The organism is Staphylococcus sp. GDY8P45P (genome assembly GCF_017892745.1).
GTDB lineage: Bacteria > Bacillota > Bacilli > Staphylococcales > Staphylococcaceae > Staphylococcus > Staphylococcus cohnii.
Genome location: NZ_JAESLS010000006.1, coordinates 57672 through 288357 on the forward strand (window position 1 = coordinate 57672; position 230686 = coordinate 288357).

Here is a 230686-nt window from a genome sequence, read left to right on the forward strand (position 1 = left end):
AGTTATTGGTATGGAAATTCTGCGTGAAAAACATAATGAAGTTGAACAAGAAGCAAGAGATAAAGCTGCAATCAATATGGCAATCAATTCGTTATCATACTCAGAAAGTGAAGCTATTGAACATATTTTTGAAGAGCTAGGTGGTAAAGAAGGCTTGCTAATTGCGTCTAAAGTAGCTGACCGAGTTGGTATTACACGTTCTGTTATTGTTAATGCATTACGTAAGTTAGAAAGTGCAGGAGTTATTGAATCACGTTCACTAGGTATGAAAGGTACGTTTATTAAAGTTAAAAAAGAAAAATTCTTAGATGAATTAGATAGAATAAAATAAAACGTAGAATAGCTAATTCGTGCATTTGCTATTTACACTATTCACATCATTTTGTATATCCATGCGTTATGCGTTGATTTGATAAATATGTAAAAAATAAATACAATGTCATTTTTAAACTTAAGCATTTCATATTAAGCATCTCATACTGGGGTGGAATCGTGTTATCTGAATTTGTAAAAATACAACTTGAGACCATGCCATTATTAATGAGAAATTATAAGCTGAACTATTGCTTTATATGTATGAATATGATATATTTATTCACGGCTATTAAGCCAATACGCACATAAAGAGCGGAAGTATAAAGGGTGCGATAACTTATTATCGTGTTTATATGAGCTTTTTATGGAGGTAAAAAACCAATAGGAGGATTTTATTTATGGCAGTAATTTCAATGAAACAATTACTAGAAGCAGGTGTTCACTTCGGTCACCAAACACGCCGTTGGAACCCAAAAATGAAAAGATACATCTTCACTGAAAGAAACGGTATCTACATTATCGACTTACAAAAAACAGTGAAGAAAGTAGAAGAAGCTTACAACTTTATCAAACAAATTTCAGAAGATGGCGGAAAAGTTTTATTCGTTGGTACGAAAAAACAAGCACAAGAATCAGTAAAAGCTGAAGCAGAACGTGCTGGTCAATTCTACGTTAACCAAAGATGGTTAGGTGGAATTTTAACTAACTATAAAACAATTTCAAAACGTATCAAACGTATTTCTGAAATTGAAAAAATGGAAGAAGATGGCTTATTCGAAGTATTACCTAAAAAAGAAGTAGTAGAACTTAGAAAAGAATATGACCGTTTAATTAAATTCTTAGGCGGAATTCGTGATATGAAATCTATGCCTCAAGCATTATTTGTAGTTGACCCTCGTAAAGAGCGCAACGCAATTGCTGAAGCACGTAAATTACACATCCCAATCGTTGGTATTGTGGATACTAACTGTGATCCAGATGAGATCGATTATGTTATCCCTGCAAACGATGATGCTATCCGTGCCGTTAAATTATTAACTGGTAAAATGGCAGATGCAATCTTAGAAGGTCAACAAGGTGTATCAAATGAAGAAGTAGCAGCTGAACAAAACATTGATTTAAATGAATCAAAAGAAGAAGCTACTGAAGCAGAAACAACTGAAGAAAACACTTCTGTTGAATCAAACTAAGAATAATGTAAAATGGGTGATAAGATATATAAGCTTATCACCTTTTTTTAAAATAAATATATTAAAATTCATTAAATAATGGAGGAATATGAAATGGCAATTTCAGCTAAACTTGTAAAAGAATTACGTGAAAAAACTGGCGCTGGTATGATGGATTGTAAAAAAGCGTTGACAGAAACTGATGGTGATATTGATAAAGCTATTGATTACCTACGTGAAAAAGGTATTGCAAAAGCAGCTAAAAAAGCTGACCGTATCGCTGCAGAAGGACTAGTACATGTAGAAGAAAGAGGAAATGAAGCAGCAATCGTAGAAATTAATTCAGAAACTGACTTCGTAGCACGTAACGAAGGTTTCCAAGAATTAGTAAAAGAAATTGCTATCCAAGTGTTAGATAGTAAAGTAGATACTGTTGAAGCTTTATTAGAATCTGAATTAGCTGACGGTAAATCTGTAGATCAACGCATGAAAGAAGCAATCTCTACAATCGGTGAAAAATTAAGTATCCGTCGTTTTGCAGTTAGAACAAAATCAGATAGTGATGCATTTGGTTCATATTTACACATGGGTGGACGTATCGGTGTATTAACAGTTGTTGAAGGTACTACTGATAGCGATGCTGCTAAAGATGTAGCTATGCATATTGCTGCGATTAACCCTAAATATGTTTCATCTGAACAAGTAAGTGAAGATGAAATTGCTCATGAAAAAGAAGTATTGAAACAACAAGCTTTAAACGAAGGAAAACCAGAAAAAATCGTTGAGAAAATGGTTGAAGGTCGTTTACGTAAATATTTACAAGAAATTTGTGCAGTTGACCAAAACTTTGTTAAAGATCCTGATCAAACAGTTGAAGCTTTCTTAAAATCAAAAGGTGGAAAACTAGTTGACTTCGTACGTTATGAAGTAGGCGAAGGTATGGAAAAACGTGAAGAAAACTTTGCTGACGAAGTAAAAGGACAAATGAAATAATTTTTCATAGTTTGAACAAGAAAGAAGACACCTTTTTGTGCTCCGTATGAAAGACTTACTTTTATATTGGAAGTTCTACTGTGTCTTCTTTACTTGTATCAAATACATATTTTCACAATAGAGAGGATAAGACAATGGCTCAAACTTCTAAATATAAACGTGTCGTTTTAAAATTAAGTGGTGAAGCACTAGCAGGTGAAGACGGATTCGGGATTAATCCGATAATTATTAAAAGTGTTGCTCAACAAGTAGCTGAGGTAGCAAAAATGGATTGCGAGATTGCAGTGATTGTTGGTGGAGGAAATATCTGGAGAGGTAAAACTGGTAGTGACCTTGGTATGGATCGTGGCACAGCCGATTATATGGGTATGTTGGCTACTGTCATGAACGCTTTAGCACTTCAAGATAGTCTAGAACAATTAGAGTGTGATACACGTGTGTTAACTTCTATAGAGATGAAACAAGTTGCAGAACCTTATATTCGTCGTCGTGCAATTAGACACTTAGAGAAAAAACGAGTTGTGATATTTGCAGCTGGCATAGGTAATCCATACTTCTCAACTGACACAACTGCAGCTCTGCGTGCTGCTGAAGTAGAAGCAGATGTTATCTTAATGGGCAAAAATAATGTTGATGGTGTTTACTCTGCAGATCCTAAAAAAGATGAAAATGCAGTTAAATATGAACATTTAACACATATTCAAATGTTACAAGAAGGATTACAAGTCATGGACTCAACAGCATCTTCTTTCTGTATGGATAACAATATTCCATTGAATGTGTTCTCTATTACAGAAGAAGGGAATATCAAACGTGCTGTTATGGGTGAAAAAATAGGAACATTAATTACAAAATAATTTAGAGGTGTATAATATGAGTGACATAATTAATGACACGAAAACAAAGATGAAAAAATCAATTGATAGTCTTTCAAGAGAATTAGCCAACATTAGTGCTGGTAGAGCAAATTCAAACCTTTTAAATGGTGTTACTGTTGATTATTATGGAGCACCAACACCTATACAGCAACTTGCTAGTATCAGTGTGCCAGAAGCACGTCTTTTAGTCATTTCACCATACGATAAATCATCAGTGGCTAATGTTGAAAAAGCCATTAATGCAGCAAACCTAGGTGTGAATCCATCTAGTGATGGTGAAGTAATCCGTATAAGTGTACCTGCATTAACAGAAGAACGTCGTAAAGAGCTTGTAAAAGAAGTTAAAAAAATTGGCGAAGATTCTAAAGTTGCAGTTAGAAATGTGCGTCGTGATTCGAATGACGAGCTTAAAAAACAAGAGAAAAATGGTGACATCACTGAAGATGACCTAAGAACTCAAACAAATGAAGTTCAAAAAATAACTGACGATTCTATAAATGACATTGATAAATTATTAGAAGAAAAAGAACAAGATATTATGTCAGTATAAACATGGTAATTATGATATGACTTTTTGTGAGTAAATATCTATCTTTTAGTTGTTTGATATTGAAAATAAAGCATATTATAAATTTATCTGAACTGTATCAAATCAGACTTTGGTACAGTTTTTTTATTTGTTTATTCATTGCGCTTATCTAGTATGATAAAATGATAGATAATTGCATTTAGAAGCTAATATAAAAAGCAGAGATGATAACGCTCGGAGGAAATACCATGTTTAAAAAGCTAAACAAGAAAAAAAATCAGCCTAACGAATCCAACATTGGCTTGGATTTACATAATGTACCTAATCATATAGCAATTATTATGGATGGCAATGGACGCTGGGCTAAACAAAGAAAGTTGCCTAGAATAAAAGGCCATTACCAAGGTATGCAAACGATCAAAAAAATAACTAAAGAAGCTAGTGATTTAGGTATTAAATATTTAACGTTGTATGCATTTTCAACTGAAAATTGGACTAGACCTAAAAATGAAGTTAATTATATTATGAACCTACCAGTTAATTTCTTAAAAACCTTTTTACCAGAATTAATAGAAAATAATGTTAAAGTAGAAACCATTGGTTTTTTAAATGATTTACCAACAGCAACACTTGAAGCTATAAATAAAGCAAAAGACCAAACCAAAGATAATACAGGTTTAAAACTGATTTTTGCAATTAACTATGGCGGACGTGCTGAAATTGTCCATAGTGTAAAATCAATTTATGAAAAATTATCTTCAGAAGGCTTATCCAGTGAACATATTACAGAACAATTGATTAACGAACATTTAATGACCCACCATTATCCTGATCCAGACCTTTTAATTAGAACCTCAGGTGAACAACGAATTAGTAACTTTCTTATCTGGCAAGTATCTTACAGTGAATTTATATTCAATGAAAAATTTTGGCCAGATTTTGACAAAGAAGAATTAATAAACTGTATTAAAATTTATCAATCTCGTCAAAGACGTTTTGGGGGATTATAGATAGTTAGGAGAATAGTATGAAAGTTAGAACTTTAACAGCAATAATAGCACTTATTGTTTTTCTACCTGTATTGTTAAAGGGTGGGCTTGTACTAATGCTTTTTTCATATTTATTAGCGTTTATAGGTCTCAAGGAATTGTTAAATATGAATATGATAAAGTTCTTATCCATCCCAGGAATTATAAGTGCATTAGGAATTTTAATTATTATGATACCGCAAGAAGCAGGTACATGGGTGAATGATTTACAATTAAAATCTTTGATAGCAATGAGTTTTATTTTATTAAGTTATACCGTGTTATCTAAAAATAGATTTAGTTTTATGGATGCTGCTTTTTGTTTAATGTCTATAGCTTATGTAGGCATAGGTTTTATGTATCTTTATGAAACAAGATCAGAGGGATTACATTACATACTGTTAGCTTTCTTAATTGTGTGGTCTACTGATACTGGTGCATACATTTTTGGTAGATTAATGGGCAAACATAAATTATGGCCAGTAATCAGTCCTAATAAAACAATTGAAGGATTCATAGGTGGTATTATTTGTAGTCTGATTGTTCCACTTATAATGGTGATGTTTATAGACTTTAATATTGCAATATGGTTATTGCTATTATGTACAGTTATTTTGAGTATGTTTGGTCAGCTAGGTGATTTAGTGGAGTCAGGTTTTAAACGCCATTTTGGTGTGAAGGATTCTGGACGTATTTTACCTGGTCATGGCGGAATATTAGACCGATTCGATAGTTTTATGTTTGTTTTACCATTATTAAATATATTTTTAATTTAAGTGATTTTGAAAGAAATGATGTGCTTTTAAAATTGTATAATTGAAAAATAAAAGGAGTTATTAATTTAAATGTTGATGATTGATCGCATGAGACATTTAAATTTTTAACTCCTTTTCATAAGTTTATAAAATGAATCGTATATATTTAAGAGGTAAGTCGTGAAAATTTTTTATACTGTATAAAGTTACGTGTATCAGTCGGTAGTGTTATGTTATAATTTTATAATCAAAAGCATTAAATTTCTTGTATATTATAATAATATAAAATAATGGAACAATCTTACGGAAAATATGAGGTGTATCAATTTGAGTTTTCTAGTGACAATTATTTCTTTTATAATCGTATTTGGTGTTCTTGTAACGGTTCATGAATACGGTCATATGTTTTTTGCAAAAAGAGCTGGCATTATGTGCCCAGAATTTGCAATTGGAATGGGGCCAAAAATTTTCAGTTTTAGAAAAAATGAAACTTTATATACCATTCGTTTATTGCCAGTTGGAGGATATGTAAGAATGGCAGGTGACGGATTGGAAGAACCACCCGTTCAACCAGGTATGCATGTAAAGATAAAATTAAATGATAAAGATGAAATCACACACATCATTTTAGATGATCAACACAAATTCCAACAAATTGAAGCAATGGAAGTTAAGCAATGTGATTTTAAAGAGGATTTATATATAGAAGGTGTTACTGCTTATGATCAGCAAAGACATCATTATCAGATTGCTGACAAAGCTTACTTTGTTGAAAATGGTAGTTTAATTCAAATTGCTCCTAAAAACCGACAATTTACACACAAGAAACCTTATCAAAAATTCTTAACACTGTTTGCGGGTCCTTTATTTAACTTCTTACTTACATTAGTATTATTTATTGGCTTAGCTTATTATCAAGGTACACCAACAAATACAGTTGATAAAGTTGCGCAAGATAGTCCAGCAGCGCACGCTGGCTTAAAAACAGGTGACACTATCGTGAAAATTGATGACAAATCTATCGATAGTAAATCTGATATAGATCAAGCAATGTCTCAGGTTAAAGACAAAAAGACGCAAATTAAAGTAGAACGAGATGGCAAAACAGAAAATTTACAAGTAAAACCGAAAAAATACGAACAAAAAGTAACTAAAACACATTCAGAAACAAAATATTTATTAGGCTATACTGCTTCTACTGAACATACAGTATTTAAACCTATTGCTGAAGGTGTAAAACAAACAATTGTAGCTGGGAAACTGATATTTACTGCGATTTTAAGTATGATTGCGAGCATTTTTACAGGTCAATTTTCATTTGATATGTTAAATGGTCCTGTCGGTATTTACCATACGGTTGATTCTGTTGTTAAAACAGGCATTATCAATTTAATTTCTTGGACAGCATTGCTCAGTGTCAATTTAGGGTTGATGAATTTATTACCAGTCCCAGCACTTGATGGCGGACGTATCTTATTCGTAATATATGAAGCGATTTTCAGAAAGCCATTAAACAAAAAAGCAGAAACTACCATTATAGCGATTGGTGCAGTATTTGTATTAATTGTTATGGTCTTAGTGACATGGAATGACATTCAACGTTATTTCTTATAAAAGGAGAGAGCATGTAAATGAAACAATCTAAAGTATTTATACCAACGATGAAAGAAGTACCGGCTGCAGCTGAAGCTTTAAGTCATAGACTTTTGCTAAAAGCAGGATTAATTAAACAAAGTACGAGCGGCATATATAGCTATTTACCGTTAGCTGCAAAAGTTTTGAATAACATTGAAACAATTGTAAGACAAGAAATGGAACGTATTGATGCTGTGGAAATTTTAATGCCGGCGTTACAAAAAGCAGAACTATGGGAAGAATCAGGTCGTTGGAATGCATATGGTCCAGAACTGATGCGTTTAAAAGATAGACATGGTCGTGAGTTTGCACTTGGGCCAACACATGAAGAGCTTATAACGTCTGTGATAAGAGATGAGCTTAAATCATATAAACAATTACCACTTACTTTATTCCAAATACAATATAAATTTAGAGATGAAAAACGTCCTCGTTTTGGACTGTTACGTGGTCGTGAATTTATTATGAAAGACGCATATTCGTTTCATGCAGATGAAACTTCTTTAGATGAAACATACCAAGATATGTATCACGCTTATGATCGCATATTTAAACGTGTCGGAATTAATGCACGACCAGTAGTTGCAGATTCAGGTGCTATTGGTGGAAGTCATACACATGAATTTATGGCTTTAAGTGAAATTGGTGAAGATACAATTGTTTATAGTGAAAATAGTGATTATGCTGCCAATATTGAAAAAGCTGAGGTTGTATATCATCCTAATGAAAAACATGATGATGTAGCATCATTAACAAAAATAGAAACACCTCAAGTACACACAGCACAAGCATTAGCAACATTTTTAGAAAAACCATTGGATGAAATTACAAAATCTATGGTATTTAATGTCGATGGTGAATTTATTATGGTACTTGTACGTGGTCACCATGAAATTAATGATGTGAAATTAAAAGCATTCTTTGGTACTGATCACATCGAATTAGCAACAGAAGATGAAATTAAAAATTTATTAGGTGCATCTCCTGGTTCACTTGGGCCAATTTTTGATAAAAATATCAAAGTATATGCTGATAACTTTATAAAAGATTTAAATAATATTGTTGTAGGCGCTAACGAAGATGGTTACCATTTATTGAATGCAAATGTAGGGCGTGACTTTGAAATAGAAGCGTATGGCGATTTTAGATTTATTTTAGAAGGTGAAGCCTTAGCTGATGGGTCAGGTGTCGCTAAATTTGCTGAAGGAATTGAAGTCGGGCAAGTATTTAAACTTGGTACAAAATATTCTGAAGCAATGAATGCAACATTCTTAGATAATCAAGGCAAAGCCAAACCTTTATTAATGGGATGTTATGGTATAGGTATTTCTAGAACTTTAAGTGCGATTGTTGAGCAAAATAATGATGAAAATGGTATTATATGGCCTAAATCAGTGACGCCATTTGATTTACACTTAATTACAATCAACCCTAAAAAAGAAGAACAACGTGAATTGGCCGATCAACTATATACACAATTAAAAGAAACATACGATGTACTATATGATGACCGTAAAGAACGTGCAGGTGTTAAATTTAATGATGCTGATTTAATTGGGTTACCAATTAGAGTAGTAGTTGGCAAAAATGCTGCAGAAGGTATCGTAGAAGTTAAACGACGTGATACAGGTGAAAGTGAAGATGTTCAAATTGATAACTTAAATCGTTATATTAATGATTTATACCTAAGTATATAATTCAGCAATTTACTTTTAGAAAGTAATTGCTATGACGAATGATATGTATGTTAAACAATTAAAAGCAAATATAATTTTTATCAATGAATATATTTGTATATGGGCATAGTTGAATTTTTAAGATTAACCTATAATTTGGTAAATAGTCGCCTTAATTAGGGGAGCGGGAAAGCGAAATCGAATGAGTCAGATTTGATTTCATTTCCGCTCCTATTTATTATTAGTAACCATATTGTAAAAATAGTAGAGTTTAAGTATTAGAAATTAATGCTTTTCCGTTATAAGATAGATAATGTAAAAAATACATACGCGACAGTTAAAGAAATGATTTGAAATAGTAACGTAGTGTAATTAATAGTAAGGTGGTTATCGTCATGTCAATGACAAATCAAGAAAAATTTAAGGTCTTAGCAGATCAAATTAAAATTGCAGATCATTTGGATCCAGAAATTTTAGCACAAAGTGAATTAACGCGTGTAGATGTTAAAACAACTGATCGTATTTGGGTATTTCAGATAACATTTCCATATTTTTTACCTATAGAAGATTATCTGTTATTTATGAATGCAATCACTGAAGAATTTAAAACAATTGCCAAAGTTGATTGCAATTTTACAGTTACGAATAAAGTGAATCAAGACGAATATGCCTTGAAATACTTTAGTTATTGTATTGATCAAACGCAATTATCGCCAAAAGTAAAAGGTCAGCTTAAGCAAAAACGCTTAATTATGTCAGGGGATGTTCTCAAAGTCATGTGTCAGAATGATATAGAACGAGATCATTTTGATAAAGCTTGCAATGGGAGTTTGATTAAAGCATTTCAACAATGTGGATTTGCAATCAGTAGTATCATTTTTGAAACTGATCATACTTCAAATGGAGACGATTTAGCATCATTAGAGGCACATATTCAACAAGAAGATGAAAAAAGTGCACGTGAAGCCACTGAAAAGTTAGAAAAGATGCGCGCTGAAAAAGCCAAACAACAAGATAATAACGAAAGCGCTGTAGCTAAATGTCAAATTGGTAAACCGATTCAAATAGAAAATGTAAAACCTATTGAATCAATTATCGAAGAAGAATTTAAAGTTGCGGTGGAAGGTGTTATCTTTGATATTAATTTAAAAGAATTGAAAAGCGGACGTCATATTGTTGAATTAAAAGTTACAGATTACACCGATTCATTAGTGTTGAAAATGTTCACTAGAAAAAATAAAGATGATTTAGCTCATTTTAAAGCCCTTAGTGTTGGTAAATGGGTACGAGCACAAGGTCGAATAGAAGAAGACACATTCGTACGTGACTTAGTAATGATGATGTCTGATATAGAAGAAATAAAAAAAGCAGTTAAACAAGACAAAGCAGATGAGAAACGCGTAGAATTTCATTTGCATTCATCCATGAGTCAGATGGACGGCATTCCGAATATAAGTGCATATGTGGACCAAGCAGCCAAATGGGGTCATAAAGCGATTGCAATTACTGATCATAATGTGGTTCAAGCATTTCCAGATGCGCATGCTGCAGCTGAAAAAAATAATATTAAAATGATATATGGTATGGAAGGCATGTTGGTTGATGATGGTGTGCCTATAGCTTACAAGCCACAAGATATTGATTTAAAAACTGCAACATACGTTGTTTTTGACGTTGAAACAACAGGTTTATCTAATCAGTATGATAAAATTATTGAACTCGCAGCTGTAAAAGTAAAAGAAGGAGAAATCATTGATAAGTTTGAACGTTTTAGTAATCCACATGAACGTTTATCTGAAACAATCAAGAATTTAACGCATATCACTGACGATATGCTCGTCAATGCGCCTGAAATTGAAACAGTATTAACAGAGTTTAAAGAGTGGGTCGGCGATGCGATATTTGTAGCACATAATGCATCATTTGATATGGGATTCATAGATACCGGTTATGAAAAAACTGGTCTAGGTGCATCAACGAATGGTGTGATAGATACACTTGAACTTTCCAGAACTATCAACACAGAATATGGTAAGCATGGTCTGAATTTCTTAGCTAAAAAATATGGTGTAGATTTAACACAGCATCACAGAGCGATTTATGATACTGAAGCAACAGCTTATATTTTTATAAAAATGTTAAAACAATTAGAAGAAGCGGAAGTTTATAATCATCAAGATATTAATAAATCGTTATCTAATGAAGATGCGTATAAACGTGCACGTCCAAACCACGTAACACTTATTGTGCAAAATCAACAAGGCTTGAAAAATTTATTTAAAATAGTAAGTGCGTCTTTAGTTAAATATTATTATAGAACACCTAGAATTCCACGATCATTATTAGATGAATATCGTGAAGGTATTCTTGTTGGTTCTGCATGTGATGAAGGTGAAGTATTTACTGCAGTAATGCAAAAAGATCAATCTCAAGTGGAAAGAATAGCAAAATACTATGATTTCATTGAAGTTCAGCCACCTGCATTATATCAAGATTTAATAGATAGAGAACTGGTGAGAGATAATGAAACATTGCATGAAATTTATCAACGCCTTATTCAAGCTGGAGATGTAAATGATATTCCTGTCATTGCTACAGGGAACGCGCATTATCTAAACGAACATGATGGTATTGCACGTAAAATTTTAATTGCATCACAGCCAGGTAACCCGTTAAATCGTAGTACTTTACCTGAGGCACACTTTAGAACAACAGATGAAATGTTAGACGAATTACATTTCTTAGGTGAAGCAAAAGCTCATGAACTAGTTGTTAAAAACACGAATGAATTAGCAGACCGTATCGAACGTGTAGTTCCGATAAAAGATGAATTGTATACGCCGCGTATGGAAGGTGCTAATGATGAAATACGAGATATGAGCTATGCCAATGCCAGAGCATTATATGGCGAAGATTTACCACAAATTGTAATCGACCGATTAGAGAAAGAACTTGAAAGTATCATTGGGAATGGATTCTCTGTTATATATTTAATTTCGCAAAGACTTGTTAAAAAATCGCTGGATGACGGTTACCTAGTAGGTTCACGTGGCTCTGTAGGTTCGAGTTTTGTAGCGACAATGACTGAAATTACAGAAGTTAATCCATTACCACCGCATTATATTTGTCCACAATGTAAAGAAAGTGAGTTCTTTAACGATGGATCCATTGGCTCTGGTTTTGATTTACCAGATAAAAAATGTGGCACATGTGGTTGTGAATTGATTAAAGAAGGGCAAGATATTCCTTTTGAAACTTTCTTAGGCTTCAAAGGTGATAAAGTGCCTGATATCGACTTGAACTTTAGTGGTGAGTATCAACCTCAAGCTCATAATTACACAAAAGAATTGTTTGGTGAAGACAAAGTCTTTCGTGCCGGTACTATTGGTACGGTGGCAGAAAAAACAGCTTTCGGTTTTGTGAAAGGATTTTTAAACGATCAAGGCATTCACAAAAGAGGAGCTGAAGTTGACAGACTCGTGAAAGGTTGCACGGGTGTTAAACGTACAACAGGACAACATCCAGGTGGCATCATCGTTGTCCCAGATTATATGGATATCTACGATTTTACACCTGTTCAATTTCCGGCAGATGATCAATCATCAGCTTGGATGACAACACATTTTGATTTCCACTCAATACATGATAACGTATTGAAACTGGATATATTAGGACACGATGACCCGACCATGATCCGTATGTTACAGGATTTATCAGGTATTGATCCTAAAACGATACCTGTTGATGATAAGGAAACCATGGGGATTTTTAGTTCACCAGAACCATTAGGTGTAACATCAGAGCAAATTTTATGTAAAACTGGTACATTTGGTGTGCCTGAATTTGGTACAGGATTTGTTCGTCAAATGTTAGAAGATACCAAACCAACTACATTTTCAGAATTAGTTAGAATATCTGGATTATCACATGGTACGGATGTTTGGCTAGGTAACGCACAAGATTTAATACGCTCAGGAACTTGCGATTTATCAAGTGTCATTTGTTGTCGTGATGATATTATGGTTTATCTAATGTATAACGGTTTAGAACCTTCACTAGCCTTCAAGACAATGGAATTTGTGCGTAAAGGTAAAGGGCTTACGGATGATATGGTTGAAGCAATGGTAGACAATGAAGTGCCTGATTGGTATTTAGATTCATGTAGAAAAATTAAATACATGTTCCCTAAAGCGCATGCTGCAGCATATGTGTTGATGGCGGTACGTATTGCATATTTCAAAGTCCATTACCCACTTTACTACTATGCAAGCTACTTTACGGTGCGTGCATCTGATTTTGATTTAATCTCAATGATTAAAGATAAAGAAGGTATTCGAAATACAGTAAACGATATGTATTCGCGCTACATGGATTTAGCCAAAAAAGAAAAAGATACATTAACTGTATTAGAAATCATGAATGAAATGGCGCAACGTGGTTATCGTATGCAACCGATAAGTTTAGAGAAAAGCAAAGCATTTGATTTTATCATTGAAGATGATAGTTTAATTCCACCGTTTATTGCTGTTCCTGGATTAGGAGAAAACGTTGCGCAACGCATAGTTGAAGCACGTGAAGAGGGACCGTTTTTATCTAAAGAAGATTTAAATAAAAAAGCTGGCTTGTCACAAAAAGTCATTGAGTATTTAGACGAACTTGGTTCATTACCTAACTTGCCAGATAAAGCACAATTATCAATATTTGATATGTAATCGTGCAATATAGTGATTGAAATTGAATATCAAAATGCTAAATTTATAAAAATTTGATATTAGTTATTGTCATACTATATGAAAAGATATAGTTGTTTGTATAGGAAATAAACATATGGTATAATAATATTGCTTAAAAAATTAGACTCAGGCAGGAAGAGTGGGCGTTATACCCGCTCTTTTCTATTTGCCAAAAAAGGAGGTCAGTATGAGTAAAGTAACTGAGCAAGTTGAATCAATTATTCAACCCGTCCTTGACGACTTAAATTTCGAATTAGTTGAAGTCGAATACACAAAAGAAGGAAAAGATTACTTCTTAAGAGTATCCATTGATAAAGAAGGTGGCGTCGATTTAAACGATTGCGCCCTAGCTTCTGAAAAGATTAGTGAAGTTATGGATGAAGAAGATCCTATTCAAGAAATGTATTATTTAGATGTAGCTTCTCCAGGTGCTGAAAGACCTATAAAAAAAGAAAAAGATTTCCAAAATGCTGTTTCAAAACCGATATACGTTTCTTTATATGCTCCTATTGAAGGTGGAAAAGAATGGTTAGGTATCTTAAAAGAAGTAACAAGTGAAACGATTATTATGGAAGTAAAAGAAAAATCAAAGAAGAAACAAGTTGAAATTCCAAGAAATAAAATCGCTAAAGCACGTCATGCTGTAATGCTTTAATGTGATGAGGAGGATGATAAATCGTGTCAAGTAATGAATTATTATTAGCAACTGAATATTTAGAAAAAGAAAAAAAGATTCCAAGAGAAGTTTTAATTGATGCAATTGAAGCAGCGCTGATTACTGCATATAAAAAGAACTATGACAGTGCAAGAAGTGTACGCGTTGAGTTAAACATGGATGAAGGTACATTTCATGTGATTGCTCGTAAACAAGTCGTAGAAGAAGTAATGGATAATAGAGAAGAAATCGACTTAAGTACAGCACTAGTTAAAAATCCAGCATATGAAGTTGGTGATATCTACGAAGAAGATGTAACGCCAAGTGATTTTGGACGTGTAGGTGCACAAGCTGCGAAACAAGCTGTAATGCAACGTTTACGCGATGCTGAGCGTGAAATATTATATGATGAGTTTATCGATAAAGAAGATGATATTGTTAATGGTCTCATTGATAGAGTCGATCATCGTTATGTATACGTTAATTTAGGACGCACAGAAGCTGTTTTATCTGAAGCTGAAAGAAGCCCTAATGATAGCTACATTCCTAATGAGAGAATTAGAGTATATGTCAATAAAGTAGAGCAAACTACAAAAGGGCCTCAAATTTACGTTTCACGTAGCCATCCAGGATTATTAAAACGCTTGTTTGAACAAGAAGTACCAGAAATTTTTGACGGTACAGTAATTGTAAAATCAGTTGCTCGTGAAGCTGGAGATCGCTCTAAAATCAGCGTTCATTCAGATAATCCAGATATTGATGCAGTAGGTGCATGTGTAGGTGCTAAAGGTTCCCGTGTTGAAGCGGTTGTAGAAGAATTAGGTGGCGAAAAAATTGACATTGTTCAATGGAATGAAGATCCGAAGGTATTTGTTAAAAATGCTTTAAGCCCTTCTCAAGTACTACAAGTTATTGTTGATGAAGAAAACCAATCAACGGTTGTTGTTGTGCCTGACTATCAATTATCTTTAGCAATCGGTAAGCGTGGACAAAACGCACGTTTAGCTGCCAAATTAACTGGTTGGAAAATTGATATAAAATCAGAAAGTGATGCTAGAGCTGAAGGCGTTTATCCTACAGATGAAGCGATTGAAACTGAGGATGTTGAAAATATTGAACAAAACACAGACATTGATTTAGAAGACGTTAATACAGAAATTAATGACTTCAAAAAAGATGATGAAACAGATAGCTTGGATGAAGAAGACGCTGAAAAATAAATTGGAGTGAGCTTTATGAAAAAGAAAAAAATTCCAATGCGTAAATGTATACTTTCAAACGACATGCACCCTAAAAAAGATATGATTCGAGTTGTTATTAATAAAGAAGGCGAAATTTTTGCTGATGCAACTGGAAAACAACAAGGTCGTGGTGCATATGTATCAAAAGATGTTAAATTAGTAGAAGATGCACAAAAAAAAGGTGTATTAGAAAAATACTTTAAGGTTGATGCAGAAACTCTAAATCCTGTATATAAGGAAATTATACGTCTTATTTATCGTGAAGAGATACCTAAATGACTATAGAGAAAATCGTGAATTTTTTAGGGTTAGCAATGCGTGCTGGAAAAGTTAAAACAGGTGAATCAGTCATTTTAAATGACATTAAGAAAAATAGATTGAAGCTCGTAATTATTGCAACTGATGCTTCTGAAAATACAATGACAATGTTTCAGAACAAGTGTGAAAGTTACCATATATCATTTCGTATATTTGGAACGAGAGCTGAATTAGGACAAGCTTTAGGTAAAGCAGAACGAGTTAACATTGGAATCACTGATCAAGGCTTTGCTAAAAAGTTAGTGTCAATGATAGATGAATATCGTAAGGAGTGACTATATGAGTAAAATAAGAATTTACGAATACGCCAAAGATTTAAAATTAAAAAGTAAAGATATTATAGACGAATTAAAGAAGATGGACGTTGAGGTAACGAGCCATATGCAAACGTTAGAAGACGACCAAATAAAAGCATTAGATAAAGTTTATAAACCAGAGAAATCCAATCAATCAGAACAAAAACAACAAGGTCAAAATCAACAGAAATCATCAAATAGCAAGTCTAATGCTAATAAAAAAGATAATAGTAATCAAAATCACAAGCAAAATAATAAAAATAATAACAAAAATAAGAAGAACAACAAGAACAATAAAAATAACAATAAAAACAAACAAACTAAACAGGAAGAACCAAAAGAAATACCTTCAAACATCACTTATCAAGAAGGTATAACAGTGGGAGAACTTGCTGAGAAAATTAATGTTGATTCTTCAGAAATTATTAAAAAGTTATTCTTATTAGGAATAATGGCTAACATTAATCAAGCATTAGATGATGAAACATTAGAATTGATTGCTGATGATTATGGTGTGGAAGTGGAAAAAGAAGTTGTTATTGATGAAGAAGATTTATCAATTTATTTTGATGATGAATCTGAAGATGAAGATGCAGTAGAAAGACCAGCAGTCGTTACTATTATGGGACATGTTGACCATGGTAAAACAACATTATTGGATTCTATCCGTCACACACAAGTAACAGCAGGTGAAGCTGGTGGTATCACACAACATATTGGTGCTTATCAAATTGAAAATGATGGCAAAAAAATTACTTTCCTTGATACACCAGGACATGCTGCATTCACAACGATGCGTGCACGTGGTGCACAAGTAACTGATATTACAATTTTGGTAGTAGCAGCAGATGATGGTGTAATGCCTCAAACGATAGAAGCTATTAATCATGCCAAAGAGGCAAATGTACCAACAATTGTAGCTGTTAATAAAGTTGATAAACCAACTGCTAACCCAGACCGAGTAATGCAAGAATTGACTGAATATGGTTTGATTCCTGAAGCCTGGGGTGGCGATACAATTTTCGTACCACTTTCTGCTTTAAGCGGTGATGGTATTGAAGATTTAATAGAAATGATTGTACTTACATCTGAAATACAAGAACTAAAAGCTAATCCTGATAAAAAAGCAGTGGGTACAGTGATAGAAGCAGAATTAGATAAATCACGTGGTCCATCTGCATCACTTCTAGTACAAAATGGTACGCTACATGTCGGAGATGCATTGGTTGTTGGTAATACGTATGGTAGAATTCGTGCGATGGTTAACGATTTAGGTCAAAGAATTAAATCTGCAAAGCCATCTACTCCTGTTGAAATTACAGGTATTCATGATGTACCACAAGCTGGGGACCGTTTTGTTGTGTTTAAAGATGAGAAACAAGCAAGACGTATTGGAGAAGCACGTCATGAAGCCAATGTTTTACAACAACGTCAAGAAAGTAAGAGCGTTTCACTAGATAATTTATTTGAACAAATGAAACAAGGTGAAATGAAAGATTTAAATGTCATCATTAAAGGTGATGTCCAAGGCTCTGTAGAAGCACTTGCAGCTTCATTAATGAAAATTGAAGTAGAAGGTGTTAATGTTCGTATTATTCACACTGCAGTAGGTGCGATAAACGAATCCGATGTGACCTTAGCGAATGCATCAAATGGTATTATCATTGGTTTCAATGTAAGACCTGATACAGGTGCCAAACGTGCAGCTGAAACAGAAGGTGTAGACATGAGATTACACCGCGTCATTTATAGCGTTATTGAAGAAATAGAAGCTGCAATGAAAGGCTTGCTAGATCCAGAATACGAAGAACAAGTGATTGGCCAAGCAGAAGTACGTCAAACATTTAAAGTTTCAAAAGTAGGTACAATTGCTGGTAGTTATGTTACAGATGGTAAGATTACGAGAAATGCGGGTGTCCGTGTTATCAGAGATGGTATTGTTCAATTTGAAGGTGAACTGGACACGTTAAAACGTTATAAAGACGATGCTAAAGAAGTAGCCCAAGGCTATGAATGTGGTATCACAATTGAAAAATATAACGATTTAAAAGAAGGCGACATTATAGAAGCTTTCGAAATGGTTGAAATTAAAAGATAAAGATAGTTATTTTAAATAAATAAGAAAAATAAAACCGTAGGCTAACTTATAGTGTTAGCTTACGGTTTTTTTCTTTTAAATATGTTATCTTTTGGGTAAGAGCATGTGTAACTTTGAATCATTTAAAATAATTGTTTATTTTTATAATTTATTTTAATGTTTAGCTTTAAGTGCATAGTTATTTGAAAATTTAGCCTTTTATTAAGCGTTGTGAACGAGTTAAAAAAGTTTAAGTAAAATTGCTTGTTACCTTAATCTGGACACTAACTGTCTATGTACTTAATTAAACTTAGCATAAATAGGAGGTTATAAGTGATGAGTGAATACTTAAAAGAAATAAATGAATTTTGGCAAGAATACTTGGATCAATATAACTCTATTTATGACTTAGATACTTTAAATGAAATAATAAAAAGACATGACACAACCGCTTTTCTACACCCACAAGATTTAGCATACTTCAAAAGAAATTTTGGTGAAGATTTTAGTAATATCCCAAGATTTAAAAAGTTGATTGATTTTGCAAATGGGAAAGTGAAAATTAATAAGCACAGACAACGAATTGTACAAAATGATGCAGTATTAAGTCCAGCCATAGCAAGACCATATTTTGGAAATCCTGAAATAGCAGATATAGTGATTTTGAAAAAAAAGGCTGAGAATGATTTTATAATTAATGACCCTTCATTACCAGAAGAAATGGTAGTACATTATCGTAATAGAATATTGCAAGATATCCAAGGTGAGTTGAATTTAAACGGACAAAAAGTATTTCTTCCTTATATAGATCATCATTGTTGGTTTAAGAAATATATCTATAGCAATGGGTCTATATTAAAGCAATTTAATATTAATCCAAATAGAGTGATGGTTATGAATTTCTTTCCATATCAAACTGGCCATACAGCAGGTATACCAAAAGATTTTTTAACATTTAATCATTATCTACCATCTCAAGTTATGAATTTTGAACTATTATTAAAAATTATAAATGATGATAAGAGGCGGATTTATATTGTAAGTGAAGAAGAACTCTTTATTTCAATTTTTAAAAATTTTACTAATAGTGAATTACATCAATACCTTGTTGACAATTTGTTTGTGCTTTCATCTAAACAGAATAGACACATCACAGCATGTAATGTATTGAGTTATAAAGAGCATGTTAAGCGTTTAAAAAAGAAAGAGTCATTAAATAAAATAGATTATTATAAGTGGAATCAACAACAAAAAAAAGAGCGAGAGTTAGGCAATTCGGATTTTATAAGAAAACTTAAAGCTATCCAATATAAGGAAGCATTACCACGTTAGTAAAATTGAAATGACTGAAAAGGTTCGGGACATAAATGTCTCTGACTAAACAGAAAACGATAATTTCTATTGAAATAATGTAGAAATTGTCGTTTTCTTTTTTTACCAAATAGTGTAGCTCGTTGAGCTACTATTTTCCTTACATTCAATGCCATTAAGACAAACTCTAATTTTCTTTTGACTTTGTCTACCCCTCGAACTAACACTCGAGTGAAACCCAAAATAGCCTTCATGAATCCAAAAACTGGTTCTACATCAATTTTTCTTTGACTTTAGATTTTTTAGTTCCTAGTTCTGAAAGCTGCTGATTAATTTGAGATTTAAAATACTCCCAAATTAAAATGCTTCATTATCTTCTTATTCGTTTTTGAATTGTTTTTCATACATAAATTTTTAAGTGGACATTTTAAACAATCATCACATTCGTATAATATGAGTCATGTTATAATCTTTATACATAAGGCAACTCGTTAATTTGGTTTAGTAGTGTTTATTAAATTATACGAAATGCCCTTCTTTTTTTGAATAAAAAATGCAAATTGTACTGATTTTGTAACGTGCTGACGCCCGGGGAAATGATATGAGCGAGAGACTACAGGCTCGAGCCATATCCCCAGGCAAGCATGCACGATCAAAATCGGAAGATTTTAAATATAAAGAGGGCAAATCCATTGTTAAGGATTTGCCCTCTTATTTTGAGAATGGGATTTATGTCCCGGCCTTTTTAGTATGCAGTTAAATATGATAATGCTTAAATAACGATTTGATTTTATTTTTGAAATCTTCCACATAATGATCTGGCTTTAATAAAATGATTTCTTGTGGATATTCATATGCTAAGTGTAGGCATTCGCTTTTTGAAATAATGAGTTCAGCTTCAATGAATGCTTCGTTATTTTGAGCATTCAGGACTATAAATTGACGTTGAATTTGTTCCCATATAGATGAACGGAATTTCATAGTGACAGTCGGGACTTGTAGAAAAATATTTTCGTCAAAAGCTTCATCAAATTGATGAATATCAAGTATTGAATTTAAATCTTGCGTATAAATTTTGTTCTGATATATATAAGTAATCCAATATTTATTTTTGAAATGTCTTGTATATACTGGTACAACTTTATATGTTTGATGATCAACATCATTTAGCGAAATAATCTGTTTATTTTGTATGGCAAGTTGTATTTTATAAATAAGTGTTGATTCTGTTAATTCGTGATTGATTGTAAATTGATTGAGTAATGTATTAGATAAAAATTTTTCAGCTAGATTCGAATTACTGTTTAGGCCTCTAATTAAATTATATGTATCGATATGAATGTTGGGCGTGAAATTTTTCATTCTAAATAGCAGATTAAGTAACCGATTATTTTTAAATTTATAGCGATCTATTCTTATGCGATGTCGGCCTATATTGTTTTCATAAACAATTCTTGCATTTAGTCCTTCCCATTCATGGTCTTCATATAAAAAATTGTTTATATCACTAAAGTCTCGCTGTATTGATCTTACATTAACATTTAATTGTTGTGCGAGTTCTTCTTTGCTTAATTTTTTCCCATTAAATAGACGAGTGAAAATATAAAGTAGTCTTTCTGATTTATCCAAGTATACACGCTCCTAACAATTTCAATAGAACAATTCATATTTTATTAGTTTGAATTATAGCATGATATTTTCTATAATGTGTAAAACAATATAAAATAAATTAAAAACTTAGTTGTTTCCTAAATAGTAATCATTTATAAAATTCAATGTAAATTTTATAAACTACCGCAGCATTTAAAAATAAAAATGTAATAAAGTTTCAGGCTATAACACTTAAGAAATATAATTGTGCCTAACTGTAATGGAAATAATGTTTTATCGTTTCATAACAATTACCTTTTTGATTTATTATTGATTTAGCAATTAAATTTTTTTTATTAAAAAAAGAATGAAGTTTGTTTGACGTTGTGAAATGAACTGTCATATAATCTTTAAGTAAGATAAATATACATGTATGAATGATATTTGTGAGGTGAAATATATGAATATGAGAGCTGAACGTGTTGGCGAACAAATGAAACAAGAAATCATGGACATTGTTAACAATAAAGTAAAAGATCCTAGAATTGGTTTCCTAACAATAACAGAAGTTCAATTAACGAATGATTTATCTATTGCAACAATTTATTTAACTGTACTTGGTAATGACAAACAAATTGATGATACGTTTAAAGGTTTAGAGAAAGCAAAAGGTTTTATCAAATCTGAAATTGGTTCAAGAATGCGTTTAAGAATTGTACCAGATTTAAAATTTGAATACGATGAGTCTATTGACTACGGAAATAAAATTGAAAAAATGATACAAGATTTACACAAAAATGATTAATTTTCAAAGCTGAAACAAACATTCACTGAGATGTTTGTTTCAGCTTTTTTATAACCATTTCTTTATTGAGTCGTGTTAATATAAGTAAGGAATGATAATAAAAGAACGATTGAAGGTGACATTAAAATGTATAATGGTATTTTACCTGTGTACAAAGAACGTGGCTTAACAAGCCATGACGTTGTATTTAAATTAAGGAAAATTTTAAAAACCAAAAAGGTGGGGCATACTGGTACATTAGATCCTGAAGTTTCAGGTGTATTACCCATATGTATAGGTCCAGCGACTAAGGTGAGCGATTATATTATGGAAATGGGAAAGACCTATTTTGCAACTGTATATTTAGGTTTTAGTACCACTACAGAAGATCAGACAGGTGAAATTTTAGAAAAAAAGGCTATTGATGAAGACGCACTTAATGAGGAACAAATAGATAACACTTTAGCACGTTTTGAAGGTGTAATTACGCAAATCCCACCGATGTATTCATCAGTGAAGGTTAACGGTAAAAAGCTTTATGAATATGCAAGAAAAAATGAAACAGTCGAAAGGCCTTCAAGAGAAGTCGAGATTTTCGACATTAAGCGAGCGTCTGAACTACGATTTGAAAATCAAGGTTGCCAGTTTGATATCATAGTAAAATGTGGTAAAGGTACTTATATTAGAACGTTGGCAACAGATATAGGAAAAGCGCTTGAATTACCAGCACATATGTCAAAGTTAACAAGAATACAAAGTGGTGGTTTTGATATTGAAAATAGTCTTACAATCGAAGATATACAATCACTACATGAGCACGAAACATTACAGGAAAAACTTTTTCCGATAGAATATGGTCTGAGAGGTTTGAAAAAAATCAACATTTCAAATGAAAGTCAAAGATTTAAAATATTGAATGGTCAAAAATTTGATACGAATGATTTTGACCAATCCATAGATACGTTGGTTGTGATGTTTGATACACTAAATAATAAGGCATTAGCAATTTATACACCACATCCTGAGAAGCCTTATGAAATAAAACCGAAGAAGGTATTTAACTAAAGGAGAAATAGCCATGAAAGTAATTGAAGTAACTCATCCGATTCAAGAAGATCAGTATATATCAGAAGATGTAGCAATGGCTTTTGGTTTTTTTGATGGCATGCATAAAGGTCATGCAGAGGTATTTGATACTTTAGAAAAAAAGGCAGAGGCATCGAATTTAAAGAAAGCTGTGATGACATTTGATCCACATCCTTCTGTTGTTTTAAATCCTGAACTTAAACGTACGGATTACTTAACTCCGATTCAAGATAAAATAGAAATATTAGAATCTTACGGGATTGACTATTGCATTGTCATTAATTTTTCTTCTAAATTTGCGAATGTAAGTGCAGAAGAATTTATACAGGAATACATCATTAATAACCATGTAAAAGAAGTAATTGCAGGTTTTGATTTTACGTTTGGCAAATTTGGTAAAGGTAACATGATGATTTTAGACGAAATGTCGGATTTTAATACGACTATCGTAAGTAAACAAGAAATTGAATCGGAGAAAATATCTACAACAGATATTAGAAAATCACTGAAAACAGGTGACTTACAAAAGGCAAACGATGAGCTTGGATATCGATATCGTATAAAAGGCATGGTTGTACAAGGGGAAAAACGTGGAAGAACAATTGGTTTTCCTACAGCGAATGTAGAGCCGAGTGGAGATTACGTACTGCCTAAAAATGGTGTTTATGCCGTGAGTATGAAAATAGGTGCAAATGATAAGATTTATCGTGGAGCTGCCAACGTTGGTGTCAAACCAACATTTCATGATCCTTCTAAAGCACAAGTTGTCATAGAGGTGAATCTGTTTGACTTCCACGAAAACATATACGGTGAACGTGTTATCGTTTATTGGCATCATTATTTAAGACCAGAAGTTAAATTTGATGGTATAGATCCTTTAGTTGAACAAATGAATAAGGATAAAGAAAAAGCGAAATATTTACTTTCTGTTGATTTTGGTGACGAAATATCATATAATATTTAAGTCTGATGTGTTACACACACATACAAGGCACCTTTATCTTGGCAGTTCGAGACTCCGACGATTGCTCGGATAAAGGCGCATAAAAATAAAAGGAGGAAATTGACTATGGCAATTTCACAAGAACGTAAAAATGAATTAATTAAAGAATATCGTACACACGAAGCGGACACTGGTTCTCCAGAAGTACAAATCGCTGTGTTAACTGCAGAAATCACTGCATTAAACACTCACTTACGTGAACATACGAAAGATCACCATTCACGTCGTGGATTATTAAAAATGGTAGGTCGTCGTAGACACTTATTAAACTACTTACGTAGCAAAGATATTCAACGTTACCGTGAATTAATTAAATCATTAGGTATCCGTCGTTAATCTTTAGACGTATATTTATCGGGAAAGAACCTTTGGGGTCTTTCCCTTTTTTATAATTTTAGCATTTATAATTATTCATTAAACTATATACTAATATAAATCATTATTAATAAATGATATGATAGGATTAACAGATAAATGAGAGGAGATTCGTAATGTCTCAAGAAAAAAAAGTTTTCAAAACTGAATGGGCAAATAGATCTTTAACGATTGAAACCGGACAATTAGCTAAACAAGCTAACGGCGCAGTACTTGTTAGATATGGTGATACAGTCGTTTTATCTACTGCAGTAGCGTCAAAAGAACCACGTGATGGTGACTTTTTCCCATTAATGGTTAACTACGAAGAAAAAATGTATGCTGCAGGTAAAATACCTGGTGGCTTTAAAAAACGCGAAGGCCGTCCGAGTGATGAAGCTACGTTAACTGCACGATTAATTGATAGACCCATTCGACCTTTGTTCCCTAAAGGTTATAGATATGACGTACAAATAATGAATACAGTCTTAAGTGCTGATCCTGATTGCTCTCCTGAAATGGCAGCAATGATAGGTTCGTCAATGGCATTAAGTGTTTCTGATATACCTTTTCAAGGTCCAATAGCAGGCGTGAACGTTGGTTATATAGATGGAGAATATGTGATTAACCCTACCGTTGCACAAAAAGAAGTATCTAGACTTGATTTAGAAGTAGCTGGTCATAAAGATGCTGTAAATATGGTAGAAGCAGGCGCAAGTGAAATTACAGAAAATGAAATGCTTGAAGCTATTTTCTTTGGACACCAAGAAATTCAGCGTCTAGTTAGCTTCCAAGAAGAAATTATCGATCATATTCAACCAGAGAAAAAAGCATTTGTTCCTGTTGAAAAAGATGAAACACTCGTTGAAAAGGTAAAATCATTAACTGCATCATATGGTTTAAAAGATGCCGTGTTAACATTTGATAAGCAACAACGAGATATTAATTTAGATGAACTTAAAGAGAAGGTTGCATCAGAATTTGTTGATGAAAATGATGATGAGAATGAAGTTTTAATCAAAGAAGTTTACAGTATATTAGATGACTTGGTTAAAGAAGAAGTAAGACGTCTCATAGCAGAAGAAAAAATCAGACCAGATGGTCGTAAAACAGATGAAATTCGCCCATTAGAATCTGAAGTTGGTATTTTACCAAGAGCGCATGGTTCAGGTTTATTTACAAGAGGACAAACACAGGCACTTTCAGTGTTAACATTAGGTTCGATGAGTGAATATCAAATCCTAGATGGTCTTGGTGAAGAAGAACAAAAACGTTTTATGCATCACTATAACTTCCCAAATTATTCAGTTGGTGAAACTGGACCAGTTCGTTCACCTGGTCGACGCGAAATTGGACATGGTGCATTGGGAGAACGCGCACTTAGCCACATCATTCCAGATGTTAAAGATTTCCCATATACTGTGAGAATAGTGAGTGAAGTATTAGAATCAAACGGTTCATCATCACAAGCTTCTATTTGTGGCTCAACGTTAGCGTTGATGGATGCGGGTGTTCCAATCAAAGCCCCAGTTGCTGGTATCGCTATGGGATTAGTTACACGTGACGATAGTTATACCATATTAACTGACATACAGGGGATGGAAGATGCACTTGGTGATATGGACTTTAAAGTAGCTGGTACATCTGAAGGTATTACAGCTATACAAATGGATATCAAAATTGATGGTTTAACTAAAGAAATTATTAAAGAAGCATTAGACCAAGCTCGAGAAGGTCGTTTGGCCATATTAGATCATATGCTACAAACAATTGATACACCACGTGGTGAACTAAGTGCCTTTGCACCTAAGGTTGTTACGATGTCTATTAAACCTGAAAAAATTAGAGATGTAATTGGTCCGGGTGGTAAAAAAATCAATGAAATCATTGATGAAACGGGCGTTAAATTAGATATCGAACAAGATGGAACGATATTTATTGGTGCAGTAGATAAAGATGCGATTGAAAAAGCGCGTAGTATCATTGACGAAATTACAAGAGAAGCAGTAGTTGGAGAAATATACAACGGTACAGTTAAACGTATTGAAAAATATGGTGCGTTTGTTGAATTATTCCCAGGTAAAGACGCACTTGTACACATTTCTCAAATTGCTAATGAGCGTATTGATAAAGTAGAAGATGTGTTGAAAGTAGGAGACACATTTAAAATTAAAGTTACAGAAATTGATAAACAAGGTAGAGTAAATGCTTCACATAAGGCATTGTTATCAAATAATACTAAATAATGTTTATTATTAGAGACTGGTAAAATGATGAGAACTGCTTACAATAGAATTATTTTAATTCTATTGTAGAAAAGTTCAAGTCATATCACTGGTTTCTTTTTTTAATATTTCAGCATTGATAATTAGATAGGAGTAAGCAAAAAGCTAAAAATAAATGTGAATATATACATAAAAAGCGCTACAAATACATCATTGCATACGTTAGAATCGCTTTTACATAAAAATAAATCATCCAATTATATATTTTAAAACAACTAAAGTAGCTACTTTAATAGTGTACATAAGGCCTATTTTAACTTATAATAAACTATGAGTTTATATATGGACGGGTAATTTAAATAGGAGGTAACATTTTGAGTTTAATTAAGAAAAAGAATAAAAATATTCGTATTATCCCTCTCGGAGGCGTTGGGGAAATTGCGAAAAATATGTATATCGTTGAAGTAGACGATGAAATGTTTATGTTAGATGCGGGACTGATGTTTCCAGAAGATGAAATGTTGGGTGTAGATATTGTTATTCCTGATATTCAATATGTGATAGAAAATAAAGACAGATTAAAAGGTATATTCCTAACGCACGGCCATGAACACGCGATAGGTGCTGTTACTTATGTGCTTGAGCAAGTTGATGCGCCTGTTTATGGTTCTAAATTAACAATTGCATTAATCAAAGAAAATATGAAGGCTCGCAATGTAAATAAGAAAGTTAGATATTATACTGTTAATAATGAATCAATTATGCGCTTTAAAGGTGTTAATGTCACATTCTTTAACACTACACATAGTATTCCAGATAGTTTAGGTGTTTGTATACACACTTCTTATGGCGCGATTGTATACACTGGGGAATTCAAGTTCGATCAAAGTTTACAAGGACATTATGCTCCAGATTTGAAAAAAATGACTGAAGTTGGACAAGATGGTGTATTTGCTTTGATCAGTGACTCGACTGAAGCAGAAAAGCCAGGTTATAACACGCCAGAAAACGTGATAGAATCTCATATGTATGATGCGTTTACAAAGGTGAAAGGTAGATTGATTGTTTCATGCTATGCATCTAATTTTATTCGTATTCAACAGGTTTTAAACATTGCGCAAAGATTAAATAGAAAAGTATCTTTCCTAGGGCGTTCGTTAGAAAGTTCATTTAATATTGCTAGAAAACTTGGTTATTTTGATATTTCCAAGGATTTACTAATACCAATTAATGAAGTTGAAAATTATCCAAAAAATGAAGTAATAATTATTGCAACTGGTATGCAAGGAGAACCAGTTGAAGCATTAAGCCAAATGGCACAAAAGAAACATAAGATAATGAATATTGAAGAAGGAGATTCGGTCTTCTTAGCAATTACTGCGTCTGCTAATATGGAAGTGATTGTTGGAAATACGCTTAATGAACTCGTTCGTGCAGGAGCAGAAATCATTCCCAACAGCAAAAAAATTCATACTTCAAGTCATGGTTGCATGGAAGAATTAAAAATGATGATTAATATCATGAAGCCTGAGTATTTCATTCCGGTAAATGGTGAATTTAAAATGCAAATTGCGCATGCTAAGTTAGCTAATGAAGCTGGCGTCCAACCTGAGAAAATATTCCTAGTGGAAAAAGGCGATGTAGTAAACTATGATGGTGAAGAAATGATTTTAAATGAGAAGGTCAATTCCGGCAATGTGCTCATTGATGGTATTGGTGTAGGTGATGTTGGTAACATCGTGTTACGTGATCGTCATTTACTTGCTGAAGATGGCATCTTTATCGCAGTCGTAACACTAGATCCCAAGAATCGTAGAATTGCCGCTGGTCCAGAAATTCAATCACGTGGTTTTGTTTATGTAAGGGAAAGTGAAGCTTTATTAAATGAAGCTGAAGAAAAAGTGCGTGAAATCGTTGAATTAGGTTTACAAGAAAAACGTATTGAATGGTCAGAAATCAAACAAAATATGCGTGATCAAGTAAGCAAATTGCTTTTTGAAAATACAAAACGCCGTCCAATGATTATTCCGGTAATATCTGAAATTTAATAATTTCTATTCTAAAATAAAGAGGTTAAGACAGACGCTTTGGTAAGGTTATTTAAAAGTAAATTGTATATATGTTATATCTAAACAAGATATATACAACCTTTAAATATACTGGAGCGAATAATGTCTTACCTCTTTTATGTTATTATAAGTATATAATAAAATGATTTTTATAGAATTTAAAATCATATTTATAATTTGTATTATCACTTGATATTAAAATACACAAATATGATTCATATACATATCGAAAAAACAGAGTTGAAAAGAAGGTGTGAATGTTGGCACAAACGAGAAAGAGCTCAACAACAAAGAAAAAAACATCGAATACAAGAAAAAAAACTGCAAATAATAAAAAAAGGAAAAGTGATAGTCCATTAAGATATATTATTGCGATAGTAATTTTTATTGCTATCATTCTTGGTGTTTTTCAATTGGGCATTATAGGCACAATGATAGATAGTTTTTTTAATTACTTATTTGGCACAAGTAGGTATTTAACTTATATCTTAATTTTGATAAGTACTGTATTTATTACTTACTATAAGGCATTGCCGAAGACAAGACGTACAACAGGTGCATTTGTTTTACAAATTGCATTATTACTTGTGACTCAAACAGTGTACTATTTCATGCATAGAGCTCAATCATTAAGAGAACCCGTGTTATCATATGTTTATAAATCTTATGAACATAATACATTTCCAAATTTTGGTGGAGGATTATTTGGACATTACTTATTGGCATTATTTATACCACTCATTTCAATTGTCGGTGTAATTATTGTAACGCTATTATTAATAGCTTCTAGTTTTATCTTATTGACAAAACAAAGACATAGAGATGTGTCTAAAGTTGCTTTTGAAAAGATGAAAGTAAAAAGTCAAGATGCTTCTGCAAATCTTAAAGAACGCCGTAAAGAAAATAAAATTAAAAAAGATGCTAAAGCACGTATAAAAGCCGAAAAAAAAGCCGAAAAAGCAACTGAACAAGCACAAACTCAAAATAATGTTAAGGATGTAACTGATCTACCAGAGATAAGTAACAACACTCCTGAACAACAATCAATTCCAATTTATGGACATAACGATTATAAAGATGAAGATAATAAACAAACACAAACTCAAAACAAGAGAGCGAAACGCGTATTTGATCAAAATAATCAAAGTACAATCCAAGAATCAAATCCAGAAGATAACGTAATCATTGATCAACCAGTTAATGAATTAGAAGAAAGTGAAGCACAAGATGAAGATGCGGCTTCAAATTCCATATCTGAAGCTGGAGAAGTAGAAAATGAAGCATATAAAATACCACCATTAACATTATTGAAACAACCAACTAAACAGAAATCGACTTCTAAAGCAGAGGTGCAGAAAAAGGGGCAGTTGTTAGAAAACACATTGAAAAACTTTGGTGTAGATGCTAAAGTGACTCAGATTAAAATAGGCCCAGCAGTGACACAATATGAAATACAACCCGCTCAAGGGGTTAAAGTGAGTAAGATTGTTAATCTGCATAACGATATTGCCTTAGCCTTAGCAGCTAAGGACATACGTATCGAAGCACCAATACCTGGACGATCTGCTGTAGGTATAGAAGTACCGAATGATAAAATTTCGCTTGTTTCTTTAAAAGAAGTATTAGATGAAAAATTTCCTGCTTCTAATAAGTTAGAAGTAGGACTAGGTAGGGATATTTCAGGTGACCCTATTACAGTAGAACTTAACAAAATGCCTCATTTACTTGTAGCAGGTTCTACAGGAAGCGGGAAATCTGTTTGTATCAATGGTATTATTACAAGTATCCTATTAAATGCAAAGCCACACGAAGTTAAACTTATGTTAATTGATCCGAAAATGGTAGAATTAAATATATACAATGGTATCCCTCATTTACTCATACCTGTTGTAACCAATCCGCATAAGGCATCACAAGCTTTAGAAAAAGTAGTAGCAGAAATGGAAAGACGGTATGACTTGTTTCAACATTCTTCTACTAGAAATATTGAGGGATATAATGAAGCAATTAGAAAACAAAATGAAGAGTTAGATGAGAAACAATCTGAGTTACCATATATTGTTGTTATAGTAGATGAGTTAGCAGATTTAATGATGGTTGCTGGTAAAGAAGTAGAAAACGCAATACAAAGAATCACACAAATGGCACGTGCAGCAGGTATTCACCTAATAATCGCAACACAACGTCCTTCCGTAGATGTAATTACTGGTTTAATAAAAAATAATATACCTTCTAGAATTGCTTTTGCTGTGAGTTCACAAACAGATTCTAGAACGATTATTGATAGCGGTGGTGCAGATAAATTACTTGGTAAAGGTGACATGCTTTATGTTGCTAATGGTGGATCTACTAGAACCAGAGTTCAAGGTGCGTTTTTAAGTGACCAAGAGGTTCAAGACATTGTAAATTATGTCGTAGAGCAACAAAAAGCGAATTATGTAAAAGAAATGGAACCAGATGCGCCTGTTGAAAAATCAGAAATGAAGAGTGAAGATGCCTTGTATGATGAAGCGTATTTATTTGTAATTGAACAACAAAAAGCAAGTACATCGTTATTACAAAGACAATTTAGAATTGGTTACAACCGTGCTTCTAGATTGATGGATGATTTAGAACGTAATCAAGTGATTGGACCACAAAAAGGCAGTAAACCTAGACAAATACTTGTGGATTTAGATAGTGATGAGGTGTAAATATGGAATTGACTTCTGTTTATAAAGTAAAAGAATGGCTGATACAAGAGATAAATACGAGAGCATTGAAACCAGGAGATGCTTTACCTAGTAACCTTGCAGTTGCTAGAAAATTAAATGTTAAAACAGATGACGTATACGATGCAGTTGATGAACTAATTACTGAACAAGTGTTATCTAATAATTTAGAAGAAGGTGCAAGTGTTAAAACGCTGCACCCGTTCTTCTATCCATTAGATGAATTGGTTAGTATCAGTAAAATGATTGAAAATCAAGGTTATCATGCGAGTACGGAGTATATAAGCTTAGACGAAAAACCTGCGACATCTTTAGATGCCCAGAGATTAAATCTTCCTGAAAAAGCGTTAGTAACAATTATTGAACGCGTGAGAATGGCTGACCGTATGCCAGTTGTTTATTGCTTAGATAAGCTACCAGCAGAAGATTTAACATGTGCGCAGTATCAAAATAGTGATGAATCGTTGTTAAACGCAATTGAATATTATGCTTCGAAAAAAGTTGCATATGCAGAAACTGAGATAGAGGCTATTGGTTATGAACCACATATATCAGACATATTGGATGCCTCACCACATGAAGGGCTTATGTTGTTGAAATTAATTCATTATGATAAAAATGAGCAACCAATACTTTATTCTTTTAATTATTTCAAAAGTAGTTTAGTAAAATTTAAAACGGTTAGAAATAGTATATAATAACAAAATTATGAAAGTGAGGTTTGACAATTTGAAAATAAATGAACAGCAAAATGATTTGCATATTAATGTGTTACCAACAACAAAGTTCAAAACAACCACAATTACTTTAAAATTTATGGCCCCGTTAGATAGTGAAACCATGACAGCGCGATCAATACTCAGTAAATTACTTGTGCGTGCCACTAAAAAATGGCCGACAGACAAGGCGTTTAACCGTCATCTTTCAGAATTGTATGGCGCGTATGTTAATAGTTTTGTCTCAAAATTTAAAGACAAGCATGTCATAACGATATCATTGGAGTTAGTCAACGAACGCTATCTTACTGATCAAACACCATTATTTGAAAAGGGTTTAGATTTGTTAACAGAAATGATTTGGCACCCTTTAGTTTCTAATGATAGTTTTGATGAAAACTTTGTTTCACAAGAAAAAGCTTTACTAACTAAAAAATTAGAAGCAATGGTTGATAATAAATCTCAAATATCTTTTTTAAATTTATTGAAGTATATGTTTGGTGAACAGCCGTATCGTCACCTAGCAACAGGGCAAGTAGATTACATAGCAAATATAACACCCGAAACTTTATATCATACATATCAATCTATGCTACAGAACGACTATTGTGCTGTTTATGTCGTAGGTAATGTAGATGAACAAGAAGTAAATTCTCAAATCAAAACTTATTTTGATATAAAACCATTCCAATTCAAACAATCTCATGCGACGCCAGTACCACAAGCAGATAAAGTTCCACAAGAGATCGTTGAGACAGATGAAGTGGACCAAGCTAAATTAAATATTGGATTTAAACTGCCAGTACAATTTGGAGATAAACAATATTTTGCTAGTGTTGTTTTTAATACCATGTTTGGCGGAGATCCCTCTTCCGTTTTGTTTAACGAAGTTCGAGAAAAACAAAGTTTAGCGTATTCAATTCATTCGCAAATAGATGCAAAAAATGGTTTTATGTTTGTGCTTAGCGGTGTTTCATCTGATAAATATAGCGTAGCAAAAGATACAATTATTGCGGAATTTGAAAAGTTCCAGCAAGGTCAATTTAGCGAAGAAAAACTGGAACTTGCTAAGAAAATTATTATTTCTCAACGTCAAGAGTCGTACGATCGTCCTAAACGTATCATAGAGATATTGAATAATAATATTTTATTAGAGCATGATATATCAGAGGATGATTACATTAAACATATTCAAGATGTTAATAAATCTGAAATCATAGAATTAGTGAAAAACATAGAACTCAATACAATTTATATACTAACGAAAGGAGGTCAACAATAATGCAAAGCACATATTACGAGCAAATAGATGAAACTGTTTATGAAACTGAGTTGAATAATGGGTTAAAACTATTTGTGATACCTAAAACAGGCTTCCAGAAAACATTTGTTACATATACAACGCAATTTGGTTCTTTAGACCGTAAATTCAAACCACATGGTAGTGAAGATTATGTTACTGTACCAGATGGTGTTGCACACTTTTTAGAACATAAACTATTTGAAAATGAAGAAGAAGACTTATTCACAGCATTTGCAGAAGATAATGCACAAGTAAATGCATTTACTAGTTTTGACCGAACAAGTTATTTGTTTAGTGCAACAGATAATGTTGAAAGCAATATAAAACGCTTGTTAACGATGGTTGAAACACCGTACTTTACTGAGGCATCTGTAAATAAAGAAAAAGGTATTATTGCTGAAGAAATTAAAATGTATCAAGAACAGCCTGGCTATAAAATGATGTTTAATACGTTGAGAGCTATGTATGAATCACATCCAATTCGAGTTGATATAGCTGGTAGTGTAGAAAGTATTTATGAAATAACTAAAGAAGATTTATATCTTTGCTATGAAACATTTTATCATCCTTCTAACATGGTTTTATTTGTTGTTGGAGATGTAGATGTAGACCATATTTACAATGTTGTTGCAGACCATGAAAATCAAAGAGATAAAACGAATCAATCTCAAATAGTAAGAGATCCGTTAACAGAACAAGACAGCGTAAGAGAAAACATAGTAACTGAAAAGATGAAGTTACAATCACCTAGAATTATGCTTGGCTTTAAAAATACACCATTAGTTGATGTGCCAGATAAATTATTAGTAAAAAAAGATTTAGAAATGACTTTGTTTTTTGAATTATTATTTGGTGAAGAAACTGATTTTTATCAAATGTTGCTTAATAAAGAGTTGATAGATGAAACATTTGGTTATCAATTTGTATTAGAACCTACATATAGCTTTTCCATGATTACCAGTGCAACACAACATCCAGATAAGTTAAAAAAATTACTATTAGATGAACTAGAAGCAAAACAGGGTAATTTAACTGATGTAGAAGCGTTTAATTTATTGAAAAAACAATTTATTGGAGAGTTTATATCCGGTTTGAATTCCCCTGAATATATAGCAAACCAATACACAAAACTTTATTTTGAAGGTGTAAGTTTATTTGATTTATTAGATATTGTAGAAAGTATTACGTTAGAAAGCGTAAATGAAACGGCGCAAACGTGTTTGAATTTATCCCAAATTGTTGATAGTCGTTTGGAGATGAAATAAACAATGAAAGCTTTGGTTATAGGTGGTTCAGGATCTATAGGTTCTGCAATCGTTAATCGTTTGTTGTCTGATGGATATGAAGTCATCATCCATTACAATAATGCTGATATCAATCAACTAAACGTTCAGTTCAACCATAGTTCAGTACAATTTATACAATGCGATTTGCGCAATGTAAATGATTTCAATCAATATTTTCATTTTATAAAAAATTTAGATTGTCTTATTTATGCCAGTGGAACCGCGTTGTATGGTCAGTTGCAAGATATGACAGATGCAATGATTGATGAGCATTATCAAATTCATGTGCGCCAATTAATTAGAATATGTAGATATTTTGTAGACCAGTTACGACAAAGTCATAATGGTCGAATTGTAGTTATTTCATCAATTTGGGGAGAAACAGGTGCAAGTATGGAAACGATCTATTCGGCGATGAAATCAGCTCAAATTGGTTTCGTAAAAGCATTGAGTCAAGAACTATCAATGACTTCAGTCACTGTGAACGCCATCGCACCCGGTTTTGTGAGCGGTAATATGTTAAAAGCTTGGGGAGAAAGTGAGCTTGAAACTTTGACTCAAGAATTACCACAACAAAGGTTTATTGAGCCTGAAGAAGTTGCACATACCTGTAGTTACCTTTGCAATCCATTAGCTAAAAGTGTGACTGGTACAATACAAAAAGTGAATGGCGCTTGGTATTTATAATTTTTGATATAATTGAAAAAATAAACCACTTGTGAAACATTCAATGATATAATATCAATATCATTCATTACATTACAATTTAAAATTATTTGTGCTGTACTATGCTTTTTTCATTTAATAGATAACTAGAAATGTGATAGATTTTAGTCAAAGCTAATTGCTGTGATTTATAAACTAAGGGGTGTATATGCCATGACAGTTGCTGCAAAAAAAGAATGGTATTTAGAATATGAAATAACAATGAACAGAGCCGGACTGCTAGGTGATGTTTCCAGTTTGTTAGGTATGATGGGTATAAGTATTGTTACTATAAATGGTATTGATGAAGGTAGAAGAGGTCTATTAATTAAATCTGATAACCTTGAAAAAGTTAGTAGATTTGAAAATATCGTTAGTGAAATTGATGATATCTCTATTACTAAATTGCGTAAACCAGAATTGCGAGACCGATTGGCAGTACGACATGGCAGATACATAGAACAAGATGCTGCTGATAAAAAAACATTTCGTTTTGAAAGAGAAGATTTGGGTTTATTAGTAGATTTTATGGCCGAATTATTTAAAGAAAAAGGTCATAAATTAATCGGTATTAGAGGTATGCCAAGAGTGGGTAAAACTGAATCAATTGTAGCCGGTAGTGTCTGTGCACACAAACGTTGGTTATTTATTAGTTCTACTTTAATTAAGCAAACTGTTCGTAGTTCACTCATAAAAGGTGAGTATGATTCTGATCACGTCTATATTATTGATGGTGCGGTTACGGCAAGAGAATCCAACCAAAAACATCAAGAATTAGTAAAAGAGGTTATGAGCTTACCAGCAATTAAAGTTGTAGAGCATCCTGATTTATTTGTAGAAACCAGTGATTATGAGATGAGTGATTTTGATTACATCATTGAACTAAGAGAAAATAAAAATCAAGAAATCCATTATGAAGAAATGAAAAAACACACTGTAAAAAGTAAAAATAATCTTGATTTCGGTGACGATGTTTTCGGTGGAGGTTTTGGATTTTTTGAATAGCAAAAGATAATGGATGAGGAGGACTAACATCGTGAGTTTAGTTGGTCAAACTTTAAAAGGACGTCGCGAAAGATTAGGTATGACATTAACAGAATTAGAAAATCGAACAGAAATTAAACGTCAAACTTTGACACTCATTGAAAAAAATGATTTTGAGTCACTTAAAAATGCAGATTATGTAGAAGGTTTTATCCGTAAATATGCAAAGGCTGTAAATATTGATGCTGAACAGCTTATTCATGCACATAGAGATGAAATTCCTAATCATGATAATAACTTGAAAGATACAATTGACGCTTTTTCTTCTGATCATCAACCTAGTTATCGCAGTAAAAACAAAGAACCTTTGCAGTTAGCAGTAGTAATAAGTCTGGTGATTATTATCACTGCCATACTGTGGATATTAGCAGTATTATTTTTATAAAAATATTTTCGTGCATTTGTAGTAAGTTATATATAGAAATGAGGATTTGAAATGAATATTCCGAATTGGATAACTGTTTTTAGAGTTATATTAATTCCAGTATTTCTATTATTCGCTTTAGTAGATTTTGGTTTTGGTAATGTAACTTTTATTGGTGGATATGAAATTAGAATCGAATTATTGATTAGTGGTGTTATCTTTATTATTGCCTCGTTAAGTGACTTTGTAGATGGTTATTTAGCAAGAAAATGGCAACTCGTTACAAATATGGGAAAATTTTTAGACCCATTAGCAGATAAACTACTTGTTTCAAGTGCTTTGATAGCATTAGTTGAAATTGGATTAACAAACTCCTGGGTAGCGATTATCATAATTGCACGTGAGTTTGCGGTCACAGGGTTGCGATTATTACAAATCGAACAAGGTTTTGTAAGTGCGGCTGGGCAATTAGGTAAAATTAAAACGGCCGTTACGATGATAGCGCTAGTATGGATTTTACTTGGTGACCCATTAGCAACGTGGATTGGTTTTCCAATAGGTCAGGTGCTTTTATACATTGGGGTATTCTTTACTGTTCTTTCTGGTATTGAATATTTCTATAAGGGTAGAGATGTATTCAAAGCCAAATAATATGAGTTTAATTCTGACAATCATGAATTCAACTGGAAAGTGTTTTTTAAAGCACATTTCCAGTTTTTTTGTTGAAATAGTATGTTTTGTAACAGAATGCTGATTCATCAAAACAGAACAATTTACAAACGAAATTTTAGTTTTTAAATAGAGTTAGATTTATAATAAAAATAAGTAATTTAACATGTTAAATAGCGAAATGGTTATTTGCGAACGAGGAGGAAAAAGCGTGAATATATCAATTATAGCGGTTGGATCTGAATTATTACTGGGTCAAATTGCAAATACCAATGGTCAATATCTGTCAAAATTATTTAATGATATAGGACACAGTGTTGTAGAACATATTGTAGTAGGAGATAATCCTAAAAGACTTGAACGAGCTATACATTCATCATTAGAGCAGTATGATGCTGTTATTCTTACTGGTGGACTAGGACCTACTAAAGATGATTTAACGAAGCATACGATAGCTCAGAAATTAGATCGCAATTTGGTGACGGATGAAAAATCATTGAAGTATATTGAGCAATATTTTAAAGATCAAAATGTTGAGATGACACCGAACAATAAACAACAAGCATTAGTCATTGAAGGTGCAATAGTTTTAGATAATAAAGTAGGTATGGCACCAGGCATGTTGATTGAACATAACGATAAACATATTGCTTTATTACCTGGTCCACCTAAAGAAATGCAACCGATGGCAAAACATGGCTTATTACCATATTTTTTAAATGGAGAAAGCATTATTTTTTCAGAATTATTGCGTTTTGCAGGTATAGGTGAATCCAAAATTGAAACTATTTTAATGGACTTAATAGATAATCAAACGAACCCTACAATTGCCCCTTTAGCAGGTACGCATGAAGTGAATATAAGATTGACGGCGAATGGTGATTCAAAACAAGAATGTGAAGCATTAATAGCACCAGTAAAAAAAGAAATACTATCACGTATTGGTGATTATTATTATGGATCGGATGACGTTTCCATTGAAGCAGCGTTTTTAAAACATATGAAGCAATCATTTGCAATCTATGATGGTGTTACAGATGGTGAATTATACTCGAGAATGAAAAATAATGATGATTCAAATAAACTCTTGGGTATGTTACCGCATCATCAACAATTTATAAATCTAAAAGAAGGTATTGAGCGTCAACTGTCAATATCATGTCGTATCGTTAAAGATTTATATAATGCGGAGATAGGTATTTCATTATTACATGAAAATGGTACAGTATACTTAGGTATTTTAGAAAATGAATATCTAACAATTAAGTCATTTAAAATGACGAAAAATAGAAATTTAATTAAAAAAAGAGCACAAAACTATACATTGATCCGATTATTAAATTATTTTAAAGCATAAATGATTAAATCAAAACAAGTAATAATTAGTACGTACGTTCCCTTTTTGTAAAAATCGTTCTATTATTAGCGAACAAATATTCGCAAAATGCTTGCAGAATACTTTAAATCAATGTATAGTATGGTTAAGATATTTTTCAGAGTTAAATCTCATTTAGGAGGTCCAGCGTTTTGGATAATGATCGTCAAAAAGCTTTAGATACAGTAATTAAAAATATGGAAAAATCATTTGGTAAAGGTGCAGTAATGAAACTTGGTGATAATGAAGCACGTAAAGTTTCTAGTGTATCAAGTGGTTCAGTAACTCTAGATAACGCATTAGGAGTTGGTGGTTACCCTAAAGGTAGAATTATAGAAATATACGGACCAGAAAGTTCCGGTAAAACAACAGTTGCATTACATGCCATAGCTGAAGTACAAAAAAATGGTGGCATTGCCGCATTTATTGATGCTGAACATGCTTTAGACCCAGTTTATGCTGAAGCATTAGGTGTTGATATTCAAAATTTATACTTGTCTCAACCAGATCACGGTGAACAAGGCTTAGAAATTGCTGAAGCATTTGTTAGAAGTGGTGCGGTAGATATCGTTGTTATCGACTCTGTAGCTGCGTTAACGCCGAAAGCTGAAATTGAAGGTGAAATGGGCGATACACACGTCGGTTTACAAGCGCGTTTAATGTCACAAGCGCTACGTAAATTGTCTGGCGCTATTTCTAAATCAAATACAACTGCTGTATTTATAAATCAAATTCGTGAAAAAGTTGGCGTTATGTTTGGTAATCCTGAAACGACACCAGGTGGACGTGCATTGAAATTCTATAGCTCAGTGCGTTTAGAAGTTCGTCGTGCTGAACAGTTGAAACAAGGTCAAGAAATTGTTGGTAACAGAACAAAAATTAAAGTGGTAAAAAATAAAGTAGCGCCTCCATTTAGAGTGGCAGAAGTTGATATGATGTACGGCAAAGGTATCTCGAAAGAAGGCGAACTCATTGATCTCGGTGTAGAAAATGAAATCGTCAATAAATCGGGTGCTTGGTATTCTTACAATGGTGAACGTATGGGTCAAGGTAAAGAAAACGTTAAACTATATTTAAAAGAAAATCCAAAAGTTAAACAAGAAATCGACCAAAAATTGCGAGAAAAACTTGGTATTTTCGATGGTGACGTAGATGAAAAAGAGGAAGAAGAAGCAACAGCTACACTTTTTGATGAAAAAGATGAATAAATTATATTTTGACGTAAAATAAAAATTTTTCCTTATAAAATAAGCTTATATTTTTAAATATAGGCTTATTTTTTTGTTATAACATACAGGTTTAAAATTATTAAATAAGAATATTTTATGATGAAAATACAACAAGAAATAGACTATAGCAGTAACTATAACTAATTTAATGTAAAATGAGCTATTCAAATAATGAATTAATGTAGTTGCACACCTTGACACTTCTTAGTTTGAAACCGTACAATTACATTGTATGATTCTTATATAACTTCATATAATCATATTGAATTTGATATACAGAGCAAAATCCTAGAAAAAGGGGGTGTTTGTGTGAATTTATTAAACCTCCTACTCATTTTGCTAGGTATTATTCTCGGAGTTGTTGTAGGGTATATTATTGCCCGAAATATATTGCATCAAAAGCAATTACAAGCAAGACAGACTGCTGAAGATATTATCGAACATGGTAATAAAGAAGCAGAGAATATCAAGAAGGAAAAGCTCCTTGAAGCTAAAGAAGAGAATCAAATCTTAAAAGAGCAAAGTGAAAATGAACTTCGTGAAAGACGTGGTGATCTTCAAAGGCAAGAAGCACGACTTCTTCAAAAAGAAGAAAACTTAGAGCGAAAATCTGATCTTTTAGATAAAAAGGATGAGATTTTAGAGCAAAAAGAGTCTAAACTTGAAGAACGACAACAACAAGTAGATGCAAAAGAGAGTAGTGTTCAGTCATTAATAAATAAGCATGAACAAGAATTAGAACGCATCTCTGGTCTCACTCAAGAAGAAGCTGCCAATGAACAACTTCAAAGAGTCGAGGAAGAATTGTCACATGATATTGCAATACTTGTTAAGGAAAAAGAGAAAGAAGCAAAAGAAGCAGTCGATAAAAATGCAAAAGAACTATTAGCAACTACTGTACAACGGTTAGCTGCAGAGCATACTTCAGAATCTACAGTATCAGTTGTTAATTTACCAAATGACGAAATGAAAGGTCGAATTATTGGTAGAGAAGGTAGAAATATAAGAACGTTAGAAACGTTAACTGGTATTGATTTAATTATAGATGATACACCAGAAGCAGTTATTCTATCAGGTTTTGACCCAATTAGACGAGAAATTGCAAGAACTGCATTAGTAAATCTTGTTTCAGATGGACGCATCCATCCTGGAAGAATTGAAGATATGGTTGAAAAAGCTCGAAAAGAAGTGGACGATATTATAAGGGATGCTGGTGAACAAGCAACATTTGAAATTAATGTGCATAACATGCATCCAGATTTAGTTAAAATTCTAGGTCGTTTACAATATCGTACTAGCTATGGTCAAAATGTGTTAAAACATTCTATAGAGGTTGCTCACTTAAGTGGCATGTTAGCAGCTGAATTAGGAGAAGATGTTACATTAGCCAAACGTGCTGGACTACTTCATGATGTTGGTAAAGCTATTGACCATGAAGTTGAAGGAAGTCACGTTGAAATTGGTGTGGAATTAGCTAAAAAATACGCTGAAAGTGAAACAGTATTAAATGCTATACACTCACATCACGGTGATGTAGAACCAACTTCTATTATTTCTATATTGGTTGCAGCAGCAGATGCTCTATCAGCTGCTAGACCAGGTGCTCGTAAAGAGACGTTAGAAAATTATATTAGAAGATTGGAAAGACTAGAAACACTTTCAGAAAGCTATGATGGTGTTGAAAAAGCATTTGCAATCCAAGCTGGTAGAGAAATTCGGGTTATTGTATCACCAGAAACTATCGACGACTTAAAGTCACATCGCTTAGCAAGAGATATTAAGAGCCAGATTGAAGACGAACTTCAATATCCTGGTCATATAAAAGTGACAGTTGTTCGTGAGACTAGAGCAATTGAATACGCAAAATAATAAATAAAAACATAATTAACTTATGAAATAACTGCTAGCAGAGAAGTAAAACTTTGTTGGCAGTTATTTTTAGTTTGTGAAAAATAATGTGATTTTTAACACATTGAGAAAGTATCAATATATGATGGGAAATCGCTCTTTTTTGAATTAACATACCTTATTAGTAATGATTTTGTAATAGCTGAAAAAAATGAAAAATGATGCGCGTGACAGGCTACAAAATCAGATTATGTAAATCGTATCGTCAGGCAAGTATAGCACAATCAAAATTGTAAATGTTTAAATTAACAAAGAGATTGGGAAGTCATTTTTTGACAATATAAATGAGTCTGAAACATCATTGATGTCCCAGACTCATTGTTTTGAAACTAAGCATTATATCTTAGTCTTTGTTATTCCTATGCGTTACGATTAGTTATTTTAACTCTAAGTCTACTTTCTGCAATTCTTTGATTACTTCAGCAGTGTCATAACAACTAGTGGAGATATTGGCATATCTTTCAGCAAGCCTATAAGCATTGATATATAACTCTAAGCTATCTTTAGCAATATCTTCCGGATTGTCACTATTTGCAGGGTTTGCAGAAACAACTAAGTCAGCAAAATGTTGTGGATCAATATTAATTGACATTTCTTACATACAACTCCTATTTTTTGAAATGATACTTAACTATAATATAAATATTACCACCAATCTGAAATTTAAAACAAAGTAATGTTTATGAATATTTATTAAAGAGCCTTTTCATCATAGATAATTTCAATTAAACTAACAGTAAGAGAGGATGACACGTAAATGAGAATTTTATTTATTGGGGATATTGTTGGCAAAATAGGTAGAGAAGCTATTTCAAACTATTTACCCAAGTTGAAACAAACTTATAAACCTACCGTTACAATAGTAAACGCAGAAAATGCAGCTCATGGTAAAGGTTTGACTGAAAAAATATATAAATCTTTACTAAGAGAAGGCGTTGATTTTATGACAATGGGAAATCATACATATGGTCAACGTCAAATATATGATTTTATAGAGAATGCCAATCGGATGGTTCGTCCAGCCAATTTTCCAGATGAAGCGCCTGGTGTTGGTATGCGCTTCATTCAAATTAATGAAATCAAATTGGCTATCATTAATTTACAAGGAAGAGCATTTATGCAAGACATTGACGATCCTTTTAAAAAAGCAGATGCATTAATAGCTGAAGCACAAAAAGAAACAGATTATATCTTTGTTGACTTTCATGCTGAGACTACTTCAGAAAAAAATGCAATGGGATGGTATTTAGATAATAGAGTTAGTGCTGTTGTTGGTACACACACACATATCCAAACTTCAGATGAAAGAATATTACCTGGAGGCACTGGATATATTACAGATGTAGGGATGACTGGTTACTACGATGGTATACTTGGCATTAATCGTGAAGAAGTGATTACTCGCTTTATCACGAGCTTACCACAAAGACATGTCGTTCCTGATGAAGGTCGAAGTGTATTATCAGGTGTAATTATAGATTTAAATAAAGATGGTAAAACAAAACGTATAGAACGTATTCTTATTAATGATGACCATCCTTTTAAATAATCGTCCATTAGTATGAATTTTTAATTAAACCGCTCTTTTCATAGTAAAAGCGTGGTTTGTTTTGGTATGATGAAATATGAATTATTATAACCACTAGGAGGCTAGATGATATGAAATCTCAAGTATCATGGAAAGTGGGCGGACAACAAGGTGAAGGTATTGAATCAACAGGTGAAATCTTTGCCACTGCTATGAACCGTAAAGGATACTATTTATACGGATATCGTCATTTTTCAAGTAGAATCAAAGGCGGTCATACAAATAACAAAATTAGAGTATCAACATCACCAGTGCATGCAATTAGTGATGATTTAGATATATTAATCGCATTCGATCAAGAAACAATCGAATTGAATCACCAAGAAATGCGTAAAGATAGTGTGATTATTGCTGATAGTAAAGTTAAACCAGAAAAGCCCGAACATTGTGAAGCACAATTGGTTGCGCTTCCTTTTACTGCTACTGCGAAAGAATTAGGCACGACTTTAATGAAAAATATGGTCGCTGTTGGTGCAACATGTGCCGTAATGAACTTAGACATCTCAGATTTCGAGACACTTATCACCAATATGTTTACTAAAAAAGGTGATAAAGTTGTAGAAATGAATATTGAAGCATTGAATGAAGGTTATCGATTAATGAACGAGCAATTAAGTACTGTTGATGGTGATTTTGTTTTAGAAACAACAGAAGGCACACCACACCTATATATGATAGGCAATGATGCGATAGGTTTAGGTGCGCTGTCAGCCGGTTCAAGATTTATGGCAGCATATCCTATTACACCAGCATCTGAAATTATGGAATATATGATTGAAAACTTACCTAAAGTTGGAGGTACTGTTGTACAAACTGAAGATGAAATCGCTGCAGCAAATATGGCAATTGGCTCCAACTATGCTGGCGTACGCGCATTTACAGCAAGCGCTGGACCTGGTCTTTCACTCATGATGGAAGCCATTGGCCTATCTGGTATGACTGAAACACCATTTGTTGTTATTAATACACAACGCGGAGGTCCATCCACTGGATTACCTACCAAGCAAGAACAATCAGACCTTATGCAAATGATTTACGGTACTCATGGTGATATACCTAAAATAGTAGTAGCACCTACTGATGCTGAAGATGCATTTTATCTTACGATAGAAGCTTTCAATCTTGCTGAAATGTATCAATGCCCTGTAATCATTTTAAGTGATTTACAATTGTCATTAGGTAAACAAACTGTAGAATCATTAGACTATAATAAAATCGAAATAAATCGTGGAGAAACGATTCAATCAGATATAGAAAGAGATGAAGATGATAAAACATACTTCAAGCGTTATGCGTTGACTGAAAGCGGTGTCTCTCCTAGACCAATCCCTGGCGTTAAAGGGGGCATACATCATGTTACGGGTGTGGAACATAATGAAGAAGGTAAGACAAGTGAAGCAGCTGATAACAGACAACAACAAATGGATAAACGTATGCGAAAAACAGAGCATCTATTGATTAATGATCCTGTTGAAAATGATGCGTTTCATGAAGCAGCAGATATACTTTATTTAGGTTTCATTTCTACTAAAGGCGCGATTCAAGAAGGTAAAGAAAGATTAGAGCACCAAGGTTTGAAGATTAACCATTTACAAATTCGACAATTACATCCATTCCCAAGCAAAACGATACAAGAAGCGGTTGATAAAGCTTCAAAAGTTGTAGTTGTTGAACATAATTATCAAGGTCAACTTTCAAATATATTAAAAATGAATGTGAACGTTGGAGACAAGTTGATTAATCAAACGAAATATGATGGTACGCCATTCTTACCAAATGAAATAGAATCCAAAGGATTAGAAATTGCCAAAAATTTAAAGGAGTTGGTATAAGTGGCAACATTTAAAGATTTTAGAAATAATGTGAAGCCCAATTGGTGCCCTGGTTGTGGAGATTTTTCTGTTCAAGCAGCGATTCAAAAAGCAGCTGCAAATGTTGGACTAGAACCTGAAGAAGTTGCAATTATAACAGGTATCGGGTGCTCAGGTCGCTTATCTGGTTACGTTAATTCATATGGTGTTCATGGCATTCACGGCCGTTCATTACCATTAGCACAAGGTGTGAAAATGGCTAATAAAGACTTAACCGTTATTGCTTCCGGTGGTGATGGTGACGGTTATGCGATTGGTATGGGACATACGATTCATGCACTACGTAGAAATATGAATATGACATATATAGTGATGGATAACCAAATCTATGGTTTAACAAAAGGACAAACATCACCATCTTCAGCACAGGGTTTTGTGACTAAATCTACGCCAAAAGGCAATATTGAGAAAAATGTTGCGCCATTAGAGCTTGCATTGTCTTCAGGTGCAACATTTGTTGCTCAAGGCTTTTCTAGTGATATCAAAGGATTAACTAAAATGTTGGAAGATGCAATTAATCATGATGGTTTTTCATTCGTTAACGTATTCTCTCCATGTGTGACATACAATAAAGTAAACACTTATGATTGGTTTAAAGAAAATCTTACCAATATTGATGAAATTGAAGATTTTGATACGACCGACAAACAAAAAGCGACTCAAAAAGTTTTAGAATATAATTCATTACTTAAAGGTATCGTATACCAAGACACAGGAACACCTTCCTATGAATCTCAAATTGAAGAAATAGAAGGCACAGCACTAGCCAAAAAAGATATTCACCTTGATGAACAACAATTCAAAGACTTAACAAAACAATTTGTATAGTAGTTTATCTACTTAAATAGTAATCAAAAGCGTAAAATAACTAGCTGATCACAAAAAGATGATTTTCATAGAAAAATCATTGTTTTATATTTGTGGATCAGCTATTTTTATATATAAACATTAAAAGTGGAGGCATAGAGAAAAATGGTTGATCATTTTGTGACAATGAAGGAATTGCTAACATACACACACGAAGGTGAAGATTGGGAAATTCAAACGCGTGAAAGAGATTCACCTGTGCTTGTTACTGCTGTCCATGGAGGGGCTATAGAAAGAGGTACCACTGAAATTGCACAATATTTAAGTGAAATAGGAAATTTCAGTTTTTATAGTTTTAAAGGTGTAAGAAAAAATAAAAATAATGAACTTCATGTTACGTCAACTCATTTTGATGAACCTAAATTAAAAAAGATTGTGAGCGAACATGCCCAAGTTATATCTATTCATGGTTGTATGGGTGAGAAAAATGAAGTGTATATCGGTGGTAGAGATGAAGCGTTAATTACGCGTATAAAACAAGTATTAAATGAAGCAGGATTCATTATAAAGGATGCACCATCTCATATTTCTGGTAAACAACAAGATAACTTTGTCAATTGTGGCAAGAATGGTATGGGAGTACAGTTAGAATTGACCGTTAACTTTAGGAAGCAATGTTTTGTTAATAAAAAATTTAATCTAAAAGATCGAGAAGATCGTTCAAATTGGTCAACTTATTTAAAAGAATTTTCGGAAGCAATGATTAAGGCAATCACATACCATAAATAGTTAACTGCAAATTGCTCAGAAGCAAATGTAAAAATTCTGTTAATAAACTAGCAAAAACTTAACAGTGATTTAAGATAGTGGACGCTAAAGTGTGGTAAATAAAAAAGTACATTTATATAGGAGGTGGAATATGTCTGATCGATTTAAGTCTATGACGGAATTAATGGAGCTTACAGAGGAAAATACGGATTGGATCATTAATACTATTGAGCGAAATAGCAATGTTATAATAACTGCAATTCACGGAGGAGCTATTGAACCTGCTACTACCGAATTGGCGGAATTAACAGCAGAGAAAGGTGGTTTTGACTACTTTACTTTTAAAGCAATTAGAACAAAAGCTAATGCAGAATTACATGTGACATCCAGAAACTATGATGAACCTAAATTAATGAAAATGATTGCTAATAATCCATATGCCATCGCTATACATGGTTGTAAAGGTGAAGATGAAATTATTTATATGGGTGGTAAAGACGAGCAATTAATGGATGCAATGACAGAAGAATTTGAAAAACTAGGGATAGATGTCAGACAAGCGCCATCACATATGTCTGGTGCACATGATGACAATATTATTAATTGTTGTAAAACTGAAAAAGGTGTACAACTCGAATTAACCTCAGGAATAATAAAAAAATTGTTTGAAAATGGACGCTATAATAAAAAAAGTAGAGAAAACAGCAGTAATTGGACTCAGTTTATGTATGATTTTGCACAAGCAATCATTAATGCGACTAAAAACATTGCATAATATTGAAAAGGAAAACCTAATAAGTTATTATAGATTTATTATATCTATAATAGGAAGATGATGAATTTATGAAATTTTCAAAAGCGACTGATTATGCTTTACACGCATTGTTATTTATGATTAATAACCAAGGGGACCAAAAAAAGATTCCTGTACAAGATTTAGCATCAGTTTTAAGTGTTTCTACAACTTACTTATCAAAAGTACTGACACGTTTAGTAAAAAGCAATATCATTTCTGCTAGTAGTGGTGCTAAAGGTGGGTATCAATTAAAAAATGGTTGGGATTCAGTATCTATTTATGATGTCATAATTACGATTGATGGGAAGCAAAGTTTATTAGAAGACTCCTTTAATCACGATGAAGGTTGCCCGATTAAAGCTATAATGGAAGATGCTGAAACAACATTGATAACAACATTGAAACAAAAAAAATTAACAAGTTTAGATAAAAATAGAACAAGTAAATGAATTTATAGTATAGAAATAGGAAATGATAAACTATTTCTATACATTATTTTAAATTTATTATAGATATTAAAAATCTTTAATATATGTATAAATAAAAGGAATGAAATTTGAAGATAGTAGTGTTATATAAATAGAAGGTGCATTTACACAAATGATGTTTGACACCGAATTCGATTTCTTTAAATAATATAGAGCTACACCTGGATAAACAAGGAAAAATCTAATCGACATTTTATGGAATAACCAATATTAATAGGTTGTATGTAGCTAGAGTGGTTAAAGATAACTTTGTTAGTCAATTAATTGATGCTGCTGCGAATGGAAAGAACATTGCTAAAAATATGATGATGGATCTTATAGATGAAACCTATCGATAAACAAAGCTTTAGAATTCTATACCTTAGGTTAATGTTTTGGTAAACTGAAGATAAGTAAAATTTAAGGGGTTGAATAAGTATGAATGATACTTTAATGAGCGTACAAATTATTCCAAAAACTACTAATGGTGAAGACGTTACACCTTACGTAGATGAAGCAATTAAAGTGATAGATGATTCTGGTTTAGAATATCGCGTTGGACCACTAGAAACAACTGTGCAAGGTGAAATGAATGAATGCTTAATATTGATTCAAAAGCTTAATGAGCGAATGGTAGAACTAGAAATACCAAGTACCATCAGTCAAGTAAAATTTTATCATGTTCCTGAAGGTATCACGATTGAAACATTAACTGGAAAATACGATGAAATCTAAGTGATTGTCATGTTAGTTAGATATTGGCTATTGATGTTATAAAGATAAAATTAAATTGTTAACTATTTAAGGTACATCGTTAATTTAGTTAAATTTACTAAATAATACGGAAGTACCTTATTTTTTGTGGGTAAAACCAAGGATAGTTTTATATGAAAATATTATAATAGTAAGAGGTACACTTAAAGATAATTCGATTTTTCACGATGATTTAACTACATATTTCTGTTATCGACCAATATATATATAAGTAAAAGGAGTTTTTGTTATATAAATTTTTAAATCAAAGTTGATTATTGTATATGACTTTTGCACTTTAGTGCTAAATTTAATATAATGAAATAATGATTATAGATAAAGTTATAGAACTTTGAACGACTCGATTGTTAAACAGCGAGATAGAATCTATTTTAAAGCGTTTGTTCTTAGTTTTTATGATATAGAAAGGGTTTTGTTAGCGTGAATGAAGAACAAAGAAAGCAAACTTCTATAGATGTGTTGGCCGAACGCGATAAGAAGACAAAAGATTATAGTAAGTATTTTGAGCATGTATACCAACCACCAAGTTTAAAAGAAGCACGTAAACGTGGTAAAGAAGAAATACATTATAATCGCGATTTTCAAATTGATGAAAAATATCGTGATATGGGTAAAGGGAAGACATTTTTAATAAAAACATATGGTTGTCAAATGAATGCGCATGATACAGAAGTCATGGCAGGTATTTTAAGTGCTTTAGGTTATCAAGCAACGGAAGAGATAAATGAAGCGGATGTTATATTAATTAATACTTGTGCAATTCGTGAAAATGCAGAAAATAAAGTGTTTAGCGAGATTGGCAATTTAAAACACTTAAAAAAAGAAAAACCTGAAACGGTCATTGGTGTTTGTGGTTGTATGTCGCAAGAAGAATCAGTCGTCAATAAAATATTAAAATCATATCAAAACGTGGATATGATTTTCGGTACTCATAATATACACAGACTGCCTGAAATACTTGAAGAAGCTTATCTATCGAAAGCAATGGTAGTGGAAGTTTGGTCTAAAGAAGGCGATGTAATTGAAAATTTACCTAAGGTCAGAAAAGGCAATATAAAAGCATGGGTAAATATCATGTATGGTTGTGACAAATTCTGTACATACTGTATTGTGCCATTTACACGAGGAAAAGAGCGGAGTAGAAGGCCACAAGATATTATTGATGAAGTTAGAGATCTAGCACGTCAAGGATATCAAGAAGTTACATTATTAGGTCAAAACGTTAATTCATATGGCAAAGATATTGATGGATTGGAATATGGACTTGGTGATTTACTTGAAGATATTTCGAAAATAGATATTCCGAGAGTACGTTTCACTACGAGTCACCCATGGGATTTTACTGATCGTATGATAGAAGTGATTGCTAACGGTGGGAACATAGTGCCGCATGTTCATTTGCCTGTACAATCAGGAAATAATGCTGTACTTAAAATTATGGGACGTAAATATACAAGAGAAAGTTATTTAGATTTAGTAGATCGTATTAAGTCTAAAATACCTGACGTTGCTTTAACAACAGATATTATTGTTGGTTATCCAAACGAAACAGCAGAACAATTTGAAGAAACATTAACTCTTTACGATGAAGTAGCATTTGAACATGCATATACGTATATCTATTCACAAAGAGATGGCACGCCAGCGGCTAAAATGAAAGACAACGTACCTTTAGAGGAAAAAAAGGCTAGACTACAACAGTTAAATAAAAAAGTAGCTTATTATTCTGAACAAGCTATGACACAATATGAAGGACAAACGGTTCAAGTTCTATGTGAAGGTGCTAGTAAGAAAGACGATACTGTACTCGCGGGTTATACAAATAAAAATAAACTTGTTAACTTTAAGGCGCCTAAAGAAATGATCGGAAAAATTGTTGATGTAAAAGTTGATGAAGCAAAACAATTTTCGTTAAATGGTACATTTTTAGGAGCTAGTGAAAAAGCAGTGGTGACACAATAATGTATGAAAAAGATGAAATATTAGCTGAAGCAGATAAACTCAGCCAACGTATTCAATCATTAGACACTGTCAAAGAATATCAAGCGATTGAACAGCAAATTCATCATAATAAAAATATTGAGACACGCATGAAAGACTTGAAAAAAACACAGAAACAGTCTGTTAATTTACAAAATTATGGTAAACATCAGGCATTACGTCAATCTGAAGATAAAATTCAAGATATTGAGCAAAATATCAATGTTATACCTATTGTTGAAGAATTTAGAGAATCACAAGCAGAAGCGAATGACTTATTGCAAATGATGATCAGTACGATGTCAAACCGTTTAAATGAAATTCAACAAGATAAAGATTGATACGTAATCCACTTGTAGAAAGGAAATGAACAATATGAAAACAAGAAAATTAACACTAACTGCGATATTGATTGCTATTAATGTAGTGTTAAGTAGCATTGTTGTTATACCTTTAGGGCCTATTAAAGCGGCACCTATTCAACATTTAATCAATGTTATATGCGCGGTATTTGTGGGACCTTGGTTTGGTTTGGCACAAGCGTTTATATCTTCGTTGTTAAGAATGCTATTTGGCACCGGTAGTTTCTTTGCATTTCCTGGAAGTATGGTTGGCGTATTATTAGCAAGTGGTTTTTACTATTATCGAAAACATATTTTTATGGCAGCAGTAGGTGAAGTTATAGGTACAGGTATCATTGGTAGTATCATGTGCATACCTTTAGCTTGGTTATTAGGCTTTAATAATTTTGCTGTAAAGCCTTTAATGATAGCTTTTATTGTATCAAGTGTGATTGGTGCAATGATTAGTTACATCGTTTTAATGATTATGAAAAGAAAAGGTATTTTAAAACGCTTCTTATAAATATGTAAATATGAAAAGGTTAAGTTTCATTACTTTTAACATATAAAAGAATTAATTATAATGTAGATTTGTAATTAACTATTTGTATGTGCAAATGAGACTTAATCTTTTTTTTATAAATTTTATATATCAATCAGCGAATTAATGAAGTTTTTATATCAATCTGACCCTGTAAGCATAAGCGTAAAAGCTAAAGTTATGTTAAAATTTAAGAGTTAAATGGACAATAAAATCTCAGGAAAATGGTTTGAGAGTACAAAACGATAAAGTAGTAAAATTCCTGATATAAAGCATAAATATCAATCAGATGAACAATTGAAAAGTCATCTGATTTAATGATTTACCATACATAAGTAATGATTTATTTAATGTATTTTAAATTATAGTGAGAAACTAATAGAAGGATTGTGAAAGATTAAATGACTAACCAAACGCCAATGATGCAGCAGTATTTAAAAATAAAATCACAATATCAAGATTGTTTACTATTTTTTAGATTAGGCGATTTTTATGAAATGTTTTTTGAAGATGCGAAAGAAGCATCTAGAGTTCTAGAAATAACATTAACGAAACGGGATGCTAAAAAAGAAAATCCCATTCCTATGTGCGGTGTACCTTACCATTCAGCAGATGGCTATATCGAAACATTAATTAATAATGGATATAAAGTTGCTATTTGCGAGCAAATGGAAGACCCTAGACAAACAAAGGGAATGGTAAAACGTGAGGTAGTTAGAATCGTTACGCCTGGTACGGTTATGGATCAAGGCGGCGTAGATGAAAAACAAAACAATTATATTTTGAGCTTTGTACAAATAAATGATTGTTATGCACTAAGTTATTGTGATGTGTCTACAGGAGAACTTAAAGTAACATCTTTTAACGATCAAGCTACATTAATTAATGAAATAACAACAATTAATCCAAATGAAATCGTGGTAAATGCGCAAATAGATGAGGGATTAAAACGTCAAATTAGTTTGACAACTGAAACAATTACAGTATTGAATGAAATATCAAATGCAGAATATGCAGTTAATACAAGTAATGATCAATCTTTATATAATGCGACTCAGTTATTACTTGATTATATTTTCCATACGCAAAAACGAGATCTATCTCATATAGAAACTGTTGTAAAATATGAAGCAGTAGATTTTATGAAAATGGACTTTTATGCAAAACGTAATTTAGAATTGACAGAAAGCATACGCCTAAAAAGTAAAAAAGGAACATTGCTATGGTTGATGGATGAAACTAAAACGCCTATGGGGGCAAGAAGATTAAAACAATGGATTGATAGACCGTTAATCCATAAAAACCAAATTGAATCTCGGCTAGATACAGTTGAGCAATTTATTGACTTTTTTATAGAGAGAGACACTTTGAGAGAACATCTTAATCAAGTATATGATATCGAGCGTTTAGTCGGCCGTGTAAGTTATGGAAATGTAAATGCTAGAGATTTAATTCAGTTAAAACATTCAATTTCTGAGATACCCAATATTAAACAATTATTAGATGGTTTAGATACAGAAACCACTGAACAATTTAAAGCACTTGAACCTTTAGATGAATTGTTAACATTGTTAGAAAATAGTTTGAAAGAAGAGCCACCTATCTCTGTTAAAGAAGGTGGATTATTCAAAAAAGGATTTAATCAGGAGCTTGATGAGTATTTAGAAGCATCGAAGAATGGTAAATCTTGGTTGGCTGAACTGCAGACAAAGGAACGTCAACGCACTGGTATTAAATCACTGAAGATTAGTTTTAACAAAGTCTTTGGATATTTTATTGAAATTACAAGAGCCAACTTGCAAGGTTTTGATCCTTCTGCATATGGTTATCATCGTAAACAAACTTTATCAAATGCAGAACGATTTATTACGGATGAATTAAAAGAAAAAGAAGATATTATTTTAGGTGCTGAAGATAAAGCGATTGAATTAGAATATCAATTATTTGTGCAATTGAGAGAGCAAATAAAAACGTATACAGAGCGTTTGCAAAAACAAGCGAAAATTATTTCAGAATTGGATTGTTTACAAAGTTTTGCAGAAATAGCGCAAAAATACAATTATGCAAGACCTGCATTTAGTGAAGACAAGACACTTAAATTAACAAATTCAAGGCATCCAGTTGTAGAACGTGTCATGGATCACAACGACTATGTGCCAAATGATTGTAAACTAGATCAAGATACGTTTATTTATTTAATCACAGGACCTAATATGTCAGGGAAATCTACTTATATGAGACAAGTTGCAATCATAAGTATTATGGCACAAATGGGCGCATACGTACCTTGTGAAGCAGCTGTATTACCAGTTTTTGATCAAATATTTACAAGAATTGGAGCTGCAGATGATTTAGTTTCTGGTAAAAGTACATTTATGGTTGAGATGTTGGAAGCACAAAAAGCACTTGCTAATGCTACAGAAGATAGTTTAATTATTTTTGATGAAATAGGTAGAGGTACCTCTACTTATGATGGATTGGCTTTGGCACAAGCTATGATTGAATTCGTTGCACATACTTCTCATGCCAAGACATTATTCTCTACACATTACCACGAATTAACAACTTTAGATCAGTCGTTATCTTCGTTGAAAAATGTTCATGTTGCAGCAAATGAATACAATGGTGAGCTTATCTTCTTACATAAAGTTAAAGATGGAGCTGTCGATGATAGCTATGGTATCCAAGTAGCGAAGTTAGCACATTTACCAGAAGCAGTTATCTCACGCGCACAAGTAATTCTAGATGCATTTGAACAAAATAATAATCAAGAACAAACGACAAATGAAAAAGTCAATGTTATTAAAACAGGTGTGGAAGCACAATCTTTAGAAAAACCAATAGTAGCAGAAAATGATTACAACTATAGCGATGACAAACAAGAACATAACAGCTACCAATTTGAACAAGCAGCTTTTGATTTGTTTGATTATCCAGCAGCACAAAGTGAAATAGAGAATGAAATTAAGCAATTAAATTTATCGAATATGACACCGATAGAAGCCCTAGTAAAACTTAGTGAATTACAGAATCAGTTAAAGTAGAGGTGAGGTCATTCAATGGGTAAAATAAAAGAATTACAGACATCTTTAGCAAATAAAATAGCAGCTGGTGAAGTAGTGGAAAGACCTGGATCAGTTGTGAAAGAACTATTAGAAAATGCAATTGATGCACAAGCAACAGAAATAAATATAGAGGTTGAACAATCAGGCGTCGCTTCTATACGTGTTGTTGACAACGGTACTGGTATTGAAATCGATGATTTAGATTTAGTATTCCATCGTCACGCAACAAGCAAATTGGATGCAGATGATGATCTGTTCCATATTCGTACATTAGGCTTTCGTGGAGAGGCATTAGCTAGTATTTCATCAGTTTCTAAGGTAACATTGAAAACATGCACAGATAATCAAGAAGGCCAAGAAATTTATGTGGAAAATGGTGAGGTTTTAAATCGAAAACCAGCTAAAGCAAAAAGAGGCACAGATATTTTAGTGGAGTCACTATTTTATAATACGCCAGCACGATTAAAATATATTAAGAGTCTATATACCGAACTAGGTAAGATAACAGATATAGTAAATCGTATGGCCATGAGTCATCCTGATATACGTATTTCGCTTGTGTCTGATGGTAAAACAATTATAAAAACAAATGGATCTGGTAGAACAAATGAAGTGATGGCTGAAATTTATGGTATGAAAGTTGCTAAAGACTTAGTACATGTTACAGGGGATACAAGTGATTATCATTTAGATGCTTATTTTGCGAAACCTGAACATTCTAGAAGTAATAAGCATTATATTTCTATCTTTATTAACGGGAGATATATTAAGAATTTCTTGTTAAATAAAGCGATTTTAGAAGGTTATCATACTTTATTAATGGTTGGTCGTTACCCAATATGTTATATCAATATTGAAATGGATCCGATATTGGTAGATGTCAATGTCCATCCAACTAAATTAGAGGTAAGATTATCAAAAGAAGACCAGCTTTTTGAATTAATCGTTAACAAAATTCGTGAAGCTTTTAAAGATCGCATTTTAATTCCTCAAAATGATATGGATAAAATGACGAAGAAAAACAAGGTATTAAACCAATTTGAGCAACAGAAAATGGATTTTGAAAAACGTCAACAACAAAATAACTTTGAGCAAAATATTGAGCAAACAGCTGATTCAAACATGCATAATGAAAATGACACAAGTGTAGAAAATGAAGCATCTTATATAAATCAACACGATGGTGAACAAAATCGTATTCAAGAATCACAAAATGATTATAAGAAAATACAAAATGAACTACTTTATGATTTTGAAACAACAAATAGTGATTCTACTGACAATGAAGTCTCAGTTGAAGATAATAGTGATGAGGATATTAAAGGTCGCGTGAGTGCTTCACCAACTCGTCGAATACCCTACATGGAAATTGTTGGACAAGTCCACGGTACCTATATTATCGCTCAAAATGAAAATGGTATGTTTATGATTGACCAACACGCAGCTCAAGAAAGAATAAAGTATGAATATTTCAGAGAAAAAATTGGTGATGTTGTAAATGAAAGTCAAAATTTATTAATCCCGTTAACTTTCCATTTCTCAAAAGATGAATTAATGATTATTAATCAGTATAAAGATGAATTAGATAAGGTAGGCGTGCATTTAGAACCATTTGGTGGACATGATTATATTGTAGATAGCTATCCTGTTTGGTTTCCGAAAGAAGAAGCAGAAGAAATCATCAAAGATATGATTGAATATGTATTAGAACATAAAAAAGTCGACGTTAGAAAAATTCGTGAAGAAGCTGCGATTATGATGAGTTGTAAAAAATCAATTAAGGCTAACCACTATCTAAAAAATAATGAAATGGCAGATTTAGTCAATCAGTTGAGAGAGACTGAAGATCCATTCACCTGTCCGCATGGAAGACCCATTATTATTAATTTCTCAAATTATGAATTAGAACGTCTATTTAAACGTATTGTCTAAGGAGGAATTCATGTTGAAACCGCATATTTTACCTGCAGTTCGCTCAATGAAAGATTTAGAAAAATTAACGATGACAGATTATAAGGAATGTGTCATGTTAGATGCGCATATTGGGCATGTTAAAAGCATCATGGGTCTATTAAACAAGAATAATATTGAAACATACATGCATATCGATTTAATCAAAGGTATGAGCCATGATGAATTCGCGTGTGAATACATTATTCAAAATTATCATCCTAAAGGCATCGTTTCAACCAAGACAAAAGTAATTAAAAAAGCAAAATCACTAAATACAACAACTGTGTTCAGAGTATTTGTATTAGATAGCCATGCATTATCTAGAAGTATTGAATTGATTAAGCGTGTAGAACCAGATTTTGTGGAAGTTTTACCGGGTATTGCTACAAAAGCCATACGTATCATTAACGAAGAAACGAATACTGCTGTAATTGCTGGCGGACTCATTAACAGTAAAGAAGAAGTAGACATTGCAGTTTCAAATGGTGCAAAATATATTACAACTAGTGATCGATCGTTATGGTAATCTAATCAGATGATATAACTAAAACAATAAAAGTTAAGTATTTTGATATCATCAATATATTTGCGAACGATCGCCATGAACGAGTATAGGGAGTTGTTGATAATGATAAAACCAATGCAATTAAAAGAAGGAGACACTGTGGCGATTGTGTCTCTTTCTTCTGGTTTAGCAGGTGAAAGTGATATATTATGGCGAACGCGACAAGGCATTCATCTTTTGGAAAGTGAATTTGGTTTAAAAGTCAAACTAATGCCCCATGCACTCAAAGGTGTAACTTTTATTCACGATCACCCAGAATGTAGAGCGAAAGATTTAAATGAAGCAGTAAAAGATCCAGAAGTTAAAGCTATTATTAGTTGTATTGGTGGAGAAGATGCGATACGCATTTTGCCTTATGTGGATTTGCAGGCAATTGCCACAAATCCTAAAATATTCAGTGGTTATTCAGATACAACTACAGTACATTTGATGTTTTATAAAATGGGGATAGTTAGTTTTTATGGGCAGGCATTACTTACTGATTTTGCAGAAAATATTGCAATGGATACATATACTGTAGAGAATATTAACAAGTGTTGGTTTAATACAAATAAAATTGGAACAATAGAACCAGCATTTTATATACGACCATTCGGATTAAAGTGGGATATAAAAAATAAAAACAGGTGTAGACCTGAAATAGTCCAAAATGGATACGAAATATTAAATGGTAATAACAAAGTAAGCGGCCATCTTTTAGGCGGGAATCTAGAAACTTTTGTTGACTTACGTCATACTTCAATATTTCCTGAAATTGAGGCTTTTAATGGGGCAATATTATTTTTAGAAACATCGGAAGACACACCGACACCGGAAATGTTTGATGAATATTTAGAGCAATTGCTAAAGCATGGTATTTTAAATCGTCTGAATGGCATGATTTTTGGCAAGCCATTTAACAATGTATATTATGAAAATTATAAAAGGGAAATATTTAAAATAATAAAAAAATGCAATAATCCTAAAATGGTTGTTTTTTATAATTTATCATTTGGTCACAATGAACCAAAACATGCGATTCCTTATGGGTTGATGGCACAAATTGATCCATTAACCGGTCAGTTTAGTATCGCTGAAAACAGTGTAGTATCCACTTAAGTTGTGACAACTTTTCTACAAAAACATTTGACAACGCTTACAACAACGGTGTAAGATAAACTCAAGTTAATATTTAGAACAGAGATGGGAGATTTCTACAGTAATTAAACCGGTGGTTCACAACTGGATATAATTGTAGGGATCTCCCTGTCTTATTTTAGGAGGAGTCTTTATGAGTGTATATTTTGCTGAATTTTTGGGAACAGCAATACTTGTACTATTTGGGGGAGGCGTTGTTGCAAACGTCAACTTAAAAAGAAGTAATGGGAATGGCGCAGATTGGATCGTTATTGCTACAGGTTGGGGGTTAGCAGTTACTATGGGAGTGTACGCGGTAGGTAATATATCGGGTGCGCATTTAAATCCAGCAGTGACTTTAGCATTTGCAATGGATGGCGCAGTTAATTGGTCTATGGTACCTGGCTATATCATCTGTCAAATCCTTGGTGGTATTGTGGGTGGTGCATTAGTTTGGCTAATGTATTTAGCTCAATGGAAAGCAACAGAAGATCAAGGTACAAAATTAGCTGTATTTTCTACAGCTCCTGCCATTAAGAACTATTTTGCAAACTTTATGAGTGAAATTATTGGCACAGCTATTTTAACAATGGGGCTTTTATTCATCGGTATGAATAAAATTGCTGATGGACTAAATCCATTAATTGTCGGTAGTTTAATCGTTGCAATTGGTTTAAGCCTAGGTGGTCCTACAGGTTATGCAATTAACCCAGCGCGTGATTTAGGTCCGCGTATTGCACATGCAATTCTACCAATTTCTGGCAAAGGCGATTCTAATTGGTCCTATGCAATTGTACCAGTGTTAGGCCCTGTGACTGGTGGTATGATTGGTGCGGTGATTTATAGACTGTTTTATAAAGGTGCATTTGATACAATGTCAGTGGTTGCAATCGTATTATTAATCATCACGCTTATTTTAGGTGTCGTATTAAATAAAGCGAAAAATGCTAAAGGTATTGAATCGATATATTAATTACGTTTAATTTATTTGTATTTACGTTAAAATATAACTAGATATTATTATCATTGGATTAATATAAAATTATTAGTTGAGTGAACTAATAAAAAAAGGGTACAGAAAAGTATGTATATCAATGTGAATTACATATGTAATTCGTGTTATGAACATTAGAAGAGGGAGCTAATAATTATGGAAAAATATATTTTGTCAATCGACCAAGGCACTACGAGTTCTAGAGCAATTCTGTTTGATCAAGACGGAAAAATCAAAGGCGTTGCACAACGTGAATTCAAACAATATTTTCCAAAATCAGGCTGGGTAGAACATGATGCTAATGAAATTTGGACGTCTGTTTTAGCTGTTATGGCTGAAGTTTTAAATGAAGAAAACGTTGGTGCAGATCAAATTGCTGGTATTGGTATTACAAACCAACGTGAAACTACGGTAGTGTGGGATAAGAAAACATCAAGACCGGTATATCATGCAATTGTTTGGCAATCACGTCAAACACAAGGCATCTGTCAAGAATTAAAAGAACAAGGTTTAGAAGATAAATTCAGAGAAAAAACAGGTCTCTTATTAGATCCGTATTTCGCTGGGACAAAAGTTAAATGGATTCTTGATAATGTAGAAGGTGCAAGAGAAAAAGCTGATAATGGAGATTTATTATTCGGTACAATTGATTCATGGCTAGTGTGGAAATTATCTGGTGGCAAAGCACATATTACAGATTATACAAATGCAAGCCGTACATTGATTTATAATATCCATGATTTAGAATGGGATCAAGAATTATTGGATGTATTAGAAATTCCAAACACTATGTTACCTGAAGTTAAAGAGTCTAGTGAAGTTTATGCAAATACCATTGATTATCATTTCTTTGGACAAGAAATACCAATTGCTGGTATTGCAGGTGACCAACAAGCAGCATTATTTGGTCAAGCTTGTTTTGAACGTGGAGATGTAAAAAACACCTACGGTACAGGTGGCTTTATGTTGATGAATACAGGTGAAGAAGCTGTAGCATCTAAAAGCGGTTTGTTAACAACAATCGCTTACGGACTAGATGGAAAAGTTAATTATGCACTTGAAGGTTCTATCTTTGTTTCGGGTTCAGCCATTCAATGGTTACGAGATGGATTAAGAATGATTAATTCTGCACCACAATCAGAAAATTACGCAGAACGTGTAGAATCTACAGAAGGTGTTTACGTTGTGCCTGCATTCGTAGGCTTAGGAACACCATATTGGGATGCAGATGCACGTGGAGCAATCTTTGGTTTAACGCGTGGTACTGAAAAAGAACACTTTATCCGTGCTACATTAGAATCACTGTGTTATCAAACGCGTGATGTACTTGAAGCAATGGAAAAAGATTCTGATATTACAGTGAATAACCTGCGTGTTGATGGTGGTGCTGTTAAAAATAACTTTATTATGCAATTCCAATCTGATTTATTAAACGTGAGTGTTGAACGTCCAGAAATTAATGAAACAACAGCTTTAGGTGCTGCTTATTTAGCTGGTTTAGCTGTAGGTTTCTGGGATAATAAAGATGAAATTGCTAACCGTTGGAAACTAGAAAAAGAATTTAATCCAGATATGGAAGAAAAAGAAAGAAATAAATTATATAAAGGCTGGAAAAAAGCTGTAGAAGCAACGCAAGTCTTTAAGTTAGACGATGAATAAAGAATTAGACTTATCTAAGTTTCTTATGCTATAATAAGGGTAAGTTAATATTATCGAGATGAGAATTGAGAGACACTGTTCGTACAATTATATATGTATGGGATAGGTCTCTCTTTTTTTATTACTACTAGGAGGCGCTAGATTTTATGAGTTTATCAACTTTGAAAAGAGAGCAGATTAAGAAAGATTTAAAAAATGATACTTTTGACGTTGTCATTATCGGTGGAGGTATTACTGGTGCAGGTATTGCATTAGATGCAACACAAAGAGGTATGAAGGTTGCGTTAGTAGAAATGCAAGACTTTGCACAAGGTACAAGTTCACGTTCAACAAAATTAGTTCATGGTGGTTTACGTTACTTGAAGCAATTGCAAGTGGGCGTTGTAGCAGAAACTGGTCGTGAGCGTGCGATTGTATATGAAAATGGCCCTCATGTAACGACACCAGAGCGTATGTTATTGCCAATGCATAAAGGTGGTTCAATGGGTAAATTTACCACAGCTATTGGTTTAACAATGTATGACAGACTAGCAGGCGTAAAAAAATCAGAACGTAAAACAATGTTAAATGCTAAAGAAACGTTAGCGAAAGAGCCGCTTGTTAAAAAATCAGGCTTAAAAGGCGGCGGATCTTACGTTGAATATCGTACTGACGATGCGCGTTTAACAATTGAAGTTATGAAACGTGCAGCTGAAAAAGGCGCAACAATAATTAACCATACGAAATCAGTACATTTCACATATGATTCAAATGAAAAGGTAAATGGTATTCATGCTGAAGACCAAATTACTGGTGAAACTTACCCAATTAAGGCTAAAAAAGTAATCAATGCGAGTGGCCCATGGGTAGATGAAGTACGTAGCGGTGATTATGCACGTAATAACAAACAACTGCGCTTAACAAAAGGTGTTCATATTGTTATAGATCAATCGAAATTCCCATTAGGACAAGCAGTATACTTTGATACTGAAAAAGATGGACGTATGATTTTTGCGATTCCTCGTGAAGGAAAAGCATATGTAGGTACAACAGATACGTTTTACGATAACGATAAAACGTCACCATTAGCAACACAGGAAGATAGAGATTATTTAATCGACGCAATCAACTATATGTTCCCAGATGTAAATGTAGCTGATGAAGACATTGAATCATCATGGGCTGGTGTTAGACCATTGATTTTAGAAGAAGGTAAAGATCCTTCAGAAATTTCTCGTAAAGATGAAGTATGGGAAGGTAAGTCTGGTTTACTCACGATTGCTGGTGGTAAATTAACTGGTTATCGCCATATGGCATTAGAAATTGTGGACTTATTATCTAAACGCTTAAAATCAGAGTACGGTTTAAAATTTGATAAATGTGCTACAAAACACTTACCAATTTCTGGTGGAGATGTTGGTGGTAGTGCAAACTTTGATAACTTTATTGATAAAAAAGTTGAAGATGCCAAAGCTTATCAAATAGATGATGCAACAGCACGTCATTTTGCAACGAAATATGGTTCGAATGTAGAAGAATTATTCAAAATTGCTCAAACAGCACAATATCAAGAGTCTGGTTTACCATTAGATATTTATACAGAATTGATTTATTCTATTCAAAACGAAATGGTTCATCGTCCAACAGATTTCTTTATTCGTCGTACTGGTAAACTTTATTTCAAAATAGATGATGTTCTAAATTATAAAGATCAAGTGATTGATGTAATGGCTGAATTACTTGGCTACACAGATATTCAAAAAGACTTGTTTACAAAAGAACTTCAAACTGCAATTGATGAAGCACAAACGGGTAATAATCAACCTGCAGTTAAAGAATAAATTTAAATATTGTATGAATCTATCATTGAATGCTCATGTATATGAGTGAGTGGATTCAAACTATGAATAATAATTTCCCCCCTTCAAAGTAGACATTAAAAAAATGTAAGCTTTGAAGGGGGTTTTTATATCTAAGATATATAGAGCGACACAGGTTTTTTTACTTAGTTAGTTTTTAAAGATATAATGCATTTAATTTTACTAATAATTGCGTTGTAAAATGTAATAAAGCTTAATAGCATTGTATTTGAAAACAGTGTACTTTGAAGGTATATTGTATAATGTATGATGAATGAAACGAAACGTGATTTGGGGGTAAAACATGAGTGGAAATGAGTTTAAAATCACTGTTGCAGATGGGACAACTTTAGAAGTGAAATTGAATAAGGCGAAAAAAGATACGATTGGTGTTATTCACTTACTTCATGGCATGGCGGAACATATGGATAGATATGATGCGCTTGTTGAATCATTAAATCAACAAGGATATGATGTACTGCGACACAACCATAGAGGGCATGGTATAGATATAGAATCATATGAACGTGGTCACATTGATAGTATGGAGCAAACAGCTGACGATACTTTTGAAATTGCACAGACGTTGTATTCTGATTCTGTGCATACGCCATATATTATATTAGGGCATTCTATGGGTTCTATTATCGCTAGAATTTTCACACAAAAATATCCTGATGTTGCGCAAGGTATGATTTTATCAGGAACTATGCAGTACCCTAAATATCTAGGTAAACTCGTACAAATAGTTTTAAAACTTATCACTTTAATAACTGGAAAAAGACGGCGTTTAAAATGGTTAAACCAAATAATGTATAAAACCTTTAATAAAAATATAAAAAATAATAAATCGGAAAGTGATTGGTTATCCAGCGATGAACAAGAAGTAGAAAAATTTGAAAAAGACCCTTATACTGGATTTTTAGTCTCAAATCAATTGATTTTTGAAACAGTAAAATATATGTTACAGACAAGTAAATTAAAAAATATAAAAAAAATGAAACCAGATCTACCCATTTTACTTATTTCTGGAAAAGATGATGCGATAGGTAATTATGGCAAAGGGATTAGACATTTAGGGAAATTATATAAAAAAGGTAATATTCAACATATCACAGTACATTTATACAAAAATAAAAGACATGAAGTCTTATTTGAAAAAGATGCGACGACTACATGGCAACATATGTACGATTGGATAGAAAGACAAATTTTAAAAAAATATAACAGAGCAGATAAAGCATAGAGAGAGTTGATATAAGTGCAGAGCGATAAACCATTCATAATTGCATTAGTTGGTCCAACAGCTGTTGGTAAAACAGAATTAAGCATTGAATTGGCTAAAAAATTTAATGGTGAAATAATTAGCGGAGATTCCATGCAAGTATATAAATACATGGATATTGGAACAGCAAAAATAAAACAAGAAGAGATGGCTGATATACCTCATCATATGATAGATATTTTGGAACCTGATGAAACTTTTTCTGCATATGATTTTAAAAATAGAGCTCAAAATTTAATTAATGAAATCACGGATAGAAATCATGTGCCTATCATAGTTGGTGGCACAGGCTTGTATATCCAATCATTAATCTATAATTATGCCTTCGAGGATGAAACGATATCTGAAGCACAACAAATTAAAGTCGATCATGCGCTAAAAGAAATAGATTCATTAACAAATGAAGCAATGCATGACTATTTAGCATCTATAGATAAAATTTCAGCTGATAATATACATCCAAATAACCGAAAAAGAGTTCGAAGAGCTATTGAATATTATTTAAAAACAAAAAAACTTTTAAGTTTACGCAAGAAAAACCAACAATATACAGAAAATTATGATACATTATTAATAGGGATAGAAATGTCACGCGAAACTTTATATCAAAGAATTAATAAACGTGTAGATATAATGTTGGAACGCGGATTACTAAATGAAGTGAAACAACTCGTTGAAGATGGTTTTGAAACTTGTCAAAGTATGCAAGCTATCGGATATAAAGAGATGTTACCTGTAATTAAAAATGAGGCTAGTCTAGCCGAAGCAACAAATAAATTGAAAAAGCATTCTAGAAATTATGCTAAAAGACAAATGACTTGGTTCAAAAACAAACTCGACGTAGTATGGTTAGATAGAGAGAAAATGTCACTTTCATTGATGTTAGATGAAGTTTCAGTCCAAATAAAGAAAAGGAGAACATAATATGAATACAACAGAAAACATCCAAGATAAATTCCTAGGACAATTTAAGGCTGATCAAACGAAAGTTATTGTATTTTTAGTAAACGGTTTTCAAATGAAGGGCATTATTGAAGATTATGATGACAATTTAGTTTGTTTATTAACACAAGGAAAGCAACATCTTATTTATAAACATGCTATCAGTACATTCACGCTTGATGATGCAGTAGAAGAAGTATAATATTAAAAAACAATTTATTTTGCATACTTTAAATGAAAAAGCTACACTTTGATATAAATTATCAAGTGTAGCTTTCTTATTACTTATAATAGTGCTTCAATATCTGCTTCAATTTGACCTGGTTTTTTTTGTGGTGCGTAACGATTGGTTACTTTACCTTCTCTATCAATCAAAAATTTTGTGAAATTCCATTTGATTTTTTCATTGAAAAATCCATTTTGTTGTTCTGTTAGGAATTGATATAATGGGTGTTGATTTTCTCCTTTGACATCAATCTTTTCATGCATTGGAAAAGATACGCCATAATTGATTTTACAGTTTTGAGTCGCTTCTTCACCAGTGCCTGGCTCTTGACCTCCAAATTGATTACATGGAAAACCTAGTACAACAAATCCTTGGTCTTTATAGTTGTCGTATAAATGTTGTAATCCTTCAAATTGTGGTGTGAAACCACATTCACTAGCAGTATTAACAATTAGTAATACTTTGTTTTTATATTCTTCTAATTTGTATGTTTCACCATTTGATTTTTGAACTTCTATATCGTATATAGTCATATAGCGTCACCTCTTATTAATAATTTAACATAATTTGAGAAGATAGTCTTTATATAAACACTATGATAAAATAGCAAAGAAAACTTTGAAAGAGGTGCATGTTATGAGCCAACAAACACATACGACTAAAAAGGAATTAGAATCAGCAATTTTAGTTGGAGTACAAGCTCAAACCGATGAAGTGTTTGATTTTGAATCAACAATGGAAGAATTAGCTTCATTGTCTGAAACATGCCAATTAAATGTACAAGCTGAATTTACTCAGAACAGACAACATTTTGATAATAAATATTACGTTGGAAAAGGTAAGTTAGAAGAAATTAAAGCATACGTAGAAATGAACGAAATAGATGTAGTAGTTGCTAATGATGAATTGACAACGGCACAGTCAAAAACATTAAATGGTAATTTGAATGTTAAAATTATCGACAGAACGCAACTGATTTTAGAAATTTTTGCACTTCGAGCACGAAGTAAAGAAGGTAAGTTACAAGTAGAATTAGCGCAATTAGATTATTTATTACCAAGACTCCAAGGTCATGGGCGTAGTTTATCAAGATTAGGTGGAGGCATTGGAACGAGAGGTCCTGGTGAAACTAAATTAGAAATGGACCGTCGTCATATTAGAACACGCATGAATGAAATAAAACATCAATTAGAAACAGTGGTTGAACATCGTGAGCGTTATCGTAATAAACGTGAACAAAATAATGTGTTTCAAGTAGCACTAATTGGTTATACAAACGCTGGTAAATCATCTTGGTTTAATGCATTAGCTAATGAAGCTACCTATGAGAAGAATTTACTTTTTGCTACTTTAGATCCTAAGACAAGACAAATTCAAATTAATGATGGATTTAATTTAATCATATCTGATACGGTTGGTTTTATTCAAAAACTACCAACTACACTTATCGCTGCGTTTAAATCTACATTAGAAGAAGCGAAAGGTGCAGATTTGTTGTTACATGTCGTAGATGCGAGTCATCCTGAATATCGTGTTCAGTATGATACAGTTAATCAAATTATAGGTGATTTAGAAATGGGGCATATTCCACAAGCTATTATTTTTAATAAAAAAGATTTACATGAAGGTACTGCCCCTACTACTAATTTACCATCAATATTTGTTTCAAGTAAAAATGAAGCAGATGAAGAAAAAGTGAAACAATTACTTATTGAGCAAGTAAAATCTGCTTTGACTACTTATGAAGAAAATGTACCAAGTGCTGATGCCGATAGATTATATTTTTTAAAACAGCATACACTTGTCACTGAAATCAAATTTAATGAAACAGATGCAACATATACTGTAAAAGGTTTTAAAAAAGAATAGGAAGAAGAATTACGATGAAAAATACGAAGCAATTAATAGCAGAAACAGAAGCAAAACTAGAACCATATTTTAAAAAAATAGAAGAAATCGCTTATATCAATCAAGAAAAAGTGTTAGATGCATTCCATGCTGTTAAAGTAGCTGAAAGTGACTTACTGGGGACAACGGGTTATGGTTATGATGATATAGGTCGGGATCATTTAGAAGCGGTTTATGCACATGCATTTAAGGCAGAAGATGCATTAGTACGTCCCCAAATTATTTCTGGCACGCATGCGATTACGATTGCATTACAAAGTACTTTGAAATATGGGGATGAGTTATTGTATATCACTGGAGATCCTTACGATACGTTATTAGAAGTGATAGGTATTAATGGTAATGGTATAGAAAGTTTAAAAGAACACGGAATACTATATAATAAGGTTGACTTAAAGCATGGTGAAATTGATATTGATAAGGTATTGTCTAAAATATCATCGCAAACTAAGGTTATTGCTATTCAGCGTTCGAAAGGTTATGATCAACGACCATCCATAGATTTAACAAACATAGAAAGCGCGATTCAAAAAATAAAAGCCAAATACCCTGAAATCATAATTTTTGTAGATAATTGTTATGGTGAATTTGTTGAAGAACGGGAACCTATAGAATGTGGTGCTGATTTAATGGCAGGTTCATTAATTAAAAACCCAGGTGGAGGTTTAGCTAAAATTGGTGGTTATATCGTAGGTAATGAAACATTGGTAGAAAGATGTGGATACCGTTTAACTGCGCCAGGAATTGGTAAAGAAGCCGGTGCCTCTCTATATTCATTGCAAGAAATGTATCAAGGCTTCTTCTTAGCGCCTCATGTGGTTAGTCAAAGTTTGAAAGGTGCATTATTTACGAGTTTATTATTAGAAAAAATGAATATGCACACTTCACCAAGATTTGATGTGCCTAGAACAGATTTGATTCAAACGGTCACTTTTGATACGAAGGAACAGATGATTCAATTTTGTCAAAGTATTCAAGCAGCTTCCCCGATTAACGCACATTTTAGTCCTGAACCATCTTATATGCCAGGTTATGAAGATGATGTTATTATGGCTGCGGGTACTTTTATTCAAGGTTCTTCAATTGAATTATCAGCGGATGGTCCAATTAGACCCCCATATGAAGCATATATACAAGGCGGCTTAACGTATGAACACATTAAGTTAGCAGTAACAAGAGCTGTTGAAAAGTTATTTTAATAACCTGAAAGAGATGCCACATTGAATTGCATTTATTGCTATGTTAAATAGCAAATTGTAATGTATATGTGGCTTTTTTAATTAAATTAAAAAAATTTCGGAAAATTCAGCGATTAAATTGAATAAAACTGTTATAAAGTCAGTAAGATCAATGGTTTGAAGTATATGTTAGAAAACCTGACATATTTTTGAATTACTTTAGTAATTATGCTAAATTAAATACAAGTTCAAAAATAGAGGTGATTGGATTGGAGTCAAAAGATACGATACGACGAAGCATGCCGGTCTTCTCTATGAGTGTTGTTACGAAATTAAGTGAATTAACTGCTAGACAAGTTCGCTATTATGAGACACATGAACTGATTAAACCACATAGATCAGAAGGAAATAAACGACTTTTTTCGTTAAACGATTTGGAACGCCTTTTAGAGATAAAAAGATTAATAGAAAAAGGTTTTAATTTAAAAGGTATTAAACAGATTTTAAATGACGAACAAGAACACCTTTCTGATGTTGAACAAGAAACGAGAAAACAAATGATTGTTGATGCTACACAGAAACCACAACGAGAAGCGATTCCGATAAATCGTGGAGATTTATCTCGATTTATCAAATAAAATTAATGGGGGACATTTATAATGGCAAAACGTACATTTACAAAGGAAGACATACACAAGTTCGCTAAGGAAGAAAATGTCAGATACCTACGTTTACAATTTACTGATATTTTAGGTGTAATTAAAAACGTGGAAGTACCAGTAAGCCAATTAGAAAAAGTTTTAGATAACGAAATGATGTTTGACGGATCTTCAATTGAAGGTTTCGTACGTATTGAAGAATCAGACATGTATTTATATCCAGATTTAGATACATGGGTTATTTTCCCATGGACAGCCGGTCAAGGTAAAGTAGCTCGTCTTATCTGTGATGTTTATAAAACAGATGGCACACCATTTGAAGGTGACCCACGCGCAAACTTAAAACGTGTGTTAAAAAACATGCAAGATTTAGGATTTAGTGAACTTAATTTAGGGCCAGAACCTGAATTCTTCTTGTTTAAATTAGATGAAAAAGGTGAACCAACATTAGAATTAAATGATAATGGTGGTTACTTTGACCTTGCACCAACAGATTTAGGTGAAAATTGTCGTCGCGATATTGTTTTAGAATTAGAGGATATGGGCTTTGATATTGAAGCAAGTCACCACGAAGTGGCACCGGGCCAACATGAAATTGATTTTAAATATGCAGATGCTATCACTGCTTGTGATAATATCCAGACATTTAAATTAGTTGTTAAAACAATCGCACGTCAACACAATCTTCATGCAACATTTATGCCTAAACCATTATTTGGTGTGAACGGAAGCGGCATGCACTTCAATATGTCACTTTTCAAAGGTAAAGAAAATGCCTTTTACGATCCAGAGGGCGATATGGAAATGACTAAAGATGCTTATCATTTTATCGCGGGGATTCTGAAAAATGCACGTGGTTTAACTGGTGTATGTAACCCATTAGTTAATTCTTATAAACGTTTAGTTCCAGGTTATGAAGCGCCATGCTATATTGCTTGGAGTGGTAAAAACCGTTCACCATTAATCCGTGTACCAACTTCACGTGGTTTATCAACGCGTGTAGAAGTTCGTTCAGTAGATCCAGCAGCCAATCCTTACTTAGCATTAGCAGCTATCTTACAAGCGGGCTTAGACGGTATTGAAAATAAATTAGAAGTACCAGAACCAGTAAATCAAAATATATATGAAATGAATCGTGAAGAACGTGAAGCCGTTGGTATTCAAGATTTACCATCAACATTATATACAGCTATTAAAGCAATGAAAGATAATGATTCTATTAAAGAAGCTTTAGGTAATCACATTTATAATCAATTTATAAACTCTAAATCTATTGAATGGGATTACTATAGAACTCAAGTTTCTGAATGGGAAAGAGAACAATACTTAAAACAATACTAGGTGCTAAGCAAAAGGGGCAAACACTAGGTATATAAGCAATTCGGGTCACTTATTCGTAAGTGATTCGGGTTGCTTTTTTTGCACCCACTCGTATTTATAAGTGCCTTTTGGGTGAAAATCAGGGATGATTCAGCCTATTTTTAACTATTAGAAAGTGAAAAAGTTATGTAAAATTTGTATGAAGTGATATAATTTTTGAAAATAAGATTAGATTTTTTAATATAGTGTATTATATTTATAGGTTTTTAAGTTAAAGTAAAAATAACGTTTAGTCTTATTGAAATGATTTAAACTAATTAAAAAGGGGTTGGAGTTAAATGCAAGAAGTAAAATTAAGTACGTTAAAAGCGGGTTCCTTAAAAGAATTAGAAAGTAGCATAAATGCATATTTAAAAGATGAAGAAGTAGCGAATTATCAATTACTCAATTCAACTGTTCGTGAAATAGAAGAGCGTGCTTTTTCAGCAAATGAAGAAGAATTTCATGCTATATTAACATTTATAAAAGAAGTAGAATAAGAACAAACGTTATTGATTGTAATGATTACTAAGTTTTAGGGAATTACAAAATACACAATATGAGGTTGAGACTATTATCACGTCTCAACCTTTTTCTAATGAAAATTGATTTGTGAATGAAAGGTAGAATGTAATGAAGTATTTAAAAGTACAGATGACAAGAGAAAATTTAGAAAGTATTCCACAGTATGAATTACCTGTTGGATATAAAATTCGTAACTTTAAAATAGGAGAAGAAGTAAAATGGGCAAATTTGGAAATGAAAGTTAATGAATTTGATACTACTGATCAAGCATTGACACATTTCAACACTGAATTTGGACCGTATATTAATGAAATGGAACAAAGATGTTTGTTTCTTGAGAATCCCGAAGGAGAAGTTATTGGTACCGCAACTGCTTGGTATGGACATTTAACAAAAGATAGCAAAACATCTGGACGAATCCATTGGGTTGCGATTATTCCGGAGTATCAAGGTAAGCAATTATCTAAACCTTTATTAACGGCAGCAATGAAAATTTTAGCTGCATATCATAATCAAGCATATTTAACCTCTCAAACAACAAGCTTCCAAGCAATCAATATGTATCTTAATTTTGGATTCAGACCAATTCATGTTGATGAATATGATCATGAAGCGTGGACTTTATTGGAAAAAACATTAAATCGAAGCATTTTATAAATATATTTTTTAAAGAAAAGCGTGTTTATTAGTATATTCCTATAATAATATTATGTTAACTAAAATAAAAAAACTGCCGATTTAAACACTCGGCAGAAGACACTATTTTTTATTATTCTTAGTTACAATAACTTGAATAATAAAAATAATAAATCCAATGAAAATGCCTAAAAATATTGCTACAACTGCAGACACAAGCGGTGGAAATTGAAACTGATATTGTAATATTAAGCCTACAATGATTGCTATAACAATCGCAATAACTGTAATCATGTTCTCCTTAAATATACTCAAACTGTTCACTCCTATCATTTATGTATTATATCATGATTGCTTAAGTACGTTAAAATAAAATAATGACTAATTAAAGTTTTATTTAATGTAAAAGATTAATTTTTATTTAAAATGAGCGTCTTGACGTAAACTTTAATTTTCTATATGATAATTTGGTATATTCATAAAAAGTGGGTGCAACAATGAAACCAACAAAGAAAATTACTACATTAATTATTAGTATAGTTGTACTAGGCGTACTTGCATTTCAGTTTATAAATGGGACTGGCCCTTTTTCATCCAATGATACAAATAATAATGACGGACCAAAGCAAACTGAGAAAGTACATGTAGCCCGTGTAGTTGATGGTGATACATTAATAGCAAATAATAGTCAACATGAACAAATTAAAGTGAGGTTGATAGGTGTAGATACGCCTGAAACTGTTAAACCAAATACGCCAGTACAACCATATGGTAAAGAAGCATCTGATTTTTCAAAAGAACATTTAACTGATAAAGATGTCTTTTTAGAATATGATAAAGAAAAAGAAGATCGATATGGTCGTACACTGGCATATGTTTGGCTAGATAAAGATACGATGTTCAATGAACTGTTAGTGAAAAAAGGATTGGCTAGAGAAAAATATTTTTCTCCAAATGGTAAATATAGAGAAATGTTCGAAAAAGCAGAACAGATAGCTAAAAGTAATAACGAAAATATATGGAGTTAAAAATTTCAAATGACTTAAACACAAAAGTGACTGGTACATAAATATCTATTCTCAAAAAAGAGAGCTAATCCATAATGGGTTAGCTCTCCTTTATATTTACATCTTACGATTTTGGCAATACATGTTTGTCTGAGTATTTGATTTACTTAATCTGAGCATGTAATCTCTTACTTATATCATTATTAGAAGTGACGGCATGTTACAAAATCGTTCATGCAGTTTTTAATACTGTTTAATTAGTGGAAATGTGCAAGTAGTTCATTATACTGTGATTCAGTTAATGATTCTTGAGCATTTACAATCGTTTCACCAATTATTTCTTTTAGAGAAGATTTGGATGAAACTGTTTCTACAAAATCTTGTCTTTCTGTAGGTCCATCAATTAAATTTACGCTACCATCTGTAAAGTAAACTAAACCAATATTTTGAATTCTATGATGCAATTGGTCTGCAATTCTATCTTCCAATGCTTTGGCATTTTTTGAAGACTGTTCATATGGATCATAATTATAAAAGTCATAAATAATAGAATTATTTCTAATTCTCTCTACAAATGTGTATGTTGTAGGTCGTGTTGATTGGAATTGACTATGGAATTGATTTGCAATATAACGGCCAACTGTTTGATTTACAGTATCATCGTCACTATTTTGTGTGTCATTTGTTGGGTCAACTGTGAAGTGGTAAAATGTTTTTTGCTTCCAGTTTTTCACATTAATATTAAATAACCCTTTTTCAGTAATAACAATGTAATCGAAAGCTCTAGCATATTCAAACAAAGGATGCTTAACAGCTAAATTTCCAGTTGTTATAATATCAAAAAATGAAATTGAACCTTCACTTTGATATTGATTTAATATGTCATTTAAATCCTGTTTAGCTTTTCTTAATCCATGATGGTGTGTATCATTATTAACATTTTTTTCAAGCATTTGATTTTTTAAATATGTGTTTTCACGCGTGATGATACTAATTTTATTTATTAACTGATCTTTTGCATATGATTCAGTCTCAAGCTTATGATTCATCACTCTTCTTTCAATAATAATAACTAATAATAGTATTACAATAATTATTGCTAAAATAATCGGTAAAAACATTGGTATCATCCTAATCTTAATATTTTTAATAAACTATATTTTACTCTTTTATTTATATTTGTACAAATACAATTAACTAATAGGGTTAATATTAGTATAATCATATTTTTTAATTATAAGCAATTCCTACTTAATATATAAATGAGTGATATGATTTGTTATAAAAATTATTGAATTAAAAAAATGATGTATCTATTTAATTAGTGCTTAATTGGGTAATACATATATTATCTACTATACTTACCATAGAAAAGTCTGTTTGGAGGACATTGATTTGACTACTATGAAAAAATATATCAACTATATAATAGAAAACGTAAATAATGAAGATGTTATTGCATTTGATAACCACCCAGTTACTTATCACATTATTGACGAACTATATGAAGCTAAATTTAAAATTTCAGTGATTTCTTTTTCAACTGATATCATTAAATATGTTGCAAGGTACACTGATTTTAATATTATAATGCCCAATGGAAAGGTAGACAATGCACTACATATTATCATTGGTACGGATGTTATCCAAACATTTGAGAGATATCGCATTCGCTATTATTTTGCAACTGCACCTTATATGACAGATAAAGCATTGTATCAAACATTACCAGAAATTGCTGAAATTCAGTTAGCTTTATACAATCGTTCAGAAGAATTATTAATTGTTAACAGACCAGCGATTTTGAAACAACATCATCGACAAGACTATAGCTATATTGGCGAATTTTAAATAAAAATGTGTTTAAATTCACATTTTTGTGCTTTTCACATTGAAAAATGTAGTAACAAATAATATAATGATTATTAATGGAAACGCTTACTTTTGATAGGAGGTACAGATTTGGCAGTTAGTAATGATAAAAATATTAAAGAAGTTGTAAAAAATTTAACTGAAAATGTACCTGAACTGTTTAAATATAATGGTGAAGTCGCAAAACAACTTTTTCTTCATGATGAGTTTAATTTAGACGATAAGGTAGATATTAGTGTCGAAAGAAAATATCTTGGTGAAGTTTTAAAGTTTATACCTAAAAGCAATATGATTGTTTTACACGATGGTAAAAATACAACCACTGATTTTACAAAGTTAGAATTTGCAGATGTCACTCATGCAAATATTTATATAAATGATGAGTTAATAATGACAATTATTGTTTATGATGTTGAAAATGATGAATGGATGTTCAGGTGGAATCACAATATTCGTTTACCCGAAAAGCATATTTATTTTCATTCTATCAAATGGGATGTAGATTATATTAAGCCTGAAATTGTATTAATGTATGAGTTATTGGATCCCATCGATTATCATCAATTACCAAATTATAGAAGTGTTATCGATTCGTTAAGTTATTATCAATTTGTTATTTTACGCTTAGTTGTTGGAGATGAACGCATTAATCAAGCACTTATATCTGAAAAAAAAGCAATTTAAAAACCCTTCAAATCATTCATTAGGATTCATTCACTTTCAAATGAGTCTATACGATTTGAAGGATTTTTTATCGATAAATAGTTAGTAATTATTGTTTAAATATTCAAACAATTTTTAGTGTAACAATATTCATAAGTAGCATTAACTGCTTTCTCTGCATCTGTAACGTCGATTCCAAACATCATAGAAATTTCTGAAGCGCCTTGGTTCATCATTTTCAAGTTTATGTTTGATTCTGCAAGTGCATGAGTAATTGTGCTGGCAGTACCAACGATTCTATGCATGCCTTCACCAACCACCATTAGTATCGCTAAATCATGTTCAATGCTTAATTCATCTACATCACAATTTTTACGTATATCATTAAGTACTTGTTCCTCTTTGTTTTGTATCTCTTTAGAGCGCATGATGATACTTATGTTATCTATACCTGATGGCATATGATCAAATGAAATATTATAGTCTTCTAGTACGGCTAGTATTTTACGTGTAAAACCAACTTGTCTATTCATAAGATACTTTTTAATATTTAATACTGTGAAATCTTTGTCACAACTAATGCCACTTACAATACTATTTGAGTCAATTTCTCTATCATGTCTAATATAAGTTCCTATATCATCAGGTCTATTTGTGTTTTTTATAACGACAGGAATTCTGTCTTTGTGTAGCGGTTGTAAAGCTTCATCATGGAATACGCCAAAGCCAGCGTAAGATAACTCACGCATTTCGCGATATGTAATTTCATTTATAACTTCAGGATTTTTAACAATAGAAGGATTAGCTCTAAAAATGCCAGAAACATCTGTAAAGTTTTCATATAAATCCGCTCTTACACCTCTTGCTACAATAGCTCCTGTTATATCTGAACCACCACGAGGGAATGTGACCACGTAATTTTGTCTAGAAATACCAAAAAACCCAGGAATGATTAATTTTTCTTCAAATGACCTTAAGTTATAAAGTGCTTCATAAGATTGATCTAAGATTTGAGCATTTTGAGGTAAATCCGTAACAGTAATACCAGCCTCTCCAGGAGAAATATAACGCGTTGGAATACCTTGGCTATTATTATATTCTGCAATAATTTGAGCATTAAAGTTCTCACCACATGAAAGTAAAGCATCTAACAGTCTGGATGGCTTTTCGCTCAATGTAGCTATGTAACTTTCTAAAGTTTCATCAATTGTTTTTAAAAGTGCATCACTCATGTTGAGTTCGTTAATAATATCCTTGTAACGTTGAATGATTTCTTCTTTTTTAGAATTGTAGTCTAATCGTTCTATCACTTTTTCGTAAAGTCGAATTAATAAATCAGTAGTTTTTACATCATCTTTATTTCGTTTTCCTGGTGCCGATACGACTACGATTTTTCGAGCTTCATCTGAATTAACAATGTCTAATACCTTTTTAATTTGCTCTGCATTGGAAACAGAGCTTCCTCCGAATTTAGTTACTTTCATAATGTTATACAACCTTTCTAAAAAATCAGAAAATTTAGTTTAGTTTTTATCACAGGAGTGATAATATAAATATACGTTTTAAATATTCATAGACTTTACAAAAATAATGAATGAATTTATACTATACCATATTCAAGTATTTTTCAACTGTACAATTGTATTTTTTAGATAAACAAACGGAGGAATGAAGACATGAAAGAATTAAATGTAGCACTACTTGGTTTAGGAACTGTAGGTTCTGGAGTAGTAAAAATAATAGAAGAAAATAGAGAACAAATTAGAGAAACAATGAATAAAGATATTAATATTAGACATATATTAGTACGTGACAAGTCTAGAAAACGTCCTATTAATACATCTAAATATAATTTAACTGAAAATATAGAAGATATTCTTGATGATGAAACAATTGATATCATTGTCGAAGTACTTGGTGGAGTTGAGCCCACAGTAGAATGGTTAAAACGCGCATTGAGTGAGAAGAAACACGTGATTACCGCAAACAAAGATCTTCTAGCTGAAAATTTAAGAGAGCTAGAACATTTAGCCCAAGAAAATGATGTTGCTTTAAAATATGAAGCTAGTGTCGCAGGTGGTATTCCGATTGTAAATGCTATAAATAACGGTTTAAACGCCAATAATATAAGTAAGTTTATGGGGATTTTAAATGGTACATCTAACTTTATATTAAGTAAGATGACACAAGAAGAAACATCATTTGAAGAAGCGTTGGCAGAAGCACAACGTCTAGGGTTTGCTGAAGCAGATCCAACTGATGATGTTGAAGGTATTGATGCAGCACGCAAAGTAGTTATTACGTCGTATTTATCATTTAATCAGGTGATTAATTTAGATGAGGTTGATAAATATGGTATTAGCGATGTCACACTATCAGATATTAAAGTAGCTGATAAACTTGGCTATAAAATTAAGTTGATTGGTAAAGGTACATATGAAAATGCTCAAGTCAATGCATCAGTCGCACCAACTTTGATTGATAAAAGCCATCAGTTAGCATCAGTAGAAGATGAATTTAACGCGATTTATGTTATAGGTGATGCTGTTGGAGAAACAATGTTTTATGGTAAAGGTGCAGGTAGTTTAGCTACAGGGAGTGCCGTTGTAAGTGATTTATTAAATGTTACATTTAATTTTGATACTAATTTGCATACGCTACCACCGCATTTTGAATTGAAAACTGAAGAAACCAAAGAAATGATGAACGAAGAAGAAGATACGATTGTTATCAAAGGGAAAGAAAGTTATTATGTCGTGGTGCAAACAGATGGAGAAGATGTAAACCAAGTTGAAACTTTATTGAAAGGCGAATTGCCTGTTCACAAATCATTAGCAGTTACTGAACGTGATGCACATACTGCTGGTGTAGTTATCATAGGAATTGATGAATCCCCGATAGAAACAATTCAAGAATCAGGTTATGTTGTACAGAAAATTTACCCAGTTGAAGGAGTTTAATGTTTATGAAAAATTGGCAAGGGCTTGTAGAAGAATTCAAGGAATATTTACCAGTAACAGCTGATACACCTAAAGTAAGTTTAAATGAAGGCCATACGCCTTTGATATACTGTGAGAACATGTCTGAAATGCTTGGTATTGAATTACATGTTAAATACGAAGGTGCAAATCCAACAGGTTCATTTAAAGATAGAGGCATGGTAATGGCAATGGCTAAAGCTAAAGAAGAAGGCAAGAAAATAGTGATTTGTGCTTCAACTGGCAATACTTCAGCTTCCGCGGCAGCATATGCTGCGAGAGCAGGTTTAAAAGCGATTGTAGTTATTCCGGAAGGGAAAATTGCTTTAGGGAAATTGTCGCAAGCAGTTATGTACGGTGCAGAAATTGTTTCTATAGAAGGAAATTTTGATGAAGCACTTGAAATTGTACAAGAAGTGGCTAAAAATGGTGAAATTGCGCTTGTGAACTCAGTTAATCCTTATCGTATTGAAGGTCAAAAAACAAGTGCTTTTGAAGTGATTCAACAATTGAATGGCCAAGCACCAGATATATTATCAATTCCGGTTGGAAATGCTGGTAATATTTCAGCATATTGGAAAGGATTTAAAGAGTACCATGACACGAATGATACGCAACTTCCTAACTTATATGGGTTCCAAGCTGCAGGTGCATCCCCAATCGTTCAAAATAAAGTAGTGAAGAATCCAGATACAGTAGCTACTGCAATTAGAATCGGTAACCCCGCAAGTTGGGATAAAGCTAATCGTGCCTTAAAAGAATCAGAAGGTCTCATTGATAGCGTAACAGACGAAGAAATTTTAGAAGCATATCAACTGATGGCTCGAAAAGAAGGTATATTTAGTGAACCTGCAAGCAATGCCTCCATTGCTGGTTTAATTAAGTTACACCGTGCTGGTAAGTTACCAAAGGGGAAACGTGTCGTGTCAGTCTTGACTGGTAATGGTTTGAAAGATCCAGATACAGCTATCTCACTATTAGATAATCCAATTAAGCCACTACCAAATGATAGAGAAAGCATTTTAGAATATATTAAAGGAGCACTTTAGCATGAGTGTACGTTTACGTTTAAAAATACCGGCATCTACTGCTAATTTAGGTGTCGGATTTGATTCTATTGGAATGGCTTTAAATAAATTTTTATATCTTGATGTGCGAATTAATAATAGTGATAGATGGTCTTTTAAACATATAGGGCCAAATGTTGAATCATTACCAACAGACGAATCGCACTATATTTATCAAATTGCACAACAAGTGGCAAATAAATATGACGTGACTTTACCGTCTTTATCTATAGAAATGAGAAGTGAAATCCCTTTAGCAAGAGGCTTAGGTTCCTCTGCTTCTGCACTAGTAGGGGGATTATACATAGCTAATTATTTTGGTGATATAGAGCTTTCTAAATATGAATTATTGCAATTGGCAACTGAATTTGAAGGACATCCAGACAATGTAGCACCTACAATTTACGGGGGGCTTGTCTTAGGATACTATGATCCTGAAACAAAAGTGACGGATGTATCATATATTGATCCACCAAAAGCTGATATTATCATAACAATACCATCAAATGAATTAAGTACGACACTTTCAAGGAATGTGCTTCCGGAAACATTTTCACATAAAAATGCTGTTAGAAATAGTGCCATCAGCAATACAATGATTAGTGCTTTAATACAACAAAATTATGAACTTGCAGGCAAGATGATGGAACAAGACGGTTTTCATGAACCATATCGTCAACATCTAATCCCAGAATTTCAAACCATTAAACAAATTGCAAAACAATATAAATCATATGCTACAGTTATTAGTGGTGCAGGCCCAACTGTTTTAACCTTGATAGCACCTGAACGAAGCGGTGAATTAGTGAGGGAACTTAAACGTGAATTTACGAATTGTCGATCTGAACTCGTTACAGTTAATATCACAGGAGTGGAATCTGAAGTAGTATATTAGTTTGATTTATTTGTTATAATATAGTCTTGTAGAGGTTGAAAGGAGATAGCAAGATGGGATATAAATTAATAGTGATGGATATGGATGATACATTAATGACTTCTGATAACGAAGTTAGTGTTGAAACAGCGCAATATTTAATAGATATACAAGCGCAAGGTTATAAAGTTGTACTTGCATCGGGTAGACCAACAGATGGTATGATGCCTACAGCAAAACATTTGAAATTAGACCAACATGACAGTTATGTCATAAGTTACAATGGTGGAAAAACAGTTAAAGTTTCTGATGAAAAAGTGGAAGTAAGTCGCACTGTGTCAAAGTCTGATTTTGATAGTATTGTAGATTTTTGTAGGAATCAAAAATTGTTTGTTTTGACTTACCAAGATGGTTATATCGTATATGAAGGTGAACATGAATATATGAACATTGAATCAGAACTCACAGGCCTGCCAATGAAACAGGTGGATGATTTAAAAGCATATATTCAAGAGGACGTACCTAAAGTTATGGGGATTGATTATGTTTCAAATATTACAAGTATTAGAAATGATTTAGAAGGTCACTTTAATGAAAATATTGATGTTACTACAAGTAAACCGTTTTTCTTAGAATTTATGGCACAGGGTGTATCTAAAGGCAATGCTATCACTGAATTGTGTCAAAAATTAGATGTAAAATTATCTCAAGTTATTGGCTTCGGTGATAGTTCAAATGATATATCAATGTTGAAAGTAGTTGGTAAAGCTGTTGCTATGGGCAATGCAAATGATGATGTCAAAGCTGTTGTTGATGAAGTTACTTTAACAAATGATAATGATGGTATCCCACACACACTAAAAGCTTTACTTAACTAACAAATTAATTGCTTAACCTTTATTTTTAAATATTGGTCACGCAAATGATTGATAGTTTGATCCGAAATGCTCACCTATAAGTCCCACTAACTCAATTTATTGAGTAGTGGGACTTTATTTTTCAGTTCAATCATCTACTAAAAAACAGTCTGGGGCGAATCGATGATGTCTTAGACTTAACTTTTAATGTAAAAAATTAAAATTTTTGCTTGTGCAAGCTTGGCCTAGGGTTATGATTTAATAGTATAAGTCACTCATACCATTGATCTCGGTGTCAGCTCGTTACAAAATCGTTATCAAGTATGTATTTTAGTACGAAAATAAGCGCCTTATATATACTAAATAAAAATATTAAATTAATTGAACGCGAAACAGTACACGAAATTACTTTTATAAGAACGAAAACGATTATAAGAAACGTGTGAACTTAAATTAATATACCATATATAAATAGTGCTAAATTATCAATATGCAGTCTTTGACTAAGCTAATACATTAGAATATTTCAACTACAATCTACTGTTTACATATAATTAGCAGAAAAAATGGCAATTTCTATATGAAAATTAGAAATTGCCATTTTTTGTTGGTGATTATTTAGCAGTATGTGTCCATTCATTTTTGCCTCGGTGTCTTTTAACATGAGCATAAACGTTATCTGCAGCATAGTTTAAATTGGTATAAACTGTGATTGAAAACGCTGACTGATTTTCTTCAAATTCTTCTTCTGAAAATAATTCTTTAAGATGGCTAAAAAGACTTTCCATTTGTGAGTGATCTAAACTTGGATACTCTCTTAATGTGCGTTTGATTAATTGATCATGTCTTTCTTCAAGTGATTGTACAACAATAACGAAACGCTCGTCAGTTTCTAAAATATCGTCAAATAGGTTTGTTTGTCCAATCATAATTTCCACCTCTAAGTCATTAAATTATTAACTTCATTATACCTTAATTTTGGGTATCTGAAAATATGATAAGCTTTTAATTATTATAAATTCTCATTGTTGAGGTTTATTTTAGAACAAGTAGGTAATAAATAAATGTAAGGTTTGCAATATTAAAAAAGCACTGCAAAAAGTATCTTAAAATACTTTTACAGTGCAATTCATTAATTATAATCATGTTCTTTTAAATCAATGTCTTTGAGTTTAACAATTTTAGTTTGTCGTATTAATTTATGAACAAAGTAAATGATAGCTAAAATAATCATCGGCGATAGGTTTCTAATTAAGACGCCCATATCACCAGCTAAAATCGCACCAATTGAATTACCTATGAATAAGAATAATAATGCAATGATGACTATGATTGGTCCTAAAGGATAGAAAGGAGCTTTATAAGGTAGTACTTCATCAGGATTCAAATTTTGTTTTTTAATCGCTGAACGTAGCCTGATTTGCGCTACGATACTAGAAGCCCAAACAACGATGACTAAAGAACCAATAATATTTAATAGTGAAAAGACGATATCTGATTTAAACTGAGCAATTATAATTATAATTAAAACAATAATGAAAGTTACGAACAATGATACCAAAGGTAACTTTGTAGTTTTATTTAATTTACCTAAAAATTTAGGCGCTTGTTTATCTTCTGCCATTGAGAAAAGCATTCTACTTGTAGTATAAATACCTGAATTCGCAGCAGACAATAATGAAGTTAAAATAACAGCATTAATAACCGAAGCGGCAAAGGCAATACCTACACGATCAAATACGATTGTAAAAGGACTCTGTGATACAGATTCACTTTTGTTTAATAACAATGGGTCTGTGTAAGGAATAATAGCTGAAATAACAGCAATTGATAAAACATAGAACAATAATATTCTCCAAAACACTTGTTTAATTGCTTTTGGCATTGAATGACTTGGATTTGAAGATTCTCCAGCTGTTACGGCCACCACTTCGGTACCACCGACAGAGAATCCAGCGACAAGCAAGACACCCAAGAAGCCAGAGACGCCTCCTACAAAAGGAGCTTCTCCTGTTACGTAGTTGCCTAGACCATATGTCTTTCCACCTAAGATTCCAATAATCGTCAATACACCAATTACGATGAAAATAATTATTGTTGCAACTTTGATAAGTGATAACCAAAATTCTGTTTCACCGAAAGCTTTTACAGAGAAAATATTAAGTAAAAAAAGTATGGCAAGGAAGATAATGCTCCAAGTAACTGGACTGAAAAATTGGAAGAAATCCCAATAATAAATTACACTTGAAGAAATAATAATATCAACACTGGTAACTAGTAGCCAGATTGCCCAATATAGCCATCCCATAGTGAAACCTAGGGAACTATCAACAAAACGGGTTGAATAAGAACTAAAAGAACCTGAAACCGGATAAAAGGTGGCAAGTTCACCGATTGAAGACATTAAGAAATATAACATCACGCCAATAATCAAGTAAGCTAATATTGCGCCACCTGGTCCTGCTTGTGATATTACACTTCCAGTAGCTACAAACAAGCCTGTGCCAATTGCACCACCAATTGCTATCATAGAAATGTGTCTAGAATTAAGACCACGGTTCATATTGTTTTGTGCCATAATACAGTCTCCTATAGTCTATTGAATTTTAAATATATTCTCCATTTTAATGGTTTTATGCTTTAAGAGCAATGCTTTTTATGACTTTAAAGCCATAAAATATTCAAATATTTTGAAAATTGTTATTTTATAGATGTATTGTGAGTTGCTTTTACAAATGTTATAGATTAAAATAAATACTAGGTAATAATTGTTATTAATAAGAAAAAGCGGGGGAAATATTATGAGTAACAAGAAAAAGTTGACGAGCCTATTTGGCGCACCAATTTCAGATAGAGAAAATAGTATGACAGCAGGCCCTAGAGGACCACTATTAATGCAAGATTGGTACTTTTTAGAGCAAATGGCTCATTTTGATAGAGAAGTTATTCCTGAAAGACGTATGCATGCAAAAGGTTCAGGTGCATTTGGTACATTTACAGTTACAAATGATATTACACAATATACTTCAGCAAGCATTTTTTCTGAAGTTGGTAAACAAACAGAAATGTTTGCACGTTTTTCAACAGTAGCAGGTGAAAGAGGTGCAGCTGATGCTGAACGTGATATTCGCGGATTTGCATTGAAATTTTATACAGATGAAGGGAACTGGGATTTAGTAGGAAATAATACACCAGTGTTCTTCTTTAGAGATCCGAAATTATTTGCAAGTTTAAACCACGCAGTGAAGCGTGACCCAAGAACAAATATGAGAAGTGCACAAAATAACTGGGATTTCTGGACGTCTTTACCTGAAGCATTGCACCAAGTAACAATTTTAATGTCAGACCGTGGTATTCCGAAAGGCTTTAGAAACATGCACGGATTTGGCTCTCATACTTATTCTATGTACAATGATAAAGGTGAACGTGTTTGGGTTAAATTCCATCACAGAACACAACAAGGTATTGAAAACTTACAACCTGATGAAGCAGCTAGCGTAATTGCTGAAGACAGAGAATCATCACAACGTGATTTATTTGAAGCAATTGAAAATAAAGACTATCCAAAATGGAAAATGTATATCCAAGTTATGACAGAAGAACAAGCTCGTAACCATAAAGATAATCCGTTTGATTTAACAAAAGTTTGGTATAAAGGAGACTATCCATTAATAGAAGTTGGAGAGTTTGAATTAAATCGTAATCCAGACAACTATTTCCAAGATGTTGAACAAGCTGCTTTCGCACCAACCAATATTGTACCTGGCATAGATTTTTCTCCAGACAGAATGTTACAAGGTAGACTATTCTCATATGGTGATGCACAACGTTATAGATTAGGTGTGAACCATTGGCAAATCCCAGTTAACCAACCTAAAGGTGTAGGTATGGAAAATATTTGTCCATTCAGCCGTGATGGCCAAATGAGAATTATTGATAATAATCAAGGTGGCAGTACTCATTACTATCCAAATAGTGATGGCTCATTTGAAGATCAACCTGAATTTAAAAAACCTGGTCTAAAAGTTGAAGGTGAAGCATATGAATATGATTTAAGAGAAGATGATGATAACTACTTCGAACAACCAGGTCGTTTATTCAGATTACAATCAAAAGAACAACAAGAACGTATTTTTGAAAATACAGCTAATGAAATGCAAGGCACTACTTTAGAAGTACAACATCGTCATATTCGTCACTGTTATAAAGCGGATAGCGAATATGGTAAAGGTGTTGCGAAAGCACTAGGCATTGACATTAATGATGTAGATTTAGAAATTGCAGATTAATAAATGTATCTTAATTATACACGCATATTTATACTTCAATGGCGCATGGAATTATACAAAATAATTAATTTATGTTAAACATTTGAGATATATGTAGTTCGTGTATGATTTTAAGCGGATGATTTTTACGATATAAAGTAAAAATCATCCGTTTTTATATTTATTTATACCGAGTCTATGTTATAAGTATCGCTTTGTTTTTATAAATTTCCACAAACAAAAACCTACAAAGTCAGAGGCTTTGTAGGTTGTCAAAGGTTGTTAACTATCGCTCACATCATATGAGGCGACTGAGTGATGAACAGTAATTTATTTCTCAATTACTAAAAATAATTATCGAGTTTTGATACCTAAGAAATTTTGTGAATAGAAATGCATTTTCCCACAGTTATTACATAATAAAGTTATCATAGGTGTCGGATCATTACCTAAAGAAGCAGTTAACAATGGTAGGAAATAATGTCCGTCTAATATTTCAATATTTGGATGTCCGCAGTTACATACACTTTTATCTTTTGTTTTCTCTGTTATTGAATCTATAATATGCCTTTTTTGCTCATTTGTAATATGACGATTTTCCATATGAAACGCCTCCACATATTTTAATATACTGTATTTATTATAAGGCTTGGCAACCTTTATTAGTAGTCTCTTAACCTATTTAAAAGTGTTAATTAAGTACTTTATTGTTAAATAACTATTAATTTTGATGAATAAATTATAATTTGCAATAAACTATCGTATTTTTGTGCATGTAAAAGTTTTAAATCACCATTCATCTTCAATGATTCAATTAACATTTAAATATTAAAAATAGCTACATAAATCCCATAATCAAAATAATAAACTTATCATTTTCTTATAGATGCGATATATGTTCCGCGTTTTTACCATTTAAAATATAAAAAAACGTCAATTCTATAGTAAAGGAATAGAATTGACGTTAATACTAAGTCCGAGACGTTTATATCCCAGACAATTAGTTTGAATGTCGTATTAAAAAGATAATGAAAGCACAGAACTATTTTGTTTCACGATGTAAAGTGTATTTATTTAATCGTGGACAGAATTTTTTAAGTTCAATTCGTTCTGGATTATTACGCTTGTTTTTAGTGCTAATATAATTACGATCACCACATTCAGTACAAGCTAATGTTATATTTACGCGCAAAGTTAACACCTCTTTCTTAACAGGAATGATTACGTTTTAAAATAATATCATATTCTTTCATTAATTTCAATAAGATTGATCTTTGAAAAGTATGTAGTTAATTAAAGTTAAATTTCTAAGCATTATACGAATGTTAATAATTTAAACATTTTAGTTTGATAAATAAAAAGAATGTGTTATTATACAAAACGTAATAATTACGATTTGTAAAAAGGAGAGAATATTATGGCAAAAAAATCTAAAATTGCTAAGGAACAAAAAAGAGAACGCTTAGTAGCACAATATTACGAATTAAGAAAAACCTTGAAGGAAAAAGGTGATTATGAAGCATTAAGAAAATTACCAAGAGATGCTTCACCAACAAGACTGACACGTAGATGTAAAGTAACTGGTCGTCCAAGAGGCGTGCTGAGAAAATTTGAAATGTCACGTATTGCGTTTAGGGAACATGCACATAAAGGACAAATTCCTGGCGTGAAAAAATCAAGTTGGTAATTTAGGACTTTAGTTCATTTACATTTAGGGAAAAAGCATGTATATTAACTAATGGTAAAGATAAATAAAATGTCATTGTTCGGAAATAACTATCCTATGTTTAAGTATTTCTATTTAGAGTTATGAATTTTATTTGAAAATCTTACCTTTAAATACTATTTTATTAATAAATGTTAGGGGTTCGTTTAATTATGAAGATATTTGATTACGAAGATATACAGCTTATTCCAAATAAATGTATTGTTAATAGCCGTTCAGAATGTGATACTACTGTGAAATTTGGTCCGAAATCATTTAAATTACCAGTGGTACCTGCAAACATGCAAACAGTAATGAATGAAACATTAGCAGAATGGTTTGCTGAAAATGATTACTTCTATATCATGCATAGATTCGATGAAGAAGCACGTATACCATTTGTAAAGCAAATGCATGATAAAGGATTATTTGCTTCAATTTCAGTTGGTATTAAAGACCGTGAATTTGATTTTGTAGAAAAATTAGCACAGGATAATGTGATTCCTGAGTATATTACAATTGATATCGCACACGGGCATTCTGATGCTGTTATTAATATGATCAAACATATTAAAAACCACATACCTGAAGCATTTGTTATTGCAGGTAATGTTGGAACGCCAGAAGGTGTTCGTGAATTGGAAAATGCTGGTGCAGATGCAACTAAGGTTGGTATTGGACCAGGTCGCGTTTGTATTACAAAAATTAAGACAGGATTTGGCACAGGTGGTTGGCAATTAGCTGCGTTGAACCATTGTAGTAAAGCTGCAAGAAAACCGATAATAGCTGATGGAGGTATCAGAACGCACGGTGATATTGCTAAATCAATTCGTTTTGGTGCATCAATGGTTATGGTAGGCTCATTATTTGCAGCACATGAAGAATCTCCTGGTGAAACCGTTGAATTAGATGGAAAAATGTATAAAGAATATTTTGGTAGTGCGTCTGAGTTCCAAAAAGGTGAACACAAAAACGTTGAAGGTAAAAAAATGTTTGTTGAGCATAAAGGTTTATTGAAAGATACATTAATTGAAATGCAACAAGATTTACAAAGTTCTATTTCATATGCGGGTGGCGATGATTTAAATTCATTGACTAAAGTAGATTATGTTATAGTAAGAAACTCCATTTTTAATGGAGACAGAGACTAATAAACTAGTAGGTGTAAAAAATTAAACGATTTTTATTATATGTAATTGTACTTCTTTGTATTGTTTTAATTGTTCCAATCAAAGAATTTACACCTTTAGAAAATTTGCAACAACAATTTAAAGCAAAAGTAGATAGTTGGTCATCATCGGAACAGTCACAAACTCAAAATGCTTTGAAAGTACCTGATGAGCAAGAATTTGCTTTGAATAATATTCAAATGAATATGTCGAAGGCTGAAGTTGAAAGAAAACTAGGTAAAGCAAAACGCGTTACTTCAAATGAATATGGTACACAATGGTATGCGTATTATTCGGAGAATTATAGAAGCTTTATTATGGTAAGTTATATTAAAGGTAAAGTGAACGGACTATACAGTAATCAAAATGTTATTTCTTCAAAATCTAAAATTAAATATAGTACTCCTAAAGATATAGTTAGAGAACGATTAGGTGATCCGATAACTACAAAACGTAAAGGTCATTTGAGTATGGACGTTCGCGATAATGAATTTGATAATTTTAAAAAAGACAATATTTACACGACAGCTTTTTATGATAAGCATAATGACAACAATCTCACTGCGCTACTATTAGTAAGTGAAAAAATGGAGAATAGACTTCAAAATCAATATGCAACGCCTTCGCGTAATTTAGCAAAAAGTTTTGAACTTCAAAATTTTGATTTGGTCAATGCTGAAAGAGTACAACATGGGTTAAATACATTAGATTATTTTGAAACTATCTCTGATACAGCACGCAAACACAGTAATGATATGGCGGAGAATAATTATTTTGACCATAATAATCAATCTGGGGATTCACCATTTGATAGATTAGAACAAGATGGACATGATTTTAATGCAGCTGGCGAGAATTTAGCTTATGGTCAACCAAGTAGCATTTATGCTCATCAAGGATTAATGAATTCTTTAGGTCATAGAAAAAATATTCTTAAAAAAGAATTTAATACTTTAGGTGTCGGCGTTGATTTTAATGAACATAAACAACCTTATTGGACTGAAAATTATACGGGATAGTGTTTATGCATTGTTGAAAAGGGTATCTATATTCTGTGAGGATGAGGTATTATGACAACAAATAAAAAAGATCAAACAGAAGATATACTAGAAAAAGTGAAAGATGTCTTAGAAAAAAATGACAATAAATAAGAGGCTACGCTATAAGCGTAGCCTCTTATTTTAATTGAGAGTGTCTTTATCTATAAAATTAAATTTCTCTAAACAGGCCGACAACTTTACCTAAAACAGCAACTTGATCTAAATAGATTGGCGACATTGTACTATTTTCCGGCTGTAAACGGTATCGTGTTTTTTCTTTGTAAAAACGTTTGACTGTAGCTTCATTGTCCTCAGTCATTGCTACAATAATATCACCATTTTCAGCAATAGTTTGGCTTCTTACGATAACTTTATCTCCATCTAATATTCCCGCTTCAATCATGCTATCACCAACAACATTTAAGATGAAAATATCGCTGTTATGCGTTGAAGTGAAATGCTCGGGTAACGGAAAATACTCTTCAACATTTTCAACAGCAGTAATAGGTATACCTGCTGTGACTTTACCAATGACTGGCACGTGAATTGTAGATTCCATATTCACGGTTTCCCCTAATTGTTCGGTAACAATTTCAATTGCACGTGGTTTAGTTGGATCTCTTTTTATATAACCCTTTTCTTCTAATCTGGATAGATGTCCATGCACAGTTGAGCTAGATGCTAAACCAACAGCTTCACCAATTTCCCGAACACTTGGTGGATAACCCTTTGAATGAACAGTCTGTTTAATATACTCAAAAATCTCATTTTGTCGCTTAGTTAATTCTCTCATAATAGGCACTCCCTACGTTAATTTGTTTTTATTATAGCATGTATTGTTTATGTTTACAAACGTTTGTTCGTTTTCGTGTTGACAGAGAACAGATGTTCTGATAAAGTTTAAGTACAAACAAACGTTCTAGGAGTGACTTATATGTTTAAACTATATATATATCAAATTAAACCTTATATTACAGTATTGCTAGTTACAATGATTTTAAGTACTGTCTTTATATTAAGTGCTTATTATAATACAAAATCAGAACAAACGTACGAAATGACAGATCATCAAATCACAAATATTTCTACAAAAGACGAACAGTATCAAATGAATTCAGATGAAAAAAGCGAACGGACACTCAATCAATTTTTAGCAAAAGCCAAATAAAATATTAAGCCAACTGTATTGTGAAAGTGAATTTATTTAGTAGAATGGTAATATAAGCGTAACTATTTAGTTTCGCTTATTTTTTTGTTATATTTTCTATATTATGAATTACGGAGGTTTATTATGGCGAAAAATGATGCCGTAGATATTAAGCGTATAAATGAGTTAGCAAAAAAGAAAAAAGAACAAGGATTGACTGAATCTGAATCGAAAGAACAATCGAAATTAAGAAAAGCATATTTAGATTCTTTCCGACAAAGCTTTAAAAAACAAATTGAAAGTACGAGAGTTATTGATCCAGAAGGCAATGATGTAACGCCTGAAAAGGTGAAAAAAATATTAGATTCTAAAGATAAAAAAGATAATAACTAAATCAATTTTTTGTTAAATAATTACTAAATAAGGTATAATAGTAATGAAACTTGCTATAAGAAAGGAAGTCATTTAGATGAATAAAGAAAAAGATCAATTAGCGATAGATACGATAAGAGCCTTAAGTATCGATGCTGTTGAGCAAGCAAACTCAGGTCACCCTGGATTACCAATGGGCGCAGCTCCAATGGCATATACATTATGGACACGCCACTTAAATTTCAACCCCCAATCAAAAGATTTCTTCGATAGAGATCGTTTTGTATTGTCTGCAGGCCATGGTTCTGCATTGCTATACAGTTTATTACACGTTTCAGGTAGTTTAGAATTAGATGAATTAAAACAATTTAGACAATGGGGTTCAAAAACTCCAGGCCATCCAGAGTTTAGACATACTGATGGTGTTGAGGTAACAACTGGCCCATTAGGACAAGGTTTTGCTATGTCTGTAGGTATGGCATTGGCTGAAAAACATCTTGCTGGTAAGTTTAATAAAGAAGATGCTAATGTAATAGATCACCATACTTACGTAATAGCATCTGATGGAGATTTAATGGAAGGTATTTCACATGAAGCAGCATCATTAGCTGGTCATACACAATTAGATAAACTTATTGTATTATATGACTCAAATGACATTTCTTTAGATGGAGATTTAAACAAAGCATTTTCTGAAGATGTTAAAACGCGTTTTGAATCATATGGTTGGAAACACATTTTAGTTAAAGATGGTAATGATATAGATGCTATTGATAATGCTATTAAAGAAGCTAAAACTTCAGATGTACCAACAATCATTGAAGTGAAAACAATCATTGGTTACGGCGCGCCTAATAAACAAGCTTCTCATGGCGTACACGGTGCTCCATTAGGTGAAGAAGAAAGAAAATTAGCATTAGAAAACTATGGTTTGGATCCTGAAAAACGCTTTAACGTACCAGATGAAGTATATGAAATTTTCCAACAAACAATGTTAAAACGTGCTAATGAAAAAGAAGAAAACTGGAATAAACTTGTTGAAACATACAGTGAAAAATATCCAGAATTAGCTGAAGAATTCAAATTGGCAATCAGTGGTAAATTACCAACAAACTACTCAAATGAATTGCCAGAATTTGAAGCTGGCCATAGTGGTGCTTCACGTGCAGACTCTGGTGAAGTAATACAAGCACTAAGTAAAACAGTACCTTCATTCTTTGGTGGTTCAGCTGACTTAGCTGGTTCAAACAAATCAAACGTTAAAGATGCGGTTGACTTTGATAAAGATACACCTGAAGGTAAAAATATCTGGTTTGGTGTACGTGAATTTGCAATGGGTGCTGCTGTAAATGGTATGGCTGCTCACGGTGGTTTACATCCATATGGTGCAACTTTCTTCGTGTTTAGTGACTATTTAAAACCAGCACTTCGTTTATCAGCAATCATGGGATTAAATTCAACATTTATTTTCACGCATGATTCAATTGCAGTTGGTGAAGATGGCCCTACACATGAACCAATCGAACAATTATCTGGTTTACGTGCAATTCCAAACATGAATGTTATTCGTCCAGCAGACGGTAATGAAACACGTGTAGCTTGGGAAGTAGCAATGGAATCAGAAAATACACCTACATCTTTAGTATTAACACGTCAAAACCTAACAACAATGGACTTACCTAAAGAAACTGTTGAAGAAGGTGTGCGTAAAGGTGCTTATGTAGTGTTTGAATCAGATAAAGATCCAGAGTACTTACTATTAGCTACAGGTTCAGAAGTTAATTTAGCCATTGAAGCTGCTAAAGATTTAGAAGGACAAGGTAAAGGTGTACGTGTTGTATCAATGCCTAACTGGAATGCATTCGACCAACAATCCGATGAATATAAAGCATCTATCTTACCTTCTTCAATTACAAAACGTGTTGCTATTGAAATGGCATCATCATTAGGTTGGCATAAATATGTTGGTACTGAAGGTAAAGTGATTGGTATTGATGGATTTGGTGCAAGTGCGCCTGGTGATTTAGTAGTTGAAAAATATGGTTTCACTAAAGAAAATGTCTTAAATCAAATTCAAACGTTCTAATTATTAAGATAAAAAGATAGGTAACATTTTTGGTATGAGAGCTTTTGTTCTCATACCAATTTTTAATTATAAATAAAGATTGGATTATATTTACAAACTGAAATTATAATTGATATAATACATAAGGTTGGAAATATAAATTAATTGAGTCACTCTTGAAAAGGAGTGGTTATTTTAGTAAAATGCATTAGGATAGGAAAGTGGGTGAAACAATGGCAACTTGGTTAGCAATTTTATTAATCGTGTTAGCACTAATTCTAGGACTAGTCGGTGGATTTTTCCTTGCGAGAAAATATATGATGGATTATCTGAAAAAGAACCCACCAATTAATGAAGAAATGCTACGAATGATGATGATGCAAATGGGTCAAAAACCATCTCAAAAGAAAATAAATCAAATGATGACAATGATGAATAAAAATCAAGACGACGCATTCAAGAAGAAGAAATAATGTCTTGTGAAAAGCTGATGATTACTACCTACTAGTAAATCGTCAGCTTTTTTGATTTGAACAAATACCTATTATATTTAAAAAATGAGAATATAATCCTGGTTCGGTCATATAAATGTGATGCTACTCAATTTGTGTCATTTGCAAATCATACTTTAATGTTTCGAAATTTTATAGACGGATTAGGTTTTTTAAATGCGCATTAAAATAATTAAAGTGATAGTGAATGTAATTTATTTTTTAAATATTCAGTAAATATTTGATTGTAAAATCATATTTGTTATAATTTGTATATATAAGGGAGGTATTAATAAGTGAAGAGTGCTTATGACATGGAAGACAAAGAAGTTTTAGATCGATTAGCAAATATGCATATTAACTTTTCTACTGAAGAAGCTTTCAAAGAATATCACAACGCGATGCAAATTCATGATATGAATTATCTTAGATATACTTTAGAAAATGCATTGTCAGCTTGTGACACAACACGCGCTATTTAAATAGCAATGAATAAGATAAGTCTGAAACAAGGCTTATTTTATTTTGAGTAATTTTCTATCAATACCTCCCGACGTTGACATTAATCTTTTGATACTATAGATCACCTATACATAATTGAATTTTTGAAATATACAGATGAGGCTAAATAACATGCTATACAGACCAAATGAAAACATATTAAAATTACTGAATGTTAAATAGTAAAATGATATACTATTTGAGGTGGAGATTAAGCCAGTAACATAAAGAAGGTGTAAGCATGTTATATTTAGTTTTTTCTATAGTTGTAGCTTTTTTAATGGGTATTGGGGTAATCGTTGTAAGAATGAAAGCGCAGCAATATCCAGTAAATGAAAAGAAAATTATTTTACCGCCATTTTTTATGGCAACAGGTGCATTAATGTATGTGGTACCTTATTTCAGATTAACGGGTATGGAAATAATAGAGTGCATCGTATTAGGTGTTCTTTTCTCGACGATATTAATTTGGACTTCTCGATTTGAAACATCCGGTAGCGAAGTATACATGAAGCGGTCTAAAGCTTTTCCTATTATCTTAATTTCACTGTTGTTAATCAGAACAATTATGAAAATATTTATAAGTAATAAAATAGATCCAGGTGAAATTGGTGGCATGTTTTTCTTACTTGCTTTTTGTATGATTGTACCTTGGAGATTGGCTATGTTATATCAATATAAAAAAGTTAAGAAAACATTAATTAAATAAGCGAATGAAGTAATAATTATATTAGAGTAATTGAATATGCTTAATACTAAAGGGCTACTAAATTTCTTTAAAAATCATGGAATTTAAGTAGCCTCTTTTATATTTTGAAAAATTACTTGAGTATTAAGTAGGAGTATTATATCATAAAATCGAACGGATGTTCTATTAGGAGTGATAGAATGAAAATTGTACATACAGCTGATTGGCATTTAGGGCGGATTTTGAACGGAAAATCATTGCTAGAAGACCAAGCACATATATTAGATCAATTTATTAAAAAAATGGGCGACGAAAAACCAGATGTAATCGTAATTGCAGGTGATTTATATGATACTAGTTATCCCAACAAAGCTGCAATACAGTTATTGGAAAATACAATTAATACATTAAATTTAGAAATGAACATTCCGTTGGTGATGATAAGTGGAAATCATGATAGTAAAGAACGGTTAAATTATGGCTCAAAGTGGTTTGAAAAATCTCAACTTTATATCAGAACCTCACTTGAAGATATGTGTGATCCTATTACCATTGGAAATATTGATTTTTATACATTACCATTTTCTACAGTGAATGAAACAAGTTATTTCTTTAATGATAAAAAGATAGAAACACATCAACAAGCCGTGAGTAAATCAATAGAATTTATGACACAGAATATTAATCCAAATAAAGTCAATATACTAATAGGCCACCTCACAGTTCAAGGTGGTATACGCACTGAATCTGAGAGAGCATTGACGATTGGCACTGTTGAATCAGTTACAGAAAATTCATTTCAGCAATTTGATGCAGTGTTACTCGGCCATTTACATCATCCATTTAGTATAGATTCAGATTTTATTCATTATAGTGGTTCTTTATTACAATACTCTTTTTCAGAAACTACACAACCTAAAGGTTATAGAGTAATTGAAATGATAGATCATAAATTGAAAAGTATATTTAGGCCATTAATGCCCTTAAGACAATTAGAAGTAATTGAAGGGGATTATGAAGACGCTATTCAAGAAAAATTAAGCATAAAAGATAAAAACAACTATTTACATTTCAAGTTAAAACATATGTCACATGTTAGTGATCCTATGATGCATTTGAAACAAATATACCCAAACACGTTGGCGCTTACCAATAGTTCTTTTGAATTTAATACTCCGTTACATCATGAAAATATAGAAATACAAAAATTAGATGATACAACAATCATTAATAAATTTTTTGAGAATGTGACGGATCAATCATTAACAAGTATTCAAAATAATAAAATTGGTAAAGTATTAAATCATTTACTTGAAGGAGATCAGACTAAATGAGACCTTTAACATTAAAATTAACAAATTTCGGCCCATTTTTAGACGAAACCATTGATTTTCAACAAGTAAATAATGATCAATTGTTTTTAATTAGTGGAAAAACAGGTTCAGGAAAAACAATGATATTTGATGCAATTGTATTTGCTTTATTTGGTGAAGCATCGACAAAAGATAGGAATGAAGGAGATTTACGTAGTCATTTTGCAGACGGTAAATCACCAATGGTCGTTGAGTTCGAGTTTAAATTGAGAGATAGTATTTATAAAATTAATCGACAAGGCGCATTTGTAAAAGAAGGAAATAAAAATAAAACACTTGGACAACTTTCAATTTATCAACTTGAAGATACATTTGAATTACGTGAAAGTAAAGTGAATGCTGGAAATCAATTTATTAGAACGTTACTTGGTGTTAATTCAGAACAGTTTAGACAATTATTTATCCTTCCTCAGGGTGAATTTAAACGTTTCTTATTATCTAAAAGTATAGAAAAACAGGAAATATTAAGAACATTGTTTAATAGTCAAAGATTTGAAGAAATACAAAAATTGTTAAATGATGATGTTAAAGAAGTAAGGGCGAATATTGAAAAGCGTTATCATACACTTGAAACGGATTGGATGGATTTAGATACTTTTGATGAGAACTTATTAAATGAGTATAAAGAAGTAAATTCAAGACAAACTGATAAAATCAAAGCATTAATACCACAATTCAAAAGTATAGGCGAATCTATTCAAAATGATTTATTAACAGCTAAAAAAAGAAGTATCGAAAAATTTGAGCAAGCTGAAAATTTATTAAATCGTAATTTGAAACTTCAAGATGCAATGACAAGTCTCGAAGAAAATAAACAAAAGCAAGAAGCTTTGTTATCCAATCAAAATTATATAAAAAATCAAATAAAATTATTAAATGAAATCAATGAGGTAAGACCGCTCTCCAATTTACTTGACTCAAAAGAAAAACTTTTAAATAAGCATAAAGAGATAGAAAAAGATAAAGCAAAAACAATAACAAGCATATCAAATTTACAGGAGCAATTAGAAAATTGTGAGAAACAATTAGCAAAACATAAAGACTTATCTGAGACAATAGATAAATCGAAAACATTTATAGAAAATTGTAAAATATTTTATAAAAAAATTGATAAATATAAAGAGCTATACCAGCAAATTGAAAATTTAAAAAACACATACGGTGAGTTTAAATCACAGTACGAAAAACAAAAGCAACAACTTAATCAATATATTGAAAAATTAAATGACAGAGAGCCAGATTATAAAAGAAATGAACAACTTAATGAAAAAATACATCAGTTGGATAATGAAATTAAAATTAAAAAACAAAATGAGTTAAATAAAAAAGAATATCAAGCGTTGCAAAAGCGACAAACTGACATAACAGCGAAAAATGAACATATTAAATCTGAAATAAATGCATTAGATGATAAATATAAAGCTATTGATAAAACAAATATAGATTTAAACAATAAACAAGATATGATTATTAAATTACAATCAGTGCTTTCTAAAGGTGACAAATGCCCACTTTGTGGGAATGAGATTCATGAAATTGAACATCATATTGATTTTGATGAACTTACAAAAAGACATGACCAACTCAATAATATTGAACAACAACGATTAAAGTTAAAAGAACAAAAAATCAAATATGATAGTGAATTACAGCACATCTTAGAACAATTACATAGATTTAATTTAGATGAGTTAGAAAAAATTAACTATACAGAGCTTGAATTAACTAAGGATAACCTTTTGAAAGAAAAAGGATTAATAGAAGAGGAAAATGAAGAAATTAGAAACCTTAAAGAGAAAATTTTAAATTTAAGGCAAAAATCACATGAGTTAGAATTGGATTTAAAAACAAAACAATTCAAATTAGATGAAAGCACACTGATGATTAATGACTTTGAAAATACCACACAATATAAAGATGTGAATAAGTTTATTACGGCTTATGATAAATCATTAGAGGAAGTAAATGAATATCAAAAGCAATATGAATGGTTAGTACAGCAAGTTCAAAAATATAATAACGAACTGTCACTTGAAATGAATAATAAAACACATCTAGAAAATACTATAAAGAGTTTGCAAAAGGATATTAAAGAAGCAAATCAAAAAATTGATCATGAAATGAATAGGATAGGCTTTACATCATTGGAAGATGTAGAACACACCATTAATGAAATTCCTAATAAAGTAAAAATAGAAGCGGAAATAAATAAGTTCAATCAAGAGAAACAACAATTTGAAATTATCATTAATCAGCTAGAAGCAGAAATTAATAACCAAGAATTACATGATATTTCTCAATTAAAAAAAGATTATGAACAAGAAAAAGTACAACTAGATCAAACTAAATCGATGTTAAGTCAACATAATTATAAACTTGAATTTAACAATAAGAAAATCGATAATATTTATGCTGTTATAAATCATTTAGAAAAAGAATTACAAGAACAACAAGAAGTTTTTCAATTAGCAGAAGTATTATCTGGAAAAAATGAACAAAAATTAACTTTGGAAAATTTTGTTTTAATATATTATTTAGAACGAATACTTGCTCATGCGAACCAGCGCTTATCATTGATGACGGGTGAAAGGTATCAATTAGTTAGAAGGGAACAAACTTCAAAAGGGTATAGTGGTTTGGAAATAGATGTATTTGATTCTCACTCTAATAAAAAGAGACATATCACCTCGTTATCGGGAGGGGAAACCTTCCAAGCTTCTTTAGCGCTGGCATTAGGTTTGAGTGAAGTGGTGCAACAAGAATCTGGTGGGATTGCATTAGATTCTATGTTTATAGACGAAGGATTTGGCACCTTAGATCAGGAAACGCTGGAAACTGCTTTGGATACACTACTTAGTTTAAAATCTTCTGGAAGAATGGTTGGAATTATTTCTCATGTTAGCGAACTAAAACAACGTATTCCGCTTATTTTAGAAGTACAAACTGAGCAATACCAAAGTACAACAAACTTTATAAAACAATAAAAACAAAAATACAGTGAACTACTTTTTGATAAAGTAAATTCACTGTTTTTTAATCTTAAAGCTATAAGCGATTAAATGAATAGGTGATGTATATTTGATTACTTTGTCCATTGAAATAAGCATAGTAACAATGATGATACGTCGATTTAAATTTTAAGATTTAATAATAATATGGTTGTGTATTGATTTTATAGTAAATAGCTAACACAAGTAATGCTCAACTGAATATTTAGGACAAAGTTTCCGCAGATACAAGCCTTGCTAAAGGAGATAGATAGCACAGTCAGATGAGTCTAAGAAAACAAAATTAGGAATTATAGATAAAAATAGACCCGTAAATGAATGTTCAAAATTCATTTACGGGTCTATCCTCATCGCTTACGCTAATATGAGATAACTAAATAATGTATTTGTTGCTTGCTGCTTATTGTTTCTCACGTAATAAATCACGAATTTCTGTTAATAATACTGTGTTTTCTTCAATTTCTTCTTCTTCTTGTTTAATTAATGTATTTGCAATTTTAACAAATATAAATAATGCAAATGCAATAATAATAAAGTCTATAATCGATTGTACAAACATACCGTATTTGATACCCATAAAGGACCAACTTTTGGCAAAATCAACGGTACCGAATATTAAACCGATTAATGGCATGATAATATATGAAACCAAAGCTGTTACAATTTTGTTGAAAGCTGCACCCATAACTACAGCTACTGCTAAATCTAAGACATTCCCTTTTAATGCAAAATCTTTAAATTCTTGTAGCATATTAATAACCTCTCTTAATTAAATTTTTTTAATATAAATGTTATTATACAATATTTATTAAATTAAGAAAATACTTTTTAAAAGTGAATTTGATATTAACATAGATGTTTGTTATTCTTATGAATGGTAAAACTAAAAAATAGAAATAAATTTGTTTTTTCAAATTTTCTATTTAGATTTAAAAATTTAATATAAATATGAAAGGGAGTAATTAATTGTGAATTCTTCTGAAAATCAACCAAACGGTAAGAAGATATCCCCAGTATTTATTTATAGTGCGATTATTGTTGGTATAGTTGTTTTAATCGGGGCAATTGTTCCAGAACAATTTGACACTGTTACGAACACAATCAAACTATGGATTACTGATAAATTGGGTTGGTATTACTTAATTCTTACAACGTTTATTGTTTTCTTCTGTATTTTCCTAATTTTTAGCCCTATTGGAAAATTAAAGCTCGGTAAACCAAATGATAAACCGGAGTTTAATACTATATCTTGGTTTGCGATGCTATTCAGTGCTGGTATGGGTATAGGACTTGTGTTCTACGGTGCTGCTGAACCTATGGCAGATTTTGCTGCACCGCCAAATGCGGAACCTAAAACTACTGCAGCATATACTGAAGCATTACGTTCTACATTCTTCCATTGGGGATTCCATGCGTGGTCTATTTACGGTGTCGTTGCATTAGCACTTGCTTACGCACAGTTTAGAAAAGGAGAACCAGGACTTATCTCAAGAACGTTACGCCCTATCTTAGGCAATAAAGTAGAAGGTCCAATTGGAACAATCATTGACGTGTTAGCAGTATTTGCTACAGTTGTCGGTGTTGCTGTTTCATTAGGTATGGGTGCATTACAAATCAATGGTGGTTTGAATTACCTATTTGGTGTACCAAATACTATTTGGGTACAAGCAATCATTATTGTGATCGTTACGATTCTATTCATAATGAGTGCATGGTCAGGCTTAAGTAGAGGTATCCAATACTTAAGTAATTTAAATATTAGTTTGGGCGCGGTTCTAATGATTGCAGTCTTGATTATTGGACCAACTGTGTTGATATTAAATATGATGACAAGTTCAACAGGTAGTTTATTAAATTCATTCCTATTTAATACTTTTGATACAGCAGCTCAAAACCCACAAAAACGTGAATGGATGTCTAGCTGGACACTTTACTATTGGGGCTGGTGGTTAAGCTGGAGTCCATTCGTAGGTATCTTTATAGCGCGTGTTTCTAAAGGTCGTTCAGTACGTGAGTTTATTGGTGGTGTACTTTTAGTACCTGCTTTAGTAAGTTTTGTATGGTTCAGTGTATTTGGTGTACTAGGTATTGAAACTGGTAAGAAAAATCCTGAACTGTTTAATATGACAGCTGAAACTCAATTATTTGGTGTGTTTAATGAAATACCATTTGGAATTGTATTATCGTTGATAGCGCTAGTACTCATTGCATCATTCTTTATTACATCTGCTGACTCTGCAACATTTGTATTAGGTATGCAAACGACATTTGGTTCATTAGAACCTTCAAATGTTGTTAAAGTGACTTGGGGTATTGCTCAGTCATTAATTGCTTTCGTATTATTATTTGCAGGTGGAGGAAATGGTGCAGATGCTTTAAATGCAATTCAAAGTGCTGCCATAATCAGTGCGTTACCATTCTCCTTTGTAGTTATAATGATGATGATTTCATTCTACAAAGATGCGAATAAAGAACGTAAATTCTTAGGCTTAACTTTAACGCCTAACAAACACAGACTACAAGATTATGTACAATATCAACAAGAAGATTTTGAAGATGATATAATCAATAAAAGAGCGCCGTTAAGAGACGCTGAAAAATCAGAGAAATAAGCTTAAAAACTGAGGGCCGATGAAGGCTCTCAGTTTTTTTGTTTAAGTTTAATTGCACTTCATTAGTGATAATGATTCTCAATTAATAATAATAACTTATTACACGATACGCTTGTGATAAGTTTTACTTATACGTACTGATTGTAAATTCAAATCTAAATTATAGATGTTTATAATGGTAGGTAGTTGTTTTAAGTTACATATAATTATACAATTTAATTAACGGCATATAATTACTAAAAATTTCAAGGGGGATTTATATGGCTTCTAATTTAAAAGAGCAAGCGAAAAAGTCATTCGAGCTAAATGGGAAATCATACACATACTATGATTTAAAAACTTTAGAAGAACAAGGTTTAACTAAAATATCCAAATTACCATATTCGATAAGAGTTTTATTAGAATCTGAATTGAGACAAGAAGATGGATTTGTTATTTCTGAAGATCACATTAAAGCATTGTCTGAATTCAATAAAGGTACAGTAGGTGAGGTGCCTTTCAAACCATCTCGTGTAATTTTACAAGATTTCACTGGTGTACCTGCAGTTGTTGACTTAGCGTCATTACGTAAAGCTATGAATGATGTTGGGGGAGATTTAAATAAAATTAATCCAGAAGTGCCAGTGGATTTAGTTATTGATCACTCAGTTCAAGTAGATAGCTATGCGAATCCAGATGCGCTAGAAAGAAATATGAAATTAGAATTTGAAAGAAACTACGAACGTTATCAATTCTTAAATTGGGCTACTAAAGCATTTGCTAACTATAGTGCTGTTCCACCAGCAACTGGTATTGTACACCAAGTTAACCTAGAGTACTTAGCAAACGTTGTTCACGCACGTGAAGTAGACGGAGAAACAGTTGCTTTTCCAGATACATTAGTAGGAACTGACTCACATACAACTATGATTAATGGTCTAGGTGTATTAGGTTGGGGTGTAGGTGGTATTGAAGCCGAAGCTGGTATGCTTGGTCAACCTTCTTATTTCCCAATTCCTGAAGTAATTGGTGTAAGATTATCTAATGCGCTACCTCAAGGTGCTACTGCAACGGATTTAGCCTTACGTGTAACTCAAGAATTACGTAAAAAAGGCGTTGTTGGTAAATTTGTTGAGTTCTTTGGCCCAGGTGTAGAACATCTACCATTAGCAGATAGAGCTACAATCGCAAATATGGCGCCTGAATATGGTGCAACTTGTGGTTTCTTCCCTGTAGATAAAGAATCTTTAAAATATTTACGTTTAACTGGTCGTTCAGAAGAACAAATTGAATTAGTTGAAAAATATTTAGAAGAAAACAATATGTTCTTTACTGCTGATAAAGATGAACCAGATTATACAGATGTGGTTGAATTAGATTTAGCTACAGTTGAAGCTTCACTTTCAGGTCCTAAACGACCTCAAGATTTAATCTTCTTAAGTGATATGAAAGAAGAATTTGAAAAATCTGTTACTGCACCTGCTGGTAACCAAGGTCATGGTTTTGATGAAAGTGAATTTGATAAAACAGCAACAATTGAATTTAAAGATGGATCTAAAACACAAATGACTACAGGTGACCTTGCGATTGCAGCAATTACATCATGTACGAATACGTCAAATCCATATGTTATGTTGGGTGCTGGCTTGGTAGCTAGAAATGCAGTTGAAAAAGGCTTAAAAGTACCTGAATATGTTAAAACTTCATTAGCTCCGGGTTCTAAAGTTGTTACAGGTTATTTAAGAGATTCTGGATTACAAGAATATTTAGATGACTTAGGATTTAATTTAGTAGGGTACGGTTGTACAACATGTATCGGTAACTCAGGCCCATTATTAGAAGAAATCGAAAAAGCGATTGCTGAAGAAGATTTACTTGTAACATCTGTTTTATCAGGTAACCGTAACTTTGAAGGACGTATTCATCCATTAGTAAAAGCTAACTATTTAGCATCACCTCAATTAGTAGTTGCATATGCACTTGCAGGTACAGTTGATATTGATTTACAAAATGAGCCATTAGGTAAAGGAAAAAATGGTGAAGATATCTATCTAAAAGATATTTGGCCAACAATTAAAGAAGTAGCAGATACTGTAGATAGTGTCGTTACACCTGAATTGTTTAAAGAAGAATATGAAACTGTTTATAACAACAATGAAATGTGGAATGAAATCGATGTAACAGATCAACCGTTGTATGATTTCGATCCAGAATCAACTTATATTCAAAATCCATCATTCTTCCAAAATTTATCTAAAGAACCAAATGATATTAAATCATTAAATAATTTACGTATTATGGGTAAATTTGGAGATTCAGTTACGACTGATCATATTTCTCCAGCGGGTGCTATCGGTAAAGATACGCCAGCAGGTAAATATTTACTAGATCATGACGTACCTATTCGTCAATTTAACTCTTATGGTTCTCGTCGTGGTAACCATGAGGTAATGGTTCGTGGTACTTTTGCTAATATTCGTATTAAAAACCAATTAGCACCAGGTACAGAAGGTGGTTTCACTACTTACTGGCCTACTGGTGAACAAATGCCTATATATGATGCGGCAATGAAATATAAAGAAGATGGTACTGGTTTAGTAGTATTAGCCGGAAATGACTACGGAATGGGTTCTTCCCGTGACTGGGCTGCTAAAGGTACAAATTTACTAGGTGTTAAAACTGTAATCGCTCAAAGTTATGAACGTATCCACCGTTCTAACTTAGTTATGATGGGTGTGCTACCTTTACAATTCAAAGATGGTGAATCTGCAGATAGCCTAGGTTTAGATGGTACAGAAACTATTTCTGTTGACATCGATGAAAATGTAAAACCACATGATTTAGTGAAAGTAACTGCTAAAAAAGAAAATGGAGAAGTTGTTGACTTCGAAGCAGTTGCACGTTTCGATTCACATGTAGAAATTGATTACTATCGTCATGGCGGCATTTTACAATTAGTATTAAGAAATAAACTAGCAAATTAATTGTTTATTCTGAACAAAAATAAGGCTGAGACAATCTTTTGTGTCTCAGCCTTATTTTATTTGTGAACGCTAAACATTTAACTTTTTCTAGTTAAGTCTGTGGAAATGATTTTAAAATGTGTTTTCTGCCTTGCTTTCATTTTTATGTTAATATTTATATATAAGTAATTCGAACAATTGAAAAGAGGACGTTTATAATGATTTATAGTATTACAGAAATTCCTTCACGTTATGCAGAAACAGATCAAATGGGTGTTATTTATCACGGTAATTATCCAACATGGTTTGAGGTTGCACGCACAGATTATATATCAAAATTAGGTTTTAGCTATAAAGCAATGGAAGAATCTGGTATTATTTCTCCTGTTACAGATTTAGATATTAAATATATAAAAACGATACAATATCCTGAAACTGTTAAAATTAAGACATGGGTTGAAAAATATACACGTTTAAGATCAATTTATTGTTATGAAGTGTACAACGAGGTTGGCGAATTAGCTACTACAGGTTCAACTGTTTTGACTTGTATTAGGAAGGATAACTTTAAGCCTATTAGATTAGATAGATATTTTCCAGAATGGCATGCTATGTATGCAGAAGTAGATAAAAGAAATCAAGCTGGAGAAACATTTGAAGTAGAAAATGGCATGCTTTAATTTAGTTAGATGTATAAATGCATAATTCAATGTATGGTATTTGTATTTATATACATTAATTCATTTGCCATGTGTTTTTCAAGTGTACAAAAGAATGATAAAGATGATTGATAAAAAGAGCCTGGAATGAAACCAGGCTCTTTTTAAGTATATATTTTTATATGAATTATATATTGTGTTATGTGTTTTGAGTTCTATTATTATTTAGCAGAATAAGCAATTTCATCGACACTATCATTGACGTCTATGAATAAATCATGGTCTTCAAAATACCATAAGTCTTTTTCGGCAATCACTACATCTAAGCCATCGAAATGGTTTTCGTAACCAATTTCTACATCATCTTTTTGATCAACACTAAATGCAGGGCTAAATCCTTGTTTTAATTGGAATTCTCCACCATAGCGAACGAAAAATTGTAAGACTTTGTTATCTTCAGGTAAATCAAGTTCATCTTTAAACCAAGATACAGCGTTATCTGAAAGTTTTATATCCATAATAAAAGTCCCCTCTCATTTCACAAGTTATAGCTTGTGACCATTGGTTACTAATTTTTAAATTAGTACTATATTTATTACCCAATTTTGAGTAATAATAAAAGTAGTATATCATATTTAAGTATAATTTTCTTTGAATTCAAATTGTTCAATCATGTTTCAGAGTGAAAACGAAGATATTTAACCACGTTGTAGATTAGTGTGGCATAATGAATATAAGGATTATAATTAAAATAATAGTAAATGAACGATAGATGTTATTGCTTATGAATGTAGAATTAAGAGAAGTGCATTTATTCCACAAATGTTAAGTTATGTTTTATGAATAATGTTTTAAAATGCTGGTTTTGAGACAAGATTCAATTCATACGCTTAACTTGGATTATAATAAGTAAAAATTAATAGTATAATGATAGTCTGAGCTATAAATCTTTAATTTAATGAATAAAAAATAGTGAAGCAGAAGTCTATTTTAAAGATTTCTGCTTCACTATAAGGAAAACTGACTAATGAATAGGTTTATGTTCCATCATTTTCTATTAGCCAGACATTCGTTTTTACTTATCAGTAGCTGAGGCATTAGATTGTCCCAGTCTGAGTAGGTTTGCTATTTTTGTTATTGATTGCTAATGACTTTTGTAATAGTTACATCCATTTAATTTTTGGTTCTTCGCCTTTAAATATTCTAACAATATTAGTTCGATGTCTAAATATTAATAGAACGCCTACACCGATACTCACGACTAGTAAGATATAATCTCGAATTAATAGTGCACCGATTACACAACAGATTGATGCTATGATACTCGATAGTGATACATACTTTGTTAAATAAAGTATGCCGAAGAAAATCGCTGCTAAAATGAGTAATAATATAGGATTGATTCCGAGTATAACACCAGCACTTGTGGCAACCGCTTTTCCACCTTTAAATCCAAGGTAAACTGGATAAACATGACCCAGAATAGCGAATGAGCCTACGATGAGTCCATTTGTGAAAAATGTACTAATAGCACCGTCTGCATGCACTGGTAACCATAGTGGTAAGAACACAACAATAAACCCTTTAAATATATCTAAAAATGTAACAAGGAATCCTGCAGGTTTTCCTAATACTCTAAAACTGTTTGTTGCTCCTGTATTCCCACTACCAAATTGTCTAATATCTTTTTTGAAAAATAATTTACCTATTACATAGCCACTTGGGAAAGCACCAATGAGATAACTTAAAATTAACATGATAATTATCATCACCATACATAATCCACATCCTTTAATGACATTAAAATTATTTTACCATATATGACCTCGGTTAGACGAATAAAAATTTATAACTGTGGTAAAACACGGTTTAAATATTAATTTGATACTTGCAATTTATCAAGATTTATATAAGAATAACTAATGTATAGTTTTAAAAACGAACGTACGTTTGTAGGAGGGCGAAACGATTGGCAATGAACAAACAAAATAAATATTCGGATGATTCCATTCAGGTTTTGGAAGGGTTAGAAGCCGTAAGAAAAAGACCTGGTATGTATATTGGTTCTACCGATAAAAGAGGATTACATCATTTAGTGTATGAAGTTGTCGATAATTCCGTCGATGAAGTATTAAACGGTTTTGGTAATGAAATATTAGTGACAATAAATAAGGACGAAAGTATTACTATAGAAGATGATGGACGTGGGATGCCAACCGGAATTCATACATCGGGTAAACCTACTGTTCAAGTAATATTTACAGTACTTCATGCAGGCGGTAAATTTGGACAAGGCGGATATAAAACTTCAGGTGGCCTACACGGTGTAGGTGCATCAGTTGTAAATGCATTAAGTGAATGGTTAGAAGTAGAAATATACAGAGATGGTGCTATCTATAAACAGCTATTTAGTCACGGTGGTGTACCAGCTACTGGATTAGAAAAGCAAGGTAAAACTAGAAAAACAGGTACTAAAGTTACCTTTAAACCAGATGCTGAAATTTTCAAATCAGCAACATCTTTTAACTATGATGTGTTGAGCGAACGTTTACAAGAATCAGCATTTTTGCTTAAAAATCTTAGAATTACACTTAAAGATTTGAGAGCTGGCAAAGAAAGAGAAGATGTTTTCCACTATGAAGATGGTATAAAAGAATTTGTGAGTTATGTAAATGAAGGTAAAGAAGTGTTACACGATGTAGCAAACTTTGCTGGCACTGCTAATGATATAGAAGTAGAGGTTGCATTTCAGTATAATGATCAATATTCGGAAAGCATCTTGAGTTTTGTCAATAATGTGCGTACTAAAGATGGCGGCACTCATGAAGTTGGCTTTAAAACAGCAATGACGAGAGTGTTTAATGATTATGCTAGACGTATTAATGAATTGAAAGAAAAAGATAAGAACCTAGATGGTAATGATATAAGAGAAGGTTTGACTGCGATTATTTCAATTCGTATACCTGAGGAATTATTACAATTCGAAGGGCAAACTAAGTCTAAATTAGGTACACCTGAAGCCAGAAGTGCAGTAGATTCAGTTGTATCTGAAAAATTACCTTATTATTTAGAAGAAAAAGGACAATTGTCAAAAACCCTCGTTAAAAAAGCATTAAAAGCCCAACAAGCAAGAGAAGCAGCACGTAAAGCAAGAGAAGATGCGCGATCAGGTAAGAAAAACAAACGAAAAGATACATTATTATCCGGAAAGTTAACACCTGCGCAAAGTAAGAATACAGAAAAAAAAGAATTGTATTTAGTTGAGGGTGATTCAGCTGGTGGTTCTGCAAAATTGGGGCGTGACCGGAAATATCAAGCAATTTTACCTTTAAGAGGTAAAGTTATAAACACTGAAAAAGCACGCTTAGAAGATATTTTTAAAAACGAAGAGATTAATACGATTATCCACACAATAGGTGCTGGTGTAGGTAATGAATTTAAATTAGAAGATAGCAATTACAATCGTGTAATTATAATGACAGATGCGGATACGGATGGCGCACATATTCAAGTGCTTTTATTAACATTCTTCTTTAAATATATGAAACCTTTAGTAGAAGCAGGTAGAGTATTTATAGCATTACCTCCATTGTACAAACTGGAAAAAGGTAAGGGTGCTTCTAAGAAAATAGAATATGCATGGACAGATGAAGAATTAGAAAAACTACAAAAGAAATTAGGTAAAGGATTTAGTTTACAGCGTTATAAAGGTTTAGGGGAAATGAACGCTGATCAATTATGGGAAACAACAATGAATCCAGATACAAGAACGCTGATTCGAGTACAAGTCGATGATGAATTACGTTCATCGAAACGCGTAACAACTTTAATGGGAGACAAAGTAGCTCCTAGACGTGAATGGATTGAAAAACATGTTGAATTTGGTCTTCAAGAAGATCAAAGCATTCTGGATAACAATGAAATTCAAATACTAGAGCAGGATTATTCTGATGAGGAGGAAATGAATTGAGTGAAATAATTCAAGATTTGTCGCTGGAAGATGTTATTGGCGACCGATTTGGTAGATATAGTAAATACATCATTCAAGAGCGTGCATTACCAGATGTTCGTGATGGGCTTAAACCTGTTCAAAGACGTATTTTATACGCTATGTATTCTAGTGGTAATACATTTGATAAAAATTTCCGTAAAAGTGCAAAAACTGTCGGTGATGTTATCGGACAATATCACCCTCATGGTGATTTATCTGTATATGATGCGATGGTTCGTTTGAGTCAAGATTGGAAACTGCGACATGTTCTGATAGAAATGCAAGGTAATAATGGTAGTATTGATAACGACCCAGCAGCTGCTATGCGTTATACTGAAGCGAAATTAAGCAGAATTTCAGAAGAGTTATTAAGAGATATTAATAAAGAAACTGTACCATTTATGCCTAACTACGATGATACGACAATGGAACCAATGGTATTACCTGCTAGACTCCCACATTTGTTAATCAATGGAAGTACAGGTATATCTTCAGGTTATGCCACGGATATACCTCCGCATAATCTCGCTGAAGTTATTCAAGCAACATTGAAGTATATAGATAATCCCAACATCACTGTAAGTCAGTTGATGAAGTATATCAAAGGTCCCGATTTTCCTACAGGTGGTATTATTCAAGGGATTGATGGTATTAAGAAAGCTTATGAAACTGGAAAAGGTAAAATTGTTGTTCGCTCTAAAGTCGATGTCGAAGAATTGAGAAATGGTAGAAAAGAACTCATCGTTACTGAATTACCTTATGAAGTTAACAAAAGTTCACTTGTTAAAAAGATGGATGAACTGCGAGCAGATAAAAAAGTAGATGGTATTGTAGAAGTACGTGACGAAACGGACCGTACAGGGCTACGAATTGCCATTGAATTAAAGAAAGATGTCAATAGCGAAGCGGTTGCTAATTTTTTATATAAAAACACAGACTTACAAGTTGCATATAATTTTAATATGGTAGCAATCAGTGACGGTCGTCCACTTCTTATGGGTATTCGTCAATTTATAGACAGTTATCTCAATCATCAGATTGATGTAGTTACTAAGCGTACACGTTTTGAATTAGATAATGCAGAAAGTAGAATGCATATTGTAGAAGGTCTAATGAAAGCTTTGTCAATTTTAGATGAAGTTATTAAACTCATTCGAAATTCAAAAAATAAAAAAGACGCTAAAGATAATTTGGTTTCTGAGTTTGATTTTACAGAAGCACAAGCTGAAGCTATTGTTACGTTGCAACTATATCGTCTGACAAATACAGATATAGTACAATTACAAGAAGAACATGATGAATTAAAAGCTAAAATTGCACATTTAAAAAATATTTTAGATAACCATGATGCTTTGTTGAATGTTATCAAAGAAGAATTGGGCGAAATAAAAAATAAATATAAGCAACAACGTTTATCTACTATAGAAGCTGAAATCAGTGAAATCAAAATTGACAAAGAGGTCATGGTGCCAAGCGAAAATGTAATTATGAGTATTACGAAACATGGTTACATAAAACGAACATCGTTACGTAGCTTTAATGCCAGTGGTGTAGAAGAGCTAGGTGTAAAAGATGGGGATACAATGCTCAAATATCAAGAAGTAAATACATTAGATACAGCATTAGTATTCACAAATAAAGGCAGACATCTTTATATACCAGTTCATAAACTTTCAGAGATTAAGTGGAAAGATTTAGGACAACATGTATCACAGATTGTGCCTATTGATGAAGGTGAGCATGTTATAGATGTTTATTGTGAAAGTGATTTTAAACCAGATGTATTTTATATTTTAGCTACGCGAAATGGCATGATTAAGAAAAGTAATGTCTCTATGTTTAAAACATCAAGATACAATAAACCACTTGTCTCTATGAAACTAAAAGATAATGATGAAGTGATTAATGTAATGAGATTAGATGAACCACAAACGATTACTGTTTTAACACACAAAGGGATGTCATTAACTTACAGTAGTGAAGAGTTATCAGATACTGGACTAAGAGCCGCTGGTGTTAAATCGATTAACCTTAAAAGTGAGGACTATGTTGTGTTAACACAAATCGTTAATGAAAATAACACGATCTTGATGGCGACTCAACGTGGTTCATTAAAACGCATAAGATTTAATATTTTACAAAAAGCTAAACGTGCACAACGCGGTATCACATTATTAAAAGAGCTTAAAAAAACACCGCATCGCATCGTAGCAGCTAACGTTGTTCAGCCGGATCATACAACTTATACAGTATATTCAAAACAACATGAAGAAAGCGGCAATATTAAAGATATTCATTTATCGGAACAATATACCAATGGTAGCTTTGTAGTAGATGTTAAAGAATTTGGTGAAGTTGTTAATATGATCGTTAAATAACACAAGTTTTAAAATTTTGTTAGTAAATACAACAATATAATGATAAAATACCTATTAGGTGTAACAAAAATGAAGCAAGAGATTTATAGTAATGTGAAAAGGTACTGTGCAATGCTTGATGATAAGTACTTTACCGATTCATTTATTTTCATGTCTACATAAGCATTGGATTTTGTTTATAAACATGAATGAAACTATAAATCTCTTGATTTTACTATGAAAATTAATTTGTATAGATGAGAGGGATTAAATTGAGCAATTTTGATAGTTTGATTCCGGATTGGTTCAAAGCATTTGTTCAAGTCGGGAATGATTTAATCTGGTCACAATACTTAATTGGACTTTTAATTACAGCAGGTATATTTTTTACCATTGGATCTAAGTTCGTACAATTAAGATGGATACCGGAAATGTTTCGAGCAATTGGAGAAAAACCTGAAACATTAGAAAATGGAAAAAAAGGTATTTCACCATTCCAAGCATTTGCAATTAGTGCAGGTTCTCGTGTTGGTACTGGTAATATTGCCGGTGTTGCGACAGCAATTGTATTAGGAGGCCCTGGTGCAGTATTTTGGATGTGGATTATTGCTTTTATCGGAGCAGCCAGTGCATTTATTGAAGCAACGCTTGCGCAAGTGTATAAGGTGCCTGATGAAGAAGGTGGTTATCGTGGTGGACCAGCTTATTACATAAGTAAAGGACTCAACCAAAAATGGTTAGGTGTTGTTTTTGCGGTATTAATTACAGTGACATTTGCATTTGTTTTTAATACAGTACAATCAAACACAATAGCTGAATCATTAAAAACGCAATATAATGTAAGCCCTATTGTTACTGGTATAATCTTAGCTATTGTTACTGCTATTATTATATTTGGAGGCGTAAGAAGTATTGCAACGTTATCTTCTATAATTGTGCCTGTGATGGCAATTATTTATATAGGTTTAGTTGCTGTAATATTAATATTCAACTATGATCAAATCATACCAATGATTGCAACTATAGTTAAAAATGCTTTTGGATTTGAACAAGCAACTGGAGGCGCTGTTGGTGCAGCTGTTCTTCAAGGTATTAAACGTGGTTTGTTCTCAAACGAAGCTGGTATGGGTTCTGCGCCAAATGCTGCTGCTACAGCTGCTGCGCCACACCCAGTTAAACAAGGTTTGATCCAATCATTAGGCGTATTCTTTGATACGATGTTAGTATGTACGGCAACGGCGATAATGATTTTATTATATACTGGATTGGAATTTGGAGAGAATGCAGCACAAGGCGTTGCAGTTACACAATCTGCATTGAATGAACATTTAGGTAGTGCAGGTGGTATTTTCTTAACGATTGCGATTACTTTATTTGCATTTTCTTCCGTTATCGGTAATTATTATTATGGTCAATCGAATATGGAATTTTTATGGGAAAATAAAACTGTATTATTTATTTTCAGATGTTTAGTTGTTGTACTTGTCTTCGTTGGCGCAGTTGTGAAAACTGAAACGGTATGGAGTACGGCAGATGTATTCATGGGTCTAATGGCGATTGTCAACTTAGTAGCTATTATTGGTTTATCTAACATTGCTTTCGCAGTTATGAATGATTACCAACGTCAACGTAAAGCCGGCAAAAAGCCTGTATTTAAACCTGAAGAGTTAGAAATCAACTTGTTCGGTATTGAGAGTTGGGGAATGAAGAAAAAATAATCTTGTTTAAATATTAGTGCAAAGATTTAAATGTTTCTTCATTATCATATTTTCTTTAATATTAATTTATATATAGGCAGTAATATAAAGTTATGTTAAACATTTGATTTTATATTACTGCTTTTTAATATACACTGTAATATTTTAGTCCAATACATTTTTTATTTGTAGTAGTTATTATGAATTATGGGTGTTTAGTTAATTTTTAATAAAATATGACAAAATATATGTTTGGGAAATGGTCATTGTGTTATGATTAACATTAGTTATTTTAAATATTAAACGTTATGTATTGTGTCACAAAAGTGCATAATTTTTTTATTATGCGCTAAAAGATCAATATATTTTGAAAAATAAGGTTTGGTGATGTTATGTCAAATGAAGATAATTTAAAGCAAGAAACGGAATCTAAGAAAAGTAAGTTAAAATTAAGTTTCCCCGAAACGCGTTTTATGAAGTTTTTAGGAGGCAAAGATTTAGTTTTTGCTTTGCTTATATTGATATTTATTGGCTGTGCTATTTTTATATTTGATCAAGTTTCTTATATTTTTAAACCATTTATAATTGTTTTTAATACAATTGTAGCACCGATCATTGTATCGATTATATTATATTATTTATTTAACCCATTAGTTAATTTGATGGAACGATATAATATATCAAGACTTTGGGGTGTGATTATATTATTCTTAGTCATTATTGGTGTGATTGCGTTAGCTATTAATTTATTAATACCTGTGATTGGTGCTCAGTTTAAAAGTTTTGGAAATAACTTCCCATATTATGTAGATAAGGTTAATAAATTTATAGATAGTGTAACGAAATACTCTTTAATTTCTAATTTTTATGGACAAATTCAAGATCAATTAGATTCATTGGCGAAAAAATTACCTTCAATGGTGTCTGATTATTTTAATGGTTTTGGTTCTAAAGTTAAAAATTTTGCTGAAGCTTTAGTAAATGTTGGCGTTGTAATTGCTACAACACCATTTGTTTTATTCTTTATGTTAAAAGATGGGCACCGCTTCAAAGAATTTTCAACAAACTTAATGCCGCCTAAATTTAGAAAAGATTTTCATGATTTATTAGATAAAATGAGTCTACAAGTTGGTTCTTATATCCAAGGACAAATTATCGTATCGTTCTGTATTGGTATATTATTATTTATTGGGTATAGTATCATTGGTTTAGACTACAGTTTAATTTTAGCTTCAATCGCTGCAGTCACAAGTGTTGTTCCATATATTGGTCCGACGATTGCGATTTCACCAGCAATTATAATTGCTTTAATTACTTCACCGATTATGTTGCTGAAGTTAGTGGTTGTTTGGACAGCTGTTCAATTTATTGAAGGGCATTTCATTTCTCCGAATATCATGGGTAAAACATTGAAAATTCATCCACTGACAATTATATTCATCTTACTAAGTGCAGGTAATTTATTAGGTGTTGTCGGTGTTATTTTAGGTATTCCTGCTTATGCGATATTGAAAGTATTAGTTTCGCATTTATTTACCATGTACAAACGTCGTTATAATAAATATTATGGTGATGATGCAGGGGAATATGAAATTACTTCTGATGAAGAAATTCGTTGATTTAAAATTTAAACAATGTATTAAAAGGCTGAGACATAAGGTTCTTGGTCAAGTGAAAAAAGGCAATTTCTATTGAAATAATATAGAAATTGTCTTTTTCATTATTGTTTTGATTATTGCTAGCTTATTGAGCTATTACTTTTCTAATATTAAGTGCCATCAATACAAATCCAAGTTCTCTTTTGACGTGTTTACTTTCTTAACCGAATACATTTTTAGGGGTTGTTTCAACGATTTCATTCACATGTCGTGACATATCACTTATAGCGATTTTGTAACGTGCGGACGCCCGGGAAATGATATGAGCGAGAGACTACAGGTTCGAGCCATATCCCAGGCAAGCATGCATAATCAAAATCGTAAGATTTTTATATAAAATGGACTCATCCATCATGTGTAATCATATTAAGTTATATCATTTGGTGAAATTAAAATTATAAATTTCTAGCAGTTGTATATGTTAAATCATGTTTTTTAATATTATAAAACAGTTACTTCTTTAAATAATAAATACGAAAGTTTTTCCATTGTTTTAAAACACATCACTTATAGCGATTTTGTAACGTGCGGACGCCCGGGGAAATGATATGGGCGAGAGACTACAGGCTCGAGCCATATCCCCAGGCAAGCATGCACGATCAAAATCGTAGTATTTTAAATATAAAGAGGACCAATCTATATTAAGGATTGGCCCTCTTATTTTGAGAATGGGGATTTATGTTCCAGTCTCTTTTATGATTGACAAGATGGGATGAAATATTCATTTTAAGTGAATTAGCTTCCCGTTCTGCTCATTTTTATTTTGTTTGTAAGATGATTACATGTGTAAACTTTTAAACGAAGTATACAGAGTCTAACAATATTGTAATATATAACGTGTATAAGAATTATTTATTAAAAATAAGAATTGTGCTATATTTTAAATATTATATGAATATAGAAAAGTGATGTGAACACATGTCAAAGAAGTTAGGAAATAAAATATTAACAATAATGAAAGTTATATTTGCACTTTCGTTATTTATATTTGTTGCTTTTACGTTATATAAAGAATTAGCGAATATAAATTTAAAAGAAACGATTCATTCTATAAAAGATATTAATAGTGTATGGTTGGTTGTGTTGTTTATGAGTGGCGGCCTAGCCATATTGATTTTATCAATGTATGATGTAATTTTAGCTAAGGTATTACATTTAAAAATTTCTTTAGTTAAAACCGTACGTATAGGATATATTGTAAATGCTTTGAATGCAGTATTGGGTTTTGGAGGATTTATAGGAGCGAGCGTAAGATTTTTATTATATAAAGATACTACGGAAGATAAAAAAGGATTACTACACACTATTTCTATTGTTTTAATCTCTATGTTGACTGGTTTGAGTATGCTTTCTATTTTAGTAGTATTTCATGTATTTGATGTTAGGCATGTATTTAGTCCATTCCCTTGGGTTAGATGGTTAATGTATATTGTAGCATTATTTTTGCCGATCTTTATTTTCTTTACAATTTGGAAACCAGTCAATAAAAACAGTAAACTGACTGGGATATATTGCACCATTGTTTCTAGTATTGAATGGATGATTGCTGCTTTAGTGTTGTACATGGCACTATTAATTGTTGGTATACATGTGCATTTTCCTGTATTCATGGGGATATTTATCATTGGCGCTTTATCTGGGTTAATGAGTTTCATTCCCGGTGGATTTGGCACATTTGATTTGGTACTATTACTAGGATTGAAAAGTTTAAACATTCCAGAAGAGAAAATTGTTTTAGCTTTATTACTCTACAGGTTAGCTTATTACCTATTTCCTGTTTTAATTGCACTTATTCTCTCAACATTTGAATTCAGAAATACTGCAAAACGTTATTGGGATGACTCTAAAATTATGATACCTGTCAAAGATATGTCATCACTTCTAGCATCTTATCAAAAAGATATTTTAACAAGAATTCCAGCGTTTTCCATTGCATTATTACTTTTATTTACGAGTGTTTTATTTTTCTTTAATAACATTACAATTATTTATGATGGGCTATATAGTAACAATCATGCGTTTTATTATATTATAGCGTCTATCCATACTTGTGCATGTTTATTATTATTGTTAAATGTGATTGGTGTATATCATTTATCTAAGAGAGCACTTTTGTTCGCTATCTGTTCAGTCATCATTATATTTAGCGTCACAGTTTATACCTATCCTTCTTTGATTCTTTTGAGTTGGTTAATAACTATGTTCGTAATGCTTGTTTTATTTTATAGAAGCGCACGCGTCATAAAGCGTCCATTTAGATATACGAAACTATTGTCTAGCGTAATCATAGGCGCACTTGTGTTGTTCATTAACCATGTGTTTATAAAGAATACATTTTATACTTTAGACATTTATCATTTAGAAGTAGATACCTCTCTTTTAAGATATTATTTTTGGTTCACAATTATTACAGTAGTTATTATAGTAAGTGTTATTGTGTGGTGGTTTGAAGCAAGATTTAAATCTGCAGGCAGTGATCACAATCTAGAGCAATGTGAAACAATCATTCAAAAATTTGGCGGGAATTATTTAAGTCATCTAATTTATAGTGGTGATAAGAAGTTTTTCTTTAATGAACAGCAAGATGCATTTGTGATGTATCGTTATAAACGAAATGCATATATTGTTTTGGGTGATCCTATCGGAAATAGTGCATCGTTCCATGAGTTGCTTGAAACATTTTATAATGAAGCACACTATTTAGGTTACGATATTATTTTCTATCAAGTAACTGACAAATATATGTCAATTTACCATGATTTTGGAAATCAATTTTTTAAATTAGGTGAAGAAGCCATTATTGATTTATCAACTTTCACTACTTCAGGAAAAAAGAAACGCGGTTTGCGTGCTACCTTGAACAAACTAGAAGATTTGGGTTGTAATTTTGAGATGTTAGAACCGCCTTTTTCACAAAACATATTTGATGAATTGAAACAAATAAGTGATGATTGGTTATCAGGCTCTGCAGAAATGCAATTTTCAGTAGGGAATTTTAGTGAACATTATATATCACAGGCGCCGATTGGAGTCATTAGAGATAAAGAAAAAGTTATTATTGGTTTTTGTACATTTATGCCTGTGAATGACAATTCGACATTATCTATTGATTTAATTCGTTGGAAATCAGATGCTTCCTTACCACTGATGGATAGTTTATATCTGCATATGCTATTATGGGCTAAAGCAAATCATTATCAATACTTTAATATGGGCATGGCCACACTGTCTAATGTAGGTAAAGTACCGTTTTCATTTTACAGAGAAAGACTTGCTGGTAGAATATTTGAGCATTTCAATGGCCTATATAGATTTCAAGGTTTAAGACGTTATAAAGAAAAGTTCAATCCCAACTGGCAACCAAGATTTTTAGTATATCGTAAAGGGAATTCATTATGGATAAGTATGACAAAAGTCATGCGCGTAATTAGAAAAAAATAATAAAAAACAACCAACAATCCCGTTAATGATTGTTGGTTGTTTTTTGGAGTTATAGCTTTTAATGGTTTTTGTAGTCAATGCCGGAGAAGTTATTAACTACTTTTTAATAAACTAACTATATACTTTCTAAATATCATTTTGACTCTAACTATATTTATGAATTTCTAGTTACCCCTTTGTTCAAGGTGTAAATATAATATATCATCAATAGAAAACGCTTTCAATACTATAATATCATCTCATGTGAATAAAAATTGACATTTTATATAGTTAATTTCATTTTGAAACTTAAATGTATTTTTACATCAGATTAAAGTTAATATTTGCAATTTGAATTATTATCATTTGTTATATTATTAAAATACATTCAATATTTTAAGATTATGTAGTAACATGTAAATATTAATGCTTGCAGTGTGCGCAATGGGGTGAAAAAATGAAAAAAGTTATCGTTTGTTTGGTATTAATAATGCTTTTAGTTGCGTTAACGTTATCAATTAAGTCGTTATATGATACCATACACACAAATTACAAAGGTTCGAACCAATCTGCTCAAAATGAAAAGTTTAAAAAGGAAAAAAATCCAAAGTATAAAATACCTAAGATTAATGTATTATCGCAACAATTCAGTGAAAATTTCATGAATAGTGATGTAAGAAATCATTATATGCATATTTCAAAAGGTATGCACAAGCGTAAAGTTGAAACATATTTTGGTGATAGTGAAAATATAATACAAATTGCTAATGTGAAAGCACATAAATATGGTAACATCGCAGTTTTGTTTAAAAATGATAAAGTTCAACGAATTTTTGTTGTTCCTGATAATGTTACTGTTGCATCGTTTGCTCAAGTACATGGTCAAAGAACATTTAATAGTCATAATCGCACGATAATATATGATGATAATCCATCTAATCATTTTTCTGTTAAAGTATATTTTGATTCAAATGAAAAAGTGACGGCAATAGAAAATATAGATCAAATATCTACTATAGAATAGATATTAATGAGCGTGGACATAATGTTTATTGTCAACTTTAAGGACTTATCCGAATTAACAGGATGAGTCTTTTTTATTTAAATTTATATGAGGTGAAAGAATTGCGGTTTTCAAGAAAATGATGAAACTATCACTTAATAAAAGTAATGAAGGTTCGAGTACGTCTTTATTTAATATAACTAATAGCGCAATAGTTTATAAAATGGTAAGATATTTATATTTTTGGTCCGATTAGTATAAACTAATGCTTTTGTGCTATATAAATAAATTAATAAAAACATGGGATATAAAGTAATATAAAAATTAAAATTTCAAATAAACTACCAAAATATAAATTATTATGATAATATGAAAACGGTTACAAAATAGAGGTGATTTTTATAGTAACAATAAAAGAGGTAGCTAAATTAGCGGGTTGTTCTGTAGCAACGGTATCTAGAGTTATCAATAATAATGGATATGTAAAAGCTCAAACAAAAACACAAATTGAACGTGCGATTCATGAGCTTAACTATCAACCTAATGAAGCAGCACGTACATTATATAAACGCAAGTCAAAAATGATTGGTTTATTATTACCAGATATCAGTAATCCTTTTTTTACATTGATAGCGAGAGGTGTTGAAGATATAGCGCTTGCGCATGGTTTTCAAGTTTTAATTGGCAATAGTGACAACGATGTTGATAAGGCTAAAGATTATCTATCTACTTTCAATGCTTATAATTGTGTAGGCGTGATTTCTACAGCATTTGCTGATGATCAAATCGAAAAGTTATTAGTATCACAAGGTATTCATTATGTATTTGTAGATCGTGTTAAAGATGAAGGTAATGGTATTTCTATGAATCATTTTGAAGGTGGACAATTACAAGCTCGGCTTGTGTTAGAAGGTAAGCCAAAAAATATTTTGATTCTTCATTTAGATTTGAATATTGAGGCATTTAAATTGAGAATAGATGGCATTAAACAAGAATTGAACAATTATGATGTAAGTTATTACGATTGTTCAGCCGAGACTTTAAAAAATAAAAGTGCATTTATTTCATTAGTTAAAGATTTACATATTGATAGCATTATATGTAGCAATGATGTACTTGCAATTGAAACAATGGGACTTATTCAGCAATTTCAATTGAAAGTTCCTGAAGATATTCAAATTGTGGGTTATGACAATATACCTTTTTCTGCAATGACGTTTCCTCAAATTGCAACTATTGATCAGTCTGCGTATTTTTTAGGACAACAAGCGGTATCAATTTTATTGAAATTAAATAAAAACTGTGTAGTGAATCAACAAGATAATACGCTAAAGTTATCAACTAAACGCAGAGGCAGTATTAGATTTGAGTAATGATATGTAACGGGTTACATAAAATATGATTTAACGAAAGGGGAATTAAATGTATAAAACAGGTATTTTGAACAGTGAAATTTCTAAGGTATTAAGTGATTTAGGGCATACAGATACAATTATCATTGCTGATTGTGGATTACCAGTACCAGATGGTGTTAAAAAAATAGATTTAGCATTAACTTTTGGACACCCTTCATTTGAAGAAGTATTTAATTTAGTTAAAGCACATATGAAAATTGAACAGCTTACCATTGCAAATGAAATGATAAAACAAAATAGTGAGTTATATGTGAAATTATTAGCTGAAAATATTGATATGGTCACGGAATCCCATGAAAAATTAAAAATGTATAGTAAGGATGTTAAAGCAATTATAAGAACAGGTGAAGCGACACCTTACGCTAATGCAATTTTATCAAGCGGTGTTTTATTTTAAGGGGTGAAAAATATGATAACGATGAATCAAATTCATAAATCATTTGGTCAAAATGATGTCTTAAGAGGTGTTGATTTTGAAATCAATGATGCAGAAATACATGCGTTAATGGGTGAAAATGGTGCAGGTAAGAGCACGCTCATGAAAATATTAACAGGTGTATATAACGCTGATAGCGGTAATGTTTTAGAAAACGGTCAACCTATTCATTTTAAAAATACGATGGATGCTGAACAAAACGGTGTGTCATTTATACAGCAAGAATTAAATATTTGGCCAAATCTTACAGTGCTTGAAAATTTATTTTTAGGAAAAGAAGAAACAAAAGTTTTTGGCATTGTTGATAATAAAAAAATGAAACAACGTGCTTTGGCTATTTTCAAAAAATTAAATATTGATATCGATTTAAACCGCATGGCAGGTACTTTATCAGTCGGCATGCAACAGATGCTCGAAATCAGTAAAGCATTAATGGAAAAATCGAAAATCATTATCATGGATGAGCCTACTGCAGCTCTGACAAATAACGAAATAAATACGTTGTTTGAACAAATCAAAAATTTAAAAAAAGAAGGCGTTTCTTTTATATATATATCGCATAGAATGGAAGAAATTTTTGCAATCTCAGATCGTATTACAGTAATGAGGGATGGTCGTTCGATATTAACTAAAGAAACTCAAAATACGACGCATGCTGAGATAGTAAAATCTATGATTGGTAGAGATTTAGATAATCAATACCCTGTTAGACAATATCATCAAGGTGATGTTGTGCTTTCTGTTGAAAATTTGGATTCGGCTGAACATCATTTAAAACATATTCATTTTGATTTACATAAAGGTGAAATACTTGGTTTTAGTGGTTTGATGGGTGCCGGTCGTTCAGAAATTATGAGAGTACTTTTTGGCTTAGATAAAGGGAATAAATCGGTGAAACTTAACAATAAGCAATTACAAATTCAAAATCCTAACCAATCCATTTCACAAGGTCTGGCTTTTATCACTGAAAATAGAAAAGAAGAAGGTTTAGTTTTACAGGATTCAATTTTAGAAAACATTACATTACCTGCTTTGAAAAGTTTTTCAAGGTCTGGTTTTTTAACACAACATGCTATGGAACAATATTCAGAACAAATGGTTCAGCGTTTAAATATTAAAGGCAAAATAGGAGATACTTGTGGCAATTTATCAGGTGGTAATCAACAGAAAGTAGTTTTAGCTAAATGGATTGCGACTGCACCACACGTGTTAATACTAGATGAACCAACCCGAGGCATTGATGTAGGTGCTAAACGTGAGATATACCAATTGATGCATGAATTAACTGACCGAGGTATGTCTATTATTATGATTTCATCAGAACTACCAGAGATTATAGGTATGAGTGATAGAGTTGCGGTTGTACATGAAGGATCCATTGCAGGAACATTAGAGGGTTCAGCTATCACAGAAGAACGTATTATGACTTTAGCTACAGGAGGAAAATTAAATGAAACAGTCTAAATTATCATTTTCTTATTCGTATTTGGAAAAAATTATACCTTTTATTGGGTTAATACTATTAGTTGTTATTATTAGTATATTAAATAGTGCTTTTTTAGAACCTTCTAACTTATTTAATTTATTAAGACAAGTTTCTATTAATGGTTTGATTGCATTTGGCATGACTTTCGTAATATTGACTGGAGGCATTGATTTATCAGTAGGTTCAACGTTAGCGTTATCTAGTGCTTTTGTAGCGATTTTAATGGTTTCAGGTATGGATTCTATTGTAGCTTTATTCATGGGTTGTATATTTGGTGCGATTTTGGGAGCTGTGAACGGCTTACTCATCACGATAGGTAAAATGGCACCTTTCATTGCAACACTAGCTACAATGACTGTATTTAGGGGACTAACGCTTGTCATTACAGATGGAAATCCCATTACAAATTTAAATGGTAGTTATGCATTTCAATTATTTGGTAGGGGCTATTTTTTAGGTATTCCAGTACCAGCTGTCACAATGTTTATTACATTTATCATATTATATATTGTGCTACATAAAACCGTATTTGGTAGACAGACTTATGCTATGGGTGGTAATGAAAAAGCAGCATTTATTTCAGGAATTAAAGTTAATAAAATCAAAATAATGATTTATAGTTTAGCCGGCTTAATGTCAGCTATGGCAGGATCAATTTTAACTTCACGTTTAAATTCAGCACAACCAACAGCAGGGATGTCCTATGAATTGGATGCCATTGCAGCAGTTGTACTAGGAGGAACTTCTTTAACTGGTGGTAAAGGTCGTATTGTTGGAACATTAATTGGTGTGTTAATTATTGGTGTTTTGAACAATGGTTTGAATTTACTAGGTGTATCTTCATTTTACCAACAAGTGGTAAAAGGTGTCGTTATTATCATTGCAGTACTGATAGATAGAAAAAATAAATAATTGGAGGTGTTGATATTGAAAAAACTTTTTATAACTACAATAGCTATTTTATTATTTTTAACAGGTTGTTCTCTAGAATCACCTATAGAAAAAAATGATAATGGTAAAGTAGATAAGAAAAAATCTGATGTTGTTATTGGTGTGAGTATTTCTACCTTAAATAACCCTTTCTTTGTGAAAATTAAAGATGGCATTGAGAAAGAGGCAAGGAAACAAGGTGTCAAAGTTAAGTTTGCAGATGCCCAAGATGATGCAGCGAAACAAGCTAATGATATTGATGATTTAATACAACAAAAAGTGGATTACTTGATTGTAAATCCAACAGATTCTGATGCGATATCAGGTAGTATCCAAATCGCGAATGATGAGGCAATACCAGTTATTACATTAGACCGAGATGTAGCTAAAGGGGATGTTGCATCATTTATTGCTTCCGATAATATCAAAGGCGGTGAAATGGGTGGCGAACTCATTGTCGATGAATTAGGTGAAGATGCGAAAGTAGCGGAACTTGAGGGCGTTCCTGGTGCCAGTGCTACACGTGAACGTGGTAAAGGTTTCCATAACGTCGCAGATAAATCACTTGATGTAGTTTCCAAACAAAGCGCTAAGTTTAATAGAACAGAAGGTTTAAATGTAACACAAAATATTATTCAAGCTCATCCTGATATCAAAGCTATTTTTGCTCAAAATGATGAAATGGCTTTAGGGGCAGTAGAAGCGATAGGAAATAAGGATATTAAAGTCGTTGGTTTTGATGGTAATGAAGATGCGATAAAATCTGTTGAAAAGGGTAAGTTGTTTGCTACAGTTGCGCAACAACCTAATTTGATGGGAGAAGAAAGTATTAAAACAATAATGAATTTATATAATGGTAAAAAGGTTGAGAAAAAGAATAAAATACCTTTAGAAATGAAACGACAATAAGTTATTTTGAAGTTTGAGTAATAAATAAAAACCGGATGCAAAAGGCACCGGTTTTTTTATGTGCTTACTTATATTTTTGACGTTCTTGCTGTTCTTGAGCATATCGTTCAGGGTTTTTCTTATAAAAATTTTGATGTTCTGCTTCAGCTTCATAAAATGTAGAAGCGGGTAATATTTTTGTAGCAATAGCTTTTTCTTTATCTATACTTTGTTTTAATTGTTCTACATAATCTTCAGCTACCGCTTTTTGGTCTTCATTTGTATAAAAAATTGCTGTTTTATATTGTGACCCTCTATCTTGGAATTGTCCACCTTCATCAGTTGGATCTATTACAGAAAAGAATATTTCTAATAATTTATTGTAGGAAAATAGAGCGACATCATACTCTATTTCAACTGTTTCGTAATGCCCGGTGTCACCCGTTTTAACTTCTTCATACGACGGATTATCTGTATGACCTCCCATGTAACCAGAAGTCACTTTCTCAATACCTTCAAATGTGTCGAAAGGCTTGACCATACACCAAAAGCAACCTCCAGCGAAGTATGCCTTGTTTATATTCATGTTTAACATCCTTTCCATATTAGACCTTAGTACCATATATTAAGATATCACTTGATTTTTATTCAGTTTTTATATAACTTTAATATATGTTAATTATAGTACATAGCAGTGCAATTTTGAAGATATAAGGTTGATTACATATGAATGAACACAAACACAGTAGTAAAGAAAGTGCAAACACAGAAGAACAACCGACGATGCGTAGGACAAAAAAGAAGAAATTAAAAAAATTTCCGATTGTAATTTTAATCATTGTAATTATTTTAGCCATTATTGTTGGTTATTCTGTTCATGGTTATAAATCAGGTATTGAATACGCAAAAGATCATGGCAAAACGCTCAAGCAACATAAATTTAATGGTGCTAAAAAAAATGATGGAAAAATTACGATTATGGTCTTAGGTGCAGATAAAGAGCAAGGTGGTATTTCTAGAACCGACTCGATTATGATTGCACAATATGATTATATTCATAAAAAGATGAAGATGATGTCTGTAATGCGAGATATTTATGCAGATATACCAGGCAATGGGCAACATAAAATTAATTCAGCTTATTCTATCGGTGGACCTGAATTATTACGACAAACATTAAAGAAAAATTTAGGTATAGACCCTGAGTATTATGCAATACTTGATTTTACCGGTTTTGAAAAAATGATTGATGAATTGGAACCTAACGGTGTACCGATTGATGTTGAAAAAGATATGTCTAAAAATATAGGTGTATCGCTTAAAAAAGGTCATCATCGATTAAATGGTAAAGAATTATTAGGTTATGCTAGATTCAGACATGATGAAGAAGGCGATTTCGGGCGTGTAAGACGTCAGCAACAAGTCATGCAATCACTTAAACAAGAATTGGCTAGTTTAGACACGCTACCTAAATTACCTAGAGTTGCAGGTATTTTAAGAGGTTATTTAAATACGAATATGCCAGATTCTGCGCTCATCCAAACTGGTTTGAATTTTGGAATACGTGGTGATAAAAAAGTAGAGTCTATCACTTTACCTGTATCAAACACTTATCAAGATATTCAGTCACCAATGGATGGCAGCGCACTAGAAATCGATAAAGCCAAAAATAAAGAAGAAGTACAGAAATTTTTAAATGAATGATGATTAAAAGCATTCATTTAAACGTGAATGAAATATAAATCTCATACTTAAAAAGGCTAATCCGTTTTCAAAAGGATTAGCCTTTTTTTTATTTGAAAACTTGCGATTTTGACCGTGCATGCTTGCCTGGGGATATGGCTCGAGCCTGTAGTCTCTCGCTCATATCATTTCCCCGGGCGTCCGCACGATGCAAAATCGCTATAAGTGATGTGTTTTAATACAATAGAAAAAAGTTTCGTATTATTTAACTTATACAACTAATAGAAAGTCATATTTTTAATTAACCAAAAGATATAACTTAATATGAAAACACATGATGGATTGGTCCTATTCATATTTAAAATCTTACGATTTTGACTGTGCATGCTTGCCTGGGGATATGCCTCGAGCCTGTAGTTTCTCGCTCATATCATTTTCCCGGGCGTCCGCACGATGCAAAATCTCTATAAGTGATGTTGTTGAAAATAATTTTATATACCTATACGTATCATTCGTTTTTTTGGTCATATCATTGATAAATGAATAAACTTTTGAAAAGTAAAAAACATCAATCCCTAATATGTTTAGAATAGAAATTGATGCTTATGTTCTAGTTTTTTGATATGTAATTTATTGTTGATCTGATTTTCTAATTCCAGCGACACCATAATGAGAAGCTTTCATTTCTTCTATTACAACTTGTATAGCGTCTTTGTTAGCACCTGTTGTTTTCTCTACTGCATTAGTAACTTCTGTGACTAAATTTTTTAGTTGTTCATCAGAACGACCTTCTAATAGTTTTACATTTACTATTGGCATTTAAATTCCTCCTAAAGCTATTTTTATATATTATAGCATGAAAATTCACAAAATTATAAAAAATATAAATAAGAACATTTGTTCTCTTTTATATTGAAATAGAACGTATGTTCTTTTATAATGTAAGTGATTAAGGGAGGAATGTTATATGTATGAATTTTATGATTACAATCTGTTAGAGGAAAGAGATATATTGTGTATCGACCAAAAAAGTTTTTTTGCAAGTGTTTCTTGCATACAAAAAGGATTAGATCCAATGAAAGAAAAGTTAGCAGTTGTTGCGGATACTAAGAGACAGGGATCGGTTGTATTGGCTGCTACGGGGCCACTAAAAGCTATAGGTATTAAAACAGGGTCAAGATTATTCGAAATCCCTCATAGAAATGATATATATATTATCAATCCAAGCATGAGAAAATATTTGGAAGTTTCAGTAGCAATTTCTAAAATCGCTTTACGCTATGTTGCTCCAGAAGATTTACACCAATATAGTATTGATGAATTTTTTATGGATGTAACAAATAGTTATCACAGATTTAGTAGTACAATTCAATCTTTTTGTAAAAAATTGCAATATGAAATTCTAGAAGAGACAGGTATACATTGTTCGATAGGGATTGGATCAAATATGTTATTGAGTAAAGTTGCAATGGATGTAGAAGCAAAACATACTGATGATCTCATTGCTGAATGGAGATATCAAGATGTTTCGCACAAACTTTGGCCTATTTCACCATTGAGTAAATTTTGGGGGATTAGTAGAAAAACAGAAGCAAAAATGAATAAAAGAGGTATTTTTACTATAGGTGATTTAGCTCATTATCCATATCAATATTTAAAAAGGGATTTTGGTACTGTAGGTGTGGATTTACATTTGCATGCAAATGGTATTGATCAAAGTAGAATAAGAGACAAGTATAGTGTAGTTAATCCTTCAATTTGTAAGAGTCAAATATTGATGCGTGATTACCATTATGATGAAGCTAAAATAGTGATGCAGGAATTAATTGAGGACGTAGCGAGTCGTGTTAGAGCAAGAAATAAATTAGCTAAGACAATACACTTTTCATTTGGTTATAGTGACCAAGGAGGGGTGCAGAAACAATACACATTAGAAGATCCAACAAATTTAGATGGTACTATTTTTAAGGTGGTTGAATATTTAGCAGATAAATTATGTGATCCAACAATGTTGTACAGAACGGTGAGCATTTCACTCACGCAGTTTATAGATGAGCGAAATACACAATTGAATTTATTTATAGATGAATACGAAAGAAAAAGGAATGAAAAATTGGCCAAAACGATTGATGCGCTACATCAAAAATTTGGTAAAGGTATCGTATCTAAAGCAATCTCCTATACAGATGCAGGCACAAAACATGGGCGTTTAGGACTTATGGCAGGGCATAAAATGTAAAAATTAAAATGATAAACTGAACGTTTAATATAGTCATAAATCAATTTCATTAGCAATATATGGAACCGGGATAATTTTAAGTAAGTTTATACGGTGCAGCCCGTCTCTAAAGTAGCTGTTGAATTAAACTTAGTTAGCTTTTTAACAAATACAATTTAAATAACGTATCTATAACATAATAGATGATTTGTCTATGCTAGGTAAGTAAAAAATCTAACGTACATCTATTAAACGTATAAATATCATATTGGTATGGTAAGGAGGATATAATAGACTTTACATTACTACTATGAGTTATTTAAAAAAGTATGATGTCTAGATAGTAATAAAGCATAAATTGTATCTAGATGAGGTGTTGTTAATTTATACTTTCGAGCTTGTCGATATAGAAAACCTTGTATGCCATCGATTTCTAATGGTGTATTTGAAAGTACATCATAATACATGCTTGTTCCCATATCGTCTGGATAACCTTGATAAATTGTCATTATTTCTTCAATAACGTTATCAGAAAGATTGATACCAGAATGTTTAGCAATCATATAACCTTCATTTAATAACGATATGCATAATGATTTAATATGAGGTTGCTTGAGAATAGATGCAGGCTGTATTCCAAGCGCTGTAACTGTATTGATTGCTAAATTAACTAATAGTTTATACCAGATTTCCACTTCAATATTTTTATGTAACACAAGCGAAAGACCACTTGAAGCTAATATTTTTTTCAATGACACTGTGTTGTCATCTTGTTGTAAATGCAGTATTTCATCTCTAAAGTGAATCACATGTTGAGCGGTCTTTTGACCACTAATATAAGTTACAGCTTGATATATATTTGGAAAAGGAAGTTTTAAGTGTTGTCCATATCCATTTTGAGCTAGTATAACAATAGTAGTATCTTGTGATAAATGCTTGATTTGTTCATATAATCCCTCTAAGTGTGGAATTTTAACAGCGATGAATATAATATCTAATGGTTCAGTAATATCTGATGCTTTAACAACATTAAGTACTATATTTACGTTATTCGAAGCATCTTGATAGGTAATGTGCTCATTACGTTGACCAATTAAATAGACTTTATGTTCTGTTGTTAAAAGTTGAACTGTGATGCAGCTACCAACAGCACCAGGACCAATAACACCTATCTTTTTCATTTATAGTTGACCTCCGTTTATTTAGAAAATAAAATTATAATAGATATGTTTATGATAGTAATCAATAATGAAGTGTTAATCAACTAAAAATGTAAAATTATTTTTTTGAACAGGAGCATAAATCAAATGATAAAAACTATGATGAATGGAAAAATACACCGTGCACGTGTAACAGAAGCTAACCTTAATTATGTTGGTAGTATCACGATAGATCGTAATATTTTAGATGCAGTAGATATATTACCTAATGAGAAAGTTGCAATTGTTAATAATAACAATGGAGAAAGATTAGAAACCTATGTGATTGAAGGAGAACGTAATAGTGGAAAGATATGCCTGAATGGTGCAGCTGCTAGGCTTGTTCAAGTAAATGATATTATTATTATTATGTCTTATGTACAAGTTACTGCAGAAGAAGCATTAAATCACAATCCAAAAGTCGCGCTTATGAATGAAAAAAATGAAATTATAGAGATGATACAAGAAGAAGAAGGAAAATTGCTAAATTAGTTATGTAAAACAACATTTGAAATATAAACAGTCTCATCCAAACTATACCGAGATACGAGAATGAAACGATATGAGCCTAACGTAGCTTTCTAACAAAAGAAAACTGCGCTAGGCTCATATTTATATTTGATAATAAATTGAAAATGCTTTTAAATTTAGCGTTGTAAAAAACAACAACCATTACCACAGAAATGAGTGGTTGGCTTAAATATGTACTTTACGATTTATGCAAACAAAAAATAAATAAAACAATAACAATTAAGTAATTAACCTTTTTAAAAAGATAAAATCTATTCAATATAAGTATCAAAATCACTTAATGCTTCAGCGCCTTTTTTACGGTCTTCTGGATTTTTGAAGCTAATACGTAACGCACCATAAATATCTTCACGGACTTCTAATATTCTTAAGTTGCTTATAGAAATATTATGTAAACTAAGGATATGTGTTACTTGGCTAATCATACCCGGTTTATCCGGAATATCTACATAAAGATCATACTCTATAGATAGTGCACCTTGTGATTTAAGGGGGAGTTCATCTCTATATACTTTTGCATCATTATAAAAATTATATAACGCGTCCGGTTTGTTTTCTTCAACGAGCGTAATGACATCTTCCATTTGTGATTTCCATTCTTTTAATATATCAACAATAGTATTTTTATTTTCAATAGTAATATCACGCCACATAATTGGACTGCCACTTGCAATTCTTGTAATGTCTCTAAAACCTCCAGCAGCAAGTGTTTTAACTAATGAAGAGTGAGATGCGTGGTTTGCATTTAAATGAACGAGACTCGACGCAATGATATGAGGGACATGACTAACGATTCCTGTCACAAAATCATGTTCTTTTGGATTAGTAGCAATAAATTTTGCATTTGTTGTACTAAGTAATGAACGTATTTCATCAAAAGCTTTATCATTTGCAGGTTCGTCGTGAACCAAAACATAAAAAGCATTTTCAAATAAATGTTTCTTTGCATTGAGTACGCCAGATTTATGACTACCTGCCATCGGATGACCACCAATTAGGTGAATATTGTGATTTAAAAGGTATTGTTCATATTGCAAAATCGTTAATTTAGTACTGCCAGTATCGGTAACAATGACGTCAGACTTTGTTTGATAGTTTGGTAGTTCTTGTAAGTATTTGATTGTTTGTTGCACAGGTGTGGCATAAATAATAATATCTGCATTTTCCACACAGGCTTTATAATCAGTAGATTGATAATCAATAATTCCAATAGATAAAGCTTTTTCTAATTGGGAGCAATCTGCATCATATGCAGTGATTTCAATGTCATTATGATAATATCTTAAATTACTTGCCAGACTACCACCAATTAAGCCTAAACCTACGAAAAGTATTTGTTTCATTTTGCTGACCACCTCTATCAAAATTTTCAGAATAGTAACATTGTATAGTAGGAGTAGTTAATTCGCAATACATGTTTTATTTTCTATTTCATAAGCAGAACTCATTTATAAGGCCACTGGTTTAACAGTTTTTGATTCTAAACAATTTAGCTTACACAATTTCAATATAATTAAAACACTAAGTCACCAGATTACTTTAAATAAGTAGAAGAATTTAAATTAAAAATAAGAGTTGACAAAAATGAATGATGCTTGTATTATTCTAGTTAATTCATTTTGCAACGACAGTTGCCGTTTGAAAGGTAAAGTAACGTATGTGATTTGTAGCAAGTAGAAAGCTAATGGTAGATGGAAATTAGCACAACATATATTGTGAATTGGGCTTTTAAACGTAAGCATAATATAATAATTTTTAAAGTGAACAATGAAATTGTTAACTAAGGTGGCACCACGGTAACGCGTCCTTACAGCATGCGTTAGTGTGGTGTTTTTTATATAAAAAACAAAATGTAGTAAGTTGTGAATGGTAGCAAGCAGAAAGTTAGTGGTAGATGAAAACTAACACCTACACATACTGAAATTGGGTTTTGTTGGATTAAAATTGCATAATTAAATGAGTGAGTAGGTGAGATTGATATTATCTACTAATTTAGGTGGTACCGCGCATCAGCGTCCTTAATTAATATTTAAGGATGCTGATTTTTTTTATAAGGAGGAGTAAAAATGAAGGTGCAATATCAAAAGATAAATGCTGAAGTAACACCAGAAGCATTGGCAAGATTAAAAAAACAAAAAATAGTGTTGGAAAGTACAGAACAATCTAAAGTGAAAGGGCGTTATTCAATTGTAATATTTGATGTATATGGCTCAGTGACTTTAGATAATGAAAATATGGCCATTCAATACAATGACAAGCAAACAGAGATAGAAAACGAAGCACCATATGACAAACTGAAAGCTTTTATAGATCAATATAAAGTAGAAATAGAAGACGAAGATTTAGCACAATTACCATTTATCTCAGGCTTTGTTGGATCATGCAGTTTTGATTTGGTAAGACATGAATTTCCTGTATTAAAGCAAATCGGTTTAGCTGACCACAAACAACACGATGCTAAATTTCACATGGTAGAAGATGTATACGTATTTGACCATTACAAAGAGCATCTATACGTTATATCCACAAACTTGTTTTCCAATGAAAATGAAGAACAATTAGCATTACGTGTCAAACGTCATGTTGATGAGTTGCAAAATATAAATATATATCCTTCGCCTATAAAAAATGACATAAAAGACAAAGCAATTGAATCAAACATTACACCAGATCAATTTAAAAAAACTGTTAGTGAAATGAAATCATTGATACAACAAGGAGATATGTTTCAAGTTGTACCCTCAATTATATATAAGTATAAACATAATTTTGGAATGAATTTACAACAATTATCGTATCAGCTTTATCAGAATTTAAAGAGACAAAACCCAAGTCCTTACATGTATTATTTGAATTTTGATGAACCGATTATTGTAGGTAGTTCGCCTGAAAGTTTTGTCAAAGTGAAAGGGCAAACTGTAGTCACAAATCCTATAGCTGGAACAATTAAACGAGGCACGACTGACAAAGAAGATCTTGAAAATGAAAAACAACTAATCAACGATGAAAAAGAGATAAGCGAACATAGCATGCTTGTTGATTTAGGTAGAAATGATATTCATAGAGTGAGTGAAATTGCTAGTTCTAAAATTGAAAAGTTAATGTCAATTGAACGCTATGAACATGTTATGCATATCGTTAGTGAGGTAACAGGAAAACTGAAATCAAATTATTCGCCAATGACTGTAATTGCAAGTTTATTACCTACAGGTACCGTGTCAGGAGCACCTAAATTAAGAGCAATACAAAGAATTTATGAAGCCCAACCTCAAAAACGAGGTGTATACAGTGGAGGAATAGGATATATCAACTGTAATCATGACCTAGATTTTGCTTTAGCGATTCGTACAATGATGATTGATGATACATACATCAATGTAGAAGCAGGATGTGGTGTCGTTTATGATTCAATACCTGAAAAAGAATTAGAAGAAACAAAATTAAAAGCCAAAAGTTTATTGGAGGTATCACCATGATTTTAGTAGTGGATAATTACGATTCTTTTACGTATAACTTAGTCAATATTGTAGGAAAGACTTCTGATGTAATTATTAAGTATCCAGATGATCCTGAAATATTTGATTTAAAAATAGATGGCTTGATTATATCGCCAGGACCTGGACATCCATTAGATACTAGCTATTTAGTCAATATTATTGAACATTATAAACATAAACCTATATTAGGTGTATGTCTGGGCTCACAAGCGTTGACATGTTACCACGGTGGTGATGTTATCCAAGGTGAAAAAATATGTCACGGTAAAAAAGATACGATGCAGATTGTAAGAGAATCCAAACTATACCGAAATATTACAGAATATTCTGAAATAATGCGCTATCATTCATTAATTAGTGACCCAAAAACGTTACCCGATACATTAAAAGTAACTGCTCAAACAAAAGATAGTATTCAATCATTTGAGCATATTAATGACTTACATTTTGGCATACAATATCACCCCGAATCTTTTGCTACGGAATACGGTGAAGCAATCATAAGTAACTTTTTAAATATAGTAGAGGAGGTCAATTATGTTGAGTCTACAAAATCATATAAAACAGTATAAGCCACTTAATCAAACACAAATGAACGAATTTATAGAATTGTTAATCACAGATCAACTAGAAGATGATATAAAACGAGAACTGTTAGAAGCCTTTTCGGAAAGAGAACCTAGTCAAGCGGAATTAACATATATTTCAAAAAGCTTAATAGGGTCTATGTACCCTACACAACCAACTTTTCCTAATAGTATGTGTGTTTGTGGTACTGGCGGAGATAAATCTAATAGTTTTAATATTTCAACAACAGTTTCTTTTGTATTGGCAAGTGCAGGTGTACCAGTTATTAAACATGGTAATAGAAGCGTTACATCAGCATCAGGGAGTACCGATTTATTAAATGCAATGCGTATTCCGACACGAAGTGTTGAGGAAACATCAACACATTTAAAAAAACAAGGGCTTGTTTTTTTAAATGCGACTGAAACGTATCCAATTATGAAGCATATTCAACCGTTAAGAAAAGCCATTAGTAATCCAACTATTTTTAATGTTACTGGACCATTAATTAATCCATTCAAATTAGATTATCAAGTTATGGGTGTCTATGAACCGTCTCAATTAAATAAAATTGCGCAAACATTAGCAGATTTAGGTAGAAAAAGAGCAATCGTCTTACATGGTGCAAATGGTATGGACGAAGCTACATTATCTGGAAATAACACACTATATGAAGTGACGGAAGACAAACATATTAAATCTTATTCTATAAATGCAACAGATTTAGGGTTAGATTATGCACCAAATACGGATTTAAAAGGTGGCACACCTCAGGAAAATTTAGAAATTACAAAACAAATATTAAATGGTAAAGATCAAAGTGCTAAAAGAGATGTGGTGTTATTGAATGCAGGTATTGCCTTATATGTTGCTGAAAAAGCAGCCACTATTCAAGAAGGTGTTCATAAAGCAAAAATATTAATTGAAAATGGAGATGCACTCAAACAATATAACAAAATGGGAGGTAAAACGTATGACTATATTGGATGAAATAGTAGCATATAAAAAGGAATTATTGAAGGATGGCTATTATACAAAAAAATTATCAGACCTTGATGAGGTAGACATTACGCATAAACAAACGTTTGAGTCACAGTTAGCACAAGCTGATCAATTATCGGTTATCGCTGAGATTAAATCGAAAAGTCCGACATTATCTGAACTTCCAGGGAGAGATTTGAAACAACAAGTTAAGGCGTATGAAGCATATGGTGCTAACGCAGTTTCAATCTTAACAGATGAACATTATTTTGGAGGGAGTTACGAACGATTACAAACTTTGACACAAGTAACTGATTTACCAGTATTGTGTAAAGATTTTGTAGTTGATCCTATTCAAATTGATGTTGCTAAAAAGGCAGGTGCATCTATTATTTTACTTATTGTAAATGTATTGACTGATCAACAGTTAAAAGCCTTATATGATTATGCGATATCAAAAAATTTAGAAGTATTAGTAGAAGTTCATGATAAAGAAGAATTGGAACGTGCTTACAAGTTAGATCCCAAAATTATTGGTGTAAACAATAGAGATTTAAAACGATTTGTAACAGATGTTTTGCATACAAATGAAATATTAGAAAATAAAAAAGCAGGTTATTATTATATTTCTGAAAGTGGTATTCGCAACAAACAAGACGTTGCAAGTATTATAAATGCAGGTATTGATGGTTTACTTATCGGCGAATCATTAATGAAATGTGATGATTTAAGTCAGTTTTTACCAAGTCTAAAGTTAGATAAGGTGAAGGTATGAAATTGAAATTTTGTGGTTTTAAAACAATTGAAGATGTATATAAAGCAAAAGATTTAGATATTGATGCAATTGGTTTTATTCATTACCCCAAAAGTAAACGTTATGTGGATATCGATAAGATAGAAACATTTGCTAACATAATACCAGAAGATAAAGACAAAGTAGTAATTGTAGTAAATCCAGATTATCAAACGATCAGTAATCTCATAGATAATACAAATATAACTACCATCCAATTACACGGGTTGGAAAATTTGGAAATTATTCATTTTATACGTCAAAAAAAAGACAATATAAAGATTATTAAAGCATTGCCTGCAAAAAACACAAATACATTAGCGAAGCATATTCAATATTATAAAGGTTTTGTAGATCAATTTATTATTGATACACCATCAATTTCTTACGGTGGTACTGGCCAATCCTATGATTGGGAAATCTTAAAAGATATAAAAGATGTGGATTTTTTAATAGCTGGCGGTATGAATTATAAAAATATTCAAAGTGTAAGTAAACTTAATTTAAATCACAATGGTTATGATATTGCAAGTGGTATCGAAACAAATGGTGTAAAAGATAGCGAAAAAATGCAAGCAATCATAGAACTTGTAAAAGGAGTTAATTAAATATGGTTAAAAACATACAGACAGAAGCAGATGAATTTGGATTTTTTGGCAATTTTGGTGGGCAATATGTCCCAGAAACATTAATGCCAGCAATTCAAGAACTTAAACAAGCTTATGAAAAAGCTAAACTAGATCCTAAGTTTCAAAATGAATTGAATAACTATTTAAAAGATTATGTAGGAAGAGAGACACCATTAACATATGCGGCATCATATACAGAAGCGCTAGGCGGGGCAAAAATATATTTAAAAAGAGAAGATTTGAATCATACTGGTGCCCACAAAATTAATAATGCACTAGGTCAAGCACTTTTAGCTAAAAGAATGGGCAAAAATAAATTAGTTGCAGAAACTGGTGCAGGACAACATGGAGTTGCTAGCGCGACAGCAGCAGCCTTATTTGATATGGAACTCGTGGTGTTTATGGGTGAAGAAGATATCAAACGACAAGAATTGAATGTATTTAGAATGGAATTACTTGGTGCAAAAGTTGAACCCGTGACTGAAGGACAAGGAACGTTATCTGATGCAGTTAATAAGGCGTTACAATATTGGGTAAGTCATGTAGACGATACACATTATTTATTAGGTTCTGCATTAGGACCAGATCCATTCCCGACAATAGTGAGAGATTTCCAAAAAGTTATAGGTACTGAAATCAAAGATCAAATCAAAGAGAAGGAAGGGCGTTTACCAGATGCGATAATTGCATGTGTAGGCGGAGGATCAAATGCTATTGGTACATTTTATCCATTTATTCAAGATGATGTTGCACTTTATGGTGTTGAAGCAGCAGGAGAGGGCATTGATAGTGACAAACATGCACTCGCAATAAATAAAGGTCATGAAGGTATTTTACATGGTACAAAAATGTATTTAATACAAGATGAAAATGGACAGATAGAATTAGCACATTCAATCTCAGCTGGGTTAGATTATCCAGGTGTAGGACCTGAGCATTCATATTATCATGATATTGGAAGAGTTAAATATGCAACTGCTAGTGATAGACAAGCCATGGATGCATTGGTGAAATTTACCCAGGCAGAAGGTATTATACCTGCGATAGAAAGTGCGCATGCATTAAGTTTTGTTGAAGAGCTAGCACCATCTATGGATAAAGACCAAATCATTGTTGTAACTGTGTCAGGACGTGGTGATAAAGATATGGAAACGATTAGAAACTACATGAGACAAGGTGGCGAAAGTAATGCATAAATTATTTATTCCCTATATCATGGGGAACAAAAATTTTATTGAAAATATGAAAATATTAAGTGAATCAGGCGCGGATATTATTGAAGTAGGCGTTCCATTTTCAGATCCAGTAGCTGATGGGCCAGTGATTATGGAAGCTGGAAATAAAGCCATACAACAAGGCGTGAACATCGCATATATTTTTGATGAACTGACTGCACATCGTGATTCTATAAACAGTCAATATGTACTTATGACGTATATCAATATAATTAATCATTATGGAGAAGATGCATTTTTTGATGCATGTGAGAAAGCTGGTGTATATGGATTAATTATACCTGATTTGCCACATGAACTTGTCCAACAATTAAAAGATAGACATCCTCATCGCAAAGTTAATATTATTTCATTAATTGCTATGACAACATCTGATGAACGCATCAATCAAATTTCTGAAAATGCGGAAGGGTTTATCTATACAGTTACAATGAATGCAACAACTGGAGAAAATGGAAAGTTTCATCCAGAACTAAAACGAAAAATTGAAAAAATTAAAAACAAAGCAAATGTACCTGTAGTAGCCGGTTTTGGTATTCGTACTAAAACGCATTTTAGTGACATTAGCGAAGTAGCTGATGGTATAGTCATCGGTAGTGAAATTGTTAAACGGTTTGAACAAGACCAAAAAGAATCGACAATCGCGTATCTAAATTCAATTAGAACAACCCTAGATGATGTACAAATTAATAAATGATGTGTAATGTTTATTTTAGATGGGTATTATTTGAAATAGATAGTCAAAATTGAAACATCGAAATGAATTTGACGTGATTTCAAGTAGATAATAACCTAAATAAATGAAGAGGTGACAATCGTGAATAAAAAAGTTTTATTCGTTATAACAAGTAGAGCACAATATGAAGATGGTACACCAACTGGATTATGGTTGGAAGAGGCAAGTGAACCTTATCATATTTTAACAGAATCAGGTATCGACGTAGATATCGTTTCAATAGAAGGTGGAGAAATACCTTTAGATCCAAATTCAACTCAAAATGACGAATTAACGAAATATGCACAATTTGTAGAAAAAATTAATGATGTGCCTAGTATAGATAACATTAATGTTTCAGATTATGATGCAGTTTACCTACCAGGTGGTCATGGTACAGTATTTGATTTTGCTCATAATCAAAAATTAGCTAATATCTTGTCTGATTTTAAACATGAAGGCAAATTTATAAGTTCTGTATGTCATGGACCAAGTGCATTTGTCGGTGCAAAAGATAAAAATGGTAAATATCTCGTAGAAGGTGTTACTTTAACATCATTTACAGATGATGAAGAACGTACGATGGGACTAGAGAATAAAGTACCATTCTTAACACAAACAGAATTAGAGCAACAGGGCGCTAAATTCGTTACCAAAGATAATTTTACGGAACATGTTGAAACAGATAGTCAATTCATCACTGGTCAAAATCCTCAATCAAGTGTAGCAATCGGTGAAGCATTAAAAGATGCCTTAAAATAGTGGGGTTTTTAAAATAAGTTATATTGGGTAACATGAACTACTAACAAGTAAAAAACTTGTTAGTAGTTTTTATATTTACATAATTAAATTAAGATTTGTGTTTAAATAGTTATTCTTTGTTAGAATAAAAGTAATGCTATAATAAAACAATACATAAATTATAAGTGAATTGTAGCATTTAGTAATTCTAACTAGGGTATCGATTTAGTTTTATAATTGAATATTGTATAATAATTAAGATTAAAGTTTAAACTCGAAATAAAGTACTATAGACAAATAGGAGTATATAAAATGAAATTTACGAATTTAACTGCAAAAGAGTTTGGTGCATTTGTTGATCACATGCCCAACAGTCATTTCACACAGATGGTAGGGAATTATGAGTTAAAAATTGCAGAAGGCACAGAAACACATTTAGTAGGCGTTAAAAATAATGAAAATGAAGTTATAGCAGCATGTTTATTAACGGCTGTACCAGTTATGAAAATATTTAAATATTTTTATACAAATCGTGGACCAGTGATTGATTTCGAAAATAAAGAACTCGTCCATTATTTTTTCAATGAATTAGCTAAATATGTAAAAAAACATAATGCATTATATTTAAGAGTAGATCCATACTTAGCATATCAATATCGAAATCACGATGGAGATGTATTAGAAAATGCAGGTCATGATTGGATCTTCGATAAAATGAAACAACTTGGTTATAAACATCAAGGGTTTTTAACTGGTTTTGATCCAATTATTCAAATAAGATTCCATTCTGTATTAGACTTAAAAGATAAGACAGCAAAAGATGTACTAAATGATATGGATAGTTTACGTAAACGTAATACGAAAAAAGTTCAAAAAAATGGCGTGAAGGTCAGATTCTTAGGCGAAGATGAATTACCTATTTTCCGTTCGTTTATGGAAGATACTTCAGAATCTAAAGATTTCGATGATAGAGAAGACAGTTTCTATTACAATAGGTTAAAGTATTATAAGAATCGTGTATTGGTGCCATTAGCTTATATGGATTTTGAAGCATATATCGATGAACTCAAGTCAGAGCGTGAAGTGTTAAGTAAAGATATCAACAAAGCGCTTAAAGATATAGAAAAACGTCCTGAAAATAAAAAAGCATATAATAAAAAAGAAAATTTAGAAAAACAACTTATTGCAAATCAGCAAAAAATTGATGAAGCTAAGTCATTACAAGAACAACACGGTAATGAATTACCAATTTCAGCAGCATTCTTTATTGTTAATCCGTACGAAGTAGTGTATTACGCTGGAGGAACATCTAACGAATTTAGACATTTTGCGGGAAGCTATGCAATACAATGGAAAATGATAAATTATGCAATCGATAATAATATTGATAGATATAACTTCTATGGCGTTAGTGGTGATTTTTCAGAAGATGCAGAAGATGCAGGTGTTGTTAAATTTAAAAAAGGCTTCAACGCTGATGTAGTTGAATATGTTGGTGATTTTATAAAACCAATAAATAAACCAATGTACAAAATTTATACAATGTTAAAGGGATTAAAAGATAAAAAGTAATACGTATTATATTTAGAAAGGAACTAGCTATAATGAAATTTACAGAGTTAACTGTCAAAGAATATGACAATTTTGTACAAAATCCAGCTTTAGAGAGTCATTACTTTCAAGTAAAGGAAAATATAGCTACTAGAGAAGAAGATGGTTTTCAAGTTGTTTTATTAGGCTTAAAAGATGATGATAATCAAGTTATCGCAGCTAGTCTTTTCTCTAAAATCCCAACTATGGGTAGCTATGTATATTATTCAAACCGTGGTCCAGTCATGGATTATAATGATTTAGGTTTAGTTGATTTCTATTTACGTGAATTAGATACTTACCTTCAAAAACAAAATTGTTTATATGTGAAAATGGATCCTTATTGGATATACCAAATTTATGATAAAGATATTAATCCAATGCCTGATTATCAAGAAAATGATGCGCTTGTTAATTTATTTAAATCACATGGATATACGCATCATGGTTTTACAACAGAATATGATACATCAAGTCAAGTTAGATGGATGGGTGTACTTAATTTAGATGGTAAATCACCAGCATCATTAAAAAAACAATTTGATAGCCAAAGAAAACGAAATATTAATAAAGCGATTAATTTTGGCGTGAAAGTAAGATTTTTAGAAAGAGATGAATTTGACATCTTTTTATCACTCTATCGTGAAACTGAAAAACGAGCTGGTTTTGTATCAAAAACGGATGAATATTTCTATAATTTCATAGATAATTATGGGGATAAAGCTTTAATTCCTCTAGCTTATATTGATTTAGATGAATATATTACGAATACGCAAGAAAGTATTAATGAAAAAGAAGCGCGTAGGGATCAAATGATGCAAAATGAAAATAAATCTGATAAGCAATTGAAAAAAATTGCTGAAATCGATAAACAAATTGAGCATGATAAAAAAGAATTATTACATGCGAGTGAATTAAGACAGACAGATGGCTCTATCTTGAATCTTGCAGCAGGCGTATATTTTGCTAATGCGTATGAAGTGAATTATTTCTCAGGTGGGTCATCTGAAAAATACAATCAATACATGGGACCTTATATGATGCATTGGTTTATGATTAATTATTGTTTTGATCATGGATATGGTCGTTACAATTTCTATGGCTTATCTGGTGACTTCACTGAAAATAGTGAAGACTATGGTGTTTATCGATTTAAACGAGGTTTCGGCGTACAAATCGAAGAATTAATTGGTGATTTTTATAAACCAATCAAAAAAACGAAGTATAAGTTATTCAATACGCTTAACAATATTAGAAAAAAAATTAAAAAATAAAAAGAAAGCATACTGGTATATAAGCCCTAAGCCAGTATGCTTTCTTATGTTCAAAAGAGGTTGAGATATAATGGATTCGCCCAACCTCATTTCACGTAGGACAGAATCTTTTTAATAAAATCAGATTTCTGTCCCACTCCCTTTGCGTGGATTATCATGCGATGTCAATTCTGGTTGTTTTCCACATTTTTAGTATATATCTCACTAATCAGAAGTGCAATATCATTTTATTATATAAACAGGATAGTAAATTAATAAATAATATTATTCAAAAATGTTAGGTTTAAGAAATATTTCTAATATATTAAGAATATCTTTTTGAAAACAATTAACGTAAAGCGTCTATGAGATAAGTTATTCCAATAATAAAGAAAACTGCACTCATAAATACAGCGATAACAACGGCAGCTATCAATGGATTAAACAATAAAATGACACCAAATATAATTTCTATTATGTTTAATATAATAGATACCATATGAAATCGTTTGTTTGCACCTTCTGCTGACGTAATCGTAAACATATTCAAAAGTGCATTAATAATAAACCATATGGCAAATAAATAAACAATAAATGTTGTACTTGTTACTACATTAAATAATATAAGTATACCAATAATGATGTTGATAATACCTAAGATAATAAGTAAACTCGAACCATTTTGCGTGGCTTGTTTCATAATACGCCTTACAAAAATTTCAATGAAGCCATTAATTATAAATAAAATACCAATTAACCAAGTAATGGCAAATAAATTTTCTTCAGGAAAACTAATGATAAAAACGCCTATAATCAAGAAGAAAACACCTATTAATAAACTGGACCATTTAATACCTGATTTTTGTTGCATGTTTTTCACTCCAATCTCAATAATATTTACCCAAAATGAAAGTATTCAACACTTTAGTAAATAATAATATTATTATGTTAACAAAAACGAATAACAAAGTAACCTGTTTTGTTTGATTTAATAAATATTTAGGTCCAATCTATAATATATAGGGTTTGAAAATTAAGTATTCGTTTTAGGAGTGTATGATCAGTGGGAATTTCGATTCAAAAATCAATTTATAAAAACTATTAAAAAATTTAGCAACTGAGCCGTTTAATGTAACATTTTGGGATGGTTCAACCGTACATTATAATGACGGAATTGCTAAATTTCATTTGACTTTCAATAGACCGTTAAATAAAAAACTGTTAAAAGCAAATCCGATGATTGCATTAGCAGAAGGCTATATGGATAAGAATATTGAAGTCAGTGGTGATTTAGAATTTATTATGGCGTCCATCTTTTCACAACAAAAAAGTTTTATTAATAAACCTAAGAAAAAATATGTACAATCTCGTAAAAAATATAAAAACAATAAAAAAATTGCTAAAGAAAATGCTTCATTTCATTATGATTTAGGTAACGATTTTTATCGCTTATGGTTAGATAAAACGATGAATTATTCTTGTGCATATTTTAAAACGAAAGAAGATTCGTTATATACAGCTCAAGTTAACAAGATTAACCATATATTAAAAAAGCTAAATTTACAGTCTGGACAAAGCTTATTAGATATTGGATCTGGATGGGGACATCTTATTATTGAAGCTGCAAAACAATACAATGTCCAAACATTAGGTATTACATTAAGTAAAGAACAATATATCAAAACAAAAGAACGTATTAAAGCTGAAGGTTTGATCGGTCAAGTGGATGTTAAGTTAATGGATTATAGAGAACTTATTAATGAAAAAAGAACGTTTGATCGTATTGTAAGTGTAGGCATGTTAGAACATGTTGGACATGATCATATTCCTATATTCATGGAAAATACACATAAGTTATTGAACGATGGCGGTGTGGCCTTATTGCATTGTATTACTGGACTTGTTGAAGTAGAAGGTAACGACTTTCTCACTAAATATATCTTTCCCGGAGGTGCAATTCCTTCTATAAGAGCGTTAGTTGACAATATGTCACAAAATAACATAAAAATTGTAGATGTAGAAAGTTTAAGAAGGCATTACACTTTAACTTTACGCAACTGGGCAGAGAATTTTGAAGCAAATCTAGATAAAGTACGAGAGCAATTTGATGAGAGGTTTATAAGAATGTGGCGTTTGTATTTAAATGCATGTGCGGCAAACTTTACATGTGGCGTTTCTGATTTGCACCAGTTTTTAATCACAAAAGGCGTCAATAATGAACTGCCAATGACAAGAGATTATTTATACAAAGATAATTAAAATAAAATTTTCGATCAATAGTATTGAGATTTTACTTTTATCTCAATACTATTGATTTTTTTATGTTATATAAGACAATCATTTAGTTAACGTTATTTATGTTATGTAAACCTATAATTATATATGCTTATTTTTAAACCATAGTTAAGTAAGGATTGTTATAAATGTTATCTGATAGTAATACTCTTATAATTAATAGAAACTATAATTACTTTTAAAAAAACATCTCATTTGAAACGCTGAGAAGTTGATTTCTGAACGTTGAACTTTGCTTTTGTGTATCTATGTAAACATGATTGCAAATGAGCCAAAAATTGATTTATGATAATGTTATTGTCAGTTAGATTACTGTAAATACACGTTGAGGATGGTTAAGAAAAAGGTAGAATACATATAGTGATGTTCACATGAATGCAATAAGATGTGATTATCAATTTTGTATTTGTATCTTAAGTTTTGGTTAAATTAATTAAGGATTTATCATACGATGAACTTTATACTTTTATAAATTAATAGATAAATCAGCATACATATATAAATTAACATTTTAGTTTACATAATATATATTATAGGAAGTTATGTGTGTTTCGATATAAGGGACCTATCATATAATCTTTATGCTATTTACGTTTGTTTTAATTTGTTTTCGTTAGCTTTTTTGAATAACCAATTTCATATCTTACTTGCAGTTTAAATTAGATTATTCGTTATCTACTTTAATAACTGAAATTATTAAGTCACTATGTATTCATTATATATAATTATTTGCATTGTATCTTAAATATGTAACGATACGTATTAGTCTATTAAGTATTTACTATAATCTATTAATCATTATATGAACTCTACAGCTTTATTCATTGATGCTGAAAATATAACTGATAACTTTACATAAAATATATGCCTTTATCAAATCGTAATTTTTTTGATTTAATAAAGGCATATCATTATTGTTTGTTTTTTACATAAACATCTATTGAGTCTTTAATGAATTGAGCAGTGCCTGTTCCAAATTTATCAATATTTACTTTGAATCGTTCGTCTTCGACATACATTTCACCTAAACACTCAAAAATATCTAATGTGTAATTAAAATTTAAGTTTGAATTTAAATAATCATACCATTTTTGTACGTTTGACTGGACCTCGACAGATTCTGGTGGCTGACTTTTTAAATTGGCGAAAGTTGAAAAGATATCATTCATTTCATTTGTTTTTAGAACTTTTTCTTTGTCTGACCATGAGTTAATATGCTGGTTAGCTTTTATAATAGTGCTATCACCCCACTTTTTACGTGCTTCTTCGTCATAGCTTTTAGATAAATTATCAAAATTAAAGCCTTCGAATTTTTCTTCATTGGTCATTGCTATTTCTCCTCTCATATGACGTAATGTTTGATCAATTGTTTGAATCATTTGATCGGTACGGTTTTGTCTTTCAATAAGTAATTGCTTGTGTATTTTTAATGCTTCTTGTCTATCGAAAGACGGGCTATCAATAATTGATTTTATTTTTTTAAGAGAAAAGTCGAGTTCTCTAAAAAATAAAATTTGCTGTAATTTATCTAGGTCTGTTTCTGAATATAGCCGATATCCTGACTTGGACAGTTTCGTTGGATTTAATAAATTAATTTCATCATAGTAATGTAACGTACGCACACTAATACCTACTAAATTGGCTATTTGTTTAACCGTCATTTGCATTTATCTTACCTCCTCATAAAATGACTATAATGCTTAACGGAACGTCAGGGTCAATAATAAATTTTGTATTATTGTTAGCAGTATAATAAAAATAAAAAGTCCCTGAGACAAAATGTGTCTGGGGACTTTCAATATTGGTAGATGAAACAATGAGCTTTGCATTTTTATTCCGATGTTACTTTTAACAATTATTTTTTTCTTTTAAATTCATGTGCTTCGTCTTCAGGCGAGATACCACGTTTTTTCATTTCTTTTAATGCCTTTTTTTCTCGACGTTTACGTCTGAAGTCACGCGTAAAGTACCAAATTAAAAAGCTCATGATTAAACTTAATACCGCCATAAATGCAGCAAAACCTAATAAAGGCTCGTAAGTAATATTTTCAAAATTAGGTATTAAGAATGCAGCAATAGCTAATATAACAAATGTTAAAATTGCAGCTGCAAACCATTTATTTAAAACAAGTGTACAGAATAATGTAACTACTATAACAGCTACTACTGTAATCCATAAAAAATTAGGTAAATCAAAAATAGTCATTTATAGCGCTCCTTATAAAAATCGGCATATTTGTCATTATAACAATAATACTAAATGAAATTATATATCATATCCATCTTGAGTAGTATAATAACATATTAAAATATTGCATTAATCACGTCAAATTAACATTCTTTATACAATTAGATAACTTGTTTTCTTACGCGGGTTTGGTCTATAAACGCACAATTGTATCTTACCAGGTAATTTCATGTATAATTAAACATGAAATTATTATACATGATTAGGAGTGATTAAATGGCAGATACTTTACCACTTAGAAATGAAGTTTCAGCTGAAACAACTTGGGATATTTCAGCTCTATTTTCATCAGATGAAGCATTTTATCAAACTTTAGATAACACCACAGCAGCTGCAAAAACATTTAATGAAAATTATGTTCATCAATTGGATAATCCTACTATTATTGAAAAAGCATTAGCTGTATATTCTGATATACTGGTCCAATTAGATAAAATGGCAAATTATGCAGAATTGAGATTAAGTGTTGATACGTCAAATGAACAAGCACAAACATTAAGTGCTAAATTTTCAAATACTTATGGAAAAATTGCGAGTGAACTATCATTTGTTGAATCAGAAATATTGGAACTTTCTGATGAGGTATTCAATCATTTTATTTCAACATCTAAATACCCACATTATTTAAAAAAATTAAAAGAAAGTAAACCGTATCAACTTAGTCCTGAAGTTGAAAAAACATTAGCAAGTTTATCATCAGTGTTTGAACGTCCTTTTGAACTATATGGTATAACGAAGATGTTAGATATAGATTTTGATTCGTTTGAATATAACGGTAAAACATATCCTTTAGATTATGCTACCTTTGAAAATGAATATGAAGATCATCCAGAAGAAGCATTTAGAAGGATTAGTTTCAAAAAATTTAGCGATGCATTAAATAAGTATCAACATACAACTGCTGCTACATATAATATGCAAGTACAACAAGAAAAAATTGAAGCAGATTTACGTGGTTATGATTCTGTAATTGATTACCTATTACAAGATCAAGAAATTACTCGAGATATGTTTGACCGTCAAATTGATGTTATTATGAGCAATTTAGCGCCTATTATGCAAAAATATGCGAAATTGATTAAACGTGTTCATGGCTTAGAAGTCATGCATTTTGAAGATTTAAAGATATCTATAGATCCTAATTACGAACCAGATATCTCTATTGAAGATTCTAAAAAATATATTTATGGCGCATTAAATGTATTAGGTAAAAATTATTTGAATATGGTTGAAACAGCTTATCAAGATAGATGGATAGATTTTGCTCAGAACAAAGGCAAAGATACTGGTGCGTATTGTGCAAGTCCATATGCTACACATTCGTATATATTTATTTCTTGGACTGGTAAAATGACTGAGACATTTGTTTTAGCACATGAGTTAGGACACGCTGGCCATTTTACGTTAGCACAAAGTTACCAAAATTATTTGGAATCAGAACCATCCATGTATTTTGTAGAGGCACCATCGACAATGAATGAGATGTTAATGGCGAATTATTTATTCGAAAATAGCAGCGATGCTCAATTTAAGCGTTGGGTTATAGGTTCTATCGTTTCTAGAACGTATTATCACAATATGGTAACGCATTTACTAGAAGCAGCGTATCAACGCGAAGTTTATAAAAAAGTTGATAATGGCGAATCGCTGACTGCGCCATTATTAAATCGAATTATGTTGGATGTCTACACTCAATTTTTTGGAGAAAGTGTTAAGTTTACTAAAGGTTCAGAGCTTACATGGATGAGACAACCACATTATTATATGGGATTATATTCGTATACGTATTCTGCTGGCTTAACAATAGGTACAGTTATGTCACAACGTATTCAGCAAGAAGGACAACCTGCTGTGAGTGATTGGTTAAAAACATTGCAAGCAGGTGGCAGTCAATCACCTACTGAATTAGCTCAATTGGCTGGTATTGATATTCGCACTGATCAACCATTAAAATCTACAATTGCATATATAGGTAAATTGGTAGATGAGCTGGAGCAGCTTACAGATGAAATTGAAGCAGACAATCATCAACACTAATAAATATAAATAAAGACATATCTTAAAAAAGCACGATGTCGATAAAATAAGCAAGCCCTGTTTTACAACTGGATGTAGCTTATCTCGACACCGTGCTTTTGTATTTTAGTCATATGATTCGTAACGTTCACCTGTGACAAAGTAAAAAATACTTTCTGCAACATTGCTGATGTGGTCACCGATGCGTTCCAAATGTCTGGCTGCTAGATGTGCTTGTCCTGCAACAAAAGGATCATTATCTATTAAATAAGTTGTATTAACAATATTTTTATATAAATCATCAATATCTTCGTCACGTTCAATAATTTCCTTAATCAAGGTAACATCGTCTCTTTTTACTGCATCATCTAAATCTTTTAACATTAATAATGCAAGTTTACCCATTGTGTTCAATCTTGTAAGCACGTATTCATCGGTGATTTTAGCGCGTAATCTAATTTCTGCAATATTTGCAGCATTATCACCAATTCTTTCAAAATCAGAAGCGATTTTTAATGCAGCCATCATCAACCTTAAATCAGTAGCGATGGGCTGTTGTTTAGTAATTAACATAATTACTTTTTCATTTATTTCTGTTTCTAAGGCATTGATGTCTTTATCGTTCGCAATTGTTTCCCGCGCATAATTTCTATCCTCTTCACTTAACGATTTTAATCCATATTCAATATTATAATATACGTGAAGGCCAAGTCGACGTAAATCTTTCATTAATGCGTCTAATTGGCCTTCATATTTCTCTCTAATAACCATATATTAACCGAAACGACCAGAGATATAATCTTCTGTTTGTTTATCAGATGGGTTAGAGAAGATTTTATCAGTGTCGTCGTATTCATTTACATAACCGTTAAGGAAAAATGCTGTTTTATCAGATACACGCGCAGCTTGTTGCATATTATGTGTAACGATAATGATCGAATATTTTTCTTTTAGTTCTTGTACGAGCTCTTCAACTTTTAACGTTGAAATTGGATCTAACGCAGATGTTGGTTCATCCATTAAAATAACATCTGGTTCAATTGCTAATGTACGTGCAATACAAACACGCTGTTGTTGGCCACCTGATAAGCTATATGCGTTTGTATCTAAGCGGTCTTTTAATTCATCCCATATTGCAGCGCCACGTAAAGATTTTTCTACAATTTCATCAAGAATCTTTTTGTTTTTAATACCATGTATTTTAGGTCCGTATGTGATATTATCATATATTGATTTTGGAAATGGGTTGGGTTGTTGGAACACCATTCCGACATTTGTTCTTAATTTTTCAACTGAATATTTTTCGTCGAAAATATTTTGATCACGGTAAATGATTTTACCTGCTGTTTTAACAGATGGTACAAGTTCCACCATTCTATTTAATGCTTTGATATAAGTAGATTTACCGCAACCTGATGGCCCTATAATAGCAGTGACATTATTTTCTAAGATATCTAGATTTATGTTTTTTAAAGCATGATTATCGCCGTACCATAAATCTAGATTTTTTGTAGAATAGACAATTTTTTTCTCACTATCAGGAATTTTATGTTCTTTGTTATCTGTGTTTCTATCAATGGATGCAATTGGTACTGAATTTTGATTCGTATGTTCCGCTATTTTTGTTTTTTCTTCTTTAATTGTATCTTTAGCCATAATTAAAACTCCTTTTACGGTTATTTTCAAACTATAAATTTATAATTTCTCCCCAAAATAACCGTTTAATTAAATTTGATTTTGAAATAACATTAATATTTTTTACTGTATTTGTTTCTCAAAAATATCGCAATTGCGTTCATTAGCAGTAAAATGACTAGCAAGACAATGATACCGGCAGACGCAACATTTTGGAATTCATCTTGTGGAAGTTTTGCCCAATTGTAAATCGACATAGGTAATGCTTGGAATTGGTCGAATACACTTGAAGGTAAACTTAATAAAACGGTCGGTATACCGATTAGTATGAGCGGTGCAGTTTCACCTAATGCACGTGATAATGCTAGAATGAAACCTGTTAGTATACCTGGAATAGCTGCTGGTAATACAACTCGACGTATTGTTTGCCATTTATTTCCACCTAAGCCATATGAAGCTTCTCTAACCGAATTTGGCACAGATCTGATAGCTTCCTGGCTTGCGACAATAATGACTGGTAAGATTAGTAACGACATGGTTAATGCTGCTGCAAGTACTGAGTTACTTAAAGCAAGTGCTTCTATCCCCATACCTCTTACAAAAATAGTGAGTCCAAGTAAACCAAAAACCACTGAAGGCACGCCGGCTAAGTTTGAAATACTGACTTTAATAAAACTTGTAAATGCATTATCTTTGGCATATTCCTCTAAATAAATTGCTGTACCTACACCTAATACAATTGAAATGGGTATGATTGTAATCATCAACCAAATTGTACCGATTAAACCACCTTTCACACCTGCCATTGAAGGTGTTGAGGACGAGAAATTACTGAAGAATGACGGTGTTAAATGTCCTGCACCTTTAATGAGTGTGTCTATGATTAGAGCTGCTAGAAAAAGTAAGGCTACTAAAGTACATGTAAAAAATGCCCATTTATTGAATTTATTTGTTGCTAATCTACTGGAAAGTTTTTTTTCAACTTTTTGTTGATTAACAAGCGCTTTAGTATTTGTCTCTCCCATATTAATACTCCTCTCTAAAGCGTTTCGTAATCCATTGTGAAATTAAATTCATCACAAGTGTGAATAAGAATAATGTGAAACCAACAGCATAGATACTGTAATAGATATCAGAGCCAAATGTCGCATCTCCTGTTGCCACTTGTACAATATATCCTGTCATAGTTTGGATTGACCCAGTTAAATCTAATGAGGAACTAGGTGTACTACCTGCAGCGAGTGATACGATCATCGTTTCTCCGATTGCACGAGAAATAGCTAATACGATAGACGCCATAATACCTGAAGTAGCGGCTGGTAATATTACTTTTGTTGCAACTTCAAATTTTGTTGCACCTAAACCAAGTGCACCTTCACGTATTTTGTTTGGCACTGATGACATAGCATCTTCACTCATACTTGAAATCAACGGAATAATCATAACGCCTACGACAATACCAGGACTAATTGAGTTAAAGCTGCCTAACTCAGGAAATATTGAACGAAGTACAGGGGTAACAAATGTTAAAGCGAAAAAGCCGAAAACAATTGTTGGTATCCCAGACAATATTTCTAATATAGGTTTTATTATTTTTCTCACTCTTGTAGAAGCATATTCACTTAAATATAAAGCAGCTCCTAAACCAAGAGGAACAGCAACGATTGTTGCAATAGCTGTAATTTTAAGCGTACCTAAAATTAATGCCCAAATACCATATTGTGGTTTTGATGAGAATGGATTCCATTCTTTAGAAAATAAAAACTCAGTTATTGGAACACGTGTAAAAAATGTAATGGTTTCTGTTAATAATGTAACGATAATCCCTACTGTTGCTAAGATTGAGCAAATTGCAATGATTCCCAGAATGATCGGTACAATTTTATCGCTAATGCCTTTTTTCTTGCCGTTATTTTTAGCAATCATTTCACTAACAGAAGTATTCTGATTAGCCATGTAAATACCCTTCTTTCGTATAGACTCCCAATATTTAAAATAAAGTTGGGACTGTTCTTCATCTAGCGTTTAGCAACATAGCGATTTTCACTATATTGTTAAACGCTAGATAAATTGAACTTGGAAGTAGATAGATAAATTTAATAATGCGTTTTGTCTACCTACTTCCTGAATCCCAACTTTAAAAATTGCTATTATGTTTATTTATCTTCTTTTTTGCTGTCTTTTTTGTCGCTATCTTTACCAATGATGTCTTTTAATTTACTTTGTTGTTCTGTGTAATCTTTTTCAGGTAAGGCAACAAATCCTGCTTCTTCAGCTGATTTTCCTTTATCCTTCATGACAAATTTCATGAAGTCTTGGAATCCTTCATTATCTTTTAATTTTTTCTCGTTAGTGTAGATATAAAGTGGTCTGCTTAATGCGTAAGAACCATCTTGGATTGTTTTCTTAGTTGGTTCTGTTAATTGACCATTTTCATCTTTGATTTTAACTTCTTTTAATTTGTCTTTATTTTGTTTATAGAAGTTATAACCAAAGTAACCGACACTGTCTTTGTTTTTCTCTACTGATTGGACTATTGTATTTGTGTCAGCATTTTTCTCTGCTTTGATATCTTTTTTGTCCATAATTTCTTCAGAGAAGAAATCGTAAGTACCGTGTGATTGGTCAGGAGAGAATGCTTTAATTTCTTTATCTGGCCATTTTGAATTAACGTCTTTCCATGTTTTTGCTTTGCCTGAGTAGATTTCTCTTAATTGCTCTTTCGTAAGTTCATCTACAAAGTCATTTTCTTTATTTACTGTAATTGTTACACCATCTTGTGCAACTTTAAATTCATCATATTTAATGCCTTTATCATCTAATTTTTTCTTTTCTTCATCTTTTATAGGTCTAGATGCATTTGAGAAATCAGTGCTGCCTGAAATGAATTTTTCAAATCCACCACCAGTTCCCGATGTACCATTTGATACAGTTACATCTGAATTATCTTTAGCAAATTTTTCATTTAATTTTTCAATGATTGGACCTACAGTAGATGAACCGTCACCTTTAACTTCTCCACTTCCTTTACCAGAATCGCTATTTCCGCCGCCACAAGCTCCTAATAAAAGTGAAGCACCGATTACAGTAGTACCAAATAATTGCCATTTTTTCATTGAAACATCCTCCTAATAAGTGAATAACCCAAAAGTTATATGTATTTCTTACAGTTCCTATACTACACACCTTTTATTAAATACAAATATAGTTAATGTAAATGTTTTGTTAAGTATTTATTGACCTTGTTTACAAAATTCACAATGGTAGGATCTATGGCTTAAACTTTTGAACAAACCTTGATATGACAACATTTGTGAAAAAATGAATATTACAAAAAGCGCATGATTTGTAATATAAAAACAAAAAAATCCTGTCCTACATGTTGATTTATGTAGTACAGGATAAAATTATAAATATTTAAACACTATTTTTTATAGAAAGAACTAGTCTTCAACTCTGCTCCAACCTTTATTAGTTAACGCGATTTTGCCAGTTTCAATTGTTATAATTTTGTTTTTATATAAATGACCAATCGCACGTTTAAATGCGCCTTTACTCATATTAAATACTTCTTTAATAGCTTCAGGATTTGATTTGTCCCAAAACGGCAATTCGCCATCATATTCTACAAGTAAATTAAATATATGTTGACCATCTTCGTCAAGTCTTTCATGTGCAAATGGTAAAAACGAACCGTTGAGTTCCCCTTTTTCATTATGCCCTATAATTCGAACTTCTAGCTTTTCACCTAAGCGAGGTTCCGATTTACGTTCAGACTCATGGACGAATATTTTATGACCATCTTTGGATAGCATGAAGCTTCCGATTCTTAAAACTCTGTATGGTCTTGCTTCGATAACTTTATTCTGTAATGTATCATCGTTTACTGGTGTGTACATTGAATCAACAATTGTTTCAGTTGCTAGACGAGCAAACATGTTGTTTTCGCTATCAATACGTAAAGTAACTAATAATTCATCACCTTGTATTGGCCATACATCTTTTACTTTTGGTAAATCAATCCACGGGATTAAAACTTCCCTTGGAAGACCTACATCAACGTGTGCACCATCTCGATCGGTTTTTAAAACTTTCACAAAATCATATTTGCTAGTTGTAATGTCTGGCATATTTTGTGTAGCAAACAATGCGCCAGATCTATTAGGATAAATGAAAAAGCTATATTCCTCGCCTATGATTAAATTATCTTCTTCATTAACTTCTGATTGATTGAGTTTAACTTCTTCTCCGTTTGGTCCTTGTAACTTGTAAGTAGATCCTTCTAATCCAACAACTTCAAGAAATTCAATGGAACCTACAATATTTTTCTCTTCTTGGGCCATACTGTTCTCCTTCGTACTTAAATTTATTCTTATCTATTATAACATGCCATAAAGAAACAAGCATCAACTCATTGTGAATGGTCGAAACTCCCTCTTAAGTGTGTTATAATTTGTCCGGTAGATTAACGTAAAGGAGCAAATGCATGTTACAAGTTACTGATGTGAGTTTACGATTTGGTGATCGTAAATTATTCGAAGATGTAAATATTAAATTTACAGAAGGAAATTGTTATGGTTTGATTGGAGCTAATGGTGCTGGAAAATCGACATTTTTAAAGATTTTATCTGGCGAGTTGGATGCTCAATCAGGTCATGTATCTATGGGGAAAGACGAACGTTTAGCAATCTTAAAACAGGATCACTTTGCATATGAAGAAGAACGTGTGATTGATGTTGTCATTAAAGGACATGAACGTCTATATGAAGTAATGAAAGAAAAAGATGAAATTTATATGAAACCGGATTTCAGTGATGAAGACGGTATCAGAGCTGCAGAATTAGAAGGTGAATTTGCTGAAATGGACGGCTGGAATGCCGAAGCAGATGCAGGTTCTTTATTATCTGGATTAGGTATATCTGCAGATTTACAAGATAAAAAAATGGCTGAATTAGAAAATAACCAAAAAGTAAAAGTATTATTAGCCCAAAGTTTGTTTGGTAAACCTGATGTACTTCTACTTGATGAACCGACCAATGGTTTAGATATCCCTGCGATAAGCTGGTTAGAAGATTTCTTAATCAATTTTGAAAATACAGTGATTGTGGTATCACATGATAGACACTTTTTAAATAATGTATGTACACATATTGCAGACTTAGATTATGGAAAAATAAAAGTATACGTAGGTAACTATGATTTTTGGTATCAATCAAGTCAATTAGCAATGAAAATGGCACAAGAACAAAACAAGAAAAAAGAAGAAAAGATTAAAGAATTGCAAGATTTCGTTGCTCGTTTCTCTGCAAATGCATCTAAATCTAAACAAGCAACAAGCCGTAAAAAGCAACTAGAAAAAATTGAACTAGACGATATTCAACCTTCTTCACGTCGTTACCCATATGTGAAATTCACGCCAGAACGTGAAATTGGTAATGATTTACTATTTGTTGAAAATGTATCAAAAACAATAGATGGTAATAAAGTGTTAGATAATATTTCATTTACAATGAACCCTAATGATAAAGCAGTTTTAATTGGAGATAGTGAAATTGCGAAAACGACATTACTCAAAATATTAGCTGGTGAAATGACGCCAGACGAAGGAACTGTAAAATGGGGTGTTACGACTTCACGTAGTTACTTCCCTAAAGATAACTCTGAATACTTCGAAGGTGTAAATATGAACCTTGTTGATTGGTTACGTCAATATGCGCCTGAAGATGAACAAACAGAAACATTCTTAAGAGGCTTCTTAGGCCGCATGTTATTTAGTGGTGAAGAAGTTAAGAAAAAAGCGAGTGTTTTATCTGGTGGAGAAAAAGTGCGTTGTATGTTAAGTAAAATGATGTTATCTAGTGCGAATGTTCTATTACTAGATGAACCAACAAACCACTTAGATTTAGAAAGTATTACTGCAGTAAACGATGGTTTGAAAAATTTCAAAGGTTCAATGATTTTCACGTCGTATGACTTTGAATTTATCAACACAATCGCGAACCGAGTAATTGACTTAAATCCTACTGGCGGTTTATCAAAAGAAATATCTTATGAAGCTTATTTACAGGAAACTGGCGTATTAAATAAATAAGACCATTAAAAATATAGAAGTATATTAGTCAACACATAGATTAAAAGTATTGCATATTTCAATGGTAAATTAGATAGCAAATAGCGTTATTAAGCATATATGAAAAATACCATCAATGGATGAAATCATATGTTAAAGCTGAGATATTAATATATAAGCTCAGACTGTCGACAAAGTCTACGACTTTGTTGGCAGTTTTTTTGTGCACGCTTTCCGCGGGCACTGCCTTTGCCTGTAGTCTTCGGCTAGTGCTCTTCCCGCAGGAGTCGGCCCAAATTACTGCCAATATCACACTAAAAACACTATTAATTCAGAGAATATTTTGTCTCAAATCAATGTGACAAACAATCAAAGAAATTGTGAAAAAAGATACTTTTCTCTCCCAAATTGAAAAGTATTGTTGATACTGTAAAGAAACAATATAATTTGCGAAGTCAAACAATTGAGAGAAGATTTGGCGATATAAAAGAACACATGGTATGCGATGAACGAAATATAGTCGCCATGACAAAGTTTCTATGCATACCATGATAATTTGTGTTACCACGAATCTTTAAAAAATGGCAATATGGTTAGTAAAATGGCCAATAATGGTATGAAATACCCCTACTATTTTGAAAAAGCTATATAAATAGACAATAGACAAACCCTTCGCAACTTAATGCAAAGGGTTCGTCTATGTTCTGAAGCTGAGATATTGATTTATCTCAGCTTTTTTTGTTTATAGTCTTCTCCCCTATGAAGACTAAATATTAGGCATAAATGGTTATGCATTATATAATCAAAGACATATATCGTTATGGAGGTATGTAAATGGAACAGTTAAATATGTTAGATGGACAAGTGATTCCTCAAATTGGGTTTGGTACATATAAGTTAAATGGTGCGCATGGTGCACATGCAATTGTGAATGCATTAGAACAAGGTTATCGTTTGTTAGATACAGCTTATAATTATGAGAATGAAGGAACAGTTGGTAAAGCAATCGAGATGAGCAGTGTTTCACGAGATCAAATTATGATTACTTCAAAATTGCCTGGACGTTATCAATCTTACGACGATGCACTGACTGCAATTCAGGAATCAATTTATCGCTTAGGTGTTGAGTATCTTGATTTATATTTAATTCACTGGCCTAATCCTAAACAAGGTAAATATGTTGAAGCTTGGCAAGCAATGATTGCAGCACAAAAAGCGGGCTTAATAAAATCGATTGGTGTGTGTAATTTTTTACCAGAACATATCGAAACACTACAACAAGAAACTGGTGTTCTGCCAGCAGTAAACCAAATTGAATTACACCCGTATTTCAATCAAGAAGCATTAGTTCAATACAACACATCCAAAGAAATTGTTACTCAAGCATGGAGCCCATTAGGTCGTGCTTCTAGTGTTATTGATGATGAAAATCTGGTCGAAATTGCTAAAAAACATAATAAAACAATTCCTCAAGTTATATTAAAATGGCATATTCAAAATGGTGTTGTGCCTATTCCGAAATCTACAACTGTATCAAGACAACTGCAAAATATGGATATTTTTGACTTTTATCTTGATAGTAATGATATTGAGAAAATCAATGCATTAACACGTACAGATGGCAGACGTAAAGACCAAGATCCGGCCACTTATGAAGAATTTTAAATTAATAGTTCATACATTTGGATATTTAAATTTTAATATATATAATTACACTTATTTAGCAAAACGTTAATAAAACGGTTTGATTTTTCAGTAAATTTAAAAAACTTTGTAAAAGCGGTTTACAGTACATATAAGCATATGTATAATATGATTCATAAACAAAATTAAATAAGTTTTGATGAGGCGCATCAATCATTAGTAAATTTTAGAAGAACCTGTCTGCTAGCAGCTAATTTTGAAAGGGTGAGATGCCGAAACAGTTATAATAGCAGCTTATAACAAGTTGGACTTTATGGTTAAGAGCTAAGAGTCTGTCATTATTTTAAAATAATGGAGTGCATCACTTGTATATAAATTATAGAACAGGTTCGCATTCCGGACTTGTTCTTTTTTTATATCACTGTGATTCTCCCCTATCAAATGAGGAGGATATGGAATTGGAAAGAAGTGTTTTGAAATTTGGAGGTTCTTCCGTAAGTGATTTTACTAAAATTAAAAATATAGCAGGCATGTTAAAAACAAGAGTTGATGAAGGCGAACAACTTATCGTTGTCGTTAGTGCAATGGGAAAAACAACAGATGAGCTTATGGCTAATGTTTCAACGCTTACTACGACACCTAAAGATCAAGAATTAGCCTTGCTATTAACAACCGGTGAACAACAGACCGTTTCCTATTTGTCGATGGTATTAAATGATATCGGTGTAAACGCAAAAGCGATGACTGGATATCAAGCAGGAATTAAAACGGTTGGGCATCATTTGAAAAGTAAAATTGCTGAAATCAATCCTAGTACATTTGAACAAGCTTTTGAAAACAATGATGTACTAGTGATAGCAGGGTTTCAAGGTATTAATGATGAATTAGAAATAACTACCTTAGGTCGTGGCGGCTCAGACACGACTGCTGTAGCTTTAGCTGCAAGTAATCAAACAACTTGTGAGATATATACTGATGTAGATGGTGTATATGCGACAGATCCAAGGGTTTACAAAGATGCGAAACGATTAGCATATGTATCTTATGAGGAAATGATGGAGATGAGTGCTTTAGGTGCAGGTGTACTTGAAACTAGAAGTGTGGAGTTAGCAAATAATTATAACATCCCACTGTATTTAGGAAGAACTTTATCAAATGTGAAAGGAACATGGATTATGTCACAAGCAGAATTATTAGAAAAAAAAGCAGTTACTGGTGTAGCATTAGATACACACATGTTACACGTTACAATTAGTTATCCCCTACCGGACAATAGATTATTGACGGATTTATTCAATCATTTAGAAGAAGGATCAGTCAATGTGGATATGATTTCTCAAATTATTAATTTGGAAGGGTTGCAAATGTCTTTTACGATAAAAGATACAGATGCTGTTCAAATAACAAACATCTTAGATGTGTTAAAAGAAAGATTTAATGCATTAGACTTCAAGATTAACGAAGGATACGTTAAACTTTCATTAATTGGTTCTGGTATGCGAGATATGTCTGGTGTTGCTTCAAAAGCATTTATTACATTGATTGAAAATGATATTGCTTTTTATCAAACCACCACATCAGAAATTAGTATTTCATGTGTAATAGATTCCGAAAATGGTGAACGTGCAGTTCATGCTTTATATCAAACTTTTGATATCTGAATTTTCTAAATATAATTAATTTTTAAAAACTTATAAAAATGAAAATGGAGTGTATATTCTATGACAAAATTAGCAATAGCAGGCGCAACTGGTTTAGTAGGAAGAAAAATGTTAGAAACATTAGATCGTAAAAATGTACCGTTTGATGAATTAGTATTGTTTTCTTCAGCACGTTCAGCAGGAGAAGAAATTGAATTCCAAGGCAGAACGTATACTGTTAAAGAATTAACTGAAGAGGCTGCAAGTGAACATTATGATTATGTTTTAATGAGTGCCGGTGGAAGTACAAGTGCCCACTTCTCCCCTATTTTTGAACAAGCTGGTGCCATTGTTATTGATAATTCTAGTCAATGGAGAATGGCAGATGACATTGATTTAATTGTACCTGAAGTTAATGAACCTGTTTTAAACAGAAAGATTATCGCTAATCCAAATTGCTCTACTATTCAATCAGTTGTACCTTTAAAAGTATTACAAGAAGCATTTGGCCTAGAGCGTGTAGCTTATACAACATATCAAGCAGTTTCAGGTTCTGGTATAAAAGGTAGACAAGACTTATCTGAAGGTGCGAATGGTAAAGACCCGGAAGCATACCCTCACCCTATCTATAATAATGTGTTGCCACATATTGATAGTTTTTTAGAAAATGGGTATACAAAAGAAGAACAAAAAATGATTGATGAGACTAGAAAAATTTTAAAAGATGATAATTTAAAAGTAACAGCAACTTGTGTACGTGTACCTGTTCAAGATAGTCACAGTGTACATATGAGCGTTACGCTTGAAAGTGAAAGTTCAGTTCAAGCGATTCAGCAACTCTTTGACAATGATCAACGCGTTGTACTTATTGATAATCCAGAACAAAATGAATATCCATTGGCGGTTAACGCTACTGGCAAAGATGAAATTTTTGTTGGTAGAATTCGTCGAGATGATTCATTAGATAATACTTTCCATGTTTGGTGTACTTCAGACAATTTACTAAAAGGTGCGGCTTTAAATGCAGTACAAGTTCTAGAACAAGTAATGAGTTTGAAAGGAGTAAAATAAAATGGGACATATTTTTGAAGGTGTAGGTGTTGCTCTAACAACACCGTTTACACACAATGAAGTTGATTTAAATGCGCTTAGAAGACATGTAAAATATTTATTAGAAAATAATGCGAAATGTATTGTGGTTAATGGTACAACAGCCGAAAATCCTACTTTAACAGATGAAGAAAAAGATCAAGTGTTGGAGACAGTTGTTAATTATGTAGATGGTAAAGTGCCAGTTATCGCTGGAACGGGTACAAATAATACTCAAAAATCTATCCAATCTTCAGTACGTGCGAGAGAAATTGGTGCAGATGGTATTATGTTGATTACGCCCTACTATAATAAAACAAATCAACGTGGATTGATTGAACATTTTACAACTATAGCTAACGCAGTAAAATTACCTGTCATTTTGTATAATGTACCTTCACGTACGAACATGACTATTAATCCAGAAACAGTTGAAACATTAAGTGATAATGAATATATTGTAGCGATAAAAGATGCTACTAATGATTTTGAATATATGGATGAATTGAAAAAACGATTAGATTTAAATAACTTTGCTTTGTACAGCGGTAATGATGATAATGTGGTTGATTATTTTGAAAAAGGTGGTCACGGTGTCATTTCTGTTGCAGCAAATGTAATTCCTAATGCGTTCCAGTCTTTATTCGAAGCAAAACAAAGTGGAAAAGATATCAATTCACAATTTCAACCAATTCAAACACTATTAGATGCATTAGCTGTTGATGTCAATCCTATTCCAATCAAAGCATTAACAGCGGTTGAAGGGTTTGGTAATTATGAAGTACGCCTCCCATTAGTGAAGCTTCAAGATGCAGAACGTCAAACGTTAGAGCAAGCATACGAACAATTTAAAGCAGGTGACAATACATGAAGATTGTTTTAATAGGCTATGGAGCCATGAATCAACGGGTAGCAAGATTAGCTGAAGAAAAAGGACATCAAATTGAAGGTGTGATTGTACCTAATTCCTCAAAATCATATCCTTATCCAACGTACCAAAGTATTTCAGACGTTAAAGATGCTGATGTCGCAATTGATTTTTCAAATCCAGAGTTATTGTTGCCTTTGTTAGACGATGAATTTAATTTGCCATTAGTTATCGCAACAACTGGAGAAAAAGAAAAAATTATTGCAAAATTAAAAGAATTAAGTAGTGAAATGCCAGTATTTTTCAGTGCAAATATGAGTTATGGGGTTCACGCATTAACTAAAATTTTGGAAGCTGCTGTTCCCCTACTTCAAGATTTTGACATTGAACTTACAGAAGCACATCATAATAAAAAAGTGGACGCGCCTAGTGGTACATTAGTAAAACTTTATGATGTAATTGAGTCTTTACGTGAAAAGACAACACCAGTTTACGACAGACATGAAATAAATGAAAAGCGTTCCCAAGATGAAATTGGTATTCACTCAATACGTGGTGGTACGATTGTTGGGGAACATGATGTTTTATTTGCAGGTACTGATGAAACAATAGAAATCACCCACCGCGCTCAATCAAAAGATATTTTTGCTAATGGAGCGATTGGTGCAGCAGAAAAATTAATTAATAAATCAAATGAATTTTATACATTTGATAATTTATAACTTTTAAGGAGCGAATTAAATTATGGTACAACATTTAACGGCAGAAGAAATTATTCAATATATAAGTGATGCAAAGAAATCTACACCACTTAAAGTTTATGTGAATGGTCAGTTTGACAAAGTAACGTTCCCTGACAGCTTTAAAGTGTTTGGTGGTTCTGATTCTAAAGTAATCTTTTGTGAAGCGGATGATTGGAAGCAATTTTATGAAAATAATCAATCAGTGATTGATGAATTAGAAGTTGAGATGGACCGTCGTAATTCAGCAATTCCATTAAAAGACTTAACCAATACTAATGCACGTATTGAACCTGGTGCATTTATTCGTGAACAAGCTACTATTGAAGATGGCGCAGTAATTATGATGGGTGCTACTATCAACATCGGTGCTGTAGTTGGTGAAGGAACAATGGTAGACATGAACGCAACACTTGGCGGTCGTGCTACTACGGGCAAAAACGTCCATGTTGGAGCTGGTGCAGTATTAGCTGGTGTAATTGAACCGCCTAGTGCATCACCAGTGGTCATTGAAGATGACGTACTCATTGGTGCAAATGCAGTGATTCTTGAAGGTGTTCGTGTTGGTGAAGGTTCTATTGTTGCAGCTGGTGCAATCGTTACGCAAGATGTCCCTGCTGGATCTGTAGTTGCTGGAACACCAGCAAAAGTAATTAAGCAAACAAGTGAAGTTGAAGATTCAAAAAGAGAAATCGTTTCAGCACTAAGAAAATTAAATGATTAATTAATAAAAACTGAAATTTTAATATTTATAGGAGGTTTTAGACGACATAACATGCAATCATTGATAAATACATTTATTTTAATGTATATATCAATATGCAACTATGCAAGTCGTCTAACCTCCTTTTTATACATAAATCTTCTTAATTGAGCATTAATTTATACCTATACATATTATAATAACTAAAAGGATTTGATTTTAATGAATGAGTTAGAATTTGTTACAACCCATAGACGTCACTTACATCAACATCCAGAATTAAGCCTCCATGAATTTGAAACCACTAAATATATTGCAGCATTTTTAGATGATCTTAATATCGAATATCATCGGCCACTGGAAACGGGTTTGATTGCCTATCTTCCTGGTAATGGTAATCATACGATTGCTTATCGCGCGGATATAGATGCCTTACCTATTTATGAAGAGAATGACATCCCGTATCGTAGTAAAACTGATAATGTTATGCACGCATGTGGGCATGATGGACATACAACTGCATTAATGCTATTTGTTAAACGATGTAAATCTATGGCAGATCAAGGTACACTACCTCAAAATATTGTATTTATTTTTCAGCCAGCTGAAGAAACTGGAGGTGGCGCAAATCGTTTAATCCGTGCAGGCGCTTTTGATAAATACCCTATCGAAGCTATATTTGGTATTCACGTAATGCCTTTTGAAGATGAAGGTCGAGTTGTGATTCGTGACGAGGAAATTACAGCAAGTGCCACAGAATATCGTTTTTATTTAACTGGTCTATCAAGTCATGTTGCGGACAAAGAGCAAGGACATTCTGCTGGAGAAGCGCTACAGCATGTTTTAAGTCAAGTTGGTCAGATACAACAATTCCATTTAAATGGGTTAAAGAGAAATATTGTACATATGGGTCATTTTGAAGCTGGAGAAGCCATAAATACAGTTCCTAGCAATGGTTATTTAGAAGGTACAATTAGAACTTATGATGTCTATGATTTGGAAACTGTTAAACAGCAAATGAACAAAATTGCTGAAAGTGTAAAATTATTGTTTGATGTTGATTGTGAAGTGAAGTTTGAAGAAGGCTATCCGCCAACATATAATTCACCTGAATTACGTAAACATGTTGAAAATGGTCTAAACATTGCCAACTTAACAATAGTAGACAAGCCCACACCGTATTTATTTGGCGAAGATTTTAGCTTTTATAGTCAACTTGCACCTAGTTATTTTATTTTTGTCGGTGTACGAGACGAGTCAAATGGTTTTGTAACAGGGTTGCATACTGCCCATTTAAATTTTAATGAACATATGTTAATTAAAATTGTAGATTATTATGAAGCAATTTTAAAATCCTACAGTGAGGTGGAAACACAATGACAGCAATATGGTCTGTGGATGCTCAACGATTTTATAATAATGCGCTTAAAGTAATCCAAAATAATCAAATTATGGCAGTAGTTAAAAATAATGCTTATCATTACGGATTGGAATTTGCTGTACAGCAATTTTTAAAAGCAGGTATCAATACCTTTAGTACGACTTCCTTAAGAGAAGCAGTTCGCATTAGACAATTAGCCCCTAATGCAACAATTTTTTTAATGAATGCGGTGTATGAATTTGATAAAGTACGAGATTATCAGATTCAAATGACCCTCCCCTCATTAAACTTCTATTATGAACATATTGAAGATTTACAAGGTATTCAAGTGCATTTAGAATTTGAAAATTTACTTCACCGTTCAGGTTTGAAAAATATTGATGAAATAAGAGAAGTGATACATCATCATATGAAAAATGCAAATAAAAATAAAATGCATATCGCTGGTTTATGGACCCACTTTGGATATGCTGATGAATTTGATGTATCTGAATATAACGTAGAGCGTAAGGCTTGGTTAGATATTGTTAGCACATTAATAGACGAAGGTTATCACTTTGATATGATACATGCACAAAACAGTGCAAGCTATTATAGAGAAAACGGTGTGCTTGAAAACCATACACATGCGCGAGTCGGTATTGCGCTTTATGGCTCTAGACCTTATCAAACAATTGATGTAAATGCGATTGAACAATCATTGACTGTAAAAGGTAATGTCATCCAAATTCGTGAAGTAAAAGAAGGAGATTATTGTGGCTATAGTTTTGCATTTGAAGCTAAACATGATCATACAAAATTAGCAGTAGTTGATATTGGCTATGGAGATGGTATTCTTAAGTCAAGAGCAAAACATGAGGCACTTATCAATGGCAAGCGTTACCCTATTCGTGCGTTGATGATGAGTCATATGTTTGTTGAAGTTGATCATAACGTGCATGCACAAGACGAAGTAATATTATATAATAATGATATTCGTGTTGATGAGTTTACATTTAAAGGTGTTGGCGCGAATTCTGAACAATTAAGTGCAATGAATCATGACTCACTAATAAAGGAGTATAGATAAATTATGGTAGTAGAATATAATGATCGTGGCGAGTTAACAATGGGAGGTACAAGTCTTAAAACAATAGCACAAAGTTTCGGTACCCCTACGATTGTTTATGACGAAGATCAAATCAGAACACAAATGCAACGATTTCACTCTGCTTTTCAGAAAAGTGGATTGAACTATAACATTTCATATGCTTCTAAAGCATTTACCTGTCTACAAATGGTGAAATTAGTACAAGAAGAAGGTCTTGAACTTGATGTAGTATCTGAAGGAGAACTGTATACAGCATTGGAGGCAGGTTTTGATCCACAGCATATACATTTTCATGGTAACAACAAGACAAAACATGAGATACAGTATGCATTAGAAAGTCAAGTTGGTTACATCGTTATTGATGCTTTAGAAGAAATAGAACTCATCGATAAGTATGCGAGTGAAACGGTTAATGTCGTATTACGTTTAAACCCTGGTGTAGAAGCACATACTCATGAATTTATTCAAACTGGTCAGGAAGATAGTAAATTTGGTCTGTCAATTAAACATGGGTTGGCAATACAAGCAGTTGAAAAAGTAAAAAACACTAAGCATTTAAAATTAAAAGGCGTTCACTTTCATGTAGGATCACAAATTGAAGGCACAGAAGCAATGATTGAAACTGCAAAAATAGTAATTCAATGGTTAAAAGAAAATGCTATAAATGTTGAGCTGATTAACTTGGGTGGTGGCTTCAGTATTAAATATGTTGAGGGTGATGTTAGTTTCCCTATCGAAACAGGTATTACTGAAATCACTGATGCAATTAAACAATTTTCAACTGAATTCGACTACCCTCTTCCTGAAATTGGAATAGAGCCTGGGAGATCCATTGTTGGAGAAGCTGGTATAACATTATATGAAGTTGGCACAATCAAAGAGATTCCCAATGTTAACAAATATGTATCGGTAGATGGTGGTATGAGTGATCATATCCGTACTGCGTTATATGACGCACAGTATGAAGCATTGTTAGTTAATAGAAATGAGCCTAAAGATGAAACTGTAACAATTGCTGGTAAACTTTGTGAGTCTGGAGATATTATAATTAAAGATGCTAAGTTACCTAGTACAGTTAAGCGTGGTGACTATCTAGCAGTATTATCAACTGGTGCCTATCATTATTCCATGGCTTCTAATTATAACCAAATGCAAAAACCATCAGTATTCTTTTTAAAAGATAGTAAAGCGAGAGAAGTTATAAAACGACAATCATTGCGACAATTAATAATAAATGATACAAAATAACTTGTTAGTATTATAAAGAACCAAACATATTTAAAAGCTCTTTTTAAAGTACTCGATTTACGAGTATTCACTTTAAAAAGAGCTTTTTAAGTTACAATTTATTAATTTGTATATTAAAAAAGAACCTTTAACAAGGTTCTTTTTATAGTCAATATTGCAATCTATATTATAGTTTTACAACGTTCGCAGCTTGAGGACCGCGGTCGCCTTCAACTACTTCAAATTCAACTGATTGACCTTCTTCTAATGATTTGTAACCTTCTTGGTTAATCGCTGAGAAGTGTACGAATACATCGTTTTCTCCTTCTACTTCGATAAAACCAAATCCTTTTTCAGCGTTAAACCATTTTACTGTACCTTGTTTCATAAATGTGAAACCTCCAAGACTAATATTCATTCAATATGCATTATTCGCATATTACAAAAAATACAATTTCACAGTGTAAATCTGTCTTACAATATTCTTTGCAATATGGAATAAAACAATTGCTTGACTCATATTATAAGCCATAATAGCTGAAAATGCAATGCAATTATGAAAAAACAATTTATTAAACAATCGGTAATTTATAATAAACTTCATTATTATTTAAAACAATATAACTATAAAAAATCTGTAAATCTTCATCACAATCTTCACAAAATCCTAATTCACAATTATTATAAAATGCATGAATATTGTATTTACCAACTAGGAAATTATCATAATGCCTTTTACTATTTTCAATGATTGATTGATAGTAATTTAGCATTTTCTCATAGTTTTCAAAATGATATTGTTCTACGATATGATCAGTCCAGTCACTAAATAACCACCAGCCTTCATAATCAGCTCGAATTTTTGCAACTGTCCACATGTAAATTACACCCTTTCACTTTCAACTTCATATTTTAACTTCGTCAAATACATTTTTCGTTCATTATCAACATTATATTAAGTTTGATTTATTACGTTCATTTTGATTTATTTGCAAATATTAGCTATATGTATGTAATGTATTAAAAGAATACATTTATTCATCGATACTCAAATGATATTGCTAAATAGCTATGTGTAATATTTTAACTGTATCATACACAAAATCAAGTTATCTGTTTCATACTTTTGACGGATAGACAATTGTTGTTCAGACAAAAATATTAGTTTTGTATGACAAAATTTCGTATAATGATAATAAGAGGTGATTATATGCAATGCAAACATATTAAAGTATTCGGTATAGTGCAAGGTGTTGGTTTTCGCTATTATACTGAGAAGATAGCAAGAAAATATAATGTTGTGGGTACTGTTCAAAATATATCTGATTATGTAGAGATTTATGCCCAAAGTGATGAGACATCACTAACTTCATTTATTAACGCTATCATTGAGGGTGCTTCACCTGCTTCTCAAGTTGAAGATTATGAAATTGAAGAAATAGAAACGAACCCATCATGGAAAAATTTTAGTACATTATAAAGGAAGATGAAGTTTGAGATATAATATTTCGCGAATTTATGGGACCATTATTGCTTTTCCAATAGCAGTTATCGCGTGGATTTCTAGTATATTTGCATTAGAATTAAATTTTATTTTTGATTTTCTTATTTCTGCAGTAGCGTTTATAGCATTCTACTTCCCTACTCAGCGTTTAACTTCTAGAAAATATTTAAATGAAATTGGCTTAACACGAAGAGATTATCATTTTGTAAATAGTCAATTAAATAATGCTCAAGACAAGATAAGAAGAATTTTAAAATCTTTTGTTAATGTGAGATCAATCAAAGATTTTAGACAAGTAAATGAAATATATAGATTATCTCGAGCTATTTACTTTGCTGTTAAACAACAACCCAGAATGTTTTTTAAAGTAGAAAGTTTTTTCTACTCTCATATTGATAATGCATTGAATCTCATTGAATCTTATACGAGATTAGCAAAATCTCCAAAAAAATCTGAAGAAGAAAAGCAAAAGTTAGCACAAACTCGTATCACATTAGATGAAGTTAAACGAACTTTAGTAGCGGACTTAAAGAGAATTAATGAAGAAGACTATAGTCAATTAGATATAGAAATGGAATTAAATAAAATTGAACAAAAAAGACATAAGTAAATTACATGAAGAAATGGAGTGAAATTAAATGGTAAGAGAACAAGACTTTTTAAATTCGCATCCATTGGATAAATATATTGATGAACAATCAGCAAATGAATCGGAAATTATCAACAGCACAAAACAATTTACTCAAGAAGATCAACAGAAAATTGATGAATTGAGTAAACAAATAAAACCAATGGATAATGATAGCTTATTAAATTATGGTACTACTGCACAATCTGATATGTCTCAATTCTCACACCGTATTCTTAATGAGGTAAAAACTACAGATGTTGGCCCTGTTGGGGAATCCTTAAATGGATTGATGAGCAAACTTAAATCAGTAAACCCAGATGAGTTAAACCCAGAAAATCAATCGAAATTAAAACGTATTTTCAGAAGAACAAAAGCATCAGTAAATGAAATTTTTTCAAAAATGCAATCTGTCGGTTCTCAAATTGATCGTATTTCTATTGAATTAGACAAACATAAAAATAATTTAAATAAAGATATAGGAATGCTAGATGAATTGTATAATTTAAATAAAGCATATTTTGATGAATTAACACTGTATATTGAAGCTGCTAAAAGAAAGCAACAAGTACTCCAACAGGAAGATGTGCCTAAATTAAACGCACAAGCTGAATCTACAGGTAATCAAATGGATGTTCAAGCTGTATCAGATATGGAACAGTTTATAGATAGATTAGATAAACGTATTTATGACTTACAACTATCCAGACAAATTGCTATACAAACAGCACCTCAAATTCGAATGATTCAAAATGTAAACCATGCCTTAGCAGAAAAGATTCAAAGTTCCATTTTAACGAGCATTCCTTTATGGAAAAATCAAATGTCAATTGCTTTGACGTTAATGAGACAACGCAATGCAGTTTCTGCACAGAAAGCAGTAACAGATACAACGAATAATTTGTTACTCAAGAATTCAGAACTATTAAAACAAAATGCAGTTGCTACAGCTACTGAAAATGAACGTGGTGTCGTTGATATTGAGACCTTAAAAACAACACAACAAGATATTATTGATACGATTGAACAAACGCTCCAAATTCAAGAACAAGGTCGAAATAAACGTAGACAAGCAGAAACTGAATTAAACCAATTAGAAACAGAAATGAAGAATCAATTATTAGGTATGAAACAGGAAAAATAAAAAGAATTTAAAATATAAGTTTATAAAAAAAGCCTGTGAATGAATGCATTCCATGATTCATTCACAGGCTTTTTTCTTGAATAGAAGATTTTGTTTTGTATGTTATACCATTGTCTTAAATTATAATCAAGAAATCATTTTTCTCATCAGTAATATGCCAAGTTTCGTATGATGAATCTATCCCAATATACAGCAAACGTCAATTTCTATTAAAATAAGATAGAAATTGACGTTTATTTATTAATGAAGGATAACGATACCCTAGCTGTTTGATTATATTATTCTTTTTCGTAAACGATAGTTTCTTGTTTTTTAAACAATGGCGCTACAATATAACCAATAATTGTAGTAATAACTGCAATTGGGAACCACTCTAATGAATAATCTTTCAATGGTAAGTTATCAATAAGGCCTAATTTAATCCACCCTTGAGTATGCACCACACTAAGGATCGAAACAATGGAAACCACCGCTACAGGAATTTGCTGTGCAATTGGTTTTGTTGGAACAAAACGTGCAATTAATATTAGTAGTACTGAAGTGATAGCTACTGGATATACAATACTTAAAACTGGAACTGACATCGTAATCACTGAATTTAATCCTTGGTTTGCTAAAATAAAACTCACTAATGTGAAGATGATAACGTAAGTTTTGTATAAAATTCTCGGGAATATTCTATTAAAATACTCTGAAACAGATACAATCAATCCACAAGCAGTTGTTAAACAAGCAAGTGCTACGATAATACCTAGCAAGTACTTCCCAAAAGCACCAAATCCAGTGCTTGCCATTGTTGTTAGTAAATATGTACCAATATTTTGATCATTAGAAATTAAACTTGCAACTTTCTCTTGCGGTACAGCCATGTGGTTACCTATAAATCCTAAAGAAATATAAATGAACATAAGTGCAACTGCAGCAATAATACCAGCTAATAGTGTTTGTCTGAAAATTTTATTAGCATGCGTGACACCAGTCGCTTTAACCGCATTAACTACAATCATTGAAAAAGCAATGGCAGCAATAGCATCCATCGTTAAATAACCATTAGTAAATCCTTGAGAAAATCCTGCAAAATTAGAAGTGAAAGCTTCAGCTGCTTGACTATGTGTATTGCTACCATAATCAACAAACCCTTTGATAATCATCGCTAAAATAGTAATCAATAATAAAGGTGTTAACAATGAACCGATGCGATCTACCATTTTATTTGGATTGATACATAAATATAAAACTACTAAAAAGTAAATAATTGTAAATATAAACAATGCTAAACTGCTATTAGTATGGGCAATTGGTGTAATTGTCATTTCAAATGACGTTGATGCAGTACGTGGTATTGCAAAAAGTGGTCCTATTGTTAAATATATGATAATTAAGAATACAACAGAGAATTTTGGCGAAATTTTATTCAAAGAACCAATATAACCTTGTTTATCTAAAGCACCAACGACTACCCCTAATAATGGTAATCCTATACCTGTTAAAGCAAATGCTAATATGGAAGGCCAAAAGAATTGACCGCTATCTAAACCTAAATTTGGTGGAAATATAAGATTCCCTGCTCCGAAAAACATAGCGAACAGTGTAAACCCTATAATCCATGTATTTTTATTCATAAATCGTTCTCCTTCTTGCCTATAAAATAATATTTACTATTCTATCACGATTTATAAGAATGCGTCTATATAAATTTCTGAATATTTCAATTTATGTGTGATTTTATAAATAAATTACGTACTAAAAAGATTTTAATAATAATTTTTTAAGTAATGGTGCAAGATGGCTTGGTAGATTTTCTACACCTTCTACGAAAATTGCATAGTTACCATAAATATTATGAATTGTTTCTTCAACATCTTCTGTAATTGGGTCTTGACTTAAAAATACATTGAAAACTTCAATTCCTAATTTACGAGCTGTTTCCACTGCTTCATAAGTATCAAGAATACCATCTTGACTATAATTATAAGCTGATGGCTCACCATCAGAGAATACGATTAGAAAACGCTGATTATGCGCTCTGCGCATTAAACGTTCACTTCCAATTCTAATTGCCACACCGTCTCTATTATCATCTTGAGGTTCTAGGGCCATTATTCTAGGTCCTTCTCGTTTTATAGTTGATTGATCATAAGCTATAATCTCATCAATGATATTAGGTTGTTTTGTATCGTCAGCATCAAATGCATCTTCATTAAATGCTAAAATTTCGTGTTTTACATTTAATGATTTTAACGTTTCATGAAATAAAACGACACCTTTGATTGTTTCAGACATTTTATCCTGCATACTTGCCGAAGCATCCACTAACAATGTGAATGTTGCATCAAAAGTTTGGCTTAAATCTTGCTTTTTATAAAATAATTTATATTGATCATCAATAAACCAATTTAATAAATTTTTTTGTAATCGTCCTTTGGTTAGATTTCGACGCTCATCTTGGTATTCTCTATCTATTGTTTTTTTGATAATTTGTATCAAATCTTTTGTTTCAAATTGTACTTCGTTTTCAACATCGTGATATTCATTTTGAAATTCAGGTCGTATTTCAGGTACGTTCCATTTAACGTCTACGTTTGCATTTATGCCTTTTAATGCAAAAATAGAATTATTGCCGATTGATCCGCCCTCATCACTTTCAACTTGGTTTGTGGAACCTTTACCTTTCTTTGTTTGCATATCTGTCATATCATCACCACTATCACCTTCTCTGGCAGTGTCATTATCACCAACAACATCACTATTTTCACCTTCATGAAGTTCCATTTCTAAATATGCACCACCTTGTGAAGCACTATCTTGATGATTGGATTCTATATCTTCACTGACACTCTCTTCATCATGATCATTATTTGAAGCATTATCAGTATTACTTGCATCTGTTCGTTTTAAATCTTCAAAATTAAGCTCATGAATTGCCTCATATACTTTTTTAGGTAAATGATAATATTCGTTTAGCATATCTTCATTTAAGATATCATCAATTTGAAACATGATTCGTTCAGCTAAGTACAAATTATCCTCAGAAGAATCGTTATAGAAAAAATTAGGTAGATATTGATACATATTTAACAGAATATCATCAATTTGTGGACCAATTTGAGGTACGTCGTAAAAGTTTTCAGTTAAAAATGAAGATTCTAAATATAAAAAGAGCAAATCTGTAAATGTCTTTTTTGTTTTATATACATTAATTTGAGTACGTGTATAGCTTAATCTAACTTCATTGCGCATGTGAATTGCATCTTTAGTAGATGGTCGTTGCTTAACAATTTCATTCAATACTCTTTTATCTTCTAGTAATTTAAACAGTTGTTGAAAAAATTTTGGATGTTTAAACGTATCATTGTGAATAACTTCGTTGACTACTGTTTCATCCATTAATTGGTAGCCATAAGCTGCGAGCATAACATCTGTTTTAAGCCCTGTTGTTTCAATATCTTTTTTTCTATGTGACCAAAAAGAACTCGTTATTAACATATTATTGATTGGATCGTAATATGGGAATTTTTGAATTTTAACTTGTGTTTGTTCATTTTTAAGTAATAATCGAGCTAAATCTTGTAGCATCATCACTTGCTTTGCATCTAGCTGTTCATCATTAAATAATATAAAACGATCGCTCATAAATATCCCTCACTAAAAATTTAATTCTACCGCATTTAATATCGCTTGTTGTTCACGTTCGTCTTCTAGTTTATCAATAATCGTACGTTTGATGGCACGTTCTATAGGCATCACGGTAGCCAAATCACTTAAATCAATTAAAGCACGTATGCTCGCTGCTTCTTCAGATATTTGACCTTGTTTAGTCATTGTTCGTAAATCTTCATTAAAATTAATGATTTTTTGTATTGTCGTATCATCTGCTAATTGGCTTTGATCTTTAATTACATCATTTAATATATCCCCATCAATATAATCGACTTGAATGACTATAAAACGGTTTTTTAGTGCTTCGTTCATCGGTAATGTACCAATATATCCCTCATTTATTGCAGCGATTACATTGAATCCTGGAGCAGCATTAATCACTTCGCCAGTGAATGGATTTGTTAATTTTCTGCGGTAATCTAATACACCGTTTAAAATTGGTAATGTTTCTGGTTTTGCCATGTTGATTTCGTCGATATAAAGAATATGGCCTTCTTTCATTGCTTTGATTACTGGTCCATCAATAAATACAATCTCTTGAGTACCATTTTCATTTGTCTGTATAGTTTTAAAACCTAATAAACTTTCAGCATCTAAATCTACTGAACAATTGACTTGATGCATTGGTCGTTGTATTGTTTCACTTAAAGTCTCAGCTAGCTTTGTTTTTCCTGAGCCCGTTGGTCCTTTTAATAAAATATTTTTATTCAATGCCATCAATGATTTTGCATCATCAAATACTGTTTCATCTTTATTAATATATTGTGAGTTCGTCATTGTTTCTTACTCCTTTAAATTTAAAATAAGTTATAAAAAATCCATTTCATTAAAAATAGACCGGGGCTTGAATAATGTTTGATATTATAGCCCTAGTCTTATTAATTTAAGCAATATTTAAAATGCACATTTTCAATAGTACATGTGTCATACTGTAAATTATATCTCTTTAAAGTAGGTTTTAAAGTAGCCACCAACAAGTCCAGAGTTGTCGATGATTTGATAATATTCTTCAGTTTCATTTATTACATCATATTGTTGTCCCACAGTTAACATGTCAGAGACTGTGAATTTTTGCGCATCTGTATGTGTAACTTCTACTTTTTTAATGGGTGTATGATCTTTCCAAGTTTCGTGTAACATTTCTAAAAATCCTCTCTTTTTTATTATGAAGTTTCTAAGGTTAAAATGAATGTAATACCACTTTTTTCAGTGATTCTTAAAGATCTTTCGCCTTCTTGATCTAACGTTTGATAAGGTATTCCTATGGATTCAAGTTCTTCAATAGTCTTTTGAAATTGTGATTTAGATTCTATTCCAAATTCGATTTGTTCTAAAATACCATGTTCAGGCATTAAAATTTCCTCGTTTGATGCGTGAATATGTAGCTCACCGCCTAAACCACCATCACCTATACGAAAAACTTGTATTTTAAATTCAGCATGATCACTAGGAGTATATTCTGCAAAATGTTCTAGGCCAAATACTCTAGTTAAAATAGATTGTGTGAGTACAATATCATTAACTTTTAAGATTACAGGTCCTAGCCCTTGAATCTGATGTAATGGGTTTACATTACTTTCGAATGTTGGTATACCTAATGGTGTGCCAGAATTATGTTCATTGGAATAAATATTAAATGTTTGACCATTTTGATCTTGGAAATTGAAGTATTTATGGCCATTTAAATCTGTAGGTGAACTGAAAGAAATTTGATGTTGTTCTAAAATAGATTGATATTCTTCAATTCCTTCATCACTTGGAACCCTCAATCCGATATTTTCAATATGGTTGTTTTTGTTAATATAGTTTGGTACTTCTACAAAATGTATACGTGTACCTGAATTTAATTCAGCATCACCAAAACGTAAAGCTTGTCCTTTATCTGCCACATTTAATCCAAGTATGTTTGAGAATAACTCTTTGGTTTTACTTAAATCATTTGTCCCTGTAGTAACACTTCTAAGACCATTCATTATATTAACCCCTCTATTCATATCTTTTCAATACATTATAACTTATTTTTCATGTTATTTGTATGATGAAGTATCTGATTGTGCTTGTATTTACAAAATTGTAATTTTTAAACATTGGAGGATTAGCAGAAATGTATTAATATAGGTATATAATAGGAATAATTATTTTATATGTTCAAATATTTATTTAAGTTACTAGAGGAGGTTGTATATATGATTGGTACATGGATTTTATTTGGTGTCACAGTACTTATTGCAGTTTATTCAGGTATTACTTTCTTTTCCAATATAAATAATAAAGCAAAACAGCAAAAAGCAAGCAAAGAAAGTATAAAGAAAAATAATATTTACGGCATTGTTTTTCTAGTGTTTTTAATTCTAGCAATTATTGAACTATTTGTATTTATTGCTTAAATAAAACGTTTTAAAATAGTCAAGAATATAAATGACAATAACGGTTGAAATCGTAAATTTTAAATAAAGGACGCATCCATTAACTACGGATGCGTCCTTTATTTTGAACATGAGATTAATATCTATACCTTTATTTTTACTCTAATTTTTGATAAATCATTTGCACTACCCCACTTTTGTAAACATGTGTGTCACACAAAGTTATGTTTACACGATTTTGAATATGTTCAAAAAGTGGTTTGCCAGAACCTAAAATGACTGGGTGGATTGAAAGCCTATACTCGTCAATAAGGTTAAGATTTATAAAAGTTGTGATAATATTTGAGCCACCATAGAGCCAAATATCTTTATTGCTATGCTCTTTAATTTTAAAAACCATCCCACTGATATCGTCACTATTAATAAATTTTGTTTGATCTTTATCGTTATAATGTTGGTTAGTAAACACGAACTTATGCTTGCTATGAATTTGGTCCCACATCGTTATATCCCCAAATTGATCGTCCTTTAAATTTGGGATAAATTCGCCCCATAAATCATAACTTTTCCTACCATATATAATGGTATCAATTTGATCTAAAAAATGATTGAAGTTCATTTCTTCATCCATGATGCACCAATCAACTTCTCCATTCGGTCCTTCTATATATCCATCCAATGTAATCGCTAAATCTAAGATAATTTTATTTGTAGGCATCGTGATTACTCCTTATTTTGGTAATGTTTATTATAGTTTATAAAATTACTATTTACAATAAATCAAATGATAATAAAACCGGATAGAAATCGATATAAAAAGATTTCTATCCGGTTCATTAATTAAATTGAATAAGTATGCTTTTAATCGCTAATGGTCATGTTCCACAATAAAACAAAATTTCATTTGTATGTTAAACACTAGTAAAATGAATTGTCTCATTTGCTTGTGAAGATTTTTGTATCGCATCAATGATTGCAATTGATGGTAATGCGTCATTGACGTGTACATAATTTTGGGTATTTTCATAAATTGATTCGTAGAATTGATTTATGAGTGTCCCATGGCTTGGTCCATAATACGATTTTGTACCTGGTAGCTTTTTATCCTCAATAATATGGATTTTGTAACCTTCTTTATTGACACGTGTAAGTATATTATCTTTAATTGTAAATTTTTCATTTTTAAAAATGACTTGAAGCTCAATACTTGAATTGCCAAAATTAGCATTAGTTGCAAAAAACATACCATTTGCTCCATTTTCAAATTTTATATGAGCAGAAGCAGTATCTTCGACCTCGATACGATAATCTAACAACTGTGATACATTGCCTTTAATTGTATCAACGGGACCGCAAAGTAATTGCATTAAATCCAACGTGTGAATGGCTTGGTTAATTAATACGCCTCCTCCAGCGGTATCTAATTTACCGCGCCATGGTTTATCAGTATAATATGATTCGGGTCTGAACCAAGTAACGATTCCTTTTATACCAATGATGTCACCAAATTTGTTGCTTTTTACTATTTGTTGTAAAGTTTGAAATGTATCATTGAATCTATTTTGAAAACAAACACATATTTTAGTGTTTGGATTTTTTTGTTCTAATTGTATTAATTTTAATCCTTCTTTAGCGTTGATTGATAAAGGTTTTTCTTGCAATACATGTATACCTTTTTCTACACAGGCAGTCGTCGCAGATACATGCAAATGATGCGGCAAGCAAATATGTACACAATCTAGCGCCACTTCCTCTAACATAACTTCAAAATCTGTAAAAAAAAGAGCGTTGGGTACTTTAGCTTGCAAAGCTTTATCTATATCACATGCAGCAACTAATTCTACATTGGAATTTGTCTCTATCACGTTTAGATGTATTGCTGAAATATCACCTAGCCCTATAATTCCAATTTTCAACATATTACCAGCTCCGATTTTAAACTTTTTTAATGTGCTTCGTTTTGAATTTGTTTATTTAATGCATCCTTAAATTCTGAGGGATTTACTGGAACTGTTACTTCTTTACCTGTCCAACTAGATAAATAAATAGCGTTTACTAGATTCACGCCGTTTATACCATCTTTTCCAGGTGCAATTAGAGGCGTACCATCAATGATATTAGCAGCGAAATTTTCTAATACATTCATATGCTGTTCACCCCATACACTTTCAAATTCAAGTGTTTCTTGCTCATAAATATTTTCTAAACCATTGCCTTTAAAAATTTCAGCTGCTTCTTTCCAAGTCATATTTCGATTCATTTGTGTCTCGGATTCTTTCAAACGTGTCAAAGTTATTGTTTTACTATCTTCAACTAATATTTTCCCTTTATCACCTGTGATTTCTAAACGGTCGGTGCCAATGATGTCATGGGTACATGTAATGAACACACCTGTCGCACCATTTCCATAATCTAGTATGGTTGTAACATCATCATCAACTGCTAAATCACGCTGATAACCATATTTAATATTTGCAAATACAGATTTTGGCATACCACATAGCCACTGTAATAAATCAATTTGGTGTGGTGCTTGGTTTACTAAAACGCCTCCACCTTCTTCTGACCAAGTTGCTCTCCATGAACTTTGATTATAGTAAGCTTGAGGACGCCACCAAGTAGTAATAATCCAATTCGTGCGACGAACATTTCCTATTTCACCGGCGTCAATGAATGATTTTACTTTTTGGTAAAGTGGATTTGTGCGTTGATTAAAGAATATAGCAAATGTTAAGTGTGGTTTAGATGCTGCTAATTCACTTATTTCTCTCACTTTTTCAGCATAAATATCAGCCGGCTTTTCAAGTAAAGCGTGAATATCTCGTTTTAATGCTTCTTTACCTATATCAGTATGCAGATAATGAGGAACGGTTGTAACAATTGCATCAACATCTCCACTTTCTAGCATAGCGATATAATCATTATAAAATGGTACATTAGGATACTGTTTTTCTACTTCACTTTTCTTTTCAGCATTGATGTCACAAATCGCACCAATTTCAATTTGTGGTATTTTACCAGCTTTAATAAATTCAGCATACGTACTACCTTGAGCGCCCAAACCAATAATGCCTAAACGGATTTTTTTCATTGTGTATTCTCCTTTTTATTTATATTAGATAATATTTTTAAAAGTGCTTCATATTGCATTTTGTATCCTTCTGCGCCATCTTTTGCAGCAGAATTTTGAATTGTTTCAGTTGAATGTTCTAATTCTAAGTCTTTAATAGCATCAAAAACCACAAGGTGAGGTTCAAGTGTTAAGAAACCTTGATAACCTGATTCAAAAAATTGTACTAAGATACTTTCAATCTGACCATCACCTGTACCACAAAGCACATTAAAATTATCTTTATATACTGCATCTTTAATGTGGATATACGCTATGTCATCTGAAAGTAAGTCATAACAGTCTTGTGTATTTTCCCCACATTGGACAAAGTTCGCAAAGTCAAATATCGCCTTGAAATTTGGAGAGTTTACTTCATCAAGAATAAGTTTACATCGACGAGCAATATCACCGAAAATATCTTTTTCATTTTCATGTAACAGTATAATATTGTATTGCTCAGCGATTTTTGCAAATTCTTTTAATTTTGAAATCACAATATCTTTATAAGCATCAAAATTGTCCTCTTTAGGAATGTAAAAACTAAATATTCTAATATACTGACAATTGAGCAATTGACTTATTTCACATAATGCTTTGAGCATTGTTAATTGTTTTTTAAATGCATTTTCATCGTTTATATAAATTTTACCGATTGGTGAACCTATAGAAGAGACACCAATGTCCCATTGCTTTAAGCGAGGAACTACATCTTTCTTAATCATTTCTACTGAGTAATCACCAATATTTTTATCATTAATACCACGTAAGGAAATATATCTCATGCCTAGCTCATTTACCGTTTTTAACTGTGTCTGAAAATCTGAAGCGATTTCATCAGAAAATCCAGAGATCTCAATATTTTTAAACATCGTATCAACATCCTCATCATTTTTGGTAGCGCTTACTTATTCGATGATAAATAAGCACATATTTCTTTTTTAAAAGCATATGTTAAAACCAAGATTTATAACCTAGATCATATAAATGGTTACGGCTAATTGTTAAACAATCAAATGGATCTTCGCCGTATAATTCGTCTTGTTCAACAAAGAAATATTCACTGCCGCTCTCACGTCCAATTTCAATAATATCTTTAAGCGGTAAAGTACCTTTACCTAATTCAGCAAATTGAGTAATCATATGCAACATATAATATATTTTTTCATGACCTTCACCAGGATATTGCGACATATCTATTTCGCCTACACGATAATCTTTAAGATGTATAGCACGAATACGATTCGCATATTTTGGTATGACATCTATGGGATTCAGTCCTGCTCTCCAAATCCAATGTACATCTAACTCGAAACCTAAATAATGAGTATTGTCTCTCATTAAATCAAGCATAAACTGTCCATTGTATTGAACAAATTCTAAATTATGCGCATGATAGTATAAATCAATTCCTTCATCTTTAAGTCTTTTGGCATAAGTTTCACAGATTTCAGCAAATTGTAAGGTGCTTTCTTTAGACCCCATATAGTTAATTGGTAACATCCCTATTCTCAATATAGAACAGTTTACAGCTTTACAGTCTGCTACAATTTTATCGAAATCATTTTGTAAAGTATCTCCAGGATATTTTTGTTTAGCAGATATATCCTCTACACCACAGGACATTGCTGCAATATTCATACCGAAATCATTAATAGCTTGTTGCATTTCTTCAATGTTTTGTGAATTCATGTCGATTTGAGAAATCTCGACCGCATTATAACCTAAATCACTGACTTTCTTCAGCACGTTATACAATCCTTCTTCTTGTACTTTTTGTTTGAGCATCATCATTTGAACGCCAATTTGTGTAGATGTCATATTCATTCTTCCTTTCAAAAATATTTATATTTTAGTGTTATAATATAATTATAATTTGAGGGAAAATTAACAACATTGTAAATCATGGAAAAAAGTATGTTTTTTGAGCAGGAGGGATACGTTCATGAAAAATAGAGAAGAATTTGTCCATCAATTTGATACTATTTCACTACCTTTTGAAGGTAAATACGCCGCATGGCATAGAATAAGTGATGGACATTTTGGAAATGAATTACACTATCATGATCATTATGAAATATTTTTTTCATTATCTGGAAATTTGCGTTATACCATAGAAGGACAATCTTTTAATTTAGAGGTTGGTTCAATGCTTATTATCCCACCGTATGAATTTCACCGTTTGGATGAACAAATGGATGGTCATGCAGAGCGTATTGGATTGAGATTTGATGCTAAAATATTAAATGAACTTTCCGTAGAAAATTGTGATCTGAGCATGTGTTTTGATAAATATTCACCAAAGTTTAAATATCTACTGCAATTATCGGAATCTCAAAAAAGAGAATTATATTATTTGTTACAAGGTTTAATTAATGAGCAAGATAATCAAGCTTTTGGTAAAGCATTAGCAGCTAAGTCTTTACTTACTCAGTTTTTAATCATACTTAATAGGACAGCAATAGAAAATGAAGATATTGTTGATTATAGTGATGACCCATCTAGTCATTTAGTTAGACAGGTATTAGATTATATGGAATTGCATTACAGTGAAGACATTTCATTAGAGCAACTTGAAAATAAGTTCTTTGTAAGTCGACACAAAATAACACAACAATTCACAAAACTGGTTGGTTATCCACCTTATCGTTATTTACTAAATTTACGTTTACGAAATGCTCAAAGATTATTAAAAAAAGGAGAAAATCCACAACAAGTAGCAACCAATTGTGGTTTTACTGATTATTCGAATTTTTACAGAAGATTTAAAACATCATATGGTTGTAGTCCACGCGAATTTTTACAGCAATATGATAATCATTAACGTAAAATCAATTCATAACTAATGCATTAAAATATTCAGAGCAACATAAACTAATAAACCAGCCATGACAAAATTAAATAAGCGCTCATGTGCTGCTATAAATGATTTAAATAAAGTGCCTAAAATACCCCAACTCAAAGTGCCAAAAAATCCAATAATAGCCAATAAAATAATAAATGGTAATTGTTCTAGCCAATGCGTATAAAATGGTGTAATAAAAGTGGAAATCACTGTTAAAGCATAAATGATTCCTTTAGGATTAATGAATTGCAGCATTACACCAGATTTTAAACCACTTAGTTCGTGATTAAAAGTTTGTTTCGTCCCATAAATAGAACTCATGGAAATTTTAAAAGCTAAATAAAGTAAATATATAAATGCAAATATTTTCATCCATAATTCAATTTTAGGAAAAACAGCATGCATTGTTGTGTTAAATATATTAGATAGTAATAATAAAAATAGAAAACCTAGTCCTACACCAATTGAAAATCGCAAACTACTTTTGAAATTAAAATTTTGAGAAAAAAATAATGCCATAATATTATTTGGTCCAGGTGTAAAGCTTGCTACAACGGCATATATAAGCATAGATATTGTTAACATTATAACTCCCCCTATTCACAAAAACACTATAACGTCTGAATTTACGTTATAGTGTTCGGTCTTTAAAGTATATGCTTTGTACGTTATATTGTAAATAGAGGTGTTAAAATTGATGAGAGAAATAAATGATATTATTGCTGAAAATTTAAAATTATATAGAAAACAAAATGGATATTCGTTAGAACAATTATCAGAATCCACTGGTGTAAGTAAAACAATGTTGGGACAAATAGAACGTAAGATATCTATTCCATCTATCACTACATTATGGAAGATAGCAAATGGTTTAAAAATATCTTTTACAGAATTAACACAAGAAAATGGTAATGTTATACAGAAAATAAGTTTAAATGAAATACAACCTTTAATCTCAGAAGATAATAAATACAAAGTATTTCCTCTATTTAAGTTTGATATTGAAAAGAAATTTGAAAGCTATATGGTTATTATTGAAGGTGAAGGTGAAATGAATGGATCATCCCATGGATCAAATACAATGGAATATATCACAGTCTATGAAGGTACCTTAACACTTATATTAGACGGGGAAACCTTTGTTATTCATAAAAATGAAGCTATTAAATTTAATGGAAATATGTTCCATCAATACTTAAATCAGCACAACGTAGCTGTACGATTACATATGACTATTCATTATTAATAAGTAATAACATAAATTGATTGAAATGACTGTTTTTACAGTTTTTCCTGTTTGATGATATAGGTATGCTTAATTTGATATATTAAATGAGGCAATATTAAGGACTGATTCAGAGAAAGAAATCATTTTATATTGCTCTCTTTTATCGATTGATTTATTCAACATCATAAATACCATCACTGTTTAATTTACATATATTATAATATTGGCAGTGATTTATGACGACTCCTGCGGGAATAGCACTAGCCGAAGACTATAGGCTAAGGCAGTGTCCGCGGAAGCGTGCATAAAAGAAACTGCCAACAAAGTCGGAGACTTTGCCGACAGTCTGAAAGCACCTAAATTATTTGGGTGCTTTTGTTTTATATTCAAATATTACAATGACTTTCAACAGTAAAATAATACTAGAGCGCGCATTTGATTGTTATCAAAAAATGAAATAAACACATAAAAATACAACGACGCTGAACGCCGTTGTATTAGGGTTAGTAAACTATTTTGTGTTGTGGATTAAGATTCTAATAGTAAATCTTCAGGATTTAGATAGAATATATATTTTAATGTTATACATAGTGAAATGTTGTTATGAATATTCATCATTAAAGTGTTCTATGGGACAAATTTGGAGCAAAGAAATAATGTCTGGATTTAGTCATAATGCAAATCTACGTTTAGATGTGAACACTTCTGTACTTATCTACATCCATACAATACATTAATTAATAATAAAACCACGCTATTTTAATTAATAACGTGGTAAATTTCAACACAATCAATGTGCTACTTTTTTTTCATATTTTCTTTTCCTAAAATAAAATACGATAGTAATAAACCAACACCAACTATTATTAGACAAAATAGTATTCTCCACACTAATGTTTCAGGCATTGGAAAAATATAAAACATTGTACACATAACTAATGCCATTATGATACCGAATCTCAATGAATTTTTAAGTGTCATAAAACCACCTCTTTTTATTGATAACCCCAATTAGTACCTTTAAACACATAATTACCGCCAGCATCTTTTACAGTTTCCATATTTATATAAACTCCTTTACTTGTATCTAAGGCTGAACCAGCCATAGCTCCAAGGAAACTACCAATAGAACCACCTAAAGGACCACCTATTAATCCTGATATTGCACCGGTTGCAGCAGCGCCTGACCATGCTATAGCTTTAGTATATGCTGATGATAAGTATAGTGTAGCTTTACCGTTACCATGGTCCACAAAAGTAGTTTTTCCAGCGCGTAATTGGTCTTCAGCTTTATACTGTTTAATTTCTTCTTTTGTATATATGTCGTTAATATCATAACCATCTTTTTCTAATTGGTCAAACAAATCTTGGTTTGAAAAATATTGCACCTTAGAATTTGTAGACTGACCGCCGTGTGACTGATTTTCTGCTTCTTTTGCATCTGCATATGGAACAGTTGCATATCCAAGTGTTAAAGCGCCTGTAGTCAAAGTTGCGAATAATAATTTTTTCAAATCATCCCATCTCCTCTACTTAATTGTTTATTTGAAATATATTATATCATATTATATTGCAAACTATTAATTATTCTCTAAGTGTTTGTTTTTTATTTCATAACTGTTGTATTCCGCTTATTTTTTGTAACAAAATAAAACTGGTATGGCTATTGGTGAAGTATTAGCGTTATAATTTAAAGATATTACAAAAACGGATTCAAGTATACGCAAAATCGGTATTACTGCACGAGACGTAGAAATATTTGAAGAATTATACAAATATAAACAATTTAACGAATTAGATCCCTAATTTTCAGAAAGAGCTTTCATATTTACAAATAAAAAAGGTAATCCCCTTTCAACTAATAAGATAAATTATATATTAAAAGAAGCATTGGAGATTACCAATATTACAAAGCGTGTCACGACACACACAATGCGTCATACTCATGTATCTATATTAGCTCAGCATGCAATTCCTTTAAAAGCTATTCAAGAGCGTGTGGGTCATTCTGATAGCAATATGACATTAAGAATATATACACATGTAACTGATAACATGGCTCAAAACTTGATTAATGAATTAGAAGCATATGACAAAGACTTTAAAAATAATATTAATCAAAAAGAAAAAATAAGGTTAGTTCAATAAATACAGTGAAAGTACCTATATTGATTAGGTGCTTTTTTATTTTGAAATACCATTTATTGAGATTACTATAACTGAAAATAATGATGCTATGGGGCAAATTTGAGGCAAATTCTAACAAATGCATAAACACATAAAAATACAACGACGCTAAACGCCGTTGTATTAGGGTTAGTAAACTATTTTGTGTTGTGGATTAAGATTCTAATAGTAAATCTTCAGGATTTTCAATTAATTCTTTAATAGTTTTTAAGAAACCTACTGCTTCTTTACCATCGATGATTCTGTGATCATAACTTAATGCAATATACATCATCGGACGGTTTTCAATTGTATCTGCATCGATAGCAATTGGACGTGTAATAATAGAATGCATACCTAGAATCGCAGCTTGGCTACCATTAATAATTGGTGTAGACATCATTGAACCAAAGATGCCGCCATTTGTAATAGTAAACGAACCATTCACCATGTCATCTAAACCTAATTTTTTATCACGTGCTTTGATAGCTAAATTAGCAATTTCATCTTCAATTTCGGCAAAGTTTTTCTTATCACAATCTCTTACAAATGGTACTAGTAAACCATCATCTGTAGATACTGCAACACCGATATCATAGAATTGTTTAGTAATCATGTCTTCACCATCAATTTCAGCGTTTACTTCAGGGTATTTTTTCAAAGCTGCTACTGATGCTTTTGTAAAGAATGACATAAATCCAAGTTTTGTGCCATCATGATCTTTAATGAACTGTTCTTTTTTACGTTTACGTAAGTTCATCACATTTGTCATGTCTACTTCATTAAATGTCGTTAGCATTGCTGTATTATTAGATACTTCTAATAATTTTTTAGAAGCTGTTTTCTTACGGCGAGACATCTTTTCTCTGATAACTGGTTTTGTTGGGTTTTGTTGAGCTGCTTGTTTTTTAGGTTCTTCTTTTGTTGATGATTGTGCAGCTTGTTCATTTTTATTATTTTGTGTTTGATCGACATGTTCTTTTCTAACAACGTCATTTGATTGTGTTGCTACTTCTGATAAGTCAATACCTTTTTCACGAGCATATTTACGTGCAGATGGTGTCGCATTAACACGTTGTCCTTTATCTTGTGAATCGTCAGTAGTGCTATCATTATCCTTTTGAGATTCTGATTCTGTTTGTGGTTGCTCTGATTCTTCCTTACTAGCAGATGCTTGTGATTCAGAATTGTCTTGTTTTGGTGCTTCTGAATTATTATTGCCACTTCCTTCGCCTACAACAGCGATAGATTGACCAACTTCTACAGTATCACCTTCATTTGCAAGTAATTCTTGCAATACGCCAGCTTCTTCAGAAACAACTTCGACGTTTACTTTGTCTGTTTCTAATTCAAGGATAGCTTCACCTTTATCTACACTATCACCGACTTGTTTTAACCATTCTGCAATGGTACCTTCTGTAATGGATTCTGCTAATTCTGGAACTTTTACCTCTGGCATGCTTAACTTCCCCCTAGTTAAATTTTGTGCTTTGTTCGATTATCATATTTTGAACAAGTTTGTGTATTTCTCCATCACCTTCAGCAGGAGCTGAACGTTGAATACGGCCATGATAACTTAAATCGTATTTATCAGTTGTTAATTCTTTTAGATATGGATAAACAAATGACCAAGCGCCTTGGTTCTTAGGTTCTTCTTGTACCCAAGCTACATTTTCTAAATTAGGTAATTCATTTAGTAACGTTTCAATTTCTTCAGCTGGGAATGGATACAATCTTTCCACGGCAACTAATAAAATTGAATTGTTTGGATTTTTTGCTAAATATTCTTTTAAATCAATAAACATTTTACCTGAAGCTAGAATAACTTTTTTAACAGCATCCTTATCATGTTCTTCTGGTAAAATTGGTTCGAATTTTCCAGATGTAAATTTATCAATTGGATCAGCAACCGTTTTATTACGTAAGAGACTCTTAGGAGACATTACCACTAGTGGTCTCATTGATTGTGTACCTAAGCTAGCAGCTTGAGCTCTCAGTAAATGGAAGTAGTTACTTGAGCTTGATAAGTTTACTACTGTAGCGTTATTTTCTCCAGCTAATTGTAAAAATCTTTCTAGACGTGCCGATGAATGTTCAGGGCCTTGACCTTCAAATGAATGAGGTAAGAATAGTGTTAAACCTGAACGTTCGCCCCACTTGGCTCTAGCACTAAATAAGAAGTTGTCGAATATCATTTGAGCCATATTAGAAAAATCTCCATATTGTGCTTCCCAGATTGTCATACAATCTTTATTTTGCACATTATAACCATATTCAAAACCAACAACCGCTGCTTCTGATAGTGGCGAATTACGCACTTCAAAAGTTGCTTTTTGTCCTGGGACCTTGTGTAGTGGGATATATTCTTCACCTGAATCAGGGTCGTGAAGTACGGCGTGACGGTGACTGAATGTACCACGTTCACTATCTTGTCCAGTTAAGCGAATAGGTGTACCTTTTTGAGTGATTGTTGCGAAGGCTAATTGTTCTGCTTGAGCCCAATCAACTAATCCTTCTTCGCTCTCAAAAGGTTCTCTTCTTTTCTCTAAGACTTTATTTAATTTTTTAAGAACATTAAAGTTAGATGGATATGATAGCATTGCATCATTAATTTCTTTAAGTTGTTCATAACTTACATCCACATCGACACTTTGGAGTGGTTCTGCAAGACTATCTGGTTTTTGCATATCAGGATTATCCATCTTGTCGTTTTTATCTATTTCATCATGAGCGGCACGAAGTTCTTTTTGAACATCATCAAAGATTTGATTCATTTGATCTTCAGAAATAATATTATCTTGAACTAATTGATGACCATAAAGTACATCAACAGGGTCATGTTTTCGAATATTGTGGTATGGTAACGGATTGGTAATGGATGGTTCATCCATCTCATTGTGGCCATATCGACGATATCCAACCAAATCAATGACAACATCTTTATGGAATTCTTTCCTAAATGCCATAGCGATTTCGATTGCCTCAATTGTTGCTTCAACATTATCCGCATTAACGTGCATGATAGGTACATCATAACCCTTTGCAACATCAGATGAATACGTTGTGGAACGTCCATCTTCTGGCTCTGTTGTAAAGCCAATTCTATTATTAGTGATGATATGAAGTGTACCGCCTGTTGAATAGCCATCCAAATTTTCCAAATTCATTGCTTCGAAGTTAATACCTTGACCTGGGTATGCAGCATCACCATGAATTAATATTGGCATAGATTTATGGAAATCAGTGTGAACAGCTCCAGATTTATCAGTATCATCTTGATTTGCACGTGTTTTACCTAAAACAACTGGTGCAACTATTTCAAGGTGACTTGGGTTATTCGCAAGAGAAATACGTTGCTCACTACCATATGAATTTGTAGTTTTGACACCACCGAGATGGTATTTCACATCTCCTGACCAACCAGAAGTTAATTCTAAACTGCCATCTTTCGGTAGGAACTTCATTGGATCAGTATGCATGAATTCTGAAATCATCATTTGATATGGTTTTTCTAACACATGTGTGAGTACATTTAATCTACCACGGTGGGCCATACCAATTTGTATGTTTTGAATGCCTTCATCACTAGCAAGTCTTAATGTCTGTTGTAACATTGGAACTAGTGTGTCTACACCTTCTATGGAGAAACGTTTTGCGCCCACAAAATTTTTGTGTAAATATTTTTCGAAGCCTTCTACATGTGCTAAGTTTTTAAATAATTCAATCTTTTGATTATCGTTTAATGTCGCTTTGTATGGTGTTTCTATTCTACGTTTTAACCATACACGTTCCCTATTGTTATTGATATGTGTATATTCAAATGCAATAGGACCTTTATAACGTTTTTCCATACGAACAATAGCTTCATAAGCATTATCGTAAATATCTTTAAAGTGTTCAGATACGATACCTGCTGAAATTGATTCTAATGTTTCTCTATCCAAATTAAAATCTTCAATATTTAATTTTGGAAGATTTTCTCTTACAGGTTTGTTAACTGGATAAATATCTGCCAATAAATGCCCATATTGACGTATGTTATCTATGAGACGCATAACACGTTTAATCGTGCTATCAGCTTTAGTCGCATTTTGTTGACCTTCAGCTGTATTTGTTGCGATGTTTGCTTCACCGTTTTTGATTGTACTAAATAGGACTTGTAAATCTTCAGGGACTGAAGCCGGATCATTCAAATACAAATCATATAAATCTAAAATGTATCCAAGATTTGCCCCGAAATTTACAGGTGCCTGGGTAACCTGACTTTCGTTGCTCATATTACACCCTCCACAAAATAGTTAAAACGCTTACAAATCAATAATAGCATTAAATATAACCAAATTAAAGTGTCAATAACTAGTTATATGAAAAAAGCAGAACCTGATTTTATTTGGCTCTGCTAATTGTATTTTCATTTTATAGCGTAACATATTTTCTGTCGAAATAGTAACCGGTTAAAAATCAAAATGTGATTTTAAATGTCGTGTATTTTCCTACTTCACTTTCTACATGAATCGTACCATGATTTAATTCAATGATTTTTTTAGCTATCGATAAACCTAAACCGTTTCCTCCTAATTTTCTGGAACGAGATTTATCTACTCTATAGAATCTATCGAAAATAAAATCTATATCTTCTTTTGGAATACCAACGCCATGGTCAGTGATTTCTATTGATATTTGTTTGTTTCGCAGGTTTGTCTGAATTTGAATATATTTATTAACTTGATCATATTTCATAGCGTTATCAATAAAGATAACTAATACTTGTTCGAATTGATAACGATCTATTTTTATATTAAGTGGTTTATGATACGGTTCAAATTCAAAAATATAATCTTGATGTAGCTGTTTTAAAGATTTAATTCTAGAAGTTATCTCTTGATTAATTTCTACGCTTTCTGTTTCGTTTTCTTTACTGTTGTTATTATCTTTTGTTAATAATAATAATTCTTCAACTAATTTTGTAATTCTAGTCATCTCTTCTAAGGATATATCGAGAGATTCTTCAAGAATTGCTGCATCTTTTTTGCCCCAACGCTGTATCAAATTCAAGTGTCCTTGAATAATTTGTAATGGTGTCCGTAGCTCATGAGAAGCATCTTCAACAAATTGTCGCTGTTGATTAAATGACTCTTCCAATTGAAACATCATTTCATTAAAGGTAACGATTAAATTATCTGTTTCTTCATAATTTGTAACTAGATCAACTTTTTCTTGGAAACCATCACGACGAATTTGCTGCATTTTATTAGACATTAAGATTAATGGTTTTGTAATTTGTGCAGAGAAGAAGTAACTTACCATTGCAGTGATAAAAGTAGCAATAACCCCAAATATGAGTGCAATAAAATATAGTGAATTAACAAGTGCATTATAATTTTCTAAAGAATGAATGATTACACTATATCCTTTGAAGTGCTGCGTATTAATTCGATTTGTAATAATTAAATAATCGTTGTTATGATAATTTTTTATCAAAGCAGTATTGATTTCTTTAGGTTTAAAATTGGGTGAATAAACGATATCGTTATCATTTGAAGTTTCTATTTGTTTTTCACCTTTTTTATCAAAAAGAATCACTTTTTGAAAATTACCTAACGATGCATTTAAATCTAATGGCGTAATATCATTCAATTGTTTAGTTTCGAATAGTTGAATGATATCCGATGAACTTCTTTCTGCTTCGCTAAGTTCATTGTGACGTAATGCATTACTTAGAAAGAATATAATAATTAAACTGAAGATAAAAATTGTTGAAAATGTAATGGTTGTTGTGATAATCATCCACTTAGTTTTTAATTTACGCTGTTTCATTTTCTAACCACGTATCCCACACCACGTACAGTTTCGATAATTTTATCTTTGCCATATGGTTTAAGCTTATTTCTTAAATAACGTATATATACATCAACAACATTTGTTTCAACTTCTGAATCATAGCCCCACACATCTGCGATAATTTGCTCTCGCTGTAATACATGATTACGATTTTCAGCTAATAAGGTCAATAAATCATATTCTGTTTTCGTCAAATCTAAAGTATTACCATCTACAGTGACTTTAAAGCCATCTCTATCTATAATAATGCCTTGCATGTCTATGATGTTTTTTTGTGGCTGTCTACGTAACATTGCTCTAATTCTTGCTAATAATTCTTCAATATCAAATGGTTTTACTATATAATCATCTGCACCATAATCTAATCCTGCTACTTTATCATAAGTGTCACTTTTAGCTGTGATAATAATTATAGGAGTGGTTTTATTTTGTCTTACTTGTCTACAAATTTCTAAACCATTAATATTTGGTAACATCAAGTCTAACAAAATTAAATCGTAATCATTGGTTAAAGCTTTCTCTAACCCAGGTTTGCCATCATATTCAATATCTACTACATAATTTTCGTGTTCTAATTCTAGTTCGATGAAACGAGCAAGATTTTGTTCATCTTCAACAATTAAAATTTTTGTCATTAGCTTACACCTCAAAATATATAATATATGAAATAACAGTTTATAGAAAGTAACAGGGTATTAAAAATACAATAAGATAGTGAAGATAATTAAGTGTAACAATCTTGAAATAAAAGATCAGAAAAATTTTTGAAATCTAATTGACAATTATTCTCAGTATTGTATAATGTAATTGAAAATGATTATCAATACTACATAGACATTCCCCCCACACATATTTGTTTTAGTAGGAATGATCATTTTCGTAAATATCCCCTTTTATATGCCCGTAAAAGACTAACGTTGTAAAACAACGTATATATAAAAACCGGTTTTGCAGTGTGAAATCGGTTTTTATAATAATTTTTGACACAATTAAATTAAGTTTGAGATAAAATCATTTCAGACGAATTTAAAAAAGGCAATTTCTATTTTTGTATAGAAATTGCCTTTTTCTCTATTTTATTGTGATTTAACTTCTCAAGGTGTAATTATCATTTATATTTTTAACTTGTGTCTTAATATCAATGTTGATAAAACGACGCAAAAAGCACCACCAATAATACCAGCAATGATATCTGTAGGATAATGCACTCCTAGATATACTCTTGATGATGAAATTAAAATAATAAATAGTGCTGAAAGACCTATCATTATCCCTTTTGTTTTCCCTTTTAAGACACGATTAGCAATGTAAATGGTACTGCCAAAGAAAGCAGCTGAGCCCATTGCGTGTCCACTTGGAAAACTAAAACCAGAGATATCTATAAGTCGTAATAATGTAGGTCGTTCTCTATCAAATATATTTTTTAATAATGGATTTAAAGTACTTGATAAACTCATAGCTATAGCAAAGAAAAGTGCCTCTATATTTAACTTTTTTAGCATTAAATAGGCGATGAGTAATAATGATAAACAAACCATTGCCCATACTTCACCGATTTTAGTTACTCCTAAGAAAAATGTGGTAGTTATGAAGCTTTCAGAAGAATATATAAATTCGTAAACTTCATTGTCTATCCATTTTCCTAATCTAGATTCATGGAAGGATGCAATAATGCCAAAAATTAATGTAAAAATAATGAGTAGACTTATTCTTTTCCAACGACTCATTGCGTATCCTCCCTATTATTAGTTATTTGCATCATTAACAATTTTATGAAATAAATCTTGGCGTGTAAAACTTTCTTTGTATGTTTGCATTTGAGTGATGATTGATTCACGTTGTGTTTCAATATTTTTTAACTGATCGATAAGTTTATGTTCAGTTAAAGTGTCTTCTGGAATCGTTCTTCCAAAACCTTTAGATTCAAAATTTTTCGCATTGTCAATTTGATCTCCTCTTGATTGGTCGAGACCTAAAGGAATTAAGAGCATTGGAATTCTTAATGCTAAGAACTCATATATAGCGTTTGAACCAGCACGGCTAATAACTGTATCTGTTATCGCTAATAAGTCAGTTAAATCGTCTTTAACAAATTCAAATTGAACATAACCTTCTTTATGCGTTAAGGATTGATCTAGCAGTCCTTTGCCAGTTAAGTGAATGACTTGATAATTTTTTAATAATGCATCTAAATTATCTCTAATTATATCATTTAACTTTTTACTGCCAAGGCTCCCCCCCATGATTAATAAAACTTTTTTATCATCTTTAAATTCTGTTAATTGATAGCCTCTATTTTTATCACCGCTTTTTAAATCTTCACGTACTGTAGCACCTACAAAATCTGCTTTTTCACTAGGAAGATATTGCAATGTATCTTCAAAAGTCGTATAAATCTTTTTAGCGAATTTTAAAGCAATTTTATTTGCTAAACCTGGTGTTAAATCAGACTCATGTATGATTGTTGGAATTTTCAAAGATTTAGCAGCAATAACTACTGGCACAGATACAAAACCGCCTTTTGAAAATAATAGGTCAGGACGTTCTTTTTTTAATATTCGTCTTGAATCGAATATACCTTTTAAAACTTTAAAAATATCTTTGATATTTTCAAAAGAGATGTATCGTCTTAATTTGCCACTTGAAATTTTATGGTATGGAATCTCTGGTAATTGAGATTCAATCATTTCTCGTTCCATACCATTTTTTGATCCAATATAAAAAGCTTCATGTCCTTCCTCTATAGCTGTTGGAATTAAACTAAGATTTACAGATACATGTCCAACAGTACCGCCACCAGTAAATGCGATTTTTGTCATATTATTACCTCTATTCTTCTAATTTTTTATAATAGGCATAGAATGGTTCCCCTTTGTCGAAAGGAGGATAATCAATATTTACTTCACCTAATTTGATAAAGCCAAATTTTTGGAATAATCCTTGAGCACGTTTATTCAATGCAAAAGTGTCAGTTAACATTACATGTACATTATCTTTTAACGCAAGGTTAACAGCAAAATCAAATAACTTTGTTGCAGCACCCTTATATTCTGATGAGGCTGCTAATCTATGAATAACGTATGCATTTTTTCTATCAATTGGCCATGCCAGTTCATCATACCATTCAGATTGTTGTTGGTCGACAACTATAAAGGCATAAATTATCTCATTTTCTTCTAGTACAAAAAGTGAGTCTTTACTAATATCTTCTTTAAAATGTGATTTCAATGGATATTGTTCATCCCATTGTGTGTTATTTTCTTGTTTCATTATTGATTTTGCTTCTTCTACAATCGTTAAAATAGTTGGTAAATCTTTTATAGTACCTAATCTTATCATGGGGATTTCACCTCTTTAATTTAATTTATTTAATAAAGTTTTTAATACAGTATCTTCTTTATTAGCTTTATTAACTAAAGCTTGAGTGAATTTATCATTGGTTTGTTTATCAAACTTTCCAGTAACTGTTAAATTATTATCTTTTTGGAATGATTTAACAGCATCTTCTAAATCGTTATCAAAGATTTTAGATTTATTATTAGTCTCATAGTTTAATGCAGATAGACCTATTTTTATTGTTTTTATATGTTTGTCTTCGTCACCCAATTGATAAGTTTGTGTATTAGGTATGACATTTAATGATTGATATTCAGGTTCTTTAATTTTTGTATCAGGCGTAATACCTTTTCCGTGAATATAATGGGATTTTGGTGTTAGCCATTTCATATTCGTAAATTTTAATAACGAACCGTCATCAAATTCATGCGTTGTTTGTACAATACCTTTACCAAAAGTTTTTGAACCGTAAACTTTGGCTTTATTATAATCCATCATTGCACCTGTGAATACTTCAGATGCACTGGCTGAACCTTTGTTTACTAAAATTGAAACATCCATATCTTTAGCTTCTTTGGTAGCGTCGTTTGATGTTTTTATTTGTTCTTTTTGATCGCCTTTTTCAAGTTGAACTGCAGTTTTATCTTTATCTATAAAAATATTCACCATTTTCACAGCTTCATCAAGTAATCCACCGGGATTATTACGTAAATCGAGAACAATTTTTCTAATTCCATCTTTATGCGCTTTAATAATTAAAGATTTTAACTCACCTGATGTACTACTTTGGAATTTATTAATTGTAAACACACCAGTATTTCCATGTTTTTCATATTCTACACTCTTAACGTGTATTTTATCTCTTTTAATAGTGATTTCGTGTGCTTGATTCGCTCTTTCAATTGTTAATGTGACTTTTGTTCCTTGTTTTCCACGCACTTTTTTGACAATAGCTTCAAGTGGTTGTCCTTTAATAGACTTACCATTTACCTTAGTCACTACATCTTTAGGTTGAATGCCAGCTTTTTCCGCAGGGGAGTTTTTCATCGGGCTTGTAATTTGGATTTTATCTCCTTTTTTTTGCATTTCTGCACCGATACCTACAAAATCACCTGAGACATCTTCGTTAAACGATTTAGACTCCTTTTTTGTCATATACTCTGAATATGGATCATCTAAATCTTTAACCATCCCTTTAATTGCAGATTCAGATGTTTTTTCTGAATCAGTATTTTTATAATATTCTTTATTTAAAATACGATAGACATCTTCAACTTTTTTCATTTCAGCTTTTTGCTTTCCATCCAGTCCACTTGTCCAGTGCATGACTGCTATGGTTGCAAAGACCGTTAAAACTGCTGTTATGAGCACAATACTTATGATTGTTAAAATAAAATTTTTACGTTTAAAGCTTAATTTTTTAGTGGGCTGTTTGTTATTTACATCGTCAGTTTTAGTTTCTTTGTTGTGTTCATTTTCCATGTCTGATCTTTCCGACATTTTATCACTTCCTAAATATATGTATGTTTCAAATCAAAATTTTATTGATTTGAAAATAAAAGTAGCTGGGATTGAATCATTAAAGATTAATCCCAGCTCCCTATGATACTCTATTATTTTAATATACTTTACTATATTCGCTCAAATATAAACTAAGACTAAAATTTTAACCATTCAGTATATTCTTCATATAAACTATCAAAAACAGACATTGAAACGGTGTAACTTCCTTGCATTTCAATGTAATCGGATAGTGCATGAAAATCTTTTTCCTGTCGTGGAAAAGACAAATCATCAAAAATTTCTTCTGCTAATTCGCCTTTTTCGTCTTTTCGACCACGTGCTGTTAATGCAAATTGATAAAATGAATGATCTTTCATTAGTTCATTGTCACATCTATAATTTTAGTTTCACCTTTAGTTACTGAAGTTACATCGTCGGCAATTGCAATTGATGATGTGTTATCTGAGTTTGTAACAATAATCGGAGAAATAACTGATTTAGCATTTTCTTTAATATAATCTAAATCAAAACGTAATAATGGATCTCCAACATTAACAGTATCGCCACTTTCAACTAATACTTCGAAACCTTCCCCATCAAGTTGTACTGTATCTAAACCAATATGAACAAGTAGTTCAAGTTCATTATCAGCTTGTAAACCAATAGCGTGTTTTGTTGGGAAGATATTATCTACTTTACCATTGATTGGAGAAACAACTTCACCGTCAGTTGGATTCACTCCGAATCCCTCTCCCATCATTTTTTGTGCAAACACTGGATCTGGAATATCTTCTATTTTTACATATTCTCCTGTAATAGGTGCATATACACTTGTTTCTTTGTCGACTTCTTTACCTTTACCAAATAATTTTTTAAACATGTCTTGTTCGCTCCTTATTTTTCAAAATGTGGTATTAAATCTTCATAGCCTAATTCTTCTAGTTTGTCATATGGTATGAATTGAACAGCAGCTGAGTTAATACAATATCTTAAACCACCGCTTTCAGTTGGACCATCATTGAAAACATGTCCTAAATGACTGTTTGCATCTTCAGAGCGTACTTCTGTCCGTACCATACCAAATGTTTTGTCAACAAGCTCTATGATTTCTTCATCATCTAAAGCTTTTGAGAAACTAGGCCAACCACAGTCTGATTCAAATTTTTCTTCTGAGGTAAATAAAGGTTTACCAGAAATTTTATCAACATAAATCCCTTTTTCAAAATGATTCCAATACTCATTTTGAAATGGAGGTTCAGTTCCATTTTCTTGTGTTACCAAATATTCTATTTCAGTTAACTCATTTTTATTTTTTTTAATCATATTGTTTCCCCCAATGTTTTTCTATAAAACTTTTACGGCCAGAACCACGCTGATATTGCTCATAATGTAGTGGATTCTTTTTATAATAATCTTGATGATATGATTCAGCAGGGTAAAAGTTTTTGTATGGTTTTATGGGTGTAATTACAGGGTTGTTGAATATTGCCTGCTCATTTAATTCTTGAATTTTTGCTTCTGCGGCCTTTTTTTGCGCTTCATTATGATAAAAAATAGCTGGTTGATAATGTTCGCCTCTATCAAAAAATTGACCACCGTTATCAGTAGGATCAAATGTCTTAAAATAAACATCCAAAATGTTTTCGAAGGTAGTGATTTCAGAGTTATATGTGATTTGTACTGCTTCTACATGACCGGTTTGTCCACGGCTAACATCTTCATAAGAAGGATTTTCAACATGTCCACCACTATAGCCAGAAACAACATTTTCAATGCCTGGATAAGATGTGAATGGTTTTACCAAACACCAGAAACAACCTCCAGCTAATGTCGCATATGCCATGGTATACCTCCTTTTTTATTATCTTGTCATTAAGTTATCATTAATTCCAGAGATAAGCTATTAAATTGTTTTGAAAATTTAACAAATGAAAGAATAATTAAAACGAACCTTAATTTATTATAAATTAGTTTATGATTTTAAAACAACTAGACCTATTGCACCTTCTCCAGTATGTGTAGATATTATAGGAGTTGTAACATTTGTATCATATTCAGTGACATTAAATTCTTCGGTGAAATGTTTTTTTATTTTATCCACAAATTCTAAAATATTTGCATGCGCGATGCCTATTGATTTAATTTTTTTATCACCTAAAAAAGTGCTGATTTCTTTTTTTAGAAATTGAATACTACCATTTTGAGTACGGGAATTATGAATTAATTCAATTTTACCATCATCAAGAGTTCCAATTGGCTTGATTTTCATCATATTACCTATTAATCCTTTAGTTTTACTGATTCTACCGCCTTTGATTAATTGATTTAATTGACCAATCACGACGTATAATTTTATATTACTCTGTAAATCTGTAATTTTTGAAACAATTTCTTCTGATGAAAACCCTTGATTATTCCAATCAACTACATGTTGAACTTGATACCCTAATCCAAATGAAATAGATTTTGAATCTATAACAGTTACTTTGCTATCTGTCATTTGGCTTGCTTGTAGCGCAGTCTGATACGTACCACTAAGTCCTGATGTCATATGAATACTAATGATTTCAGAACCATCTTTGCCTAATTCATCATATAATTCAATAAAATTACCAATCGCTGGTTGACTTGTTTTTACATCAGCATTTTCTTCCAACTTTTCAATATATTCTTCAGAGGAAATGTCTACTTGATCTACATATGACTTGCCATCAATAGTTAAATTAAGCGGGATGACATGTATATCATTATCTTGTAAATAAGTATGAGATAAATCTGATGTTGAATCAGTTACAATTTTCATTTTCATATTATTTCCTCCTATGTTGTTTTTTTACGCACTAAATGTAGAAATGTATGGGGAATCGTATTTTTTTCATCTAATTTTCCCGGAATAGAAGATTCCACTTCCCAGTCTTCAAATGTATAAGGTGGAAAGAATGTATCTCCATTATATTTATCTTCAATAACAGTAATATACATATCATCGACTTTATCAATCATTGCTTCAAATAATGTTTGACCACCAAAAATGAAAACATGACCGGATAAATTAAATATTTCGTCAATTGAGTGGATAACTTCCACACCATCATGCGCAAATGATTTATTTCTTGTTAGTACTACATTTTTTCTATTAGGAAGAGGTTTTCCTATAGAATCAAATGTTGCACGTCCCATAACAAGCGTATTGCCAGTTGAGAGTTTTTTAACATGCTTTAAATCATTTGGTAAATGCCATGGTAATTGATTATTAACTCCAATAACACGTTGCTGATCGTGAGCAACCAGTATAGAAAGTGTCATAATTTCCCTCCTAATAGTAGTATGATTTCAGTAAGTAAAACGTTCTCAGCATAAAGTATATATTAAATAAACATTAAAATTAAATATTCTATTATTTATACTGCTATTGGTGCCTTAATTGCTGGGTGTGATTCATAATTAACAATTTCTAAATCTTCATAATTAATGTCGAAGATAGAGACATTTGAATTTATTTTAAGTTGTGGTGGCGCATAGCTAGTACGAGACAACTGTGTTTCTATGGCGTTTATATGATTCGTATAAATATGAGCATCCCCAAACGTGTGTATAAATTCTCCTACTTCTAAATCACATTCTTTTGCGATTAAATGTGTCAGTAAACTGTAACTAGCTATGTTAAATGGTACACCCAAAAAGATATCTGCACTTCTTTGGTATAATTGGCAACTTAATTTACCATCTTGGACATAAAACTGAAACATTGTGTGACAAGGTGGTAATGCCATAGTATCAATTTCAGTTGGATTCCATGCTGAAACAATATGACGTCTTGAATTTGGGTTGTTTTTAATTTGTTCGATAACAGTTTTTAACTGATCAAAGTGATTGCCATTTTTATCTTCCCAATCGCGCCATTGTTTGCCATAAACATTACCTAGATCACCATACTTGTTTGCAAAAGCTTCATCGTTTAAAATTTGCTCTTTAAATTTACGCATTTCTTCTTTATATTTTTCATTAAATGCTTCATCCGTTTGTGCTCTATGACCAAAATTTGTCATATCTGGTCCTTTATAATCAACTGATTTAATATAATTTTCAAACGCCCATTCATTCCATATATTATTATTATATTTGAGTAAATATTTAATGTTTGTATCGCCTTTGATAAACCATAGTAATTCAGTTGCAATCAATTTAAAAGATACTTTTTTGGTTGTTAGCAATGGAAAACCTTCTGACAAATCAAATCTTAATTGATGGCCAAACTTTGAAATAGTACCTGTATTTGTGCGGTCTTCTTTTTGTTTTCCTATGTCTAATATTTCGTTACAAAGATCATGATAGGATTGATCAAATTTATTTAACATGTGGAACACACTCCTTTCAACAGCATAGTTATTTTTATTTAATCATATTTTAAAATACCAATAATTTAAAGAGATAACCACTAGTAAAATAAAAAATAAAATTGGAATTTGAGCATTATATTTATGTATCCAATTAATGACTTGTGTTTTGAAAGGCTTAGTGACACAAATCTGTTATTCTAAATATTGTGATAAACAATCAAAAGTAAAATCAACTTTTTAAATAGTTAATCCTATACTAATGGGATGGTCAACCATATCAGTCAAAACAACAAAATATGTTCATTAATGAAATGCATGATAAAGTCAGAAATTATGTGTTTAGCATTAAAGCAATTTAAGGCTGAGACATTTATTTATATCTCAGCCTTGGTCTTAATTGATTAATCACAATAATCATCAAATATGTCTTTAATATCCATACAAATGTCTTGAATATCTCTGCCTTCTATATGCTCTCTTGGCATGAAATGTTTTAATTCTTTTCCTTTAAACAATGCATACGAAGGACTAGATGGTGCTTGTTGAATGAAAGCGCGCATTGCTTCAGTTGCTTCTTTATCTTGACCAGCAAATACAGTAACTTTATGAGTTGGTTTTTTTTCATTTTGTTCTGCAACAGTAACTGCAGCGGGTCTTGCCAATCCTGCAGCACAACCACAAGTTGAATTAATCACGACAAATGTTGTATCATCTTCAGATACATTATTCATAAAGTCATCGACATCATCTGCAGTTTCTAAACTATTAAATTCATGATTAGTTAGTTCGCTTCTCATTTGTGTTGCAAGTTCATTCATATATGCTTCATAAGCATTCATTTATAACACTCCTATTTTATTAAATGATAGTTTCTTTAGACATTATTTCGATTAGCAATTTGCTTCCAAACGGAACCTAATGCTTCATCACCATTTTCAATTCTTGTTATAGCCATCTCTATTTGAAGTTTCACTTCATATGCTGAATCATCAGCATGTTCACGTAGTGATTTTAATTGTTCTGGTCCACCTTCATCAAAAATAAACATAGCAGCTCTCCATCTGACAATTTTGTGAGGATCATCTAATGCTTTTTCCATTTCTGGTAATGCTTGTTTGAAACCTAAATCACTTAAACAATCACCAGCAGTTCTTCTTACTGCAGGACTTTTATCGTTTAACCCTTTATAGAGATAAGGAAGTACTATTTCATCTTCAATCATTCCAAGAAGTATGATAGCTTCACGTCTTAATGGTGTTTTCTGTTCATCACTCACGACTTCGCCGAGCAACGGTAAATCTTCAATTGTAGGTGTTGGGAATGATTTTAGCATTCTTAAACGTTCTTTCCAACTTTCAGTTGATTGATATGTTTCCAAGGTTACATGTTTGTATTTGGTTTCAGGAATTGTAATATCAGATGCTAAGGCTTCTTCCACACGTTTTTGCAATTGATCTTTGGGATAGACAGCTGTAATCTCTTCAACGACATCATCCATTACCTCTGAGAGCTCACCATAACGTATGCCTAAATCTTCCCACTTACGTTGAAACACAACATTGTCATCATCTTTCTGGGCAGCTAACATACTGTCGACATATATTTCAGGTAATTGTTTACGTTGTTCTTCTGTACTTGTCGTTAGTTTAATTTGATAAGGAATACCTTTGAACGTTAAAACTTCTGCTTTTATTTCACCAAAATGTTCATCTGGTAGCGCTTCGGAAGTTACTTCGTGTTCGTCATTTAATGTTGCTGTTACTTTAGGTAAAACATCTTCCCAATCAAACTTAGGTTTTTTATCTACAGCTAAAAAGTCCATCACATGAAATATAGATTTAACGCCATCAATTTCTAAAACATCATTGATAAAATCAGGCTGCCCTTCTGCAATTGATGAATAAGTATTAGATTGGTTATCCTCTCTTTTTTCACTCAATACAATTTTCATTGTATTGGGACTTGGTGTAGGCTCAACACGTACAATTTCCATAAAGGCACCCTCCTTATTTTTATATTTCTTCTAATACTTTTGTTATATTTGGTAAAAGTGTGTCCCAATCTGCATCTGAATTTTTATCAACTGATATAAAGTTCATTGCTTGAAATATAGATTTGACACCATCAACTTCTAATACTGCGTTGATGAAGGCTGGTTGGTCTTCTTTAACTTTTGTATACGTATTAGGTTTGTTATCACCACTATCTAATTTTAAATCAATTTTCATCGTATTTGGATTTGGTGTCGTTGCTACATTTAATATTTCCATAATCGTATGCTCCTTTTTATTGTAGTTCATTACCGATTTGTTTAATTTGTTTTCCGACTGAACATTCATTTATACAAAAATGATGTGCTTGTGTTTTGCCTTTTGTATTTTTAATATGACGTTTTAATAAACACGCTTTACAATATGTGTTCATCAATTGGTCTATGGCGTCAATTGCCTCTTTTTCAGAATAGGTTAGAATACGCTTCACGCTCCTGTATTTCTAAAAATGAATTATAAGTACCCAATTAACTAATTTATTATAAGATTTGAGACTTGATGACATTATATCATTTGTAACAACGATTGTTTAATCATTAAATTGAAATAGGGCATTGGTGAAAACATTTGTTGATAATTTACAATTTGAGCTTGCTTTTTTATAATTTTCTAGTAAAATAATGTAGTTGTTTATTTTGCGGTTTCTAAACACCCGCATTATCAAAATTTAGGAGGAATAAAATTGTTTAATGAAATATTTGGTGTTATTACTTTTTTAGTAACTTTTATATTATTGGTTACTATGTATCGTTTGTTTGGTAAACATGGTTTGATTGCATGGATTGCTATTGGCACAATTATAGCTAATATTCAAGTTATTAAAACAATCGATATTTTTACTATTTCAGCAACACTGGGAAATGTTATGTTTGCATCAATCTATTTAGCAACCGATATTTTAAATGATATCTACGGTCGCAAAATAGCTAAACGTGCAGTTTGGCTAGGTTTTTGTTCAACGTTGGTAATGATTATAGTGATGCAATTTTCACTTCATTTCACACCTTCCCCAGTAGATAATACACAAAAAGCATTAGAATCTATTTTTAATATTGTTCCAAGGATTGCTTTAGGTTCTGTTATAGCATACATCATCGGACAACATTTAGATGTTTTACTTTTCTCATTAATCAAAAAAGTGTTCAGCTCTGATAAAACATTTATTATAAGAGCTTATGGTAGTACTATTTTAAGTAATATCGTGGATACTGCACTATTTGTTATTATTGCCTTTTTAGGCGCAATGCCAAATGAAGCGGTACTTGAAATCTTTATTACAACGTATTTATTAAAAATAATTTCTACTATATTTAATGTTCCTTTTGGTTATTGGGCTAAATCAATGTACCGAAAAGGAAAGATTCAGAAGTTAGATGAAGGTTATTAATTTTTAATTAAGTGTTTCAATATAACTGATAAAAAAGCCCGTAAATGAATTTTCGGAAATTCATTTACGGGCTTTTTATATTTCAAGGAATTGAATATAATTATAAAATTTCCATTATCTTATCTTTTAAGTAATTGAAGGTGTCATACCCCTCAGTTTCTAAAAAGTGACCATCATGATTAATGTAATGTGTTTTGACATTTAATTGATTTGATAATCTATCAGTCGCGTCTATATTTACTACTGGATCATTTGAAGCACCAATTGTAACAATGTGACGCGCGTTTAATTTATTAATGTCAATACAGGTGTTATTGATATATTGATTTAGTTCAGGTATGTTAGACAATTTTTCGTTAAAACCAGAAATTAGAAAAAGCCCTTTTATTTTTGAATTAGCCTTAAAAGAAGTTAAATAATGTAATATTGAAATGACACCTAAACTATGCGCAACGATAATTGTTTCTGAATTCAATTTATTTTGTACGATATTATCAATAGCCTGACACCATGAATCGAGTTCAGGATAATCGGAATTTGGTAAATATACAATTTCAACATTGTAACCATAAGGTTTCATCTGTGAGGCTAACCATTGAAACCAATGACTTTTTGTACTGGCTTGATAACCATGTATAATAAACATGTTTTTCAATTAAAATCATCCTTTGTATATATTAATTTTGTGCATTTTCATTAACTGTAATAGCTTACGTTATTTTGATGTATTTTCCAAGAAAATATATCTTCATGATTATGCTTATTTATGCTCTTTTGTTAATATAAAATTAACTTATTAAATTTGAAGGTGAATTTATGGCAAAAATATATTTTGATGCAGCTACAGCAGGTAATCCAGGTCAAAGCGCATGCTCTATAGTTATTATTACTGAGCAAGAACGATTGCATTATGACTTTGATTTGGGGATTTTAGATAATCATAGTGCAGAATGGGCAGCTTTTGTATTTGCATTGGAATGTGCAAAACATCATGGGATCACTATAGCACTCGTATACACTGATTCGAAATTAATAGAAGATAGTATGAACAAAGGACAAGTCAAAAATAAACAGTTCATAAATTACTACCATAAAATAAAAATATTAGAATCATCTTTTGATTTATTGTTTGTTAAATGGGTTCCAAGAAACCAAAATAAAGAGGCAAATCATCATGCCAAAAATGCCTTATATAAAATCATTAAAACGGCAGAAAAAAAGCGTTAAAACAATAATTTATTGTCAAAAATAGTGTCTGGACGATAGATATCCAGTAAGATATAAAAAGTTAATATCTATTTAAAATCTTAAGACATTAACTTTTTTGGTGCAAAACTTTTTAGTTGTTGGTGCTAATAGTTATTCCTTTGCATTTATAACACATTTTTAATGCAAATTCGTCCGAAACAATTGTATGAACAATGGACCACGAGCTCCTATTATATAAATCATATCTCAGACAAGTATGCACGGTCAAAAGCATTCGATATTAATTATTAGGGAGATTGGATATAAATCTCAGAAAAATAGCACTCAGATGATTTAATTCAATTCATCTGAATGCTTCTTTTTTATTCAATGCTTCGTATTGTTGGCTCGCTTACTTTGGGGACAGCTTCAGCTTCTCCTGTTCCCTCAAGAGACTCGCCAAAATACGTAATATTATTGAATACGAAAAATGTAGTATAGTTAGGAAAACAAACACGACAAAAGTGAACTTGGCGTTATATTAATGACACTTAATATAAGAAAAATAGTAGCTCAATGAGCTAGCTATAATTAAAATAATAGCGAAAAAGGCAATTTCTATATTATTTCAATAGAAATTGCCTTTTTTCACTTGTCCAAGAACTTTATGTTCCAGGCTCCTTAACTATGAGCGTGTACTTTATTGTTGTTTATTTTATTTAACTAAAATGTGTTGCTAAATACTTTCCAGATACATAGAGCTCATGCTCTTTACATATATTTAGTATTTCAGCTAAATCAGTTCCGAATTTCATATCACTTAATAAATCGGATGTATTTATTGGTACTTCTGTATGAATTTTAGCTAATGATTTAGAAAGTTTTAAATTATATAAGTTATCTTCTATTTTATTACGTTGGCCAGGTGTTAATTCGTTTAAAGCGTCAATAACTGATTCAACTGAACCATGATTTTGAATGAGTTTTATAGCTGTTTTTTCTCCAATGCCTTTAACGCCAGGATAGCCATCAGCGCTATCTCCCATAAATGCTTTAACATCTATGAGTTGTAGTGGATTTAGTCCATATTCATTTTGAAATCTGGTTAAAGTATAGCGATTGTAAATATTGAATCCTTTTTTAGTTAGCCAAATCTCAACATTTGGATTAATACATTGTAAAATATCTTTATCACCGGTGATTACATAAATTTGATTTTCTTGTGAATACTCATATGCTAAAGTCCCTATAACATCATCAGCTTCGTAATTTTGTACACCAATATTTACAAAACCAAATTGGTTTGCTATCTCTTTTACATAATCAAACTGCGGTATCAATTCTTCTGGTGGTGCGGGACGATTTTGCTTGTATCCATCAAACATTTCATTTCGAAATGTAGATTTTCCCATATCCCAACACACAGCCACATGTGAGGGTTGTATTTCGTTTATTGCGGTAAATACATGACGTACAAATCCTTGAACACCGTTCGTAGGCATTCCTGATGAATTTCTCATGAATTGTTTGTGTAAACTTGTTGCGTAAAAATGACGAAATAATAAAGCCATACCATCTATTAATAATATTTTTTTGGACATTGTGCGTACCTCTTTCTAAGTTAACAACTGAGCTTTTAGTTCGCTATTTGTTTCTTGAAGTTGTTTTACTAATGAATCATCTATATTAAAAGCTAAAAGTTGTTTAATTTGTGTGTGTATCTCTTTTTCATACTGATTGAATTTCGTTTCTGCATCATTATTCAGTTTATTTACAATTTCAATTAATGCTTTCCTTAAATCAGCAATACTAGGTTTAAGTTGCACAAGTGTGTTTTGAGTTATTGTAGTTTGAATTTCATTTTGCATTTTTGGTTGCAAAATGTTCTTTTTAGTCAGTGATTTAGGCAAAACAGAGATCATTTGGCTTAATTCAATTTTTAAATATGGATCGTCTAGTTCCATATTACTTTTATTAAATTCTGGTTCGATGAAAATGTGTAATTGTTCCAATTTTTGTTTTAAAGGTGCGATTTCTTCATGTATTTGTTGAATGAAATACTTTTTAATTCGTTCTACAAGTAAGGATTGTTCTAAATATAATCTTTGATGAATTTGATCTAAGTATTGTTTAGTGGAAAGACGTTTTTCTTCATTGAAGTTATTGCTTTGTGTCATTTGACCGTTATAAATTGATTTTACCTCATCTAGCAACTGAATTTTTAAACGCTCATTTAAGTGATAAATTTGATCTTCAACTTCATTTGAAGCACGTTGTACTGCAATTTGTAATATATTATTATTCAGTATTATTTGTTGTTGGTACTGTTCGAGTTTATTTTTACGTTGCTTAATTTTTAATTGATTATGCTGTGCATCTTCTATCATTTGATCAAATGCTTCTGAAATATTTGCTAATTGCTTAGTCATTTGTTGTTGCAATATATCTTTCGACTCAACTTGAGTAAAGTAGTCTATACTATTTTTTAATTTATCAATTCCTGAGTCACCTGTATTCAATGCTTTTCGACTTGAAACTGCAAAAATATCAGAATTCATATTTACATGATTAAGTGCATCACTTACATAGTTTATGACTGCATTCAGATCTTCTTCAGTTTCAGCTAAATCAGTGGCATTTATGATCATTTTAAATGCTTGGTTTTCACTTAATTGGTTCATTTCTTTCATATGCTCAATAAAGCGTTTATCATTATCTGTGAAAGAATGATTAAAATAACTTACATAAAGTATTAAATCTGAAGAAGTTAAAATCTTTTCTGTTTCATTTGTATGTCGTTGATTATTGGAATGTAATCCAAGTGAATCTACGATAACTTTATTTTTTAACCAATCAATGGGTAATCTTAAGTGAACTGTATTTACAAAGGTTGCATATTCATCTTCTGCACTCCATTTTCTAATTTCGTCCTGTTCAATGGAATGGGTTAAGCCTTGTTCTAGCATTTTTTGATACATCGTGTAATGTTTGTCAATTGCATTGATAAATGCTAATTTGTTTTTTTCTAAAGATGCTGTTAACTTATGTGTATTTTGATTTAAAAATGCTTCAATTGAATCAAAAGATTTATTTTCCACTTCAAATAATTGGTTTAATTCTTCTAATATTTGTTCTGATGATTTAAGTGTGATTTGACTTTCCTCACCATAAGTCAATTCTGTCATTGCAGCTGTTGTAGGATTTGGCGAGCTTACAAGATACGCATCACCAAGTAGCGCATTGATTAAACTACTTTTTCCGGCACTGAATGTTCCGAAAACCCCTATTTTAATAATTTTATTATCAAGGCGATTTAATGCATCATTGATATCTTGCTTAGTTTGTTCAAATAATGGAATATTTTTTATTAAATCTAATGAACGTTTTATATCTTGAATTGAAGTATTTGTTGATTTTGCTTTTGTGGTACTAGGTTGATTTTGTTTTTTAGTCACTGAATGTTCCTGTTTAGCTTGATAAGTGATTTCTTCTCTATCTATTAATTTATCTAATGAATCATCAATATGAATATAGTAGTGTCTGTAATTTTGTGTTTCAAGTGATTCTCTCAAATTACGTAGCTCCATAAATTTAACATAATCATTATAATCATCTACTTCTTCTGTGCCAATGTCGTTTGCTTGAGAATGGTTTATTGCTTTTTCAAATAATGGTTCAGTTTCTTTAACAATATGTTGTTTGATGGATTTCATTAAATCATCTGAAAATGTTAAGACATATTGATTACTAATAGATATTTGCATTTGATACAAATCATCCACGAGTTTTGAAGGGATTTGATAATGTTGGTTTAAAATAGCCTCAGTTACTTCGGAAGAATTAATAAATCGAGTCAAAAAGGACATGTCTTCTCTCAAAGGTTGACGTATTTCTTGATTTACCTTTTCTTGTAATTGCTCAAGTAGTTCTTGAAGTCTAATTTGTTGTGTTTCTAATGTTTTTTTCTTTTTATTGAATAAGCCACCCACTTTAAAATCTTTAGTTCGGCTTTCCAAATAAGTTCTTATTTTTTCCCTAGTATCGTGTGTCATTACATATGCATTGTCGAGAATCGCCTTACGTTTTTGTTTTAAGAAATCATATAACTGATCAGGATTATTTAGTAATTTTGCTTCTTCACTCACTTGTTGATGTTGTTGGAAGTTTAAATATGCTTGGTCAAAGTCTGCTTCAAATATATCCAGCTCTGTTAAAATTGCTTGAATTTCATGTTGTATAAATGATAGCTGTTCCTCTGTAATAAAATTGATAGTACGTTCCACATAATCCGACATTGATTCTCTACGTTGATCTTTATCAATGAGATAGTCTGATAATGCTTGAATTTGGTTGTGTTCATGTTCAAATTTAGAAACATAAAATATTTGATCTAATTTGATTTCCCATTCATCAATCGATTTTTCAACGCGTTGTTTAAATGTGGCGAATGGAATCTCTGATTCATGATGTTTATCTATTTGATTGATAACAAAAACTACTGGTACACCAGCATGATTAAGCTGTTTCATAAATTGAAAATTCATTGCAGATTGAACATGATTATAGTCTACAGTGTAAAATAGAACATTACTTGTATACATAAATTCTTCAGTACTAGATTGATGTGTCGATACATTAGAATCAACACCTGGTGTATCTTGAAGTGTGAACCCTTTATTAAATTTATCAGAAGGGAATTTAATTTCTACAGATTCAACATCAATATTTTCGCGATTCATTTGTTTAACTTCATCATAGTTTGTTAATAAAGTATATTTTTGGTTGCTCAAATTTGCTATAATACCTGGTTCATCTGATACAGAAACGATTGCTGTGTTACTAGTTGTAGGTACTGGAGAACTTGGTAAAATATTTTCTTCCAGTAGCATATTGATGAGCGTTGATTTTCCTGCTGAAAAATGACCAACAAATGTAGCAGTATATTGTTCTAAAAATATTTTTTTAATGACTTGATTTATAATATGTACAAGCCTATGATTATCTGATTTTTCAACTTCTTTTTTTAGTTTATATAGAATATCGAGTTGCTTCGTTTTAGACATGTTATGTATCCCCTTTATTACTTATATGTAATTAAGTTCTATTGTATAACAAATTATTGTGGGTCTAAAGTAAGTTAGCAAAATTAAATTGTATTTAGTACTTATTTATTAGTAAAAGCAAAGAAGTGTTACAAAGTTATTGATAGCGACTTAATTTAAAATTAAAAATACCACCTTAATTGGTGGCATTTGCAATCATTACAAAAATGTTGTTGTTTTTTAAATTTTATTTCCAGCTTGGTTTACTAAAATCAGTATTAGGTTTGCTAATACCAATGTTATCTTTTAAATAAAGTTCAGGATTTTTGGCAATTTGTACTGCAACAGCAGCAACACTTTTTCTGGAAACTTCTGTCCCCTTAAATGGTTCATCTTTATGAGTAATTTCATAATCAATTTCGTTAATATCTGATAACCAAGCAGGTCTTAAAATTGTATAATTGAGCTTTGAGCTTTCAATGGTGTCAGCTGCTTTTTTATAAATTGGTAAGTAATTATGGATTTGCTCATTTACCCATTCGCCAAATTCACCAGGTACCTCATTATAAATGCCAAGCGCAGCTACAAATATTAAACGATCAACTTTATTCTGTTCCATAGCTTTAACAATAGTACTTGCTTCTTTATCTAATTCACCTGAAAGACTAGCAAATACAATGTCTACATCTTCCATCGCACTATTAACATCTTCAAAGTTTGTAGCGTCTCCTTCACGAACACGAATGCGATCTGATGCATAATCAGGTAATCTATTCGCGTCTCTTAAAAACAATCTCAGCGTATATGAGGTATTTTCTAAAAAAGAATTAATAGCTGCTTTAGAAATTGCTCCGTTTGCCCCTAGTATTAATACTCTAGTCATATAATCACTCCATTATAATATATGGTTAAAAATATTAGTATATATAATAATTTTTTTGGATGCTTTTCTTTATATCTAATTTCACAATACTACAAATGCATGATTTATACTAATGATATATTTACGATATTGAATATAATAAAATGAGCTGTATGATATGTAAACATGTTTTGATTAATTTCAAGACAAAATAAAATCCCTAAAACAACTTTTATGAAGTTACCTTAGGGAAGTAATCAATACCATTTAGTGGATAGCAGGATTATTATTTTTTTTAATTTTTACATACTGTGAAATACTATATATTACAATGCCAACCCAAATAAAGATGAACGTGATAAATTGGTCGACACTAAATGGTTCTTTGAATAAGAAAATACCTAATACAAACATAATTGTAGGACCAATGTACTGTATGAATCCAGTAAGCGACAATGGAATTCTACGTGCACCAGCTGAGAAAAGTATCAGTGGAATTGCTGTTACAGCCCCTGAGAAAATCAACCAAAAAGATGAGGAGTTATAACCAAATGTTAAACTACCTTGTTGCCAAATGTACCATAGATATATAATGCCTGCTGGTGCAGTAACAATACATTCTATTGTAATACTACTAATTGCATCTATTGGCACGATTTTTTTAATTAAACCATAAATACCAAATGAACATGCTAATAGTAATGAAATACTTGGGAATACACCGACTCTTATAGTCATATACAAAACTCCGATGACTGCAAATCCAATAGCAATCCATTCTAATTTATTAAACCGTTCTTTGAGGAAAATTAACGCTAATAGAATGCTTACGAGTGGATTAATATAATAGCCTAAACTTGATTGTAATACGTGACCGTTCGTAACTGCCCATATAAAAGTGCCCCAATTAATTGTTATTACATAGCCAGCAGCTATGATAGCAATGAGTTGTATAGGAGTTGCAATGAGCTGTTGTAAATCGCGTTTGAATGGGGCTGTATTGTTAGTGATCACTACTACTATCAGCATAAATATCATTGAAAGTATAATTCTGAAAGCTAATATTTCAAATGCACCAATATCTTCTATTAGATCCCAATATATTGGTAAAATCCCCCATAAAATGTATGCACCAAAAGCAAAAAATATGCCTTTTTTAAACTCGTTATTCATTTGTCGCACCTCTTTCTGATTGATTCATGCAGTCTAATTTTTAGGTTTTTTATTCCCCCAATATTGATAATAAGTACACTCGATATAACCATTAAATAGCTTTCTTCTTTTTGTAGCTTTTTTATTAACTAAAAATTCAAATTCATTATTACTTGTTAAAATATAAGTTGATAAATAAGGGTGTTCCTGCATTAATTGACCGATATAACGATACATTTCTTCAACTTCTGCTCTATCACCAATACGTTCACCATATGGTGGATTGCCAATTAAAGCAATTGGTGCTTCTGACTCTAATGATAAGGTGTTAACATCTTGAACTTTAAAGTTAATAATGTCTGATAAGCCGACTTCTTCAGCATTTCTACGCGCTATTTCTATCATTTCTGGGTCAATATCTGATGCGTAGATCTCTAAAGGTCTATCGTAATGAGCTTGTTGATCAGCTTCATCTCTCAATTCATCGTATAGTCCATCAGGCATAATATCCCATGTTTCTGAAACGAAATCTCGATTAAAACCAGGTGCAATATTTTGAGCTATTAAACATGCTTCAATAGCAATCGTGCCAGAACCACAAAATGGATCTATCAATGGTGTATCACCTGTCCAATTTGCTAATTTAATCAAACTAGCAGCAAGCGTTTCTTTTATAGGCGCTTCACCTTGGGCAAGCCTATAACCACGTTTATTTAGCCCTGATCCAGAAGTATCTATTGTCAATAGTGCTTTATCCTTTAATAGAGCTACTTCAACTGGATATTTAGCACCTGATTCATCTAGCCACCCTTTTTCTTGATAAGCAGTTTTTAATCGTTCAACAATTGCTTTTTTAACGATTGCTTGGCAATCTGGCACACTAAATAAAGTAGATTTCACACTTCGACCTTGTACAGGAAAGTTTCCTTCTTTTTCAATAATCGATTCCCATGGGAGTTCTTTTGTTTTTTCAAATAATTCATCAAATGTTTTTGCATTAAATTGACCAACAACAATTTTTATTCTATCGGCAGTTCTTAGCCATAAATTGCATTTAACTATTGCTGTTTCATCGCCTTCGAAAAAGATTTTGCCGTTTTCTACTGTTGTTGCATAACCAAGATCTTGGATTTCCTTAGAAACAACTGCTTCTAACCCCATTGGGCATACAGCTAATAATTGATACATTGTTTTGCTCCTTTTTTTAAATTGATTTAATTTAATTTTATCAAAAGTTATTTTAAATAGATATGACTTAACTTCTGTTTAGGTTCATATTAAAATTTTATGTGAATTTTAAACATTAAAAAAGCTCTCCTAAGTGGGAGAGCTTGGGGTCTAGTAATGATGTTTCTATAAGCCATGTTTTGTACCTTTGTACTGCCAACGTGTACTAGTTACACTCGTACGCTGGTGGTAACCATCTGTCTATATACTTTAAAAGTATACCTTATTTATACGTTGAATTCCGTTAAATAAGTGCTCCTACCTAATTTGGATTGCTCACTCGAGGGGTTTACCGCGTTCCACCTTTTATATTTCTATAAAAGCTACGTCACTGTGGCACTTTCAAACTATTTTAACCTTATCTAAAGACTTAGGTTATTTCGTTGCCGTCAATTTAATGCCTTGACTTATTGTTTCATCAAGCACGAACACTACAATCATCTCAGATTGTGTGAGCATGGACTTTCCTCTATATCGCTATAGCGATTACCCAAAACACCATCTTTAAGAGTATATCACTTTTCAAAGACTAGAACAAATAAAAATAAGATAAGTTTTGGGGAAAACCAAAACTTATCTTTATGTACGCAATAACTACTACGTATACATAGTCATTTGTTGTGATAGTTAGTTATATTATTTACCGAACACTGCTTTTTCTAGGTTTGAAATTCTTTTTAGAATATCGACGTTGTTATTATTAGTAGTATTGCTTGTAGCATTACCGTTTTTTGAAAAGTTTTTATTCTCTTGTGGTCTTGAAGTAGCCACTCGTAATCTCAATTCTTCTAGTTCTTTTTTTAATTTGTTATTTTCTTCGGAAAGTTTAACAACTTCATTATCTAAATCTGCCATCTTTTGATAATCTGCTATGATGTCGTCTAAGAAAGCATCTACTTCTTCCCTTCTATAACCACGTGTCATAGTTTTTTCAAAATCTTTTTCATAAATATCTTTAGCTGATAGTTTTAATGAAACATCTGACATATTTTTCCACCTCATTCGAAACTTTGTTCTTGAGACCACTGCAAATCGTTGATAAATTCCGTTAATTCATCGAACGAAACAATGTCACAAGTATAATTTGTTTTTTCCATAAAATCAACTAACATTTGTTTAAAGTATTTTGGACTAGCTTCTTGTTCTTCGTCATATATCAGTAATGATTGATCAGTATGGTCGAGCATAAATTGATCTGTCTGTTTAAATTGATGTGGCCCTACATATGATGTATGAAATACGCTATCTACAAAATCAGCATGTTGTACAATGTGATTATATTTTGCTTGATTTTGTTCATTCCATCTTTCAGTATGACCATAAAATGGTGTGACCACACCGAGTTTAAGATCAGGATATGTCTCTTTTAAATCAATTACTACTTCAGCTGTCCATAATTCTATACCCATCTGTCCTTGTATTAATACCCATTCAAGCCCTTCTTCAATCAATGATTTTAATTTATGTGCTATAAATTTTTTCAAATAAGAAACTTCAGGTGCATCATCTTTAAAGATATTAAGTTCAAATGACTTATAACCAGTCACATAAATTGTCCTTATCATAATGTAACATCACTTCTTTGTATATAACTTAAATCGTATTGTACTGCCTTAACTTTTTCTGTGAATAATTTACGGCTAGTCCTTTTAAAATGACATTCAACTGACAATGATTCAATATTTGAAATAAGTAAATCAAATTTTTTCTTATTCATATAGGATAGTTGTAGTATTTTAGGCTCGAATGTGCTAAGTGTTTCTAACAGGTTATCTATGTAACTAGTAAATGGAACAACATCTTTGTAAAAATCATAGTCTATATCTTTCGATTTAACTGATTCATATCTATCTTGCATCAATTGCACATCATTTAATAGTTGGGTAATTAATTGTTGCATGAAGTTTCCTCCTACACATTAAATTTACCACAAATAAATTTGATAGTCATTTGTGAACAATCATCTAACATTTATGTCATATTCCGGGCATATTTATAGGGAAATATTGTTTAATTGAGAAAAGCACGTTAAAATAAATATTGATGTATGTACAGATACATTGCATTATATTTCATAGTTTGGAAAAAAAGATTATTTTCATGTATAATGAAAAAAGTTTTTGAAACCAAATTAAAGTGGTGAAAAACAATGAATTATCCAAATGGGAAACCATTTTACGGAAATAAGTCTCAAGTCGGACGAACTTATAAGGATGAAAAGAGTAAAATAAACTATGGTGGCAGAGGCATGTCACTTGAGAGTGATATTGAATTATCTAATACGCACTATTTGAAACTTGGGCAAGCTGTTATACATAAAAAGCCCACCCCCGTTCAAATAGTTAATGTTCATTATCCTATGAGAAGTAAGGCGGTAATTAATGAGGCTTATTTCCGAACGCCTTCGACTACTGATTACAATGGTATTTACAAAGCGCACTATTTAGATTTTGAAGCGAAAGAAACTAAAAATAAAACTTCTTTTCCATTGAATAACATGCATGAACACCAAGTGGTGCATATGGATGCTTGCTATGACCAGGGAGGAATTGTTTTTTTATTAATTCGCTTTAAATTATTAGATGAAGTTTATTTGTTGCCTTATCGCAAGTTTAAATATTATTGGCATCGGTACAAAAAAGAAATTAAAAAGTCGATTACGGTTGAAGAAATTAGAAAAAATGGTTACTATATTCCTTATCAGTATCAACCAAGATTGAATTACCTCAAAGCAGTTGATAAGTTGATATTAGATGAAAGTGAGGACCGCGTATGACGGAGAAAAAAAGGACTTCCGATTCAAATAAGAATGATAAGTCCGGAGAAAAAAAGAATAGGAATATAAAAAGAACGATTATTAAGATAATCGGGTTTCTCATCATAGCCTTCATTGTTCTAGCATTAATTGGTATTTTATTATTTGCATACTATGCTTGGAAAGCACCTGCATTTACAGAATCAAAATTACAAGATCCAATTCCTGCTAAAATATATGATAAAGATGGCGATTTGATTAAAACGATTGATAATGGGCAAAGACGTGAACATGTTGATTTAGATGAAGTACCTAAAAGCATGAAATCAGCTGTCTTGGCAACAGAAGATAATCGTTTCTATGACCATGGTGCACTTGACTATAAACGTTTGTTTGGTGCAGTGGCTAAAAACTTTACGGGTGGATTTGGTTCGCAAGGTGCATCAACATTAACTCAACAAGTAGTTAAGCGTTCGTTCTTAACGGATCAAAAATCAATAGCACGTAAAGCACAAGAAGCTTATTTATCATATAGACTCGAACAAGAATATAGTAAAGACGAAATTTTTGAGATGTATTTAAATAAAATTTACTATTCTGACAGTGTTTATGGTGTGAAAGCTGCAGCTAAATATTACTTCGATAAAGATTTGAAAGATTTAAATTTAGCTGAATCGGCATATCTTGCTGGTTTACCGCAAGTTCCAAATACTTATAATATTTATGATCATCCAAAAGAAGCAGAATCACGTAAAGATACTGTTTTATACTTAATGGAATATCATAATCGTATTACTAAGAAACAAAAAGAAGAAGCACAAAATACATCATTAGAAGATAACTTAGTAAAACGTGATTCAGAAGATCGCCAAGTGAGTGATAAAAGTTCAAATCCTGAATATGATTCTTACGTTAACTTCGTAAAATCTGAATTAATGAATAATAAAGCATTCAAAGGCAAAGATTTAGGTGAAGTTCTTAATAGTGGTGTTAAAATCTACACAAATATGGACAAAGATGTCCAACAAACACTGCAAGATCGTGTAGATAATGGTGGCTACTATAAAAATGAAGACCAACAAGTTGGTGCTTCTATTGTAGACAGTGAATCTGGTGGTTTAGTTGCAATATCTGGCGGTAGAAATTATAAAGATATTGTTGATAGAAACTTAGCTACAGATGCTCACCCTACTGGTTCATCATTAAAACCATTCTTAGCGTATGGCCCTGCCATTGAAAATATGAATTGGGCTACGAATCACGCAATTCAGGATGAAGAAGCATATCAAGTTGATGGTGTCACATTTAGAAACTATGATACTAAAGGTCATGGTGAAGTTAAATTGTATGATGCTTTACGTCAAAGTTTCAATATACCAGCATTAAAAGCTTGGCAATCTTCAAAAGAGAACGCTGGAAATGACGCACCAAAAGATTTTGCTAATAAAGTTGGTTTAGAATATGAAGGAGATGTAGGACCTTCTGAAGTATTAGGTGGTTCATCATCAGAATTCTCACCTACACAATTAGCATCTGCATTTGCATCTATTGCAAATGGTGGCGAATATAATAATGCACATTCTATTAAAAAAGTAGAAAAAGAAGATGGAGAAACAATTAATTACGATCATACAAGTAAGAAAGCAATGAAAGATTCCACTTCTTATATGTTAGCAGAAGTACTTAAAGGTACATTTGAAGCATATGGTTCTGCATATGGCCACGGTATATCTGGTGTAAACGTTGCAGCAAAAACTGGTACAGGTACTTATGGTGACCAAACTTACCAACAATACGGCTTGCCTGATGATGCTGCAAAAGATGTATGGATGAATGGCTTCACGCCAAAATACAGCATGTCTGTGTGGATGGGCTTCAAAGAAGTTAAACAAGGCGGCGTAAATTCATTTGTTGGACATGACGAACAAGAGTATCCTCAGTATCTATTCGAGGATGTAATGAGCAATATCTCACCAAGAGATGGCAAAGACTTTAGTAAACCTGATTCAGTAAATGGTGATAGTAAAGATAGCCTATCTGTTGAAGGACATCCTGATGACAACACAACAAGTAATAAGCCTCGAGGACAAGGTGGTAGCAGTAGTAGTAATAGCGATGACAGTGATAATAATAGCAACAGCAATAGCAATAGTTCTTCATCAGCTTCATCAGCTAGCTCAAACAGTAGTAATACAAGTAATTCTAATGGCTTATCAAGAGCGCAATAATTATTAGTTGAAGTTTTTGAGTATCTATTACAAAGCTCAAAAAGTGCTTAGTTATCATCATTATTTATGAACACATAAACGCCAATTTCTATTGAAATTAAATAGAAATTGGCGTTTTCTTTATTTTATAGAGATTTTGTTACTTATTGACATCTTATGGAATTGTATGAATAAGAAACTAAATATCAAGTGTAAATTTGATAAGCTTAGAACACCAAAAACTTTGGAAATTAAATAAAAAGAAATGAGACAGAAATCTAATTATATTAAAATGGTTTCGTTGTCCACTTCGGCAAGGATGACCATAATTGAAAAAAATAAAAGAGGATTATCTGAACTGTAGCTCATGCATAAGTCCCACTAACTCAATAAATTGAGAAGTGGGACTTATTAATTTCAGCTCTACTATCTATTGACCATATGAATAAGTCTGGACGAATCAATGATGTTTCAAGACGCATTTTGTTTAAAATATTGCTATATGATTGTAATGACATCACAAAATTGATTTGTAACTCAATTTCAACGCTAAATATTTGTGTTAATGGCCTTTATTTTTGTTACGTATTTGGTATGATGCATTCATTTTAATTAATTCCGATTTAAGTGTCTTCATTTGACTATAACCCATAAAATGATATTTACGCGCAATCATATAATGATAACGTTCTTTAAAATTCATTGGTACAACTGGATAATCGGTTAATCGCTCAAAGTCAATCGTATGAATGTGATTGATTTGTTTAAAAAAAGTTTCAATCATATCAAAATATTCATCAATTAATACCTTAGCTTCTTCAGAATTTAATTTTTTTTGTTTCGAGAATAAATCTATTTGTTCTTCTAATCTTATAAAATCTTCTTTTGAAATCAATTGTGTCACACTTCTTTCAAACTGGCTTTATATCTTTTTTGCCCTTCTCTACATTCATTAAATAAGGGGCAAATATCACATTTAGGGCTACGTGCTAAACAGTGATAGCGTCCGAAGAAAATAAGTTGATGATGCGTTTTATTCCAACGTTCTCTAGGTACTACTTTGCATAATTTATCTTCAACTTGTCTAACATTATCTTTCCACCTACAAATACCTAAACGTTTAGCTACACGTTCTACATGAGTATCTACTGCAAGCGAAGGTTCATTAAAAGCAACACTCATCACTACATTTGCTGTTTTACGCCCCACTCCAGCTAGACTTTCAAGCTCTGCATGTGTTTGAGGAATGACGCCATCAAATTTATTTAGTAATGATGCACATAATTTTTGGATATTTTTAGCTTTATTTCTATATAAGCCAATAGTACGAAGATCATTTTCTAATTCTGAGATATCTACATTTAGATAATCTTCAGGTGTTTTATATTTTTTAAAAAGATTTTTAGTGAGTTTATTAACAGAAATATCTGTAGTTTGTGCTGATAATAACACTGCAATTGTTAGTTCAAATGGATTATCATGTACAAGTTCGCATTCAGCGTTTGGGAACATATTAGCAATGACGTCAATCATTTCTAAAGATTTTTTATTACTTATCATCTTGATTCTCCTCATTTAGCCAATCAAATTTAGGCACTTTTTTTACTGTGTGTTTCATTTTAGGTTGGTTAAACTGTCGGCTTATTTTTTTGGAATCTTCAATGGTTTTCACATTATTTTTTTTCCAATTTAATAGAATTCTATCAATATATTTAAAACTCATTTTGTTTTGGCTTTCTGCCTCATCTAAAGCTGCTTGAATCACACTTAAGTCGTGTTTATCTACATCTAACCATTGGTTTAATGTCTCAATTTCATATGGTGATAACGGTCTACCAAAAGCTTGTTCAATTTGTTGAAAAAGCTTGTTGAATTCAAGTTCAGTTTGTTTTTGATCATTATTATCATTAACGTGTTGCATAATATCATTTAGTTTATAATAAAACGGATCGAGATTCATATATTCAGTGAATTTGCCTTCTTCATCTTTATTAACGTTTAATTCTAATAAATCACGTTGAATAAGATTTTGTATAATGGCAGTAATTTCCCTGGAATCTAGTGAAGTTCCTTTTTGTAAAGATTCAATAGATGGTTGTTTATTGGTCATTTCCGATGCATGAATCAATTTTATCAAAATAACTAATTCACGTTCATTGATACCTAATTCATTATAGTGTTCTAGTAATTCTTTGTGAATTACAACTGGTCTAGTCTTTAGCATATCTATATTCAAATACATCCCTCCTTATCTTGTATAAATATTATAAAAAAGTCCAGCCATAAAATAGACTGGACGTAGCTTCGGTAGTTACTTGTATTGATAAGATTATGGATATAGACGATTTAATAAACGAGGGAATGGTGCAGTTTCACGAACATGTTCTACACCTGATAACCATGCAACTGTTCTTTCAAGTCCTAATCCGAACCCACTATGAGGTACACTGCCATAACGGCGTAAATCTAAATAGTAACTATAACTTTCAGCATCTAATTCAAATTCATTGATACGTTGTTCTAATAATGCAAGGTCATTAATACGTTCAGAACCACCAATTATTTCACCATATCCTTCAGGTGCAATTAAATCTGCACACAACACAGTATCCTCATTATCAGGATTTGGTTGCATATAGAATGGTTTGATTTTTGTTGGATAATTTGTAATAAATACAGGTAAATCATAATGATTTGCAATTGCAGTTTCATGGGGTGCACCAAAGTCTTCTCCCCATTCAATGTCATCAAAACCTTGTTCTTTCAAGAATTCAACTGCATCATCATATGTGATACGTGGGAAAGGAGTTGCAACTTTTTCAAGCTTTTCAGTATCACGTTCTAAAATATTTAATTCTAATTTGCAATTTTCTAGTACTGATTTAACAATATGAGTTACATATTGCTCTTGAATTTCTAAACTTTCGTTATGATCGCAAAATGCTTTTTCAGCTTCTATCATCCAAAATTCAATTAAATGACGGCGTGTTTTAGATTTTTCTGCACGGAATGTCGGTCCAAATGAAAATACTTTACCGTGAGCCATTGCAGCTGCTTCTAAATAGAGTTGACCACTTTGAGATAAAAAGGCATCTTGATCAAAATATTTAGTATGGAATAGTTCACTTGTGCCTTCTGGTGCACTAGCTGTTAAAATAGGTGGATCTATTTTAGTAAACCCAGTATTATTAAAGAATTCATAAGTTGCACGAATAATTTCGTTTCTTATTTTCATAACTGCATGTTGTTTTTTTGAACGTAACCAAAGGTGACGGTGATCCATTAAGAACTCAGTACCATGGTTTTTTGGTGTGATTGGGTAATCATGTGCTTCTGCGATGATTTCAATAGATTTTACTTGCATTTCATAACCTAAGTCAGAACGATTATCTTCTGAGATAACGCCAGTAATATATAATGAAGTTTCTTGTGTAATATCCTTAGCTAATTGAAAAGTCTCTTCATCTACATCAGCTTTTACTACGACACCTTGCATAAAACCAGTACCATCTCTTAACTGCAAGAATGCAATTTTACCACTTGAACGTTTATTCGTTAACCAAGCACCTATCGTTACTTCTTGGTTAATGTAATGTTTTGCTTCTTTTATCGTTGTTTTCATAACCAAACTCCTAATATTTTTGTAGTCTTCTTTTATTAATCCTTATACATTTTAACAAAATCAAGATACAAGTTCTAGTTGCGCGTGTTAACTTTTAATGATGTATTGTCTCTTTTTTTATTTTTTTAAGTAAGCTTGAAAATTGTTTTATATCACCTTTTTTTTGGCGATAACTTTCTAGTGATTGTTCAAAGAATTGTTTGTAATTACTTTTAATTAAACGATCATCAAAGGATACAATTATGCCTTTATCTTGTTCATTTCGAATAAGTCTACCTAACCCCTGTCTGAAACGCGTAACAGCATCTGGTAATACAAAATCTTTGAATGTGGAAGTGAATTCAGATTCCATTAGCCAATATTTAGTATTATTATGATTCATGAATGGTAGTTTTGTGATCATCACGCATTTGATACCATTTGATTGAAAATCAAACCCTTCAAAAAATGTTCCAGTCCCTAATAATATGGCTTTAGAAAAACTGTTGAATTGCTGAACGATTTTATAGTTTTGGTTTTGTTGTTGCGTGAGTATTACATAATCTTCAAATTCAGGTAATTCATTCAAGAGTTCTTGTACCATATGCATCATCTTATAACTAGTGAAAAGAATTAAACATTTTGATTCAACGACTGTTGTATATTCTATAACATAATTGACAATAGAGCTCACATAATCATCAATATTTTTATAATTATATGAAGCAATATCATTTGGTATAAATACTGTTGTCTGATTTGAAGATACTGCAGTAGTATCAAGTTCATAAGTATTAAAAACGATGTCCTTATTAAACCACTGCTTGAAATTTTCAAATGAATGATTAAAGGTTAAAGTACCTGAAATGAATGTTAGCGCATTAAATTTATCTAACACTTGTTTTGTTAGTATTTCTTTTACATCATAATCTTTGACATTTAATTTTATTGTGGATTTTTGATTAATATTTTTAATAGACAAATAACTAATATGATTATTTTTCAAACTAGTTTCAATTGCCCTAAATTGATCATTGATATAAAGTAATTGTTTTCTTACTGTTTTAATCGTTTTATGGCTCATGCCATTAAAGAATTCTAAAGTCATGTTTAATTTATGAATAACGGCATGCAAATCATTCAAAATCGGCGTTACATCGAAATGATATACAAAATGAACTTTATGCACTTCATCATCATGTATTTCTGATTGTTGGATGCTATTAAACATAGTACTAAACAATTGTTCATTTAAATCATGTATTTCATTGATATTTGTTTTAAGGCCAAAAACATCGATTGGTGGTATATCTAACTTTTCAAGTATACGTTGTTGTTCTAAATAGTCGATTGCTGCAAGCAATTTTTCGTTTTCAGTTTTACCGATCAGTCCTAATTGATACTTAACATCAGAATAACTTAACTCATTCGTAACTTGATTTAAAGCATAGTCAGGTAATCTATGTGCTTCGTCAATAATACAATCATCAAATAATTGATAGATTGTATTATCATGTGAAGCATGAATTAAATGTGCATGATTAGTAATACCGATTTGAATATTTTTTGCGTTGCGTTTAATAAAGTTAAAATAATTAATGTCATTACGCACTGGAACATAAGTTTCTAACTTTTGTTCGTAATACATTTTCTGTCCGCCTTTTAAATCTAACTCCTGAATATCTCCAGTATGCGTTTCTGTAATCCAAATTAATAACTGCATTTTTAAAATGCTTACTTCGTAATTATTAGATTCATCTTTCAAAATTTGACTGATTAATCCTAAAGAAATATAGTCTCTTTTACTTTTGATTAATGAAGCATTTATTTTAAAATTTAAAGCTGATTTTAGAGCAGGTATGTCTTTTTCCAACAATTGGCTTTGTAATAATTTTGTATTCGTAGAAATCATTACATGTTTCCCTGTTTGAATATTATACATTAATGATGCTAATAAATAAGAAAATGATTTGCCACTTCCTAACGGTGCTTCAATCATGGCTTTTTCACTATGCATCAATTGTTCTAATATAATTTCAGCTAAATATAATTGTTGTGGTCTATATGTTAAATTTAATTTTTCAGTAATATCTGTATATAGATCTTTTAAGGTTCCATCAAAATTTGCAGTAGGTGCTTTAAAATCTTTTTGTTTTTTATAAATAATCTGTTCAAACTGATCGAAATCTTCATTTAGAGGTTCATGATCATGGTTTCGAGCCATTTCAAAAAGAATATCATGTAAATCATACTTTAAATTTTTACTTAAATAATATAGTTGCTTTAAAGTGTCTAAATGGAGCGCTTCAAATTTATTAAAAGCAAGTATCATGAGTTGTGCCGTCGTTGCAGCATCTTCATCAGCACGGTGAGCATTATTTAATATGATTCCATGCGATTCTGCTAATTCACTTAATTGGTAACTTTTATCTGTTGGGAAAGCTACTTTAAACAGCTCTAATGTATCTAATACCTTTTTGGGCTTATATTTGATATTGCAATTTTTAAACGATTTTTTTATAAAATTTAAGTCAAAGGTCACGTTATGTGCTACAAAGATGCAACCTTCTAGTTGCTTATAGATATCGTCAGCAATTTCATGAAAATATGGTGATTGATTTAGCATTTCTTCTTCAATTGAGGTTAATGCTTGAATAAAAGGAGGAATTTCTAAATCTGTTTTCACCATAGAGTGATAGGTGCCAATTATTTTATTATCACGAACGAAAGTAATGCCAATTTGAATAATTTCATCATAATCTAATTGATTACCCGTCGTTTCTAAATCAACAACAGCGTAACAAGGTTGTGTCATTTTCATTCCTCCTTTTCTTATAATTTAAAGTTCTATATCTGCACTCATAAGTTTGTGTTGTATCTGTTGGTCATCAATGACGATTAAATAGCCATCCTCATCAATATCTACAGCTTCACCTTGAAATTGTTGCGCATTTTCAGTGAATTTTAGGGATCTATTCCAAATATTTGAAGCTTCAATATATTCGTTTCGTATAGTAGAAAATGGCTGGTTTAAAAATTGGTGATAACGTCTTTCAATATGATTTATCAATTGCTCTAAAAAATGATAACGATGTATTTTTTGGTTAGCATGTATTCTCAAGCTCGTAGCTTTTAATTGTAACTCACCTTGAAAGTCTTCGGCTAAGTGATTCATGTTTATGCCAATACCACATATAACCGCTTCTATACCATCACTATTAGCCACCATTTCAGTCAAAAAGCCGCAAGCTTTTTTTCCATCAATATAAATATCATTTGGCCATTTTATAGTTACGCTTTCATTACTAAATTGTTGCATTGTATCTCTGATACCCAATGCCATAAACAAATTAAATTTCGTTATCATTTCAAATGGAACTTTTGGTCGTAGCACAATAGACATCCACAACCCTTTGCCACGTGAAGAATCCCAAGGTCTATTGAAACGGCCTTTTCCTTTCGTTTGTTCATCACTTAAAATTAAAAAAGTATCTGTGTTGCCAACTAATTTCTGCTTAGCGAGTAACTGTGTGGAATCTATTTGTGCTATTACCTCAACATGATCAAACATTTTTTGCTCATCGATTAAAGGTTCTACAATCCCACTATACCATTTATCAGGTAGTTCAATTAAGCGATGTCCTTTATGGTTAATTGATTCAATTTCGCATCCTTCTTGCTTTAGTTGATCGATGACTTTTTTGACTGCTGTTCGAGAAATTGCAAGATGTTCAGCGATAAATTGACCAGAAATATATTCATCTTGATTTGTATATAAGATTTGAATAACATCTTTACTGTATTTCGACATGTGAATTCACCCACCTAATGAGTTCTGATTTAATATTTTGAACATCTCCATCGATAATCGCAATCTCAATATCTCTCAATATTGTTTTTAGCCAAGGACCGCTTTGTTTATTGACTACTTCAAGGATATCTTTACCATTAATATCAATATCTTTTCTCGATTGAATTGGTAGTTGTTTGGATACTTCTTTTACAGACTGTGTATTTATAATGAGTGGTGAAAAAGATGGTAAATGGTTTTTTATGTGTAAATCCATATAATTTAATATGGATTGTATATCTTGCTCACCATAATCATAAATAAGTATTTTAAAGTCTGATTTTGATTTAATATTGGGTAATTGATTGAGTAGCTTTTCTAACTTGCTTATATATTTTTTGTCATTATTACTGATTTTCAAATCATTAAGATTGCCATTTATTGAAGGTTGCTGTACTTTCAATAATGCTACTAATAAAGTGAACGGAATGGCTTCATCCAAAATAAAATTATTTAGATTATAATGTTTAAAAAAAGGAATGTAATTAAATGCATTCAAACGCTGTAAGTTTTCAAAACTATTGGCTACATATTTACCAGAAGTAAGTTTCTTTAACTCAACCACTATACGTTCAATTGATAAATGTTCAATATCATTGATGTGTGATTGCATACCGTAAAAAGTTTCATTTTCTAGTGAGAATCCTAATTGTGATTGAAAACGTAACCCTCGGATGATTCTTAATGCATCCTCATTAAAACGTTCTTGTGCATTTCCTACAGTTCTGATTATGCGATTTTTTATATCTTGTTGCCCATTAAAATAGTCATGAATATGAAAATCAGCGTCCATGGCTATTGCATTCATTGTAAAATCACGTCTTTTAACATCCTCATATAATTCACGCACAAAAAATACTTCGTTAGGTCTACGATGATCATCATAATCACCTTCTGCACGAAAAGTCGTTACTTCATAATGTTCCCCGTTATAAACAACATTGATTGTACCATGTTCTCTACCTATAGGAATTGTCTTTTCAAAAATAGCTTCTACTTCATCAGGTGTCGCACTCGTAGTAATATCGATATCGTGTATTGTTTTATGCATTAGATAATCTCTGACAGATCCCCCAACAAAATATGCTTGGTGCTGGTTAGTTTGTAAAGTTTTTAATATAGGTTTTGCTTGTTCGAATAATGTTTTAGTCATGATTACCCTCTAACATTTTTTTATAATAATATTCATATTGATCAGCAATTAAATCTGAAGAAAAACGTTCAGCAACGTCATTCAACATTTGCTGCTGCATTTTTTTATAAAGCTGATTATCTGTCAACAATTGTAAGGCATACGTACTAGCTTTCTCACTATCTCCAACATCTACAAGAAAACCTGTTTCATTATGTTTAATTACTTCCTTGATACCTCCAGCAGTTGAGCCAACTGGAAGTACACCTGATTTCATTGCTTCTAGTAATGTGAGACCAAAGCTTTCCTTTTCACTTAATAATAATACTATATCTGATATTTGATAAAATTCACTTACCCAATTTTGTTTACCTAAAAATAGTACGGAATCTTCAATATTTAATTCACGTGCTTTTGTTTTCATATCCATTAATTGAGGACCATCACCTAATAAAATAAGTTTTGATGGCAATTGTTGGTGTATCTTTGCGAAAGTTTCAATGACTGTATCAATACGTTTAACGGCTCTAAAATTAGAAACGTGAATAACCACTTTTTCTTCAGGTTTTATCCCGTAACAAGCCTTTAATTTGATATCGGATTCAGTCGGCGTTGAATGTTTTGTAGGAAATTCATTTTCTCTAACGAAATTATATATTGGAATAATAGCTTTATCAGTTTCAATAATATCAGTTGTTTGTTCGGCTAGTGATTTACTAACGCTTGTTACTACATCACTACCTTCTATACCAAATTTAATCGCATTTTTTAATGAATGGTCATATCCCAATACAGTAATATCAGTGCCATGTAAAGTGGTCATTATTTTAATATCTTTACCTGACATGTGTTTTGCTAGGATGCCACAAACAGCATGTGGTACCGCATAATGCATATGTAATAGATCTAAGTCATACTCATTGATTACTTCAGCGATCTTTGTACTTAAGGTGATATCATAAGGTGCATATTGGAATACAGCATATTGATTCACTTCAACTTGATGAAATGTAATATTTGGTAATGGTTTTCTAATCCTAAAGGGGATATTTGATGTTATAAAATGGATATCATGTCCTCTTTCTGCTAACTTGATACCCAATTCAGTAGCGATAATACCAGAACCACCCATAGACGGGTAACATGTAATTCCTATTTTCATAGGTGGCACATCCTTTCTTAAACAATGTCAATCTATTTTCTTTCAAAACGATTTTTATCACGTGTATTAAATTTATCCATCGTTTCGTTAAAGCTTTCCGTCATGTCTATATCTAAAGAATTAGCAATACATAGTAACACAAATAAATTATCTCCAAGTTCTGCTTTTACTGTGTTTGCTGCTTCACTATCTTTTTTCTTTTTTTCACCATAAAAGTGGTTAATTTCTCTTGATAATTCTCCCACTTCTTCTGATAATCTTGCGAGATTTGCTAGAGGTGAAAAGTAGCCTGTTTTAAATTGATTTATATAGTCATCTACTTCGATTTGCATATCTTTCATTGATTTCATGATAAACGCCTCTCATTCTTACAGTTTCTTTTATAGTATAGACTAATTCTATGATTCATGCATTATTCCTGCAACCTTTATACGCTATTCAATGTTAAGTAAGCATTGAATATAATGATAATATAAAACACATAAAGCACAGTAATAATGAATCTTACGAAAAATGAGCATGATAAATATTTATATTGAAGGATAATTATTGCAAGCATAAAAAAGAGGCTGGACAAATTTATTGTCTCAACCTCTTATGCTAATATTGTCATTCTTGCCATTTTAAGACGAAGAAATCATTTGAAACCAATTAGACTTCTGTCACATGTGTATGACCAAATTATTCACTTGATCTAGCGATTAAAATGAAACGTGCAAGTTCTGCTAATGCTACAGCAGTTGATGCAACGTAAGTCATTGCAGCAGCAGATAATACTTTTTTCGCATGTCGATATTCTTTTTCATTAACAATATCTAAACTTTTGATTTGTTTCATTGCTCTACTGCTGGCATCAAATTCGACTGGTAAGGTAACAATTGAGAAAAGTACTGCAAATGACATTAATGCAATGCCAATCCAAAGTGCAGTTGAACCCAATGTACTCTGTAAACTAGTTAAAACAATACCAGCAAAAACTGCCATGTAACCTAAAGAACTACCAATATTTGCTAAAGGTACTAATGATGTTCTAAACCTTAAGAAGAAGTAACCCTGAGCATGCTGGATAGCATGACCTACTTCATGGGCAGCTATTGCTGTTCCAGCTACAGAAGGTCTATTGAAGTTCGCTGGAGATAAGACAAGTACTTTTTTACTAGGATCGTAGTGATCTGTTAGAAATCCTTTACCTTCGACAACGTCTACATCATAAATTCCATTTGAATGGAGTATTTCAAGCGCTACTTCACGCCCTGTTTTTCCACTAGTTGATCTTACTTGAGAATACTTTTCATAGTTAGATTTAACCTTGTGTTGTGCCCATAGAGGCAGAACCATTAAGATAACAAAGTATATAATCATATAAATAAAAGACAAAAATCCTCACTCCTTTATAAACATTTTACTGTGGACGTTAATAATGGTCAAATATTTTATCTTTTTTAAATAGAGTTAAACTTAAATATAAAACTAAAGGTATGACACTTAACCAAAATGCTAAGTATGCAATTGCCCCAATGTGACTTTCAATAAAATCATAAAAAGGATATTGCATGAATACATAATCGATAATGTCATTGTGGAACACCCATATCATCGCTACGAAAAACGAAAACATAGTCACTTTAAATCTTGGATAAAATATAAAAGCTTCAATGGCCATAATGCCGTGGGAAAGTATCAGCATACAACCTATAACTGTAATCATATCGTATTGGATAAATAAAATAATATTCATAATTACAGCCCATACACCATATTTGATTAATGTGACAAAAGCAAGTGCTTCAATGATTGGTATGTTCTGGTTAACAATTAACCCTAGTATAGCAATACATAAAAATAATGATGCAGTCGGACTATCAGGTACAAAAGGTATAAAATACCATGGTGTAATACTCATTTGTGAACCATACCAAATATACCCATAAATCGTTCCTAATAAATTACATATTAATAAGAAATAGAGCATCCCTTTATTATAAATGATAAGTTGCCAAAGCGAATAAATGTTCATATAGTCAATCCTTCGATAATGTATTAAGATTCCTCAACTTAAATGTATTAAGGATTTGAGATAATTGATAAAATAAAGCTTTATCTTGTAATTGTAAACTTAAGTCAATATTGTCTTGTAAATATTTGATAATAGATGATTCACTTTGTTTTGATAATGGCAAGCCATAAATATCTTGAATATATATAGCATAATAAGGAGAGTGAAGTAATTGTGTTAACAATAATTCATCTAATCTTGTATCTCTTGAACCTTCATTATTTAAATATAATTTGATATCAAAATAGATGTTTTGATTTGCGATATAGTCAAATATTTTTTCATTGTTAATATATTGTTGATTCTGCACTTTAAGTTTTATGGCGATATTGTCTGTATTCACTGCAGCAATTTCTAAAGTATTATGACTAGGAATTTGCTCATCTACAAAGTATATTTTTTGTAATAATTCAGGTGAGGATTTTATCAAATTTAATACCCATACACTAATTCGAGATTTAAAACGATAATGGAATAATACGTATTCTATAAAACTTGCTTTTACTTGTTGTAAGGTATCAGTCAATGTACTCACCTTCCTTACTTTTTAGAATGA

General features: G+C 31.8%; 209 protein-coding genes, 1 other RNA gene, 5 pseudogenes and 1 riboswitch (2 of these 216 only partly in view). Of the genes and pseudogenes, 129 read left to right on the forward strand and 86 right to left on the reverse strand.

Annotation, left to right across the window (positions count from 1 at the left end; all coding sequences use genetic code 11):
- The 16 genes from codY to KA873_RS05095 form a co-directional block, all read left to right on the forward strand.
- Nucleotides 1-331, forward strand: partial view of a GTP-sensing pleiotropic transcriptional regulator CodY gene (gene codY / locus KA873_RS05020; protein WP_107384727.1) — the 3' end only. 443 nt of this gene lie to the left of the window's left edge; 331 of the gene's 774 nt are visible here — the last part of the coding sequence; the start codon falls outside the window, past its left edge; the stop codon is at nucleotides 329-331.
- A 382-nt stretch (nucleotides 332-713) separates the two neighbouring features.
- On the forward strand, nucleotides 714-1505 hold the full coding sequence (gene rpsB / locus KA873_RS05025) for a 30S ribosomal protein S2 (protein WP_040030607.1): 792 nt from the start codon (nucleotides 714-716) through the stop codon (nucleotides 1503-1505).
- A gap of 93 nt (nucleotides 1506-1598) precedes the next feature.
- Nucleotides 1599-2477, forward strand: a complete 879-nt coding sequence (tsf, locus tag KA873_RS05030) for a translation elongation factor Ts (RefSeq protein ID WP_107384728.1) — start codon at nucleotides 1599-1601, stop codon at nucleotides 2475-2477.
- A 134-nt stretch (nucleotides 2478-2611) separates the two neighbouring features.
- Entirely contained in the window at nucleotides 2612-3334 is a 723-nt protein-coding gene (pyrH, locus tag KA873_RS05035) for a UMP kinase (protein ID WP_019468449.1), read from the forward strand.
- Between the two features lie 16 nt (nucleotides 3335-3350).
- Nucleotides 3351-3905, forward strand: coding sequence for a ribosome recycling factor (gene frr / locus KA873_RS05040; RefSeq protein WP_107384729.1), 555 nt, complete (start codon nucleotides 3351-3353; stop codon nucleotides 3903-3905).
- Between the two features lie 227 nt (nucleotides 3906-4132).
- Nucleotides 4133-4894: an isoprenyl transferase gene (locus tag KA873_RS05045; protein WP_107384730.1), complete on the forward strand. Its 762-nt coding sequence runs from the start codon at nucleotides 4133-4135 to the stop codon at nucleotides 4892-4894.
- Between the two features lie 17 nt (nucleotides 4895-4911).
- The gene (locus KA873_RS05050; protein WP_107384731.1) at nucleotides 4912-5688 is read left to right on the forward strand and encodes a phosphatidate cytidylyltransferase; all 777 of its coding nucleotides are present in this window, start codon (nucleotides 4912-4914) and stop codon (nucleotides 5686-5688) included.
- A 306-nt stretch (nucleotides 5689-5994) separates the two neighbouring features.
- The gene (gene rseP / locus KA873_RS05055) at nucleotides 5995-7281 is read left to right on the forward strand and encodes an RIP metalloprotease RseP (RefSeq protein WP_107384964.1); all 1287 of its coding nucleotides are present in this window, start codon (nucleotides 5995-5997) and stop codon (nucleotides 7279-7281) included.
- 17 nt (nucleotides 7282-7298) lie between these two features.
- Nucleotides 7299-8999, forward strand: a complete 1701-nt coding sequence (locus KA873_RS05060; protein WP_210140181.1) for a proline--tRNA ligase — start codon at nucleotides 7299-7301, stop codon at nucleotides 8997-8999.
- A 374-nt stretch (nucleotides 9000-9373) separates the two neighbouring features.
- Nucleotides 9374-13690 carry a PolC-type DNA polymerase III gene (locus KA873_RS05065; RefSeq protein WP_107386098.1) on the forward strand — a complete coding sequence of 1439 codons (4317 nt, stop codon included), beginning with the start codon at nucleotides 9374-9376 and terminating at the stop codon, nucleotides 13688-13690.
- 208 nt (nucleotides 13691-13898) lie between these two features.
- A complete protein-coding gene (gene rimP / locus KA873_RS05070) occupies nucleotides 13899-14366 on the forward strand; it encodes a ribosome maturation factor RimP (protein WP_019468442.1) in 468 nt (155 codons plus the stop codon).
- 23 nt (nucleotides 14367-14389) lie between these two features.
- Nucleotides 14390-15586 carry a transcription termination factor NusA gene (gene nusA / locus KA873_RS05075; protein WP_107384967.1) on the forward strand — a complete coding sequence of 399 codons (1197 nt, stop codon included), beginning with the start codon at nucleotides 14390-14392 and terminating at the stop codon, nucleotides 15584-15586.
- A gap of 15 nt (nucleotides 15587-15601) precedes the next feature.
- Nucleotides 15602-15886 (forward strand): RNase P modulator RnpM, encoded by a 285-nt coding sequence (gene rnpM / locus KA873_RS05080; protein WP_019468440.1) that lies wholly within the window; start codon nucleotides 15602-15604, stop codon nucleotides 15884-15886.
- Complete coding sequence (locus KA873_RS05085) at nucleotides 15883-16200, forward strand: L7Ae/L30e/S12e/Gadd45 family ribosomal protein (protein ID WP_019468439.1); 318 nt, start codon at nucleotides 15883-15885, stop codon at nucleotides 16198-16200. Before rnpM ends, KA873_RS05085 begins: the two co-directional genes overlap by 4 nt.
- Nucleotides 16201-16204: 4 nt before the next feature.
- Complete coding sequence (infB, locus tag KA873_RS05090; protein ID WP_107386097.1) at nucleotides 16205-18319, forward strand: translation initiation factor IF-2; 2115 nt, start codon at nucleotides 16205-16207, stop codon at nucleotides 18317-18319.
- 315 nt (nucleotides 18320-18634) lie between these two features.
- Nucleotides 18635-19630: a hypothetical protein gene (locus tag KA873_RS05095; protein ID WP_154409274.1), complete on the forward strand. Its 996-nt coding sequence runs from the start codon at nucleotides 18635-18637 to the stop codon at nucleotides 19628-19630.
- Here KA873_RS05095 and KA873_RS05100 read toward each other — a convergent pair.
- Nucleotides 19619-20061, reverse strand: a pseudogene (locus KA873_RS05100) (transposase); the annotation flags it as partial. The gene KA873_RS05095 and the pseudogene KA873_RS05100 overlap by 12 nt on opposite strands.
- A 304-nt stretch (nucleotides 20062-20365) precedes the next feature.
- The gene (locus KA873_RS05105; RefSeq protein WP_107521388.1) at nucleotides 20366-21238 is read right to left on the reverse strand and encodes an HTH domain-containing protein; all 873 of its coding nucleotides are present in this window, start codon (nucleotides 21236-21238) and stop codon (nucleotides 20366-20368) included.
- 421 nt (nucleotides 21239-21659) lie between these two features.
- Here KA873_RS05105 and rbfA point away from each other — a divergent pair, with 421 nt between their 5' ends.
- The 18 genes and pseudogenes from rbfA to rny all read left to right on the forward strand — a co-directional run bounded on the left by rbfA (nucleotide 21660) and on the right by rny (nucleotide 41991).
- Nucleotides 21660-22004: a 30S ribosome-binding factor RbfA gene (gene rbfA, locus KA873_RS05110; RefSeq protein WP_019468695.1), complete on the forward strand. Its 345-nt coding sequence runs from the start codon at nucleotides 21660-21662 to the stop codon at nucleotides 22002-22004.
- Between the two features lie 126 nt (nucleotides 22005-22130).
- On the forward strand, nucleotides 22131-23048 hold the full coding sequence (gene truB, locus KA873_RS05115; protein ID WP_107505341.1) for a tRNA pseudouridine(55) synthase TruB: 918 nt from the start codon (nucleotides 22131-22133) through the stop codon (nucleotides 23046-23048).
- Nucleotides 23049-23061: 13 nt separating this feature from the next.
- Nucleotides 23062-24033 (forward strand): bifunctional riboflavin kinase/FAD synthetase, encoded by a 972-nt coding sequence (locus KA873_RS05120; protein ID WP_107384820.1) that lies wholly within the window; start codon nucleotides 23062-23064, stop codon nucleotides 24031-24033.
- Nucleotides 24034-24138: 105 nt separating this feature from the next.
- Nucleotides 24139-24408, forward strand: coding sequence for a 30S ribosomal protein S15 (rpsO, locus tag KA873_RS05125; RefSeq protein ID WP_019468698.1), 270 nt, complete (start codon nucleotides 24139-24141; stop codon nucleotides 24406-24408).
- A 155-nt stretch (nucleotides 24409-24563) separates the two neighbouring features.
- Entirely contained in the window at nucleotides 24564-26672 is a 2109-nt protein-coding gene (pnp, locus tag KA873_RS05130; RefSeq protein ID WP_107384819.1) for a polyribonucleotide nucleotidyltransferase, read from the forward strand.
- Between the two features lie 353 nt (nucleotides 26673-27025).
- Nucleotides 27026-28699, forward strand: a complete 1674-nt coding sequence (rnjB, locus tag KA873_RS05135; protein ID WP_019468700.1) for a ribonuclease J2 — start codon at nucleotides 27026-27028, stop codon at nucleotides 28697-28699.
- A gap of 278 nt (nucleotides 28700-28977) precedes the next feature.
- A pseudogene (locus KA873_RS13740) lies at nucleotides 28978-29854 on the forward strand (cell division protein FtsK); the annotation flags it as partial.
- Between the two features lie 104 nt (nucleotides 29855-29958).
- Nucleotides 29959-31413, forward strand: a pseudogene (locus KA873_RS13745) (DNA translocase FtsK); the annotation flags it as partial.
- A 2-nt stretch (nucleotides 31414-31415) separates the two neighbouring features.
- Nucleotides 31416-32129 carry a GntR family transcriptional regulator gene (locus KA873_RS05145; protein WP_107505166.1) on the forward strand — a complete coding sequence of 238 codons (714 nt, stop codon included), beginning with the start codon at nucleotides 31416-31418 and terminating at the stop codon, nucleotides 32127-32129.
- A 10-nt stretch (nucleotides 32130-32139) separates the two neighbouring features.
- The gene (gene yfmF / locus KA873_RS05150; protein ID WP_107505167.1) at nucleotides 32140-33429 is read left to right on the forward strand and encodes an EF-P 5-aminopentanol modification-associated protein YfmF; all 1290 of its coding nucleotides are present in this window, start codon (nucleotides 32140-32142) and stop codon (nucleotides 33427-33429) included.
- Nucleotides 33429-34715, forward strand: coding sequence for an EF-P 5-aminopentanol modification-associated protein YfmH (gene yfmH / locus KA873_RS05155; RefSeq protein WP_107386239.1), 1287 nt, complete (start codon nucleotides 33429-33431; stop codon nucleotides 34713-34715). The genes yfmF and yfmH overlap by 1 nt, the downstream gene beginning before the upstream one ends.
- Nucleotides 34716-34718: 3 nt before the next feature.
- On the forward strand, nucleotides 34719-35423 hold the full coding sequence (gene ymfI, locus KA873_RS05160) for an elongation factor P 5-aminopentanone reductase (protein WP_107384815.1): 705 nt from the start codon (nucleotides 34719-34721) through the stop codon (nucleotides 35421-35423).
- Nucleotides 35424-35615: 192 nt separating this feature from the next.
- The gene (locus KA873_RS05165) at nucleotides 35616-36446 is read left to right on the forward strand and encodes a DUF3388 domain-containing protein (protein WP_019468706.1); all 831 of its coding nucleotides are present in this window, start codon (nucleotides 35616-35618) and stop codon (nucleotides 36444-36446) included.
- Between the two features lie 31 nt (nucleotides 36447-36477).
- On the forward strand, nucleotides 36478-36870 hold the full coding sequence (locus tag KA873_RS05170) for a helix-turn-helix domain-containing protein (protein ID WP_107384814.1): 393 nt from the start codon (nucleotides 36478-36480) through the stop codon (nucleotides 36868-36870).
- A 51-nt stretch (nucleotides 36871-36921) separates the two neighbouring features.
- On the forward strand, nucleotides 36922-37500 hold the full coding sequence (gene pgsA / locus KA873_RS05175) for a CDP-diacylglycerol--glycerol-3-phosphate 3-phosphatidyltransferase (RefSeq protein ID WP_107384813.1): 579 nt from the start codon (nucleotides 36922-36924) through the stop codon (nucleotides 37498-37500).
- Between the two features lie 229 nt (nucleotides 37501-37729).
- Nucleotides 37730-38875: a CinA family nicotinamide mononucleotide deamidase-related protein gene (locus KA873_RS05180; RefSeq protein ID WP_107505168.1), complete on the forward strand. Its 1146-nt coding sequence runs from the start codon at nucleotides 37730-37732 to the stop codon at nucleotides 38873-38875.
- A 170-nt stretch (nucleotides 38876-39045) separates the two neighbouring features.
- A complete protein-coding gene (gene recA, locus KA873_RS05185; protein WP_107383979.1) occupies nucleotides 39046-40101 on the forward strand; it encodes a recombinase RecA in 1056 nt (351 codons plus the stop codon).
- 330 nt (nucleotides 40102-40431) lie between these two features.
- Nucleotides 40432-41991, forward strand: coding sequence for a ribonuclease Y (rny, locus tag KA873_RS05190; protein ID WP_019468711.1), 1560 nt, complete (start codon nucleotides 40432-40434; stop codon nucleotides 41989-41991).
- 415 nt (nucleotides 41992-42406) lie between these two features.
- On the opposite strand, the gene KA873_RS05195 is transcribed toward rny, so the two are convergent.
- Nucleotides 42407-42622: a hypothetical protein gene (locus tag KA873_RS05195; RefSeq protein ID WP_019468712.1), complete on the reverse strand. Its 216-nt coding sequence runs from the start codon at nucleotides 42620-42622 to the stop codon at nucleotides 42407-42409.
- A 165-nt stretch (nucleotides 42623-42787) separates the two neighbouring features.
- Between KA873_RS05195 and KA873_RS05200 the strand changes: the two genes are divergently transcribed.
- The 20 genes from KA873_RS05200 (at nucleotide 42788) to hfq (ending at nucleotide 65582) form a co-directional block, all read left to right on the forward strand.
- Complete coding sequence (locus KA873_RS05200) at nucleotides 42788-43579, forward strand: TIGR00282 family metallophosphoesterase (RefSeq protein WP_107505257.1); 792 nt, start codon at nucleotides 42788-42790, stop codon at nucleotides 43577-43579.
- A gap of 110 nt (nucleotides 43580-43689) precedes the next feature.
- A complete protein-coding gene (locus tag KA873_RS05205; protein ID WP_107386236.1) occupies nucleotides 43690-45450 on the forward strand; it encodes a 2-oxoacid:acceptor oxidoreductase subunit alpha in 1761 nt (586 codons plus the stop codon).
- Nucleotides 45451-46317, forward strand: a complete 867-nt coding sequence (locus KA873_RS05210) for a 2-oxoacid:ferredoxin oxidoreductase subunit beta (RefSeq protein WP_107505258.1) — start codon at nucleotides 45451-45453, stop codon at nucleotides 46315-46317.
- Between the two features lie 144 nt (nucleotides 46318-46461).
- Entirely contained in the window at nucleotides 46462-47085 is a 624-nt protein-coding gene (locus KA873_RS05215) for a poly-gamma-glutamate hydrolase family protein (protein WP_107505259.1), read from the forward strand.
- 130 nt (nucleotides 47086-47215) lie between these two features.
- Nucleotides 47216-47839, forward strand: a complete 624-nt coding sequence (locus KA873_RS05220; RefSeq protein ID WP_210140182.1) for a poly-gamma-glutamate hydrolase family protein — start codon at nucleotides 47216-47218, stop codon at nucleotides 47837-47839.
- A gap of 68 nt (nucleotides 47840-47907) precedes the next feature.
- A complete protein-coding gene (locus KA873_RS05225; RefSeq protein WP_107383973.1) occupies nucleotides 47908-48309 on the forward strand; it encodes an RrF2 family transcriptional regulator in 402 nt (133 codons plus the stop codon).
- 456 nt (nucleotides 48310-48765) lie between these two features.
- On the forward strand, nucleotides 48766-49062 hold the full coding sequence (locus tag KA873_RS05230) for a thiamine-binding protein (RefSeq protein WP_107505261.1): 297 nt from the start codon (nucleotides 48766-48768) through the stop codon (nucleotides 49060-49062).
- Nucleotides 49063-49521: 459 nt separating this feature from the next.
- Nucleotides 49522-51063, forward strand: coding sequence for a tRNA (N6-isopentenyl adenosine(37)-C2)-methylthiotransferase MiaB (gene miaB / locus KA873_RS05235; RefSeq protein ID WP_107386231.1), 1542 nt, complete (start codon nucleotides 49522-49524; stop codon nucleotides 51061-51063).
- A complete protein-coding gene (locus tag KA873_RS05240) occupies nucleotides 51063-51422 on the forward strand; it encodes a YlbF/YmcA family competence regulator (protein ID WP_107383971.1) in 360 nt (119 codons plus the stop codon). The genes miaB and KA873_RS05240 overlap by 1 nt, the downstream gene beginning before the upstream one ends.
- Before the next feature lie 34 nt (nucleotides 51423-51456).
- Nucleotides 51457-51945, forward strand: a complete 489-nt coding sequence (thiW, locus tag KA873_RS05245) for an energy coupling factor transporter S component ThiW (RefSeq protein ID WP_107386229.1) — start codon at nucleotides 51457-51459, stop codon at nucleotides 51943-51945.
- 419 nt (nucleotides 51946-52364) lie between these two features.
- Nucleotides 52365-55007 carry a DNA mismatch repair protein MutS gene (mutS, locus tag KA873_RS05250; RefSeq protein WP_107383969.1) on the forward strand — a complete coding sequence of 881 codons (2643 nt, stop codon included), beginning with the start codon at nucleotides 52365-52367 and terminating at the stop codon, nucleotides 55005-55007.
- Between the two features lie 15 nt (nucleotides 55008-55022).
- Nucleotides 55023-56960, forward strand: coding sequence for a DNA mismatch repair endonuclease MutL (gene mutL / locus KA873_RS05255; protein ID WP_107383968.1), 1938 nt, complete (start codon nucleotides 55023-55025; stop codon nucleotides 56958-56960).
- Between the two features lie 13 nt (nucleotides 56961-56973).
- Nucleotides 56974-57507: a glycerol-3-phosphate responsive antiterminator gene (locus KA873_RS05260; RefSeq protein ID WP_107504926.1), complete on the forward strand. Its 534-nt coding sequence runs from the start codon at nucleotides 56974-56976 to the stop codon at nucleotides 57505-57507.
- Nucleotides 57508-57609: 102 nt separating this feature from the next.
- A complete protein-coding gene (locus tag KA873_RS05265) occupies nucleotides 57610-58644 on the forward strand; it encodes a S66 family peptidase (RefSeq protein WP_210140183.1) in 1035 nt (344 codons plus the stop codon).
- Nucleotides 58645-58816: 172 nt separating this feature from the next.
- Entirely contained in the window at nucleotides 58817-59635 is an 819-nt protein-coding gene (locus KA873_RS05270; protein ID WP_107386589.1) for an MIP/aquaporin family protein, read from the forward strand.
- 177 nt (nucleotides 59636-59812) lie between these two features.
- Nucleotides 59813-61315, forward strand: coding sequence for a glycerol kinase GlpK (gene glpK, locus KA873_RS05275; protein ID WP_119517634.1), 1503 nt, complete (start codon nucleotides 59813-59815; stop codon nucleotides 61313-61315).
- 146 nt (nucleotides 61316-61461) lie between these two features.
- Nucleotides 61462-63135 (forward strand): glycerol-3-phosphate dehydrogenase/oxidase, encoded by a 1674-nt coding sequence (locus KA873_RS05280; RefSeq protein WP_107386182.1) that lies wholly within the window; start codon nucleotides 61462-61464, stop codon nucleotides 63133-63135.
- Nucleotides 63136-63457: 322 nt separating this feature from the next.
- Nucleotides 63458-64399 (forward strand): alpha/beta hydrolase, encoded by a 942-nt coding sequence (locus tag KA873_RS05285; protein WP_107383963.1) that lies wholly within the window; start codon nucleotides 63458-63460, stop codon nucleotides 64397-64399.
- A 15-nt stretch (nucleotides 64400-64414) separates the two neighbouring features.
- The gene (miaA, locus tag KA873_RS05290) at nucleotides 64415-65362 is read left to right on the forward strand and encodes a tRNA (adenosine(37)-N6)-dimethylallyltransferase MiaA (protein ID WP_210140184.1); all 948 of its coding nucleotides are present in this window, start codon (nucleotides 64415-64417) and stop codon (nucleotides 65360-65362) included.
- A 1-nt stretch (nucleotide 65363) separates the two neighbouring features.
- Entirely contained in the window at nucleotides 65364-65582 is a 219-nt protein-coding gene (gene hfq, locus KA873_RS05295) for an RNA chaperone Hfq (RefSeq protein WP_046208590.1), read from the forward strand.
- A gap of 83 nt (nucleotides 65583-65665) precedes the next feature.
- Here hfq and KA873_RS05300 read toward each other — a convergent pair whose 3' ends face one another.
- Nucleotides 65666-66139 carry a glutathione peroxidase gene (locus KA873_RS05300; RefSeq protein WP_107383961.1) on the reverse strand — a complete coding sequence of 158 codons (474 nt, stop codon included), beginning with the start codon at nucleotides 66137-66139 and terminating at the stop codon, nucleotides 65666-65668.
- A 103-nt stretch (nucleotides 66140-66242) separates the two neighbouring features.
- Here KA873_RS05300 and hflX point away from each other — a divergent pair, with 103 nt between their 5' ends.
- The 6 genes from hflX (at nucleotide 66243) to KA873_RS05330 (ending at nucleotide 71892) form a co-directional block, all read left to right on the forward strand.
- A complete protein-coding gene (gene hflX / locus KA873_RS05305) occupies nucleotides 66243-67475 on the forward strand; it encodes a GTPase HflX (protein WP_107383960.1) in 1233 nt (410 codons plus the stop codon).
- 14 nt (nucleotides 67476-67489) lie between these two features.
- The gene (locus tag KA873_RS05310) at nucleotides 67490-68713 is read left to right on the forward strand and encodes a methionine gamma-lyase family protein (RefSeq protein WP_107383959.1); all 1224 of its coding nucleotides are present in this window, start codon (nucleotides 67490-67492) and stop codon (nucleotides 68711-68713) included.
- 248 nt (nucleotides 68714-68961) lie between these two features.
- Nucleotides 68962-69330 carry a MerR family transcriptional regulator gene (locus KA873_RS05315; protein WP_181187463.1) on the forward strand — a complete coding sequence of 123 codons (369 nt, stop codon included), beginning with the start codon at nucleotides 68962-68964 and terminating at the stop codon, nucleotides 69328-69330.
- Nucleotides 69331-69351: 21 nt separating this feature from the next.
- Nucleotides 69352-70692 carry a type I glutamate--ammonia ligase gene (gene glnA / locus KA873_RS05320; protein WP_019468737.1) on the forward strand — a complete coding sequence of 447 codons (1341 nt, stop codon included), beginning with the start codon at nucleotides 69352-69354 and terminating at the stop codon, nucleotides 70690-70692.
- A 317-nt stretch (nucleotides 70693-71009) separates the two neighbouring features.
- Nucleotides 71010-71210: a hypothetical protein gene (locus KA873_RS05325; protein ID WP_107383958.1), complete on the forward strand. Its 201-nt coding sequence runs from the start codon at nucleotides 71010-71012 to the stop codon at nucleotides 71208-71210.
- Nucleotides 71211-71343: 133 nt separating this feature from the next.
- Complete coding sequence (locus tag KA873_RS05330) at nucleotides 71344-71892, forward strand: GNAT family N-acetyltransferase (protein ID WP_107383957.1); 549 nt, start codon at nucleotides 71344-71346, stop codon at nucleotides 71890-71892.
- 102 nt (nucleotides 71893-71994) lie between these two features.
- On the opposite strand, the gene KA873_RS05335 is transcribed toward KA873_RS05330, so the two are convergent.
- Nucleotides 71995-72186 (reverse strand): hypothetical protein, encoded by a 192-nt coding sequence (locus KA873_RS05335; protein ID WP_107504921.1) that lies wholly within the window; start codon nucleotides 72184-72186, stop codon nucleotides 71995-71997.
- Nucleotides 72187-72368: 182 nt separating this feature from the next.
- On the opposite strand from KA873_RS05335, the gene nucI reads away from it, so the two are divergent.
- Nucleotides 72369-72899: a thermonuclease NucI gene (gene nucI / locus KA873_RS05340; RefSeq protein WP_107504920.1), complete on the forward strand. Its 531-nt coding sequence runs from the start codon at nucleotides 72369-72371 to the stop codon at nucleotides 72897-72899.
- A 236-nt stretch (nucleotides 72900-73135) separates the two neighbouring features.
- On the opposite strand, the gene KA873_RS05345 is transcribed toward nucI, so the two are convergent.
- A complete protein-coding gene (locus tag KA873_RS05345) occupies nucleotides 73136-73999 on the reverse strand; it encodes a hypothetical protein (RefSeq protein WP_107383954.1) in 864 nt (287 codons plus the stop codon).
- Between the two features lie 283 nt (nucleotides 74000-74282).
- Between KA873_RS05345 and KA873_RS05350 the strand changes: the two genes are divergently transcribed.
- Together KA873_RS05350 and KA873_RS05355 are read left to right on the forward strand one after the other, a co-directional pair.
- Nucleotides 74283-74729 (forward strand): sugar phosphate isomerase family, encoded by a 447-nt coding sequence (locus KA873_RS05350; RefSeq protein ID WP_233422662.1) that lies wholly within the window; start codon nucleotides 74283-74285, stop codon nucleotides 74727-74729.
- Between the two features lie 111 nt (nucleotides 74730-74840).
- The gene (locus KA873_RS05355; protein ID WP_107383952.1) at nucleotides 74841-75434 is read left to right on the forward strand and encodes a hypothetical protein; all 594 of its coding nucleotides are present in this window, start codon (nucleotides 74841-74843) and stop codon (nucleotides 75432-75434) included.
- A gap of 95 nt (nucleotides 75435-75529) precedes the next feature.
- Here KA873_RS05355 and KA873_RS05360 read toward each other — a convergent pair whose 3' ends face one another.
- On the reverse strand, nucleotides 75530-76897 hold the full coding sequence (locus KA873_RS05360) for an aspartate kinase (protein WP_107505418.1): 1368 nt from the start codon (nucleotides 76895-76897) through the stop codon (nucleotides 75530-75532).
- A 192-nt stretch (nucleotides 76898-77089) separates the two neighbouring features.
- Between KA873_RS05360 and KA873_RS05365 the strand changes: the two genes are divergently transcribed.
- Genes KA873_RS05365 through KA873_RS05380 form a run of 4 tightly spaced genes read left to right on the forward strand, consistent with a single transcriptional unit; the run spans nucleotide 77090 to nucleotide 81210 of the window.
- Nucleotides 77090-78373 carry a homoserine dehydrogenase gene (locus KA873_RS05365; RefSeq protein WP_107386173.1) on the forward strand — a complete coding sequence of 428 codons (1284 nt, stop codon included), beginning with the start codon at nucleotides 77090-77092 and terminating at the stop codon, nucleotides 78371-78373.
- Nucleotides 78374-78378: 5 nt separating this feature from the next.
- Entirely contained in the window at nucleotides 78379-79440 is a 1062-nt protein-coding gene (gene thrC, locus KA873_RS05370) for a threonine synthase (protein WP_107383949.1), read from the forward strand.
- Nucleotide 79441: 1 nt separating this feature from the next.
- A complete protein-coding gene (thrB, locus tag KA873_RS05375; RefSeq protein WP_107504950.1) occupies nucleotides 79442-80353 on the forward strand; it encodes a homoserine kinase in 912 nt (303 codons plus the stop codon).
- A gap of 53 nt (nucleotides 80354-80406) precedes the next feature.
- A complete protein-coding gene (locus KA873_RS05380) occupies nucleotides 80407-81210 on the forward strand; it encodes a Cof-type HAD-IIB family hydrolase (RefSeq protein ID WP_107386171.1) in 804 nt (267 codons plus the stop codon).
- 593 nt (nucleotides 81211-81803) lie between these two features.
- Here the strand turns inward: KA873_RS05380 and KA873_RS05385 are convergent.
- Both KA873_RS05385 and KA873_RS05390 read right to left on the reverse strand, forming a co-directional pair.
- Nucleotides 81804-82118: a hypothetical protein gene (locus KA873_RS05385; protein ID WP_019467809.1), complete on the reverse strand. Its 315-nt coding sequence runs from the start codon at nucleotides 82116-82118 to the stop codon at nucleotides 81804-81806.
- 203 nt (nucleotides 82119-82321) lie between these two features.
- A complete protein-coding gene (locus KA873_RS05390) occupies nucleotides 82322-83767 on the reverse strand; it encodes an amino acid permease (RefSeq protein WP_107385304.1) in 1446 nt (481 codons plus the stop codon).
- A 223-nt stretch (nucleotides 83768-83990) separates the two neighbouring features.
- Between KA873_RS05390 and KA873_RS05395 the strand changes: the two genes are divergently transcribed.
- Nucleotides 83991-85478, forward strand: coding sequence for a catalase (locus KA873_RS05395; protein ID WP_107385305.1), 1488 nt, complete (start codon nucleotides 83991-83993; stop codon nucleotides 85476-85478).
- A gap of 333 nt (nucleotides 85479-85811) precedes the next feature.
- Here KA873_RS05395 and KA873_RS05400 read toward each other — a convergent pair whose 3' ends face one another.
- Nucleotides 85812-86060, reverse strand: coding sequence for a hypothetical protein (locus tag KA873_RS05400; RefSeq protein WP_107385306.1), 249 nt, complete (start codon nucleotides 86058-86060; stop codon nucleotides 85812-85814).
- Between the two features lie 439 nt (nucleotides 86061-86499).
- Nucleotides 86500-86649, reverse strand: coding sequence for a 50S ribosomal protein L33 (gene rpmG / locus KA873_RS05405; RefSeq protein ID WP_017724369.1), 150 nt, complete (start codon nucleotides 86647-86649; stop codon nucleotides 86500-86502).
- A gap of 225 nt (nucleotides 86650-86874) precedes the next feature.
- Between rpmG and rpsN the strand changes: the two genes are divergently transcribed.
- From rpsN to KA873_RS05420, 3 genes are all read left to right on the forward strand, one after another.
- Nucleotides 86875-87144, forward strand: coding sequence for a 30S ribosomal protein S14 (rpsN, locus tag KA873_RS05410; protein ID WP_019467805.1), 270 nt, complete (start codon nucleotides 86875-86877; stop codon nucleotides 87142-87144).
- A 191-nt stretch (nucleotides 87145-87335) separates the two neighbouring features.
- Complete coding sequence (guaC, locus tag KA873_RS05415) at nucleotides 87336-88313, forward strand: GMP reductase (RefSeq protein ID WP_107385286.1); 978 nt, start codon at nucleotides 87336-87338, stop codon at nucleotides 88311-88313.
- Nucleotides 88314-88333: 20 nt separating this feature from the next.
- Nucleotides 88334-89350, forward strand: a complete 1017-nt coding sequence (locus KA873_RS05420; protein ID WP_107504951.1) for a CAP domain-containing protein — start codon at nucleotides 88334-88336, stop codon at nucleotides 89348-89350.
- A gap of 190 nt (nucleotides 89351-89540) precedes the next feature.
- On the opposite strand, the gene lexA is transcribed toward KA873_RS05420, so the two are convergent.
- Nucleotides 89541-90164: a transcriptional repressor LexA gene (lexA, locus tag KA873_RS05425; RefSeq protein ID WP_019467990.1), complete on the reverse strand. Its 624-nt coding sequence runs from the start codon at nucleotides 90162-90164 to the stop codon at nucleotides 89541-89543.
- A 141-nt stretch (nucleotides 90165-90305) separates the two neighbouring features.
- On the opposite strand from lexA, the gene sosA reads away from it, so the two are divergent.
- The 8 genes from sosA to sbcC all read left to right on the forward strand — a co-directional run bounded on the left by sosA (nucleotide 90306) and on the right by sbcC (nucleotide 98992).
- Nucleotides 90306-90539 carry a DNA damage-induced cell division inhibitor SosA gene (sosA, locus tag KA873_RS05430; protein WP_107386448.1) on the forward strand — a complete coding sequence of 78 codons (234 nt, stop codon included), beginning with the start codon at nucleotides 90306-90308 and terminating at the stop codon, nucleotides 90537-90539.
- Between the two features lie 123 nt (nucleotides 90540-90662).
- Nucleotides 90663-90911 (forward strand): DUF896 domain-containing protein, encoded by a 249-nt coding sequence (locus tag KA873_RS05435; protein ID WP_019467988.1) that lies wholly within the window; start codon nucleotides 90663-90665, stop codon nucleotides 90909-90911.
- 76 nt (nucleotides 90912-90987) lie between these two features.
- Nucleotides 90988-92976 (forward strand): transketolase, encoded by a 1989-nt coding sequence (gene tkt / locus KA873_RS05440; RefSeq protein ID WP_107384946.1) that lies wholly within the window; start codon nucleotides 90988-90990, stop codon nucleotides 92974-92976.
- 212 nt (nucleotides 92977-93188) lie between these two features.
- Nucleotides 93189-93428, forward strand: a complete 240-nt coding sequence (locus tag KA873_RS05445; RefSeq protein WP_019467986.1) for a YneF family protein — start codon at nucleotides 93189-93191, stop codon at nucleotides 93426-93428.
- 314 nt (nucleotides 93429-93742) lie between these two features.
- Nucleotides 93743-93928: a hypothetical protein gene (locus KA873_RS05450; RefSeq protein WP_107504952.1), complete on the forward strand. Its 186-nt coding sequence runs from the start codon at nucleotides 93743-93745 to the stop codon at nucleotides 93926-93928.
- Between the two features lie 260 nt (nucleotides 93929-94188).
- The gene (locus KA873_RS05455) at nucleotides 94189-94656 is read left to right on the forward strand and encodes a CcdC family protein (protein ID WP_107384945.1); all 468 of its coding nucleotides are present in this window, start codon (nucleotides 94189-94191) and stop codon (nucleotides 94654-94656) included.
- A gap of 179 nt (nucleotides 94657-94835) precedes the next feature.
- On the forward strand, nucleotides 94836-95969 hold the full coding sequence (sbcD, locus tag KA873_RS05460; RefSeq protein WP_107384944.1) for an exonuclease subunit SbcD: 1134 nt from the start codon (nucleotides 94836-94838) through the stop codon (nucleotides 95967-95969).
- Entirely contained in the window at nucleotides 95966-98992 is a 3027-nt protein-coding gene (gene sbcC, locus KA873_RS05465) for an exonuclease subunit SbcC (protein WP_210140185.1), read from the forward strand. Before sbcD ends, sbcC begins: the two co-directional genes overlap by 4 nt.
- A gap of 424 nt (nucleotides 98993-99416) precedes the next feature.
- On the opposite strand, the gene mscL is transcribed toward sbcC, so the two are convergent.
- Nucleotides 99417-99767: a large conductance mechanosensitive channel protein MscL gene (gene mscL / locus KA873_RS05470; RefSeq protein ID WP_107384942.1), complete on the reverse strand. Its 351-nt coding sequence runs from the start codon at nucleotides 99765-99767 to the stop codon at nucleotides 99417-99419.
- A 217-nt stretch (nucleotides 99768-99984) separates the two neighbouring features.
- Between mscL and KA873_RS05475 the strand changes: the two genes are divergently transcribed.
- The 3 genes from KA873_RS05475 to menI all read left to right on the forward strand — a co-directional run bounded on the left by KA873_RS05475 (nucleotide 99985) and on the right by menI (nucleotide 105250).
- Nucleotides 99985-101628 carry a BCCT family transporter gene (locus KA873_RS05475; protein WP_394859701.1) on the forward strand — a complete coding sequence of 548 codons (1644 nt, stop codon included), beginning with the start codon at nucleotides 99985-99987 and terminating at the stop codon, nucleotides 101626-101628.
- A gap of 260 nt (nucleotides 101629-101888) precedes the next feature.
- Entirely contained in the window at nucleotides 101889-104591 is a 2703-nt protein-coding gene (gene acnA / locus KA873_RS05480; protein ID WP_107386646.1) for an aconitate hydratase AcnA, read from the forward strand.
- Nucleotides 104592-104788: 197 nt separating this feature from the next.
- Entirely contained in the window at nucleotides 104789-105250 is a 462-nt protein-coding gene (gene menI / locus KA873_RS05485) for a 1,4-dihydroxy-2-naphthoyl-CoA hydrolase MenI (protein WP_107504945.1), read from the forward strand.
- 200 nt (nucleotides 105251-105450) lie between these two features.
- On the opposite strand, the gene KA873_RS05490 is transcribed toward menI, so the two are convergent.
- Complete coding sequence (locus tag KA873_RS05490) at nucleotides 105451-105747, reverse strand: HesB/YadR/YfhF family protein (RefSeq protein ID WP_019467977.1); 297 nt, start codon at nucleotides 105745-105747, stop codon at nucleotides 105451-105453.
- A 645-nt stretch (nucleotides 105748-106392) separates the two neighbouring features.
- Nucleotides 106393-107001: a glycerol-3-phosphate 1-O-acyltransferase PlsY gene (plsY, locus tag KA873_RS05495; protein ID WP_107504949.1), complete on the reverse strand. Its 609-nt coding sequence runs from the start codon at nucleotides 106999-107001 to the stop codon at nucleotides 106393-106395.
- A 203-nt stretch (nucleotides 107002-107204) separates the two neighbouring features.
- On the opposite strand from plsY, the gene parE reads away from it, so the two are divergent.
- The 4 genes from parE (at nucleotide 107205) to KA873_RS05515 (ending at nucleotide 114893) form a co-directional block, all read left to right on the forward strand.
- On the forward strand, nucleotides 107205-109199 hold the full coding sequence (parE, locus tag KA873_RS05500; RefSeq protein ID WP_182467393.1) for a DNA topoisomerase IV subunit B: 1995 nt from the start codon (nucleotides 107205-107207) through the stop codon (nucleotides 109197-109199).
- Nucleotides 109196-111598 carry a DNA topoisomerase IV subunit A gene (gene parC, locus KA873_RS05505; protein ID WP_210138587.1) on the forward strand — a complete coding sequence of 801 codons (2403 nt, stop codon included), beginning with the start codon at nucleotides 109196-109198 and terminating at the stop codon, nucleotides 111596-111598. Before parE ends, parC begins: the two co-directional genes overlap by 4 nt.
- 251 nt (nucleotides 111599-111849) lie before the next feature.
- Nucleotides 111850-113295: a glutamine transporter AlsT gene (gene alsT, locus KA873_RS05510; RefSeq protein WP_107504947.1), complete on the forward strand. Its 1446-nt coding sequence runs from the start codon at nucleotides 111850-111852 to the stop codon at nucleotides 113293-113295.
- 371 nt (nucleotides 113296-113666) lie between these two features.
- Nucleotides 113667-114893: an AI-2E family transporter gene (locus tag KA873_RS05515; RefSeq protein WP_107384981.1), complete on the forward strand. Its 1227-nt coding sequence runs from the start codon at nucleotides 113667-113669 to the stop codon at nucleotides 114891-114893.
- 1 nt (nucleotide 114894) lies between these two features.
- On the opposite strand, the pseudogene KA873_RS05520 reads toward KA873_RS05515, so the two are convergent.
- A pseudogene (locus tag KA873_RS05520) lies at nucleotides 114895-115077 on the reverse strand (IS5/IS1182 family transposase); the annotation flags it as partial.
- Nucleotides 115078-115850: 773 nt separating this feature from the next.
- Here KA873_RS05520 and mprF point away from each other — a divergent pair.
- From mprF to KA873_RS05555, 7 genes are all read left to right on the forward strand, one after another.
- The gene (gene mprF / locus KA873_RS05525) at nucleotides 115851-118373 is read left to right on the forward strand and encodes a bifunctional lysylphosphatidylglycerol flippase/synthetase MprF (protein ID WP_119517637.1); all 2523 of its coding nucleotides are present in this window, start codon (nucleotides 115851-115853) and stop codon (nucleotides 118371-118373) included.
- A 436-nt stretch (nucleotides 118374-118809) separates the two neighbouring features.
- Nucleotides 118810-119376 (forward strand): hypothetical protein, encoded by a 567-nt coding sequence (locus tag KA873_RS05530; RefSeq protein WP_107505432.1) that lies wholly within the window; start codon nucleotides 118810-118812, stop codon nucleotides 119374-119376.
- 371 nt (nucleotides 119377-119747) lie between these two features.
- Nucleotides 119748-120728, forward strand: a complete 981-nt coding sequence (locus KA873_RS05535) for a LacI family DNA-binding transcriptional regulator (RefSeq protein WP_233422665.1) — start codon at nucleotides 119748-119750, stop codon at nucleotides 120726-120728.
- Between the two features lie 49 nt (nucleotides 120729-120777).
- Nucleotides 120778-121167 carry a D-ribose pyranase gene (gene rbsD / locus KA873_RS05540; RefSeq protein ID WP_107384575.1) on the forward strand — a complete coding sequence of 130 codons (390 nt, stop codon included), beginning with the start codon at nucleotides 120778-120780 and terminating at the stop codon, nucleotides 121165-121167.
- A 12-nt stretch (nucleotides 121168-121179) separates the two neighbouring features.
- Nucleotides 121180-122670: a sugar ABC transporter ATP-binding protein gene (locus KA873_RS05545; RefSeq protein WP_107386068.1), complete on the forward strand. Its 1491-nt coding sequence runs from the start codon at nucleotides 121180-121182 to the stop codon at nucleotides 122668-122670.
- A complete protein-coding gene (locus KA873_RS05550; RefSeq protein ID WP_107386069.1) occupies nucleotides 122657-123604 on the forward strand; it encodes an ABC transporter permease subunit in 948 nt (315 codons plus the stop codon). The genes KA873_RS05545 and KA873_RS05550 overlap by 14 nt, the downstream gene beginning before the upstream one ends.
- Before the next feature lie 15 nt (nucleotides 123605-123619).
- Nucleotides 123620-124531, forward strand: a complete 912-nt coding sequence (locus KA873_RS05555; RefSeq protein WP_107505055.1) for a D-ribose ABC transporter substrate-binding protein — start codon at nucleotides 123620-123622, stop codon at nucleotides 124529-124531.
- Nucleotides 124532-124595: 64 nt separating this feature from the next.
- Here KA873_RS05555 and msrA (KA873_RS05560) read toward each other — a convergent pair whose 3' ends face one another.
- A complete protein-coding gene (gene msrA / locus KA873_RS05560; RefSeq protein WP_107505054.1) occupies nucleotides 124596-125096 on the reverse strand; it encodes a peptide-methionine (S)-S-oxide reductase MsrA in 501 nt (166 codons plus the stop codon).
- 140 nt (nucleotides 125097-125236) lie between these two features.
- On the opposite strand from msrA (KA873_RS05560), the gene KA873_RS05565 reads away from it, so the two are divergent.
- A complete protein-coding gene (locus KA873_RS05565; RefSeq protein ID WP_107384580.1) occupies nucleotides 125237-126214 on the forward strand; it encodes an LCP family protein in 978 nt (325 codons plus the stop codon).
- Nucleotides 126215-126823: 609 nt separating this feature from the next.
- On the opposite strand, the gene KA873_RS05570 is transcribed toward KA873_RS05565, so the two are convergent.
- Nucleotides 126824-127012, reverse strand: a complete 189-nt coding sequence (locus tag KA873_RS05570) for a 2-hydroxymuconate tautomerase (RefSeq protein WP_107384581.1) — start codon at nucleotides 127010-127012, stop codon at nucleotides 126824-126826.
- Nucleotides 127013-127160: 148 nt separating this feature from the next.
- Between KA873_RS05570 and KA873_RS05575 the strand changes: the two genes are divergently transcribed.
- Complete coding sequence (locus KA873_RS05575) at nucleotides 127161-128432, forward strand: Y-family DNA polymerase (RefSeq protein ID WP_107505053.1); 1272 nt, start codon at nucleotides 127161-127163, stop codon at nucleotides 128430-128432.
- A 287-nt stretch (nucleotides 128433-128719) separates the two neighbouring features.
- Here the strand turns inward: KA873_RS05575 and KA873_RS05580 are convergent, their stop codons facing one another.
- Nucleotides 128720-129592 carry an oxidoreductase gene (locus KA873_RS05580; protein WP_107505052.1) on the reverse strand — a complete coding sequence of 291 codons (873 nt, stop codon included), beginning with the start codon at nucleotides 129590-129592 and terminating at the stop codon, nucleotides 128720-128722.
- 126 nt (nucleotides 129593-129718) lie between these two features.
- On the opposite strand from KA873_RS05580, the gene panD reads away from it, so the two are divergent.
- Nucleotides 129719-130102: an aspartate 1-decarboxylase gene (panD, locus tag KA873_RS05585; protein ID WP_107384584.1), complete on the forward strand. Its 384-nt coding sequence runs from the start codon at nucleotides 129719-129721 to the stop codon at nucleotides 130100-130102.
- 290 nt (nucleotides 130103-130392) lie between these two features.
- Here panD and KA873_RS05590 read toward each other — a convergent pair whose 3' ends face one another.
- Nucleotides 130393-131484, reverse strand: a complete 1092-nt coding sequence (locus KA873_RS05590; RefSeq protein ID WP_107386072.1) for a prephenate dehydrogenase — start codon at nucleotides 131482-131484, stop codon at nucleotides 130393-130395.
- A gap of 723 nt (nucleotides 131485-132207) precedes the next feature.
- On the opposite strand from KA873_RS05590, the gene KA873_RS05595 reads away from it, so the two are divergent.
- The 10 genes from KA873_RS05595 (at nucleotide 132208) to KA873_RS05640 (ending at nucleotide 142163) form a co-directional block, all read left to right on the forward strand.
- Entirely contained in the window at nucleotides 132208-133617 is a 1410-nt protein-coding gene (locus tag KA873_RS05595; protein ID WP_107384586.1) for an anthranilate synthase component I, read from the forward strand.
- Nucleotides 133614-134210, forward strand: a complete 597-nt coding sequence (locus KA873_RS05600) for an anthranilate synthase component II (RefSeq protein ID WP_107384587.1) — start codon at nucleotides 133614-133616, stop codon at nucleotides 134208-134210. The genes KA873_RS05595 and KA873_RS05600 overlap by 4 nt, the downstream gene beginning before the upstream one ends.
- The gene (gene trpD, locus KA873_RS05605) at nucleotides 134176-135195 is read left to right on the forward strand and encodes an anthranilate phosphoribosyltransferase (protein ID WP_394859699.1); all 1020 of its coding nucleotides are present in this window, start codon (nucleotides 134176-134178) and stop codon (nucleotides 135193-135195) included. The genes KA873_RS05600 and trpD overlap by 35 nt, the downstream gene beginning before the upstream one ends.
- Nucleotides 135179-135961, forward strand: a complete 783-nt coding sequence (gene trpC, locus KA873_RS05610; protein WP_107384588.1) for an indole-3-glycerol phosphate synthase TrpC — start codon at nucleotides 135179-135181, stop codon at nucleotides 135959-135961. Before trpD ends, trpC begins: the two co-directional genes overlap by 17 nt.
- Complete coding sequence (locus tag KA873_RS05615) at nucleotides 135958-136587, forward strand: phosphoribosylanthranilate isomerase (protein ID WP_107384589.1); 630 nt, start codon at nucleotides 135958-135960, stop codon at nucleotides 136585-136587. The genes trpC and KA873_RS05615 overlap by 4 nt, the downstream gene beginning before the upstream one ends.
- 2 nt (nucleotides 136588-136589) lie before the next feature.
- The gene (gene trpB, locus KA873_RS05620) at nucleotides 136590-137804 is read left to right on the forward strand and encodes a tryptophan synthase subunit beta (protein ID WP_107384590.1); all 1215 of its coding nucleotides are present in this window, start codon (nucleotides 136590-136592) and stop codon (nucleotides 137802-137804) included.
- Nucleotides 137797-138540 (forward strand): tryptophan synthase subunit alpha, encoded by a 744-nt coding sequence (trpA, locus tag KA873_RS05625; RefSeq protein ID WP_107505365.1) that lies wholly within the window; start codon nucleotides 137797-137799, stop codon nucleotides 138538-138540. Before trpB ends, trpA begins: the two co-directional genes overlap by 8 nt.
- Nucleotides 138541-138660: 120 nt before the next feature.
- Entirely contained in the window at nucleotides 138661-139320 is a 660-nt protein-coding gene (locus KA873_RS05630) for a type 1 glutamine amidotransferase domain-containing protein (RefSeq protein WP_107384592.1), read from the forward strand.
- A 291-nt stretch (nucleotides 139321-139611) separates the two neighbouring features.
- A complete protein-coding gene (locus KA873_RS05635) occupies nucleotides 139612-140871 on the forward strand; it encodes an aminoacyltransferase (RefSeq protein ID WP_107385323.1) in 1260 nt (419 codons plus the stop codon).
- Nucleotides 140872-140903: 32 nt separating this feature from the next.
- Complete coding sequence (locus KA873_RS05640) at nucleotides 140904-142163, forward strand: aminoacyltransferase (protein WP_107385324.1); 1260 nt, start codon at nucleotides 140904-140906, stop codon at nucleotides 142161-142163.
- A 328-nt stretch (nucleotides 142164-142491) separates the two neighbouring features.
- Here the strand turns inward: KA873_RS05640 and KA873_RS05645 are convergent, their stop codons facing one another.
- The gene (locus KA873_RS05645; protein ID WP_107385325.1) at nucleotides 142492-143013 is read right to left on the reverse strand and encodes a DUF308 domain-containing protein; all 522 of its coding nucleotides are present in this window, start codon (nucleotides 143011-143013) and stop codon (nucleotides 142492-142494) included.
- Between the two features lie 224 nt (nucleotides 143014-143237).
- Between KA873_RS05645 and KA873_RS05650 the strand changes: the two are divergent.
- Nucleotides 143238-144401, forward strand: a pseudogene (locus tag KA873_RS05650) (class I SAM-dependent methyltransferase); the annotation flags it as partial.
- 947 nt (nucleotides 144402-145348) lie between these two features.
- On the opposite strand, the gene KA873_RS05655 reads toward KA873_RS05650, so the two are convergent.
- Both KA873_RS05655 and KA873_RS05660 read right to left on the reverse strand, forming a co-directional pair.
- Nucleotides 145349-146104 (reverse strand): MerR family transcriptional regulator, encoded by a 756-nt coding sequence (locus KA873_RS05655; protein ID WP_107385782.1) that lies wholly within the window; start codon nucleotides 146102-146104, stop codon nucleotides 145349-145351.
- 188 nt (nucleotides 146105-146292) lie between these two features.
- A complete protein-coding gene (locus KA873_RS05660; RefSeq protein ID WP_107383945.1) occupies nucleotides 146293-146643 on the reverse strand; it encodes a hypothetical protein in 351 nt (116 codons plus the stop codon).
- Between the two features lie 258 nt (nucleotides 146644-146901).
- On the opposite strand from KA873_RS05660, the gene pepF reads away from it, so the two are divergent.
- Nucleotides 146902-148722, forward strand: coding sequence for an oligoendopeptidase F (pepF, locus tag KA873_RS05665; RefSeq protein WP_107385783.1), 1821 nt, complete (start codon nucleotides 146902-146904; stop codon nucleotides 148720-148722).
- Nucleotides 148723-148827: 105 nt separating this feature from the next.
- Here the strand turns inward: pepF and phoU are convergent, their stop codons facing one another.
- The 6 genes from phoU to KA873_RS05695 all read right to left on the reverse strand — a co-directional run bounded on the left by phoU (nucleotide 148828) and on the right by KA873_RS05695 (nucleotide 154679).
- Nucleotides 148828-149472: a phosphate signaling complex protein PhoU gene (gene phoU / locus KA873_RS05670; RefSeq protein WP_019468770.1), complete on the reverse strand. Its 645-nt coding sequence runs from the start codon at nucleotides 149470-149472 to the stop codon at nucleotides 148828-148830.
- 3 nt (nucleotides 149473-149475) lie between these two features.
- Nucleotides 149476-150357 carry a phosphate ABC transporter ATP-binding protein PstB gene (gene pstB, locus KA873_RS05675; protein ID WP_107383943.1) on the reverse strand — a complete coding sequence of 294 codons (882 nt, stop codon included), beginning with the start codon at nucleotides 150355-150357 and terminating at the stop codon, nucleotides 149476-149478.
- Nucleotides 150358-150449: 92 nt separating this feature from the next.
- Nucleotides 150450-151361, reverse strand: a complete 912-nt coding sequence (gene pstA / locus KA873_RS05680; RefSeq protein WP_107383942.1) for a phosphate ABC transporter permease PstA — start codon at nucleotides 151359-151361, stop codon at nucleotides 150450-150452.
- A 1-nt stretch (nucleotide 151362) separates the two neighbouring features.
- On the reverse strand, nucleotides 151363-152292 hold the full coding sequence (gene pstC, locus KA873_RS05685) for a phosphate ABC transporter permease subunit PstC (protein ID WP_210140186.1): 930 nt from the start codon (nucleotides 152290-152292) through the stop codon (nucleotides 151363-151365).
- Between the two features lie 200 nt (nucleotides 152293-152492).
- The gene (locus KA873_RS05690; RefSeq protein WP_107383940.1) at nucleotides 152493-153452 is read right to left on the reverse strand and encodes a PstS family phosphate ABC transporter substrate-binding protein; all 960 of its coding nucleotides are present in this window, start codon (nucleotides 153450-153452) and stop codon (nucleotides 152493-152495) included.
- 327 nt (nucleotides 153453-153779) lie between these two features.
- Nucleotides 153780-154679, reverse strand: a complete 900-nt coding sequence (locus KA873_RS05695) for a CvfB family protein (protein ID WP_107383939.1) — start codon at nucleotides 154677-154679, stop codon at nucleotides 153780-153782.
- A gap of 143 nt (nucleotides 154680-154822) precedes the next feature.
- On the opposite strand from KA873_RS05695, the gene KA873_RS05700 reads away from it, so the two are divergent.
- From KA873_RS05700 to lysA, 10 genes are all read left to right on the forward strand, one after another.
- Complete coding sequence (locus KA873_RS05700; RefSeq protein WP_019468776.1) at nucleotides 154823-156427, forward strand: ABC-F family ATP-binding cassette domain-containing protein; 1605 nt, start codon at nucleotides 154823-154825, stop codon at nucleotides 156425-156427.
- Between the two features lie 813 nt (nucleotides 156428-157240).
- Nucleotides 157241-158071 carry an aldo/keto reductase gene (locus KA873_RS05705; protein ID WP_107504828.1) on the forward strand — a complete coding sequence of 277 codons (831 nt, stop codon included), beginning with the start codon at nucleotides 157241-157243 and terminating at the stop codon, nucleotides 158069-158071.
- A 170-nt stretch (nucleotides 158072-158241) separates the two neighbouring features.
- Nucleotides 158242-158420, forward strand: a riboswitch (Lysine riboswitch).
- 82 nt (nucleotides 158421-158502) lie between these two features.
- Entirely contained in the window at nucleotides 158503-159711 is a 1209-nt protein-coding gene (locus KA873_RS05710) for an aspartate kinase (protein ID WP_107383937.1), read from the forward strand.
- Nucleotides 159712-159771: 60 nt separating this feature from the next.
- Complete coding sequence (locus KA873_RS05715) at nucleotides 159772-160761, forward strand: aspartate-semialdehyde dehydrogenase (protein ID WP_107504827.1); 990 nt, start codon at nucleotides 159772-159774, stop codon at nucleotides 160759-160761.
- A 1-nt stretch (nucleotide 160762) separates the two neighbouring features.
- Nucleotides 160763-161650, forward strand: a complete 888-nt coding sequence (dapA, locus tag KA873_RS05720; protein ID WP_107504826.1) for a 4-hydroxy-tetrahydrodipicolinate synthase — start codon at nucleotides 160763-160765, stop codon at nucleotides 161648-161650.
- Nucleotides 161647-162369, forward strand: a complete 723-nt coding sequence (gene dapB, locus KA873_RS05725) for a 4-hydroxy-tetrahydrodipicolinate reductase (protein ID WP_107383934.1) — start codon at nucleotides 161647-161649, stop codon at nucleotides 162367-162369. Before dapA ends, dapB begins: the two co-directional genes overlap by 4 nt.
- A gap of 22 nt (nucleotides 162370-162391) precedes the next feature.
- Nucleotides 162392-163111 carry a 2,3,4,5-tetrahydropyridine-2,6-dicarboxylate N-acetyltransferase gene (dapD, locus tag KA873_RS05730; RefSeq protein WP_107383933.1) on the forward strand — a complete coding sequence of 240 codons (720 nt, stop codon included), beginning with the start codon at nucleotides 162392-162394 and terminating at the stop codon, nucleotides 163109-163111.
- A gap of 201 nt (nucleotides 163112-163312) precedes the next feature.
- The gene (locus KA873_RS05735; protein WP_107383932.1) at nucleotides 163313-164470 is read left to right on the forward strand and encodes an amidohydrolase; all 1158 of its coding nucleotides are present in this window, start codon (nucleotides 163313-163315) and stop codon (nucleotides 164468-164470) included.
- Nucleotides 164467-165540, forward strand: a complete 1074-nt coding sequence (locus tag KA873_RS05740) for an alanine racemase (RefSeq protein WP_107504825.1) — start codon at nucleotides 164467-164469, stop codon at nucleotides 165538-165540. The genes KA873_RS05735 and KA873_RS05740 overlap by 4 nt, the downstream gene beginning before the upstream one ends.
- Before the next feature lie 3 nt (nucleotides 165541-165543).
- Nucleotides 165544-166809: a diaminopimelate decarboxylase gene (gene lysA, locus KA873_RS05745; RefSeq protein WP_107383930.1), complete on the forward strand. Its 1266-nt coding sequence runs from the start codon at nucleotides 165544-165546 to the stop codon at nucleotides 166807-166809.
- 166 nt (nucleotides 166810-166975) lie between these two features.
- Here the strand turns inward: lysA and cspA are convergent, their stop codons facing one another.
- Together cspA and msaA are read right to left on the reverse strand one after the other, a co-directional pair.
- On the reverse strand, nucleotides 166976-167176 hold the full coding sequence (gene cspA, locus KA873_RS05750; protein ID WP_001831260.1) for a cold shock protein CspA: 201 nt from the start codon (nucleotides 167174-167176) through the stop codon (nucleotides 166976-166978).
- A gap of 184 nt (nucleotides 167177-167360) precedes the next feature.
- Nucleotides 167361-167666 carry a regulatory protein MsaA gene (msaA, locus tag KA873_RS05755; RefSeq protein WP_064208967.1) on the reverse strand — a complete coding sequence of 102 codons (306 nt, stop codon included), beginning with the start codon at nucleotides 167664-167666 and terminating at the stop codon, nucleotides 167361-167363.
- 332 nt (nucleotides 167667-167998) lie between these two features.
- Between msaA and KA873_RS05760 the strand changes: the two genes are divergently transcribed.
- The 3 genes from KA873_RS05760 to KA873_RS05770 are packed head-to-tail and all read left to right on the forward strand — an operon-like array spanning nucleotide 167999 to nucleotide 170064.
- Nucleotides 167999-168268 (forward strand): acylphosphatase, encoded by a 270-nt coding sequence (locus KA873_RS05760; RefSeq protein WP_107383929.1) that lies wholly within the window; start codon nucleotides 167999-168001, stop codon nucleotides 168266-168268.
- 13 nt (nucleotides 168269-168281) lie between these two features.
- A complete protein-coding gene (locus KA873_RS05765) occupies nucleotides 168282-168902 on the forward strand; it encodes a 5-bromo-4-chloroindolyl phosphate hydrolysis family protein (protein ID WP_107383928.1) in 621 nt (206 codons plus the stop codon).
- Between the two features lie 28 nt (nucleotides 168903-168930).
- Nucleotides 168931-170064 carry a toxic anion resistance protein gene (locus KA873_RS05770; protein ID WP_107385789.1) on the forward strand — a complete coding sequence of 378 codons (1134 nt, stop codon included), beginning with the start codon at nucleotides 168931-168933 and terminating at the stop codon, nucleotides 170062-170064.
- Between the two features lie 278 nt (nucleotides 170065-170342).
- On the opposite strand, the gene brnQ3 is transcribed toward KA873_RS05770, so the two are convergent.
- The 5 genes from brnQ3 to KA873_RS05795 all read right to left on the reverse strand — a co-directional run bounded on the left by brnQ3 (nucleotide 170343) and on the right by KA873_RS05795 (nucleotide 175697).
- A complete protein-coding gene (brnQ3, locus tag KA873_RS05775) occupies nucleotides 170343-171686 on the reverse strand; it encodes a branched-chain amino acid-like transporter carrier protein BrnQ3 (RefSeq protein ID WP_107505358.1) in 1344 nt (447 codons plus the stop codon).
- Between the two features lie 121 nt (nucleotides 171687-171807).
- On the reverse strand, nucleotides 171808-173697 hold the full coding sequence (locus KA873_RS05780; RefSeq protein WP_107383925.1) for a vWA domain-containing protein: 1890 nt from the start codon (nucleotides 173695-173697) through the stop codon (nucleotides 171808-171810).
- Nucleotides 173698-173709: 12 nt separating this feature from the next.
- On the reverse strand, nucleotides 173710-174501 hold the full coding sequence (locus tag KA873_RS05785) for an ATP-binding protein (RefSeq protein WP_107383924.1): 792 nt from the start codon (nucleotides 174499-174501) through the stop codon (nucleotides 173710-173712).
- A 159-nt stretch (nucleotides 174502-174660) separates the two neighbouring features.
- A complete protein-coding gene (locus tag KA873_RS05790) occupies nucleotides 174661-174864 on the reverse strand; it encodes a DUF6501 family protein (RefSeq protein ID WP_107383923.1) in 204 nt (67 codons plus the stop codon).
- Nucleotides 174865-174887: 23 nt separating this feature from the next.
- Nucleotides 174888-175697: a VOC family protein gene (locus tag KA873_RS05795; RefSeq protein ID WP_107383922.1), complete on the reverse strand. Its 810-nt coding sequence runs from the start codon at nucleotides 175695-175697 to the stop codon at nucleotides 174888-174890.
- Between the two features lie 213 nt (nucleotides 175698-175910).
- Here KA873_RS05795 and KA873_RS05800 point away from each other — a divergent pair, with 213 nt between their 5' ends.
- A complete protein-coding gene (locus KA873_RS05800; protein WP_019468795.1) occupies nucleotides 175911-176111 on the forward strand; it encodes a hypothetical protein in 201 nt (66 codons plus the stop codon).
- A 136-nt stretch (nucleotides 176112-176247) separates the two neighbouring features.
- On the opposite strand, the gene KA873_RS05805 is transcribed toward KA873_RS05800, so the two are convergent.
- The 5 genes from KA873_RS05805 to KA873_RS05825 form a co-directional block, all read right to left on the reverse strand.
- Complete coding sequence (locus tag KA873_RS05805; protein ID WP_119517754.1) at nucleotides 176248-176808, reverse strand: dihydrofolate reductase family protein; 561 nt, start codon at nucleotides 176806-176808, stop codon at nucleotides 176248-176250.
- A 193-nt stretch (nucleotides 176809-177001) separates the two neighbouring features.
- Nucleotides 177002-178009 (reverse strand): Gfo/Idh/MocA family protein, encoded by a 1008-nt coding sequence (locus KA873_RS05810; protein WP_107505122.1) that lies wholly within the window; start codon nucleotides 178007-178009, stop codon nucleotides 177002-177004.
- A gap of 26 nt (nucleotides 178010-178035) precedes the next feature.
- Nucleotides 178036-179181, reverse strand: coding sequence for a Gfo/Idh/MocA family protein (locus KA873_RS05815; protein WP_107505123.1), 1146 nt, complete (start codon nucleotides 179179-179181; stop codon nucleotides 178036-178038).
- The gene (locus KA873_RS05820; RefSeq protein WP_107383918.1) at nucleotides 179178-180071 is read right to left on the reverse strand and encodes a sugar phosphate isomerase/epimerase family protein; all 894 of its coding nucleotides are present in this window, start codon (nucleotides 180069-180071) and stop codon (nucleotides 179178-179180) included. The genes KA873_RS05815 and KA873_RS05820 overlap by 4 nt, the downstream gene beginning before the upstream one ends.
- An 82-nt stretch (nucleotides 180072-180153) precedes the next feature.
- Nucleotides 180154-181020 carry a sugar phosphate isomerase/epimerase family protein gene (locus KA873_RS05825; RefSeq protein ID WP_107505124.1) on the reverse strand — a complete coding sequence of 289 codons (867 nt, stop codon included), beginning with the start codon at nucleotides 181018-181020 and terminating at the stop codon, nucleotides 180154-180156.
- A 124-nt stretch (nucleotides 181021-181144) separates the two neighbouring features.
- On the opposite strand from KA873_RS05825, the gene KA873_RS05830 reads away from it, so the two are divergent.
- Nucleotides 181145-182023 (forward strand): AraC family transcriptional regulator, encoded by an 879-nt coding sequence (locus tag KA873_RS05830; protein WP_107505125.1) that lies wholly within the window; start codon nucleotides 181145-181147, stop codon nucleotides 182021-182023.
- An 18-nt stretch (nucleotides 182024-182041) separates the two neighbouring features.
- Here the strand turns inward: KA873_RS05830 and KA873_RS05835 are convergent, their stop codons facing one another.
- Complete coding sequence (locus KA873_RS05835) at nucleotides 182042-182629, reverse strand: LysE family translocator (protein ID WP_107505126.1); 588 nt, start codon at nucleotides 182627-182629, stop codon at nucleotides 182042-182044.
- Nucleotides 182630-182741: 112 nt separating this feature from the next.
- Between KA873_RS05835 and KA873_RS05840 the strand changes: the two genes are divergently transcribed.
- On the forward strand, nucleotides 182742-183290 hold the full coding sequence (locus KA873_RS05840) for a helix-turn-helix domain-containing protein (protein ID WP_210140187.1): 549 nt from the start codon (nucleotides 182742-182744) through the stop codon (nucleotides 183288-183290).
- 780 nt (nucleotides 183291-184070) lie between these two features.
- On the opposite strand, the gene KA873_RS05845 is transcribed toward KA873_RS05840, so the two are convergent.
- The gene (locus KA873_RS05845; RefSeq protein ID WP_107505128.1) at nucleotides 184071-184253 is read right to left on the reverse strand and encodes a hypothetical protein; all 183 of its coding nucleotides are present in this window, start codon (nucleotides 184251-184253) and stop codon (nucleotides 184071-184073) included.
- 14 nt (nucleotides 184254-184267) lie between these two features.
- Nucleotides 184268-184786 (reverse strand): hypothetical protein, encoded by a 519-nt coding sequence (locus KA873_RS05850; protein WP_107505129.1) that lies wholly within the window; start codon nucleotides 184784-184786, stop codon nucleotides 184268-184270.
- A 310-nt stretch (nucleotides 184787-185096) separates the two neighbouring features.
- Between KA873_RS05850 and KA873_RS05855 the strand changes: the two genes are divergently transcribed.
- Nucleotides 185097-185420, forward strand: coding sequence for a tyrosine-type recombinase/integrase (locus tag KA873_RS05855; RefSeq protein WP_107505130.1), 324 nt, complete (start codon nucleotides 185097-185099; stop codon nucleotides 185418-185420).
- Between the two features lie 193 nt (nucleotides 185421-185613).
- Here the strand turns inward: KA873_RS05855 and sucB are convergent, their stop codons facing one another.
- The 19 genes from sucB to KA873_RS05950 all read right to left on the reverse strand — a co-directional run bounded on the left by sucB (nucleotide 185614) and on the right by KA873_RS05950 (nucleotide 202939).
- Complete coding sequence (gene sucB, locus KA873_RS05860) at nucleotides 185614-186897, reverse strand: dihydrolipoyllysine-residue succinyltransferase (RefSeq protein ID WP_107383913.1); 1284 nt, start codon at nucleotides 186895-186897, stop codon at nucleotides 185614-185616.
- Between the two features lie 13 nt (nucleotides 186898-186910).
- Nucleotides 186911-189715 (reverse strand): 2-oxoglutarate dehydrogenase E1 component, encoded by a 2805-nt coding sequence (locus KA873_RS05865; protein ID WP_107505131.1) that lies wholly within the window; start codon nucleotides 189713-189715, stop codon nucleotides 186911-186913.
- Nucleotides 189716-189899: 184 nt separating this feature from the next.
- Nucleotides 189900-191255: a HAMP domain-containing sensor histidine kinase gene (locus KA873_RS05870; RefSeq protein WP_107521408.1), complete on the reverse strand. Its 1356-nt coding sequence runs from the start codon at nucleotides 191253-191255 to the stop codon at nucleotides 189900-189902.
- Nucleotides 191252-191914 (reverse strand): response regulator transcription factor, encoded by a 663-nt coding sequence (locus KA873_RS05875; protein WP_107385350.1) that lies wholly within the window; start codon nucleotides 191912-191914, stop codon nucleotides 191252-191254. The genes KA873_RS05870 and KA873_RS05875 overlap by 4 nt, the downstream gene beginning before the upstream one ends.
- Before the next feature lie 477 nt (nucleotides 191915-192391).
- Nucleotides 192392-193006: a phosphatase PAP2 family protein gene (locus tag KA873_RS05880; protein ID WP_019468963.1), complete on the reverse strand. Its 615-nt coding sequence runs from the start codon at nucleotides 193004-193006 to the stop codon at nucleotides 192392-192394.
- A gap of 18 nt (nucleotides 193007-193024) precedes the next feature.
- On the reverse strand, nucleotides 193025-194098 hold the full coding sequence (locus KA873_RS05885; protein WP_107505132.1) for an undecaprenyldiphospho-muramoylpentapeptide beta-N-acetylglucosaminyltransferase: 1074 nt from the start codon (nucleotides 194096-194098) through the stop codon (nucleotides 193025-193027).
- A gap of 10 nt (nucleotides 194099-194108) precedes the next feature.
- Nucleotides 194109-194618 (reverse strand): GNAT family N-acetyltransferase, encoded by a 510-nt coding sequence (locus KA873_RS05890; RefSeq protein WP_107385308.1) that lies wholly within the window; start codon nucleotides 194616-194618, stop codon nucleotides 194109-194111.
- 15 nt (nucleotides 194619-194633) lie between these two features.
- Entirely contained in the window at nucleotides 194634-196115 is a 1482-nt protein-coding gene (locus KA873_RS05895; RefSeq protein WP_107505133.1) for a S41 family peptidase, read from the reverse strand.
- 158 nt (nucleotides 196116-196273) lie between these two features.
- Nucleotides 196274-196495: a YozE family protein gene (locus KA873_RS05900; RefSeq protein ID WP_019468959.1), complete on the reverse strand. Its 222-nt coding sequence runs from the start codon at nucleotides 196493-196495 to the stop codon at nucleotides 196274-196276.
- Nucleotides 196495-196998: a PTS sugar transporter subunit IIA gene (locus KA873_RS05905; RefSeq protein WP_071560120.1), complete on the reverse strand. Its 504-nt coding sequence runs from the start codon at nucleotides 196996-196998 to the stop codon at nucleotides 196495-196497. The genes KA873_RS05900 and KA873_RS05905 overlap by 1 nt, the downstream gene beginning before the upstream one ends.
- Nucleotides 196999-197012: 14 nt before the next feature.
- On the reverse strand, nucleotides 197013-197441 hold the full coding sequence (gene msrB / locus KA873_RS05910; protein ID WP_107505134.1) for a peptide-methionine (R)-S-oxide reductase MsrB: 429 nt from the start codon (nucleotides 197439-197441) through the stop codon (nucleotides 197013-197015).
- Complete coding sequence (msrA, locus tag KA873_RS05915; RefSeq protein ID WP_107385363.1) at nucleotides 197434-197961, reverse strand: peptide-methionine (S)-S-oxide reductase MsrA; 528 nt, start codon at nucleotides 197959-197961, stop codon at nucleotides 197434-197436. Before msrA (KA873_RS05915) ends, msrB begins: the two co-directional genes overlap by 8 nt.
- A 129-nt stretch (nucleotides 197962-198090) precedes the next feature.
- On the reverse strand, nucleotides 198091-198927 hold the full coding sequence (locus tag KA873_RS05920; RefSeq protein ID WP_107386621.1) for a DegV family protein: 837 nt from the start codon (nucleotides 198925-198927) through the stop codon (nucleotides 198091-198093).
- An 11-nt stretch (nucleotides 198928-198938) separates the two neighbouring features.
- Complete coding sequence (locus KA873_RS05925) at nucleotides 198939-199424, reverse strand: dihydrofolate reductase (protein WP_107505135.1); 486 nt, start codon at nucleotides 199422-199424, stop codon at nucleotides 198939-198941.
- A 95-nt stretch (nucleotides 199425-199519) separates the two neighbouring features.
- Nucleotides 199520-200476, reverse strand: a complete 957-nt coding sequence (locus tag KA873_RS05930; RefSeq protein WP_107505136.1) for a thymidylate synthase — start codon at nucleotides 200474-200476, stop codon at nucleotides 199520-199522.
- Nucleotides 200477-200859: 383 nt separating this feature from the next.
- Nucleotides 200860-201297 carry a bacilliredoxin BrxA gene (gene brxA, locus KA873_RS05935; RefSeq protein ID WP_107505137.1) on the reverse strand — a complete coding sequence of 146 codons (438 nt, stop codon included), beginning with the start codon at nucleotides 201295-201297 and terminating at the stop codon, nucleotides 200860-200862.
- A 35-nt stretch (nucleotides 201298-201332) separates the two neighbouring features.
- Entirely contained in the window at nucleotides 201333-202451 is a 1119-nt protein-coding gene (locus KA873_RS05940; protein ID WP_107505138.1) for a conserved virulence factor C family protein, read from the reverse strand.
- A 19-nt stretch (nucleotides 202452-202470) separates the two neighbouring features.
- Nucleotides 202471-202728 (reverse strand): NifU N-terminal domain-containing protein, encoded by a 258-nt coding sequence (locus KA873_RS05945; protein WP_107385231.1) that lies wholly within the window; start codon nucleotides 202726-202728, stop codon nucleotides 202471-202473.
- 16 nt (nucleotides 202729-202744) lie between these two features.
- Complete coding sequence (locus KA873_RS05950) at nucleotides 202745-202939, reverse strand: zinc-finger domain-containing protein (RefSeq protein ID WP_107385230.1); 195 nt, start codon at nucleotides 202937-202939, stop codon at nucleotides 202745-202747.
- Between the two features lie 252 nt (nucleotides 202940-203191).
- Between KA873_RS05950 and KA873_RS05955 the strand changes: the two genes are divergently transcribed.
- Complete coding sequence (locus KA873_RS05955) at nucleotides 203192-203896, forward strand: queuosine precursor transporter (protein ID WP_107523727.1); 705 nt, start codon at nucleotides 203192-203194, stop codon at nucleotides 203894-203896.
- Between the two features lie 100 nt (nucleotides 203897-203996).
- Here KA873_RS05955 and KA873_RS05960 read toward each other — a convergent pair whose 3' ends face one another.
- Nucleotides 203997-204542 carry an RBBP9/YdeN family alpha/beta hydrolase gene (locus KA873_RS05960; protein ID WP_233422667.1) on the reverse strand — a complete coding sequence of 182 codons (546 nt, stop codon included), beginning with the start codon at nucleotides 204540-204542 and terminating at the stop codon, nucleotides 203997-203999.
- Between the two features lie 170 nt (nucleotides 204543-204712).
- Here KA873_RS05960 and KA873_RS05965 point away from each other — a divergent pair, with 170 nt between their 5' ends.
- Nucleotides 204713-205123, forward strand: a complete 411-nt coding sequence (locus tag KA873_RS05965; RefSeq protein WP_107385001.1) for a ribonuclease HI family protein — start codon at nucleotides 204713-204715, stop codon at nucleotides 205121-205123.
- 680 nt (nucleotides 205124-205803) lie between these two features.
- Here the strand turns inward: KA873_RS05965 and KA873_RS05970 are convergent.
- From KA873_RS05970 to KA873_RS06010, 9 genes are all read right to left on the reverse strand, one after another.
- Nucleotides 205804-206685 carry a 5'-3' exonuclease gene (locus tag KA873_RS05970; protein ID WP_107385002.1) on the reverse strand — a complete coding sequence of 294 codons (882 nt, stop codon included), beginning with the start codon at nucleotides 206683-206685 and terminating at the stop codon, nucleotides 205804-205806.
- Nucleotides 206686-206700: 15 nt separating this feature from the next.
- Nucleotides 206701-210147, reverse strand: a complete 3447-nt coding sequence (locus KA873_RS05975; protein ID WP_210140188.1) for a dynamin family protein — start codon at nucleotides 210145-210147, stop codon at nucleotides 206701-206703.
- Between the two features lie 226 nt (nucleotides 210148-210373).
- Nucleotides 210374-211009 carry an SDR family oxidoreductase gene (locus KA873_RS05980; RefSeq protein ID WP_107386296.1) on the reverse strand — a complete coding sequence of 212 codons (636 nt, stop codon included), beginning with the start codon at nucleotides 211007-211009 and terminating at the stop codon, nucleotides 210374-210376.
- Between the two features lie 246 nt (nucleotides 211010-211255).
- Nucleotides 211256-212161 carry an EamA family transporter RarD gene (rarD, locus tag KA873_RS05985; protein ID WP_107385005.1) on the reverse strand — a complete coding sequence of 302 codons (906 nt, stop codon included), beginning with the start codon at nucleotides 212159-212161 and terminating at the stop codon, nucleotides 211256-211258.
- Between the two features lie 33 nt (nucleotides 212162-212194).
- The gene (locus KA873_RS05990) at nucleotides 212195-213328 is read right to left on the reverse strand and encodes a THUMP domain-containing class I SAM-dependent RNA methyltransferase (protein ID WP_107504883.1); all 1134 of its coding nucleotides are present in this window, start codon (nucleotides 213326-213328) and stop codon (nucleotides 212195-212197) included.
- 163 nt (nucleotides 213329-213491) lie between these two features.
- Nucleotides 213492-213865: RNase P RNA component class B (gene rnpB / locus KA873_RS05995), an RNA gene on the reverse strand.
- A 138-nt stretch (nucleotides 213866-214003) separates the two neighbouring features.
- The gene (gene gpsB / locus KA873_RS06000) at nucleotides 214004-214354 is read right to left on the reverse strand and encodes a cell division regulator GpsB (RefSeq protein WP_107385007.1); all 351 of its coding nucleotides are present in this window, start codon (nucleotides 214352-214354) and stop codon (nucleotides 214004-214006) included.
- An 11-nt stretch (nucleotides 214355-214365) separates the two neighbouring features.
- Nucleotides 214366-214932 (reverse strand): SLOG family protein, encoded by a 567-nt coding sequence (locus KA873_RS06005; protein ID WP_107385008.1) that lies wholly within the window; start codon nucleotides 214930-214932, stop codon nucleotides 214366-214368.
- The gene (locus tag KA873_RS06010; protein ID WP_107504882.1) at nucleotides 214929-215267 is read right to left on the reverse strand and encodes a DUF1798 family protein; all 339 of its coding nucleotides are present in this window, start codon (nucleotides 215265-215267) and stop codon (nucleotides 214929-214931) included. The genes KA873_RS06005 and KA873_RS06010 overlap by 4 nt, the downstream gene beginning before the upstream one ends.
- A 249-nt stretch (nucleotides 215268-215516) precedes the next feature.
- Between KA873_RS06010 and recU the strand changes: the two genes are divergently transcribed.
- On the forward strand, nucleotides 215517-216143 hold the full coding sequence (recU, locus tag KA873_RS06015) for a Holliday junction resolvase RecU (protein WP_107385077.1): 627 nt from the start codon (nucleotides 215517-215519) through the stop codon (nucleotides 216141-216143).
- Complete coding sequence (locus KA873_RS06020) at nucleotides 216140-218350, forward strand: transglycosylase domain-containing protein (protein WP_107386301.1); 2211 nt, start codon at nucleotides 216140-216142, stop codon at nucleotides 218348-218350. Before recU ends, KA873_RS06020 begins: the two co-directional genes overlap by 4 nt.
- A gap of 541 nt (nucleotides 218351-218891) precedes the next feature.
- Here the strand turns inward: KA873_RS06020 and KA873_RS06025 are convergent.
- The 13 genes from KA873_RS06025 to KA873_RS06085 form a co-directional block, all read right to left on the reverse strand.
- On the reverse strand, nucleotides 218892-219224 hold the full coding sequence (locus KA873_RS06025) for a YpoC family protein (RefSeq protein WP_107385083.1): 333 nt from the start codon (nucleotides 219222-219224) through the stop codon (nucleotides 218892-218894).
- A gap of 5 nt (nucleotides 219225-219229) precedes the next feature.
- Complete coding sequence (gene nth / locus KA873_RS06030) at nucleotides 219230-219889, reverse strand: endonuclease III (RefSeq protein ID WP_107385079.1); 660 nt, start codon at nucleotides 219887-219889, stop codon at nucleotides 219230-219232.
- Nucleotides 219879-220553, reverse strand: a complete 675-nt coding sequence (locus KA873_RS06035; RefSeq protein WP_150822043.1) for a DnaD domain-containing protein — start codon at nucleotides 220551-220553, stop codon at nucleotides 219879-219881. The genes nth and KA873_RS06035 overlap by 11 nt, the downstream gene beginning before the upstream one ends.
- A 105-nt stretch (nucleotides 220554-220658) precedes the next feature.
- Nucleotides 220659-221951 (reverse strand): asparagine--tRNA ligase, encoded by a 1293-nt coding sequence (gene asnS, locus KA873_RS06040; RefSeq protein ID WP_107504881.1) that lies wholly within the window; start codon nucleotides 221949-221951, stop codon nucleotides 220659-220661.
- Between the two features lie 94 nt (nucleotides 221952-222045).
- A complete protein-coding gene (locus KA873_RS06045; RefSeq protein WP_210140189.1) occupies nucleotides 222046-224745 on the reverse strand; it encodes a helicase C-terminal domain-containing protein in 2700 nt (899 codons plus the stop codon).
- A 24-nt stretch (nucleotides 224746-224769) separates the two neighbouring features.
- Entirely contained in the window at nucleotides 224770-225741 is a 972-nt protein-coding gene (locus KA873_RS06050; RefSeq protein ID WP_107386665.1) for a biotin--[acetyl-CoA-carboxylase] ligase, read from the reverse strand.
- A complete protein-coding gene (locus KA873_RS06055; RefSeq protein ID WP_119517906.1) occupies nucleotides 225725-226933 on the reverse strand; it encodes a CCA tRNA nucleotidyltransferase in 1209 nt (402 codons plus the stop codon). The genes KA873_RS06050 and KA873_RS06055 overlap by 17 nt, the downstream gene beginning before the upstream one ends.
- Complete coding sequence (gene bshA / locus KA873_RS06060; RefSeq protein ID WP_107384491.1) at nucleotides 226926-228074, reverse strand: N-acetyl-alpha-D-glucosaminyl L-malate synthase BshA; 1149 nt, start codon at nucleotides 228072-228074, stop codon at nucleotides 226926-226928. Before bshA ends, KA873_RS06055 begins: the two co-directional genes overlap by 8 nt.
- Nucleotides 228075-228106: 32 nt before the next feature.
- On the reverse strand, nucleotides 228107-228424 hold the full coding sequence (locus tag KA873_RS06065; RefSeq protein WP_019468926.1) for a nucleotide pyrophosphohydrolase: 318 nt from the start codon (nucleotides 228422-228424) through the stop codon (nucleotides 228107-228109).
- A gap of 331 nt (nucleotides 228425-228755) precedes the next feature.
- Nucleotides 228756-229451, reverse strand: a complete 696-nt coding sequence (locus KA873_RS06070) for a zinc metallopeptidase (protein ID WP_046208235.1) — start codon at nucleotides 229449-229451, stop codon at nucleotides 228756-228758.
- 37 nt (nucleotides 229452-229488) lie between these two features.
- A complete protein-coding gene (locus KA873_RS06075; RefSeq protein WP_107504878.1) occupies nucleotides 229489-230091 on the reverse strand; it encodes a DUF1405 domain-containing protein in 603 nt (200 codons plus the stop codon).
- A 4-nt stretch (nucleotides 230092-230095) separates the two neighbouring features.
- Nucleotides 230096-230656: a YpiB family protein gene (locus tag KA873_RS06080; RefSeq protein ID WP_107386370.1), complete on the reverse strand. Its 561-nt coding sequence runs from the start codon at nucleotides 230654-230656 to the stop codon at nucleotides 230096-230098.
- A 21-nt stretch (nucleotides 230657-230677) separates the two neighbouring features.
- Nucleotides 230678-230686, reverse strand: the final stretch of a protein-coding gene (locus KA873_RS06085) for a tetratricopeptide repeat protein (RefSeq protein ID WP_107384493.1). It continues 1239 nt past the right edge of the window; 9 of the gene's 1248 nt are visible here — the last part of the coding sequence; its start codon lies beyond the right edge, outside the window; it ends in the stop codon at nucleotides 230678-230680.

What these genes read in the sequence shown, in the direction of transcription:
- rpsB (WP_040030607.1), top strand. Translation starts at nt 714, where the DNA reads ATGGCAGTAATTTCAATGAAACAATTACTAGAAGCAGGTGTTCACTTC.
- tsf (WP_107384728.1), top strand. Translation starts at nt 1,599, where the DNA reads ATGGCAATTTCAGCTAAACTTGTAAAAGAATTACGTGAAAAAACTGGC.
- pyrH (WP_019468449.1), top strand. Translation starts at nt 2,612, where the DNA reads ATGGCTCAAACTTCTAAATATAAACGTGTCGTTTTAAAATTAAGTGGT.
- frr (WP_107384729.1), top strand. Translation starts at nt 3,351, where the DNA reads ATGAGTGACATAATTAATGACACGAAAACAAAGATGAAAAAATCAATT.
- KA873_RS05045 (WP_107384730.1), top strand. Translation starts at nt 4,133, where the DNA reads ATGTTTAAAAAGCTAAACAAGAAAAAAAATCAGCCTAACGAATCCAAC.
- KA873_RS05050 (WP_107384731.1), top strand. Translation starts at nt 4,912, where the DNA reads ATGAAAGTTAGAACTTTAACAGCAATAATAGCACTTATTGTTTTTCTA.
- KA873_RS05060 (WP_210140181.1), top strand. Translation starts at nt 7,299, where the DNA reads ATGAAACAATCTAAAGTATTTATACCAACGATGAAAGAAGTACCGGCT.
- KA873_RS05065 (WP_107386098.1), top strand. Translation starts at nt 9,374, where the DNA reads ATGTCAATGACAAATCAAGAAAAATTTAAGGTCTTAGCAGATCAAATT.
- rimP (WP_019468442.1), top strand. Translation starts at nt 13,899, where the DNA reads ATGAGTAAAGTAACTGAGCAAGTTGAATCAATTATTCAACCCGTCCTT.
- rnpM (WP_019468440.1), top strand. Translation starts at nt 15,602, where the DNA reads ATGAAAAAGAAAAAAATTCCAATGCGTAAATGTATACTTTCAAACGAC.
- KA873_RS05085 (WP_019468439.1), top strand. Translation starts at nt 15,883, where the DNA reads ATGACTATAGAGAAAATCGTGAATTTTTTAGGGTTAGCAATGCGTGCT.
- infB (WP_107386097.1), top strand. Translation starts at nt 16,205, where the DNA reads ATGAGTAAAATAAGAATTTACGAATACGCCAAAGATTTAAAATTAAAA.
- KA873_RS05095 (WP_154409274.1), top strand. Translation starts at nt 18,635, where the DNA reads ATGAGTGAATACTTAAAAGAAATAAATGAATTTTGGCAAGAATACTTG.
- rbfA (WP_019468695.1), top strand. Translation starts at nt 21,660, where the DNA reads ATGAATATGAGAGCTGAACGTGTTGGCGAACAAATGAAACAAGAAATC.
- truB (WP_107505341.1), top strand. Translation starts at nt 22,131, where the DNA reads ATGTATAATGGTATTTTACCTGTGTACAAAGAACGTGGCTTAACAAGC.
- KA873_RS05120 (WP_107384820.1), top strand. Translation starts at nt 23,062, where the DNA reads ATGAAAGTAATTGAAGTAACTCATCCGATTCAAGAAGATCAGTATATA.
- rpsO (WP_019468698.1), top strand. Translation starts at nt 24,139, where the DNA reads ATGGCAATTTCACAAGAACGTAAAAATGAATTAATTAAAGAATATCGT.
- pnp (WP_107384819.1), top strand. Translation starts at nt 24,564, where the DNA reads ATGTCTCAAGAAAAAAAAGTTTTCAAAACTGAATGGGCAAATAGATCT.
- KA873_RS05145 (WP_107505166.1), top strand. Translation starts at nt 31,416, where the DNA reads ATGGAATTGACTTCTGTTTATAAAGTAAAAGAATGGCTGATACAAGAG.
- yfmF (WP_107505167.1), top strand. Translation starts at nt 32,140, where the DNA reads ATGAAAGTGAGGTTTGACAATTTGAAAATAAATGAACAGCAAAATGAT.
- yfmH (WP_107386239.1), top strand. Translation starts at nt 33,429, where the DNA reads ATGCAAAGCACATATTACGAGCAAATAGATGAAACTGTTTATGAAACT.
- ymfI (WP_107384815.1), top strand. Translation starts at nt 34,719, where the DNA reads ATGAAAGCTTTGGTTATAGGTGGTTCAGGATCTATAGGTTCTGCAATC.
- KA873_RS05165 (WP_019468706.1), top strand. Translation starts at nt 35,616, where the DNA reads ATGACAGTTGCTGCAAAAAAAGAATGGTATTTAGAATATGAAATAACA.
- pgsA (WP_107384813.1), top strand. Translation starts at nt 36,922, where the DNA reads ATGAATATTCCGAATTGGATAACTGTTTTTAGAGTTATATTAATTCCA.
- KA873_RS05195 (WP_019468712.1), bottom strand. Translation starts at nt 42,622, where the DNA reads ATGTCAATTAATATTGATCCACAACATTTTGCTGACTTAGTTGTTTCT.
- KA873_RS05200 (WP_107505257.1), top strand. Translation starts at nt 42,788, where the DNA reads ATGAGAATTTTATTTATTGGGGATATTGTTGGCAAAATAGGTAGAGAA.
- KA873_RS05205 (WP_107386236.1), top strand. Translation starts at nt 43,690, where the DNA reads ATGAAATCTCAAGTATCATGGAAAGTGGGCGGACAACAAGGTGAAGGT.
- KA873_RS05215 (WP_107505259.1), top strand. Translation starts at nt 46,462, where the DNA reads ATGGTTGATCATTTTGTGACAATGAAGGAATTGCTAACATACACACAC.
- KA873_RS05220 (WP_210140182.1), top strand. Translation starts at nt 47,216, where the DNA reads ATGTCTGATCGATTTAAGTCTATGACGGAATTAATGGAGCTTACAGAG.
- KA873_RS05225 (WP_107383973.1), top strand. Translation starts at nt 47,908, where the DNA reads ATGAAATTTTCAAAAGCGACTGATTATGCTTTACACGCATTGTTATTT.
- KA873_RS05230 (WP_107505261.1), top strand. Translation starts at nt 48,766, where the DNA reads ATGAATGATACTTTAATGAGCGTACAAATTATTCCAAAAACTACTAAT.
- KA873_RS05240 (WP_107383971.1), top strand. Translation starts at nt 51,063, where the DNA reads ATGTATGAAAAAGATGAAATATTAGCTGAAGCAGATAAACTCAGCCAA.
- thiW (WP_107386229.1), top strand. Translation starts at nt 51,457, where the DNA reads ATGAAAACAAGAAAATTAACACTAACTGCGATATTGATTGCTATTAAT.
- mutS (WP_107383969.1), top strand. Translation starts at nt 52,365, where the DNA reads ATGACTAACCAAACGCCAATGATGCAGCAGTATTTAAAAATAAAATCA.
- mutL (WP_107383968.1), top strand. Translation starts at nt 55,023, where the DNA reads ATGGGTAAAATAAAAGAATTACAGACATCTTTAGCAAATAAAATAGCA.
- KA873_RS05265 (WP_210140183.1), top strand. Translation starts at nt 57,610, where the DNA reads ATGATAAAACCAATGCAATTAAAAGAAGGAGACACTGTGGCGATTGTG.
- KA873_RS05270 (WP_107386589.1), top strand. Translation starts at nt 58,817, where the DNA reads ATGAGTGTATATTTTGCTGAATTTTTGGGAACAGCAATACTTGTACTA.
- glpK (WP_119517634.1), top strand. Translation starts at nt 59,813, where the DNA reads ATGGAAAAATATATTTTGTCAATCGACCAAGGCACTACGAGTTCTAGA.
- KA873_RS05280 (WP_107386182.1), top strand. Translation starts at nt 61,462, where the DNA reads ATGAGTTTATCAACTTTGAAAAGAGAGCAGATTAAGAAAGATTTAAAA.
- KA873_RS05285 (WP_107383963.1), top strand. Translation starts at nt 63,458, where the DNA reads ATGAGTGGAAATGAGTTTAAAATCACTGTTGCAGATGGGACAACTTTA.
- hfq (WP_046208590.1), top strand. Translation starts at nt 65,364, where the DNA reads ATGAATACAACAGAAAACATCCAAGATAAATTCCTAGGACAATTTAAG.
- KA873_RS05300 (WP_107383961.1), bottom strand. Translation starts at nt 66,139, where the DNA reads ATGACTATATACGATATAGAAGTTCAAAAATCAAATGGTGAAACATAC.
- hflX (WP_107383960.1), top strand. Translation starts at nt 66,243, where the DNA reads ATGAGCCAACAAACACATACGACTAAAAAGGAATTAGAATCAGCAATT.
- KA873_RS05310 (WP_107383959.1), top strand. Translation starts at nt 67,490, where the DNA reads ATGAAAAATACGAAGCAATTAATAGCAGAAACAGAAGCAAAACTAGAA.
- glnA (WP_019468737.1), top strand. Translation starts at nt 69,352, where the DNA reads ATGGCAAAACGTACATTTACAAAGGAAGACATACACAAGTTCGCTAAG.
- KA873_RS05325 (WP_107383958.1), top strand. Translation starts at nt 71,010, where the DNA reads ATGCAAGAAGTAAAATTAAGTACGTTAAAAGCGGGTTCCTTAAAAGAA.
- KA873_RS05330 (WP_107383957.1), top strand. Translation starts at nt 71,344, where the DNA reads ATGAAGTATTTAAAAGTACAGATGACAAGAGAAAATTTAGAAAGTATT.
- nucI (WP_107504920.1), top strand. Translation starts at nt 72,369, where the DNA reads ATGAAACCAACAAAGAAAATTACTACATTAATTATTAGTATAGTTGTA.
- KA873_RS05345 (WP_107383954.1), bottom strand. Translation starts at nt 73,999, where the DNA reads ATGTTTTTACCGATTATTTTAGCAATAATTATTGTAATACTATTATTA.
- KA873_RS05350 (WP_233422662.1), top strand. Translation starts at nt 74,283, where the DNA reads ATGAAAAAATATATCAACTATATAATAGAAAACGTAAATAATGAAGAT.
- KA873_RS05360 (WP_107505418.1), bottom strand. Translation starts at nt 76,897, where the DNA reads ATGAAAGTAACTAAATTCGGAGGAAGCTCTGTTTCCAATGCAGAGCAA.
- KA873_RS05365 (WP_107386173.1), top strand. Translation starts at nt 77,090, where the DNA reads ATGAAAGAATTAAATGTAGCACTACTTGGTTTAGGAACTGTAGGTTCT.
- thrC (WP_107383949.1), top strand. Translation starts at nt 78,379, where the DNA reads ATGAAAAATTGGCAAGGGCTTGTAGAAGAATTCAAGGAATATTTACCA.
- thrB (WP_107504950.1), top strand. Translation starts at nt 79,442, where the DNA reads ATGAGTGTACGTTTACGTTTAAAAATACCGGCATCTACTGCTAATTTA.
- KA873_RS05380 (WP_107386171.1), top strand. Translation starts at nt 80,407, where the DNA reads ATGGGATATAAATTAATAGTGATGGATATGGATGATACATTAATGACT.
- KA873_RS05385 (WP_019467809.1), bottom strand. Translation starts at nt 82,118, where the DNA reads ATGATTGGACAAACAAACCTATTTGACGATATTTTAGAAACTGACGAG.
- KA873_RS05390 (WP_107385304.1), bottom strand. Translation starts at nt 83,767, where the DNA reads ATGGCACAAAACAATATGAACCGTGGTCTTAATTCTAGACACATTTCT.
- KA873_RS05395 (WP_107385305.1), top strand. Translation starts at nt 83,991, where the DNA reads ATGAGTAACAAGAAAAAGTTGACGAGCCTATTTGGCGCACCAATTTCA.
- KA873_RS05400 (WP_107385306.1), bottom strand. Translation starts at nt 86,060, where the DNA reads ATGGAAAATCGTCATATTACAAATGAGCAAAAAAGGCATATTATAGAT.
- rpsN (WP_019467805.1), top strand. Translation starts at nt 86,875, where the DNA reads ATGGCAAAAAAATCTAAAATTGCTAAGGAACAAAAAAGAGAACGCTTA.
- guaC (WP_107385286.1), top strand. Translation starts at nt 87,336, where the DNA reads ATGAAGATATTTGATTACGAAGATATACAGCTTATTCCAAATAAATGT.
- lexA (WP_019467990.1), bottom strand. Translation starts at nt 90,164, where the DNA reads ATGAGAGAATTAACTAAGCGACAAAATGAGATTTTTGAGTATATTAAA.
- sosA (WP_107386448.1), top strand. Translation starts at nt 90,306, where the DNA reads ATGTTTAAACTATATATATATCAAATTAAACCTTATATTACAGTATTG.
- KA873_RS05435 (WP_019467988.1), top strand. Translation starts at nt 90,663, where the DNA reads ATGGCGAAAAATGATGCCGTAGATATTAAGCGTATAAATGAGTTAGCA.
- tkt (WP_107384946.1), top strand. Translation starts at nt 90,988, where the DNA reads ATGAATAAAGAAAAAGATCAATTAGCGATAGATACGATAAGAGCCTTA.
- KA873_RS05445 (WP_019467986.1), top strand. Translation starts at nt 93,189, where the DNA reads ATGGCAACTTGGTTAGCAATTTTATTAATCGTGTTAGCACTAATTCTA.
- KA873_RS05455 (WP_107384945.1), top strand. Translation starts at nt 94,189, where the DNA reads ATGTTATATTTAGTTTTTTCTATAGTTGTAGCTTTTTTAATGGGTATT.
- sbcD (WP_107384944.1), top strand. Translation starts at nt 94,836, where the DNA reads ATGAAAATTGTACATACAGCTGATTGGCATTTAGGGCGGATTTTGAAC.
- sbcC (WP_210140185.1), top strand. Translation starts at nt 95,966, where the DNA reads ATGAGACCTTTAACATTAAAATTAACAAATTTCGGCCCATTTTTAGAC.
- mscL (WP_107384942.1), bottom strand. Translation starts at nt 99,767, where the DNA reads ATGCTACAAGAATTTAAAGATTTTGCATTAAAAGGGAATGTCTTAGAT.
- acnA (WP_107386646.1), top strand. Translation starts at nt 101,889, where the DNA reads ATGGCTTCTAATTTAAAAGAGCAAGCGAAAAAGTCATTCGAGCTAAAT.
- menI (WP_107504945.1), top strand. Translation starts at nt 104,789, where the DNA reads ATGATTTATAGTATTACAGAAATTCCTTCACGTTATGCAGAAACAGAT.
- KA873_RS05490 (WP_019467977.1), bottom strand. Translation starts at nt 105,747, where the DNA reads ATGGATATAAAACTTTCAGATAACGCTGTATCTTGGTTTAAAGATGAA.
- parE (WP_182467393.1), top strand. Translation starts at nt 107,205, where the DNA reads ATGAACAAACAAAATAAATATTCGGATGATTCCATTCAGGTTTTGGAA.
- KA873_RS05515 (WP_107384981.1), top strand. Translation starts at nt 113,667, where the DNA reads ATGTCAAATGAAGATAATTTAAAGCAAGAAACGGAATCTAAGAAAAGT.
- mprF (WP_119517637.1), top strand. Translation starts at nt 115,851, where the DNA reads ATGTCAAAGAAGTTAGGAAATAAAATATTAACAATAATGAAAGTTATA.
- KA873_RS05530 (WP_107505432.1), top strand. Translation starts at nt 118,810, where the DNA reads ATGAAAAAAGTTATCGTTTGTTTGGTATTAATAATGCTTTTAGTTGCG.
- rbsD (WP_107384575.1), top strand. Translation starts at nt 120,778, where the DNA reads ATGTATAAAACAGGTATTTTGAACAGTGAAATTTCTAAGGTATTAAGT.
- KA873_RS05545 (WP_107386068.1), top strand. Translation starts at nt 121,180, where the DNA reads ATGATAACGATGAATCAAATTCATAAATCATTTGGTCAAAATGATGTC.
- KA873_RS05550 (WP_107386069.1), top strand. Translation starts at nt 122,657, where the DNA reads ATGAAACAGTCTAAATTATCATTTTCTTATTCGTATTTGGAAAAAATT.
- msrA (WP_107505054.1), bottom strand. Translation starts at nt 125,096, where the DNA reads ATGAATATAAACAAGGCATACTTCGCTGGAGGTTGCTTTTGGTGTATG.
- KA873_RS05565 (WP_107384580.1), top strand. Translation starts at nt 125,237, where the DNA reads ATGAATGAACACAAACACAGTAGTAAAGAAAGTGCAAACACAGAAGAA.
- KA873_RS05570 (WP_107384581.1), bottom strand. Translation starts at nt 127,012, where the DNA reads ATGCCAATAGTAAATGTAAAACTATTAGAAGGTCGTTCTGATGAACAA.
- KA873_RS05575 (WP_107505053.1), top strand. Translation starts at nt 127,161, where the DNA reads ATGTATGAATTTTATGATTACAATCTGTTAGAGGAAAGAGATATATTG.
- KA873_RS05580 (WP_107505052.1), bottom strand. Translation starts at nt 129,592, where the DNA reads ATGAAAAAGATAGGTGTTATTGGTCCTGGTGCTGTTGGTAGCTGCATC.
- panD (WP_107384584.1), top strand. Translation starts at nt 129,719, where the DNA reads ATGATAAAAACTATGATGAATGGAAAAATACACCGTGCACGTGTAACA.
- KA873_RS05590 (WP_107386072.1), bottom strand. Translation starts at nt 131,484, where the DNA reads ATGAAACAAATACTTTTCGTAGGTTTAGGCTTAATTGGTGGTAGTCTG.
- KA873_RS05595 (WP_107384586.1), top strand. Translation starts at nt 132,208, where the DNA reads ATGAAGGTGCAATATCAAAAGATAAATGCTGAAGTAACACCAGAAGCA.
- KA873_RS05600 (WP_107384587.1), top strand. Translation starts at nt 133,614, where the DNA reads ATGATTTTAGTAGTGGATAATTACGATTCTTTTACGTATAACTTAGTC.
- trpD (WP_394859699.1), top strand. Translation starts at nt 134,176, where the DNA reads ATGTTGAGTCTACAAAATCATATAAAACAGTATAAGCCACTTAATCAA.
- trpC (WP_107384588.1), top strand. Translation starts at nt 135,179, where the DNA reads ATGACTATATTGGATGAAATAGTAGCATATAAAAAGGAATTATTGAAG.
- KA873_RS05615 (WP_107384589.1), top strand. Translation starts at nt 135,958, where the DNA reads ATGAAATTGAAATTTTGTGGTTTTAAAACAATTGAAGATGTATATAAA.
- trpB (WP_107384590.1), top strand. Translation starts at nt 136,590, where the DNA reads ATGGTTAAAAACATACAGACAGAAGCAGATGAATTTGGATTTTTTGGC.
- trpA (WP_107505365.1), top strand. Translation starts at nt 137,797, where the DNA reads ATGCATAAATTATTTATTCCCTATATCATGGGGAACAAAAATTTTATT.
- KA873_RS05635 (WP_107385323.1), top strand. Translation starts at nt 139,612, where the DNA reads ATGAAATTTACGAATTTAACTGCAAAAGAGTTTGGTGCATTTGTTGAT.
- KA873_RS05640 (WP_107385324.1), top strand. Translation starts at nt 140,904, where the DNA reads ATGAAATTTACAGAGTTAACTGTCAAAGAATATGACAATTTTGTACAA.
- KA873_RS05645 (WP_107385325.1), bottom strand. Translation starts at nt 143,013, where the DNA reads ATGCAACAAAAATCAGGTATTAAATGGTCCAGTTTATTAATAGGTGTT.
- KA873_RS05655 (WP_107385782.1), bottom strand. Translation starts at nt 146,104, where the DNA reads ATGCAAATGACGGTTAAACAAATAGCCAATTTAGTAGGTATTAGTGTG.
- KA873_RS05660 (WP_107383945.1), bottom strand. Translation starts at nt 146,643, where the DNA reads ATGACTATTTTTGATTTACCTAATTTTTTATGGATTACAGTAGTAGCT.
- pepF (WP_107385783.1), top strand. Translation starts at nt 146,902, where the DNA reads ATGGCAGATACTTTACCACTTAGAAATGAAGTTTCAGCTGAAACAACT.
- phoU (WP_019468770.1), bottom strand. Translation starts at nt 149,472, where the DNA reads ATGGTTATTAGAGAGAAATATGAAGGCCAATTAGACGCATTAATGAAA.
- pstB (WP_107383943.1), bottom strand. Translation starts at nt 150,357, where the DNA reads ATGGCTAAAGATACAATTAAAGAAGAAAAAACAAAAATAGCGGAACAT.
- pstA (WP_107383942.1), bottom strand. Translation starts at nt 151,361, where the DNA reads ATGGGAGAGACAAATACTAAAGCGCTTGTTAATCAACAAAAAGTTGAA.
- pstC (WP_210140186.1), bottom strand. Translation starts at nt 152,292, where the DNA reads ATGGCTAATCAGAATACTTCTGTTAGTGAAATGATTGCTAAAAATAAC.
- KA873_RS05690 (WP_107383940.1), bottom strand. Translation starts at nt 153,452, where the DNA reads ATGAAAAAATGGCAATTATTTGGTACTACTGTAATCGGTGCTTCACTT.
- KA873_RS05695 (WP_107383939.1), bottom strand. Translation starts at nt 154,679, where the DNA reads ATGGCCCAAGAAGAGAAAAATATTGTAGGTTCCATTGAATTTCTTGAA.
- KA873_RS05700 (WP_019468776.1), top strand. Translation starts at nt 154,823, where the DNA reads ATGTTACAAGTTACTGATGTGAGTTTACGATTTGGTGATCGTAAATTA.
- KA873_RS05705 (WP_107504828.1), top strand. Translation starts at nt 157,241, where the DNA reads ATGGAACAGTTAAATATGTTAGATGGACAAGTGATTCCTCAAATTGGG.
- KA873_RS05710 (WP_107383937.1), top strand. Translation starts at nt 158,503, where the DNA reads ATGGAATTGGAAAGAAGTGTTTTGAAATTTGGAGGTTCTTCCGTAAGT.
- KA873_RS05715 (WP_107504827.1), top strand. Translation starts at nt 159,772, where the DNA reads ATGACAAAATTAGCAATAGCAGGCGCAACTGGTTTAGTAGGAAGAAAA.
- dapA (WP_107504826.1), top strand. Translation starts at nt 160,763, where the DNA reads ATGGGACATATTTTTGAAGGTGTAGGTGTTGCTCTAACAACACCGTTT.
- dapB (WP_107383934.1), top strand. Translation starts at nt 161,647, where the DNA reads ATGAAGATTGTTTTAATAGGCTATGGAGCCATGAATCAACGGGTAGCA.
- dapD (WP_107383933.1), top strand. Translation starts at nt 162,392, where the DNA reads ATGGTACAACATTTAACGGCAGAAGAAATTATTCAATATATAAGTGAT.
- KA873_RS05735 (WP_107383932.1), top strand. Translation starts at nt 163,313, where the DNA reads ATGAATGAGTTAGAATTTGTTACAACCCATAGACGTCACTTACATCAA.
- KA873_RS05740 (WP_107504825.1), top strand. Translation starts at nt 164,467, where the DNA reads ATGACAGCAATATGGTCTGTGGATGCTCAACGATTTTATAATAATGCG.
- lysA (WP_107383930.1), top strand. Translation starts at nt 165,544, where the DNA reads ATGGTAGTAGAATATAATGATCGTGGCGAGTTAACAATGGGAGGTACA.
- cspA (WP_001831260.1), bottom strand. Translation starts at nt 167,176, where the DNA reads ATGAAACAAGGTACAGTAAAATGGTTTAACGCTGAAAAAGGATTTGGT.
- msaA (WP_064208967.1), bottom strand. Translation starts at nt 167,666, where the DNA reads ATGTGGACAGTTGCAAAAATTCGAGCTGATTATGAAGGCTGGTGGTTA.
- KA873_RS05760 (WP_107383929.1), top strand. Translation starts at nt 167,999, where the DNA reads ATGCAATGCAAACATATTAAAGTATTCGGTATAGTGCAAGGTGTTGGT.
- KA873_RS05770 (WP_107385789.1), top strand. Translation starts at nt 168,931, where the DNA reads ATGGTAAGAGAACAAGACTTTTTAAATTCGCATCCATTGGATAAATAT.
- brnQ3 (WP_107505358.1), bottom strand. Translation starts at nt 171,686, where the DNA reads ATGAATAAAAATACATGGATTATAGGGTTTACACTGTTCGCTATGTTT.
- KA873_RS05780 (WP_107383925.1), bottom strand. Translation starts at nt 173,697, where the DNA reads ATGAGCGATCGTTTTATATTATTTAATGATGAACAGCTAGATGCAAAG.
- KA873_RS05785 (WP_107383924.1), bottom strand. Translation starts at nt 174,501, where the DNA reads ATGACGAACTCACAATATATTAATAAAGATGAAACAGTATTTGATGAT.
- KA873_RS05790 (WP_107383923.1), bottom strand. Translation starts at nt 174,864, where the DNA reads ATGTTACACGAAACTTGGAAAGATCATACACCCATTAAAAAAGTAGAA.
- KA873_RS05795 (WP_107383922.1), bottom strand. Translation starts at nt 175,697, where the DNA reads ATGAATGGTCTTAGAAGTGTTACTACAGGGACAAATGATTTAAGTAAA.
- KA873_RS05800 (WP_019468795.1), top strand. Translation starts at nt 175,911, where the DNA reads ATGATTGGTACATGGATTTTATTTGGTGTCACAGTACTTATTGCAGTT.
- KA873_RS05805 (WP_119517754.1), bottom strand. Translation starts at nt 176,808, where the DNA reads ATGCCTACAAATAAAATTATCTTAGATTTAGCGATTACATTGGATGGA.
- KA873_RS05810 (WP_107505122.1), bottom strand. Translation starts at nt 178,009, where the DNA reads ATGTTGAAAATTGGAATTATAGGGCTAGGTGATATTTCAGCAATACAT.
- KA873_RS05815 (WP_107505123.1), bottom strand. Translation starts at nt 179,181, where the DNA reads ATGAAAAAAATCCGTTTAGGCATTATTGGTTTGGGCGCTCAAGGTAGT.
- KA873_RS05820 (WP_107383918.1), bottom strand. Translation starts at nt 180,071, where the DNA reads ATGTTTAAAAATATTGAGATCTCTGGATTTTCTGATGAAATCGCTTCA.
- KA873_RS05825 (WP_107505124.1), bottom strand. Translation starts at nt 181,020, where the DNA reads ATGACATCTACACAAATTGGCGTTCAAATGATGATGCTCAAACAAAAA.
- KA873_RS05830 (WP_107505125.1), top strand. Translation starts at nt 181,145, where the DNA reads ATGAAAAATAGAGAAGAATTTGTCCATCAATTTGATACTATTTCACTA.
- KA873_RS05835 (WP_107505126.1), bottom strand. Translation starts at nt 182,629, where the DNA reads ATGTTAACAATATCTATGCTTATATATGCCGTTGTAGCAAGCTTTACA.
- KA873_RS05840 (WP_210140187.1), top strand. Translation starts at nt 182,742, where the DNA reads ATGAGAGAAATAAATGATATTATTGCTGAAAATTTAAAATTATATAGA.
- KA873_RS05845 (WP_107505128.1), bottom strand. Translation starts at nt 184,253, where the DNA reads ATGACACTTAAAAATTCATTGAGATTCGGTATCATAATGGCATTAGTT.
- sucB (WP_107383913.1), bottom strand. Translation starts at nt 186,897, where the DNA reads ATGCCAGAGGTAAAAGTTCCAGAATTAGCAGAATCCATTACAGAAGGT.
- KA873_RS05865 (WP_107505131.1), bottom strand. Translation starts at nt 189,715, where the DNA reads ATGAGCAACGAAAGTCAGGTTACCCAGGCACCTGTAAATTTCGGGGCA.
- KA873_RS05870 (WP_107521408.1), bottom strand. Translation starts at nt 191,255, where the DNA reads ATGAAACAGCGTAAATTAAAAACTAAGTGGATGATTATCACAACAACC.
- KA873_RS05875 (WP_107385350.1), bottom strand. Translation starts at nt 191,914, where the DNA reads ATGACAAAAATTTTAATTGTTGAAGATGAACAAAATCTTGCTCGTTTC.
- KA873_RS05880 (WP_019468963.1), bottom strand. Translation starts at nt 193,006, where the DNA reads ATGAGTCGTTGGAAAAGAATAAGTCTACTCATTATTTTTACATTAATT.
- KA873_RS05885 (WP_107505132.1), bottom strand. Translation starts at nt 194,098, where the DNA reads ATGACAAAAATCGCATTTACTGGTGGCGGTACTGTTGGACATGTATCT.
- KA873_RS05890 (WP_107385308.1), bottom strand. Translation starts at nt 194,618, where the DNA reads ATGATAAGATTAGGTACTATAAAAGATTTACCAACTATTTTAACGATT.
- KA873_RS05895 (WP_107505133.1), bottom strand. Translation starts at nt 196,115, where the DNA reads ATGTCGGAAAGATCAGACATGGAAAATGAACACAACAAAGAAACTAAA.
- KA873_RS05900 (WP_019468959.1), bottom strand. Translation starts at nt 196,495, where the DNA reads ATGAAAGATCATTCATTTTATCAATTTGCATTAACAGCACGTGGTCGA.
- KA873_RS05905 (WP_071560120.1), bottom strand. Translation starts at nt 196,998, where the DNA reads ATGTTTAAAAAATTATTTGGTAAAGGTAAAGAAGTCGACAAAGAAACA.
- msrB (WP_107505134.1), bottom strand. Translation starts at nt 197,441, where the DNA reads ATGATTAAAAAAAATAAAAATGAGTTAACTGAAATAGAATATTTGGTA.
- msrA (WP_107385363.1), bottom strand. Translation starts at nt 197,961, where the DNA reads ATGGCATATGCGACATTAGCTGGAGGTTGTTTCTGGTGTTTGGTAAAA.
- KA873_RS05920 (WP_107386621.1), bottom strand. Translation starts at nt 198,927, where the DNA reads ATGAAAATGAAAATTGTAACTGATTCAACATCAGATTTATCTCATACT.
- KA873_RS05925 (WP_107505135.1), bottom strand. Translation starts at nt 199,424, where the DNA reads ATGACACTTTCTATACTGGTTGCTCACGATCAGCAACGTGTTATTGGA.
- KA873_RS05930 (WP_107505136.1), bottom strand. Translation starts at nt 200,476, where the DNA reads ATGTTAAATAAATTTGATCAATCCTATCATGATCTTTGTAACGAAATA.
- brxA (WP_107505137.1), bottom strand. Translation starts at nt 201,297, where the DNA reads ATGAATGCTTATGAAGCATATATGAATGAACTTGCAACACAAATGAGA.
- KA873_RS05940 (WP_107505138.1), bottom strand. Translation starts at nt 202,451, where the DNA reads ATGGAAATTGTACGTGTTGAGCCTACACCAAGTCCCAATACAATGAAA.
- KA873_RS05945 (WP_107385231.1), bottom strand. Translation starts at nt 202,728, where the DNA reads ATGGAAATATTAAATGTAGCAACGACACCAAATCCAAATACGATGAAA.
- KA873_RS05960 (WP_233422667.1), bottom strand. Translation starts at nt 204,542, where the DNA reads ATGTTTATTATACATGGTTATCAAGCCAGTACAAAAAGTCATTGGTTT.
- KA873_RS05965 (WP_107385001.1), top strand. Translation starts at nt 204,713, where the DNA reads ATGGCAAAAATATATTTTGATGCAGCTACAGCAGGTAATCCAGGTCAA.
- KA873_RS05970 (WP_107385002.1), bottom strand. Translation starts at nt 206,685, where the DNA reads ATGTCCAAAAAAATATTATTAATAGATGGTATGGCTTTATTATTTCGT.
- KA873_RS05975 (WP_210140188.1), bottom strand. Translation starts at nt 210,147, where the DNA reads ATGTCTAAAACGAAGCAACTCGATATTCTATATAAACTAAAAAAAGAA.
- KA873_RS05980 (WP_107386296.1), bottom strand. Translation starts at nt 211,009, where the DNA reads ATGACTAGAGTATTAATACTAGGGGCAAACGGAGCAATTTCTAAAGCA.
- rarD (WP_107385005.1), bottom strand. Translation starts at nt 212,161, where the DNA reads ATGAATAACGAGTTTAAAAAAGGCATATTTTTTGCTTTTGGTGCATAC.
- KA873_RS05990 (WP_107504883.1), bottom strand. Translation starts at nt 213,328, where the DNA reads ATGTATCAATTATTAGCTGTATGCCCAATGGGGTTAGAAGCAGTTGTT.
- gpsB (WP_107385007.1), bottom strand. Translation starts at nt 214,354, where the DNA reads ATGTCAGATGTTTCATTAAAACTATCAGCTAAAGATATTTATGAAAAA.
- KA873_RS06005 (WP_107385008.1), bottom strand. Translation starts at nt 214,932, where the DNA reads ATGATAAGGACAATTTATGTGACTGGTTATAAGTCATTTGAACTTAAT.
- KA873_RS06010 (WP_107504882.1), bottom strand. Translation starts at nt 215,267, where the DNA reads ATGCAACAATTAATTACCCAACTATTAAATGATGTGCAATTGATGCAA.
- recU (WP_107385077.1), top strand. Translation starts at nt 215,517, where the DNA reads ATGAATTATCCAAATGGGAAACCATTTTACGGAAATAAGTCTCAAGTC.
- KA873_RS06020 (WP_107386301.1), top strand. Translation starts at nt 216,140, where the DNA reads ATGACGGAGAAAAAAAGGACTTCCGATTCAAATAAGAATGATAAGTCC.
- nth (WP_107385079.1), bottom strand. Translation starts at nt 219,889, where the DNA reads ATGATAAGTAATAAAAAATCTTTAGAAATGATTGACGTCATTGCTAAT.
- KA873_RS06035 (WP_150822043.1), bottom strand. Translation starts at nt 220,553, where the DNA reads ATGCTAAAGACTAGACCAGTTGTAATTCACAAAGAATTACTAGAACAC.
- asnS (WP_107504881.1), bottom strand. Translation starts at nt 221,951, where the DNA reads ATGAAAACAACGATAAAAGAAGCAAAACATTACATTAACCAAGAAGTA.
- KA873_RS06045 (WP_210140189.1), bottom strand. Translation starts at nt 224,745, where the DNA reads ATGACACAACCTTGTTACGCTGTTGTTGATTTAGAAACGACGGGTAAT.
- KA873_RS06050 (WP_107386665.1), bottom strand. Translation starts at nt 225,741, where the DNA reads ATGTCGAAATACAGTAAAGATGTTATTCAAATCTTATATACAAATCAA.
- KA873_RS06055 (WP_119517906.1), bottom strand. Translation starts at nt 226,933, where the DNA reads ATGACTAAAACATTATTCGAACAAGCAAAACCTATATTAAAAACTTTA.
- bshA (WP_107384491.1), bottom strand. Translation starts at nt 228,074, where the DNA reads ATGAAAATAGGAATTACATGTTACCCGTCTATGGGTGGTTCTGGTATT.
- KA873_RS06065 (WP_019468926.1), bottom strand. Translation starts at nt 228,424, where the DNA reads ATGAAATCAATGAAAGATATGCAAATCGAAGTAGATGACTATATAAAT.
- KA873_RS06075 (WP_107504878.1), bottom strand. Translation starts at nt 230,091, where the DNA reads ATGAACATTTATTCGCTTTGGCAACTTATCATTTATAATAAAGGGATG.